The sequence below is a fragment of the Streptomyces sp. HUAS MG56 genome, assembly GCF_058673395.1.
In genome coordinates this window covers 7,858,782-8,088,115 of the sequence record NZ_CM178722.1, presented here as the reverse complement: position 1 = coordinate 8,088,115, position 229,334 = coordinate 7,858,782, and the positions used below count along the sequence as shown (strand labels likewise).

The window sequence follows — 229,334 nt, the reverse complement described above, 5'->3', positions numbered from 1 at the left end:
GTCACGAACTAGCCCAGGTCGATGCTGTTGGCCTTGGCGGTGACTTTGGCGACGATGATGCCCACGACGGTCAGGCCCAGGATCGCCAGCAGGGCGGTGACCACGATGGTCTCGGTGGTGTATCCCGCGTCCGAGCGGGCGTGCCGGCGCAGTTCGGCCCAGTGGGCGCGTACCAGGCGGATCAGGGTGTCGAGTGGGAACATGACCGTGCTCTCTCTGGGGCTGGTGTGGCTGATTGGTCAGGTGATCGACATGACGTGGGCGAGGGCCGGGTAGCCGATCAGCAGGAGGAACGCGGCGAACAGGCCGACCACGGGCAGCGACATCCGTTCGGTGGCGGCCTGGGCGGCTCCGTCGGCCTCCGCGATCCTGCGCCGCCGTATCGCCCGGGCCTTGGCCGCAAGCGAGGTACGGATCTTGGCGCCCTCGCTGCCGGCCAGACTCAATGTCGAGGCCAGCTCGGTCAGATCCGCCACGGCCAGATGACGTCCGAGATCACCCAGGTGGGGCCAGGGACTGGTGCGGGTGAGCTGCGCGACGTGCAGGGCGTGCCGGAGTCTCGCTGCCGCCCACCCTTGGGGCGCGTCCACGGCTTGGGCGAGGGCCTGCTGGATCCCTGCGCCGCCGGCGAGCGCAATCACAGTCAGGTCCAGGACCAGGCTGAGGGTGTGGCGCATCTCGCGGCGCCGCTGCTCGGCCTGCCGGTGTACGGCCAGGTCGGGGGCGAAGAACAGCACGACGGCCAGAGCAAGTGCGCCCGCTGACGGCACCCACCAGCCCGCCTCGATACCGGCTGCCAGGCGCAGCAGGAGCACGGCCGTCCAGGGGCCGACAAGGCCGGCCGTCGCACAGACCGCCTTGCCCGCCAGGTGGTGCTCCTCGTCGGTGCCGCAGACGGCCAGGTCCGCCCGCAGTGAGGGGGTGGGGAATCCGAGCGCGCGCACCAGGGGTACGGCGCGCCTGCCCAGCCGGGTGGCCCACACCGCCTCACCTGTCTGTGAAACCGCTGGCGGCGCAGGGGTGTTGAGTGCGGTGAGGACGTCGGCCAGGGCGGGCCGGGGCGGACGCAGTCCGTAGACGAGAGCGGTCGCTCCGGCACCGAACAGCGCGCCAAGCAGCATGACGATCACCTGCTGCCTCCCAGCGCGTTACCTGACGTGGCGCGGGGAGAGGTCGGGCTGATGAGGCGGACGGGTTCCTCGATGCTGCCGACCGCGGTCTCGTAGGGGGTCGCCCACAGCAGCAGGCACGTTCGGCCGACCGGCCGTTCAAGCGAACCGCGACCCAGTCGGGAGGCACAGAAACCCCTGGCGCGTCAGCGAACGGCTCCAGGCCGTCAGCCTCGCGCCGGAACGGCGAGCACAGTCAATCGACCCGCAAGCGCGCCGAGCCGCGGAAGAGCGAGCGCCCGGAAGACCCCCGATCAGAGGCTCCCGCCACCGACTGACACTCTTCGATACAGCAGCCCAGAACCACGAGAATCACGAGATCCAAGAGGAAGCGGATGCCTGCCGACACGTTGAGGAACGGCTGTCTTGGGAGCGTTGTCTCCGGAGCCGTGGGCTTGTTGCTGGTGGGCGTGACCGCCGCACCAGCCCACGCAGAGACCATTCGCGAACAGCAGTGGTACCTCACGGACATGAAGGCCGACCGGATGTGGCGGACGAGCACGGGGAAAGGCATCACAGTCGCGGTCATCGACTCGGGCGTCGACGGCAGCATTCCTGACCTGAAGGGACAGGTGCTTCCCGGCCTGGACGAGGCACCGGGGTCCCCCGTGGACAAACAGGCGAGTCACTTCGGCCACGGGACGACGATGGGCCTCCTCATCGCGGGCACAGGCGAGGCGAACGGCGGTGACGGAACCTTCGGTCTCGCACCGGGCGTCAAGATCCTGCCCGTCCGCATACCGGACAGCACCGTTGAGTTCAGCAAAGAAGTGAGCCGAGGAATCCGGTACGCCGTCGACTCCGGCGCCAAGGTCATCAACATTTCCATGGCCGCGCCCATGGGCTCTGACGAACTCACCGCCGCCGTGAAGCACGCCCTGAACAAGGGAGCACTCATCTTCGCCGGCGCCGGAAATGACGGCACCTCGGAAATCGAATACCCCGCCGGGACTCCAGGCGTGGTGGCGGTGGGCGCCGTAGGCCGTGACCTCCGCAAGACGAAGGAATCCCAGTATGGGCCACAGATCGACATGGCCGCCCCCGGTGACGAGATGTACCACGCCTGCCCGAACGGCAAGGACCTCTGCCGCTCACACGGCACCAGCGACGCCACTGCCCTCGTCTCCGCCAGCGCCGCCCTCATCTGGTCCAAGCACCCGACCTGGACCAACAACCAGGTCCTCCGCGTCATGCTCAACACCATCGGCGGCCCGACGAACGGCGCCAAGCGCAACGACTCCATCGGCTACGGCATCGTGCGGCCGCGCATCGCCTTGCAGAACCCCGGTGACCCCGGGTCGGCCAGCATCTACCCGCTTCCGGACTTCTCGGCCGTAGCTTCTTCCACGTCACCCTCTCCGGCCACTGCCGGTTCCAAGGACTCCGCCTCGCAGGGGAAGGACGGCAAAGCGGCAGTAGAAGCTTCCTCCGACAAGGGCGGTAGCGACACTCTGTGGGTCACACTGGGAGTCGGGGCTGCTGTACTCATTGGTGGAGTCGTCGCGGCTGTCGTCACGAGAAAGCGTCGGCGTTCCGCCGCATAGTGGGCTTATCGGTGTCACCACTGACCGGCGTCGGCCCGCACCGCGACACTCTGCCGCAGCGATTGTCGTACGATGCGTCACTGTGGCGATACAGAATCCGTACCCGTGGGGACCACCGTACGGCGGCCCGCCGCCTCCGCTGGCGAACATCCCGGCGAAGGACCTGCGGCCTCGGCGCATCTGGTACCTGGTGGCCGCACTGCTCGGTCTCGTACTGGTCGGTGTCGGTACCGCTTTCCTCGTAGCGACGGTGCAGAGCACGGTGCACTCGGTCGATACGGCCCGGAGCTTCTCCAGCGGTGACTCGCAGAAGTTCAGCTTCGTCGAGGGGAAGACCAAGGCGATCTACGTCTCGCAGTCCGGGAAGGGCCGGGTCAACTGCCGGATCCTGGGGATGCGGTCCGGGTCGATGACCCAGCCGGACAGCAGCTTCCGCATCACCGTCGGCTCCCGCAGTTGGGAGCGCGTCTTGGAGGTGCGGCCCGGCAGCAGCGGTGACTACGCCCTCACTTGCACTTCAGAGCTGCCGGCTGAGTTCGCGTTGGGAGAGCAGCCCCGGGTGGGGGCCACGATCGGCAGCATCGCCGCAGGGATCGGCTGTTTCCTTGCCGCGTTTGGCGCGGCGGCGACCATCGTCGTCGTCACCGCTGTCCGCCGCGGTCGCCACCGTCGACGGCTTGCCGCTGCATGGGTCCCTCCGCAGCAGTGGGGCTAACCGCCCTCCGGTCCCCCACCTAGCCCTCTGTTTTAGTTGGTTAATGCGATGGGCTTGTCACAGAACAGTACCCGCCGCCCTTGAGGCAATGGACGGATCGCTATCCTGGCAGGTGCACGCTAAGGAATGTGGACGGGGGCAAAGACTTCGTGGCTGGCACAGCAGGAGATCGGCACATAACCGGGAACGCGGCTGCCCAGCCGGTCGGCATGCGGCTGAACCAACTGGCCGATCCAGGAGGTGGAGGCGGTTCCTTCGGCGGTCAGTCGGGGCTGACGTCGTCGCCTGCTGAGAAGCAGGCCGCGGCGAATGCGATCGAGCAACACATCGAGCCGGACACCCGCACGGCGGGAGCCTGGACGGACCACGAAACGAGCGCCGCGGTCAAGGCATTCGGGGCGAAGGACGGGCACGGTTGGCTGACGTCCGGAGCCCTTCAGAAGGCGCACAAGACGTGGGGCGAGCAGGTCCAGGGCCTCATGAACCTGTTGTCGGCGGACAAGGGGGCACTGCGGGCCGCCAACACCACATTGATGGGCACGGACGGCGAAGTAGCCGCAGGAGTGCGCAGGCCGTCGGCGCTCGACCAGTACTCACAGCCGCCGCAGAACTGACCTCTTCCTGATCCGGCTCGTACGCCATCGCACTCAACGGGGACCCATGCCGACGTACCACGAGATCATGACGACCGACCTGTCCACGCTCACCACGGCCGCCGACCGCTGGGACGGGATGGCGAAGGAGTTCCACAAGCAGGAGACGGCGTACGGGAAGGATGTGCACGGCATCACCCTCGGCCCGTCGTGGACGGGGTTCAGCGGGGATGCCGCCCAGAAGCGCCTCGGCACCACGCTCAAGGAGTTCCAGAAGGCCCAGGTCGAGGCCAAGGCGATCGCCTCGCTCCTCCGCGATGCGCACACCCAGTTCGTGAACCTGCGCAAAAAGCTGGAGTCGGCCCGAGACGACGCGATCGCCGCGGGGATGAAGGTGTCGGACCAGGGAGTGGTCTCGTACGACACCGGGAAGCTCAGCCCGGGGGACCGTCAGGCACTGGCGCACGACCCCGACTACCAGGACAGTGTCCGTAAGTCCGTAGCCTCCTGGCAAGCCAGCATCGACCAGCACGTGAAGGACGTGGGCGACGCCGACAAGGACGTCGAGTTCGCTCTCCAGACCGTGGTGGTCGATACCGACGTCACGGACGGCACCCTTAACGGCTTCAACGGCAAGGCACAGGGTGACCTCGGCACGTACAAGGCCGAGGAGCCGCCCGAGGACAAGGCCCACACGAAGACCGACGGGTGGCAGTGGCACGGCAAGGGCACGGTGACGGGGCCCAGCGCCGGCGCCTCCGCCAGTGGTCCGAAGTACGGAAAGGAAGGCTCGGCCAAGGTGTTCGCCGACCTCGAGCACCTGACCGGGAAGGGAACACTGTCCAACGGCGACCTGGAGCTCTCCACGGTTGGCGACCTTGAGGTGGGGGCCAGGGCGTCGGCGTCCGGCGCTATGACGGACAAGGGCATCTCCGGATCCGTCGAGGCGTCTGCGGGAGCGCGGGCCCTGGTGGAAGGGCGAGCCGACTACGGGTATCTCGGCGGCGCCTACGTGCGGGGAACTGGCTTCGACGGTGCCGAGGCCCAGGCCGGTGCCGGGGCAGGTCTCGACGGCCTCAATGCCAAAGCGAAGGCGTTCGCCGGGGCGAAGGCCGGTGTCGCCGGGGGAGGCGAGGTCGCGGGTATCGGCGCCGGTGCCACGGCCGAGGGGTGGGCCGGTGCGGGTGCGGAGGCCGGGGTGACCTTTGGCAAGGGAGACGACGGTAAGTTCCATATCGGTGCGAAGGTGGGCGTCGCGCTCGGACTCGGCGGCGCCGTGGGCGCCGAGTTCACCGTCGACCCGCATAAGGTGAGCGCCGCCGCCAGCGATGCGGCCGATGCCGTAGGAGGCGCGGTCGACGCCGTCGGCAATGCTGCGAGCTCACTCAAGGACGACTTGACCAGTCTGCTCTGATGGACCACCCCGTGGAAGGAACGACCCTCATGGCCTCGACCCTGCCAGTACCGATCGAATTCCGCCTGCCGGACGGTTGGCGCCCGGCCCCTCCTGACAAGGTCGGCGCCCCCGAGGCTGCCTTTGTCGCGCTTCACCCGGAGCCTGACGCCGGTTTCACCGCGAACATCACCATCGACGGCGAGGTCCCTCCTGACACGGTGGGGTTGCCCGAACTCGCGGAAGAGTCGGTCCAGCGCTTGCACGAAGTCGCCGAGTCGGTGGTAGTGGTGAACCGACACGAGGTCGGCTCCGAGGCCGCGCCCGCACTGACACAGAGGCTGACGTTCTCAGCCGTCGTCGGCGGTGTGCGCCGTGATCTCGTCCAGTCCCAGGTGTACTTGGCCATGCTGGACGCCAACGACCCCCGCAAACGTGCGGTGATCCGGACATACCTGACCGCCACCGCGGCACAGCACGACACCGTTCTGCCGGATTTCCAGGAATTCGTTCGGACGGTCGGCCCGGACACCGAGGCGGTGTCCTAGCGTGTCCCACCGCACCCGGAGATCTCACTTCGAGTGACTAGACGTTCATAGGTGGTAGTTTGATGGGCTTTTTCGACATATTCACCGGCACCAAGCGCCCGAAAGGTGGCGTCGCGCCGCGATCCATCCAAGAGGTCCGGGCGGCGTTGCTCGAAGTCAGCGGGCCGGACACGCCTTATGTTGTGCGCGATGGTGCCGCTGAGGGGGCCGATCTGGTTGCGGAATGGCGTATCCGGGATCCAGCCTGGCACACCTTCTTCGCCCGGACTCAGGTGAACCGCACCCTTCAGATCAGGATGCGCTTGGTCCCGGAGAGCCGCGAAGTCCGCGCTCTCGACCGCGAGTGGGAAGTGACCTGGATCGGAAGTACACCCAGGTTGGCGCTGCCGGCAGAGCAGTCCCGCGGGCAGGTGAAGACGGTTTCCCGGCGCTGGACGGTCGAGCGCGGGGCCGACGGCCGCCTGCAGAAGACTGAGGAGTTCCTCTTCGATTCCGCGGAGCTGAAGACGCCCTTGCAGGAGGCGGTCCTCGGCGCGGGGTGGACATGGCGCGGGGTCCTGTTCAAACTGTGATCGCCCCCGCCTGCAACTCGACCTGCCCCCGCCGAGCCCGACCGGGCCGGAGCCCGGCCACGGCCATCGCCGGGGCGAAGTCCTGTGCCACTCGCTGGCTAGGGCAGCCCGCCGGGAGGTGACCCCGGGCCGGGCGCTTAGCAGGTCCAGTTCGCGCAGACGCAGCGGTGGGTCCGGTGGGGCGAGTGAAGTTGTGGGACCGTCCAGAAAGACGACCTGCCGTTGCGCGCATACAGCGGGTTGCCCGCGGCCTCGTGCCCACCGATCTCGCGCCGCACCCAGATCACCCCTCGGGTGTCGGGTCCCGGCTCGCCGACCGCCTTGATCACGTCGTCCCAATCCGCTACGGCTACCGCATGAACTCCAGGAAGTAGCGGCGGCCGATCCGGACGACACGTCTCGTCTGATGGATCCAAGCCAGCTCAGAGGCATCCTCTGCCCCTGAGCTCCAGGTCAGAGACTTTCAGCGCTGTCCGAGGGACTTCCGAGGGACTCTCCGCCGCCTACGCGGCAAGCCCCTGAAAGATCGAAAAGGGCCTCCGCTGCAGGTCAGAGGCCCTTTCTCAGGCAAAGCCACAGGTGGCGACAGACGAGTCGGGCTGTACGCCGGGTTCGCTGATGAGGCTGGGTGAATTTGGCTCTGTCCGCAGTTTCGTGATCCGACTTGATCATCAAGACTTGGACGGCGGCACCGGCCAGGGATGTCCATCTGGTGAGCTGTTTGCCGGCCGTCCGGCCATCACGTAGTCGTGATACTCGTCCTGGACCACACCGGCGTTGACCCACCTATCGCGTACTGCGCCGGTGACGTCTTCAGCGGCTGCGAGGGCGACGAGGGGGTCGTCGCTAGTCGCGACAAGGCGGCCGAACTCCTCTTCCTCGTCGTCAGGGTCAAGGGGAGGGAACTCAACCAGGTCAGCGAAGCTCTCGTGACCGACATCTTCCAGGGTGTGCAGGAAGATCTCGTAGTGGGTCTTGGCTGACCTGACCTCGACGTAGTGGATGCCGGGATGCTCGGGTGAGCCAGCAGGACCAAGGAACTGCTCAACAGGCCGACCCCGTCTCAGGGATCCGAGGGCGAAGGACTCTGCCAGATAGCGCACGTGAGCAGCGTAGAGGGCCAGTGTGAACGATCACGTAATTCGGCTCTGTCAGCGATCTTGTGATGTCTCGCGGTTGAGCTGGGCATATAGCGGGTGTGCGGTTCAGGGGGTTTGGGGCAGTTGCTACCGCATTTAGCTGATGTGGTGGTGGAGTCGGCCAGGCGTACCGCCGAGGCGGTCACGTTACGTGCGTCCTGCTCGTCGTTGCCAGCGAGATGTACGGGGTGCCGGATGCCGTCATGGAGGGTGCACGGCCGCTACGTCCGCCGGTTGTCCGATGCGCCACTCGGCGGCGCGGCCGTCGTGATCGAGCTGACCGTGCGTCGGTTCAAATGCCTCAACTCGGCCTGTCCGGCAGTGACGTTCGCCGAGCAGATCCCCGGGCTGGCCAGCCCGCATGCCCGTTACACCCCACTGCTGCGCGCCGCGCTCACCTCCATCGCGCTCTTCCTGGCCGGACGCCCCGGGGCCAGGCTGGCCGCCGCGTTGAAGATCCGGGTCGGCAAGGACACGCTCCTCAACCTTCTACGCGCGATACCCGACCCGCCTGACCAAGGCGTACGGGTCCTCGGTGTCGACGACTTCGCCCTACTCAAAGGCAATACCTATGCCACCCTCCTGGTCGACTTGGAGGCCCGCCGCCCGCTCGATGTCCTGCCCGGTCGGGACGCCGATCCGCTGGCCGACTGGCTGCGTGGCCATCCCGAGGTGGCAGTCATCTGCCGCGACCGGGCCGGCGCATACGCCGAAGGCGCGCGTTCTGGCGCTCCCCAGGCACAACAGGTCGCGGACGCCTGGCACTTGTGGCGCAACCTCGCCGAGGCCGTAGAGAAGACCGTCGGCTCTCACCACCCGTGCATCCGGACCGCGTTCGCCACGCCCCCGGTCACTGAGGAGCCGCCCGTGAAGTCCCTGGTCACTGCGGTGCCGCCAGCCGAAGCCGAGCCGTTCGAACCACCCGACGGCACGCTCGATGTCCTGGGGAAACCGCGGCGGCTGGTCGCGCGCACGACGGAGCGGTACGAAGCAGTGCAACACCGGCTAGCTGCGGGGATGTCGCTGTCCGGGATCCGCCGCGAGCTGCGGCTCGACCACTCCACCGTGCGGCGCTTCGCCCGCGCCCAGAGCCTGGACGAGCTCCTGGTCAAAGCCGTCAACCGCGCCTCGATCCTGCACATCCACAAGCCCTATCTGCACCAGCGGTGGAACGAGGGCTGCCACGACATTCCCCAGCTCCACCGCGAACTGCGCGAGCAGGGCTTCACCGGCGACATCCAGAGCGTGCGCCGCTACTTCCGCCCCTTCAAGAAGCCCCATAGCCCCAGGCCAAAGCACCCTTCGGCGCCGCAACCCGAACCGCGGCCGGCGCCCAAGCCCCGCCGAGTGGTGCGCTGGATCATGACGAACCCCGGACACCTCTCGGACGCCGATGCGACAGAGCTCAAGGAGATCAGGGCCGCTTGCCCGCACCTCGACGCTGTTGCATGCCACGTCCGCGACTTCGCCGACATGATGCGCGACCTCCGCGGCGATCAACTCCCAGCCTGGATGGACCGGGTCACCCAGGACGAACTGCCTGCCCTGCACTCGCTGGTCAACGGCTTACACCGAGACTTCGACGCTGTCACCGCCGCCCTCAGCAGCCCATGGAGCTCCGGCCAGGTTGAAGGCCATGTCTGCAGAGTCAAGCTCCTCAAGCGCATGGGGTTCGGCCGCGCCAAACTCGACCTGCTCCGCCAACGCATCCTGCACAGCCCATGATCCCGGCAGCGTCACAAGATCGCCGACAGAGCCGAATTTCGTGATCGTCGACAGCGCTGATCGTCCAGCGTTTTTCCAGCAGGCGGTGGATGTCCTCGTATCGGTGACGGGTCCGCTCGATGATCTGGGTGCGGGGCAGTTCTGCGGGCGGTAACAGCATCGGGGCCGCCTCGGGCGCTTCGGTCACTGTCTCCTCCTCGGCACGTTTACGCAGGCAGTCGCGATGCTGGTGGCAGGTCTTCTCCACTGCGGCCGCCAGGTTTTGAAGCAAATGCCACCTGTCCGCGACCTCCAGAGCGTCCGGGGCGGCCTCCTTGACCGCCTTGGTGTAGGCGCTGGCCCGGTCCCGGCAGATGATCTCGGCTCCGGGACGCTCGGCCAGCCAGGCCGCGAACGTTTCGGAGGTGCGGTCGGCCAGCACGTCCACGACCCGGCCGGCCTCAACGTCGACGAGCACGGTGCCGTAGGTGCAGCCCTTGCGGAACGCGAACTCGTCCACCCCCAGCACTCGCGGGGCGCGGTCCGGCACCGCCGGCGCCTTGAGCAGCCTGAGCAGCCGGGTCCGGCCCGCGGTCATCCGCAGACGCCGGCACAGTCGGGCAGCCGGACGGCCGCCGAGCTCGATCGCGATCGACCGCAGCCAGCTCGTCAGCCCGCTGGTGGAGCGGCGGTGCCGCTCGGACAGGCCCGGAACCTGCTCGACGAACGTCTTGCGGGAACAGTTCTTCCGGTCGCAGAAGTACCGGCGCACCCGCAGCCGGACTATGACCTGGCGAGGACCCAACGGCCGCTCGTCCAGGGCGCGTTGGTACGTACTGTGTACGCGCCTCGCCTGCTTCCGGCAGTCCGGGCACCGGCCCGGACGAGCCGTCGACACCGCCTCCACCACCAGGACGCTGGAGAAGTCGTTCACCCGCTCCACCCGCACATCGATCCCGGGAAACAGCACATCCTCGACCGTCTTGCTCGCCACGGCAGGAAACACCCTGCTGAAACGATCCCCCGTTCCAGCTGCCGACCTGCGGATTCACGGAACTGCGGACAGAGCCAATTTCAAATAGCGCCATCAGACACGGCCGCCGTCACCACCAACGCCCCGCACCGCATCCGCGACCGTTCCGCTGCCCATGTTCTGCAGCTCCTGTCAGGGACACAGCGAATGGCAGAGCGCGATGAATGCGTTCTGCCAGTCGATCTGGGGGACCACCGCCTGGGGCCGCAGCCGGAACGCGCAGGGGGAGATCGACGAACAGGGCGGACGCAGCTGGAAGACCGCAGGGGACGTGGCGCCCGCGCAGCGCCGCCCTATCCTGGAGGTGCTGCACCACACCGCCGACACCATCCAGAAGACCTGCGACGAGCTCGCGCAGGTCGCGAACACCTGCCGGACGACTACCGAGAACCTCGCCAAGACGGCGGCCAAGGGGATGGTGGAGGACCTGACGGTCCGGCTCGACCCGCTGGAAATCCTCAAACTCGCGGCCACCGACATGTTCGGCGAGCTGGTGATGGCCTTCCGCAGGCACATGGACAGGGAGGCTGCGGACAAGGCCGTCGAGATCTACCAGCAGAAGTTCAGCGACGCCGCCACCACACTCCTCGGCCTGGAATGGGAATTGGACGAGGCGCTCAGAAGCGCGCCCCAGTTCACGGCAGAGGAAGCCAGGGCCGAGGCCTTCGGCGCACGCACACTCGACGCCTTCAAACATCAGTACAAGTGGACCGATCCGGCGGACACCAAGAACGGCGTCTACAAGATCGACCTGGCGAGCATGGAGTGGCTCGACGGCGGACACACCCTCGACAAGCACGTCGGAAAGTCCCCTCAGCAACTCGCACAACGCCTGCGCGACCAGGGTGATCCGCCGACCCAGTCGTGGCCGCACGGCAAGCCCTCGATCGGGGGTGCCTCCAGCTTCAAGGACCTAGACAGCGCGCAGCGGTTCACGCAGTACAACATCGATGCTCACTCCGCTCAGATCACGGCGTGGCTGAAGGGCCCTCCTCCGCCCGCCGACGGAGATGTCGAGAAGTTCGTCGGCCCCGGCCCCAACGGAGAGATCACGGGCACGAGCGTCACGAAGCAACCGTACGACCCGCAGGATCCGTTGAGCGGTTTCAAGCAGGGCGGGATGAATGCCAAGGTCGTCGATGTGAAGAACATCGATACGCGCCTGAAGTACGATTCCAGCCTCAATCCCCCGTTCGTCGTCATCACTTCCATGCCGGCGCGCTGATCGATTCCGTCTGGAACAGGAATGGAAACTGTTACCAAAAGTGCGTGGGAGGCAGCTGCCCTGCGTCTCCTGGAGGACCTCTACGTTTTCGTGGCGACCGGTCCGCGAACACACTCCGACTGGCGTGGCGACGTGCTGGCGGTCATGAACCGGGACGTCGACGATCCACGCGGATGGCTCACACTCGACTGGGACAAGGAGAATGAGGAGCGGACGCCGAGCAGACCGTCCTTTCCCTTTCTCCCTCTGTCCCGCGAAGCGCTGGCCGAGTGTCTGTACCCGGTCACGAGTGAGACAGCAGCTCGCCTGCTGGTGACCATGACCTACGAATGGGGACCGCCCGAGCCCGAGGACAAGACTGCGGGCGCGCTCGCCGACGCTCGGATCCTGCTCGACCGGTACGGCGAGGACATCTCCTGCTACAGCAACATCACCAAAGCCCGCACGTCCCCTTCCCCCGATCTCACAGCCGGCGTCACCGGCTGGAAACCGGTCACGCAATACGACGGCGACTACGGAGTCGTCGTCGTCTCACCGGACGAGGTCGGCGTCTTCTGGTCGTTCAACCCCATCTGACGGAGCCCAGACACTGTGCGTACCCGAAGTGCCACCTATCCCGACCGTGAGACCGCCCAGTGGGCGACCCAGCAGGTCGTCACCGCCAACGAGCAGGTCATTCATCGCTGGCTCGCCCAGTCCACGCGCCCCAGACTGACCATCGAGGCGTCCTGGCCGTCCCGGCCCGACCCGGTCGGGCGGGTGCTGTTGCAGGCCATGATGCTGGCCGGCCGGGAACCGGTCGACGTCCGCGCGACCCGGGTGGTCCTGAAGCGCGACACATCCCGGCCGCACGGCTTCGCTATCCACGCCACGTTCCCGGTCTATCTGTAGCCACCTGTAGCGACGATCCGTAGAGGCTGATCATCCGTGCCCCTGAGCCCCCTCGAACACGACCGCCGCTACGGCGAGCTCGACCAGGTGATGCGCGCCTACGCCGGACAGCCGGCCGACGACACTCCGGACAAGCCCAGCCAGGCCCTGACCGCCTACCTGCGGCAGACTTGGCAGAGTCGGCCCTGGGCGCTCGCCGTCGCGGAGCGGCAGGTGCGGGAGTACGCCGAGAATCCGCCGGGCCGGCTGCGTCTGCGCCTCGGCGAGTTCTACGCGCTCCCCGACATCGGCCTGCCCGACGGCGAGATCCAGCCATGGCTGTCCTGCCTCGCCGACCACATCAAGCACAGCATCGTGGAAGGCGAGGTCCCGCCCCCGGCCGCCCCCGCCACCCACTGGGAATGGCACGCCCGCTTCCCCGAGCTGGGCCAGTTCCTCAGCGGATGGTTCTCCCAGGACATGCCTGACGAGTTCGACGACCATGACGCGGCCGCCGACGACTACCGGACCTCCGCCGCCCCACAGCTCGTGGCCCGCCTCGTCGGGGAACTTTATGAGCTGCTCGCGCTCGACCTGGACGAGTCCGACTACGCCCTGGCCGTCGCCGAGCTGGGGATGGAAGTCGACCCGCCGGCACCGTATTCGCCGAGCGGCTGGCTCGCGGTGATCGCGGAGCGGTTCAGGGGGCCGCGTGCCGAGTACGGACCTCCGGACCAGGGAGCCACTGGCTGAGCCCGGTGTCCCCTGCGGGAGTGGACACGGCCTGGCGGGTCCGCCCGCTGCTTGGCCTCCATCCGGTCCGTTCTTGCCTGAGTCGTCCGGCCGCCGGACAGACGCAGCGTTCCGACGACGACCGCTGGCGGTCGGCCCGTTGGCGTCGGCTTTATCCGTAGCAGCTCGCCACGCTTCAGCGGTGGTCATGCGGGTCCACGGCGGCGCTAGGGACGGTGGTAGCGGGTTGCTGTCGGATGCAGAGCCGACCGGGCCATCCACGGCGCGACCTTGCAACCTGTCCTCGGCTGCTGCGTCAACCGTCGCCCTGCTCGATGTCCAGATGGATCGGACCCCGAAGGACGGGGCTGGGCCGGTACGGCGGCGGGTCGGTGACCAGCCTGGGGCGGTCGAGGCGGCGTACCAGCTCGGTCAGCGCGATCTGGGTTTCCAGCCGGGCCAGCGGGCCGCCGAAACACAGGTGGATGCCGCTGCCGAACCCCAGGTGCTGGTTGTCCCGCCGATCCGGGTCGAAGCGGTCCGGATCGTGGAAGCGCTTCGGATCGCGGCTGCCTGAGGCCAGCATCAGCATGATCTGCGAGCCCTTGGGGATGACTGTGTCGGCGACGGTGATGTCGCTGTACGCCGCCCGCCAGGGAATGATCTGCACGGGAGGCTCGTAGCGCAGCACTTCCTCGACCAGCGGTACGACGAGGGCCGGTTCGTCGCGCAGGCGTTGCAGCACCCGCGGGTGGCGCAGCAGCGTCAGCATGCCGTTGGCGATGAGGTTGACGATGGTCTCGTGGCCGGCGATGAGGAGCAGTTTGGCGGTGGCGACGATCTCGGCGTCGGCCATCCGACCATCGGGCCCCTCGTCGTTGGCCAGCCGTGACAGCAGGCCGTCTCCCGGCCGGCCGCGGCGCTGTTCCACCAACTCGCCGAGGCACTGGAGCAAGTCCTTGCGGGCCTGTACGCCCTTGTCCCGTCTCTCCTTCGGGTCGGTCTTCGGGTCGTAGTCGACCGCGTTCATGATGTCGTTCACCCAGAGGTGGAACCTCGGCTCGTCCTCGCGTGGCACGCCGAGCAGGTGGCAGGTCACGGTTACGGGGAACGGGAAGGCGAAATCGTCGACGATGTCGATCCGCTCCTTGCCCGCCAGATCGTCGATCAGACTGCCGACGGTGGCAGTCAGGAAGTCTTCGAGTCCGGTCACCAGCCCAGGCGTGTGCGGGGGGCCGAATTGACGCATCGCCATACGCCGCAGGCGATCGTGCTCGGGCGAGTCCATGTGGATGAACGACGACGTGGCCACTCCCTCGACTGAGGGCATCGCATGCGACAGATTGCGCACGTCGGAACTCAGATGCGGGTCATTCAGCGTGTCCGTGATCTCGCGGTAGGTGCTGATGACGTAGCTGCCGTCCTCCTGCCGAGCCACGGGCGTCTTGCGCAGCTCGGCATACAGCGGGTACGGGTCGGCCCGGGCGGCGTAGTCGAAGATCCGTTGGAGCGTTCCGGGCATCCCGGTCGTGGTCGTCTGGCCTTCCTCCTGCCGGAACCGGCGCCCGGCCGTGGCGCAGCGCTCCCCGGGGTCATGGCTTGTGACGGCCACCGTGGCTTCCTGCGCGAGCAGGGCGGGGCCGGGAAAGTCGACGGGCACCGGTTTCATATCGGCTGGCTGGTCCGGAGTGGGGCAGGGTGGCGGGAACGGTGCGGCCGTCTCGATCAACCGTCGGTAGTGGTCGAGCCACTTGCCGTTGTTGAAGCTGACGGCAGCCGTGACACGGCCCCGATAGCCGTATGCGGTGACGAAACGGTGGTCGTCCAGCGATCCCTGGGTGACTGCCACCTCGTCGGCGAAGGTCGGCAGGCCGACGGACTTGATGTTGACGCCGAACTGGATCGACCAGAACAGCGGGATGGACAGGTGGGACCGACGGTCCGCCTGGGCGCTGACCATGTTGTGTGCCGCGACCTCGGCCTGCTCCACGGCGTTGGCCCAGTGCTCCAGTGCGATGAGCCGGTATCCGCAGATGGGGTTCGGGCAACGTGCCACGTCGCCCGCGGCGAAGACGTCATCGGTGACGCGGCCATTGACGTCGAGGGCGCGGCAGCCCGTGTCACAGGTGATTCCCCACACGCCCGCAGCCAGTCCCGCCCCCCGCAACCACTCGGTGTTGCGGATGCTCCCGAGTGCCACGACCGCCACATCGGCGTCGACCGTACTGCCGTCGTCGAAATGCGCACGCCGAAACCGTCCCTGCGCGTCGCCCTCCAGCTGGGCGACCTTGACACCGCAGCGCAGGTCCACACCGTGAGCGCGCTGCATGTCGGCCGCAACCTCGCCGATCACGGGGCCGAACGCCCCGACCAGCGGGGCGGGCGCGAGTTCGGCGACGGTCACCGGGATGTCCCGTTCGCGGCAGACGGAGGCGATCTCGGAGCCGGTGAATCCCGCACCGATGACCAGCACACGGGAGGGCCCGGCGGCGAGGGCCCGCTGCAGGCTCTCGGCATGCTCGCGTGTACGCACGACGAACACCCCGTCCAGCGCCGCCTCGGACTCGACGAACCACGGCCGGGCCCGTACCCCAGTGGAGATCAGCACCCGGTCGAAGGGAACCTCGCGTCCGTCGGCGAGACGCACGTGGTTCGTCGCAAGGTTCAGGCCACTTGCGGGCACACCCAGCAGCCACTCCGCGTCGATGCCACAACGGCGGGGCAAAGCGGTGCCCCCGACCGGCACCCACCCGGTCAGTACCTGCTTGGACAGGGGAGGCCGGTCGTAGGGCTCGCCCAACTCATCACCGATCATGGTCAGCGAACCGGTGAAACCCTCGTCCCGCAGAGCCTCCGCAGCCCGCAGCCCCGCCAGCGACGCCCCGACGACCACGATGCGGCCCTCGCGCCTGAACGCCTGCAGATCATTGGCGCTGGTCATGACGGCCACGCCTCCGCCGGTGCGTGCCACGCCCCCAGCCGGTCGACCAGAATGGCCTGGACCGGGCAGGCCGCCGCGGCGCGCAGCACCTGGTCACGCCAGGCGTCATCCGGGCTCGGGTCGTACATCAGCGCTTCCTCACCGTGCATCCGGAACACCTCCGGAGCCAGGAACGCGCACTGCGCATACCCCTCACATCGGGAAAGATCAACGACAACTTTCACCCCGACCTCCACAGGAAGTGGGAGCTGCAGACCCTCAAGCCGGCGCCACTCCTGCGCGCAACCAAGGAGGATGGCCGCTGCCTCACCCCTGCGAAGTGCGAGGGGATGCACCGCACTCGCCCAGGGAATGAATTGATCATCACGGCAAGGCGATCGGCGCCCGGCCAGGGACGTATCCCTGGCTGCGTCTGCATTTTGGATATATAAGCGGCGCTCTCTTGGATTGCCGTTTCGACGGAAACTGTGTGGCACGGTGCGCCGGTATAACGTCAGAAAATCAGCGTAACAGCGGCACCGATACCGGCGACTCCAGCATTGATCGATCAGATGGCGCAGGTCAGCGATCCGGCCCTGCACTTCGCCAGCTGCCGGGGGCGCTCGCCCAAGGTCAGTAGAAATCAAGCATGGCAGGCAGCACCTGCCTGTGTGCCTCTCAGCCCCGCGCGCACAGCAGTGTGATCAAATAGGGCATGGCATCGTCCTGGACCGGTAATCGGGTACGCCTTCGCGCTATCGAGCCCGACGACTGGACGGCGTTCATGCGCTTCGCCGAGGATGACGGGCGGCGAGGGAGCCGCCTGGATCTGCCGCGGTCCGCCGAGAGCTACCGTGCCTGGGCGAAGGAGCAAGCCGTCGCCAAGTGCGATGACGACCGCTTCCGGTTGGCAGTCGAAGCGACGGCCACGGGAGAGCTGGTTGGCACAGTCGGCTCGCATCGCACCGGCCCTCGTTCCGGCTGGTTCGAGTTCGATGTCACGATCGACGCTGACCACCGGCGCAAGGGCTACGCGGCAGAAGCCGTAGTGCTGCTGCTGCGCTTCATGTTCGCCGAGCGGCGCTATCACAAATGCCTGGCAGCGGTCCTCGCCCACAACGAGGCATCGCTGGCACTTTTCCGTCGGCTCGGCTTCACCGAGGAGGGGCGCTTGCGGGAACACGTTTTCTTCGCCGGCCGGCACCACGACCTCGTCATGATGGGCATGCTCGCAGGCGAATTCGACCAGCGACACACGATGAGGGAACCATGAGCAGGTCGTCCAGGCGTGTGCGGAACGGCACTGTTACTTGATCAACGTGCACTGTTCGCTGGTGGAGGCGTCCTGCTACCGAACGCAGGACTGACCTCAGCCGCGCAAGGTCGCGCGCAGGCGCAAGCCGACAGTTGCGAGACCTTCGAGGGTGGTGACCTGGTAGCTGGCTTCCGGTCCCGGCGGCTCGCTCAAGTGGTAGCAGCGGGCGGTCTGCGCAGTCAGGAGCGTCAGCATCGCCATGGCCAGAGCCGCCCCCTCGCAGCCGTGCGGGCCGGTACCGAAAGAGAGGAAGACCCCGGGTTTCGCCGGCGAGCCCGAATCATCGAGCCAGCGCTCGGGCCGGAACTGGTCCGGCTCGGGATATTCCCGTGCGTCGCGGTGGGCGGTGTAGGGGCAGATGAGAACGGTGGATCCGGCGTCGATGGTGTAGTCGGCGAGTTGAGTCTGTCGCGGGGCGCGCCGGGTCAGTAGCCAGCTCGGGGGGTACAGCCGGAGAACCTCATGTACCAGTGCCTGGGTGTATTGCAGGCTGCCGAGGTGGGCGCTGGTCGTCGCGGCCGGGTCCGCTGGCAGCGAGGCGGCTTCAGCCGCGACGCGGTTCGCTGCCTGGGGGTGCCGGGCCAGGTGGAGCAGGATCCATCCGGCTGCCCGGGAAGGGGTCTCGAAGGTGGCGACGGTGATTCCGGGGAGTGTGTCGAGGATGGCTTCTTCCGGCAGTAGGCCGTAGTGGGGAGAGGGCCGGAGCATCTGTCCCAGCATGTCGTCACCGAGCCGGCCCGATGAACGACGCCGGCGGACGATGGGCCGCAAAGCGTCGGTGAAGGCGACTTGCTGCCGTGTGCGGAACCGCCGTGCCGGTGTGGGGATCCAGGGGGGCCACACCCAACGCGAGGGGCGTACGAGCACCTCCCGGGCCAGGAAGAGCTGTGCGGCATAGGGCAGCAGGGTGGGAGCGTCTTCGGAGAAGAGGTAGCTCACGCCGATCTCTGCCAGGGCATGCCGGACCGGGGGCAGAATCTCGACGTCCTGGCCCGTGGGCCACTGGTCAGCAAATCGGGCAGTCTGGGGCGCAATCTCACCGATCCGGGCTGCAACCGCCTGCGCACGCAGTCCGCGCCTGCGGGCGGCGCGAGCGTGCGCACGCTCCTCGGGTGTCGGTGCCCCGCTCGACCGCTTCAACGGCGGGAAGAGAGGCGAGGATGCCTTGGGGAAATCCTGCGCGTGGCGCAGGACCGCTTCACACGGCCCGGCCGCAGCGGCTACGTAGACACCCGGCTCCAGCTGCCAGACGTCCCCACACTCTTCAGCCCCACGGCGCGCCAACGCCAGCCGGTCGCGGCTCCAGGCCGCAAAGCTGCCTCCGGGCAACCGCGGCGGCTCATTCCTTCGGCCCATGAGATCGTCCCTGGCTCTCGTACCTATCCAGGCCGATATCGACGGCAGCGCAGGGGACTGGCGGACGCCCAAGGGCGCCCGCCCACAGTGCGGTCCGTCCTAGTCGTCGCCGGCGTACGCAACCCATTCGTGGGCCCCATACGCACCGTAGTGGCGGGTGAAGGACAGCTTGCCGAGCAGCTTGGCGATCATGATGCGCTCCTCTCACCTGTCTTCAGCGCCAAACGCCACATATGACATATTGCCACGCACGCCACATCAACGATATAGGTCATATTTCTGCACCTGTCGCGCGCATTCGAAGAAGAGCAGCGGGATAGGGAGCAAGGACTCTCGACGGCGGCCGAACCAGCGTTCAGCCGCCGCCGACACACCCACCACGCTGCTGGCCTGGCATCGGCAACTCATCGCCTGGAAGTGGACGTTTCCTCAGCACCGCAGCCCCGTGTCGAGACCCCGGCAGGCCCTCCACCGCACCCGCCGTCAAGCAACTCATCTTGCGACTGGCGAAGGAGAACCACTCCTGGAGCCACCGCCGGATGCAAGGCGAGCTCGCCCGCCTTGGCTACCCGATCGCTCCATCCACGGTCGGCCCATCCGCGCCTTGCCCTTGACGCGGGTTTCGCCCGCCGAACCTGCCTCGACCAGGCCAAGACAGGATGACAACTTCGGCTGGGCGCGCGGACCGCGCCCGAGCACCCCTTCGAGGTCCTTGCCCGCCGCTCCGGTAGGCAGTGCTGTGACTCCTTTCTGTGTGGCCCCCACCCGGATCCGCTCCTGGACCGCGGCAGGACATGGTCGCCTCGGATGACGCGACAGCGGGGCTGGACAAGGTCAACCCTGCCCAGCCCCGCTTCGGGGCCGAACGCGCCGTGATCGGCTGCGGACCCGCATCAGCTCACGTCAGCTGACCTTCACGGTGACGGGCGAGGAGTGGAAGGTGCCGGACTTGGTCGCCACCCGCACCTGCTCCGTACCCTTGTTGGTGAATGTCCGCCTGATCGTGTAGGTGCCGTTCTTGTTGACGGCCGCCGTGGTCCTCAACGTGGTCCACTTGCCGTTGCGCATGCGCTGGAGCACCAGCGTGGAACCGGCCTTGATGCCCCTGACTCGGCCCGTGAACACCACGGTGTTGCCCACCTTGACGGCCTTGCGGTTGGCCGAGACGGTGATCGAACCCATCGCGGTCGGCGTCCGCGACGGCTTCATGCTCGGCATGCCGGTACGGGTCACGGAGGGCTTGGGGGTCGGCGTCCCGGTCGCGGCGACGGCACCGGCCGTACCGGTCGACAGCAGGGCGGCGGACAGAGCACCGGCGGCGAGCGCACGGGCGTGGCGGCTTCGGGTCACGCTCATTGTGGGTCTCCTGGCTTCGTAGGAGTTTCCCCCCTGGGAGCGAGTCAGCCATTCGGGCGGCTCGCGAACCCAGGCTGGCCCAAGCACGGCGGACCGGCATGTCGAAGCGAGTACGTCAGCCGTTGAAACGCCCGTCGCGTCCGATAAAGCCGCAGGTCAGGCAACGCGATCTCCCACCAGCCGCGGCTATCTCACTTTTACCACGCATCACTGAAATGGCGTAACTAAGTTACATAGAGTAGCCACCGTGGAGTTGCTGGATGGCCGACCTCCTGATCATGTAGCCCGGATCGAAGTCCCGCCGTACGTGCCGTCCGCACCCCTCTGTGACAGCGTGGCGCAGGACTTGAGCCGCTCAGTCGTCCATGTGGTGACGCAGCCAACTCGTTCAGCGAAGCGCGCGTCGGTTGCCCAGTCGCTCACGGCATCCACGCCTGAATCAACGTTGAACCCTGCCAGGCGGCCACCGCCGCAAGGGAACTCGTCCAAGCGAACGCGTCATCCCTTCGGCGGAGATCGGTCAGGGCAATAGCCTGCCTGGACCGCACCTGTGCCGCAGTGCGTGCCGGTCGCTGGAGGCCACCCGTTCGGGGGTGTTTGCCGGGCGGGGGTCGGTCGCGCCGAGTTTTTCTGGTGTGGTGCCCGTCCGGCAGGCAAGAGACCGGTCGGGCCCTAGACGAGGAGAAACCGTGTCTCAGCACAGCATCAGGCAGTACAAGGACGCCCACACCGTCATCTACGGCGGCACCGGCCTGGACCGCAACGTCACCGAGGAGCAGGCCGGCCACGCGGCTGCCTGGGAGGCTACCCGGAAGCTGAAGGAGTCCGGGCAGCCGATCGACAACCAGAGCCTGACCAACACCCTGGAGGCACTGGCGCGCCAGCAGGCCGAACGGCTCATGACCGACCTCGGCCTGGACCACCTTGACGAACAGCAGGTCAAGCGCCACGCGGCGGCCGCAGCGGCGCGCATCGCCCCGGAGTTCGCCACCGCCTGACCGCATCGGCTCGCCCCCTCCGGTTCTCCCTCACCGGAGGGGGCCACCGTCAACCTCCCCATGTTGTGAGGCACAGCGGAACCTGGCGCCACTGGCATGCTTCGGAACTGCATTCCAGGGGACACCACACGACCTTTGACACCAACGCGTCGCCGTCGCCCCGGACTGGGACGGCACCTGCCCGGCAGTAGGCAACCTGAATCGCTTCTTCGAGGACTCCTACAACCGGACCCCGCACGCCGTCGCCCTCGAATGCGGAGAGCAGCGGGCTGACCTATGCCGAACTGGACGCCCGGGCCAACCAGATCGCCCACCGGCTGCGTGGTCTCGGCCTCGGCTCGGATAGTAGTGTGGCGCTGCTCTTGCCGAGGCCGGTCGAGATGTACGCGAGCCTGCTCGGCGTGTGCAAAGCGGGCGCGGCGTTCGTACCGGTCGACCCGGCGACGCCCGTCGACCGGGTGGACTTCATCCTCCGAGATGCCGGCGTCGATGCCCTGCTCACCACCTCCGCCCTGGCATCCGGCGCACCGTGCCCGGTCATCGAGATCGACGGATGCGTCGAGGAGTGGACGCTGCTGCCGTCCACACGGCCGCCTGAAGACGCCGAGAGGTGCGGGCCCGCTGGCGTACATCATGTACACCTCGGGCTCGAACGGCAGGCCCAAGGGGGCGGAGATCGCCCGGTCCAGCATCCGCAGCTTCCTGCGGGTCGTCGGCCCGGTCTACGACATGCGGCCCGGCGACCGCGTCTACCAGGACATGACCATCTCCTTCGACTTCTCCATCGAGGAGATCTGGCCCACCTGGGCCGCTTGCGCCACCGTCATCGCCGGCCCGACGGACTCGGCACGGCTGGGGGCCGGGCTCGCTGACTTCCTGGACCCGCGCGAGGCACAGCCATAACAGCCTCCTCGGCCACCAGGCCGGTCTTGACCAGCGCATCAGGCGCGGAGCGCCAGCCGTTTCCACCGCGCCAGACCCACGCGGCCCTGGGCGCGGGATGTCACAGCCCCGGCGCACTCCAGAGCGGGAACCAGCGGCCGAGATCCTGTTCGACCCGCAGGTCGTTGGCAATCACCGTCTTCACCTGGAGCTCCATCGCGTTGTCGCGTTTTTCACCTGGCAGTGGCGAGAACGGGTAGAAGGTTCCCCGCTTGTACAAGTACACGAGCGCGAGCCTGCGGCCCTCCGGGTTGGCCAAAGCGACCAGAGAGCACAGCAGTTGCGGGCCGAAGCCGTTGTCCTGCAGGGCGGTGTTCACCGCGTGCAGGTCGTTGACAAGGGAGACGATGTCGTCCGGCGACTGTCGGGAGAGCAGCCAGGTGTAGCCGTAGCTGTCGCGGCTGATCTCGACCGGGGTGCCCTGGTCGGCGTTGAGCAGCGCCTGAACGTCCTGCTGGACCTGGGCGAAGGCACCGCCCTCTGCGGCAGCGAAGCACACCGAGCCAAGGCCGGTCGGAGTGAAGCCGGCTGCAGCCTGGAGGGTGATCGCGGCGGAGGGCAGGCCGAAGAGCTGGTCGAGGTCAGGGCTGACGGGCTTGGTGCGGCCGAGCAGCGCGTCGAGAAAGCCCATGGCGGAGCTGTTCCTTCCTGGTCAGGGCGTCGGGCGTCAGCGGCCCAGCTCGGCGGAGATGCGGCCGAGCTGGTCGAGTCGCTGCTCCAGTGTCGGGTGGGTGGAGAGCAGGTTGCCCGCGCTCTGCCGCGCGGAGAAGGCCGGGGCGAAGTAGAAGGCGTTGAACGGCTCGGCCTGGCGCAGGTCGCGCGTCGGGATCGCGCCCATCGCGCCGGTGACCTTGGTGAGCGCCGAGGCCAGCGCGGAAGGGCGGCCGGTGAGCAGCGCCGCCGAGCGGTCGGCGGACAGCTCGCGATAGCGCGACAGCAGGCGCGTCAGCAGGAAGCTGACCGCGTAGACGACGGCGCTGACCGCGATCACCACCAGCAGGGCCAGGCCCTCGTCGTCACGGTCGTCGCGGCGGTCACCGAACCCGCCCCACAGACCAAACTGAAGGCCCACCCGTGTAAGGAAGCCGGCCATCACGCCGAGGAACCCGGCGATCGTCATCACGGCAACGTCCTTGTGCGCGACGTGCGAGAGCTCGTGCGCGAGCACGCCCTCCAGCTCCTCCGGCTCCAGACGGCGCAGCAGGCCGGTCGTGGCGCAGATCACGGCGTTGTTCGCATTGCGGCCGGTCGCGAATGCGTTCGGGACGTCGCTGTCGGCGACGGCGACACGGGGCTTGGGCATGTCGGCCAGGGCACAGAGACGATCGACCGCGCCGTGCAGTTCCGGGTACTCCTGCTCGGTGACCTCACGGGCGCCCATGCTGAACGTGGCGATCTTGTCGCTGAACCAGAACTGCGCGATGAAAATGCCACCCGCGATGACGGCCACCAGCGGCCAGGCACCGCGTAGCAGCACGAGCAGCGCCCCGACGAAGACCACGTAGAGCAAGCCGATCATGAACATGGTGGCCACCATGCGGCTGGTCAGGCCCCGGTCCGGCGCGAATCTCGTCCCGCTCATCGGCCATGCTCCACTTCTGTTCGGACCCCCGCTGGATCCCACTGTGGTGACGTTCGACAAGCCCCGGAAGTTCCCATGCGGCGTGGCCGGCGTGAGGATCTCGGATGTGCCGGAGGGCAGCTGCGGCAGCGGGGGTGCCCTTTCCTGTATAGCCGCCGGAACGCGATCGGAGAGAACCCACCGAAAGCGGTCGGCCGACTACGGCCTCCCGTCAGCTGTCACCGCGCGACAGCCTCGCGAGCGGGGTGGGCCGATGGCCGCGCCGAGCACAGCGTTGTTGGGCAGCAACACCTGACCGTCCTCCGTATGGAGTTGGACGAACAACAGGGTCATGTCCGTCACCTCGCCCTCGATCCGGCCTCCGAGGGGTCCGGACTGAATGCTGATCCGCTCACCGATCGCGAAAGGGTGCGAGACGAGCAGTACCAGACCAGCGCAGATATTGCCGAAGACCGGCTGCGCGGCGATCCCGAGGATCACTCCGGTCAGCGCGCCGCCCAGCAGGAGCTTTTCCCACGGCACTCGGACCAGGCTGAGGGCGCCGAGAATGACCAGGGCATAGCCGCAAAGCAGGCAGAGGACCCGCAGCGCGGCCGACCGGCTGTCGCTGATCCGCCCGGTCAGAAGCTTCACCAGATACCTTCGTGCTCCGGCGTCCACTCGTCGGTGGTCCGCATACAGACGTGGTGTGCGAGGCGGCCCGGGTCTACGGCGCAGGGGCCGAATATCCGCCAGGGCGCTCGGCACTCTGAGGACGACGCGGCCCTCGGCCTGGGTGCCCAGGCTCGACACCCGGCGACCCGGCAAGCAGGAAGAGGCCGACGCTCAGGAAGAATGAGGCCGTTATCCCCCGGCGCGTGTCGTGCTCATCTTCGAAGGTTTCCGCATCAGCCCCTCCCGATCGCCCAAAGTGCGGCTGCCGTTCGGCCACGGCCTCCTCACCACATCCGCGGGCATTGCCAGGGCCGGGAACGGGTGCTGTCCTGCAGCGCGTGCGCCTCGCTGCTGCTGTCCGGCCGGGCGGCGCCTGGCCCGGCAAGCCGATGAAGCACCTCTGCGCAGCCTCACGTCACACAGGTAATCCGGACAGCGTCCGCTAAAGGTGTCTTGAGGGCCGTCCGGGCAGGAGCCCTCAAATGTGCGGCGCTGGTTCAGGTATCGCGGCGGGCGGCCGAGGCGGGTTCCCTCGTGTGGCAATCCCCCACGCACCTGCTCATTTGCGTGATCTTGCAACTAACGTGACGCCCTATGCGTCCTACCCGTCATCGACAGAGCACCCGACGACCGACCGGACGGACTGGGCACGTGCAAGAGCAGCAAGCCGGAGCGACCGACAGCGGCGAGGTGTGGCGGCAAGGTCAGCAGCCCGCACATCTCGACTGGGAGGTGTCGTCGCCCGCCACGACGTACCGATCTTCTCCGGCGGAGACAGAAACCAGACGCTCCGGCCGCCGAGGGTGTCTGGTGGGTCTGGCCCTCGCAGCCGTACTCGTCATCGCCGCTGCCCTCGGTGCCCTCTGGTGGCTGACCCGACCGCCCGCACTGCCCACCATTCCCGGTCAGTATCTGGCGACCGTTCAGTCAGCCACCAAGACCTGCCCGGAGCTGAGCGTTCCGATGCTGGCCGCGCAACTCGACGCGGAGAGCCACTGGAATCCGAAGGCGAACTCCGGCAAAGCCCAGGGCATCGCGCAGTTCCAACCCTCGACCTGGGCGGAGTGGGGCAAGGACTACACCGGCGACGGCCGGGCCGACGTGTGGAACCCACAAGACGCCATCCCGGCCCAGGGCGCCTACATGTGCCACCTGTTCAAGGAGGTCAAGGGCGTCCCCGGCGACCCCACCCAGCTCGCACTCGCCGCGTACAACGCCGGCCCCAACGCGGTACTCAAGGCCCAGGGCATCCCACAGATCCCCGAGACACAGAACTACGTCAACCGGATCGAGACACTGATCCCGAAGTACACCCAGACCTACGCCAAGCAGATCAGCGCGTCGCCCAACCCTCCGGGCGACTAAAGCCCCCTGCACCGAGTCAGACGATCAACGACCCCGGACTGGGCATCGTCACGAGAACCCGGGCGGACGACCGGGCTCTGCTGGCCGGGCTCGACGCCTGGCGACGGCTGTGCCGTCCGCTCCTGGTCGCGGCCTCCCGCAAGCGATTCCTGGGCACGCTGCCGGCGGACCCGGCGACCGGCGATCCCCGATCGCCGCCGCCCAGGGAGCCTGAGCCGTCCGGGTGCACAAGGTACGGGCCACGGCCGACGCGGTCCGCATCGAGGCCGCGATCAGAACGGCCAGGACACCGGAGCCCGGCTCGGACCTGTGAGCGAGAGCGGCGTGGACGAGGTGTATGGACCACCTCAGTCGGGAGCGGAACGGCGAACAGTGCCGCCCGTGCGGAGACAGACATCCGATGCGGTTGATCAGTCAAGCGGTGTCGGGGAAGGCGGTCTGCTCGTCGTAGCCCCGGCCCGCCGGCAGGGACAGCACGGCGTCGGCGGGATGGACGTTGCCCGCGCCCCGGCCTCGGTGGGCGCGACCCGGGTGACCCGGACCATCCCGAACACGGTGGCCGGCCAGCGCGCGTGTCCGGTCCCCTGCCAGGGCCGCACACGGCCTTCCGGCCCCACCACGACCGGGCCGCCACCGGAACGAACCTGTTCCTCCTCTCGCACCGCGCGCAGCTCGAGGCGGCCCTGCAGCAGCAGGCGAAGCAGTTCCCGCCCGGCCGTCCAGGTATTCCTCCAGTTCAGTGTGGGTCCAGGTGCCCGCATCGCTGCCTGACAGCGAGGTGGTCAGCATCTCGAAGGCGCTGAGGGAGCGGCAAAGGGGTCAGCGGCGGCATCAGTGTCGTACGGTGTCATCTTCAAGGCTCTTCCCGTCCAGCATCGTTTGGGTCGCGCCTTCGAATGTAGGCACGGAAGAGCCCTACTGTTGACGGGAGTTGGGCGAAGCACCGCCCCGACGGGGGCCAAAGTGAACAGGCCCCGGAACATCCTCATCCAGCCAGCCCCCGCTCCACCAGCCGCTTCATTCGCCCGCGTGGCCTCGATCTTCCCGGTCTCGACCGGCAGCCCGATCCTCGGCACGATCTGCTTGGCGCGGACCGGCCCCGGCGCCTCCGCCACCACCTCCACGATGTCCTGATACACCCTCGGCAGGATCTCCGGCCTCATCCCGGACTGCCAGTTCGGCACGGTCAGCACTCCGATGACCTGTCGCTCGGCCCCTGCATACGCCGACGCCACCGGCTCAGCCACGGTTGGCCGGTGGGGATCGACCGCGCCCGCGCTTCTCTGGCACCAACTCCACCAGCACTTCGGCGACCGTCTCCCGCGCGATCCGGAGACGCTCCAATCCCTCCCGGGCCAACTCCAGTCGAAGGCGGTCGGCAAGAGAGGCGAACGCGACAGGAGGTGTGCGCTTCCGGTCAATTGGTGCCGAAGGCCATCAAGGAGGCGCATCGTTTCTCCACAAGCGAATACATGTTCGCCATGCGTTCACCTACCGTCTGTCTCTCGTTCCGGTCTTTCGGGGCCTTCCGGCCTCGGTACTTACAGGGAGTGCAGTCATGGAGTCGTTACGGCATCTCGCTGCCCACCTCGGGCTCGACCTCGCCGCCGTCGGCGTGCTGACCTTCGCCATCTACTATCCGCGCCACCATCGGCGCGACCTCGTGCCGGCCTATCTCGCCCTGAACACCGGCCTCTTCACCGTCGTCACCGCCCTCGCCGAGGTGCGCAGCGGCGGGGCGGCCCTGGGCTTCGGCCTCTTCGGCGTGCTCTCGATCGTGCGACTCCGCTCCGACGCCGTGCAGCACGAAGAAGTCGCCTACTACTTCACCACCCTTGTCCTCGGCCTGCTCTGCGGACTGCCGAGGCTGCCGTTCGCGCTCACCGGCGGGCTGTGCGCCACCCTGCTCCTCATCGTCTGGGCGGCCGACAGCCCCCGCCTCCTGGCCGACACCCGGCGCGCCGTCGTCACTCTCGACACCGTCCACGAGGACCCGGCCGCGCTCCGCACCGACCTCGCACGGCGCCTGGGTGAGCCCCTCCACTGGACGGTCATGGAAGTCGACTTCGTCCGGGACCTCACCGTCGTCGACGTCCGCTACCGCGAGAGCACAGTGGCCCCGGCCGACCGGCGCCCCGTGCCCGCCGCCGGACCCGCCCACCGGACCACACCCACCTGGGAAAGCGCATGACCACCGCATCGGTCCGCTCCACCGCTGCGGTCCGCGCCATCGGCGACGCCGCCCACGGCGCCAGCCCGATCTCGCTCGACGAGCTCAACGAACGGGCGGCTCTCCTCGCGCGTTTCGACCACAGCTACCTGGTGCCCGCGAACACCTTCCTGCGCATCGTCGGCCGGCTCACCGACCCGCACCGGCCCGGCGGCCCCTTCCGCGCCCTCGCCATAGACGGCCGACGTGCCTTCCGCTACCACTCCGTCTACTACGACACCCCCGAGCTCCGCTCCTTCCACGACCACCGGCAGGGCCGCCGGCTCCGCTTCAAGATCCGGGAACGGGTCTACACAGACACGGGTGAGCGGCAGTTCGAGATCAAGCTCAAGGGGCCGCGCGGCGACACCGTCAAACGCCGCCGTCCGTTGACCGGAGCGGCCACCCCGCTCGACCCCCACTGCCGGGGGTTCCTCGCCGACACCCTGCGCACCGCGTACGGCATCGGCGCCCCGGCAGCCCTCGAACCGTCCTTGTGCACCGACTACATTCGCGCCACCTTCGTGGCCGACGGCGAGCGCATCACCTGCGACGCGGCACTGGTCTGCGACGACATGCGCACTGGGCGCACCGTGCGGTGCACGGACGACCTCGTTCTCGTCGAGACCAAGACCACCGGGCATCTCACCGAGGCGGACCGCCTGTTGCACGCCCACGGGATACGCCCCGCCGTCTTCACCAAGTACTGCAGCGCCTACGCCGCACTGCGACCCGCGCTCCCCGCCAGCCGGTGGCGCCGCGCCTCCCGCCGTGCTTTCGGTGAGGTGGCCCCGGAGCCGGAGCGTTGAACGGCCGGTGAAAGCCCGGTGGCATGACGAGCCCGCAGCCGGGACAGCCCTGCGGCCGGGAGGCGATGTGCGTCCTCCCGGCCGGACACCGGGGCCCTGTCGCGCGGATCTTCGCTCGTGGGCGCGCCCGGTGTGGCATGGCTGGCCCCGGCGGCCGGCTGCCGCTGCCGCTGCCGCTGCCGCTGCCGCTGCCGCCACGGTCACACCAGCACCACCCGCCCCGACCCCGGCCGCATCTCCAACACCTACGTCCGCGAAGACCACGTTCTGCCACATCTGCCGGCCCTGCGCCTCCGTCTCACCAGCCGTCTGGATCCTCCCGGGTCGGCGTCCGTCAGCCGAGATGCGGTGCAACCCACACCCGCCCAGGCGATCGCCCACCTCCGCAGCGAGGAGATCATCCTGACCTACGACCCAGCGGCCAGGACCCTGACCGCGAACACACCCCAGGCAGAAGAGATCACCATCAGCTGACCAAAGCCCAGCGACAATCCGGCGAAGGCAGAGAAGCCGAACCGAAACGACGAACACCCGCCCCGGCCGGGAGCCGAAAGCGGGTGCCGATACCCCCTGCCCTAGAACACAGGACGTCGTGGGGCAACTCTCTCTGTGTCCGAGGGGGGACTTGAACCCCCACGCCCGATAAAGGGCACTAGCACCTCAAGCTAGCGCGTCTGCCATTCCGCCACCCGGACTAGGTGTCTGCCGCCTTGCCGGGGGTGTTCCCCGCGGCGACATGGACAACAATACCAAGGTTTCGGAGTGCCTTTCACCTGCGTATCCGTGCCCTGGGCGGCGGCCCGGGCCGGCCGGGCCGCCGGGATCGCCGGCGGTATACAGAATGCGAGATGCTGTGTACACGGTGCGATGAATCAGGGCATGAGCTGGTACTCCGGGGAGTTCCCGGGCGGCCGCTCCCCCGCCGGCCCCTGGGTGACGGCGCGCACCAGGAGATCGCCGCCGACGAAGGAGCCGCGCCAGGAGGCACCGAAGCCCCCGAACAGTTCGTCGCGATCGCCGCGGGAGCGGGGTACGCCGTGCCCGGTCTTGAAGGCGCGGATCTGCGGGGCGAGCCGGTCGTAGACGGTCCGGTCGTCCGTGGCGAGGGTGGCAACCAGCGCCCCGTTGGACGCGTTCATGGCGGCCAGCAGTTCGGCCTCGGTGTCGACGAGGACGATCGTGTCGACCGGCCCGAAGGGTTCCGCCGGTGGCGACGACCACGTGCTTGCCGGTGACCAGCGGCTGGGCCTCCACGGCGCCGTTCACCGCGGTGGACCAGCGCTGTCCGAAACTCGACGAGGACACCAGGGCCGGCGACAGGGCCAGCTCGTTCGCGTCCCACCCCGTGCGCGCGTTGTTCAGCGAGACGGTGGAGTCGATGGCCTGTGCCTGGGAAGCGAACCCGAGCAGCAGCAGACCCGCCGCCACGGCGCCCCTCAGCCGCAGCAGCCGCCATCTCGTCGCCCCGCCCCTGCAAGGGCGTGCCTGTCCGTTATCCCCGCCTGAACGATTCCCGCGCCTGAGCGTCACCCGTGGTGGCTCCCCCTCTACGATCTGCACACCGATCACCGGAGGGGGAACACTGCATGCACACCACGCAGTCGGCCACGACGGCCGGGCAGCCCGAGGAGAGCGGGCGGGCCGAGGGCACCGGGGAGGCCGGGGAGACCGGGCGCCGCGTCACCACCCTGGAACTCTTCTTCGACCTGGTCTTCGTCTTCACCCTCACCCAGCTGACCGTACTGCTCGCGCACGACCTGTCGTTCGCCACGGCCGGCCGGGTGGCACTGATCATGATCGTGCTGTTCTGGATGTACGGCGCCTACGCCTACCTCACCAACCAGGTGCCGCCCGACCGGCCGTCGCGGCGGCTGCTTCTCATGTGCGGCATGGCCGCGTTCCTGGTGTGCGCGCTCGCCATCCCGCGCGTTTTCCAGGACACCGGGGTGGTTTTCGGTGCCGGCTTACTGCTCGTGGTCGTCGTCCACACCACCCTGTACACCCGCAGCCACGGCTGGGACTCCATCTGGTACGGCGTCACCAACGCGCTCGCGGCCCTGTCGGTGACCGCCGCCGGGCTGGTAGACGGGCTCGCGGCGGACGGACTGTGGCTGCTCGCGATCGCCTTGCAGTTCGTGACGCCGTTCGTCGCCGAGCGCGGGCCGGGACACAGGGACGGACGCGGTACGGCGGTGCTGCGCGAGCAGCTCGGGGCCCTGGATCCGGCTCACTTCGTGGAACGGCACGGCCTGCTGCTGATCATCGCCTTCGGCGAATCCGTCATCTCCATCGGGGTCGGCATCGGTGATCTGCCGCTCACCCCGGGCCTGTTCACGGGTGCGTTCCTGGCGCTCGCGCTGTCGGTCGCGCTGTGGTGGACGTACTTCGTGCGGGACGAGGAGGCCGCCGAGGCCGCGTTCCGGGCGACCCCGCCGCCCGCCCGCTGGCGGTTGGCGATGAACGCCTACTACTACGCCTTCCTGCCGATGCTGCTGGGCATCGCCTGCCTGTCGGCGGGCATCAAGACGACCCTCGGGCATCTCACCCAACACCCGCACTGGGGACCCGCGTTGGCACTCGCGGGTGGGGTGGCACTGTTCCTCGCGGGCGACGCCGCGTTCCGGACGACCCTCGGACTGCGTCCCGTCCGCCACCGCGCCGCCACTGCCCCGCTGGCTCTGGCCACCGCAGCGGCCGGCGTCCGCATGCCCGCCTACGGCGAACTCCTGCTGCTGGTAGCCGTGTTGGTCGCCATGCTGGCGATCGAGGCCCGCTGGTGCGCCCGGACCGTGGGCGCCGCTCCGTCTCGGGGTACGGCAGGCGCAGGAGGTTGACGGTCGTCGAGCGAGGGTTCCCCTGTCTTCTTGGTCACGGTGGATGGGTGCTGTTTCAGGGCGCCTGGAACGATGTGCCCCGTGGATGCTGATGAGGCGGTGGCAGTGCGCGGGGACGGACCGGAGTGGACGGGCGCGGTGAGCCAACGCCTGCGTCGTTGTGTCTGTAGTGGGTCGACGGATGGTTCCGAGAATTACGTGCTCGTCGAACTGACGGCACAGTTCTCCGGTGCTCGCCAATGGCTGGGTGCACATGCGGACCACCTGAACTCCGTCCTGGCAGAAGGGTTCTCCGTGGAGATCCACCAGATGTAGCGGTTCCGCGCCCGCAGCCGGTATTGGTTGCCTTTGCGGAGCCGTGAAAACGGTGACGGGAGGGGCGGGCGCAGGGAGCTACGGCGGCCGGTTCAGGACTCGTTGCGGTGGTGGTACGAATGCCGGGTGTGCTCGGTGTGCTCGCGCATCAGCCGGCCGGCCTTCTCCTCGTCCCGCTCCTTGATGGCGAAGACGAGGTCGGAGTGCTCGGACCAGGAGGTGCCGCCGCGCATCTTGGCGACGGGGGTGTAGTACCAGCGGACCCGACGGTCGACCTGCGCGGCGAGCTCGGCTAGGACCACGTTGCCGGCCAGCTCCATGACCTTGGCGTGGAAGGCCGCGTTCAGCGCCACGGCACGGGTCACATCGTTCTTGGCGACCGCCGTCCGGCCCTCCTTCACGATCTCGAAGAGGGCCTCGACGCCCTTCGCGTCGGAGTTCAGGGCCGCCAGCCGGGCCGCCTCCGCCTCCAGCAAGGTGCGGACCGTGAGCAGCTGGTCGGCCTCCTCCTCTGTCGGCTCGTGCACGAACGCGCCTTGCGCGGGCCGCAGATCGACCCAGCCCTCCGTGTTGAGCCGCTGCAACGCCTCGCGGACCGGCTGCCGGGAGACCCCGAGATGCCCGGCCAGCTCGTTCTCGACCAGATGCTGGCCGGGCTGCAGGGCGCGGGTGGTGATCAGCTCCAGCAGGGCCTCGTAGACGCGCTCGCGCAACGGGCCCGGGCGATCCAGCTTGGGCACGCTCCCCTGCGGCAGTCCGGTCGACAACATCACGGTCCCCCTCCTGGGCAGGCCTGGCGCGTGGGCGCTGGACGCTCAGTATCGATTGTCTTTTGTCTACAGTCTGCAGTGCACAAAATCCAGGCCTGTTGCATACAGTTTCCGGCCCACTGCATACAGTGCCCCGCCCACTGCATACACTTCCGGCCGCTCGCGCACAGGCCTGCCTGTCGCACCCACCTCACCCGGTCACGGGCAGCGTACGACCTGCCCGGCGTACGACAGGTTGCCGCCGAAGCCGAACAGCAGCACCGGATCGCCGCCGCTCAGCTCTCCCCGCTCGACGAGCTTGGACAGGGCTAGCGGGATGCTGGCCGCCGAGGTGTTGCCGGATTCGGTGACATCACGGGCGATCACCGCGTTGACGGCGCCGAGCTTCTCCGCGAGCGGCTCGATGATGCGCAGATTGGCCTGGTGCAGAACGACCCCGGCGAGGTCCTCCGGAGCGACCCCGGCTTTCTCGCAGGCCTGGCGGGCGATGGCGGGCAGCCGCGTGGTGGCCCAGCGGTAGACGCTCTGCCCCTCCTGCGCGAACCGCGGCGGCGTGCCCTCGATCCGCACCGCGTGCCCCATCTCCGGCACCGACCCCCACAGCACCGGCCCGATCCCCGGCCCCTCCCCCGGCCTGCACGCCTCGACCACGGCGGCCCCCGCCCCGTCGCCGACCAGGACGCAGGTGCTGCGGTCGGTCCAGTCGGTGACGTCGGACATCTTCTCGGCACCGATGACCAGCGCCCGGGTGGCCGCGCGGGCCCGGACGGCGTGATCCGCGGTGGCCAGCGCGTGGGTGAACCCGGCGCACACCACGTTCACGTCCATCGCCGCCGGCTGCGGGATACCGAGCCGGGCCGCGACCCGGGCTGCGGTGTTCGGGGAACGGTCGACCGCCGTGGAGGTGGCGACGAGGACCAGGTCGATGTCGCCAGGGGCCAGCCCTGCGGCGGCGAGGGCCTTGGCGGCAGCGTGCGCGGCCAGCTCGTCCACCGGCTCGTCCGGGCCCGCGATGTGCCGGGTCCGGATGCCGACCCGGCTGCGGATCCACTCGTCGCTCGTGTCGACCATGCCCGCCAGGTCCTCGTTGGTGAGCACCCTGGCGGGCTGATAATGACCGATGGCGGCGATGCGCGAGCCGTTCATGACGGAGATCCCCTTGATGCCGTGCGGGTAGCGGGATCCACCAGTCTGAACAGTGACTCACGAGTACGACGGCAGGTGAGGCCACAGGATTCGGGCGTCCGAGTTGTCGGCTTCCCTCAGACCCTCGGACACCCGAGCATCCGTCCGGGCCCTTCAGCCCGTGAACAGCTGCGTCGCCTTCTGTACGAGTTCGTACACTCCGTAGCCCAGGGGCACCGCCACCCACAGCCAGGCGAGGACGATCAGGCCCCTGCGGCTAGGCGGACTGCTGTCGCTGGTCATCCGCGGCCTCCCTCGGAGCGGGGACGTGGTGGTGACGGACGTGGACGGGACGGACCAGTTCGTTGGCGACGAAACCGAGGACGAGCAGGCCGATCATGATGCCGAACGACAGCGTGTACAGCGACGCGCCGTGCTTGCCCGCCTCCTTCTGCCGGTCGGCGATCCAGTTGACGATCAGCGGCCCGAGCACGCCCGCGGTGGACCAGGCGGTGAGCAGTCGGCCGTGGATCGCGCCGACCTGGTACGTCCCGAAGAGATCCTTCAGATACGCGGGTACGGTCGCGAAGCCGCCGCCGTAGAAGGAGAGGACGACGAGGGCGCACAGCACGAACAGCGGCTTCGCTGAATCCCCGAACAACGCGATGAGCAGGTACATCAGCGCGCCGACACCGAGGTAGACGCGGTAGATGTTCTTGCGGCCGATCCGGTCGGAGGCCGACGACCAGCCGATCCGGCCCGCCATGTTGGCCGCCGACAGCAGCGCGACGAAACCGGCAGCCGCCGAAGCCGAGACCGGGGTGGAGCTGTCCGCGAAGAAGTCCGTGATCATCGGAGCGGCCTTCTCCAGGATCCCGATGCCGGCGGTCACGTTCGTGCACAGCACCACCCACAACAGCCAGAACTGCGGCGTGCGCACCGCACTGCGAGCCGACACCCGCACACCGCCGGCGTCTCCGGATCCGCTCGCGCCCGCGACCGGGGTATCCGCGCCGGGCACCCGGACGAGGAGCACACCGAGCGCCATGAACACGGCGTACGACAGACCGTGCACCAGGAACGCGAGGGCGATGCCGTTGTTGTCACTGCCGAACGACGAGAGCATCTGCGCCGACCAGGGCGAGGCGATCAGCGCGCCGCCGCCGAAGCCCATGATGGCGATGCCGGTGGCCATGCCAGGCCGGTCCGGGAACCACTTGATCAGGGTGGAGACGGGCGAGATGTAGCCGATGCCGAGTCCGATCCCGCCGACGAAGCCGTAGCCGAGGACGATCAGCCAGTACTGCTTCGTCTCGGCGCCCAGCGCGGAGATCAGGAAGCCGGAGGAGAAGCAGACGAGGGCCACCGTCATCGCCCAGCGCGGCCCGTTGCGCTCGACGAGCGTGCCGCCGAACGCAGCCGACAGCCCGAGCATCACGATCGCCAGCTGGAAGGGCAGCGCGCTCTCGGTGCCGTCGAGATGCAGGGCGGACTCGAGGGGCGGCTTGAACACGCTCCAGGCATACGCCTGGCCGATGGAGAGATGGACCGAGAGGGCGGCGGGCGGAACGAGCCAGCGGCTCCAGCCCGGAGGTGCGAGAGGGGGGCTGCTCATGCTCGCGGACGGTAGAGCCGGGGACGGGAGTTGAGGAGGTGTGCGGTCGACCGTATGCGGTGAACGGTATGCGAGATGCGTCCAACGGTCGACCGGCGACATGACGTCGACCGGTAGGTGGCGGGCGAGGAGCCCGCCCCCCTCACGCGACGTGCGTACGTGAAGCCCACGGCTGACGCCGCGCGTCGTTGCGTTCGATGCTCACGAAACCGGACCTCGATGAGCGCATCGAGTTCGGCGATCTCCTCGTCGAGGGCCATCACCGACTTCGCAAGACGGACCGCCATGCCGCGGCGGCCAGTGTCTCGCCGGGCAGCGCGGTGTGCTGGGCCTGTGCCGCCTCCAGGGCGGCATTGGCCAGAGCCGCGGCGCTTCGGACCTTGCGATTACGCAGCAAGGTCTCGATACGCTTCGCGCCGGCGCGGCGGATGGCGGCCGGTGTCTGGTATTCCGTCGGGAGAATGACGGGGCCCTTGTTGGTGAGGTCCAGCGCGCGTTCCAACGCGAGGAAGAACTCCAGCAGTTGGTCGCGGAGCCGGTTGATCTGGCGGGTGCGGTCGCCTGCGAGGTCGGTGCGGCGGGTGGTGAGGATGCGCAGGTCGACGGCTCACTCGTCGCCGGGCCGCAGCAGGCCCAGGTCGCGGCGCATGCGGGCCTGGTCGGCGATGACGAAGGCATCCTTGGCGTCGGCCTTGCCCTCACCGCGGTAGGTGCCGGACGCGCGGTGCACGGTCAGGCCAGTGAGGTAGGCCATGGGCTGGCCGTGGTTGAGCAGCAGACCGATCAGCAGCGCAGCACCGCCGTGATTGACGTCCACCGCCCACAGCACTTCCTGGTCGATGTCCAGGACGTCGCGAATCAGTTCCAGCAGGGCCGCCTCGTCATTCAGGACTCGGCGGGACAGCAGCCGCTCGCCCCGCTCGTTGATCACCACACAGTGGTGATGCTCCTTACCGATGTCCATCCCGGCCCAGATCTGGGGCACGGCCACCTTCGTCAGCTCGTCGTCACTCCATCCCGCAGACGACCTCGCCGACGTAGTCCAGGTCGACTGCCGAGGCGATACGCACCTCCAGGTCGCCGGTCCCGAGGTGGCCGATACCGCGCATGTCGCGCGAGAAGCCCTCCTCCAGTTCGACTGTGTCCGGGTCGATCTTGAGGTAGACCAGGATCGCCTCGTGCTTCGGGCGGAAGATGACGGAGGCGAGGTTTACCATCCGGCGGTAGGCGATGTAGTGCCGAAGCTGAGCCACCTCGACCTCGCCCCAGGCGGTGAGGGCCTCGACCAGCTCGGCGTACAGGTCCTGCAGGCAGCCAGGAATCGCACCCGCGGTAGCGGTCGCCTGAGCGGACGTCTTGCCGTCTTTGCCGGCGGCACCAGCCGTAACCTCCCGCTCGCGGCTCTGGCGCCGATCCGAGATCGGTCTCGTAGATCTGGGCGTGGACTCGAACAGCAGCAGGCTCAGCAGCCCACCCTCGAAGACGCGGTAGCGCACCAAGTCGATCCGCTCGCGCAGACGGCGCACCGCGACTCCGTCGTGGTGCGAGAAGCCAGCGGCGATGCAGACCATTCGAGGGTTCCGCCAGACGATCGACTGGGCGGCCTCGGAGCCCAGCTTCTCCTTGACCAAGGCCTCGAACTCGTGACGCGCGGAGTCCAACGAAGATAGGTAGGAGACAGCCTGCGACAGGACACCGCTGTCGGCGCCCTTTTTGTACTCCACATTACCGACCGCAGAAGCCCGGATACCGGCTCTGAACTGCGACGATTCATAGAATATATGTTCGCGACGGCAGGTTGGCGCCGCTGGTGTCGCTCGTTCGAATGGCCTCGTGCCGGAGCCTCGGTTGCCTGGTGGCGGGGGTTCCATTGGCCTGCGGCAGGATCAGGCTGCATTGGGCAGGACGGTGGCTTGCGGCCAGCTGCGGTCGACAGCATGGCAGTTCCCGTCGATGTCGACGACGGGGTGAAGGTCGTCCACGGCAGCCCGGCGAGCGATGCTGTCATCCTCGACCGCCACGGTGCCCTGGCGAGCACGACGGTGTCGAGATATTGGATCGTGTGGGCAATGCCGGGGACCCTCCTTTACGTCATCGTCCACATCGTGAGGTTCGTGCCCCCGCTGGCTAAGGTCTTGCCGTCCGGGCTAAAGGCGATGCAGTTGCTTGTGGTGTCGGTGGTGACGGCAGCGGTGCTCCCGCTGTTGGCGGTGTTCCACACATTGACAGCGCCGTCTTTGGTTCCGCTGGCGAGGAGGGTGCCTGGGCCGGGCGCGATGCACGTTATCTCGGAGCCGGGGCCGGCGAGGGTGGCCGTGCTCCTGCGGGCTGCGACGTCCCAGAGCGTGAGTGTCCCGTCGGAGCGAAGGTTCGCCAGCCTCTTCCCGTCGGAGCTGAATGCCAGGGAATGCAAGGTGGAATTGGTCCGGGCGAGAGTGGCGATGTTCGAGCGGGAGGGGACGTCCCACAGTTGAAGCCGTCCGTCGCTGGTGGTGTTCCCGGGGTTGCCGTTGCCGGAACTGGTCGCCAGGACGGTGCCAGAAGGGCTGAACGCCAGAGTTGAGATCCAAGAGGTATCGCCGGTGGTCAGCGGTGTGCCGGCCGTCCGGGTGGACAGATTCCACAACCTGAAGGCAGGGGCGTCGTAGCTCGCTGCCAGCATCCCGCCGCTCGGATGGAACGCCACGTAAGCGACGGAGCCATTCCACTCGACAGGATCGAGGTACGGGAGCGTGGTTTCGGCGCCGGTGGCAACGTTCCACACGCTGACCGTCCCATCACCGTTGCCGACGGCCAATCTGGCCCCGTCCGGGCTGAACGCCACGGACAAGGCCGTCGAGAAGGCGGGGTTGAAAGCGGTGACCTGAGCGAGTGATTTAGGCCATGGGTTCACGGGCTTGTGCGTGAAGGTCTTGGCCAACGTTTTGGTGGCCACGTTCCACAGCCTGGCCTCGCCGTCGTCGTCGGCGCTGGCCAGGGTGTTGCCGTCCGGGCTGAACGCCACTGAACGCACGACCGCATTGCCGCCGCCTCCGAGCGTCACCGGGCTGCCGGGGCTACTGGCCGGGTGCCGGCTCGGGCCCGGGCTCGGGCTGCCGCCTTTCTTGGGGGTGCCTGCGCTGTCGGCGAGTGTCAGTCCCAGTGCGGCGAGTGTCCCGGCCGACGCCGTGGCCAGTGAGCCGAGGATGAGGGTGCGGCGGCGTGGGCGGTGGCGAAGGGCTGCGGGCGCGGGTGGCGAGACGATGGGCTGGGTGGGGGCGGGCGCGGTGTCGTGGTTGGGCGCGGTGGCGGTGACCGGTGTGGCCGGGTCCTCTGATGCTGGTGCGGGGCCACGGCTGGGTGGCGTTGCATCCCGGGTGGAGGTCGAGTGCGGTCCAGGCGCATGCCGCTGGATCGAGTGCAGGCGCTGGGCGGTGCTGGCTGCGTCCGGCCGAGCGTCCGGGTGCTTGGCCAGGAGCGCAGTAACCAGCTCGACGATCTCCGCCGACACGTCGTTTCGTAGCGTGTGCAAAGCGGGCGGTGTTTCCTCCAGGTGCCGGTGCATCAAAACCCAGGGTTGCTCGGAGGCGGGGAACGGCGGGGTGCCAGCGAGTAGCGCGTGCAGCACGCAGCCGAGTGCGTACTGGTCGCACTTCGCGTCGACGTGCTCGCCGCGCCATTGCTCCGGCGCCATGTAGGCCGGAGTGCCGATCAGCCGGTCGGTGACCGTGATACTGCCGGTGGTGTCCGCGGCCCGGGCGATCCCGAAGTCGCAGATCTTGATCCGGCCGTCGTCCTGCAGGAAGAGGTTGCCAGGCTTGAGGTCGCGGTGCACCACTTTTCCGCCGTGCGCGGCGGCCAGCGCCTCTGCGGTCTGAAGCGCGAGACCGACCGCCTCGGCGACTGGCAGACCGCCGGGCGAGCGGGCCAGGAGCTGGGAAAGGTCCATCCCTTCCAGCAGCTCCATGACGATGAACTGCCGGTTCTCGTGCTGCCCGACGTCGTACACGACCGTGATACCGGGATGCTTGAGCCGGGCGCCGATCGACGCCTCGCGCCGAAACCGCTGTAGCTCCTCATGCGTGGCGTGGAACTGCAGCAGCACCTTCACCGCGACCGGGCGGCCGAGCTCGGTGTCGAATGCTCGCCACACCTCGCCCATGCCACCGTGCCCGAGCCGCACGTCCAGCCTGTACCTACCGGAGAGATGGTCCCCCGCCCGCACGATTCCCCCCCCTGCCGTAGTCAACTGCCCGCGTTGCAGAGGCCATTGTGCAGTGTGACGATCACCTGTACCACGGTCCCCGGCCAGCGCCTGGTCAAAGACCGTATGGACGTCACCGGAGCCGAGGCCCTCGTCAAACTCCGCACCCTGGTCTGGAACGGCAACTTCGACGCGTAATGGCTACCATGCCGGCGCGAACCCATATGCACCCAATGTCTCCGCTCTCACAACGTCCTCACCCTCGCCGGGTGGTCACGACCACTCAAGGAGAGCTAAGCCCATCGGCAATGCGGGTTTCGAGGTCGGCGACGCAGCGTCGACGCCTGCGGCGACCAGTGGCAGAACAGCTTCGCGATCGCGGTCGCCGGGCGCGGTTTCGACGCGCGGATCGCCGTCGAGCACGACGCTCCGCTGACCGACTCGGCCTGTGTGTACTGCGGGAACTGCGTCGCGGTGTGCCCGACCGGCGCCCTCGCGCCGCGTACCGAGTTCGACATGCGGGCGGCCGGCACCTGGGACGAGACACGGCAGACCGAGACGTCCACGGTGTGCGCGTACTGCGGAGTGGGCTGCACCCTCAGCCTCCATGTGCAGGACAATGAGATCGTGAAGGTCACCTCACCGCACGACAATCCGGTGACCTACGGCAATCTCTGCATCAAGGGCCGTTTCGGCTACCAGCACGTACAGAACCGGGGCTGATCAGGACATGGGACGAGTCACGGAACGACGCAAGGTGCTCCGCATCCGGGATGGGGCGGTCTCCACCCGGCCGGACACACTCGTCGCCGAGGAACCCCTGGAAATCCGGCTCAACGGAAAGCCTCTCGCGATCACCATGCGCACGCCGGGCGACGACTTCGCACTGGCGGCAGGATTCCTGGTGAGCGAAGGTGTACTGGCTACTGCACACGATCTACAGAACATCGTCTACTGCGCGGGGGCGACTGCAGACGGCTCCAACACCTACAACGTGGTCGACGTGAGGACCGCGCCGGACGTGGCGCTGCCGGACTTCACCCTGGAACGGAACGTCTACACCTCCTCCTCGTGCGGCCTGTGCGGCAAGGCCAGCCTCGACGCCGTCCGCACGACGGCGCGTTTCCCGATCGCCGACACTCCCCCGGTCCAGGTCACCCCCAAGCTGCTGGCGAGCCTCCCCGACCGTCTGCGGGCGGCCCAGCGGGTGTTCGACCGGACCGGGGGCCTGCACGCGGCGGCCCTGTTCACCGAGGACGGCGAGCTGCTGGACATACGGGAGGACGTGGGCCGCCACAACGCCGTGGACAAGCTGGTCGGACGGGCGCTCCAGAACGGCGACCTGCCCCTGTCACGGACGATCCTGCTCGTGTCCGGACGGGCCTCGTTCGAGCTGGCGCAGAAGGCGGTGATGGCGGGCATCCCGGTGCTGGCGGCGGTGTCGGCGCCGTCCTCGCTGGCGGTGGACCTGGCCGCCGAGACCGGGCTGACCCTGGTGGGTTTCCTGCGGGGCAGCTCGATGAACGTGTACGCGGGAGAGGACCGCATCGCCCTGCAGGAGGCGGACGCCCAGGGATGAGGCCGACTCCCCGCGGCACGGCGGCGGGGCCCCGCCGGCGGGGAGCGCCCCCTGCGCCGCTGGGCCCCGCCTCAGAGCCTGTCGGGTGGCCGGTTGATTACGCCATGATGAGGTCTTCGGCGGTCTAGGTTCGCGCGGTCTTGCGGTGGGATTCATGGCTCCACCGCGATGACTGCCCGTCCAGCCGGACGGGCATCAGGCGGATCATCGCGACCTTGGTCATGGCCTCGGAGAGCACACTTCGTCTCCACCGTTGGTCGGGAAGGATTTGCACCATGGCGCACATGCTGAACTACAACCTCGCCGTCCCCGATGCAGATGACGCCGGTGTCCTGTCCGCGCTGGTGGCTGAGGGTGACGAGCTCGACGCCCTGGTCAGGGCAGTGGACGACTGGTCCATACCGACACCGGCACCGGGCTGGACGGTCGCCCACCAGATAGCCCACCTCGCGTGGGCGGACGCGAACGCAGTCAGCGCCTTACGCACTCCGGACGCGTTCGGCGCCGAGCTCGGGCGGGCGGAAGCCGAAGGCAGCGGGTATGCGGACAAGGCCGCCGCCGCGGGAGCGGCCAAACCCCGGTCGGTACTTCTGGAGGAGTGGCGGGCCGGTCGAACGGAACTGGCGGCGGCACTGCGCGACACGCCATGGGACCACGCATTCCCCTGGTACATGTCGATGGTGACCCCGGCCCTGATGGCGCCCCTTCGTCTGATGGAAACCTGGGCACACGGGCAGGACGTCTTCGATGCTGTGGGCGGGGCACGCCGCCCGACGGATCGACTGAAGCACGTGGCGTCGCTGGGGGTGTTGGGGAGGGCGCTGTCCTTCGCCGCCGTCGGACTGCCTGAGCCGGCGGACCCCTTCCGCGTCGAGCTGACAGCACCTGACGGACGGACCTGGGTGTGGGGCCCCGAAGCTGCCGCGCAACGGGTACACGGCGGCGCCATCGACTTCTGCCTGTGTGTCACCCGGCGTCGCCCCTGGTCCGAGACCAACATGACGGCGACCGGCGAGGACGCCCAGAAGTGGCTGGAGGTGGCGCGCGTCTTCCTCTGAGAGCTTTCGGGGTGCCTGTGTCACGCAAGACGCGTGACGGTTGCGATCTGCCCTCCGGACACGGCGGCGGTCCCGATCACTCGGTGTGTGCCAGTGCGAGAACTCCGGGGCCGTCAGCGGCCCATGCTCGGCGTGATCAGCTGGCCACCCGACGGGCTCTCAGCCGCACCCCGCCGTCGCCGCGGCCTCGGCGAACTCGGTGATCAGGGGCGAGGTACGGCCGGCCGCCCAGGCCAGCAGCACTTGGTCCGGTTCGGCGTCGACGACCGGTACGTAGCTGATGTCCGGGCGGGAGTACTGCTCGGCGATCGAGTGCGGGACGAGCGTGATGCCGCTGCCGGCGGCCACGCACTCGAACTTCTCCTCGACGGTGCGTACGGGCATGTCGCCCGGCCCGGGAAGCGCGTAGGTCAGCCATGTCTCGCCGTCGAGGTCGGCCAGGGACAGTTCCGGCTTACCGCCGAGGCGGTGTCCGGCCGGGAGCATCGCCACGCGGGACTCGGTGTAAAGGAGCCGCAGTTCGAGACCCTCCTCGCGCAGCGGAGCGCGTACATAGGCGATGTCGAGGGTGCCGTCGAGGACGAGCCGTTCCTGGTCGTCCCATTCGATGCGGCGTGCGCTGGTCTCGACGTCCGGGTGCGCGGCCCGGAAGGCACGCAGGGCCTGGGTGACGACGATGCCGGCGCGGAAGCCGACGACGAAGCGGCGGGGCCCGCCCGCGGCCCGGCCTACCCGGCGCCGCGCGCCGTCGGCCGCAGCCAGCAACTGATGTGCTTCCTCAACAAGTTGGCGCCCGGCATCGGTCAACGTCACGCCATGGCTGTGGCGTACGAACAGCTCGACCCCCAAGTCCTTCTCCAAGGCCCGGATCTGCCGGCTCAGCACCGGCTGGGCGATGTGCAGCCGCTCGGCTGCGCGGCCGAAGTGGAGCAGTTCGGCGACCGCGGCGAAGTAGCGGACCTTGCGCAGATCCAGGTCCATGACCGCCCCTCTCGTCGGCACGCTCGCGCACCTGTGGTGATGCCTTCAGGGTATCGCCGCGGGCGAAAGAGGACTTGGACGTACACCTTCATAGGAGCGCAGGCTGGAGTCGTCCGATCGGGATGGAACATCGGTATGGAGAGGGATTTCCCATGGATCTGCGGGGACAGCGTGTGGTCGTCATCGGGGGTACGTCGGGTATCGGGCTCGCGGTCGCCGAGGGGGCGGCGCGGGAGGGCGCGGAGGTGGTGGTCGCCTCGCGCCGGCCGGAGAGTGTGGACGCGGCGCTGAAGCTGCTGCCCGAGGGGGCCGGGGGGAGGGTCCTGGACGCGACGGACGAGGACGCGGTGCGCGGCTTCTTCCAGGAGGTCGGGGTGTTCGATCATCTGGTGTACACGGCGGGTGAGGCGCTGCTGCTGGAGAGCCTGGCCGAGACGAGGGTCGAACGGGCCCGACAGTTCATGGACACACGGCTGTGGGGGGCGTACACGGCGGTGAAGCACGCCGCCGCCTCGATCCGCCCGGGCGGGTCGGTGGTGCTGACGACGGGGACGGCGGGGCGCCGGCCGGTACCCGGTTCGAGTGCCGCGTCGGCGCTGTGCGGGGCGATGGAGTCGCTGGCCCGGGCGCTGGCCGTGGAGCTGGCACCGGTGCGGGTCAACGCGGTCTCGCCCGGGGTGGTGCGCACCGAACTGTGGCGGGAGTTGCCGGAGGACGTCCGGGAGGGGCTGTTCCGGTCGTCCGCCGAGTCGCTGCCGGTGGGACGGGTCGGCGAGCCGGCGGACGTGACAGAGGCGTACCTGTATCTGATGCGCGGGGGTTACAGCACCGGGTCGGTGGTGGTGGTGGACGGCGGCGGCACGCTGGTCTGAGCCGTCACACGTCAGCCGGCGGCGAGGCGGACGCCGTCGGCGGTCACGACCGTCCCGAGCCGGGGGAAGTCGAGCCGGACGGACGCCTCGTGTTCGGCGGCGGTGAAGGCGGCCATGGCGTCTTCCACAAAGACGAGGCCGTACCCGAGGTCCGCGGCGGCGCGAGCGGTGGACTCGACGCCGAGGTTGGTGGCGATGCCGCCGAACACCAGCGTGGTGACGCTTCGTTCCTGCAGCCGCTCGTGCAGTCCTGTGCCCTGGAAGGCGCCCAGGGTGCGCTTGACCACCTCCAGGTCGCCGTCGCGGACGAGTCCGGCCACCAGGTCGCTGCCGGGCGGCTGTTCGGCGGCCGAGGGGCGTTCTACCCGGACGAGCACGACAGGCGCTCCGGCGCCGCGGAATCTGTGCGCCAACTGCTCGGCGGTGGCGAGCACATGGGTGCCGGTGCGGGGTTCCAGGGGCAGCGCGACGATGCGATCCATCAGGTCGATGAGGATCAGGGCGGTGCGCTGCGGATCGAGTACGGGAGCTGCGGTCATGACGGAACGTTACCCGCCGTCAGCCATCCGTGCCGGAAATCCGGATCAACAGGCCCATGAACTGATCGCGTTCGGCGGCCGAGAGCGGGGCCAGCAGATCGTCGTTTGCCTCGCGGGCCGCCTTCTCGCAGCGTTCGAGGAGGCGGGCACCCTCGCCGGTGAGGGACACGGCGTTCTTGCGCCGGTCCCGGGGGTCGGGGGCGCGGACGACGTGACCCGCGGACTGGAGGTCGTTGAGGACGCCGACCAGGTCCTTGGGATCGAGGCCGACACTGCGGCCGAGGTCGGCCTGGGCGACCGGGGCGAGGTCGCGGACGGCGGAGAGGACCACGTGGTGCCACATCTTCATGCCCTCGGCCGCGAGGGCCTCGGCGACCAGGGCACGGCCCCGGGCGGCGGCCCGGCCGAGGAGCCAGCTGGGCAGGGAGCGGATCGCGGGCAGGGGAGCTTCGGCCATGACGGCAGCCTAGCCAGAAAACGTTGGACTTCCCAACGAAGACCGGTTATCGTTGGGACTCCCAACGATTTCATGGGTTTTCCCAACGACCGATGCGCCGGGTCCGCCCGGCCATGGAGGTGCTGATGCGTCGCGTTCGCTACGACTCCGCCGGCGGCCCGCTGTTCCTGGAGGAGGCCCCCGTCCCCGAGCCCGGCCCCGGGGAGCTGCTGGTGCGCTGCGAGGCGGTCGGTGTCACGCTGCCCATCGTCCGCAAGGTCACCGAGGCCGCCGAACCCATCGCACTGGGCGGCGAGCTCGCCGGTGAGGTGGTGGCGGTCGGCGAGGGCGTGAGGCGTTTCCGGCCGGGCGAGCGAGTGACCGGCCTGTGCTTCGGCCACGGGTACGCCGACTTCGCCCTGCTGCACGAGGCCATGGCCTCGCCGGTACCGGACGAGGCGAGCGCCGTCGACGCGGTCGCGCTGGTACGCAGCGGCCTGGTGGCGTTCGGGGCGCTGGAGGCGGCGCGGCCCGCACCGGGCGAGGCGGTCCTCGTCACGGCGGCAGCGAGCGGCGTCGGACACCTCGCCGTGCAGCTGGCGCGGGCGCGGGGCGTGGGACGGGTGGTGGGCGCGGTGTCCGATCCGGCGAAGGCCGGCTTCGTGCGGGCGCTGGGCGCGGACGACTGTATCCAATATGCGGACGACAGTTGGGGGGATCCGGTCGATTGCATACTGGATGCGGTCGGCGGTGATCTGCTCACCCCGGCGCTCGCCGCCCTCGCCCCGCACGGCCGCCTGGTCGCCTACAGCTCGGGCGGCGGCACAATCCAGGCCTACGACCTGCTGGTCGGCGCCAAGTCGGTGATCGGCTTCCAGATGGCCCTGATCGCCCGCGGCCGGCCGGAACTGTACGAGCAGTGGCGCCGGGAGCTGTGGCGGCTGTTCACCGAGGGCGCCGTGACGCCCGCCGTGCACGGCGAGTTCGCCCTGGAGGACGCGGCGAAGGCGCACGAGGCGATCGAGACGCGCGCCAACCTCGGCAAGGTCGTCCTGCGGCCGTGAGGCTCGGCGTACTCGTTGAGGCCTCGGCGCACTCCGTGCACTGCACGCTGCTTGTGGGGCGCCTTGGCCCCAACTACCGTCATCGGTGCGCACGTTGGACATCGGATGTCCGAATGTCCAGATGTCCGACCGATGAAGGGCAGGTCGCACCATGCCGTCAGGTCTTCGCGCCCGTCTCAGATCCGCACTCGCCCTCGTATGCACGACGGCGGCGCTGCTAGTGGCGCCACTCGCCACACCCCACCCCGCACAGGCCCAACCCGTGGATAAGACACCCCAGTTCACACAGCAGGTCCTGTTCAAGGCGTCCCAGGACCCCGGCTACGCCTGCTTCCGCATCCCGACGGTCGTCAAGGCCGTCGACGGCACACTGCTGGCGTTCGCCGAGGGACGGGTCCCCAACTGCGGGGACGCCACCGACATCGACATCGTCCTCAAACGCTCCACCGACGGCGGCCGCACCTGGGGCCCGCTCCAGGTGGTCAACAAGGGCCACGGCGACACCCACGGCAACCCGGCGCCGATCGTGGACCGCACCACCGGCCGCATCTGGCTCGCGGAGACGTACAACACAGGCCGTACGGACAGCGCCAGCTGCTCGGTGCCGTGCGACCGCACCCCGCACCTCCAGTACAGCGACGACAACGGCCTGACCTGGTCCGTACCGCGCGACCTGAGCCCGGAGATCCTGCCCGCCGCCTGGAACTCCTGGTACGCGACCGGGCCGGCGCACGACATCCAGCTCACGCACGGACGGTACGCCGGGCGGCTGGTCTTCGGGGTCAACGCCGAGTCCTGGGACGGCACCCGGATCACCGCCAACCACGCGGCGCTGATCGTCAGCGACGACCACGGCGGCCACTGGCGGATCGGCGCCCAGGACACCTGGCCCATCGCCGAGGACGGCACCTTCCGGCAGAAGCCCTCCGAACTCGCCCTCGCCGAACTCGGCGACGGCTCCGTCCTGGTCAGCGGCCGGGAGCAGGACGGCACCGACCTCGGCCACCGCACCCAGGCCGTCAGCCGCGACGGTGGCTCCAGCTTCACCGCTCCATTCCGCGACCTGCCGGACCTGTACGCACCGATGGTGCAGGGCTCGCTGCTGCGGCTCGGCGACCGCCTGCTGCTCGCCTGCCCCGCCGACCCCGACCGGCGCCGCACGATGATGATCCGCTCCTCCTACGACGGCGGCCGCACCTGGGACAGCGTGGACCGCGGCACGGTCGTCACCACGGACTGGTCCGGCTACTCCGACCTGGTGCGCATCGCCGGGGACACGATCGGCCTGGTCTACGAGGGCGGTGCGCTGGACTCGCGCGACGAGATCCGCTTCGCCCGCTTCACCGAGAACTGGCTCGCCCCGCGGCGCGGCCCCGACCCGGTCACTGCCGACTTGGCCCCGCACGCCCGCCCGGCCGCGGTGCTCGGCGGCGCGCGGCGAACGCAGGGAGTGTTCGGCGGCGCGCTGGAGTTCAACGGCACCGACGCGGCCGTACGTCTGCCGTACAGCCGCCGGCTGCCGCTCGGCACGAAGGACTTCACGGCGTCGCTGTGGTTCCGGTACACGGCCACCACCGGTGAGCAGCCGCTGCTGTGGATGGGCGGGACCGGCACCACGCAGCCCCAGGTGTGGCTGCGCGCCGAGCCGGCGAACAACCGGGTCCAGGGCCTGATCACCGTACGGGACGGCGCGGCGGCTCCGCAGACTGCATACGTTCGCACGGATACCGCATACAACGACGGCCACTGGCATCACGTGGTGCTCCGGCGGGGCGGCGGCCGGCTGATGCTGTCGGTCGACGGTATGCAGTCGTCCGTAGCCGACATCCCGGGGTCGGTCAGCCGTAACTCCCCCTTCGGCGTGCACATCGCTCAGCGCATGGACAGCCGGGCCTTCTTCACCGGCGCCATCGACGAGGTGCACGTATGGGACCGGGCGCTCACCGACCAGGAGCTGTCGGACCCGAGGGCACTGCGGTCAGCGAAGGACACGGTCCTGTGGCTGCCCCTGGACCACGTGGGCCGCTGACGCCCCCGGCACGGCGTCCAGAACCTCCTCTGGATCGCGGGCACGGCGCTTGGCGATGACCGCGCACACCATCAGCTGCATCTGGTGGAAGAGCATCAGCGGCAGCACGGCGAGGGAGGCGTGGGCGCCGAACAGGACGCTCGCCATGGGCAGCCCGGAGGCGAGGGACTTCTTCGACCCGGCGAACTGGATGGCGATCCGGTCCGCCCGGCCGAAGCCGAGCGCCTTGCCCCCGTACCAGGTCAGCAGCAGCATCGCGGCCAGCAGGACGGCTTCCACGACGACGAGGCCACCGAGCCGCGCGGGGCTGACCTGGTGCCAGATGCCCTGGGTCATGCCCTCGCTGAAGGCGGTGTAGACGACGAGCAGGATGGAGCCGCGGTCGACCAGGCCGAGGACCTTCTTGTGCCGCGCGATGAAGCCGCCGATCCAGCGGCGCAGCATCTGCCCGGCGAGGAACGGCACCAGCAGCTGGAGCACGATCTTCACCAGTGAGTCGGCGGAGAACCCGCCGCCGCTGTTGCCGAGGAGCGCCGCCGCCAGCAGCGGGGTGATCAGTATGCCGGCGAGGGAGGAGAAGGAGCCCGCGCAGATCGCCGCGGGCACGTTGCCGCGGGCGATCGAGGTGAACGCGATGGACGACTGGATCGTGGACGGCACCAGCGTCAGGAACAGCAGACCCTGGTAGAGCGGATGCGTCAGCAGCGTCGGCACCAGGGCCCGCGCGGCGAGCCCGAACACCGGGAAGAGCACGAACGTGCAGAGCAGCACGGTGGCATGCAGCCGCCAGTGGCGCAGGCCGTCCATCGCCTCCCGGGTCGACAGCCGGGCGCCGTAGAGGAAGAAGAGGAAGGCGATCGCGGCCGTCGACGCGCCCGAGGCGACATCGGCGGCGGTCCCCCGGGCCGGGAGGAGCGCGGCAAGGCCAACAGTCCCCAGCAGCAGGACGATGTACGGGTCGATCGGCATCCAGCTCGGCCGGCGCAGGCGTGTCACGGTGCTCCGATGTGCTCTGTTGTGTGCGTGTGGGGACTGAAGTTGTCGTCGGTCGGTCAGCAGGTATCGCTGAGCGTCTTTGTTCGTTCGGGCCCGCAAAAGCCCCCTCCATGCTCCCCCGGGCCAGGCCGATCGGGAATCCCGTACACCACTCTGACTGCCATCACATTTCGCGATAACCGGCTAAACTGGTGCCGTGTACGACCCGGCACAGCTGCGCACCTTCCTCGCCGTGGCCCAGACCCTGAGCTTCACGCAGGCCGCGCGCCGGCTCGGGCTGCGCCAGTCCACGGTCAGCCAGCACGTCCGCCGCCTGGAGGACGCGACCGGACGGCAGCTGTTCACCCGGGACACCCATTCGGTGGAGCTGACCGAGGACGGCGAGGCGATGCTGGGCTTCGCCCGGCGGATCCTCCAGGTGCACGAGCAGGCGACGGCGTTCTTCACCGGCACCCGGGTGCGCGGCAGGCTGCGGTTCGGCGCCTCGGAGGACTTCGTGCTCACCCGGCTCCCGGAAATCCTGGAGAGCTTCCGCTACGACCACCCCGAGGTCGACCTCGAACTGACCGTCGAGCTCTCCGGCACCCTGCACGAGCAGCTGGCCGCCGGAAAACTGGACCTGGTGCTCGCCAAGCGCCGCCCTGAAGACCCCCGCGGCGAACTGGTGTGGCGCGACGACCTGGTGTGGATCGGCGCCGAGCGGCTGCGCCTGGACGCCGACCGGCCCGTCCCGCTCATCGTGTACCCCCCGCCCGGCATCACCCGGGCCCGTGCGCTGGAGGCGCTGGAGCGCGAGGGCCGGGCGTGGCGGATCGTGTGCACCAGCGGCAGCCTCAACGGCCTCATCGCGGCCGCCCGCGCCGGCCTCGGCGTCATGGCCCACTCCCGGCGCCTGATCCCGCCCGGCCTGTTCCGCCTCCCGGACCGCTCCGGCCTGCCGGACCTCGGCAAGACCGACTTCGTCCTCCTCCACGGCCGCCGCCACGGCGCGGCGGGGAACGCAGCGAACGCCCTGGCCACTGCCGTCCTGGCGGGCGGCGAACGGCTCCGGCGACGCGGCGACTGAGCAGACCGCGGCGAAAGCCACCGTCCACCGCCGCCGGCCGGATACCGTCCCGCCTCCGGTGGATTCAGCGGGCCACCGGATACGTCAGATGCTTCACCCGGCGCAGGAACGGCGTCGTCTCCACGTGCTGCACGCCCTCCAGGCGGCCGAGCGGGCCGCTGAGGTAGTCGTACAGGTCGGCCGTGCTGCGGGCCACGACGCTGGCGACAAGGTTGGAGGAGCCGGCCGTCGCCGAGACGTGGGCGATCGGACCGTGGGCGGCCAGGGCCCGGCCGACCGCGGACAGGGCGGCCGGGACCGCGGTGATCCACAACAGGGCGGAGACCGGGTAGCCGAAGATCCGCGGCGGGTACTCGACGTCGAGATAGATCGCGCCGGAGGCCAGCAACGCCGTCAGCCGCCGTTTGACGGAGGAATCCGAGCGGCCGGTCGCGCGCTGGAGTTCGGGGTACGTGGCACGGCCGTCACGTTCCAGTACGGCCAGCAGCGGCTCGTCGTCGGGTTCGAGGCGGGCCGGACCGGACGGCGGTCCGGAGCCGGGACCCGAATCGGATACGCAGCCGGGATCGGCCCGCAGCGCGGCGATCTCGTCCTCCGTGAGCGCGCCGAACTTGCGGAGCCAGCCGTCGACACCGCCGTAGAAGCGGTGCAGGAGCTGGTGGGCACGGATCTCAAGCACGCGCGGGGTGCGCGGCAGTTTGCCGAGCAGCAGGTCGTCATGGTCGCCGGGGCGGTGCGGCCGGGTCAGGAGGATCACCTCGGTGCCGCCCGAGGCGAGACCGATCCAGAAGGTGTCCGGTCGCTTGGCGAGGGCCTCACCGATGGCCAGGGCGCTGTCGGGGGCACAGCGCACGCGCAGCATCCACTGGTCCTGACCGAGCCGGTAGGCATCCCGCAGGGCGACAACGCGCACGCCGCCGGTCGCGACGAGCCTGCGGTAGCGGCGGGCGACGGTCTGGTCGGAGACGCCGAGCACCGTGCCGATCCGGCTGAAGGGAGCCCGGCCGTCCACCTCCAGCGCGGACAGAAGGCGCAGGTCGAGAACGTCGAGAACGTCGGATTCCATCTCCGGCACGCGATCCCCCGTCGGATTTCGTCGCACAAGGCGTACAGAGCGGTCCGATCGGCCCCGCCCCGGTCATCGTACGGAACGACAGGAAGACGACGGGAACGATACGGGGAGTGGAGCATGCGGAGCTGGGGGACGCTCACGGCCGTGTGCCTGGGCACGTTCATGCTGCTGCTGGACGTGACGATCGTGGTGGTCGCGCTGCCGGACATGGCCGGCTCACTGCACGCTTCGCTGGGCGATCTGCAATGGGTCGTCGACGGGTACGCGCTCGCGCTGGCCGCGCTGCTGCTCGGCATGGGAGCGGCGGCCGACATCATGGGGCGGCGCCGGGTACATGTGACGGGTGTGGTGCTGTTCGCGCTGGCCAGCCTGCTGTGCGGGCTGGCGTCGGGGCCGGGAGCGCTGGTGGCGGCGCGGGCGGTGCAGGGCATCGGCGGCGCGGCGATGTTCGCGACGACGCTGCCCCTGCTCGGCTCCGTGTACCAAGGACGGCAGCGCTCGGCGGCGCTCGGGGTGTGGGGCGCGGTCAGCGGCGGGGCCGCGGCGGTCGGGCCGGTGCTGGGCGGACTGATCACCGAGGGGCCGGGCTGGCGGTGGATCTTCTTCGTGAACCTGCCCGTGAGCGTGGCGGCCGTGTGGCTGATGCTGCGGGTGGTGCCCGAGTCTCGCGGGCCGCGCGGGATGCGCGTCGACTGGGCGGGTACGGCCTCCTTCGCGCTGTTCGCGGGCGGTGCGACGTATGCCGTGGTGCGCGCCGGCGAGGACGGCTGGACGGCGTCCGCGACACTGACGGCGTTCGCGGTGGCCGCGCTGGCGTTGGTGGTGTTCGTGCTGGTGGAGCGGCGGGTGGCGCATCCACTGCTGGATCTGTCACTGCTGCGCCGGCCGGCGTTCGTCGGCGTGATGCTGGGATCGTTCGCCTTCAACGGGGTGGCGTTCGCCGGGATCCCGTACCTGTCGCTGTGGATGCAGACCCTGCTGGGGCTGACGCCGGTGCGCGGCGGGCTGACGCTGCTGCCGATGACGGTGGTGTCGATGGTGGTCGCCGTACTGGTGGGGCGGCTGCTGCACGGGGTGCCGGCCTGGCTGACGGTCGGCGGCGGACTGCTGCTGATCGCCGCGGGCACCCTGTGCCAGGCGGTGCTGGACGCGGGCTCGGACTGGACGGCGCTGGTGCCGGGATTCGTGCTGGTCGGCGTCGGCACCGGGTTCGTCGCGCCGACCGTGGCCGGGGCGGCGCTGGCGGCGGTACCGCAGGAGCGGGCCGGCATGGCGGGCGGTGCGGTGAACACGGTGCGCCAGCTCGGCTACGCACTCGGCGTGGCCGTCTTCGGCACGGTCCTCACCTCGCGGATGACCGGCACCCTGCCGAACGGGGCGGCCCACGCCCTGGCCGGCGGCGCCGCCGGGGCCCTGCGTGGCCACTTCGCCGAGCACACGCTGCGCACCGCGTTCGCCTCGGGCCTGAACGGCGCGCTGCTGGTCGTCGGCCTCGCGGGGACGGTCGTGGCCGCCCTGGTGCTGCTGCTCGTACGGGCGGGCCGGCCGATCTCGCCCAAGGAGTCCGGCACCGTGTCACGGAAGGCGGTGGCGGCGCACCGCTGACAACAGCGGCCGACTGCCGACGAAGGCGGGCGGACGGCTGCTCCGACGCGTGCAGGGCGGGGGCGGTCCCGGGAGCATGACTCCGGGGCCGCCCTCGCCGCGCGAGGTCGCGCGTATGCAATATGCAGTATTCGGTGTGCGATATGTGTGGGGAGGTGAACGGCGAACGTGATGTCGTATGCGATGAGCAGGACACTGCATGCCGTGAGCAGGGCACTGTATGCCGTGACCAGGATGGTACGGCCCGTAATTAGCCCGTACAGATTCGGTGGAGATTACGGCACCGAAACTTACTGACCCGTCAGTATCGTGTCCGGCCCTTCCCCATGTGAGGGCATTTTCCGGTCACCTCCCACGAAAAACGTGAGGTTTGCGCGGTTAACTACCCCCTCCCGCCCGGACACGCCGTGGGGTAGCTTTCACCGCGCTGTGCCGAGCATCACGGGCGTGACCAACAGCGAGGATCGGGGAGCGAGGTTTTGCGCGAGTTCACCAACCCGCCGTTGGCGTCGGCGCCGCCCGTGGGCGGTCTGGCCGACGTCGTCTTCGAGCATGCCCAGAGCGACCCGACGCATATCGCCCTCGGCCGCAAGGATCCCGACGGGCAGTGGCGCGATGTGACCGCTGCCGAGTTCCGCGACGAGGTCATGGCCCTCGCCAAGGGCCTGCTCGCGCGCGGCATCCGCTTCGGCGAGCGCGTCGCGATCATGTCCCGTACCCGTTACGAGTGGACCCTGTTCGACTTCGCGCTGTGGACGATCGGCGCCCAGGTGGTGCCCGTCTACCCCACCTCCTCGGCCGAGCAGTGCTTCTGGATGCTCTACGACGCCGAGGTGTCCGCGGCGATCGTGGAGCACGAGGACCACGCGATGACCATCGCCACCGTCATCGACCGTCTCCCGCAGCTGCGCCAGCTGTGGCAGCTGGACTCGGGCTGCGTGCAGGAGCTGTACGACGCCGGCGCGCACCTGGACGACGAGACGGTGCACCGCCACCGGCAGGCCGTCACGCCCGACTCGGTCGCCACGATCATCTACACCTCCGGCACCACGGGCCGCCCGAAGGGCTGTGTGCTCTCGCACGGGAACTTCATGTTCGAGGCGGACACGATGATCCAGCGGTGGCAGCCGGTGTTCCACACCAAGAGGGACGACGAGGCCTCCACCCTGCTGTTCCTGCCGCTCGCGCATGTCTTCGGACGGATGGTGGAGGTCGCCGCGATCCGCGGCAAGGTCCGCTTCGGGCACCAGCCGCAGCTGCACGCCGCCGCGCTGCTGCCCGATCTGGCCGCGTTCAGGCCGACGTTCATCCTGGCGGTGCCGTACATCTTCGAGAAGGTGTTCAACTCCGCACGCCGTAAGGCGGAGAAGGAGGGAAGGTCGGGGCCGTTCGAGAAGGCGGTCGACATCGCGGTGAAGTACGCGGAGGCCGTGGAGGCGAAGGCATGGGGCATCGGGCCCGGGCCGTCGGCGGGACTGCGTATGCAGCACCAGTTCTTCGACAAGGTCGTCTACGGCAAGGTCCGCGCGGCGATGGGCGGCCGGATCCGCAACGCGATGTCGGGCGGTTCGGGGATGGACCGGCGCCTGGGGCTGTTCTTCGCGGGCGCGGGCGTGCAGATCTACGAGGGCTACGGCCTGACCGAGTCGACGGCCGCGGCGACGGCCAACCCGCCCGAGCGCACCCGTTACGGCACGGTCGGCCAGGCCATCCCCGGGATGACCGTGCACATCGCGGACGACGGGGAGATCTGGCTGCACGGCGGCAACGTCTTCCAGGGCTACCTGAACAACCCGAAGGCCACCGACGAGACCCTGCACGAGGGCTGGCTGGCCACCGGTGACCTCGGCTCGCTGGACGAGGACGGCTATCTGACCATCACCGGCCGCAAGAAGGAGATCCTGGTGACCTCCGGCGGCAAGAGCGTCTCGCCCGGGGTGCTGGAGGAGCGGGTCCGCGAGCATCCGCTGGTGAACCAGTGCATCGTGGTCGGCAACGACCGGCCGTACATCGCCGCCCTGGTCACCCTCGACCAGGAGGCCGTCGAGCACTGGCTCCAGATGCGCGGCAAGCCGAGGCTGACTCCGGCGCAGCTGGTGCGCGACGCGGACCTGGAGACGGAGGTGCGGCGGGCGGTGGTGGCCGCCAACACCCTCGTCTCCCAGGCCGAGTCGATCCGTACCTTCCGCATCCTGGCGCAGCCGTTCACCGAGGAACACGGCCTGCTCACGCCGTCGTTGAAGCTGAAGCGGAAGGCGATCGAGAAGGTGTACGACAACGAGGTCGAGGCCCTCTACCGGACCTGATGATGCGTCTACTCGTCGGATTCAGAGGGCGGTATGTAAGTGCATAGGTGTTTTGTCGTCGCCTGAACGTGTGGCAGCTCGGTATCTCGGCCGGTCGACGGGCTCGGGCGTGCTGGGCTGAGCACCGTGAGCGAACGCAAGCCCTACAAGACCGACCTGTCCGACGAGCAGTGGGCGCTTGTCGAGCCGGTGATCGCGGCATGGAAGGCCGCACACCGCTCGGTCAGCGGTCACCAGGGCCGGTACGAGATGCGGGAGATCGTCAACGCGCTCCTCTACAGGGCCGCACCGGCTGCCAGTGGGACCTGCTTCCGCACGACCTGCTGCGCTGGCAGGTGCGGGAGAAGGCGCGGCGGAAGGCGGACCCGAGTCTGGTGGTGCTCGACACCCAGAGCGTGCACGCGGCGGCTGGGGTGCCTGCACAGTCGACGGGGTGTGATGCGGCAAAAAAAGTAGCGGGCCGCAAGCGCGGCCTGGCCGTTGACGTGCTGGGCCTGGTGATCGCGGTGGTGGTGCTCGCTGCGTCGGTGCACGACAACGCCGCCGGCATCGCGCTGCTGGACAAGGTCGCCGCCGACACCGACACCGTTCAGAAGGCCCTGGTCAACCAGGGCTTCAAGAACGCCGTCGTCGCGCACGGGGAGAAGGCGGACATCGAGGTGGAGATCGTCGAGGCCAACCCGGCGCAGACCGGGTTCGTGCCGATCCCCAAGCGGTGGATCGTGGAGCGCGCCTACGGGATCTTGATGCTGCACCGCAGGCTGGTGCGCGACTACGAGCACCTGCCACGCAGTTCGGAGTCGCGGGTGTACTGGGCGATGACCGCGGTGATACTGCGCCAGCTGACCGCCACGAGCACGGTCGGCACACGGTTGAGTGGGGCAGGACCGGCATACGGTGATCCCGCAGACCGCGCTGACGTGACCGGCCCGGCCGGCGCATGTCCGCTGCCCCGGGCGACCGATGCCGCTCTGTCCTGACGTACCTGTTGGCGCAACCTGGGCTGCTCTGCAGCCGTTCGTCTGACAGGGCCATGGCTGTGTCCGTCTGCCCTACGCGAAGGGGAGCGCGCTCATGTCGAGGAAGCCGGCCCCCCAGGTTACCGCCCGGCCCCGAGCGCGACAACGTCGCCGCGGACCTCAAGGCCCGGTACGAAGCGGGGACTTCCCTCCGCGCGATCGCAGAGGCCACCGGCCGCTCTTACGGCGCGGTCCACGGCCTGTTGGGAACAGTTGGGGTGTCTCAGCGGGCCTGGTGTCTCAGCTCGGGTCGGCCTGGTCTGTCGTTGGTGTGCGGCGATCGAGTGCTGGCAGTGTCTCGCTGATCGGCTGAGAACGCTATCGATCTGTGATCCCGGAATGCGGAAGGGACCGGCTCTTGAGGGCCGGTCCCTTCCGCGTGGGGGGTGTTGGTGGTCAGGCGCGTCCGAGTGCTCGGATGAACCAGCCGGCGTCGCGCCACTGGGCGGTGTTGAGGGTGCCGCGGGCGTTGTCGAGGGCTTTGGGGCCGGTGACGGTGACGCCGAGGTCGTGCAGGGCCTGTGCGACGGCGAGGGCGGGAGAGTCGCGGATGTCGTCGGCCTCGGGTTTGAAGGCGGCGCACCAGCCGGTGATCCGCTTGCCGCGCAGGTCAGCCCGAGTTCCTCGCAGGCGAGGTCGACGACGCGCTGTCGGCGGCGGGTGTTGACGGCGTCGGCTTCGCGGAGGATCCCGACGGCCTGGCCTCTCCCAACTCGCTGTGCACTTTGACACCGGAACCCCCGCTTCACCGTGCAACCTGACACTCCACACGATGCTTGCCAGTCCTACATTGGCAGTGAGCTGACAGGGGCCGACCGGGGTGTACGGATTCGTGCGGGAAACGCGACTCCACACAACCACCCAAGGCAGTCTGGTTGTGCTGCCTAGCGCAAGGCCGGGCCAAAGCGGCAACAACACGGAAGTCGAGCGGCCATGACCGGCCGCGACCACACGAGGGGGAACGAATGCTCAAGCTCGGCAAGACCAAGCGCGCCATCGCCATGGCCGCCGCGACTCTGGCAATCGCCGGGGGCGCAACCATCACCGCCACGGGAAGCGCGAGCGCGGCGAGCGGGGGAGGCTGCCGTGCGTGGTTCGATATCCCCGGCCACGATGTGCGGGTTGCGCCCTGCATCAGTGCCAGCGGTAGCGGTATCAGCGGGAACGGTTACCTTAACGGCAGCGAGCACGTGGACGACTTCACCGTCGAACTCATGAATAAGAACACCAACCAAGCGGTATGGCAGTGGGGCTATGGCTGCCCGCAGGGTCCTGCTGCGAACTGCGACGTCGCGCCCAACTTCGGGTCATACCCCTCCGGCGCCTACTACGTGGCGGTGTTCCTCGACATCGCCGGGACCTGGTACGGCCCCGTGGATTCGCCCGTGCTGTACATCTGAAGCCGCATTCCTATCGATCATGAGGGCGGTTCTGATCGAACAGGGCCCCTCGGTAGCTCGGGGTTGCTCGTGCGTGGATCCGAATGGCGTGTGGGTTGCAGTCATCAACACACCTGAGACCGACGTACAGATGTGGTATCAGGTCATGGACAAGCCGGCCTGGCAGTCAGGAGAGCCGACCTACGCGGTCACGCCCCCACTGTCCTGGGCACTGACCGGGGCTGGTTCGTGTATCACGACAGTGTTCCCATCGCCACGAGCCACTGCTACTACCTGCGCGTATGGTTCGTCGACGGTTCCAGAACGTACGGGCATGCGGAATCACCCGGTGCCTGTGACTGACACCAGAACGTCGTCCCCGGCAGCCGGAAGTATGCGGTGGTGCCAGGCCCGAGCGGGACCGTCTGGTCCAACCCGGTCACACTGGGCCCCGGAACGTACTACGGCGTCTCCTACTTCACCAGCCCGACGTACTACTACGGCGGCGAGACCCCCGCAGCCTCCGTCTCCTGACTGTCCCTCGTCTTCGGAAGGAATCCGCTTCATGCTGTCTCACCGTACGTCCCTGCGATCCGCCGTCGCCGTCCTCGGCTTCGGTGCCATGGTCGTCCTGTCCGCGTCGCCCGCTTTCGCCGCCAACGAGGGCGATCACTGGATCCACACCTATGACTGCACCGCCGACCAGGAGATCCAACTGAAGTTCGTCGACGGCGCCTGGCATGACGAGCAAGAGCTCAACCCGACCGTTACTGCTCACGGTTGCCGGTTCATCCTGACGGACAACGGCAGGGAGATCTCCGTCACCACCGGCGCCGGCTCTGGTTGGTGGCCCGACGGCCCGGGACACTACGTCTGCGCCATGGTCTCCGATTCCGGTGCCCAGTCCGCCGTCAGCGGCGTCTGCAACTGACCTCGCAACCCGAGGGGGAGGCGCGAGGAACACCTCGACGAGACCGTTGGCCGATCTGCCCGCCCCACGCCCCGCATATATGGCGAGAATCGCTGCCAGAGCCTCGACGGCCCCCCGAACCCGGCATCGGCGCCTGAGTAGAAGTAGGCGGTGCCGTGGCCCGGGAAGTCGTGCGGGAGGTATTTCCAGGGGATTCCGGTGCGGTTGACGTAGAGAATCGCGTCGAACACATCACGGAGGTCGACTTTGGGTGGCTGGCCGGTGGGCCGGCGGTCGAGCCGGGCCTTTCTCCGGGCCGTCAACGTCGGCTCGATCAGGGCTCATCGGGCGTCGGACAGGTCACTGGGGTACGGCTTCCGTTGGCTCACGCCGTAGCGTGATCATGGACGCGGCGGATGGTGCCGTTCCGCTGCTGCTGGGCGTTTCTGCCTCATCTTCGAATTAGACGGACTTCGTGCCCGAAGAGCGGAGCAAACGGGCGGCCTCGTCAGCGACTCGACGGACGCAGGGACTCGCGTATGGGGCAAACACCTCAAGCCTGACAGTCGCGAGACGCGCTTATCGGAGTGAACCATGTCTTAACGCGCACTAAGACCGCGACGGCCCGCCGGGTTTCCCGGCGGGCCGTCGGAGCGGGTGTTCAGGTCACACGTTGGGGGCGGACTTGGAGATGGTCCAGCGCTCGTCCTGGGCGCCGTTGCAGGGCCACTGGATGAGCTGACTGCCCTTGGTGGCGGCGGAGCCCAGGCCCAGGCACTTGCCCGAGTAGACGTTCCGCAGCTCGTGGGTGTCCTGGTCGTACCACCACTTCTCGTCCACGGCGCTGTTGCAGGTGTACTGGATCACGCCCTGGCCGCTGTCGAGGCTGCTGCCGGTGCCCAGGCACTTGCCGGAGTATGCGTTCTGGACGGTGTAGGCGGGGTTGCCGTTGTTGTCCTTGGTCTCGTCGAACACCCATTTCTCGTCCTGGGCGCCGGTGCAACCCCACTGGATGACCGGGTCGCTGTTCTCGATCTTGTCGCCGGCGCCCGCGCACAGCTTGCTGTAGTCGTTGTACAGGTACTGGGCGTCGTCGATTCTCCGCGGCAGCAGGGAGAAGACGACGCGCTTGCCGTTGCGCTCGTTCATGCCCCACAGGCGGCCCGAGGAGAACGAGTAGGACAGGTTCTGGGTGAGAGGCGCATCGCGGGTGAGGATCGACATCTTGTCGTTCGGCTTGGCCTGCCAGATGCAGTAGTAGGCGTCTGAGTCCGTGGGGTCGGCGATGTGCATGTAGTTCGTGTCGCACATGGCCGATATGTAGTAGTACGTGCCGTCGGTGGCCACGCCCTGCAAGCCGTGGATGGGAGCGGCGTAGGCGGCCGTCGCCGTGACGGGGGACGTGCCGCCCTCGCCGAGGTCTTCGATCGGCCAACGGATCACATCCACAGGGGTGGTGCGTGTGGCATCCCCGTACCGTCCGGAGACCAGGCGCGGCGGTGACACACTGCGGTCCAGGCTCAGGGAGCTCAGGCAGGCGATGTGCCCCGTGCAGTACATGTTGCTGCGGTCCTTGGGGTCGGCGCCGTCCTGCTCGGCCTCGGTGCGGTTCGAATAGCGGGCGACCATGGGCAGGGCCCACTGGTGGTACTCGGCCGAGGATGTGCCGCCCGAGATGCCCGACCCCTTGGAGATGGAGTTCACCTTCCACAGGTGGTTGAGGTCGTAGATCTGCAGTTCGCCGCCGTTGGCCACGAACAGCCTGTTCCCGTACCAGACCATGCCGTCGGCGTGTACGTCGTCGACCGAGGTGAAGTCGGGGTTGTCCCGGCTGCCGGTCGGCTTCACGAGCAGCACGTGCCCGTAACTCCAGTCCGTGCCGGTCGACTCCAGGATGGAGATGCGGGCCTTCTTGTTGCGGTCGTGGTCGCCGCCCCCGTTCCCGTAGTACCAGGTCGCCATGTACAGGTGGTGGCCGTCGATCGTGCCGCTCGGGTCCGCGTCGTGCGAGGCGGTGAATCCCTGCGGGTGCCAGCCCCCGGCCGGGTCCCAGGCGTTGGTGTTGTCGTCCGTCTCGTCCCAGCAGAAGCCGTTGTACTTGAGCGTGCCGTTGATCCCGGTCGTGTGGCACAGGGGGCGGCCGACATGCTGCCGCGACTGGGCCACGCTCAGCGGCGTCACCCTCGACACGACGCCTTTCGCCTCAGCCCCCTCGATCACCGACCGCGCTGTCTCGCCCTCGTCAACACCTGGCATCTCCCGAGGATGGAGAACGAAGCCGGATGCGTCCTCGGGCTTGAACGGCAGGTTCTGGTCCTGGATGAGGGGCGGGTCGTCGGCGACCGCCTGCTGAGTGCCCGATATCAGCGCCGCCAACGACGTCAGAGCGACCAGCGCCGCTGTGATCCGTCCTCTGCGACGACCTCGTTGCTTCGCAGTCATCTGTCCCCGTTCTCGTTCGGTGGCTCGCGCTGTCCCCCGCGAAGCACCAGCCCTGGTGCGCGTTGCGACGCACCAGGACCGAGGATCTCGGAATCCCTCCGAAGAGTCGTTAGCAATCAGTCCACACTCCCCTTGGCAATGAGTCCCAGAGCCTGGTGCCGGTGGTCCCTGGGCGTGGTGCCGTAGGCCGCGCGGTGTGCGCGGCTGAAGTCGGCCGCGCGGGAAAACCCCCAGCGGGCGGCGATGGTGTGGATGGGGGTGGTGCGGAGCGCCGGGTCGGCGAGGTCGCGACGGGCCGCCTCCAGACGCAGACGGCGTATCCACGCGGCGACCGTGGCGTCCTCGTGCTGGAAGAGGCGGTGCAGATAGCTGGTGGAGATGTGGTGCGTGGCGGCAATGCCGCTCGGGGTGAGGTCCGGGTCGTGCAGGTGCTCCCGGATGAACGCCTGGATGCGCAAGGTGAGGGCTTGTTGGTGGGTCTCCGGGGGCAGGCAGTCGCCGGCTTCGAGCAGATGGGCGAAGAGCGCGGAGACCAGCGGGGTCACGACGGCGGCCAGCCGCGGCCGGTCGGAGGGCTGGTACGCGGCCGGGTCCGCGATCAACTGGGTGAGGAACCGGGCCAGTAGGGCACCCATGCCCTCCCGGGCCGACACCGGCGCCCCGACGATCCGGGCGGCCATGTCGCGAGGCAACGGCAGCAGGGCCTTGGGAACCTCCAGCGCCACGGTCTGGACCAGGTCCCCGGTGCTGTAGACGTCGTTCGGCAGCGAGGACGAGTTGATGAACAGGTCGTACGGCTTGTACGCGGTCTCCCGGTGCCGCCACACGCCCGCCCCGGTCCCGCGTACGACGAGTGACAGGTGGTAGGCCTCGGGGTCGGACTGCCGGATCAGCTTCGGCGTGCGCTGGAACACCAGCGGCTGGAACGTGGCGGACCACACGGTGACGGCACCGAGGTCCAGCACGCGCTGGGAGGCCCGGAAGTCGTCGGTGTGGTCGCTGCGCAGGTCCATGGGCGCGTGGGTACGGCCCAAAAGCTCGGTCCAGTAGTCGAACCGGTCCGCCGCGGACACGTCTTCGCTCCGGAACACCATCTCGTCCAACAACTGTCTCTTCACCGCTTCTTAAGCCGCTGGTCAAAGGCCCCCTTGAGGATGACGGGGTATCTGAACGCACCGGTTCCCTCACCCGTTCGGCCCACAGCGGTCACTGTCGTACCCGGGTCCGGTCTCGATGGGAGTGAGCCCGGCTTGAGAGGACGTCTGGTTCGTGTAGTTCGCGGGTGATTGCGGTTTATGCGTCTCGCCAGGTTGGAGTGGTTTCGCCGGTTGCGCGTTTGGCGAGGGCGGAGATCGCTGCGAGGCGGATCATGCTCTCGGAGTGTTCGGGTTTGGTTTCGTAGTCGCGGGCGAGGCGGCGGTGCATCATGATCCGTCCGAGGCTTCGTTCGACCCTCCACCGCTTCGGCTGCGGCACGAACCCCTTGACCTGCGGGTTGCGTTCGACGATCTCGACGTCGATGCCCCAGGTCGGCGCCGTGCATGACGACCTGATTCTTGAAGCCCTGGTCGACCAGCGCTTTGCGCACGGTTCCGCCGGCGTGGTCGGCGACCTGGTCAAGCAGGACGATGCCCGCGGCGTTGTCGTGGGTGTTCGCAGCGAGGACGACGATCGCGATGACCAGGCCGAGGACGTCCACGGCCAGGCCGCGCTTGCGGCCGGGCACCCGCTTGGCCGGACCGTGGCCACTCGTGGAGGCGGGGACCCCGGCGGCCACGTGGACACTCTGGGTGTCCAGCACCACCGGGGTCGGGTCCTCTAATCGTCGGGCCCTCTCCCGGACCTGGCAGCGCAGGAGTTCATGAATGACCTGGTCGGTCCCGTCGTCCCGCCAGGCGGCGAAGTAGTAGTACGTCGCGCTCTTCTGCGGCAGGTCGTGCGGGAGATAGGCCCACTGGCAACCGGTCCGCCCCTGGTAGAGGATGGCTTTCACGATCTCTCGCCTGTCGTAGGCGCCCTGATGACCGCTGACCGAGCGGTGCCGGTCCTCCCACGCGGTGATCACCGGCTCGATCAACGACCACTGCTCGTCCGATAAGTCACACGGGTACGGCTTGCGTTCGCTCACCCGGTCACATCACCAGATCACCAACCGCGGACCGGCAGAGTCCGCCCCGCCGCCACATGATCAGGCGACAGCAGATCCACCCAAACACTCACGAACCGCCCACTCAGAGCTCACTTGATCGTCACGCGGAAGATCTTGTCGGAGCCGTCGGGGGCGTTGCCGTTGTTGTCGCAGTTGGTGGTGGACAGCCACAGCTCGTCGGCGCCGGGCACCTTGGTGACCGTGCGCAGCCGGCCGTAGGAGCCGACGTAGTACGCGGTGGGTGTGCCGACGTTCTCGGTGTCGCCGTTGATGGGGATGCGCCACAGGCGTTCGCCGCGCAGGGACGCCATGTAGATGACGTTGCGGACGACGGCGATGCCGCTGGGCGAGGCCTCGGAGACGTTCCAGGTGGCCTTGGGGTTGGTCATGCCGGGGACGCTGCAGGTGCCTTCGCAGGTGGGCCAGCCGTAGTTCGCGCCGGGCTTGATGAGGTTGAGTTCGTCCTTGGAGCTGTTGCCGAACTCGGCTTCCCACAGGCGGCCGTTGCGGTCGAAGGCGAGGCCTTGCGGGTTGCGGTGGCCATAGCTGTAGACGTAGTTGCCGAAGGGGTTGCCGGGGGCCGGCTTGCCGTCGGTGGTCATGCGCAGGATCTTGCCGTTGAGGGAGTTCTTGTCCTGGGCGAGATCGGGCTGCTGGGCCTCGCCGGTGGAGGCGTAGAGGTAGCCGTCGGGGCCGAAGGCGAGGCGGCCGCCGTTGTGGTAGCGGTTCTTCTTGATGCCCTGGAGCAGGATCTTGTAGCCGGTGAGGGTGCTGCCGTCGTAGGTCATGCGGACGACCCGGTTGCCCTCGGCTGCGGTGTGCATGAAGTAGACGTAGTGGTTCGTGGCCCACTTGGGGTCGACGGCGACGCCGAGCAGGCCGCCCTCGCCGTTGGTGGTCACCGCGTTCGGGACGGTGCCGACCTGGGTCCTCGTACCGTCCTTGGTGACCTTCCAGACCCGGAAGTCGTCCCGCTCGGTGACGAGGGCGGTCTTGCCGTCGGGCATCCAGTAGGTGCCCCAGGGGATGGTCCAGCCGCTGGAGAGAGTGGCGATGGACGACGGGACACCGCCGTCGGTGGCGCAGGCCTTGGTCGTGAAGGAGACGGTGTTGCTCGGCGGCGAGACGTTGCCGGCGGCGTCGCGGGCAACGACGTCGAGGGTGTAGGGGCTGTTGCAGGCGAGCCCGGTGAGGGTGGTGGAGGTGCCGGTGGTGACGGTCTGGTAGACGGTCAACCCGCTGCGGATGTCGTAGGCGGTGACGGCGTGGTCGTCGGTCGAGGCGCCCCAGGTGAGGTCGACGGTATTCGATGTGATGTCGACTGTCTGCAATGTACCGGGTGCGGTCGGCGGTGTGGTGTCGGAGCTGGGCTTCGTCGTGCAGTCGACGACCGGGCTGGCGGGCGAGGTGTTGCCGGCCGCGTCCCGCGCGATGACCGTGAGGTCGTAGGTGGTGTTCGGGGTGAGCCCGGTGAGCGTGTGCGTCGTGGTGCTGCCCGGTGCTTCGCCGATCTTGTTGCCGTGCTCGTAGAGGTCGTACGCCGCGACGCCCGTGTCGTCCGTCGACGCGCCCCAGGACAGGGTGAGCCGGTCCTCGCCGATGTCCGAGCAGGAGGGCTGCCCGGGGCGGGTGGGGGGCTGGGTGTCGGTGGCGGCTGCGAGGCTCAGGCTGTCGAGGTTGGGGCCTCCGTTGTCGGTGGTGGCGGTCGCGCGGATCGTGTTGGTGCCCGCCTTCAGCTGGACGTTCACGGTCTTGGCGGCCCAGGTGTTCCAGTCGGTGGTGGCCGGGAAGGAGACGGCGGGCGCCGCGACGGTGCCGTTGACGGAGAGGTCCATCGGCCGGTCGGTCGGGGTGCCGTTGGCGTACCGCAGGGTGAGTGACGCGGGGCCTGCGGTGGCCGCGGAGACGGTGAACTCCACGGAGGAGCCCTTGACGTTGGTGTAGTCGACGAAGCCGGTTCCGGTGTAGCCGGTGTGGTTGGTGGCGACGGTGCCCTGGGAGATCAGGGCGTCCTCGGCCTGGAAGTCGGTGGCGGCGAGGGCGGTGCCCTGGCTCAGTGCGGCCAGGGGCAGCGCGAGTACCGCGGCCAGGCCGTAGGGCAGAACTCTCCTGAAGGTCATGGCTGTTGGTCCCTTTGTTTCCTTCAGCCCGTGTACCGGGTGAAGATCTTGAGGTAGTCGTACGGCTGCTGCGACACGCCGCTGCACGCGTCGCCGTCGGTGCCCGGGCCGCAGGGGCGGTCGCGGTTGGCGGACCAGTAGGTCAGGCGGGCGATGTGGTGCTGTTGGGCGTAGGCGAGCATGGTGCGGAAGTCGGCGGTTCGGACGAGCTCGCCGGAGTCGTCGGTCTTTCCGTTCATGGACGACAGACCGATGTGGGCGTAGGCGGTGGCGTCGCTGTAGCCGTAGGCGGCTTTGACGCGGGCCTTGAGGCCGTCCATGGCCCGGGTGGTGAGGGTGCCCATGGTCGTGGTGCCGCCGCCGAAGTCGAACGGCATGATGCACCAGACGTCGTTCTGCAGGCCCGACCTGGCGGCCCGCTGGATCATGTCGACGCCGGTGGCGTCGGGGCCGGTCGTGGCGGTGCCGAAGGTGATGACCGTCTTCAGGCCGGGGTTGTTCGCCTTCACCGTCTTCAGGGCGTCGATGACACGCTGGCGTACGGTGGCGTTCGACCACTCGGTGTTCTCGATGTCGATGTCGATCGCGTGCAGACGGTATGCAGTGATCAGTTTTTGGTATGCAGTCGCCAGCGCCCCGGCGCTCGCGCACTTCTCGCCCAGCTTCGCGCCGCTCCAGCCGCCGACGGAGACGATGACATCGCCGCCTGCGGACCGTATACGGTCGACCGTCGACTGATCACTGCCTCCGGTCAACGGTCGACTGCCGTCCCACTTCGGGTTGCAGGTGCCGTCGGACAGGACGAACGCGAGCGTGAACCACTTCACGCCGGTAGCCGACATCACCTTCGTCGGGTCGGGCGGATTCCCCCAGCCCAGGTACTCGTACGGGGCGACGGCCATACCAGGTGCGGCTGCGGTGGCGGCCGGCCGGGCCGAGCCCGTGGGCCGTACCCGGATCAGGCGGGTCTCCCCCGGTCGCAGGGTCGCGCTGTAGGAGCCGGTGGTAGTGCCCGGGTGGGCGCCGGACCACAGGTCGGTGACATCGCCGGAGCCGGTGAAGCCGATCCGGGACCAGTCCACGGAGACGGTGGCGGAGCCGGAAGTGGCGGTGTTGAACAGGGCGACCGCGTAGGAGCCGTCGCTCTCGCGTTTGCTCCAGACCTGCTGGGAGCCACTGTCGACCACGCGTTTCGCGGCGACGCCGTCCTGGTCGACGCCGATCAGCCGGTCGTTGGTGAGCATGGCCTTGTCGACCGGGTCGAGGTGGGTGAGGTCGGTGCCCAGCAGCAGCGGGGCCGCCGCCATCGACCACAGGGTGAACTGGGAGCGGCGCTGGTCGGCGGTGAGTCCGGCCCGGTCGCCGTTGCCGATCTCCAGGGAGTCAAGGTCGTTCCAGCCGCCGGGGCCGGCGTAGGGCTGCCAGGCGGCGGCCGAGTCGAAGCGGCGCGCGACGTGGGTCCAGTCGGTGAGGGGGTAGCCGCTGCCGTTCGGGCCCGGGCCGCAGTAGCACTCGACGTCGCCCTGGGTGCGCCAGCTGTTGGCGAGGGTGCGCCAGGTGCCGGCGTGGTCGATGGGGAGGTTGTTGGACAGGGCGAAGGTGATGGGGCGGCCGGTGGCGCGCAGGGCCTTGTCCCAGGCCTGGACGTCGGGGATGTCCTGGCTGCCCACGCCGTCGATCTTCAGGTAGTCCACGCCCCACGAGGCGAACTGCCGGGCCCAGGAGTTCACGAACTCCTGCGCGCCCGGCTTGGTGTAGTCGAGGGCGTACATGTTCTTGCAGTTGTAGTTCTTCTCGGTCTTCGAGGTGTCCGCGATGTCCGTGGCGTGGTAGGGCGTGCCTTCGACGGGGGTGTTCTTGAGGACGGCGTTCTTGGCGATGCCGGGGGTGACGTAGAAGCCGAACTTCAGGCCCTTGGCGTGTACGTGGTCGGCGACGGCCTTGATGCCGTGCGGGAACGTGGCGGGGTCGGCGCTCCAGCGGCCGTACCCGTCGACGGTGAAGCCGTTGCTGTCGCACTTCTGCCAGAAGTCGTCGAGGTTGACCTGGACGAAGCCGTGCCGGGCGAGGCCCGAGGAGGCCAGGGCGTCGGCCTGGGCCTCGATCGTGGCCTCGGTGGGATGACGGCGTACGAAGCTCCAGCTGCTCCAGCCCATGGCGGGCCGGACCGACTGGCCGTTGTCGGAGGCGGCCGCAGGGTGGGCGGCTCCCGTGAGCGGTACGGCGGCGGCGATGAGCAGTCCGGCCGCCACCGTTGTGAGTGCTCTGAAGCGGGTCATGGGCGTCGTCCCCTGTTCACGGCGGGGGTGGCGTAGGAGGTGCCGATCCAGGCCTCGTCGATCCGCAGCTGCCGGTAGTGGGTGGTGTCGGTGGCGGCGGCCCAGGTGGAGTCGACCTCGATGCGGACGTAGCGGGCGGTGCCGGCGGGCAGGTCGATGCTCTGCACGCCGCGGGCGCTGGGGAGTTGGCCGGTGGTCACGGCGCTGCCCCAGTGGGTGCCGTCGCTGCTCAGGTACACCTTGTACGCCTTGATGCGCGCCGACTGTTCGGTGGCGGAGCGGGCGTAGGCGACGGAGTCCTCGCGCTGGTTGAGCCCGAGGTAGCGGACCTTTTGGGCGGAGTGGAGGTCGAAGGTGAGGGTGACGGGCAGGGTCGTGTCGTTGTCCCAGTAGGTGAGGTACGACCCGTCGCCGACGGCGGAGGCGGGGTGGCCGCTCGCGGAGGTGCTCGCGGTGACGGTGACGCCGGTCGCGATGCCCTGGCGGCCCGCGGTGATCACCTTGAGGACGGTGTCGTACGGGTCCCAGCCGCCGAGGCCGGTGAGGGTGAGCGTGCCGCCGGACTGCGACCACGCGACGGCTTTGCCGGTGCGGAGGTTGGTGACCGAGGCGATGCGGTAGCCGTTGTCGCGGATGCGCAGGGTGGAGGTGCTGGGCGGGGTCAGGACGTGGATGTACTGGCGGTTCGGGTCGTCCTTGGCGATGGTGGTGACGCCGTGGGCGCCGTCGTTCCAGTTGCCGGGTGCGAGGCCGCCGTACATGTAGCCGCCGCCCTCGGTGCCGTGCAGGGACTCCCAGATCGGGTCGAGGTAGGCGTTGGCGAAGGTGTTGAAGGCGGCCTGGTTCGCCGGGAATCTGCCGTTGACCTGGGCGGTCTCGGCCATGAGTGCCTTGACGGAGGATCCGGCGTTGGAGACGAGGCGGCCGAGGGTGAGTCCGCGGTCGACGGTGGGGTCGGTGCCGTCGTACCACCAGGCGCCGGTGGACGGCAGCTTGAAGTCGGCCTCCGTGAGGCGGGGTTGGGCGGTGTACACAGCCTGCGGGTAGTCGTATGCGGGCGTCATTCCCGTCTTCTGCTCATTGCTGATCATGTCCATGATCGGCGTGTCTTCGTTGTTGTTGCTGAGGGTGTAGTTGGGGCGCTTCTGGTAGATCTGCTGGTAGAGGTTGTGGCTCAGCCAGTAGTCGTTGTCGTTGTCGATCCAGAAGCCGCCGAGGTCCGGGTAGCGGTCCATGACCTCGAAGAAGTTGTCGTACGAGAACTCGCCGAAGCCGTCGCGGGTGGTCAGGTCGACCTGCTTGCCCTTGTAGGCGGAGTAGGCGGCGGAGTCGAGCCACTCGTGGCCGCCGTCGCCGTGCCACTGTGGGTCGTCGGTCATGTAGAGGATGACCTTCATGCCCTTGGCCTTGGCGGCCGTGATGAGTTCACCGAGGAAGTCCCGCTTGGTGGAGCAGGAGCCGGGGATCTTCGAGGGCCAGGGGCGGGCGTAGCCGAGCCGGCTGTGGAAGGTCGCCAGTACGAGGTATTGCGTATGCAGTTTTCTGGCTTCGTTCACCCAGTAGTCCGGCGTCCAGCCGCCGGCGGTGACGTCCTTCTCCCAGGCGGCGCAGTCGGTGTGGGCGGGGGCCGTGCGCAGTCCCCAGTGCAGGAAGAGGCCGCCGACGGAGGCGCGCAGGAATGCCTGGCGGGGGTTCTCCAGGTCCAGCGGGCGGGCCGGTGTGCCGCAGTCCTGGCTCGATCCGCTCGCCGAGACGCGCAGGGCGGCGCCGGTGGTGGAGTGACTGTCGGCCAGGCAGTAGCCCGTGACGTTCTGGAGGCCGATGTCGTGCGGCGACCTGCTGCCCCTCTGGGCGGTGAAGCGGGTCAGCCGGACACCGCTCGCCGCGTTCGCGATGACGGCGGGGCGGCCGTCGTCGGCGGTATACCGCACACTGCTGTCGGTGAACTGTATATCGTCGACATTGTGCAGGTACCAGCCGTATGCCGGCCGGGTCCCGATGCTCTTCGGGTTGTAGTCACCCGGGTCGTTGCTCGGCACGCCCGTCGACATGGTGCCGTTGCCGCCCGGGACCGTGACGTTGACGTTGGTGAAGGTGACCCCGGTGATCCGGTGGCCGGTCTCGCCCCACAGGGTCGGACTGAAGGAGGGAGTGTTGCCGGTGGCGGTGATGTTGTCGTACGTGACATCGCTGATCGAGCCGACACCGGGGCTGCCACCGCACCGTTTTCGTGTGCCGATCTTCTCCATGATCGGGGAGTGGACGTCGGTCATGGTGATGTCGCGGTAGTGGACGTCGGAGATCTTCGCGCCGTCCATGGAGACCATGCCGAGGCCGGACTTGTCGGCGCCCTCGATGCGGATCTTCTCGAACTGGTAGTCCGAGAAGTCGCCGCAGGTCTCCGAGCCGAACATCAGGGCGTTGCAGCAGCGCGCCGAGAGCACCGAACCGCTCACCCGCACATGGCCGTTGGGGAGCTTGGCGCCGAGGGCGTAGTCGCTCTTGAAGACGAGGGCGTCGTCGTTGGCGGAGATGTGTGCGCCCGTGATCGTCACGTTCGTGGTGGAGATGACGTTCCAGCCGTCACGGTCGCTCGCGGTGTCGATGGTCAGCCGGTCGGAGACGACGTTCGTGCAGCCGTTGATCAGGGCGGCGAAGTGGCCGCCGCGGCGCAGGGTGAGGCCGTCGCCGAGGCGCAGTCCGTCACAGCGGGTCAGGGAGAGGATCTTGTCGGCCTGGCCGGACTGGGGGTTGCCGGTGATCAGGTGGCCCGCGCCGTCGATGACGCCGTCGCCGGTGAAGCCGATGTCGGTGAGCTTGTCGCCGTAGATCATCGCGTCGTGGAAGTGGCTGTGCCCGAAGTCCTGGTACTTGTCGTTCGGGTTGGCCTCGGGCGGGTCGTAGGTGCCCGCCGAGGAGCCCTGGAGGGTGGCGCCCTTGTCGAGCTGGAGCGTCACATGGCTCTTCATGTGGATGGTGTTCTCGGACCGGTAGGTGCCGGCCGGGAAGCGGACGGTGCCGCCGCCGGCCGCGGCCGCGGCGGTGACGGCCTTGTCGACGGCGGGGGTGTCGTTGGCGCTGCCGTCGCCCTTGGCGCCGAAGGCGCGTACGTCGTACACGGCCGCGGGGCGGGGGGCTGCGGGCTGCGGGGCCGCGAGGGCGGCGGGGTGGGTAAGGCCGAGGACCACGGCGAGGGCGGCGAGGAGGATCGCCGCCGCCCTTCTGGCGTGGCCGGGCCCGGCGGGATGGGGTGTCAACGGACCGCTCCTCTAGGAGAGTTGGTAGCCGCGCAGGTTCGTGAGCAGGAGGTAGGTGTCCTCCAGGGAGCCCGAGGTGTCGCCGAGGGAGCGGTAGATGCCCCACTTGGGGCGCACCCGGTCGGCGAGGAACGTGTCGACGCCGGACTTCGTCCTGTCGATGACCGTCGTGGAGCCGCTCTTGAGGATCCAGCGGACGGAACCGGCCGTGCCGTTGCCGACCTTGATCTGGAAGTCGACGTCGGTCCACGTGTCGTGCAGCGGGTCGAGGCCGGTGCTGCCGACGAGGATGTCGTCGGTGGCGAGCCGGAGTTCGATGGTCTGCGTGCCGTTCGTGCGGCGCAGCGACTGCACGACGATCGGCGAGGTGCCGCTGCCGGGCTGCTTCATCTGCATGATGTGCGTGAAGGTGGTGGTCGCCTTGAGGGTGCTGGGGATGTACATCGAGTAGGTGATCCGCCAGGTCTGGCCCTCGGTCCACTTCAGGTAGCTGTCCGGGCCGGTGCGCAGGCCGGTGACCTCCTGGCGCTGGCGGTCGGTGGAGGTGTCGCGGTCGACGGTGTGGATGTTGAAGCGCCAGTTGTCGCCGGTGGCGAAGATGTGCGGGTGGCCGGCCGGGTGGGAGTGGGCGCGGTCGTCCTCGACGGTCTCGAAGGCGCCGAGTCCGTCGGTGCGCGCTGACGGCGACCACTTCAACTGCCAGGAGGCGGCATGGGCCGCGGTTGCGGGCAGACCGGGCGGCAGTCCGGTCGCGGCCGCCGCGGCACCGCCGAGCGCGGCACCCAACACGACCCTCCTGGACGTGCTCATGACATACCACCGTCCTCACACAGTTGCTCGTTCATGATCAGGAAGGCGCCGAGCCCGTGGAAGTCGTTGACGGCCCGGGGACGGGCGGCGTAGTAGGCGTAGTCGCCGACGTTGGTGCCGACGGAGATGTCGGACAGGGCGGTACGGGCGTCCGTACCGAGCGACAGCCGGGCCAGCACTCCCTGGTAGCCGCGCCGGGCCACGGACCTGAAGTGCCCGTCCAGATATCCCTGTTGGGCGCCTCGGTCGAGGGCGTAGGCGAACATACTGGAGCAGGACGTCTCGGTCCAGTTGTCCGGCCGGTCCCCTTTGTCGATCACCTGGAACCAGCGTCCGGACGCCGGTTCCTGGTACTTCTCCAGGGCGGAGGCCAACGTGTGGAAAATGCTGAGCAGTTGGGGGCGGTATTGCTGGTTCGCGGGGATTGCGTCCAGGACGTTCACCGTCGCCATGGCGTACCAGCCGACGGCCCGGCACCAATGCTCGGGGGCGAGTCCGGTGGCCGGATCGGCCCAGCTCGCCGACCTCGACTCGTCGTAGGCGTGCCGGAGCAGGCCGCTCGCGACCTGGAGGTGATGGCCGTAGACGTACAGCTGCCGCGCGGCCTCGCCGTTCGTGTACGCGCCGTCGTGGAACTCCTGGCCGTACTCGACCAGGAACGGGTTCACCATGTAGGCGCCGTCAGCCCAGAGTTGATGGGCCCGGCTGCTGGTGTCGGCGTGCCAGAAGCCGCCGTCGGAGGTGCGCGGATAGGTGCTCAGACGGTCGCGGATCTTCTGGGCGGCCTTGCGGTAGCGGTCCTGGCCGGTCTCGTGGTGCAGGATCACCAGCAGCCGGCCCGCCTGCATGCTGTCCAGGCTGTCGAACGACTGGCCGATGCCACCGTCGGCGCTCACGAACCGGTCGACGTAGGCCTTGATGTACGAGAGCAGGCGGGGGTCGTGGGTGCGCCGGTAGACGAGGTACTGGCCGTAGAGGTACAGGCCCACCGGGTACGACCAGCCGCCGATGGTCTGCGGGGTGTAGCGCGCCATGGTGGAGTCGACGACGGCCGTGGACCAGTCGCGGGCCGCGGCCGGACGGGAGGAGGGGACGGCGGCACGGAGGGCGGGGGCGGTGGTGGGCGGAGCGGCGGCCGCCGGGGGGACGGCGGCGGGCAGCACCGCGAGGGCGGCCGTGGCGAGCGCGGCGGTGCTCAGCGCCGCGCGCAGGCGTCGACGTCTCATGATCCTCCTTCTCGGTAGGCGTACGCGCTCCGGTGCGCGGCGGCGCCGTGCACCAGGGCGTGGACGAGGGGGTGGTCCGGGGCGTGCCGGCAGGCGGGGTCGGTGCGGGCGGGATCGCCGGTCAGGGCGTGGGCCTGGCAGCGGCAGCCGCCGTGGTCGACCGTGCGCAGGGCGCAGCCTCGGCACGGTTCGGGCATCCAGGCCTCGCCCCGGAAGGCGTTGAAGGCCTTCGACTCCCGCCAGATCCAGGCCAGTTCACGGTCCTTCACGTTCGGCGGGTCAAGTCCGGGCAGGGCGCCGGCGGCCGGGCAGGGCAGCACCGTGCCGTCCGGGGAGACGGTCAGGGAGACGGCTCCCCAGCCGCCCATGCAGGGTTTCGCGGTGGCGTCCACGAGATCGGCGGCGACCCACACCAACTCCAGTGCGCCTCCCAGCCGTTCACGCCAGCGGGCGACACGGGTGCGGGCACGTTCGGTCTGGGCGGGCGTCGGCAGCAGGGCGGTGCGGTTGCGGGCCGCCCAGCCGTGGTACTGGGTGTTGGCCAGCTCGATCCGGTCGGCGCCCCAGTCGAGGGCGAGCCGCACCAGGTCGTCGAGAGCGTCCAGGTTGCCGTGGTGGAGAACGACGTTCAGGCCCAGAGGAAGCCCGGCCTCGCGCACCAGGCGGGCGGCACGCTCCTTGGCCGCGAACGACCGTACGCCCGCGATGCGTTCGGCGGCCACGGGATCCGCGTGCTGCACCGACAGCTGCACGCTGCGCAGCCCGGCCCCGGTCAGTGCGGCCAGCCGCCGCTCGCCGAGTCCCACGCCGCTCGTGACGAGCTGGGTGTAGAGGCCGGCGCCGTCCGCGGCGGACACCAGGTCCGGCAGGTCGCGCCGGAGCAGCGGTTCACCGCCGGACAGATGGGTGTGGACGACTCCGAGGGCACCCGCCTGCCGGAATACCTCCGACCACTGCCCGGTGGTCAACTCTGCTGACCGGCCGACCAGTTCGATGGGATTCGAGCAATAGCCGCAGCGCAGCGGACAGGCGTGGGTGAGTTCGGCGAGCAGGGCCCAGGGAGGGGCCGCGGCGGTCATCCGAGCCAGCCCTCCTTCCGTAACCGGTCGAGGAACACGGGGACTTCGGCGGCGACGGGTGCGTCCGGATGACGTGCCGTCAGTTCGGCGACGACGGTGTCCACGTTCCGGACGCCGTCGCACAGCCGCAGTACCTCGCCCGCGCCGCCGTCGAGCACCACCACCCGCTCCGGCAGCAGCAACAGATCCGCGCCCCGCACCCGGTCGCGCCGCAGCAGCACTCCCCGGGCGAGGACCGGCCGCCAGGGCGCGGCGGGCGACACCGGCGCGGGCGACTCCGGAACGGGCGACACCGGCACGGGCGTCATGCCCCGCACCTGTCCGCCGAAGCCGACGAGTCCGCCGTACCCGTCGCGCCCGCCATGCGCGTCACGTCCACCGCGTCCAGCAGCGCCCACAGCACCTCGCACTTGAACTCCAGGGCGGAGACGGCCCGTTGCTGCTCGTCCGGAGTGCGGGCGCGGGCCAGGACCAGGGCGAGGGCCTGTTCGGCGTCGCGGGCGCCCTGGGTGACGCGGGTGCGGAAGTAGGCGAGGCCCGCCGGGTCGATCCACGGGTAGTGGCGTTCGAAAGCGGCGGTGCGGGTGCGCATCAGGTCCGGGGCGGAAAGCTCGGTCAGGGAGGCGGCGACGGCGTCGAGCACCGGGCGCCGCCGGCAGAAGTCAACGTATGCCTCCACCGCGAACCGCACTCCGGGCGGCACCCGGGACGCGTCGAGAAGTTCCTCGCGGTCGAGCCCGGCCGCCTCGCCGAGCCGCAGCCAGCGCTCGATACCGCCCCCCGCACTGTCGGTACCGTCCTGGTCGTGGATGCGGCGCAGCCAGGCGCGGCGGTCCTCGGGCCGCTCCAGAGCGGCGAGGATCAGCGCGTCCTTGACGGGGATGTGCCGCTGGTAGTGGAAGCGGGCGGCGATCCAGCGGCGCAGTTCGGCGGGGGTCAGTTCGCCGCGGTGCATCCGCTGGTTGAAGGGGTGCCGGTCGTGGTAGCGCGCCCTGGTGACCGCGCGCAGCCGCTCGGTGAACTCGGCGGCCGGCCAGGCGGCGCGGCTGTCGGGTTCCGGTGCCGCCGCGGTCATGCGGCCGGGGGCGGCTCGGGCGCGCGGCGGTCGGCGAGCGCGTAGGCGGTCACCTCCAGCGCGGTCTCCACCACACGGTAACCAGGGCTTCGCCAGACCTTTTCATCCGATGTCTGCGGGGTGAGGAGGTCCGTCCGAAGGGACAGGGAAGGGCTCTCGTTCATGGGTGCGTACTCGCTTTCCCGAGGTGGGGGAACTCATCAGGGAAGGCCACTGAGGGCAGGGCGGAGTCGACGGCCAGGTCAGGGCCGGTTCACGTACATGCACCGGGTTCATCGACACGTCCGGTGGCGCGATACAGAGTCGCGGGACGATGCGCCGCGGTCAATGGTCCGGACCGAAAACGTCGGATGCGTTTCCGGCCAATCTCCGCCGCGGACGCTGACTCGCCGGTCAGTTTCGCCGGATTCCGCGGTCAGGAATGCGGCACGGCCGTTGATCGTTGACGATGGACGTACCACCTGTCGACAACCGAAGGATCACGAGGCTCGTGAGCAGCAAGGTCCCCCCGATCATCCTCAACAACGGCATCGAGATGCCCCAGCTGGGCTTCGGCGTCTGGCAGGTGCCGGACGACGATGCCGAGCGGGCCGTCACCACGGCGCTCGCGGCCGGGTACCGCAGCATCGACACCGCCGCGATCTACGGCAACGAAGAGGGCACCGGCAAGGCCCTCGCCGCCTCCGGCGTCCCCCGCGACGAACTCTTCGTCACCACCAAGCTCTGGAACGCCGACCAGGGGTACGACGCCACGCTCCACGCGTTCGACACCTCGCTGGCGAAGCTGGGGCTCGACCACGTGGACCTGTACCTGATCCACTGGCCGCTGCCGTCCCGCGACACCTACGTCGACACCTACCGGGCGCTCGAAAAGCTCTACGCCGACAAGCGCGTGCGCGCCATCGGCGTGTCCAACTTCCTTCCCGAGCACCTGGAGCGGCTGATCGCCGAGACCTCCGTCATCCCGGCGGTCAACCAGATCGAGCTGCACCCGCAACTCCAGCAGCACGCCGCCCGCGCGTTCCACGCGGAGCAGGGCATCGCGACCGAGGCCTGGTCGCCGCTCGGCCAGGGCAAGGGGCTGCTGGAGGTGCCGGCGATCGTCGCGATCGCGCAAAAGCACGGCCGCACCCCCGCCCAGGTCGTGCTGCGCTGGCACGTCCAGCTGGGCACCATCGTGATCCCGAAGTCCGTGACGCCGTCCCGGATCAAGGAGAACATCGAGGTCTTCGACTTCAGCCTGGACGACGAGGACCTCGCGGCGATCAGCGCGCTCAACGAGGACCGGCGCATCGGCCCCGACCCGGCCACCTTCGACTACGTGGGCTGAGCCGCTTCGCCCGGACCGACAGCGGGCTCCGGCCCGCCGGACAACGCCGCGCACACCACGGCCGTCCGCCCCGCCCACCGGCGGGACGGGCGGCCGTACGCCGTCCACCCGCCGTCCGCGACCGCCGCGGCCACCTCGCCCGCGGTCGTGGACCGTTCCCGTGAGCCGCTCCCGTACGCCGTTCCCGGGACCGTGCGCCCCGTCGTTCAGTCGGTCCGCACGTCCGCGTGGACGATCTCGAACTCCTCCAGGGCGACGACGTCGACGTGCGCCTTGACCACGCTCTCGTGCCGGATGAGTGCCTGCCCGGCCCGGGACCCGTCCAGTGCGGCACGGTCGGCGAAGAGCACCCCGACCAGGCCCCGGCCGCGCACGCGGTCCAGGAAGAGCGCGGCCCCGGCGAATCCGGGCAACACCTCCAGCCGGGGCAGCACCCCCGAGTGGAAGGTGTCGAAGACCAGGTCCGCGTCCGCCGGCGCGAACTCCAGCCGGGTCAGCCGCATGCCGCCGCCGGTGAGCGGCCGGTGTCCGACAGGGAAGACCGTGGCCTCGTAGTTCTCGACCGCGACGGTCCCGGCGAAGGGATGCAGCAGCGCCGGGCGCCGCTCGCGCATCACCGCGTCGCTGTGGTCACGCGCCTCGGCCGACTCCCACCAGCTGACCGAGAACAGGGTGCCGAGTCCCCGGTCGACGAAGACGCCCGCACCCAGGAAACCTGGGCGTTCCTCCAGCAGATCGTGCCCCTGCGTGTTCAGGGTCCGGATGGCCGTGCCCAGCTGTGCCGGATTGCCGGTCGCGTACACCGTGCGGACGAACAACATGCGTCCCACCTCCCGGAGCCGTGACCGTGCCGGGCCGACGGCGGCAGACATAAGAGTACAAAGCGGTCTCCTCAGTCTTGCCGTGAGCGCAAATCACCGCAATACGCACAGGTTTCGGGAGTTCGCAACCCGAGGGTTGACGGGGACATGCGGATGGGGCCACGGTGTACGGCACCCGGTAAGGAAACTTTCCTAACAGAAGGGTCCCCCACAGTGCGCTTTCGAACGCTGACCCTCACCGCGGCCTCCGGGGCCGCCCTGCTCGCCGCGGGTGTGCTCCCCGCGCACGCGTCCGCCGTCCCGTCAGCGAGGACCGCGCCCACGTCCGCCCAGGAGGGCTCGGTCAGCGCGGCCGACCTGCTCGCCAAGGTGACGTCCTGTTCGCAGATATCGAACGGCAAGTACAAGACGGACGAGGAGACGTCGGCCACCGTCCCCGTGTGCGGCAAGAACGGCGCGGTGTTCTGGAAGGCCGACATGGACATCGACTGCGACGGCCAGACCACCACCAACTGCAACAAGAACCGCGACCCCTGGTACCAGAACGACACCGCCTTCCACCAGTCCGACGGCAAGCCCCTGAAGGCGGAGTCACTCCCCTACATCGTGGTGCCCAGCTCCAGCAGCATCTGGAACTACTCCAGCGCCGGCATCAAGGGCGGCGGCGTGGTCGCCGTCATCTACGACAACAAGGTGGAGTACGCCGTCGTCGGCGACACCGGCCCCACGAAGATCATCGGCGAGGCCTCGTACGCCACCGCCAAGGCACTCGGCATCGACCCCGACCCGAAGACCGGCGGGGCCGACTCCGGCGTGACCTACATCCTGTTCAAGAACTCCAAGGTCTCCCCCATCGAGAGCCACAGCGCGGCCGTCTCACTCGGGGACCAGCTGGCCAAGCAGTTCCTCGCCAACAACTGACGTGCCGCATACGTCAGTTGGGCTGCCCCAGCGGGCGTACGACCACGGTGTTGACGTCGACCCCGGCCGGCTGCCGGATCGCCCAGACGACCGAGTCGGCGATCTGGTCGGCGGTCAGGAGCTGCCCCGGGGGCAGGCTGCCGAGGCCGTCCCAGAACGGGGTCTCCACCCGGCCGGGGGCGACCAGCGTCACCCCGATCCCGAACTCCGTGACCTGGCGCCGGGTGTTCTCGGCGAGCCCGGTGACCGCCCACTTGGTGGCGCCGTAGAGATTGCCGGGAGTGTTCACGAACCCGGCGACGCTGCCGATGAGGACGATCCGCCCGCGGGTCTCCTTCAGCGCCTCGACGGAGGCGCGGATGAGCAGGGCCGGGCCGAGGACGTTGGTGAGGACCATCTCGGTCCAGCCGGCCGGGTCGCCGTCGGCGACGGAGTCGTGGGTGGCGAAGCCGGCGTTGGCGACGACGGTATCCAGTCGACCGTATGCCTTGAGCGTACGGTCGACAGCATTCTGTATATCGTCGAATGTCGACGCATTACCGGCGATTGTCTGCAGTTCCTCAGGCCGGCCGAGCTCGTCGGCGAAGTCCCGCAGCCGGGATTCCGTACGACCGGTGACGGTGACGCGGTGTCCGGCGGCCAGCAGCTGCCGGGCGACGGCGGCGCCGATGCCGGTGGCGCCGCCGGTGATGAGTGCGACCGGAGAGTCGTTCACGGGTTCCCCCTGTATGTCGGTGACGCGAGGGAGTTCATCACGTGGAGCGCGCTCGAAGTCAACTTCCCGCATCCGAGTGGGAATCCGCCGCTCTCCGGCGCACCCCGCGCCTACGCCGGCCGTACCGCCCGGTGCACCGTGTGGGCCGCGAGGACGAACACGTCGGGGCGGCGGTGGACGCTGCCCGGGTCGGCGGGGTCGAGGAGTCGGTCGAGGGTGGCGCGGTCCTCGGCGTCCAGGGCCTCGGCATGGAGGTCCCGGGCGCGGGACAGCATGGTGACCACGAAGGTGCGGGCCTTCTCGGGGAGGGGGGCGGGCAGGTCGAGCAGGAAGCTGCGGGTACCGGTGTGCTTCAGGCCGGCGGCGGTCAGCAGGGCGGGCCAGTCCTCGGTATCGGCGACCGCGCCGGGCAGCTCGGCGCGCATCTCGGCGAAACGGTCCTCCTGGAGGGCGTCGAGGCGGGTCTGGAGCCCGGGACGGCCGAAGCCGAGGTCACGGGGCAGAAAGCGGGGAGCCAGACCGCCCTCCAGAATGGCCAGTGCGCCGCCGGGGGCGAGCCGCGCGCCGAACGCGGCGAGTGCGGCCTTCTGGTCACCGAGGTGGTGCAGGCTGCGGCTGGCCCACAGCAGGTCCACCGGATACTCCAACTCGCCCAGTACGTCCGGGAGTTCGCCGACCAGGGTGTCGAATCGGTCGGCGACCCCCTCGCGGGCGGCGCGGGCGCGGGCGCGCTCCAGCAACGGGGCCGAGCCGTCGGCGGCGACCACCCGGGCGCCGGGGAACTCCCGCGCGAACAGGCAAGCGATCACCCCGGGGCCACTGCCCGCGTCCACGATCAGACCGGGCTCCGTCACCTCCTCGCCCAGCCAGGCCAGGGCGCTCTCGTACGCCGGGGCGGCCACCTCGGCCTCCGTCTCCAGATGGGCCGCCATCGCGGCCCAGTCGATGTCGCCGCCGTGGGCGTGGCCCGCGTGGCCCCCGTGAGCCGCGTGACCTCCGTGGGCGTGCTGCCCCTGATGCCCGTCGTGCTGGTGGTGCCCGCCGTGCTCCTGATGTTTGTTGTGCTCCTGTGCCATGGTGTTCAGCCTCTCCTTCGGATGCGGCCAGCGTGCGACGCCGCCCCGCGAGGAGGCCAGTCCTGTTGCCGGTGCCGCAAAAAGATTGCCGATACGGCACAGTGGCGCCGAAAGCAGCCGGGTGTGCGGGGCGCAGGACGGTGGCCGCGGCGGCGCCATCGGGCCTCGTGGACGGCGAACCGGGCGCAGCCGCCGCCGATTCCGGCGGTGCCGTGCGCGCTGGAGCGGGCGGACGGGGCGTACTCCCCGGTGGAGACGGCGATCCGCCGGGGTCTCGGCCGCCCGTAGACGGCGGGACCCCGGCGGACGTTCACCGCGCCGGTGTGACGAAACCGGTTACGGTAGCTGTTACGCGACCGGTTACGGCAGCGGCGGGTAGGCGTTCTGCATCAGCTGCTGGAACTCGGCGGAGAACCAGTGTCCGGACAGCGGCGCGTTCGGCAGCGCGCCCGACATGTTGTTGTTGTTGCGGGCGTTGCCCGTGTACGTCGGGTCGCACATCCGGTCGAAGCCCTTGCCCTCATTGTTCGGGATGGCGGTGCTGGAGCCGTCGGACTCCCCCGGGGGCTTCATCCACACGTAGGCGTCGATCCCGGGGGCCGGGCTCGCCTGCGGGCGCTCGCCGAGGCCGGCTCCGGCCTGGTTGCACCAGTTGCCGACGTGGATGCGGCGGTCGTAGCGGCCGCCGTCGACGTAGGCGTCGACGCTGGTCCTCGGGCCCGGTCCGGTCGGGCGGGCGGAGCCGCCCCAGCCGTTGCGGGAGGTGTCGATCAGCATGCCGATGTTCGAGTTGAACCCGACCGAGACCAGCTCGGTGCGGAAGGCCTGGGCGAAGGAGAGCTCGTCGGCGTACCGGTTCCAGTCGACCCACTTGGACTGGCGGACGGAGGTGCCGTTCACGGTGTCGTTGATCGTGAAGTTGTCCTCCTTCAGGGCGCTGTAGTTGGCGGTGTTGGTGATGAAGCCCTGGACGTCGTCGACCGTCGCGCCGGAGGTGGTGGCCGCCTGCTTGAACACGTTCGCGGCGGCGGCGAAGTTGTCGTCCCAGCCGAGCCAGCCGTGGTGGCCGGCGTCGAGGTAGTTGTAGACGTTCGGGATGGCGCCGAGTTTGGCGAGGGCGTAGCCGACGCCCTTCACGTAGTTGCCGTTGGCGAGCATGGTGTCGCACTGGGGTGTGGCGGTCGCGCGGCTGCCGGTGTTGGTGACGAGGTTGGGCAGCGAGTCGAGCTCGATCGTGGTGACGATCCGCAGCGAGGCGTACTTGGGGTCGGCGAGGATCGCGGCGATCGGGTCGATGAACTGGCTCTCGTACTTTCCGATGTCGTCCGGGCCGAGTTCGCCGTTGGAGGCGAGGGCGGAGCAGTCGCGGCCGGGCAGGTCGTAGACGACCAGTTGGACGACCTCCTGGCCGCTGCCCTTCTGTGCGAGGGCGGCGTCGAGGTGGTCGCGCAGGCCCATGCCGCCGTTGTCGCCGTTGATCGCGGCGATGTGGTCGAGCCAGACGCCGGTCGGCTCGTTGGAGACGCGGGTGCCGCCTGGCTCGGCGGCCGCCTTGGCCGACCACTCCGGGTTCACGTACACCTTGGCGCCGTCGTACGGGTTGTCGACGCGGGTGCCGCCGCCGCTGCCGCCGGTGCCGCCTCCCCCGCCGGTGCCGTCGTCGACGTTGCAGGTGACGCCGTCGAGGGTGAAGGTGGTGGGCAGGGTGTCGGTGCCGCTGTAGGTGCCGTTGAAGCCGAAGCTGATCGAGGAGCCGGTGGCGAGTGTGCCGTTGTAGCTCTCGTTGGTGGCGGTGACGTCGCTGCCGCTCTGGCTGATCTGCGCGTTCCAGCCGCTGGTGACCTTCTGGTCACCCGCGTACGACCATTTCACCGCCCAACTCGACTTGGCCGCCGCGTTGTTGGTGACGGTCACGGCGGCGGTGAAGCCGGTGTCCCACTGGTTCTGCACCGTGTAGGCGACGGTGCAGGGGATCGCGTCGGCCGCGGCGTGGGCCGCGGTGGTGGTGGTGAGTGCCGTCCCGGAGGCGCCGGCGACCAGCGCCAGGGCGGCGAGCAACGGTGTTCTGGTACGACTCATGTGTGCGGGTTCCTTCTTCCGTGGTGGGTGTTACGGGTTGAGGGCGCGCAGGTGGTCGCGCAGTCCGATGCCGTAGGCGGTGGGTGTGCCGTCGTAGGCGGAGATCAGGGACGGCCCTGCGGAGCAGTCCCAGGTGTTCCAGGCCCAGCCCAGATAGGACAGGTTCCGGTCGTCGAACCACTTCATGACCTGGTCGGTGAAGCCGTGCGCGCAGGTGTTCTCACCGATCTCCCCGGCGACCAGCGGCACCTGGGCCGCGACCGGGGCGAGGGTGGAGTTCCAGCAGCTCTCGCCGGCGCAAGTGTTGAAGTTGTAGCCGTGGTAGGCGGCGGCGAGATTGCCTACAGGATCCTGTGGTTTGTATGCGGTCCACTGGCTGAGGTCGTTCGCATACGCCAGACCGCTGGCCATGATGACGTTCTTGGATCCGGTGTTCCGGATACTGTCGACGAGATCCTGCATACCGGCGACCGCGTACGGGATCCCGGGGCAGCTCCCGCCGTCCCGCCAGCACTTCCAGGCGTCGGTCGTGCTGGTGGTCGCCCGGTCCGGGTACGGCTCGTTGAACAGGTCGTACACGGGTGCCGGGTCGTCCTTGAAGGTGCTCGCCACCGATGCCCAGAACGGCGGACTGTACTGCGCGTCGGGCATGGGCTTCTGGCAGGTGGCGTGGACGTCGGAGCAGCCGGCGGAGTTTCCGGTGTACTGGCCGTAGGTCCAGTGCAGGTCGAGGATCGGGGTCATGCCGTGGGCCTCGACGCGGGCCACCAGGTCCTTGACGGCGTTGATGTAGTTGGCGCCGCCGTACTCGGGCTTGATGTTCGAAAGTCCGAGCCAGCACTCCTCGTTGAGCGGGATGCGGACGGCGTCGGTCTTCCAGTCGGCGATCGCCTTGATCGCGGCGTCGTCCACCGGGCCGTCCCAGATGCCACGGCCCTGGACGCACATGAACTCGCCGCCGGAGCGGTTGACGCCGAGCAGCCGGTGGGTCGCACCGGAGGCGTCCTCCAGCTCGGTGCCGGAGACATGGAGGGCGGGTGCCGTGCCGGTCGTGGGCGGCGGCGGTGACGTCGGCGGCTCGGGATCGACGTTGCAGGTCGTGCCGTTGAGCGTGAACGCCGTGGGTGCGGTGTTGCCGCCCGACCAGTCGGCGAGGAAGCCGGCGGTGACACTGGCGCCGGTGCCGAGGGAGCCGTTGTAGCTCTCGTTGGCCGCGGTCACGGTGGTGCCGGACTGGGACCATGCGGCGTTCCAGCCCTGGGTGACCTTCTGGCCGTCGGCGAAATCGAAGGATATCCGCCAACTGCCCAGCGGTGCTTGATTGTTGGTGACGTTCACGGAGCCCTGGAAGCCGCCTGCCCACTGGTTGGTGACGGAGTACTCCACCGTGCACGCGGGTGTGGCTCCCTGGGCCGACAGGGCCGGGGCGACGGCGCTCGCGATGAGCGCGGTCGCGCCGGCGGCGGCTAAAAGTACTGAACGCGGGGGGTGTCGCATGAGCGACTCCTTGCAGTGGCGCGCGCCGTGACCGGCGCGTCGACTGACAGGAACCGCTCCCACTGGTGCGATGGAAGGTAGCGCCAACTGGCCATGATGCCCAGGGGAGTTGCTGACTTTTCCTCAAGGCTTTCCGTCGAATCTTTTCGACTCTTCGAGCACCTTGACCGTTCACAGGGTTGTCCCCACTATGGGAGCGCTCCCACTGGTTCAAGCCTTGACTTCTTCCCGAGCCGCAAGCCGCATGTCGCGAGTCGCCAAAGGAGGAACCAGCACATGGATCCCGGACGCAAACCCAGACGCAGAAACAGAGCCGTGCGGCGGTGGTGGACCGCCGTGGCGGCCGCGTTCGCCCTGCCCCTGTCGATGCTCGCCGCCGGCGCGACGACCGCGCACGCGGCGTCCGTGCGGTGCAGCGTCGACTACACGACCAACGACTGGGGTTCCGGCTTCACCGCCGCCCTCACGATCACCAACCGCGGCACCGACCCGATCGACGGCTGGACGCTGTCGTACGCCTACTCCGGCGATCAGAAGCTGACGAACGGCTGGAACGGCACCTGGTCCCAGTCCGGCGAGACGGTTTCCGTGCAGAGCGCGTCGTACAACGCCGCCATCGCCGCGGGCGCCGCCGTCACCACCGGCGCGCAGTTCACCTACAGCGGCACCAACACCGCCCCCACCTCCTTCTCGGTCAACGGCACGACCTGCGCCGGTGCGCACCAGCCGCCGGTCACGGTGCTGACCAGCCCGAGCGCGGGCGCGGTGTACACGCGAGGGGACGCGATCCCGCTCGCCGCGACCGCGGCGGCCGCCGACGGCGCGACGATCGACAAGGTGGAGTTCTACGACGACACCACGCTCCTGGGGACGGACACGAGCGCGCCGTTCACGCTGTCCGTCTCCGATCTGCCCGTGGGCAGTCATTCGCTGGTGGCGAAGGCGTACGACAGCACGGGCGCCTCGGCCGAGTCCACGCCGGTCGGCGTTACGGTCGCCTCAGGACCCTCCGTGGTGGCCTCGCCGTCCCAACTCGGCGTCCAGCAGGGCACGTCGGGGACGTTCGGGGTGAAGCTGTCGACGCAGCCGGGCACGGACGTGACGGTGAGCGTGGCCCGCACGGGCGGCAACACCGGCCTGTCCGTGAGCGGCGGCTCCTCCCTGACGTTCACGCCGTCGAACTGGGACACCGCTCAGCCGGTCACCGTCTCGGCGGACTCCTCCGGCACCGGATCCGCGACCTTCACCGCCTCGGCGAACGGCCACGCGGGGGCCACGGTCACCGTGACGGAACTGGCGGCGACGAAGACGTACGACGCACGCTTCCTGGATCTCTACGGGAAGATCACCGATCCCGCAAACGGTTACTTCTCTCCTCAGGGCATCCCGTACCACTCGGTGGAGACACTGATCGTCGAGGCCCCGGACTACGGCCACGAGACCACGTCGGAGGCCTGGAGCTACCTGCTCTGGCTCCAGGCGATGTACGGCAAGGTCACCGGTGACTGGTCGAAGTTCAACGGCGCGTGGACGCTCATGGAGAAGTACATGATCCCCACGCACGCCGACCAGCCGGCGAACTCCTTCTACAACGCCTCCAAGCCGGCGACGTACGCGCCCGAGGAGGACACTCCGGACCAGTATCCGGCGAAGCTGGACACGTCGGTGTCCGTGGGATCGGATCCGATCGCCGGTGAACTGAAGACTGCATACGGTACGGACGATGTATACGGTATGCACTGGATCGAGGACGTCGACAACGTCTACGGCTACGGCGACACACCCGGCGGCACCTGCGAGGGCGGCCCGACGGCGAGCGGGCCGTCGTACCTGAACACCTTCCAGCGCGGGCCGCAGGAGTCGGTCTGGGAGACGGTCCCACAGCCGACCTGCGACGCCTTCAAGTACGGCGGAAAGAACGGCTACCTGGACCTGTTCACCGGCGACAACTCCTACGCGAAGCAGTGGAAGTACACCGACGCCCCGGACGCGGACGCCCGCGCGGTGCAGGCGGCGTACTGGGCGGACGTGTGGGCCAAGGCGCAGGGTAAGGGCGGTGAGGTGTCCGCGACGGTCGCCAAGGCCGCGAAGATGGGCGACTACCTGCGGTACGCGATGTACGACAAGTACTTCAAGAAGATCGGCAACTGCGTGGGGCCGTCGACCTGCGCGGCCGGCACCGGCAAGGACGCCTCGCACTATCTGCTGTCCTGGTACTACGCCTGGGGCGGCGCCACCGACCCCAGTGCGGGCTGGGCCTGGCGGATCGGCTCCAGCCATGTCCACGGCGGCTACCAGAACCCCCTGGCCGCCTACGCGCTGAGCAGTTACCCGGACCTGGAGCCCAAGTCGGCGACGGGCGCCTCGGACTGGGGAAAGTCGCTCCAGCGGCAGCTGGGGTTCTACCGGTGGCTCCAGTCGTCCGAGGGCGCGATCGCGGGCGGCGCGACCAACAGCTGGCAGGGCCGGTACGCGAGCCCGCCGGCCGGCACGCCGACCTTCTACGGCATGTACTACGACTGGGAGCCGGTCTACCACGACCCGCCGTCCAACCAGTGGTTCGGCTTCCAGGCGTGGTCGATGGAGCGGGTCGCCGAGTACTACCAGCAGACGGGCAACGCCGCCGCGAAGGCGGTCCTCGACAAGTGGGTGAAGTGGGCGCTGTCCCAGACCACGATCAACCCCGACGGCACCTACCGGATCCCCTCGACCCTCCAGTGGTCCGGGCAGCCGGACACCTGGAACCCGTCGACTCCCGGCGCCAACAGCTCACTTCACGTCACGGTCGCCGACTACACCGACGACGTCGGCGTGGCGGCGGCGTACGCGAAGGCGCTGACGTACTACGGCGCCAAGTCCGGTGACGCGACGGCCAGATCGACGGCGAAGGCGCTGCTGGACGGCATGTGGAACAACGACCAGGACAGCCTCGGCATCGCCGTCCCCGAGACCCGCGCCGACTACAGCCGGTTCGGCGACAGCGTGTACGTGCCGAGCGGCTGGAGCGGCACCATGCCGAACGGCGACGCGATCAACTCCTCGGCCACCTTCACCTCGCTGCGGTCCTTCTACAAGAACGACCCGGCCTGGTCGAAGATCGAGGCCTACCTCAAGGGCGGCGCCGCGCCCACGTTCACCTATCACCGGTTCTGGGCCGAGGCGGACATCGCCCTGGCCATGGGCTCGTACGCGGAGCTCCTCGAATAGTCCCCGCCGGCGCTCCGCGTGCACGGCCCCGTCGCAGGCGACGGGGGCGACGACGGCCGGGCGGTCCCTCCCGCACAGGGGGCCGCCCGGCCGTCCCGTCATGCCCGGACGCCCTGCCCCGCCGACGCCGCCGGTTTGCGGTACGCCCGCACGGCGAACACCGGGTCCGGGCGGGGACGGTCCTGGTCCGGGAGGCGGGCAAGGCGCGCGGCGAACCGCTCGGTGCGCGGCTCGCCCGGCGGCAGCTGGGTGAACCAGCCGCGGCGCAGGTCGGCGATGGTGGTGCGCGGGCTGCGGCCCTGGCCGGAGCCGCGGAACACGCCCGCGCCGGCCGGCTCCAGTCCGTGCCGGACGGCGTGCGCGGTGACGGTGGCGGCGGCGTCCTGGGCGGGGCGGCGCGGGCGGCCGGCGAGGACGGTGTCGATGTCGCTGCCGACGTCGTGCGCGTCCGCCTTGTCGACGGTGGTGACGTAGACCCCGCCGGGCCGCAGCACGCGGGCGCACTCGGCGACGATCGCGCGGACGTCCCCGGCGTCGTCCAGCAGGTGCAGCAGCCAGACGCTGGTGACCGCGTCGAAGGTGCCGGTGGGGAAGGGCAGGCGGCGGCTGTCGGCGCGGACGACGGCGCCCGGGAGTCTCGCCCCGGCCCTGCGGACCATCTCGGCGGTGAGGTCGGCGCCGGTCACCCGCAGTGCGGGGCGGTCGGCGGCCAGCCGGCGGGTAAGGATGCCGGTGCCGCAGGCCACGTCGAGGAGCCGGCCCGGCCCCTCGGGGATCAGACCGAGCACCGTTTCGGCGGCGGCGTGGGCACGGGCCTCGCCGCCGCGGGACGCGTCGTACGCGTCGGCTTCCTTGTCGTAGTCGAGCACGTTTCTCAGTGTGCGCCGTGACCTGGGGCGATGTCCTCCACCCTGCGGGCGAGTGCGAAGTCCTTCTCGGTGACGGCGCCGCCCGCGCTGTGTGTGTGCACGGTGAGGGAGACAGTGTGGTAGCCGAGAGTGAGGTCGGAGTGGTGGTCCAGCTCGTCCTGGACCGCGGCGATGTGCATGACCAGCGCCGCCGCCGCGACATGCGACCCGAGCCGGTAGGAGCGGGCGAGCTTGTCCCCGTCCAGCGACCAGCCGGGCAGCTCCGCGAGCCGGTCCTCGATCTCCTTCTGCGACAGCGGTTGAACGGCCATGGCGTTCGGCTCCCTTCGCGTCGGCGGTTCTCGTTCAGCCTGCCACGTCAGGCCCGTGCGCACTCCGCCGCCAGGTCGTCGGCGAGGGCCGCGATCCGGTGGCGGCCCTCCACCCGGGCGACCCAGTCGTGCGGCAGACCGGTGTCGCCGTGCAGCGCGCCGAGGAGGTTGCCGCAGATCGAGCCGGTGGAGTCGCTGTCGCCCGAGTGGTTGACGGCGAGCAGCAGCGCCCGTTCGACGTCGGGCTCGGCGAGCGCGCAGTACACGCCGATGGCGAGGGCCTCCTCGGCGACCCAGCCCGCGCCGAGGGACTCGGTCTTCTCGGCGGTCGGTGCCCCGTCGTCGGCGAGGTCGAGGGCGGCGCGCAGGGCGGCCGTGGTCTCCGTGTGGCCGCGGTGCCGCTCCAGCAGCCGCAGTGTGCGCAGCACCGCTCCTTCCAGCGAGTCCCCGGCGAGCAGGTGCGCGACGATCGCGGCGAGCGCGCCGGCCGCGTAGTAGCCGGTGGGGTGGCCGTGGGTGATCTGGGCGCCGCGCGCCGCCATGGCGAAGGCCGCGTCGGCGGGGGCCGCGAGGCCGAAGGGGGCCGAGCGCATGACCGTGCCGCAGCCCTTGGAGTCGGGGTTGACCTGGCCCGGTGTGCCGTCGAGCGGGAGCGCTGGGTCGGGCGCGTACATCTGGGCGACACCGGACAGGCAGGCGTTTCCGGGCGCGCGGCGGGAGTACAGCCAGGCCTCGCCGACCAGTCCGGCGGGCGGCGGTGTGCCGGGCTGCCGCGGCACGGGCTGGTCGGGGCCGGGCCTGGACTGGGTCTCCAGCCAGCGCTCGTAGGCCTGGCGCAGCAGCAGTGGCCAGGCGCCGCCGATGCCCTTGTCGCGCTGCCGTGCGTGCGCCTGGATCAGGGCCTCGACGGTGAACAGGGTCATCTGGGTGTCGTCGCTGATCAGCCCGACCGCTCCGTGCGCGCCGGGTACGAGGCCGGTGACGCCGCGCGGACCGTGCGCGGCGCGGATGCGGTCCAGTGAGGAGAACTCCACGGGGTAGCCGAGGGCGTCACCGAGCGCGCCGCCGAGGAGGCAGCCGCGCACCCTGGCCCGGTGGACGGCCGCGGCCTGGAGGGACGGGGACCGCCACGTCGTGTGCCACGGCTCGTTCGTGCTCAACTGAAGCAGCTCCTCGACTACGGTCGGACGTATGACCATTGTCGCTTCCGGTCCTTCCGCGTCCGCCACCGCCCCCGCCGCCGTCACCGCCGCCGACAAGGGCGTCGGCCCGCTGCTGCGCGCCTGGCGGGAGCGGCGCCGGGTCTCGCAGCTGGAGCTGGCGCTGCGCGCCGACTCCTCGGCGCGGCACATCAGTTTCATCGAGACCGGCCGGTCGCGGCCGAGCGAGGAGATGGTGCTGCGGCTCGCCGAGCATCTGGACGTGCCGGTGCGCGAGCGCAACTCCCTGCTGCTGGCGGCCGGTTACGCCCCGCACTACCCCGAGACCCCGCTGGACGACCCGGCGCTGGGCGCGCTGCGGGCCGGCCTGGACCACCTCATCCAGTGCTACGAGCCCTACCCCGCGCTGGTGGTCGACGCCTGCTACACGGTCGTGGCCGCGAACCGGGGCATCGCGATGCTGCTGGACGGGGTGCCGGAAACGCTGCTGGCGCCGGCGCCGAACGCGATGCGGCTGACCCTGCACCCCCAGGGGCTGGCGCCGCGCATCCGCAACCTGCGTGCCTGGCGCGGGCATCTGCTGGAGCAAATGGAGCGACAGATCGCCCTGCAGCGCTCGGAGCGGCTGCGCGCCCTGTACGAGGAGGTGGCGGGCTATCCGGTGCCCGAGAGCGCGCGGGGCGACGTCGAAGACGGCGGGGACGGTGAACCGGCGGGCCCGGTCGCGTACTTCGCGCTGCCGTTGCGTATCGAGCACGACGGCCGGATCCTGTCGTTCGTGTCGTCGATCTCCACCTTCAACACACCGATGGACGTCACGGTCGCCGAACTCGCCATCGAGACGTTCCTGCCCGCGGACCCGGCCACCGCCAAGTACCTGCACACGATGGCCGGTTAACCGCCCGTACCGGTCCCCTGCCTGCCCTTACCACGTTCCTCCCCCGCTGCCCCGGCGTTCGTCGGCCATCTTGATGCCCTCGGACCCGTGTGCGAGAGGCGATCACGTGGCAGACTGCCCGGGTACTTCGGCGCGTAGGGGAGGCGTGGCGTGAGTGAGCGTCGGGCTGCGCCCACCGTGGGCCAGGTGGTGCTCGGCAAGCGGTTGCAGGAGCTGCGCGAGGCGGCGGCCCTCACCCGGGACGAGGCCGCCCGAGTCCTGCGGGTGGCGTCGGCGACCGTACGGCGCATGGAGATGGCCGACGTCGCCCTGAAGATCCCCTACGTGCAGGTACTGCTGGAGACCTACGGGGTGCCCGAGGAGGAGGCGGCCGCGTTCGTGCGGCTGGCCGAGGAGGCGAACCAGCCGGGCTGGTGGCAGCGGTTCCACGACGTGCTGCCGGACTGGTTCAGCATGTACGTCAGCCTGGAGGGCGCCGCCCGGATCATCCGCTCCTACGAGCCGCACTTCGTACCCGGCCTGCTCCAGACCGAGGAGTACGCACGCGCGGTGATGGAAGCCGGCACGGTCGGGCAGACCTCACCGCACACCGTGGAACGGCACGTGTCGCTGCGCCTGGAGCGGCAGCGGCTGCTGGAGCGGGACGATCCGCCCCACCTGTGGGTGATCATGGACGAGACGGTGCTGCGGCGCCCGGTGAGCATGCGCGGGAAGGTGATGCGCGACCAGCTGGACAAGCTGCTGGAGTTCGCCGGGCGGGACCGGGTCACGCTGCAGATCGCCGAGTTCTCGGCGGGCCCGCACCCGGGGACGTACGCGCCGTTCACGCTGTTCCGGTTCGCCGAGCCGGAGTTGCCGGACATGGTGTTCACCGAGTATCTGACCGGCGCGCTGTACCTGGACTCCCGTCGCGAGGTGGCCGCACATCTGGAGGTGCTGGACCACATGACGGCCCGGGCCGCATCGGCGCGGCGCACACAGACCCTGCTGCGGGAGTTCCGCGAGGCCCTGTGACCCGCGTACGGGGCCTGTGACCTCCCGTACGGACCAACGCCTGCGGGATCCTGTCGCCCGTATACCGTCGACGCACCCGGCCGCCGGGGCCGGGGGCGGCCGAGGAGTCAGGCCGCACCCCCCTTGGTGTCCCTGTCCTCGTCCACGATCTCCGCGTCCACCACGCCTTCCTCGTCGGCGGGAGTCCCCTGCTCCGTGGCCGCGCCCGGTTCGCCGGCGCCGGCGGAGGTGTTCGCGTACATGGCCTGGCCCATCTTCTGGCTGACGGTGGCGAGTTTCTCGACGCCGGTGCGCAGTTCGCCGGTGTCCGCCTTCCGGTCCAGGAGGCCCTTGAGGTCCGTGGCCGCTTCCTGGACCTGCGACCTGGTGTCGGCGGGGATGCGGTCCTCGTTGTCGCGGAGGAACTTCTCGGTCTGGTAGACGAGTTGTTCGGCCTGGTTGCGGGTCTCGGCGGCCTCCCGGCGCCGGCGGTCCTCCTCGGCGTACTGCTCCGCCTCGCGCATCATGCGGTCGATGTCGTCCTTGGGCAGCGCCGAGCCGCCGGTGACGGTCATCTTCTGCTCGCGGCCGGTGGCGAGGTCCTTGGCGGAGACGTGCATGATCCCGTTGGCGTCGATGTCGAAGGCGACCTCGATCTGCGGGACGCCGCGCGGGGCGGGCGGCAGTCCGGTGAGGTCGAAGACGCCGAGTTTCTTGTTGTAGGCGGCGATCTCGCGTTCGCCCTGGTAGACCTGGATGCCGACCGAGGGCTGGTTGTCGGTGGCGGTGGTGAAGATCTCCGAACGGCGCGTCGGGATCGTGGTGTTGCGCTCGATCAGCCGGGTCATGATGCCGCCCTTGGTCTCGATGCCGAGGGAGAGCGGGGTGACGTCGAGGAGGAGGACGTCCTTCACGTCACCGCGCAGCACACCCGCCTGCAGGGCGGCGCCGACGGCGACGACCTCGTCGGGGTTGACGCCCTTGTGCGGGTCCTTGCCGGTGAGTTCACGCACGAGGTCGGTGACGGCGGGCATCCGGGTCGAGCCGCCGACGAGGATGACGTGGTCGATCGCGGACAGCTCGATGCCCGCGTCCTGCACCGCCTGATGGAAGGGCTGCTTGCAGCGGTCGAGCAGGTCCGCGGTGAGCTCCTGGAACTGGGCCCGCGTCAGTTTCTCCTCCAGGTGCAGCGGGCCCGCGGCGGAGGCAGTGATGTAGGGCAGGTTGACCGTGGTCTCGGAGGACGACGACAGTTCGATCTTGGCCTTCTCGGCGGCCTCCCGCAGCCGCTGCACGGCCATCTTGTCGGCACCCAGGTCGATGCCGTGCCCGGCCTTGAACCGCTTCGTCAGATGATCGACGATCCGCTGGTCCCAGTCGTCGCCGCCGAGGTGCGTGTCACCGTTGGTGGCCTTCACCTCGATGACGCCGTCGCCGATCTCCAGCAGGGACACGTCGAAGGTGCCGCCGCCGAGGTCGAAGACCAGGACCGTCTGCTCCTCGCCCCGGTCCAGGCCGTAGGCGAGGGCGGCCGCGGTGGGCTCGTTGATGATCCTGAGCACCTTCAGGCCGGCGATCTCCCCGGCCTCCTTGGTGGCCTGGCGCTGGGCGTCGTCGAAGTACGCGGGCACGGTGATCACCGCGTCCGAGACGTCCTCGCCGAGGTAGGCCTCCGCGTCCCGCTTCAGTTTCTGCAGCACCCGCGCCGACAGCTCCTGCGCGCGCAGCCGGGAACCGTCGACCGTACCGCTGTCCGGGAAGCGCCAAGCGGCGTCGCCCATGTGCCGTTTCACCGAGCGGGCGGTGCGCTCCACGTTCGTCACGGCCTGCCGTTTGGCGACCTCGCCGACCAGCACCTCCCCGTTCTTCGCGAACGCCACCACCGACGGCGTGGTCCGCGCGCCCTCCGCGTTGGTGACGACGGTGGGCTCGCCGCCCTCCAGGACGGCCACCACCGAGTTCGTCGTCCCGAGATCGATCCCGACCGCACGTGCCATGATCCGTCCCCTTCCGCTCGCGCCAGGGCGTCCTTCGGCACTCCCAGCACATGACGTGCGTACGGCGGTGTCAATGGCGGGATACCGGATGGCGGACCCCGGACGCGCTCGGTCTGCGGGAACGGCGGTGCCGCGCCCCGGGACGGGACGCGGCACGGCACGGCGCGGGGGCGTCAGGCCAGCTCGGCCGAGAGCGTGATGGTCGTACCGGCCAGGGCCTGGCTGACCGGGCAGTTCTTCTTGGCGTCCTCGGCGGCCGAGGCGAAGCCCTCCTCGTCGAGGCCGGGGACCTCGCCGCGCACCCAGAGGTGGATGCCGGTGATGCCCTCGCCCGGCTGGAAGGTCACGTCGGCCTTGGTCTCCAGGCGGGTCGGCGGGGTGCCGGCGCCGGTCAGACCGTGCGAGAGGGCCATGGAGAAGCAGCTGGAGTGGGCGGCGGCGATCAGCTCCTCGGGGCTGGTTTTGCCGTTCGCCTGCTCGGCGCGCGACGGCCACGACACCGGCTGCGAGCCGATGCCGGAGGAGTCGAAGGTGACGGTGCCGCTGCCCGTGAGCAGCTCGCCCTCCCAGACGGTGTGCGCGGTACGCGTGGTGGCCACGGTGGTTCCTTTCGCGGGTGGTCGGTCCCGTTTCCGGGTGCCGTTTCCGGGTTCCGTGTCCCCATCCGATCACATCCGGGCCCGCCGCATGCCGAAGACCGGCCCACACGTGGTGAACGGAAGGTGACGGTGCGTTCCGCCGGGCCTAGCGCGGTGTTCAGGCCGCCTGTTCCTCCTCCTCGGTGGCGGTGGTGAGCGGGACCTCGGGGCCGTTCAGCTCGCGCAGCCAGCGGCGCAGTACGTGGTGGACCTGTTCGGCGCCGACGAGTTCCTCGCGGTCCGAGGCCGGTGCGGACAGGCCGAGCGGGGAGAGGAGGAACGGGCGGGACTGGGCGCCGCCGAGGCCGCCGTGGGAGCCGATCTGCTCCTCGAAGGCGAGCACCTCGCCGCCGGCCGGGTCGTACGCGGAGTTCACCATGATGTCGGCGGTGTGCGGGAAGGAGTGGGTGCGCCGGACGGCGTCGGCGGCGCCGGGCCCGAACGGGGCCAGCGGCCCGGACGCGTCGGTCAGGTCGGCCAGCGGGACCTCGGCGCCGTGCGCGCCCAGCACCACACCGCCGTGCTCCGCGCTGCGCACCAGCAGGAAGCCGATGCCGGGGTGGTGGGCGAGGGTGGTGAGCAGGGCGGGATGGCGGGCGTCGATCTCCTCCCGGGTCATACGGTGGTGCACGTCCGGGAAGGAGATCAGGCCGAGGTTGCCGGAGGCCAGCACGATCGGCTCGGAACCGGGGGCGGGGCGGGCGGGGGGTCCGCCCGCCCGGAGGGCGCGGGCGGGGCGGTGCTGCTCGCCCGCCTCCTCCACCGGCCGGCGCAGCGCGGCCCGCACGGCGGCCCGGGCCTCGGCGCCGCTTCGGGTACGTCCCGCGCGGTGCGGCACGGGCAGTCCGCAGCCGGCGCGGACGAGGTCGCCGAGGGAGAGGCCGTAACGGCCGTGGAAGGTCTCGCCGGGGCTCTGACCGTGGTCGGAGAGGACGACGAGGCGGTAGGGGCGGGGGGCGTGTTCGGCGACGCGCTGGAGCAGGGCGAGGGCGCGGTCGAGGCGTTGCAGCACCTTCTCGGCGTCCCGGCTGTGCGGGCCGGAGTGGTGGGCGACCTCGTCGTAGGCGACCAGGTCGGCGTAGACGGCGGTGCGCCCGGCGAGCATGTCGCCCATCACCGCGGCGACGACGACGTCCCGCTCGACGACGGTGGCGAAGGCCCGCACGAGGGGGTAGAGGCCGCCGCGGCCGACCCGGGGGCGCTGTCCGCGCAGCCGGGCCCGGACGGACTGGCCGACCTCGCGGGCGACTTCGGCGCCGAAGGACAGGGCGGTGCGTACGGCGTTGGCGGGGTCGGAGAAGTAGGCGAAGTAACCGGCGCGGGACCGGTTCTCCTTGCCCCGTCGGCGGGCGGCGATGGACAGGACGAGGGCCTGCTCGCCGGCGCCGCCGCTGAAGAGGTTGCCGCGGCTGGCGCCGTCGATGGTGAGCAGTCCGCCGTCGCCGGTGTGCACGGCGGCGCGGCGCTGCAGTTCGGCGGCGCTCGTCGGCCGGTTGCACACCATCACCTCGCCGCGGTCCTTCTCGTACCAGCGGAACGCCGGCACGTCGAAGGTGCTGCCATGGAGAATGCCGAGCTGGCTGGCACCGGTCTGGCTGGACCAGTCGGTGCGCCAGGGGGTGAGGCGGTGGGTGGCTGGCGGTGGAGGTGGGGCTGCGGCTGTGGGTGTATGCGATCGACCGTCGACTGTCGGCGTTCGACCGTCGGCTGTCTCCTGTCCGCCGTCGACAGGGCGACGGTCAACCGTGGACCGTATACCGTCGACCGGCCGCGCGTCGACCGTCGCATGCATACGGTCGACCAGCCGCGCGTCGACCGTCGAATGCATACCGTCGACCCCCGACGCATCCACCGTCGACCGCACACCGTCGACCGCCGGCACGTCCACCGTCGACCGCACACCGTCGACCGCCGGCACGTCCACCGTCGACCGCACACCGTCGACTGCCGACACGTCCACCGTCGACGGCGCGCTGTCGCCCGTCGCCAGCCACCCGGCCACCGTCGGCATCAGCCCCTTGCCGACCGCCGCCGTCAGGACGTCGTGGCCGACGCCGTCGAGTTGGACGAAGACCAGGCCGGGGGTGGTGGGGCAGGGTGGGTCGGATCTGCGGCGGCGGGCGGCGAGGCGGTGCAGGCGGCGGCGGTAGGCCTCGTCGTCGCGTACGGCGAGGGCCGCGCCGGTGGCCGAGGCGACGGCGGACATCACGGCGGCCACGATGACCGCGGTCTCCGGGGCTGCCGCGCCCCGGCCGGAGGGGTTGATGCGCAGGGCGAGCAGCAGCAGGGAGCCGTTGAGGACGAAGACGAGCAGGCCGAGGAAGAGGGCGGGGACGAGGAGCAGGAGCCGGACCAGGAGTGGCCAGACGACGGCCGACAGGACGCCGAAGGCGCCGGCGCCGCAGGCGGCGGTGATGGCGATCCGGGTGGCGCTGTCGCCGTCGGCGGACCGGAGTTGGAAGTCGGGCAGGAGGGCGGCGAGGGCCAGCATGGTGAGGGTGGAGGCCGCCCATACGGTGGTGCTGCGTCCGATCTGGCCGGCGACCCGCCGCCACGGAACGCCCCGTACGCCTCGTACGCCACGCACGCCCTGTCCACCCCACGTCCCGGCCCGCTCGACGGCCGGGCCCCGCTCCACCTTGTCATACCGGTCCGGGGGCGCCGGCTTGTGGCCGTGCGGCTCGGCGACGGCTCAGCGGCCGTCGTAGCCGGCGGTCGGCATGGACAGCCGGCGGTGGACGCGGGCCTTCATCTGGGCGTCGTAGGCCGGTTCGGCGCGGTCGGCCGTTTCCACGCGTACTCCGCGCCGGGCGCATTCGGCGGTGAAGGCCTCGACGGAGGACAGGGCTCGGCGCAGGACGCGCAGGCTGGGGGCGACGAACACGTCGATGCCGGGGCGGACGCCGTCCCACAGGGCGCAGTGGTCGAAGCGCAGGCCGCCGACGAGGAGTTCGCGGGCGACGACGTATCCGTGCTCGGCGGCCCAGCGGGCGCACATGGCGTGCTGGCTGCGGGCGTCGACGAGGAAGGGGTCGGCCTCCAGTTCCTCCAGCGGGGTCAGACTGGCGATGGCGGTGACCCGTACGGGCGCGGGCATGCCGGAGGCGGCCTGCGGTTGTCCCATGGCGTCCCCCTCACCTCCGGGTTTCGCCGCCGACCCTACTCCTGCCCGTAGGCTTCGGGGAGTCGCGTGAAGGAGGCGTAAGAAGGTGCCGGTGGAGATCACCTGGTGGGGTCACGCGACCTGCACGATCGAGGATGCGCGGACACGGGTGCTGACCGATCCTCTGTTCGCGCGCCGGCTCGCGCATCTGCGGCGGCGCCGGGGGGACGTGCCGCCGGCCGGGGCCCGGCGCGCGGACGTGGTGGTCGTGTCCCATCTGCACGCCGATCATCTGCATGTGCCCTCGCTGGCGTCGCTCGCGCCGGGTACGCGCCTGCTCGTGCCCCGGGGTGCGCGGCGGGCGGTGCCGGCGCTTTGCCGGCTGCGGCAGTTGCGGGTGAGCGAGGTGGTGCCGGGGGACGAGGTGTGCGCCGGTGAGGTGCGGATCCGGGTGGTGCCCGCGGCGCACGACGGGCGGCGGTTGCCGGTGGGGCCGCGTCGTGCGCCGGCGCTGGGGTATGTCGTGGAGGGGGAGGCGCGGACGTATTTCGCGGGGGACACGGGGTTGTTCGACGCGATGGCGGCATGGGTCGGGCCGGTGGATGTGGCGTTGCTGCCGGTGGGCGGCTGGGGGCCGTTCCTGGGTGAGGGGCATCTGGATGCGGGGCGGGCGGCGCGGGCGCTGGCCGGGCTGGCGCCGCGGCTGGCGGTTCCGGTGCATTACGGGACGTACTGGCCGATCGGGATGGATGCGGTGCGGCCGCACGAGTTCTCCGCGCCGGGGGACGAGTTCGTGCGGTGGGCGGGGGTGGTGGCGCCGCAGGTGGTGGTGCGCAGGCTGGGGCACGGCGAGAGTGTGCGGCTGGAGGTCGCGCGGTGAGCCTGCCGGTGTCCGCGGGGGTGTGGGCGGCCGCGGCGGCGCCTGCGGGGCCGGTGGTGCCGCCGGAGTCGACGCAGCAGGCGATCGGTTATCCGTCGTTGTTCCTGCTGGTGTTGATCGGGGCGCTGGTGCCGGTGGTGCCGACGGGGGCGCTGGTGAGTTCGGCGGCGGTGGTGGCGTTCCATCAGACGGCGCCGTTCTCGTTGGGGCTGGTGTTCGTGACGGCGTCGTCGGCGGCGTTCCTGGGGGACGGGGCGTTGTACTGGCTGGGGCGGCGTGGGATGCGGTCGCGGGGTGGGTCGCGGTGGCTGGAGGCGATCCGGTCGCGGGCGCCGGACGCTGCGCTGGCTTCGGCGCGGGGGAGGCTGGCCGGGCACGGGGTTGCGGTGCTGGTGTTGTCCCGGCTGGTGCCGGCGGGCCGGATTCCGGTGATGTTGGCTTGTCTGATGGCTGATTGGCCGCTCGGGCGGTTCGGCCGGGGGAATGTGGCGGCGTGTCTGGCGTGGGCGGCGACGTATCAGGTCATCGGGATCCTGGGGGGTGGGTTGTTCCGTGAGCCGTGGGAGGGGGTTGTGGCGGCGGTGGCGCTGACAGTGGTGGTCAGTGGGGTGCCGAGTGTGGTGCGGCGGTTTCGGTAGCGGTGTCGGGGTGGGTGTGCGTTTCGGGGTGCGGGTTCGTCGGGGTCGACCGGGCGGTTTGCCGCGCCCTGTTCGGGGTGGTGCTCCGGTCGAGCCGGCGTGACGCTCCCACCGGAAGGTCCCACAGGTCTTCCCGTACCAGGCCTGCCTTCTCCCAGGCCGCACGCACGCGTGTGAGTGGTTCGAGGACGGGTTCGGCGGAGAGGACGAAGGTGCCCCAGTGCATGGGTGCCATGCGGGGGGCGCCGAGGTCGAGGGTGGCCTGGACGGCTTCCTCGGGGTCGCAGTGGACGTCGCTGAGCCACCAGCGGGGCTCGTAGGCGCCGATGGGCATGAGGGCGAGGTCGATGCCGGGGTAGCGGCGGCCGATGCGGGAGAACCAGTGGCCGTAGCCGGTGTCGCCGGCGAAGTAGAGGCGTCGGCCGTCGGTGCCGGTGAGGATCCAGCCGCCCCACAGGCTGCGGCAGGTGTCGGTGAGGGTGCGCTTGGACCAGTGGTGGGCGGGGACGAAGTCGAAGCGGACTCCGGCCAGTTCGGCGCCCTCCCACCAGTCGAGTTCGGTGACGTGGGTGAAGCGGCGGCGCCTGAACCAGCGGGCGAGCCCGGCGGGGACGAACAGCGGTGTGGTGCGCGGGAGTCGGCGCAGAGTGGGGGCGTCGAGGTGGTCGTAGTGGTTGTGGCTGATGACGACGGCGTCGATGCGGGGCAGGTTGTCCCAGGGGACGCCGACCGGGGTGATGCGGGCGGGGGCGCCGAGGATGCGGCGGGACCAGACGGGGTCGGTGAGGACGGTCAGGCCGCCGATGCGGACGATCCAGCTGGCGTGTCCGGCCCAGGTGACGGCGAGGGTGTGGGTGTCGGGGCGGGGCAGCGGGCCGGGTTCGACGGGGAGCAGGGGGAGGTCGGCGAGGCCTTCGGTGCCGGGGCGTACGGCGCCTTCGCGGGCGAAGCGGGCCATGGCTCTGAGGCCGGGCAGCGGGGCGGTGAGCCGGTCGTGGAACGTCCGTGGCCACACGCGGTGTTCGCCCAGGGGGCGGGGCTCGGCGAGGGGCGGGACGGAGGGGGCGAGGGGTGTCGGTGCGGCCACGGTGACGGCGGTCGTGGCCGCGGGTGCCGTGGGAGACGCGGGAGGCGTGGGTGAGGTCGTCGTGGGCGATCCTGGCTCGTGCGTCTGCTGCGTCTGCTGCGTCATCGAGGGGACTCCCGTCGCTGGGCTTCGTCGCGGAGATCGTCGAGGAGCGATGTCAAGGAGATCAACGCGCGGTGCACGTGCGGCAGTTCCAACGGTGTGGGGGACGTGAGGCATTCCGCGCGTTCGTCGTCGGTGGTGCCGAGCAGGGGGCCGGTGGCGAGGCGTACGCGCAGGGCGGCGAGGTCGTCGCCGAAGCGGTGGCCGCCGGGTGCGGGCATGCCGAGGCGGGTGGTGAGGAAGTCCTCCAACTCCTGGGCGTCGCCGACTCCTTGGGCGGCGAGGGGTGCGCGCAGGGGGCCGAGGTCGGCGTAGAGGTGGCGGCCGGCCTGCGGGGGGCGGGCGAGGGCACCGGCAGCGACGAGCGTGGCGTGCGCGGCGGCGGCCACGCGCGCGTGGAGGCGTACGGTGTGCTCGCGGCGCTCGGTGACGGGCGGGGGTTCGTCGAGGGCGTAGCCGGCCGCGGCGGCGACGGGGGCGGCGACGCGGGCGCCGAGTGCGGTGAGGATGTCGAGCACGCGCGCGTGGAGGTGGAGTCCGGGTCCGGTCGCGGGGAAGCGGGCGACGGCGGCGGGCCAGCCGGGGGGCAGCAGCGAGCCGGCGAGGTCGGTGACGACGGTGACCCGGTCGGGGCGCATCTCGGCGGGGCTGAGCAGGACGGTGTCGTGGGGGTCGTGCAGGGTGTCGCGCCAGGTCTCGTCGCTGACCAGGTGCAGGCCTTCGGAGGTGGCGGCTTCGACGGTCTCGTGGAGGAGTTCGGGGGCGGCGACGGTGGCGGTGGGGTCGTCGGCGACGGACAGCACGAGCAGCCGGGGGTCGCCGCCCTCAGTGCGGACCCGGCGGACGGTCTCCAGCAGGGCGTAGGGGTCGGGGACGCCGCCGCTCTCGGCGGGGGTGGGCACGTGGTAGACGGGCCGGCCGAGGATCCGGGCGTAGGGCGCCCACCAGGCGGCGCAGGGGCGGGGTACGAGGACGTCGGCGCCGTCCGAGGCGAGGGCGGCGGTGAGGGCGAGGAGCAGGGCGGGGGCGCCGGGGCCGGCGGCGACCTGGTCGGGGACGGTGGGCAGGCCGCGCCGGGTCCAGTAGCCGCAGGCCGCTTCGAGGAGGCCGGGGGCGCCGCCGACGGGCTGGGCGTCGGTGCGGCGGGCGGCGGCGGCGAGTACGGCGGTGAGTTCGGGGAGCACGGGCAGGCCGTCGCCGGGCAGGGGCGGGCCGTAGCGGACGGGGCCGTGGCCCTCGGGGTCCGTGCGCCGCATGTCCGCCTCCGCGCAGTCCGTGATGGGTCGTCGTGGGCTCGTCGTGGGCTGCTGTGCAGTCCGCTGTCCGGGGTCGCGGGGTACGGCAGCCGGCGCGGGAGGGGGGGCCGGTCTCCGGTGGGTGTACCCGGCGGGCGGGCGCCTGTGAGCGGTGCGGGCGTTGTCCCGGTCATCCTCCGGTAGGGCGGCCCGCCGCTCCGCGCCGGTGGCCGTGGAGCCGGTGGCCGGCCCCGGCGCAGGCGGCGGCGATGAGGATGCCGCCGGCGACGAGGGCGGGGACGGAGCCGGTGAAGCTGCCGCCCTGCCCGGCCTCGACACCGTGCTGCACGCCGGCCGGGGCGCAGTCGTCGCCGTCGCGGGACGGGGTGCCGTGCGACGGGGCGGCGTGCGGGGAGTCGTGCCGCGGGTCGCTGGGCTCGGTGCAGGTGTGGGTGTGGGTGTCCGTGTCGGAGCAGGCGCCGCTTCCGGTGACGCCTCCCCTCCCGCTCGCGCTTCCGCTCCCGCTGGTGAGGCAGTCGCGTCCGCCGCTCTGGCACGGTGCGGTGTCGCGGCACGGGGTGCGGTCGGCGCAGGCCTCGCCGTCCCGGCAGCCGGTGCTCTCCCGGCAGGAGGCGTCCCCGGGCCGGCACTGGGTGCCGCCGCTGTCGGCGCAGGGTTTGGTTTCGGGGAAGAGCTGGGCCGGAGCCTCGACGGCGCCGGGCAGCGGGTCACTGGCGGGGTCGGGCAGGGCGCCGGCCGCAGCGCCGGTGCCGAACGACGGGCCGGTCGCGCCACCGGACAAGGGGTCGGTGGCGGAGCCGGGCAAGGGGCCGGTCGCGCCACCGGACATTGGGCCGGTCACGCCGCCGGGCGGAGGGCCGGTGGCGCCGCCGGACAAAGGACCGGTCGCGCCTCCGGTCGTGGGGCCGGTCGCGGAGCCGGACATAGAGCCGGTCCCGCCGCCGGACCCCCCACCGGTCCCGCCGCCGGTCATGGGGCCCGTCATGGGGCCCGTCACGGGGCCGGCCATGGGGCCGGTCGCGTTGCCGGGCGGAGGAGGGCCGGTGGCGTTGCCGGGCGAGGTGCCGGTCGTGGTGTCGCAGTTCGCGGCGACGACGGTGGGGAGGGGGCCGGCCGGGGCGGCGGTGGCGGTGGGGCCGGGCAGGAACAGGGCGGCACCGGCGGCGAGGGCGACGGACAGGGCACGGGCGGTGCGGCGCATGGGACGGGCTCCTCGACGGGCTGCGGCGGATCGGCGGGCCCGCGTGTACGGCGGGCGCTGCCGGACGGCGCCACGGGCACGGGGCCGGGGGCACGGGGTGTGCCCTGGTTGCCATCACAGCCCGTGCGGCGCCGGACCGCGCGTCGCCGGACCCCATTCGCGGGACGGGGACGCCCAGCCGGGTGACGGGGGCGCGCGGCGCCTGTTCGGGGCGGTGCGGGGGCGGACACGTGGTGGCACGGCGCGGTCGGCGGCGGCATGGGCGGACGCCCGCGCCGGTGTCACTGCCGGGCCCGGCGAGGAGGCTCTGCCGTGCCGCGGGCCTGCGGTCGCGGGGCGAGGGGGCGGCCAGGCACGCGGGAGGGGTGCGGCGGCGTCCGGTACGGCACCGCGCGGCGCGGTACGGCGGTGGGTACGGCGCGGTCGGCGACCGGCACGGCAGGGTTCGGGCGCGGGCAGGTGGGGGCGAAGGCCGGGCAGGGGCGGCCCCGGGGGTGTGGGCGCGGGTGGCGGTCAGGCGCCGGCGGTGCGCGGGGTGGCGGTGTCGCCGCAGCAGCGGTCGCGGGCGCCCTCGCGGGTGCGGCCCGCGCTGACGAGGCGGCGCGGGTTGCGGCGCAGGTACTCGCCCTCCAGCTGCGCCATGCGCTCGTTGTGGGCGCGCAGCGCGTCGTTGGAGCCGTACAGCAGGGTGTCGTGGCGCGTGCGGTGGATCGTCTCCAGCTCTTTCATGAGCTGCTGGTCGTCCAGTCGGCTGGGGTCGACTCCGGTCATGGTGGTGCCCCGCTCGTCGTGTCCGTGGTCCCGGCCCCGAGCGTGCTGCCGGGAGGATCCCGGGAGGCCGGGGTTCCTGCCATCCACCATACGAAGATCCCGCGCCCTGAGCCTGCGAAGGCCCGGGGGCGCGGGGTGCGGGAGGTCAGCGGGCGCGTTCGACGCGGCGTTCGTCCCAGACGGGTTCCGGGGTCTCGCGGACGCGGCCGTCGGTGCCGAAGACGAGGTAGCGGTCGAAGGAGCGGGCGAACCAGCGGTCGTGGGTGACGGCGAGGACCGTGCCGTCGAAGGCCTCCATGCCTTCCTGGAGGGCCTCGGCCGATTCCAGGTCAAGGTTGTCGGTGGGCTCGTCGAGGAGCAGCGCGGTGGCGCCGGCGAGCTCCAGCAGGAGGATCTGGAAGCGGGCCTGCTGGCCACCGGAGAGCCGGTCGAAGGCCTGCTCGGCCTGCTGGGTCAGCTCGTAGCGGCGCAGCCGGGACATGGCCGGGCCCCGGTCCTGGGCGTGTTCCTTCCACAGGATGTCGAGGAGGGTGCGGCCGTGGAGTTCGGGGTGGGCGTGGGTCTGGGCGAAGTGGCCGGGGACGACGCGTGCGCCGAGTTTCCACTCCCCCGTGTGCGCCACGTCGTCGCCGGCGAGGAGGCGCAGGAAGTGGGACTTGCCGGAGCCGTTGGAGCCGAGGACCGCGACCCGTTCGCCGTAGAAGACCTCCAGGTCGAAGGGTTTCATCAGGCCCGTCAGTTCAAGTCCCTTGCAGGTGACGGCTCTTACGCCGGTGCGGCCGCCCTTGAGGCGCATGGTGATGTCCTGTTCGCGGGGCGGCTCCGGGGGCGGGCCGGCCTCCTCGAACTTGCGCAGGCGGGTCTGTGCGGCGGCGTAGCGGGAGGCCAGCTCGTGGGAGACGGTGGCCGCCTGGCGGAGGCTCAGCACGAGCTTCTTGAGCTGGGCGTGTTTCTCGTCCCAGCGGCGGCGCAGTTCCTCGAAGCGGGCGAAGCGTTCGCGGCGGGCGTCGTGGTAGGTGGCGAAGCCGGCGCCGTGCACCCAGGCGTCGGCACCGGCCGGGCCCGGTTCGACGGAGATGATCTTCTCGGCGGCGCGGGCGAGGAGTTCGCGGTCGTGGGAGACGAACAGGACCGTCTTGCGGGTCTGCTTCAGCTGCTCCTCAAGCCAGCGTTTGCCGGGTACGTCGAGGTAGTTGTCGGGCTCGTCCAGCAGGAGGACCTCGTCGGTGCCGCGCAGCAGGGCTTCGAGGACGAGGCGCTTCTGCTCGCCGCCGGAGAGGGTGCGCACCTGCCGCCACTGGGCCGTGTCGTAGGGCATGCCGAGCGCGGCGGTGGTGCACACGTCCCACAGGGTCTCGGCCTCGTAGCCGCGGGCCTCGGCCCAGTCGGCGAGGGCCTGGGCGTAGGCGAGCTGGGCGGTTTCGTCGTCGACGGTCATGATCGCGTGCTCGGCGTCGTCGACGGCCTTGGCCGCTTCGCGGATGCGGGGCGGGGCGACGGAGACGAGCAGGTCGCGTACGGTCGTCTCGTCGCGTACGGAGCCCACGAACTGGCGCATGACGCCGAGGCCGCCGGTGACGGTGACGGTGCCGCCGTGGGGTTTGAGCTCGCCGGAGATCAGCCGCAGCAGGGTGGTCTTGCCGGCGCCGTTCGGGCCGACCAGGGCGACGGCGGAGCCTTCGCCGACGCGGAAGGACACGTCCCCGAGGAGGGTCCTCCCGTCGGGGAGGTGGTACTCGAGGTGTGCGGCTTCCAGATGTCCCATGACCTGGCATTGTGCGGGGTGGGCGGTGAACAGGGCAAACGCTTATCGGGCGGCGTTCGGTGCCGGGGCGGTCAGCGGGCCGCGTCGAGGGGTTCTCCCGTCGGGCCGGGCTCTCCGGCCGGTTCCACCGCGGCGCCCTGCCAGGAGATCGTCTTCCAGCCGTCGGCCGGGGTTCCCTCCAGGACGATCACGCCGGTGTTGTGGAGGGGGCGGGCGGCGGCGAAGGCGACGTCGACGTTGTCGGCGCGGGCGGCGGTCCACAGGCGGATCGCGGCGCCGTGGCTGACGAGGGCGACGGTTCCGGCGCCGCCGGCCGCGGCCTCGGCGACGACGGCGTCGTACCGGGCGAGGGCCGCCTCGCCGCTCTCCCCGCCGGGGATGCGCCGGGTGGTGTCGCCGGCCGCCCACGCGAAGATGGTGCGCATGTACTCCCGGCCCTCGGTGGACTCGCCGGGCAGCATCTCCAGGTCGCCGGCGGACACCTCGCGGATGCCGTCGCGGACGATGGTTTCGAGGCCCCGGGCGGCGGCCAGCGGGGCCGCCGTCAGCTGGGCGCGCAGCAGGGTGGAGACGTAGAGGGCGTCGATGTGCTCGTCGGCGAGCGCCTCGGGCAGGGCGGCGGCCTGTGCCTCGCCGAGCGGGGTGAGTCCCGGTCCGGGTACGGCGGTGTCCAGGCGGTGGTCCACGTTGGAGGGGGTCTCGCCGTGACGGACGAGGAGCAGACGCATGCGGGGTTCTCCCTTCGCGCCGGTCATGCGCCCGGCGCACGCGCGCACGGAAGCGGGCACCTCAGGGTATCCGCACGCATGCGGGGGCCGGGCCGCCGGGCCCGCGCCCGCCGTCGCACGGCCCTTGCGCGGCAGCGTCCGCGCACCCATTCTCTGACGCACCGTCAGTCCATGATGCGAAACGGCGGTCTCATCATTCGGCCTGCGCGCGTACGGTGATCCGTACCACCGTCGGACCACCGCCGGACCAGAGGTGAAGGGGAACCGCCATGCCGAGAGCACGGGAGACGGCCGTCTACACGCACGGGCACCACGCGTCGGTGCTGCGTTCGCACACCTGGCGGACCGCCGCCAACTCCGCGGCGTATCTGCTCGGTTCGCTGAAGCCGCACATGAAGATCCTGGACATCGGCTGCGGTCCCGGGACCATCACCGCGGACCTGGCGGAGCTGGTCCCCGACGGTCATGTCACCGGCGTCGACCACGCGCCCGGCATCCTGGAGCAGGCCCGGGCCACCGCGCAGGCGCGCGGGCTGGCCAACGTGGACTTCGCGGTCGCCGACGTCCACGCCCTGGACTATCCGGACGACACGTTCTGCGTGGTCCACGCCCACCAGGTGCTCCAGCACGTCGGCGACCCGGTGCAGGCGCTGCGCGAGATGCGCCGGGTGACGAGGCCGGGCGGGTTCATCGCGGTACGCGACGCGGACTACGCGGCGATGACCTGGTACCCGGCGGTGCCCGGCCTGGACGACTGGCTGGATCTGTACGAGCGGGTGGCCCGGGCCAACGGCGGCGAGCCGGACGCCGGGCGCCGGCTGCTGGCGTGGGCGCGGGCCGCCGGGCTGCGGGACATCACCGCGACGTCCGCCACCTGGACGTTCGCCACGCCCGAGGAGCGGGCCTGGTGGAGCGGGCTGTGGGCGGACCGCACCGTGGCCTCCTCCTACGCGGAGCGGGCCGTGCAGGGCGGGCACGCGACCGAGGAGCGGCTGCGGGCGGTGTCCGAGGCATGGCGGGACTGGGGCCGGCGGGAGGACGGCTGGTTCGGCGTGCTGCACGGGGAGATCCTGTGCCGCAAGGAGGCCTGAAGGTCAGCGGGGTTCCTCGCCCGTGAAGGAGTACCGGGTCTCCTCGCCCGTGAAGGAGTACGCGGCCCAGGGACCGGTGAGTTCCACCCGGACTCCCGGTTCCTCGGCCCGCGTGCGGTCCACCAGTTCCACGAACTCCTCGCAGTGCACCCGGGGCACCAGATAGGCCGCGTCGAGCACGTTCCGGGCCGCGTGGCCCGGCGGGGTGCACGCCGGGACGCGCACGCGGCAGGCCTCCGCCCGCCCGGCGAGGCGTTCGTGCAGGGTGCGGACGAAGGCCTCCCCCGGCTCGGCGGCGAAGCCGGGCCCGGCAGGCACACCGGCGCCGGCGGCGGAACCGGGCTCGCGGGCGGATCCGGGGGCGGCCGTCGGCTCCGTGTACACCTTCACGCCCCACTCCACCCGGCCCTCCAGCCGGTCCAGGACCCGGCGGAAGGAGTCCTCGTGGGTCTCCAGCAGCGTGCGCGCCACGCTGTCGTCCTCGCAGACGGTCCCGAGCCGCAGCGGCAGCGGGGTGGTGACCGTGGCCAGCGCGTCGATCACACCGCGGTGCGCGCGGACGGTGGCCGCCAGCCACACCGGGTCCTCCAGGTGGGCCTGGAAGGCCTCCTCGCCGAAGTCGGCCTCGGGCACCGTACTGACGACCGCGACCAGACCGCGGTGGCGCAGCAGGCCCGGCGGGGCGCCCGCGACGCCCGTCAGCTGGGACTGAAGGGGCGTGTCGAAGGGGCGGCAGACGGCATAGACGTAGCGCAGTCCGGCCATGGTCCCTCCTTTGCTCCAGCTCCAGACTGACCCTGCGGCCGCGCCCGCGCCACAGAGGCCGGCGCGGTCCGCCGCGGGCGCCGGCCTCTGTGGCGCCGCTCAGCGCGCGGCCTTCTCCTCCACCAGCAGTTTCACGGCGTTCACGATGCCCACGGCGTCGATGCCGGCCGCGTTCAGCTGCTCGTCGGGCGCGGCCGAGCCCGGCATGGTGCGCACCGCGAGCCGGAGAAGCCGGGGCACGGGCCGGCCGTCGGCGAAGGCCTCCGCGACGGCGTCGCCGAGGCCGCCCTCGGGGTGGTGGTCCTCGACGGTGAGCAGGCAGCCGGTCTCGTCGGCGGCCCGGCGCAGGGTCTCGGTGTCGACGGGCTTGACGGAGTACAGGTCGATCACCCGGACCCGGATGCCGTCCTCGGCGAGCCGGTCGGCCGCCGCGAGCGCCTCGGGCACGGTGACCCCGGCCGCGATCACGCTCACCCGGTCCTCGTCACTGGTGCGCAGCGTCCTGCTGCCGCCGACCGGGAACTCCTCACCGGGCCCGTAGATCACCGGTGTCGCGCCGCGCGAGGTGCGCAGATAGCGGATGCCGTCGAGGCCGGCCATGGCCGCGACCAGGCGGGCGGTCTGGTTGGCGTCGCACGGGTAGAGCACCGTCGAGCCGTACACGCCGCGGAACATCGCCAGGTCCTCCAGGCCCATCTGGGAGGGCCCGTCCTGCCCGATGGCGACACCGGCGTGCGAGCCGACCAGGTTGATCCCGGCGCCGCTGACGGACGCCATGCGCACGAAGTCGTGGGCGCGGGTGAAGAACGCGGCGAACGTGGAGGCGTACGGCAGCCAGCCGCGCGCGGCCATGCCGACGCTGCAGGCGACGAGCTGCTGTTCGGCGATGTAGCACTCGAAGAACCGCTCGGGGTGGGCCTTGGCGAAGGCCTCGGTGCGGGTGGAGTCGCCGACCTCTCCGTCCAGGGCGACCACGTCGCCGCGGGCGGTGCCGAGTGCGGCGAGGGCCGCGCCGAAGGCGTCCCGGGTGGCGACCTCGTCGCCCTTGTCGTAGTGCGGGAGCAGGAGCGGCTCGGTGGTGCGGTCGCGCAGCGCGGCGGCGGCGGGCGGCTCGCCGACGCGGACGTGGACGTCGCGCGGTCCGCCGAGTTCGGCGACGGCCTCCTCGGGGTGGGGCAGCGGCTTGCCGTGCAGGCCCTCGTGGTCCTCGGCGGCGGCGACTCCCCGGCCCTTGAGGGTGCGGGCGAGGACGACGACGGGCTGGCCGGTGGTGGCCAGTGCCTCGCGGTAGGCCTGGTCGATCTTCTCGATGTCGTGGCCGTCGGTCTCGACGGCGTGCCAGCCGAAGGCCCTGAAACGGCGGGCGTAGGCGTCGAGGTCGTGGCCGTGCCGGGTGGGGCCGCGCTGTCCGAGCCGGTTGACGTCCACGATCGTGATCAGGTTGTCCAGCTGCTCGTACCCGGCGTGTTCGGCGGCCTCCCACACCGAGCCCTCCGCCAGTTCGCTGTCCCCGCACAGCACCCACACGCGGTAGCCGGTGCGCTCCAGGCGTTTGCCGGACAGGGCGATGCCGACGCCGACGGGCAGGCCCTGGCCGAGGGAGCCGGTGGCCGTCTCCACCCAGGGCAGCCGCCGGGGCGTGGGGTGCCCCTCCAGCCGGCTGCCGAGTTTGCGGAACGTGAGGAGTTCGCCGTCCTCGACCGCGCCGGCCGCCTTGTAGGCGGCGTACAGCAGGGGTGAGGCGTGGCCCTTGGACAGGACGAAGCGGTCGTTGGCGGGGTGCTCGGGGCGTTCGAAGTCGTAGCGCAGGTGCTGCCCCAGCAGGACGGCCATCAGGTCGGCGGCGGACATCGAGGAGGTGGGGTGCCCGGAGCCCGCGGCGGCGGAGGCGCGTACGCTGTCGACGCGCAACTGCGCGGCGAGTTCTGCGAGTTCGTCGAGTTCGGCGGTGTTCATGGTTCTCCACGGATCGTTGTGCAGGTCGGCTCACGGGAGGTTTCCCGTGTATCCGTGAGCGCGGCACTCAAACGTCCCGCGGGTCACCCGAACGGCATGGCGGTGTGCGGCCGGCTCCGGCGGCGCCACCGTCGGCCGGGAAGTCCAACTAGGCTCGTCCGTATGGAGATTCTTGGCGCCACACTGCGCATCTGCGTCGATGACCTCGAAGCCGCGGTCCCGTTCTACGAGCGGCTGGCGGGCGGCAGAGCCCAGCGGTTCGCGCGCGGTGGGGTGCAGGTCGCCGCGATCGGGTCCTTTCTGCTGATGAGCGGGCCGCAGGCGGAGCTGGAGATTCTCCGGAAGGTGACGGCGACCATCGCGGTGCAGGACGTGGCGCAGGCGCACGAGGTGCTGACCGGTCTCGGCGCGCGGATCCTCGCCGGGCCGCTGCCGAGCCCGGCCGGGCGCAGTCTGCTGGTGATGCATCCGGACGGGACGGTCTTCGAGTACGTGGACCAGCAGCGGGCCTGAGCCGCCTCGCTACGGCTGGTCCGGGCGCATCCGGAAGTCGAGGCGGGCGGGCAGCGGCTCGTCGGTGAGCCGGGACCACAGCCGGCCGATCGTCTCCTCGCCCTCGCGCAGGTCGGCGACCTCGACGTCCTCGTCGAGGACGGCCCGCGCCGCCTCGGGCCGGCCCTCGGCGAGCAGCAGTTCGGCCTCAAGGAGGCGGAAGCGGCCGCGCTCGCGCACGGCGGGCGGCAGCCGGTCCCACACGGCGCGGGCCTCGGCCGTGCGCCGCACCTGCAGCAGGGCCCCGAGGGTCTCGCGGCCGAGCGCGGCCTGGGCGGAGGCCCAGATCCCGCCGTCGTCGCCGTCACCGTCGCCGCCCGGGGTGTGTGCCGTGTCCTTCGGGCCGTGGGGGAGGGCGCGGCACAGGTCGTCGAAGGCGTCCGCGTAGCGTGCGGCGGCCCGCTCGTGGTGGCCGGACGCCTGGTCGGCGACGGCCAGGCAGCGCAGCGACGGCCAGCGGGAGGACGCCCGTCGCAGGGAGCGTTCCCAGCTGCGGACGGCCTGGGCGTGGTCGCCGGCGTGCCACTGGGCGACTCCGAGGTGGTACTCGGTGTGCGGGGTGGCGGGCGCGGTCTCCAGCATGTCCCGCCAGTGCGGGGCGACGAGGCTCTCGCCGGGCGGTCCTGCCCGGTGCGGCTCGGGCAGCGTGCCGGTGCGCAGCAGTTCCCGCCAGGGTGTCTGGGCCTCGCCCAGGGTGGACTCGGGGAACGGGGTGCCGGGCAGCTTCCCGTCGGAGTGCAGCACCTCCAGGGCGCCCCAGCCGGAACCGGCGGCCAGGATCGCGGCCGGTTCGGTGTCGGCGCACGGCAGCCAGTGGGCATAGGCCTGCTCGACGCGGGCGCGGGGCAGGGCCGCCTCCAGCCGGTCCTCGGCGCCCCGGACCGCCCGGGTCCACTCCCCCGCACCCGGCGTGTCGAGCGGGCCGTACGCCTCCAGCCAGGACACCTCGCTCTGCGCCTCAAGGCGGACGTGTTCGAGCTGGGTGCGGGCGAGGCCGGCCTGGATCTCGCAGTAGCCGCCGGTGCCGGGTTCGGTCAGCCACTGCTGCCAGCGCCGGCCGCCGGGCAGGTGGCCCCACAGGAAGAGCTTGCGGCCGCGCAGGGTGTCGGTGGAGGTCTGCACCAGTCCGTGCCCGTCGGCGTCGAGGGCGGCGATCCAGCGGCGCCGGGCGTCCGGCACGTCGTAGAAGTAGTCGGCGGCGTAGGGGCTGTCGAGGGGGCGGGTGCGGTCGATGCCGTCGTACGTGGGCACCGGGACCCGGCGCAGGCGGCGTTCGTAGCCGAATTGCCAGGCCTCGTCGGCGGGTGCGAGGACGCGGACGTCCTCCGGTACCGCGATGTTGGACCACCAGTAGTCGGGCACCGGGTGCTCGTGCGGGTTGCGGATCCGGACGCCGACGTAGAGGAAGTCGGAGCCGTCGGGCAGCCACAGGTCGACCTGGAAGGGCAGGTCGCGCAGCCGCTCCCACTCCCACAGGCGCAGCATCTCGCCGCCGTCGGGCGCGGGGACGCGGGCGGCGTGCAGCGGGGCGCAGGACAGGGTGGTGTGGCCGGTGGCGCCGATGTTCCATTCGATGCCGCCGGAGTACCAGGCACCGTTGAGCGCGAAGTCGGCGGGCTGGAACACCGGGTTGCGGTAGAGGAGTTCGCGTCCGGTGGGCAGGTGGAGGAGGGAGGCGACCCGGCCGCCGAGGCCGGGCAGGACGGTGGCGCGCAGCCGGTCGTTCTCGATCACCAGGGCGTCCAGGGCGCGGGGTGTGCGGGTTCTGCCGTAGCCGTCGCGGACGCGGACCGGGAGCAGGCTGGTGAGCGGCTCGTGGCCGAGTTGCCGAACCATGTCCCGGGGCATGCCTTCCCGGTCGCGGTCGTCGATGCGGTGGACCTCGTCGAGGGGGTGCAGCGGGGGCAGGGGGTTGTCCGGGCCCAACTCGGCGGCGGGCAGGGTCAGTACCTCACGTCGGATCCTCGTCACGATCACCATGGAACCCGGAGCGCGAGCCACTGCCCAGGGGAGCTGCCGGTCAGGATTGCGCAAAGGCGGCCACGACCACGTCGGCTTCCGGGTGCATCCGGAAGCCGTCGAGGGCGGGCACCTCGGGGTCACGGACGCCGGAGAACCGTACGTCCCTCCTGCCGGTCGCCCCCGTCGTGGCGCGGGGGCACGGCGTTCGTGACAGCCGGGGCGGGCGGGCGCAGGCCCAGGTCGCAGGGGGCGTCGAGCACGACCGACCCGCGCAGGGCGGGTCCCCTCACCGCGCCGAGGCGCTCAGCTGCCGGTCCGCATCTCGGCGGTCAGCGCCCAGCGTTCGTGGTCGCGCCAGGCCCCGTCGATGTGGATCATGGCAGGCGAGAAGCCCTCCAGCCGGAAGCCGGCGCCGCGCGCCAGCGCGACGGAGGCGGTGTTCTCGGGCTGCACGTTGATCTCCAGCCGGTGCAGGCCGAGGGGACCGAAGGCGTAGTCGATGACCAGGTCGAGGCCCTCGCGCATCAGGCCGCGCCCGGCGGCGTGCGCGAAGGCGCCGTAGCCGAGCGCGCCGCACTGGAAGCCGCCCCGCACGATGTTGTTGATGTTGATGAAGCCCGCGATGGCCCCACCGCCCCCGCTGCCCTGGTCGTCCTTCTCGCAGACCAGGAAGCCGGCCTTCGTCGGGTCCTCGATCAGCCGGCCCGCGTAGGCGGCGTAGGCCTCGTCGTTGTCCGGCGGGAACAGCCAGGGCCGGTGCAGGTCCTTGCTCTCGCGGGTGCGGGCCGTGAACTCGGGTCCGTCCTGGAGGGTGAAGTGACGGACGGCCACGCGAGGGCCCTGGGCGAGGTAGTGGGGCGCGGTGTGCGGCATCCGGCCAGCGTACGACGTCACCGGCCGTGCCGCATCCGCGCGCCGGGCCCGGTGCGGTCAGCGCAGGGCCGGCTCGTCCAGGGTCAACGTGGCGGTGTCCGCGTCGAGTTCGGCCGCGACGCCGAAGGGGATCGTCAGCGCGCCCGCGCAGTGCCCGAAGCCGAACTCCTCCACCACCGGCACGCCGAGCGTCCCGAGCCGGTCGGCGAGCATGGACCGCACCGCGGCGTAGTCGCCGCACCTCTCCCAGGAGCCCAGCAGGATCCCGCGCACGCCCTCCAGCCAGCCGGCGCGCAGGAGTTGGGTGAGGTAGCGGTCCAGGCGGTACGCCTCCTCGCCGACGTCCTCCAGGCACAGCAGCCCGCCGGCCGCCGAGGGGCGGGCGTGCGGGGTGCCGAGGTCGGTGGCGAGCAGGGCCGGGCAGCCGCCGAGGGTGATGCCGCGGGCGCGGCCGGGCACGAGGGCCGTGCCGCCGGAGGCGATGGTGCGGACCGTCTCCGGGGCGAAGAGGGTGGCCTTCAGGTGTTCCTGTGCCCGGGTGTTCTTGATGAAGTCGATGCCGGCCGCCATCGGCCCGTACAGGGTGGCGAGTCCGAGGCGGGTGGCGAAGGCCTCGTGCAGGGAGGTGATGTCGCTGAAGCCGAGGAAGACCTTCGGCCCGGCGGCGCGCATCGCGTCCCAGTCGAGCAGGTCGATCATGCGTTGTGCGCCGTATCCGCCGCGGGCGCACAGGACGGCGTCGACCGTGGGGTCGCACCAGGCGTTCTGGAGGTCGGCCGCACGGTCGGCGTCGCTGCCGGCGAGGTAGGCGAACTCGCCGTGCCGGTCGAGGACATGGGGTGCGGCGACCGGGTCGAGGTCCCAGCCGCGCAGCACGTCGAGCCCGGCCTGGAGGCGCTCCTCGGGCACCGGCCCGCTGGGGGCGACGACGGCGACGCGGGCGCCGGGGGCCAGCCGCCTCGGCCGGGCCAGTTCCTTCGTCTCCTTCACGGGTGCAGCTCCAGTCTCGGGACATCGGGCGCGTCCAGCCCGAACACCTGAGCGTACAGCGACATCTCCGCCTCCAGCGCGCGCACCATCGTCTCGGCCCGCCGGAATCCGTGCCCCTCCCCCGCGAACGTCAGATAGGCGTGCGGCACGCCGCGGCCCCGGATCCGGGCGAGGAGGCGTTCGCACTGTGCGGGCGGGCAGATCACGTCGTCCAGGCCCTGGAGCAGCAGGAACGGCACGGTGAGCCGGTCGGCGTGGGTGAGGGGCGAGCGTTCGGCGTACCGGTCCGGCACCTCGGCGAACGGCCCGATCAGCGACTCCAGGTAGCGGGACTCGAAGTCGTGGGTCTCGCCGGGGCCCCAGGTGGTGAGGTCGAGGACGGGGTAGGCGATGGTGCCGCAGGCGTAGACGTCGGTGGTGGCCAGGGAGGCGGCGGCGGTCCAGCCGCCGGCGCTGCCGCCGCGGATGGCGAGCCGGGCGGGGTCGGCGGTGCCCTCCTCGGCGAGGGCGCGGGCGACGGCCGCGCAGTCCTCGACGTCGACGACGCCCCACTGCTCGCGCAGCCGCTCGCGGTAGGCGCGGCCGTATCCGGTGGAGCCGCCGTAGTTCACCTCGGCGACGCCGATGCCGCGCGAGGTGAAGTAGGCGACGGAGAGGTCCAGTACGAGGGGTGCCCGGCTGGTGGGGCCGCCGTGCGCCCAGATGACGTAGGGCGGGGCCTCGCCGTCGGGTGCGGTGCGGGCGGGGTGGCGGGGCGGGTGGATGTGGGCGTGCACCTCGCGGCCGCCGGGGCCGGTGAAGGTGCGGGTGCGGGGCTCCGGGTAGTAGGCGGGGTCGACGGCGTCCCGGTGCCGGGCGCCGACGGCGCGGGCCCGGCCGGTGACGGTGTCCAGTTCGACCACCTCGTGGGCGGTGCGGGGGCCGGCGCCGACCGCGACGACCCGGCTGCCGTGGGCGGCGAGGGCGGGCGCGAACTCGGTCCAGGGTCCGGCGGCGTCGACGACCTCACCGGATTCTGTATCCAGTATTCCGAGTACGGTCGACCCTCTACCGTGTACGACCGCGATCAGCCCGTTGTCCAGCGGCGCGAACCAGCGCAGGCCCGGTTTCCACAGCGGGCCCGCGAACTCCTCCTCGCGGGGGCAGAGCGGGGTGCCGTCGCGGTAGAGGTTCCACCAGCCGCTGCGGTCGCTCGTATACAGAAGACTGCCGTCCGTATGCCATTCCGCCTGGGCGATCGCCTCGCCCGGCCCGCCGGCGACCGTGTGGACGGTATGCGGTGTTCCGTCGGCACCGATCTCGCCGACGCGCAGTTCCGTCCCCTCCCACGGCATCCGCGGATGGTCCCAGGCGAGCCACACGGCCCGGCGGCCGTCGGGCGAGACGCGCGGGCCGGTGACGAACCGGTGCCGGCCATCGGTGAGTTCGCGCACCGCGCCCCGGTCCTCGGCGGCGGATCCGTCGAGCGGTACGGCGGCCAGGAGGCGGCGGACGTCGCCGGGTCCGTCCCCGGTGAACTCCTCCAGCACGCACCACACTTCGCCGCGGGCGGTGTCCAGGTGCGGGTCCGCCCAGCGCAGGCCCGCGCCGACCGGGGAGAGCGGGGTCAGCGGGCGCGGCTCGCCGCCGGGCTCGTACCGGTACAGCCGCTGGTCGGCGAAGTGCGTGAAGACGATCAGCGGCCGGCCGTCCCGCGTCGCTCCGGTCCAGGGGCGGCCGCCGTACTCGACGACCCGGTTGCGCACGTTCCACGGCGCGGGCAGCACGGTCTCCTGCGTGCCGTGGGCGGTGCGGCGCACCAGGGCCCGGCGGCCGCCCTCGGCGGGGCGGGGCTCGGTCCACCACACCTCGTCCCCGACGAACTCCACCCACTCCGGGTGTCCGTCGTGCGCGGCGGCCAGCGTCGCGTCGACGGGTGACGGCCAGGTTCCGTACGGGGCGGTCAGCACTCCGGTGTCCTCCTTCGTCGGGACTGGTCTAGGCCGTGCGCAGGAAGCGGTCGAGCACGCGGACGCCGAAGTGGAGCGCCTCGACGGGTACGCGTTCGTCCACGCCGTGGAAGAGGGCCTGGTAGTCGAGGTCCTCGGGCAGCTTCAGCGGGGTGAAGCCGTAGCCGGTGATGCCGAGCCGGGAGAACTGCTTGGCGTCGGTGCCGCCGGACATGCAGTACGGCACCACGTACCCGTCCGGTGCGAACTCCTCGACGGCGGCCCGCATCCGTGCGAAGGTCGGCGAGTCCACCGGCGCCTGCAGGGCCACCTCGCGGTGTGCGAACTCCCAGTGCACGTCGGGGCCGGTCAGCTCGTCGAGGGTGGCGGCGAACTCCTCCTCGCCGCCCGGCAGATACCGCCCGTCGACGTAGGCGACGGCCTCGCCGGGGATCACGTTGAGCTTGTAACCCGCCTGCAGCATGGTCGGGTTGGCGCTGTTGCGGACGGTCGCCTCCACGAGCCTGGCGGCCGGGCCGAGCTTGTGCAGCAGCCGGTCCACGTCCCGGAAGTCGGGCTCGATGCCGTAGAGGGCGGCGAGTTCGGTGAGCGCGGCCCGCACGGTCGGGGTGAGGCGGAGCGGCCACTGGTGCTCGCCGATGCGGGTGACGGCGGCGGCGAGCCGGGTGACCGCGTTCTCCGGGTTCACCTTGGAGCCGTGTCCGGCCCGGCCGCGCGCGGTGAGCTTCAGCCAGCCGGTGCCCCGCTCCCCGGCCGCGATCGGGTAGATCCGGTGGCCGGCGCCGTCGTGGAAGGTGAAGGCGCCGGACTCGCTGACGCCCTCGGTGCAGCCCTCGAAGAGTTCGGGGTGGCGGTCGGCGAGGAAGCCGGAGCCGTCCTCGGCGCTGGCCTCCTCGTCGGCGGTGAACGCGATGACGAGGTCCCGGCGGGGCCGTACGCCGCGGCGGGCCCAGGAGCGGACGACCGCGAGGATCATCGCGTCCATGTTCTTCATGTCGACGGCGCCGCGCCCCCACACCACCCCGTCGCGGACCTCCCCGGAGAAGGGGGGCACGCTCCAGTCGGCGGCCTCGGCGGGCACCACGTCGAGATGACCGTGGACGAGCAGCGCGTCGGTGCCGGGGTCGGTGCCCTCGATGCGGGCGACGACGTTGGTGCGGCCGGGGGTGCGCTCCAGCAGCATCGGGTGAAGGCCCGCGCCGGCCAGCCGTTCGGCGGCGTACTCGGCGGCGGGCCGCTCCCGGCAGTCCCCGCCGCCCCGGTTGGTGGTGTCGATGCGGATCAGGCCGGAGGTGAACTCCACGACCTCGGCCAGGGCCTGCTCGTCGACCCGCTCAGCGGTCTGCTCGTCGACCTGCCGGTCAGCCATACTGCTCCTCCACGGCGGCGGAGACGATCGTGGTGACCGCCTTGAACGTCCGGATCCCCTCGTACATCGTGGCGCTGGTGTACGCCACCTTCCGCTCCCCGATCCGCGCGACCCCGGGGACGACGGTGGCGGCCATCGCCAGATGCTCGGCGTCGAACTCGACCGCGACGGTGAACGGCCCGGCCTGCACCGGTTCCTGACGGACCGCCAGCCTGGCAGCCTCCTTGGCGGCCGCGCGGATGTCGGCGGCGGTGCGGGCCGGTGTGCGGCAGACCGCGGCGTAGCGCGACACATGGTCCTTGACGGCGACCTTCAGCGCCTCGGGGGCGTAGCCGAGCGCGTCCTCGCAGGCGAGGTCGTCGCCGGTGACGAGGACGACGGGCACGCCGTACTCGGCGACGACGTGCGCGTTGAGCAGACCCTCGCTGGCGCGGACGTCGTTCAGCCACACCCCGGTGATCTGGTTGGCGAGGTAGGTGTGGGCGAGGACGCCCTCCGTGCCGGCGCCCGCGTGGTAGCCGACGAAAGCGATACCGTCGACGTCGCCGTGCTGCACGCCTTCCACCATGGAGAGGGTCTTGTGCCGTCCGGTGATCATCTCGACCCGCTCGTCCAGCCGCTCCAGCAGCAGGTTACGCATGGTCCAGTGGGCCTCGTTGACGAGCACCTGGTCGGCGCCGCCGTCGAAGAAGCCCTGCGCGGCGGCGTTCACGTCCGAGGTGAACATCGACCGGCACCGCTCCCACTGCGGTGTCCCCGGCAGTACGTCGGCCGGCCACGTGACGCCCGTGGCCCCTTCCATGTCGGCACTGATGAGGATCTTCATGGTGCTTCACGGTACGCGTCGGCGGGGGAACTTCCTACGAGGCGGAACGGAGGCCGAGCCCACTGCCTGGAACTCTGTCGAGGGGCAGGCCGGCCGCCGCGCCGGGCGTACTCTGCGGGCTGTGACGGTGAGATACGTGTGGGACGGCAGCAGGGTCAGGACGCTGGAGGACTTCTGGCGGGTCGTCGGCGAAAGCATGGGCTGCGGCGGCTACTTCGGGCGGAACCTCGATGCCTTCGCCGACTGCCTCCGCGGCGGCTTCGGGACACCGGACGACGGTGACTTCGAGATCGAGTGGCGTGATCACGAAGTGTCCCGCCGGCACCTCGGACACCACGAAACGGCTCGTCAGCTTGAGATGTGGCTCGCCCGCTGTCACCCGACGCACAAGGACCGCATGGCCGCCAGGCTCGCAGAAGCCCGCGCGGGACGTGGCCCGACCGCCTTCGACTGGCTGGTCGAGATCATCGAAGAAGAACTTCCCGGGGGCCTGATGCTCCGGTAGGAGCACGGCGGACTCGTCGCAGATCGGACAGCCGGCCTGCGTCGACGCGGCCGGCAGGACAGACCGGACTGCTCACGGGCCGCCCGGCCGAGGCCGCCGGAGGCAAGCCGACAGTCGAAGAACACACGGATGGGCCCGCCTCCCGTCGGCGTGCCCGAATTCCTTCCGGACCACCAGCGAGCCCCGCGGCCATCACATGCCCGGCCCTTCCGCCGCACTGAAGCGCGTGCGCACTTCCGGCCCGTGAGACGGCCCGCGCCGCCGTCACGGGTCGGCGCTCCGCCGCTGGTCAGGCGTCTTGTCGTCCCACGAAGTCATCACTTCCCCGTGGGCTCCTGGCCTCCGGCTGCCAGACCCCGCCAGGATTCCGTCCGGTCGGCCGCACCACGTCCGGCCCGGGGCTGTCCCAAGTGGGCTTGCCCGGGCTCGGACGTCCAGGGTCGAGTAGCCGGGGGGAGTCTCACCCCCCGGCTCTCACAGAACCGTGCGTAACAGTCGCCCGTTACACGGCTCTTGTCGTTCTGGTCACCAAGCCGATGCGGGTGTCGTGGTGCAGCGCCAGTGCGCGAACATGCGGGGGTAGCGGTGTGCAATCTCCTGCAGTTTCGCGATGGCCTTGCGCTTGGCCGCCAGCCGTTTGTACTTCTTGCGGATCCAGCGCACCAGGTAGGCGTTGATGCGCTGGAGGAGGGGACGCAACTCACGCGGTCGGAAACGGCCGTAGTAGTTGATCCATCCCGCCACGATCGGATTCATCCATCGGGCGAGGTCGGTGAAGGACAGATCGGTCCGTCTGTGCAGGTGCCACGACCGCACCTGCCGGCTGATCCTTTTCAGGGCGTCCTTGCTGATGGCCGGGTCGAAGGCCAGGAACATCGTGCCCTGCCGACTCCGGTTGCCTCTGGCACGGAAGGTGTATCCCAGGAAGGTGGACGCGGTGTCCGGGAAGGTTCCGGTGCGCTTGCCGTCCTGGCAGTACACGATCCTCGTCTTGGTCGGATGCAGGCGCAATCCGACCTGATTCATCCGGTCCTGGAGCGCGGCCAGCACCTGGCGGGCCTGGCGCTCGGTGACGCAGTGCAGCACCGCGTCGTCCGCGTAGCGCTCGAACTGCACGGTCGGGAACTCCCGGTCCATCCAGACATCGAACGCGTAGTGCAGGAACAGATTTGCCAAAACGGGAGATACCGGGGCGCCTTGCGGCGTCCCCGCTTCCCGTTGGGCCAGCATGCCGTCGGGCATCATGAGCGGGGCCGCAAGCCACCGCCGCACGTACAGCTTCACCCAAATGGCGTCGGTGTGCGCTTCCACCGCCCTGACGAGCAGGTCCCACGGCACGCTGTCGAAGAACTTCTGGATGTCGAATTCAACCACCCAGTTGCGCTTCCAGCAGCGTTCGCGGCACTTTTCTACCGCGTCCAAGGCGGACCGTCCGGGTCGGTATCCGAATGAATCGGGGTGGAAGATGGGCTCCACTCGTCTCATCAGATGCCGGGCCACGACGGTCTGTGCCACGCGATCGGCGACGGCGGGAATGCCCAGCATTCTCGTGCCTCCGCCATGTGGCTTGGGGATTTCCACCGCACGCACCGGAGGTGGGAAGTATGAGCCGGACGACATCCGGTTCCAGATCTTGTACAGGTTCCCGTCAAGATCCTTCGCGAATTCGTCGATGCTCTGCCCGTCCACGCCCGGTGCGCCTTTATTCGTCCTGACTTCCTCCCACGCCTCCTTGACTTCCCACTTCGAGATATCAAACGGCTTGGCCGGTGATTTCAACTGGCCCATCGAATTCCTCCCGGAGAGCTTCCGGTTGATGCGATCAACTCAGTCACGAACAACCTGACCCCTTCGCTCCGCCCCCGTTACAGGGGCTTCCTCGCTACTACGGGCCAGTCCGCCAGCGCACCCCGCCTCGGTACTCGATCTCTCGTGGTTTCTGCCACTTGAGACACTCCCTGTCGCCAGCCCGTGGGGCAGGTCGGTAGCGGGACACGCCTTCTCCTGTTCCATGCGGAAGCCGCAGACCGGACTCACGCCGCCTCCATGCCGGACACCGCTTGGCCAATCGGCGGGCACCCGCCAAGCTCATCCCGGAATTCTTATTACACCCCGGTTTTGATGTCGTCTGAATGGATTTCGACACGTCCACAGCGGTTCACTTGCGTTCGTCTTTCCGGTCCCCACCTGACGCCTCTTACGGCGCCTTTTCCTCATCGCTTACCACGACAGTCTTCAGCTAACGCAGCATGAGGGGGTTTGGAGCCTCCCCCCGCAGGGCGGCTCCGAAGGGCCAAACCTTCATCTCCCGCACAGCACCATTTCCAGAAGTTTCCCTACGCCAACTCCCTTTCATGTTCAGGACACACAATCAAGATCCATGCACCGGGGAGAGGTCTCCAATGACGAACAGCATCAAGCGGATACTCGTATCGGCATCCGTGCTTCTGCTGGGCATTGCGGCTCAGACGGCGTCCGCATCGGCTGTGACCGTCCGTCCGATGACGTTCGACGAATGTGGCCACAACGGCGACTCCGGCGTCGACAACTGCATGTACATCAGTGGCGCCGGCCTCTACGCCTCCGAGGTGCGTGGGTGGTCCACGCATGTGGGTTTCGGGTACCCGGTCCACGAAGAGGTCACCGGGCCGAACGGTGTGGTCTGCAACTCGGCGACCGTCACCACCAGCGACGGATCCGCGGTCGTCGGCTGCCAGATATACCCGAACAAGAACATAGCCGCAGGTACCTACTGTTCGATCCTCTGGGAATACCAGGGCGGTAAGTACTACAACGACGCCGAGAACTGCGGCACCGTCAGCGCCTAGGCCGGCACGATCGCCCGGTGCCGGACGACCGCCGCTCGCTTCCCTCCGCTTCGGCCGGAGAAGGCTCGGCGGGCGTCCCTCACGGGGCGGGCGCGGAGTAGCACAGCCGGGTACGTCCCGGCGGAGTCGTCAGGCAGGCCGTCAGCGGCGCGTGCCGGGCGGGGAGTGCGATCAGCGGCGTGTAGACGAAGGCGTCCACGAGGCTGGGATCGTCGACGGTGACGCTCTGCTCCGGCTCGCCGCGTGTGCTCAGGGTGAGGCGGTCGCCGAGCCGGGTGTTCCAGACCCTGGCCCACGACGCCCGGCACAGCGGATTGGACCGGATCTCCAACCCGGCCCCGCCCGGCGTGACCACGTCCAGGAGCGTCTGCGGCTCGACCCCGCACAGCGTCACACCCGGGTCCTGACCATTGCAGGCGGCACCGCTGCAGGAGACGTGGAAGCCCCCGCCACCGCCCGTGCCGGCGGTGGACACGGCAGCCAACGCCGCGCACGCCGCGAGCACCCCTCCGACCACCGTGACGAGCCAGGCCCGGCGGCGCCCGAGCCGGCGGACGGCCGGCGGGGGTACGGCCTCCGCATCGGTGGGCGCATCGTCCTGACCCTCCGTTCGGGCCGGCCGGATCGAACCGCGGCGGCTCCACTCGGCTTCGGCCAGTTCCCACAGCGCGCGCATCCGCGGCTCCGGTTCGCCCGCGAGGCGGCACAGCCCGCGCACGGCAAGCCAGGGCGGCAGCGCCTTGCCGCTGAGGTAGCGCTGCCAGGACGATGTGCTGTACGCGGACTCCTCGGCCAGCGTGGCGAGGGTCAGCTTGGAGCTTTCGCGCAGCCGGCGCAGTTCGGCCGCCAGCCGCGCGCACTCGGGCGGCGTCGGGTTCATCCGCGCAACGCCGCCCAGGTGCGCGGGCCCACCTGCCCGTCGACGTCCAGGCCGAACTTCTTCTGCGCGCGGATCACCGCGGCCTCGGTCAGCGGCCCGAAGGAACCGTCGATGCCACCCGGTGTGATGCCCGCGCGCTGCAGCAGGCACTGCAGCTCGGCGACATCGGAGCCGGTCGTGTCGACGACGAGCTGCTGTGTGCGGGTGGTGCTGTTCCCCGCGTACCACAGCCCGTCCCGGCGGCTGTACACGCAGGTGTAGATGACGCGTCGAGCCACGGCTGCCGAGGGCCGGGCGCCGGCGCCCGGCGCCATCAGCAGCGCGGTGGCGCTCGCACCGACGAGAGCCCCGGCGCCCGCGATGAGCACCGACCGCCAGACCGATGACCGGCGCGACTCCGCGCCGCCAGCCGTCCCGGCAGAGGCCGGCGGCCCGTTCTCGGTCTCCTCAAGCCGCGGCGACACGTCGACGGCGGCGGCACTCGGCTGCGTGCGCCATGCTTCTTCCGCCACCTCGTGCACAGCCAGCAGCCGGACGGCGTCCGCGCCCACCACCCGTGCCAGCGCTTCCACCGCTTCGCGTGGCGGCAGCGCCCGACCGCCGAAGTAGCGCTCCCAGGAGGAGGTGCTGTATCCCGTGTCCTTGGCGAGTTCGGGAATCGTCCTCCCACTGGCGTCCTTCAGCTGCCGCAACCGCGACACGAGCTTGGCAACCGCCGGATCGAGCCCCTCCGGCAACGCACGCCACCGCGCCATGAACCGCCCCCTCAGACGGACGCGGAGGCCGCCTCCACACACCGTCAGGCGGTGATCCTAGCGGCCCGAACACCTGTGGGACGACGCGCGGCGGGCCGCGGCGGCAAGGGCTTCGGCCGGGGCGCCTAGTGAGCCGCCAGCAGCGCCGCGAGGACGCCCACGGCCAGCACCGCGACGAGACCCAGTGTCACGCGCCTGGGATCCGCTCGCGTGACGTGGCCCAACGGCTCACGACGGCGGAAGGAGGGGATCCAGACGAAGCTCTGCCCGTCCCCGGTGTGATGGTGGTGGTTGCCGTGGTGACCCGATCCACCGCTGTGCTGGTGATGGCTCAAGCCACCGCTGTGATGGTGTCCGCTGAAGCCGCCCCCGTGGTGGCCGCCCCCGCTGAATCCTCCGCCGCCGTGCATGGTGTTCACCCCGTTGTTCGTCTTGCGTTGATCGCAGTCGGTTCTTCACCGCCCCCCTGCCCGGGTTTCGGCGGCCTACACCTGGCGAGCCCGCCCGGGCACGGAACCGACCGGGCGGGCCCCGGCCTCAGGCGGTCTGCAGCTCCAGCAGCGACGTCACCAGCCGGTCCACCTCCTCCCGCGTGTTGTACAGCGCCAGCGACGCGCGGGCCGCCGCGTCGAGGCCGTAGTGCGCCAGGGCCGGCTGGGCGCAGTGGTGGCCGGCCCGTACGGCGATGCCGTCGCCGTCGAGCCGGTCGGCGATCTCGGCCGGGGTGCGGCCGGGCAGGGTGAAGGTCAGGACGCCGATCCGTTCGGCCGCGGAGCCGAGCAGTTCGAGGCCGGGGACCTGGGCCAGGGCCTGTTGCGCGTACGCCGTCAGCCCCGTCTCGTAGTCCGCCACCGCCTCCCGGCCGAAGGCCGTCAGCCAGTTCAGGGCGGCCAGCAGCCCGGCCGCACCCGAGATGTGGCCGGTGCCGGCCTCGAAGCGGTGCGGGACCGGGGCGTACGTCGTACGGTCGAAGCTCACCGACTCGATCATGTTGCCGCCCGACTGCCACGGCGCCATGGCCTGGAGGATCTCCGGCCTGGCGTACAGCGCGCCGATGCCCGTGGGGGCGTAGATCTTGTGGCCGGAGAAGGTGTAGAAGTCGGCGTCCAGGTCCGTCACGTCGACGGGGAAGTGCGCCACCGCCTGTGCCCCGTCCACCAGCACCTTCGCCTGGTAGCGGTGCGCCAGCGCCGTCATCTCCCGCACCGGTGGCACGGTGCCGAGGACGTTGGAGGCGTGGCTGACGACCACGAGCCGGGTGCGCGCGGAGAGCAGGTCGGCGTACGCGTCCTGGTCGACGGAGCCGTCCGGCCGCAGCGGTACGGGCACGACGCGCGCGCGGGTCTCCTTGGCGACCCGCTGCCAGGGCACGATGTTCGCGTGGTGCTCCAGCACCGGTACGAGGATGTCGTCCCCGGGGCCGAGGTTGGCGCGCCCCCAGCTCTGGGCGACCAGGTTGATCGCCTCGGTCGTTCCCCGGGTGAAGACGATGCTCTCGGGAGAGGGCGCGCCCAGGAACCGCGCGACTGTGGCCCGGCCCGCCTCGTACATCTCGGTGGCCTCGCGCGCCATGGTGTGCGCGCCGCGGTGGATGTTGGAGTTGGCGGCGGCGTAGAACGCCGTGAGTGCCTCGATGACCTGCCGGGGCTTTTGCGTGGTGGCGCCGTTGTCCAGCCAGACCAGCGGGTGGCCGTTGACCGTCCGGTGCAGGATCGGTACGTCCCGGCGGGCCGTTTCGGGCGAGAAGCCCGGGGAGGCACCGGACGGGCCGGCCGGCGTGGGGACTTCGGCGGCGACGTCAGGAGTAGTCATGGTATTTGGACACCTCGACGTTCTGGAGCACGGCGAGCGCGTCCTCCACCAGGACCGCCGCGTTGAAGTACGCCGTCATCAGGTACGACGTGATGCCCTTCTGGTCCACGCCCATGTTCTTCATCGCGAGGCCCGGCTCGACCTCGTCGGCCACCTTCGACGGGCGCAGGCCCACCACGCCCTGTTCCGCCTCGCCGAGGCGCATCAGCAGGATCTCGGTCGTGCCCACGCCCGCGCCGCCGGAGAAGCGCACCTTGTCCGAGGGCAGCAGCGGCACTCCGCGCCAGGTCAGCAGCGGGCTGCCGAAGCGGTTCTCGATCACCGGGGGCACGCCCCGGCGCGTACATTCACGGCCGAAGGCGGCGATCGCCTTGGGGTGGGCGAGGAAGTACGCGGGCTGCTTCCACACCCGCGTCAGCAGTTCGTCGAGGTCGTCGGGGGTCGGGGCGCCGGTGCGCGTCTGGACGCGCTGTCCGGGGGCGACGTTGTGGAAGAGTCCGAACTCCGGGTGGTACAGCATCGAGGCCTCCTGCCGCTCGCGCAGGGCGTGCACGGTGAGGTTGGCCTGGGCCCGTGTCTGGTCGATCGGTCCGTTGTAGAGGTCGGCGACGCGGGTGTGGACGCGCAGCACGGTCTGGGCAAGCGTCATGTGGTACTCGCGGGGCGTGTCCTCGTAGTCGACGAACGTCCCCGGCAGATCGGGCTCGCCGTCGTGTCCCGCGGTGAGGTCGACGGGGACCTCGGCGCCGGCCATGACGTGGGCGCCGGTGACATACGCGTCGAGCGCGGCGCGTAAGGTCGCGTCGCGCTCGGCGAGCCGGGCGAGTTCCGCGCGCTCCAGGCAGAGGGCGGTGCCCGCGGTCAGCGCCTGCACCCGGTAGGGCAGGGTCTCGGCGGCGGTCCATGCGGCGAGGTCGAAGAACTGGCCGTCGCCGATGACGTCGAGGAGCGCGTCCGCGCCGTACTGCCCGGTCGCGTGCTTCTCCGCGCGCCCGTGCGCGATCACCCACAGCCGGTCGGATGGGGCGCCCTCCTGGGCCAGGATCTCGCCCGGTGCGAAGGACACCTGTGTGAACGCGCCGGCCAGTTCCTCCAGCAGTGCCTCGTCCGCCTCGCGCAGGTACGGCAGTTCGCGCAGGTCGCCCGGGATGACGCACGGGGTGTCGCCGTCGGTCGTGTTGATGCGGTCGTCGCCGAGGACGTAGGTGCGGCGCCGGTTGACCCGGTAGACGCCGGAGTCGACGTCCACCCAGGGCAGCGCGCGCAGCAGATAGCGCGGCGTGATGCCGCGCATCTGCGGTGTCGTCTTGGTCGTGTCGGCGAGTTGCCGTGCGGCGTCCGGGCCGAGGCTCAACCGCTCGCTCATGTGAACTCCTCGCAGGTAGGGCGTGGGAACGAGGAGCGATCGTCTTCCTGGTGACCTGTTCGTCACAAGAGAGCATTTATCTGCTGATGGCAGGAATTGTCATCCGTACGCAGATTCCGTGATCGTACGCACGCCCGAGTGGCCTTGGTCGCCGCAGGTCGCGGCGTGCGGGCGTGGCGATGAATTTCTACCGGCACACGGTCGACCGGATCACCAAATCGTCCATAGAGGGCCGAATTTCACCTCATATGAATGCTTGGTGAAACCCAAAGAGGTATTTATCATTGCCGCCCGAGCAAAGCCGGGCGGCAATGGGCGACAACGGACGGCAACGGGCGGGTTCTATCGCCCCGCGAGCACGAACCAGCGGGCCGGCAGGTCGATGCGGGTGCCGTCGGTGAGGTACTCGGTCTGCGGCAGGCTCGTCACGCCCTCGGCGAGGACCGTCAGGCCCGCCGCGTCGAGCAGGCGCGGGATCTCCTCGTCGTCGGCGTCGGCGGGCTTGAGCCCGTGCTGGAAGACGCGCTGGAGCTTGGGCCCCGGGCCGGACGGCTGGGCCGCGGCGCGCCGCAGGACGTCCCGGGAGCCGGAGGTCAGCTCGACGACGAACGCGCGCCCCTCGGTGCCGATGATCCTGGCGACGGCGGCGGCGACCGCGGGCCGTGCCTCCGGTTCGCTCTGATGCATAACGGCGCGCAGGTAGACGTGGGCGTCGCCGAGCCGCCCGTGCAGGGCGCGGACGGCGTCGGCGTCGGTCAGGTCGAGCTGCTGGAACTCGACCGTGTCGTCGTTCTTGGCGCGGCGGGCGTGCTCGACGGCGGCGTGCGAGAGGTCGACGCCGACGGCGCGGGCGAACCGGGTGGCGAGGTAGCGCGTCGTGGTGCCGTTGCCGCAGCCCAGGTCGACGATGGTCCGCTCCGCGTCGGCGTGGGGCAGCAGCAGAGCACTGTGCGGTTCGGCGGACAGGGCGGGATCGCAGTCCCAGATCGCCTCGCCCGCCTCGTCGGAGGTCTCTCTCCAGTAACTTTCCCAGGCGTTGCGGTAGTTGTCCGAGACGTTCATGCGATCTCCCCACGGTTCGGTTCCGTGATCGGGATATCGCGCAGGCCGGGAGCGAGGCAAGGGCCGGGTGGGCACCTTCACGAGATGTGCGGGCGCCCCGGGCGTGCCGGGGGCGCGCGAGGTCAGGGCGCACGCCCCTCCCCGTTCACCCTGCCCCGTTCGCCCTTCCTCGGTTCGCCGCTCCTCCGGTTCGCCCCTCGCTCACGTCCCTGCCGTGATCGTCTGCTCGAACCAGACCGTCTTGCGGTGCCCGCTCGCCGTGGCGCCCCATTCGCGGGCCAGCCGGCTGACCACACGCAGCCCGCGGCCTGCCTCGTCGTACGGGCCGGCGCCGAGCATGGCGGGCAGGGCGGGTTCGTCGTCGGTGACCTCGAAGAGGAGGGCGTCGGCGAGGATCACCCGCAGACCGACCGGCTCACTCCCCGCGTGCCGGACGGCGTTGGTGACGACCTCGCTGACCAGCAGCTCGGCCGTGTCCACCGCCTGCGGCAGCCCCCAGTCGAGCAGTTGGGCACGCACCAGGCGGCGGGCGCGGGCCACCTCGCGCGGATCGGGGTCGAGGCGCCACTCGGCGACATGGTCACCGGGGATGCCGTTGAGGCGGGCCATCAGCAGGGCGACGTCGTCCTTGCGGCCGCCACGGGTGTTGAGAGCCCGGATGATGGTGTCGCAGGCGTCGTCCATGGAGGCGGCCGGGTGCGCGGCGGACTCGCACAGCGCGGCGAGGCCCTCGCCGATGTCGCAGCCGCGGACCTCGACCAGGCCGTCGGTGCACAGCACCAGCCGGTCGCCGGGTCCGACCGCGATCCGGAGGGACTCGAACGCGACGCCGCCGACGCCGATGGGGGCGCCGGTGGGCAGGTCGAGCAGTTCGCTGCTGCCGTCCTCGGCGCGCACCAGGACGGGCGGGATGTGACCGGCGTTGGCGAGGTGCAGTTCGCCGCGGATGGGGTCGTAGACGGCGTAGAGGCAGGTGGCGAGGTAGTTGTCGCCGAGCCGGCGGGCGAGGTCGTCGAGGTTGCGCAGGAGCTGGGCGGGCGGGGTCTCCATCGTGGCCATGGTCTGTACGGCGGTGCGCAACTGGCCCATCATGGCCGCCGAGTTGAGGCCGTGGCCCATGACGTCGCCGACGACGAGGGCGGTGCGCGAGCCGGGCAGTTTGATGGTGTCGAACCAGTCGCCGCCGATCCGGCCGAGACGGGTGCCGGGCAGATAGCGGGTGGCCACGTCGCACCCGGCCATCCGCGGGTTCACCTGCGGCAGCATGCTGTCCTGGAGGGTGTCGGCGACGTTCTCCTGGTACGTGTACATGCGCGCGTTGTCGAGCACGAGGCCCGCGCGGGCGGCGAGTTCGGCGCCGGTGGTGCGGTCCATGTCGTCGAAGGCCGGCCGGTCGGGGCGGCGCATCAGCACCATGAAGCCGAGGACGACGTTGCGGGCCTTGAGCGGCACGATCAGCAGCGAACGCCCGCCGATGAGCGGCCGCAGGTCGCGCTTCTCGAACTCGCCCGAGATCCGCTCGGACAGCTCCTCGGTGACCCGCGGGATCAGCACCGGATCGCCGGTGACCATGCACTTGTAGAACGGGGTGTGTTCGGGGAAGGCGAAGGCCTCGCCGACGGGCACGGTGTCGTCCCAGCGGCCGGGTTCGTCGTTGTGCTCGACCCAGACGCGGAACATCACGGTGGTGGCGTCCGGCGGGCCGTCCGGGAAGCCCTCGCCCGCGAGGACGGCGGCGCGCAGATGGGTGCCGGCGAAGTCCGCGAAGCGGGGCACGGCGGCGCTGGTGACCTCGCGGATGGTCTCGCCGAGGTCGAGGGAGGAGCCGATGCCGGAGCTGACCTCGTTGAGGAACTCCAGCCGCTCGCGCACCGCGGCGTACTCCAGGTCCGTCTCGGCGCCGGCCGGGACGAGGGGCGGTGCGGAGCGCTGCTGGGGTACGACGGCCTCGGCGTGCCGGCGGCCCGGGCGGCGGGGCACACCCCAGTACGGGGTGACGGGCACCCGGTCGTACTGGCTGAACTCCAGGACGGGATAGCCCAGTTCGAGGACCTGGGCGACGATGCGGGAGCTGAGTCCGGGGCCCATGTTGGGCAGGATCTCGGGCAGCCGCCGGGCCAGCTCGTCGGAGGCGGGCAGTTCGGTGTGGCGGGCGAAGCCGGGCGCGATGCGCTCGGCGGTCTCGTCGTCGTAGCCGCGTTCGTCGCGCAGCCGGGTGGCGTCGGCGGCGAGCACGAGCAGCCGGGACGGGCCGGGTCCGACCAGCGGGTAGGCCCACCACAGCACGTCGAGCCGCTCGCCGGGTGCCCCGTCGTGCCCGCTCTGGCGGGCGCGGCCGGCCGTGGCGTAGCCGGTGTGCCCGTCGAGCGAGGCCTCCAGGTCCGGTCCGGGTGCGTCGTACGGCGGGTACGCGTCCCGCGTGTCGTCGCCGTGCGTGTCCTCGGCCAGGGCGCCGGAGACCGGCAGCAGGTCGGCGGCGGGCCGCCCGACGGCGTCCTCGCGGGCGACGCCGAACAGCCGCCCGGCGCCGCTGCTCCAGTGGGACACGAGGCCGGCGCGGTCGACGACGACCACGCCCAGCGGAATGCGGCCAGCGGCGGCGTCCCCCTCGCCGCGGCCGGGAGGTGTGTCCCGCGTGCTGCCACGGTCGTCGCCGAAATCCATGGCCCAGGCCCTTTCTCCCCACGGCTGTTCGCAAACGATCTGTGAAGCCTGCCACTACCGTACGGCGGGGTACGGTCGCGATGTGTGGCAATCCTGGAATTGGATTCACCGGATCGCACCGGCGCGCGGCCCGGTGCCGCGCGGGCGCCCCCCGTCGGCTCCCGCTGCGGCTGCCGGTCAGTCCTCGTGGCCCAGTTGCAGGTCACGCTCGGTGCGGCCGCCGCCCGCGACCTGGAGGACGGTGGCGACCGGCGGGTAGCCCGCGGCGATGACGGTGTACTCGCCGGAGGAGAGGTCGACGAAACGGAAGGTGCCGTCCGCTCCCGTGGTGAGGGTGTCGACGACGTTGCCCGCGGCGTCGAGGAGCGTGACGCGCGCGTCCTCCACGGGCCGTCCGCCGCTCGCCCGGACGGTGCCCCGCAGCACGGCGCCGCCCGCGAGTTCGACGTCCTGCCGGGTCTCCCGGGAGGCCTGCACGCTGATCGGGAGCGCGGCGGGGCGGTAGGCGGGGGCGCTGGCGGCCAGCGTGTACTCACCGGCGACGAGTTCGGTGATGACGTAGCCGCCCTCGCGGCCGCTGCGGGTGGTGGCGACGACCTCGCCGTGCACGTTGGTGAGCGTGACGGTGGCGTCGCGCACGGGGCTGCCATCGGCGGTGAGGACACTGCCCGCGAGGCGTCCGGCGCCGCCGAGGACGACGTCGAGTTCGACGGGGCGTTCGCCGACGGTGACGGAGACGGCCTGTGGCTGGTGGCCGCCGGCGGCGGCGATGAGGACGTACGAGCCGGAGCCGGGTGTGCTGAGCGCGTACCGTCCGTCGTCGCCGCTCGCACCGCGGCCGATCTGCTGTCCGGCGGCATCGATGAGAGTGAGGGCCGCGCGGGGCACCACGGTGCCATCGGGGTGCTGCACGGTACCGCAGACCGGGACGCCGGCGGCGTAGGCCGAGCGGGCCTGCGGGATCGGGGGGTTCGCGGGGACGGTCACGGTCACGTGCACGGCATCGGGTTCGTGGTCCGGTTCGGCGGTGGGGTGGGACACCAGGGGTTTCTCCTTGAGGAAGAAGGCGACGAGCAGGCCGGCGACGAGCACCGGGACGAGGTAGAGGAAGATCCGGGGCATCGCGTCGGCGTAGGCGCGGATGTAGGCGTCGCGCAGGGCCGGCGGGAGCGCGTGCACGAGCTGCGGGGTGAGGGAGTCGGCGTCGGGCAGCCCGGCGCCCGCGCGCGGGGGCAGCTCCCGGCGCAGCGCGGCGGTGAGGCGGTCGGCGAAGAGAGTGCCGAAGATCGCGGCGCCGACGCTGCCGCCGATCTGCCGGAAGTAGTTGTTGGCGCTGGTGGCGGTGCCGAGGTCGGCGGGCCGTACGGAGTTCTGCACGGCGAGGACGAGAACGGGCATCACCAGGCCGATGCCGGCGCCGAGGACGGCCATCCAGATGCTGTAGTGCAGCCGGGGCGTGTCGACTTCGAGGCGCGAGAGGAGCCACATGCCGACGGCGGAGACGGCGCTGCCGAGCACGGGGAAGACCGTGTAGCGGCCGGTGCGGCTGATGAGCTGGCCGCCGATGACCGAGGCGCCGACGATGCCCGCCATCATCGGCAGCATGAGCAGGCCGGACTCGGTGGCGCTGGCGCCGTCGACCATCTGGAGGAAGGTGGGCAGATAGCTGGCGGCGCCGAACAGGGCGACGCCGATGACGAGGCCCACCAGGCCGCTGACGTTGAAGACGGAGTCGCGGAACAGCCGGAGCGGGATGAGGGGTTCGGCGGCGAAGCGCTCGGCGACGAGGAAGAGCACGGACGCGACGAGGGCGCCCGCGCCGAGGCCGGCGATCTGCCGCGAGCCCCAGGCGTACTCGGTGCCGCCCCAACTGGTCAGCAGCACCAGGCAGGTGGAGGCGGCGGCGAGGAGCAGGGCGCCGAGGACGTCGAGGCGGCCTCGGGCGGCGGGTTTCGGGAGTTTGAGGACGACGGTGACGACGGCGAGGGTGACCAGGCCGAAGGGGACGTTGACGTAGAAGCACCAGCGCCAGGAGAGGTGGTCGGTGAAGTAGCCGCCGAGCAGCGGGCCCGCGACGGAGGCGAGGCCGAAGGCGGCGCCGATCAGGCCCATGTAGCGGCCGCGTTCGCGGGGCGGCACGATGTCGGCGATGATCGCCTGCACGCCGATCATGAGCCCGCCCGCGCCGACGCCCTGGAGCGCGCGGAAGGCGATCAGCTGGTCCATGGACTGGGCCCGGCCGGCGAGCGCGGAGCCGAGCACGAAGACCGCGATGGCGAACTGGAAGACGCCCTTGCGGCCGACCAGGTCGCCGAGCTTGCCGTACAGGGGCAGGCCGACGGTGGAGGTGAGCAGGTAGGCGGTGATCGCCCAGCTCATCCGGTCCAGGCCGTGCAGTTCACCGACGATCTTCGGCAGCGCGGTGGCGACGATCATCTGGTCGAGCGCCGCGAGGAGCAGGGCGAGCATCAGCCCGAGGAACACCAACCGCACGCGGCGTGCACCGAGTCGGGGCGCGGGTGCGGGGGCCTGCGGTGCGGCGGCGGTCTCCTGTCCGGCCGGCGCCACGGCCCGCTCCTGCTCCGCCAGAGTCGTTCCGCCCACGTGCCGCTCCTCTCGTCACACCTGCTCACATTTCCCGCGTAAGGCGTCAACTGTGAACAACTGCGGTGAGTTACGGAATCGTTCCGGGCAGGGCGGAGATGCACTCGAACCGGTGAAGGGGTCCAACACCCCTTCACCGGCGGAGCGTTGGACCTACTTCTCGACCTCGGCGGCGAGGTTGGCGAGCAGGGCGTCGTAGATCCGGCCGAGGCCCTTGGGGGCGAAGGTCTTCTCGAAGAAGCCGCCGATGCCGCCGGCGCCCTGCCAGGTGGTGGTGACGACGGCCCGGGACCTGCCCTCGCCGGCGGGGGTGACGCGCCAGGTGGTGACCATGGAGGAGTTGCGGTCCTTCTCGACCAGCTCGCCGTCGGTGGGCTCGCTGACCTCCAGCAGGCAGTCGCGCACCCGCTTGCTGGTGGCCTGGAGCTTCCAGTGGACGAGGGTGCCCTCGCCGTCGCCGCCCTCGCGGACCTCGTACTCGCTGAACTGCTCCGGCAGCAGCTTGTGCCGCGTGCCGCTGTAGTCGGCGAGGGCGTCGAACACCTTCTCCGCGTCCGCCGCGACGACCCGCTCCGTAGTGGCCTCGACCTGCGCCATTGCGTTCCTCCAGGACCTGCGTTTCTCGGGGTTGGGGCAAGCCAACCACCCCGGTGCCCGGCCCCCCAAATCGGGGGGCGTCAACACGGGCCGCACGATCATGGGAACAGGTGTTCTATTGTGTGCGGCAGTGCTACCGAGGAGGCGTCATGCGCTGGGAGAACCTCACCGTCCGGCCCGCCGCGACCGTGCAGCCGGCGGGAGCGGAGGAGCCGGCCGCGCACGGCCGGGCCGCCGAGCCCGCGCTGTTCGGCGCGGACGCCGTGGCCAGCCGCACCTTCGACACGCCCGAGTTCCGCGGGATCACCTTCCACGAGGTCCGGGCGCGCTCGGTGCTGAACCGGGTGCCGGGCGCCTCGCGCATGCCGTTCGAATGGACCGTCAATCCGTACCGCGGCTGCAGCCACGCGTGCTCGTACTTCACTGCATGACCCTATTGAGCCCGGGAGGACCGATGCTCAGCACTCCGAACGCGGACAAGGCCTGGAAAGACATGACGAGGTCATTCCCGACCCCGGAGGCGCCAGACCAGTATGCCGCCCCGGGCAAGGCGGAGAGGACGGCTTACGCCGTGCTGCTGCACGGACCGGCTGCGCGCTCAGGCGGCGCCGACGCGAGCCAGTGGCTGCTGCTGCGCGACCGCACAGCGAAGCGCCTGTAACCGACGCACCAGAAGCAGCCACACACTTCAGGAAACGCGTCAGTCGCCCAAGATGCCGTCCGGTCGAGGTGAAGGCTCCACGGGTGAACGACCGCCGCATCGAGGACGAGACGGGCGAGCGCAAGAGGTTCTCCTCGAAGATCCTGGCCCCGTGGTGCCGCAAGTCGCCCAAGGTGAGCGAGGTGCTGCCGCTGCTCTACCTGCACAGACTGTCGTCCGGAATACCGCACCAACTTGTCGGTCAGCCATCCGCGTCACAGCCCCGCCAGCGGACAAGGGATCGACAACCCTGGGCCCGGCCCGAAGCCGTCCTGCGTGCCTCACCTCCGAAGTCAACGCCTTTGGCCGCGAGAGGGATACCCGCCGAAACGGAGCAGGATGACGTTGCTGGCGCCTCGCACTGCGCCCGGCATGACAAGCTGTGCTTGCCCACCCCCGAACCCAGGAGGTCACCATGACCGCAGAGCCCGTATCTACGGAAGGTTCGGAGCCGGCTGCCCCCGAGACGTCCCCTCTGGAGCCGGACAGCGACGGCAACTACGACCTCAAGCGCAAGTTCCGCGAAGCCCTGGCGCGCAAGCGCGGTGCGCAGGCGGACGCCGCTGATGTTGCCGCCAAGTCCGATGCGTCGAAGGTACGTTCGGCGCACGGCCCGGCTGCGAGCCAGCGGTCGTTCAGGCGCAAGAGCGGCGGCTGAGTCGATGAGTACCGCGATCTAACCGCTTCACCGGCACTCGCGCTATCCACTCGCGCGTCCCGTGCAGTGGCCCGCGACGTGCGCATGCCCGTGCGCGCGTTGCGGGCGGGGCGTAGCCGGCGGACGCCTGGGGAAATGGCCCAGATGCGGTTGGCTCGGGTCGGTGGCGCCGCCGAACTGGAATTCCGAGATGAGAGCACTGCCTTGTCCAAGGGTGCGCGGCCGGTGTTGCGCGCCTTGCGTGCCCCTGTACCGCTGTGAAAAACGACCGCGGTTGTCCGGGGTGACGGTAGGCATCCGCGTGGCAAGGACATTCGTTCCCCGTCCTGCTGCGGCTGATCGACGAACAGTCGGTCGCGTTCCCGGCAGCGGTCGCCTTCGTGCCCAGCCACGACGTGCAGGTGCCGACCTGCCCCGAGTGGATGCTGTCCGATCTGGTGCAACATCTGGGCGGGGTGCACCGCCGCCATGTCACCGGTTCCTCCCGCGGCTTCGGCCGCGAGTTCGCGCAGGCGGCCCTGGAGCGCGGCGACAGGGCCGTCGCCCGCAACACCGACTCCCTCGCGGACCTGCCGGTCGCCCACGGCGAGGCGATAAGCCTGGTCGAGCCCGGCGGCTTCGCCACCGTCCGGTCCGGGCGTGCCGGACCTCGATGCTCGCGGGGCTGCCACCGGAACCGACCGTGCTGCTGGGCTGTGGTTCAGGCGTCGATGATGACGGGGATGATGAGGGGCTTGCGGCGGTGGGTGCGGAACGCCCAGTTCGCGACGGCGCGGGCGAGGAGTTGTTCGAGTTGGCGTGCGTCCCCGACGCCTTCCTCGGCCGCGGTGGCCAGGGTCTTCTCGATGACGGGGATGACCGGCTCGAAGGTGGTGTCGTCGTGGACGAAGCCGCGGGCCAGGAAGTCGGGGGCCTCGGCGAGGGCGCCTGTGTCCGCGTCGACGATCGCCACGACCGTGACCACGCCTTCGGCGGCGAGGGTGAGGCGGTCCTTGAGGGACGCTTCGGTGGCGCCGCCGACTTCCATGCCGTCCACGTAGACGTTGCCGGCGGGGACCTTGCCGGTGATGGATGCGCGCCCGTCGACGAGGTCGACGACGACGCCGTCCTCGGCGATGACGACCCGGTCGGGGTCGACACCGGTTCGGACGGCGAGGTCGGCGTTGGCCCGCAGGTGGCGCCATTCGCCGTGCACGGGCATGACGTTGCGGGGTTTGACGATGTTGTAGCAGTAGACGAGTTCGCCGGCGCTGGCATGCCCGGAGACGTGCACCTTGGCGTTGCCCTTGTGGACCACGTGGGCGCCCCACCGGGTGAGTCCGTTGATCACCCGGTAGATGGCGTTCTCGTTGCCGGGGATGAGGGAGCTGGCGAGCAGGACGGTGTCGTCCTTGCCGATGCGGATCATGTGGTCGCGGTTGGCCATCCGTGACAGCGCGGCCATCGGTTCGCCCTGGGAGCCGGTGCACACCAGCGTGATCTTGTGGTCCGGGAGCTTCTCCAGCTCCTTCGTGCTCACGACCAGACCGGAGGGGACCTTCAGATAGCCCAGGTCACGGGCGATGCCCATGTTGCGGACCATCGACCGGCCGACGAAGGCGACCTTGCGGCCGTGCTGGTGGGCGGCGTCCAGGACCTGCTGGATGCGGTGCACATGGCTGGCGAAGCTGGAGACGATGACCCGGCGCGGCGCGGTGCGCATCACCTGCTCGATCGCCGGGTTCAGCTCTCGCTCGGAGGTGGTGAAGCCGGGTACTTCGGCATTGGTGGAGTCGGTGAGGAACAGGTCCACGCCCTCCTCGCCGAGGCGGGCGAAGGCGCGCAGATCGGTGATGCGGTCGTCGAGAGGGAACTGGTCCATCTTGAAGTCGCCGGTGTGCAGCACCATCCCGGCCCGGGTGCGGATCGCGACCGCGAGGCTGTCGGGGATGGAGTGGTTGACCGCCACGAATTCGCAGTCGAAGGGCCCGAAACCACGCCGGTCGCCCTCCCGCACCCGCACCGTGCGCGGCCGGATGCCGTGTTCCTTGAGCTTGGCCTCCAGGAACGCCAGCGTCAGCTTGGAGCCGACGACGGGAATGTCGGACCGCTCGCGCAGCAGGTACGGCACGCCGCCGATGTGGTCCTCGTGGCCGTGGGTGAGGACCACGGCCACGATGTCGTCCAGCCGGTCCCGGATCGAGGTGAAGTCCGGCAGGATCACGTCCACGCCGGGCTGGGTCTCCTCCGGGAACAGCACGCCGCAGTCGACGATGAGCAGCTTGCCCGCATGCTCGAAGACGGTCATGTTGCGGCCGATCTCACCCAGGCCGCCCAGGGCGATGACCCGCAGCCCTCCTTCGGGAAGGGGCGGGGCGGCTTTCAGCTCGGGGTGCGGATGACTCATACCCTGACGGTACCCGGACAGCGGGAGGGGGTGATCCATTGCCCGTGTGATCTCCTTCTCCCGACGGAGCGGGATACCCGCAGCGTGCCTCGGCACGACCGGATCACGCCGGCGACCGGGAACAGGCAGGGGTGAAAGCGGTACCACCTTCCGTGGCCGAACCGTTCGCCCGGTGGGGGAGAAGACCTCGTGCACCCTGTCGCGTCTTCCGGCGTTCGTCACCTCCCGGCGGGCCTCGGCGTTGGTCCACTCGAAGTGGTCGAGACGCGGGTGCCGTCGGCGCCCACGAGCAAGCGGGCCGAGAGGGCCCCGAGGCAGCTTCCTTCGCCGGGCAGACAGATGGCAGTGTCCCCGAAGCGCTCGCCGCCCCCGCCCGCCATGCCGGAACCCGATGTGATGCCCCATCGAACTCGACCCGGATGCTGGCGCGTTTTCGCTAGCGGCTTCCGTCATGCCGTTATAGCGTTTTGGTCAGCAGTCGTGGTTCCGAAGTTCCGTTCGCCCGTGATCGCCTCACGGGCGTTCTTGCTGTTCAGCGCCTCTCCGGACCAGGGCGATCACCTCCCGGTCACGCAGAGTGCGTGCCCGGTTTCCCTCAAGGAGACAGTCATGGCCAAGGGCACAGTGAAGTGGTTCAACAGCGAGAAGGGCTTCGGCTTCATCGAGCAGGAGGGCGGTGGCCCCGACGTCTTCGCCCACTACTCCAACATCGCCAGCCAAGGCTACCGCGAGCTGCAGGAGGGCCAGAAGGTCCAGTTCGACGTCACGCAGGGCCAGAAGGGCCCGCAGGCTGAGAACATCCGCCCCGCCTGATCGCGCGCCCCGGTAAGGTCCCGGCATCCCGGCTTCGGGACGCCGGGCCCCTACCGTCTGCCGCAGTGGTCAGCGGGCCAGAGCCGATCGGTGTCTCGCGTGTCCCAACGAGCCATTGCCAGGAAAAGTGCGCGGAACTGCCGGTACGACGGCGCCAGGCAGGTGACGGGGCAGTGCTACCAGATCACCGCCGAACCTCCCGCAGCCTGACGTTCAACTGCGGGAGGTTTCCACCTCAGAGTCAAGCCAAGGTCCACCATCATGCCGGCAGCAGCACGAGTGAACCGGCTGTGGCGCGGGACTCGATCGCCCGATGGGCCTGCGCCGCGTCGGGCAAGGCGTAGGTGCCACCGAACCGTATGCGCAGTATGTCTTCGGATATCGCGCTGAAGACCTCGTTCGCGCGCCACAGAACCTCAGCGCGGGTACGGACGAAGTGCGGCAGCACCGGCCGGGTCACGAACAGCGAACCCAGTTCGGCGAGACGCTGCAGATCGAACGGCGGCACTCGGCCGCTCGCGGATCCGAACAACGCGAGTGTGCCCCGCGGCCGAAGCGAGGCGAGGCTCGACTCGAAGGTGGCCGCACCGACGCCGTCGTAGGCGGCGAAGACACCTTCGCCGCCCGTCAGTTCCCGGATATGTTCGGCGAGATCGTCTCCGTATCGCAGCACGTGCCAGGCCCCGGCCTCCCGGGCGAGCTTCTCCTTCTCGTCGGTGGACACGGTGGTGATCACCTTGGCACCTCGCGCCGCGGCCCACTGCACCAGAAGCTGGCCCATGCCGCCGGCACCCGCGTGAACCAGGATCGAGTCTCCCGGCGTCGGTCGGTACACCGACTCCAAGAGGTAGTGCGCGGTCATTCCCTGCAGCAGCGCCCCACCTGCGACCTGCCAGTCGATCCCGTCGGGCACCGGCACGCACTGATCGGCCGGCACGGCCACGAGTTCGGCGTAGCTGGCCCTGCCGTACGCCCAGGCCACTCGATCCCCGACGGCGACCTCGGCTCCCTCGCCCGCCGCCACGACCTCGCCTGCTCCTTCGAGGCCCGGAACGGGGAGTTCAGCGGGGTACTCCCCTCTGCGCACGTACACGTCGCGGTAGTTCACGCCGATCGCTCTGGTCCGCACCAGCACCTCGCCCGGCGCGGGAACCGGGTCCGGCATCCGCCGGTAACGAAGGGCATCAGGGCCGCCGGGCTCGGTCACCACTACTGCGTGCACGAGGTCTCCCCTTCTCGCTCTCGTCGGTTCGGCCGCATCACGCTGTCCGGGCCTTCTGTTCGCGACGGAATCGGTACAGCACCGGTTCGGTATAGCCGTTCGGCGCCGTCGCGCCCCGGATGATCAGTTCGCGGGCCGCCTGCCACGCGAGGGAGGCTTCCCGTGCAGGGAGCAGCGGCCGGTAACCCGGTTCGTCGTGGAGGCGCTCGTCGAGGACCGCCGCCGTCCGGCGTAGACCCTCGTCCACATCCCGCACGGTGATCACGTTGTGGTGCAGCCAGTTCGCCAGCAGTTGGGTCGACATTCGTATCGTGGCGCGGTCTTCGAGTACGACGACACCGTCGAAGGCGGGCATCGGGGAACTGGCGACGGCACGCTCGACCCAGCGCACCGCATAGCCGAGAACGGTGTAGCAGTGGGCGTCCAACTCCCTCCGCAGGTCGGTGAGGGTTTCGGCGACCGGCGGGCGCAGGAGCTCGCCGAGCGAACGTCGCGGTCCGGCCGCCGCGATCTCGCGCTGCACGTCGGCGATGTCCACCTGGTGGTAGTGCACGGCGTGCAGAGTCGCGGCGACGGCGGTCGGCACCCAGGTCGTCCCCGCGCCCAGAGAGAGCTGGCCGATCTTGGACGCGAACAGGTCGCTCATCCGCTCGGGCGTGGGCCACATGCCGAGACCGATCAGTGCCCGCCCCTGAAGGCCATGGGCCAGGCAGGTGTCGACGTGCCACTGCTCGTACGCCATCTGCCAGTCTTGGGTCTTCATGGCGGTCTTGGGCACCATGGGCCCGGCCGCCATCGACGTGTGGATCTCGTCGGCAGTTCGGTCGAGCAGGCCGTTGTTGGTGGAGACGACTCGATGCCGTACCGCCTCGAGGCACGCCGCCAGGTTGACGGTGGTGCGCCGCTCCTCGTCAAGGAGACCGAGTTTCACCGTGTGATCCGGCAGTCCGAGCAAGCGCTCGATGCGGCCGAAGAGCTCATCGATGAAGGCGAACTCGTCAGGCCCGTGCAGTTTCGGCACCGCCAGATACACCGCACCGGCACGGGAGTTCACGCGGGAGGTGTCGCCCCGCAGGTCGTGCAGCGCCGCGAGGGTGGCGATCACCGCGTCGACGATGACTTCCGGCACCTCGGCGCCCTCGTGGTCGAGGATCGCGTCCGTGGTCATCAACTGCCCGACGATCCGGGCGAACAGCAGTGCCCGCCCGGGCAGCGATATGCGGCTGCCGTCCGGGGCGGTGTACCGGCGATCGGGATGCATGCCGCCACCGTGCCGCGTGGTGTAGCTGCCGCGCATCAGACGCAACCAAGCGCGGTAGACCTCGATCTTGTCCGTGACATCAACGGCAGCGACGCAGTCCTCGAAGTCCATGATCGTGGAGATCCCGGATTCCGGGACCACATCCTGGATGCCGGCCGCGTCGAGACGGCCGAACGCGCCATCCGGGTCGAACTGGATCTCGACGTGCAGGTGATGATGTTCGATCAGCACGACCGACGGCCGAGCTGGATCACCGCGGAATCCGGCCAGCCGCGCCGCAGGGGCCAGTGTGCTGAACGTGCCGTCGGCCATCTGCACGCGCAGCGCACCGTCGGCGACTTGATAGTGCGTCGATTTCGCGTGCGAGCCCTCGTCGAGCGGCGCCATCACGTCGAGAAGGCCTCGGGCGAAGTCGATGACCGCCTCGCGGCGTTCACCGGTGTCGCCCTGAGGAATCACGTCGGTCTTGTACAGGGCGCGATACAGCGATCCCCATCGGGCGTTGACCGCTTCGAGCACGAAGGGCTCGTCGACCACCGGCACCAGCAGCTGCGGACCGGCGATCCGCGTGATCTCCGCGTCCGTACCGGCGGTGTCCACGGAGAAGGGCTCCGGTGTCGCGACCAGGTAGCCGATCTCGGTCAGGTACCGGCGATACGCGTCCGCGTCGAAGTCCTCGCCGCGGTGCTCGGTGTGCCAGGCGTCCACGCTGTCCTGCAGTGCGCGGCGCCGGTCCAGCAGTGCGCGATTGCGCGGCGCGAGGTCGTCGATCAGCTGCTCGAATCCGGCCCAGAACTCCCCGGCAGCCACGCCGATGCCGGGGAGAGCCTCCCGTTCCACGAAATCCCGGAACGCGCGCGCGACCCGCAGGGCCCCGATCCGGACCCACGCGTCCTCGGCGACGTCAGCGATGCTCATACAGGCACCACACCATCGTCGCCTCCAGCTTCTTCAAGATCTTCAGATTCTCGATGGATTCGACGACGTCCACCGATCCGATGCAGGCATCGACGGCCTGCTCGCTCACCAGCCGCGCGGCTTCCGGCTTCGCCCGGACCGTCGAGACCACCACGTCGGCCGGCATGTGCTCGCGCACGAACTGCAGGGTGGCCGGGTGGGACGCCGCCGAGCGGATGTCCGCGATCCCGCCGGAGAAGTCCGAATGGACCGCGACGCACATGGGCTTGGTCGGCGACTCCCAGACCCCGACCATCGTCATCGAACGCAGCTTGCTGAAATGAAGGTCGACCCAGGAGTCGATCACTGACCCGTTGTTCATGTCCAGATACCCGGCGGCGACCAGCGCCCTGCCGCCGTGTGTCTCGGAATCGTCGATGGCGGCGCGGAAGGAGGGGAAGAGCTCGATATTCTCGCCCCCGATGCGGACGGCCTCCGCGTGCGCGTCCGTCCCCGACGGTCCGAGCGTCTTGATGATGCCCTTCACCATGATGCAGTCCCCGTACTGCTGGAAGCGCTGAATTCGTAGGTTGTCAGGTGGGCGGCTTCGCCGACGGTACGGCAGCCGGACAGGGCGAGATCCGTCTCGAGTTCCTCGCGCAGCAGCGACAGCACGGCGTCGACGCCCGACTCGCCGCCGACGGCGAGCCCGTAGAGGATCGGCCGCCCCAGCAGGACGCCGTCGGCGCCGCGAGCCAGGGCCTTGAGTACGTCCGAGCCTGATCGGATGCCGCCGTCGACGAGTACTTCCACCGTGTCTCCCACTGCGGCCCGGATCTCCGGCAGCACCGTGAGTCCGGGCACGGCTCCGTCGAGCTGACGCCCGCCGTGATTGGAGACCACCAGCGCATCCACGCCCGAGCGCGTCGCCATGAGGGCGTCCTCGCCGGTCAGGATGCCCTTCACGACGAGCGGCAGCCGGGTGCGCTCCCGCAGCCATTCGATGTCGCTCCACGCCAATGAGGGGTCGAACATCACGGTGGTGTGCGAGGCGACGGCCGAACCTCCGGCCGGGGCCCGTTGCGCTCCGATCGCGGCCTCGCCGCGGAAGTGGGCGGCGTAGACGTCGGGCGGCAGTGCGAAGCCGTTGCGCTGGTCTTTGAGGCGGCGGCCCAGTCGGGGCACGTCGACGGTGAGCATGAGCGCCTGGCAGCCCGCGGCTTCGGCCCGGCTCACCAGTTCCTTCGTGGCGCCCCGATCCCGCAGCCAGTACAGCTGGAACCACAGGTCGGCACCCGACTCGGCGATGCGCTCCACCGGTGTCCCGCTGAGCATCGCCACGGTGAACGGTACGCCCGCCGTCTTCGCCGCGCGTGCGGTGGCCGCCTCGCTCTGCGGATGTACCAGCCCGTGGTAGGCCATCGGCGCGATGGCCACCGGCAGGCTCGCTTCGGTACCGACCAGGCGGGATGCGGTCGACACATGCGATACGTCCCGCAGCATCCGCGGCGCCACGTACAGGTTGTCGAAGGCGCGCAGATTGGCCGCCACGCTCCGCTCGGCACCGCTGCCGCCGGAGATGAAATCCCAAGCGGCGGGCGATATCACGTCGCAGGCCGCGTCGGAGAACTCGGCCACGGATTGCGGCCGACTCGGTTGCCCGGCCTCCGTCACCTCCGTCACCGTTCCTCCCGCTGGCTCCGCTCCGCCTTCCTGGCCTCGAACAACGCCTTGACGTTGCCCTTGCCGAAGGTCTCGGCACCAACCCGCTCGATCACCTCGAAGAAGAAGGTGTTGCGCGGATGCGTGGAGTGCGTGAAGATCTGGAACAACTCGCCGCCGTGGTCCCGGTCGGCGAGGATGCCCAGTTCGCGCAGTTGCTCGAGCTCGTGACGGGCTACGCCGCCGAGGCGGTCCGGCAGCAGGTCGTAGTAGGCGCCCGGAGTGTCGAGGAAGTCCACCCCGCGCCCGCGCAGCTTCTGAACGGCCGTCACGATGTCCGCGCAGCTGAACGCGATGTGCTCGACCCCGGGCCCGGCGTTGTTCTGCACGAACTCCGCGATGAAGTCCAGGGACTGCCCCGGCTTCGCGGCGGACTCGACGATGGTGAACGTGACGTCGCCCGCGGCGTTGCGCACGACCTGGGAATCCATACCCTGACCGCCGACCATGGTCCGGTCCTCGAAAATCACCGAGAAACCCAGGACGGATTCATAGAACTTCACCGCGTTCCGAAGATCGCCGGCTCCGACGAGGTAGGCGAAGTGGTCCAGCACACCGAATTCCGCGGGCACTTGCGCCGCAGACTCCGGTGCCGGGACGATGCCCGGCGGCAGTTGGCCAGGTGCGGCATCATCCGGGCGTTCGACCAGGCCGTGCTGGACATCGCCGAACGCACCGAAACCGGCGACCAGCACACCGGCGCGCTCGACCGGCTGAAGCACGGCTTCGGCGCCGTTGGCCACGGCCTCCGCGAAGGCCGCATCGACCGACGGCGTGCGCAGCCAGATGTTGGCCACGCCGTCGCCATGGGTGCGGACCCAGGTGGACACCGGGGAATCCTCGGTCAGCCCCTGGGTGAGCAGGAGCACGATGCCCCCTTGCCTCAACGCAATCGAGCGGTGGGACTGGATGCTCGCGCTCGACGTTCCCGCTATCTGGAAGACGTATTTCGACACGAGATCTTTGACGGTCGCGTCAATGTCTTCGACATAGAACTCGACGTGATCCAACCGAGCATCACGCAAAACTTGCATGGCAGCTCTCCAAACGCTTGAAGTCAACCCAGATCAGAGGGGACTTCGAATAAGCAATCCCCCAGAACGCCCCGACCTGCGGCTGACGCACCCCATTGGCAGCCGCGGCTCGGCTGAGGAGAGCCGCGGGCTCTTTATTGCTCGTTCAACTCGAACTTACAGGCCCCTCAGGCGACTTGACAATGGCCGCATTCGGCAGCACAACGGAGTCGATATTAAGTCCTTGTTTCACGGCACATCTTGTGCGCGCCGAGCAGGCAATACGTAATCGCCGATTGCAGTTCTCGCACATCTGAGGCCTGCCATTCTGTGGATTTCACCGAACGGCGGTGCCAACTATTCGGAGCCTCCGCACCCCAGGAGCAACCCTTGACACACCAGAAGCGCCTCCGCATGCGAAGGCGCTTCTGAGTAACTCTCCGGGCTGGTCCCCCTGCTCACTCCCGCGTGGTGATCACCGCGGGATCCTCGCGGGCGCCTCGCGAGCCGGCGTCTCGGCCGGTTCCGGAACGGTCCGCCGCACGGAGAGCAGCGATACGCACGCGATCAGCGCAGACAGGGCTGGAACGGCCACCGGTCCCCCCGTCGACAGGGCGAGGCCGCCGACGGCACCGCCGACGGCGACTCCCAGGAACTGCACGGAGAAGTGCACCCCCAGCGCCAGGGACCGCTGCGCGGGCGCCAGGGCGGCGATCCGTGTCTGCTGGGAGACCCCGCCGCAGCACCAGGCGGCACCCAGGCAGAACAGCACCGGAAACGCGGCGATCGCCGCGGTGGTGCGGGGATGCCAGGCAGTGCCGACGGCAATGGCTGCGAGGAGCAGCGCCATCAGCGAGAGAGCCACGCGCAGCACCCGTGCCACGGGCACCTTGACCAGGATCCTGCCGATCGTGCGCCCGGCCAGCAACGCACCCGCACCGAAGACGATCATCAGCGCCGCGACACCCTGACTTCCCATCCCGGTCGCCCGCTCGACGATCGGCGCAAGATACGTGTAGGTGCAGTACGCGGCGAGGAAGACCCCGAAGGTGGTCAGCAGACTCCACCGGACGGCCGGGTTGCGCAGCAGTTCGGCCCGGCCGGTGCCGACGGGAGCCACCGGCACCGTCGGCAGCAAAGCCGCCAGCATCAACGCAGTGACCAGCGCCAGGACCGTGACGAACAGGAACGTACCCCGCCAGCCGAACAGACCGCCGATCAAGGTGCCGATCGGCGCGCCCAGAGTGAGCGCCAGCGCGTTGCCGCTGGCGGTGACCGCGATCGCGTTGGGCATGTCCTGCGGACGGCACAGCGCCGCCGCGGCGGCGGCGGCCGGCGCGGCCAGCAGGGCCGCGCTCAACGCGGCCAGCACGCGCGCCACGGCGAGCACGGCATAGTCGAGTGCGCACGCCGCGAGGGCGTTGCTGAGCGCGAAAGCCAGCATGGCCCCGATCAGCACCGACTTCGGCGGCACTCTGCGGAACGCGCCGATCAGCGGCGGCCCGCCCAGGGCGTAGACCAGCGCGAAGACCGTGACCAGCTGCCCGCACACCGACACGGACACATGCATGGAGTGCGCGACCTCCGGCAGCACGCCGGCGATGACATACCCCTCGGTGCCGACGGTGAAAGTGGCCAGGGCCAGCACGTATACCCGGGGGTTCATGCCGGTTCCGGCGCGGTGGGAACCGGTGCGGCAAGGCGCCGGCGCGCGAGGTCGTCGGCGGCCTGCGCGGTCGTGATCTTCGTGCGCGCGGCCGTTTCGAACAGGCCGGTCAGCGTGTCGGCGATCGACTCGATGCGCTTGACCGCTTCCTCCGGTTCGTCGCCCAGGACTTCGCGAGAGACCGCGTTGACGACACCGCCGGCGTTGGCGATGTAGTCGGGGGCCCAGAGGATCTCGCGCTCCCGCAACAGCTCCGCCACGCCGGGATCGGCCAGTTGGTTGTTGGCCGCGCCCGCCACCGCGCCGCAGCGCAGCCGCGCCACCAGATCCCGGGTCAGCAGGCCGCCGAGCGCGGCGGGGACGAGCACGTCCACCTCGGCGGTGGCCGCCGCGTCGGGTGCGGCGAACACCGCGCCCAGTTCCGCGCCGAGGGAGCGCTTCGCCGGGTCGACGTCGCTCAGGATCAGGCCGGCTCCCGCGGCCGCCAACTGCCGGGCTATCTGCTCCCCGACGTGTCCGAGACCGATCACCGCGAATTTCCTGCCCGCCAAGGCCGGCGAGCCGAACAGCGCCAGGCAGGTCGAGCGCAGCGCGGCGACGACGCCCAGGGCCGTGAACGGCGAGGGGTCACCGCTTCCGCCGGCGGCCTGCGGTCGGCAGAACACGTGCTCGGTCCGTTCGCCGATGACCGCCATGTCGGCCGGTCCGGTACCCGCGTCGGGGCCGGTCACGTAGGCGCCGCCGAACTCCGCCACGATGTCGCCGACATCGTGCAGCGCCGCGCGACGTTCGTCCGCGGCGAGGCTCCGCCCGGTGGGAAGGACCACGACCGTCTTGCCGCCGCCGTTCGGCAGTCCGGCGGCAGCGCACTTACGGGTCATGCCCTCTGACAGGCGCAGCGCGTCGCGCAGGCCGTCCTCCCAGCTGTCGTACGCCCACATCCGGCAGCCGCCGACCGCACGGCCGAGAGCAGTGGAGTGCACTGCGACGACGATCGGCAGCCGGCTTCGCCGCCCGCGTCGCACCACGACCGATTCATGACTGAACTCCATCGGAGTCTCCACGCGTCCTCCCGTGCACCCGGATCTTCAGGACCCCTCACCGGGGGCCAGGCCAGGCCCCTGCGGCGTCCGCTGTCCAGCCTGCTGACGGCCGGTCAGCGGGACCAGAACCGAATCCGAGAACTTCCCCGCACCGTTTTTGCGAAGTCCACAAAAGTGCAGCGTGCGCGTTCTTGATCTCCTATCGTCGAGGCGTGGTCGCAGCGCCGCTGCCATGCAATCGCGAGAGAGAGCACTACGAAATCCACATATCGGGAGGGGCCATGGTGGAGCCCGTGACCGAAGAGGCCGGGGCGCAGGGCGACACCGCCGCGGCGTGGCAGCCCGTCGTCGAACTCTGCGCATCACTCGCCGCAGAACTGCCCACGGTGATCCCGAGGATCGTCGACCGCATACGGCTTGAGATCCCGAGCTACAGAATCGTGGACCGCGAGCAGCAGGAACGCGACGTCACCCGCCACTACCAGGGACTGCTGACCGGCGTGGCCGCACGCCGCTCACCCACCCGCGAAGAGGTCGAGGCCGCACATGCGCTCGGAGCCGAACGCGCCGCCACCGGCCTGCCGCTGCACGCCCTCATCGAGGCCTACCACGTCGGCTACCGCGAGATGTGGAACGTGCTGCTCGCGCGTGCTCAGTCGCACGACACCCAGGCCGGCGCGCAACTCCTGTCGATCGTCGGGATGGTCTGGACGTGGGTGCAGGCTTCCAGCAGCGCGGCCGCCGAGGCGTACGGCGTTGCCGTCCGCGCTGCCGATGCCACGCTCCTGAGACTGACCCACCAGTTCCTCGACGGACTTGCCACCGCCGCGCCCGCCGGCGTCGACCTCGAGCAACTGGCTGCCGCCCTCACCTTCGACCCTGCCGGCGGGTTCCAGGCGCTGTGCTCACCGGCCGAGGCCTGGACCGACGAGCGCATGATGGATCTGCGTCACCGCCGGTGGCCGGGCACGCTGCGCTGCGCGACCCGCGGCAACCTCATGATCGCCCTGGTCCAGGACATCCCACCGCAGGCCGTGGTCGAAGCGGCCCAGCGGCAGAACCCTGACGCGAGCTTCGGCATCGGCCTGCCGCGGACCGGGCTCCCCGGCGCCGCGATGAGCATGGCGGACGCGAGAGCGGCGCTGCCCCTGGCGGATCCGGGACAGGTGAAATCCTTCGCAGACCACTGGCTGCTCGCCACCTTGGCGCCCACGGCGCAACGCTTCGCGGTGCTGCTCGAACCGCGCCGAGAGGCCGCGCAACAACACCCCGACCTGGCCGAGACCGTGCTCAGGTTCGCCGAGAACGGCTTCTCGCTCACCGCGACAGCCCGCGTCCTGCACGTGCATCCGAACACTGTGAAGTACCGCCTTCAGCGCTGGCAGCAACTCACCGACTGGGACGTACGCACCTGGCACGGACTGTCGTCCACCATGATCGCGCTCGGCCTGCCGACACTCTGAAACGCTCATCCGGCCAGGGCCGCAACTCGGTGACATTGCTCTTGCCGGAAAACTCGTCCGCGAAGGTCACGCTGCATGTTCGTACTCGTGGAGGATTCCGCCGAGGCGGTCGCATCGTCGAACGTCGAGGTGGGCGACGGCGTCCGGGTCGGTGATCGGTCGGCAGGTCAGTACCCAGCGTTCCATGATCGAGTTCATGCGCGGCATACGGATGCCGCTGAGTACGACCTCGATCCCCGCGTCTTCCAGGACGCTGTCGAACAACTCGGGGAACTTGCCGTCCCGGTCCCGGATCAGCAACCGTGCCCGGCAGCCCGACTCCTCAAGGTCCATGACGAGATTCCTCGCGGCCTGTACCACCCAGGAGGCGGTCGGGTGCGCGGTGGCCCCCAGGACCCGGATCCGGCGGGTCGCGTGCTCGATCACCGCGAACACGTACAGCCGCGCCCCGGTCAGGGTGACCATCTCGAAGAAGCCGCACGCCACAAGGGCGTCGGCCTGGGAACACAGGAAACCTGCCCACGTGCTGGAACTCCGTTCGGACGCGGGATCGATCCCGGCCCTGCGCGTCAGCCGTGAAACAACGCGCCCAGAGCTACTGGGTGACACGCACCGACGGTTCTGGCACCGAGGCCTCCGACTCGGCAGCGGCAGCTGAACCGTCCAGCGCCTTCTTCGCCTGTTCCACATCCAGCGCGCCCTCCCAGCGGGAGACGGCGAAGACGGCGACACAGTTGCCGAGCAGGTTCGTCACCACCCGCATCGAGTCCATGATCCGGTCCACGCCCAGCAGCAGCGCCACCGCCCCGGCGGGAATGGCACCGAGCGAGGAGGCGGTCGCGGACAGGGCGAGGAAGGCGGAGCCGGGGATGCCCGCCATGCCCTTGCTGGTCAGCATCAGCACCAGGACGACGGTGATCTGCTGGCTCAGGCTGAGGTCGACGCCGACGGCCTGGGCGATGAACAGGGTGCCGATGGAGAGGTAGAGTGAGGCGCCGTCGAGGTTGAAGGAGTAGCCGGTGGGCAGCACCAGGCCCACGGCGTCGTCGCGGGCGCCGGCCCCGCGCAGCTTCTGCATCACGCGCGGCATGACGGACTCGGTGGACGCGGTGCCCAGCGCGAGAAGCATCTCCTCGCGGATGTAGCGCAGGAACTTCCAGAGGCTGAGCCCGGTGACGATGCGCAGGGCGAAGGCGAGCAGCGCGACGAACAGCGCGGCGGCGACGTAGCACAGGATGATCAGCTCGCTGTAGGTCTTGATCACGCTAAGCCCGTACTGGCCGATGAGGACGGCCATCGCGCCGAACACCGCGATCGGGGCGAGGCGCATGACGAAGCCGACGATCGCGAAGATGATCTCCTGGGCCTGCTCGACGGCGGGCAGGACCTTCGGCACCTTGGTGTGGCCGAGGTGGAGCAGAGCGGCGCCCACCAGACAGGCCAGGATGAGCACCTGGAGCAGGGAGTTCTCAGCGAACGCGCCGATGAAACTGGTGGGCAGCGCGTTGACGACGAACTCGGTCGTCGAGGGCAGCGCGGCGCCGCCCGTCTTCGCGTCGACCGCCTTGGTGCTCAGGGTGGACGGGTCGACATGCATCCCCGAGCCGGGCTGGACGACGTTGGCGGCGACCAGGCCGATGATCAGCGCCGCGGTGCTCGCGACCTCGAACCAGATCAGGGCCTTGAGCCCGATCCGGCCGAAGGCCTTGAGGTCACCGGCCTTGGCGATGCCGACGACGACCACGCAGAACACCAGCGGCGAGATGATCGTCTTGATGAGCCGGGTGAAACCGTCGCCGAGCGGCTTGAGATCCGCGGCGAAGCCGGGCCACAGCTTCCCGATGACGATCCCGAGCACGAGCGCGCAGAGGACCTGCGCGAAGAGAGAGGTACGCAGTATGCGTGCGACGCGTCGCGGCAGGGACGGTGCAGTCGGCGGCACAGGGCACTCCTGGAGGGGACGTGAACGCACAGAAGCCGGGGATGAGACTTCTGCGATACGGAATGCGGCTTCCGTGACGATCACTCTCAAGGTGCTCTTGATCCCGCCGGATACCTCCGCATTACGGACGCGTAAATCACGCCCGGAGTGACCCATCGCACACAACCGACCTCAGCAGCCGTCCCGGTCCTCCGTGAGCACCCCCTCGTGCAGCTCCCGAAGGGCCGCCTCGGCCAGGGAGTCGTCTCCGGGTTCGGTGTGTCCGCCGGGAGCGAGGACCTTCCCGCTCGCGAGGTGCAGCACGTGCAGGACGCGGCCGAGCGGATCGACGACGATGGCGCCGCAGGTGACGTGGCCGGAGAAGGTGGAGCGACTGGCGATGTCGGTGGGCCGGTCGAGGGCTTCCAGGAGGCCGCCGAGTTGCGTGCGCTGGCGCATGGTCAGCGGCAGATACGTGAACTTCTGCGGCACTAGAGCGACGTGCTCCCACGACCCCCACGGGTCCAGGTCCGCCGTGGAAGCGTGATCCCAGGCCACGTCACCCTCGGTGGGCAGCAACAGTCCGCACAGCAGGCGGGAGAGGGTCGTCTTGCCGGAGCCGTTCTCTCCGACCAGCGCCACGATCTCGCCGCGGCGCACGTGGAGGGAGACGCCGCTCAGGCTGTCCTTCGGGGCGCCGCCGTAGCGGTAGGTGACGTCGCGGACCTCGAAACGCTCCGGGACTGCGGTCAGGGACGCGGTGCCGCGGGAGTCGGTCATCGCCTGGCCGTGGGCGTTGTCGAGGAAGTTCTGCCAGTCCTGCACGTACCAGCCGGTGCGCACCAGGCGGGCCCCGCCGTTGATGATGCCGCGCACCGAGCCGGTGGCCGTCTGGAGGGCGAAGACGGCGCCGCCTCCGGCCGCCAGGCTCATGCGGCCTGAGGCCAGGAGCCACAGCAGTGCTGCCCACACGGCGGTCGAGGCGATCCCGACCGCGACGGCTCCGGCCAGTCCCATCCAGGCGCCGGTGTTGGCGGCCTTGCGTTCGGCCGCGTTGACCGAGGCGGCCAGCTTCCGATACCGGCCGATCAGAAAGGGGCCGGCCAGGCCGGCTCGCATCTCCTCGCTGGACTCCATGTAGGCCATGTGCCATCGCAGTTTGCCCAGCATCCGGCGCCGCCCGGAGGTCTCCAGGCTGGCGAGGTAGATCACGCGGGCGGACCGGACGTAGGCGGCGGCCTGCGGCAGGCATGCGAGGAAGACGAGGGCGAGGAGCAGCGGGTGCAGGACGGTCAGGACGGCTGCGCCGGCCGCGAGCGTCGCGGTCGCCGCGAGGACGTCCTGTGCTTCTTCCACGAGGTCGGGGGAGACCTGGGCGCCGCGGTCGGCGATGTCGAAGGCGTCGTTGTAACCGGGCTTGTTGTTGGCGGCCAGTTCCGCTCCGAGCGCGGCCTCGACCATCGTCAGCTCCGCTGCCCGGCCGAGCACCGGGCGTAGACGCCCGGTCAGCCAGACGACGGTGATGCCCAGCAGCGCGCGCAGGCCGGTGGTGGCGGCGATGACGCTCAGTTGCGGAGCGGCGCCCCACAGCCGCTCGGTGATGTCGCCCGAGGAGATCAGTGCGGTGATCGTGCCCGTGACGGCCAGGAGGCCGAGGGCCGCGAGGACGCCCGTCCCGATCTGGCACACCAGCAGTCCGATGGTCGCGCCGCGGTCCACCCGCCAGGCCATCTGCACCGAGCGCCGTACGAGCGAGGGTAGACGCCGCGCCATGGTGCGGGAGGTCAGCAGCGACCCTGCCTTGAGCCGTGACTCGTCGCGGTAGAGGTATTCCTCCTCTCGAACATCGGCCCCCTGCGGTGAGTCGTCCTGACCTGCCTCCACCTCGGCTGACCCCTCCGGCCACGCACGCCAGGCCGGTCGGATCACGTGCTGGTCGAGGTCCCCACTCGACCAGCACCTCGTACGACGTACCGAACGGGCCCGTGACTTCGGGCACGAAGCGCCTCGACACGCCGGTGCGCCGCCGGTCGCCGATAGTCAAGCCGCAAGAATTGGCGGACAGTTGTCGTCCGTCCACGGAAGGAATCCAGAGCCCATGGGCCTGTCCCGTCGTCTCCTCACTCTGCTCGTCGTACCACTGCTCGCGCTGATCGCGACGTCCGCACCGGGGGCCGGTTCCGCGGTTGCCGCGCCGCGGGTGACAGCGATCCCGATCGCCCAGGCGCGCAGTTTGCCGCTGGGGACGGTGGTCACGGTGGAGGGCACGGTGAGCACTCCCTCGGGAGCCTTCGCATCGAGCTTCGGCGACAAGGGGTTCGCTCTCCAGGACAGGACCGCCGGGATCTACGTCAGCCTGCAGACCGACGTGCACGCCAGCCCGTGCCGGCACGCGCGCGTCACCGGCACGCTCCGGGACAGTTCCGGGCTGCTCACCCTGGCGCCGGCCGACCCCTCCGGCGTCGAACTCGGCGCGCGGGGCCGGCCGGTGAAACCGAAACGGGTCAGCACCGCGGGGATCGGTGAGGCCACTGAGGGACGGATCGTCAAGGTCGTCGGAAGGATCATCCAGGCGCCGGCGAGCGACCTCCCGTACGGGTACAAGTTCTTCGTCGACGACGGCTCCGGTGCGGTGCAGATCTACGTCAACCTGCAGACGGGAATCGGCGTCGCTGGACTGCAGCAAGGCGAGACCGTGCGGGTGACCGGTTTCAGCAGCCAGTTCGGCAGCCACTACGAGATCGATCCGCGGTGGCCGCGCGACGTCGAGGCCGTCAGGGCGTAGCACCGGCGTCAGGCACGATTCCCGCCGGCCGCCGGCGAGGCCACGGTGACCGGCGTTCCGGCGCTTCGCAGTGGTGGCTCCGTCCCACGGGTGGCAGGGGCCGGGGCAGTCCCGGCGGAGTGACCAGGGGCCCGAGGTGTTCACCTTGTCGGCGAACCGGGCGGCCGGGGTGTGGAGCGACTTTCAAGATGCCCATGTCGCGGGCGGGTTTGCGGCGTTAATATTGCCGATGAGTTCGGTGGCATGCCGGCGAGGGCGGGTGTTCGTGGGCGGCGGCACCTTGCCGATGAGCCGCCCCGTCGGCGGGGCGTCGTCGTCGCCGAGCATCGGAACCGTGAATGCCGAAGTCATCGGCATTTTGAGTGCCGGGCAACACCCAGTCGGCTACGGCTGGATACTGCCGTCCGGCACGAGGATCGTGATCCGGTCCTGGCACAGTTGCTGGCCGTCGTTCGAGAAGAGACCACTCAGGCTTCCTCCGTCCGTGCCTTCCTGGTCGGGCCCGATCTTCAGCCGACTCCTGTCGTGCGGGTCACCGGTGTAGCTCGGCTTCGACGCATCGACGGGCTCGACCGTGCAGCGCAGCCGCTCGACGCGCGGCGTCCGGTCTGCTTCGTGTGGCTGGATGACTCGGACGGTGATGTCGTTGATGAACGTCGAGTGGTGCCACGGGAACTGACGCTGCTCACGTTGTTCTTTCACCGACACGCTTCTGGGCACGACGACGTCGTGGTCTTCGATGGTCGTGCAGTCGTAGGTGCCGGTGTACAGACCGTTCAGCACGGCGGACATGGCAGCGTCGTACTTGGGGCGCTGCACGTCGGACCACGCGGACAGGTTCTCTTTCCAGACCTTACGAACGCAGTACCCGTGTTCGTCGGCCCACTCACGGCCCCGGTCTTCCTGTGCACGGATGGACAACGCGCGCTCGCCCTCGCGCACGATCTTGGACTTAGGTAGCAGCAGGTCCACCCACGGGCGACCGTGGCACGCGCAGACCCCGTTTTGAGTGGTCGTTTCCATACCACTGGTAGGGCGCGATTCTTGCCGGGCGGAGCGAGTCAGGGTGGCCGCTGCCATGTCGTACCCCTTGTGACCTGCGGGAACGGCCCGCCACCGGTGAGGTCCCAGGGTGTTGGACCTACACCGTTCGGTACCACTGGTAGTTGTGCCGAGAGCACACGCTCTTGGCCCGGATCTTGGTTGCCGGGCACCCGGATACCGAACAGCGTCTGCGAGCCCGCGGGTAGTAGTTGTCGATTACTGCCCGGTTGAACTCCGGGTCGGCCCGGCGCAGGTGAAGCAGAGTCGGGAACGGATCCCCACCTCGGCGTACACCTCACGCAGCTGCGGCCCGAACGCACCGCAGCCAGCACCACGACCTTGATGCGGTCGATCCCCTCGGTGGTCAGCGATTCCCATGCCGGGGGAGGCACGCGTGCCGGGGCAGGCACGCGCTGGTCCGGACACCCGCCCAGACGCTGCTGGACGAGTCGACGGGCGACGCCCGGGACTGGATCGCCCTCCCGCTGGCACGGCTGCTGACGTTCTGCCACCAGGCGCGCGCCCTCTTCGAGGCCGGGTTCGTGCTGGATCCGGCGCCAAGTAACGTTGCCGATCTTGTTCGCTTCGTAGCGGCGCTGGAGCTCGGCCGCCTCGATGGCGATGAGTGTCCGGCGTATCTCGCGGCAGGCGTCGGCGGGACGGGCGTCAAGAGATGCGCCCGGTGCGGCAGCCGCACCCCCGCGTGGGTGCCCAGGGGTATGGAGAGCTGGGGCAAGGCCTGGGATTCATCAGGGGAGCGGAATCCGAACAGCGGCCACGACACCCAATTGCTATGCCGATTACTTCCCTTTGACCGAGCATTTCCTCTGACTTAACCGAATTCAGAGCCGGTTCATAGGAGGCCCCAAGTCGATGAATGACCTGCCACGACCCGCAGTCGGCCTCGCCGTGGCAACCGGCCGCCGTTTGCCCGGACTTCGCGTTCGACCTGCGGAATCAGCGGGCGGTCGACGTCGAAGCCGCCCGTCCGGGAGGGCCACGACCTCCCCCCACGAGAAGGCCACGCGCACCCATTGACCTGAACCCGTCAAACTGCTTTGCTTCTCCGCGTCTGACAGGGCATCACCAATCCGGCCAGCAAGAAGTCACAGTGCGAACCCTTCTCACTGCCTTTTTCATTCGTCAGGTCCAGGACGAGAGTTCCCCCGCGCATCACAACGCCGTGCGTGAGTTCCCCCAGCTGCCGAGCACATCGCCCGTGCAGTCACCCGGCGCGGCTCGGGCCTCTTCTCCTGTTCCTCGGCGGAACCGACGTCAACGTCGGTGGCCGGGTTAGGCGTACCGGGTGATGCGCCCCGTCGACGTCCCGTTCAGCTCACCTCCGCCGGACCGACGGCGGAGATCCGTGCGAAGAAAGGGCCCCAACACCCATGGGCAGACCCCACATACGCGGCGCAGCCCGCGCGACCCTGACCGGTCTCGCGTCGTTGTCCCTCGTCACCGGCGTGGCACTCGCCTTCGTACCCCAGGCGGCAGCCGCCACCCAGGCCCCGGCTCACACCGCGAGCCCCAACCCCTACAGCCCGGCCTACCAGCACCCGTACCGGCACGGTGCCATACCGACCATCCGGCAGAACGCCAAGATGAAGTCCTGGGCCGCCGAGCAGCCGGCGGCCACCACGGCGACCGGACCGGAGACGCTGTCCTACGGCGGCGGCATCGACGGCATCGGCGTCCAGAGCGGCCACTCCAAGGTCTACCTGGTCTTCTACGGCTCGCAGTGGGGCACACAGAGCACCAACGGCAACGGCGACGCCACGTTCTCCGGCGACCCGGACGGCGCGGCCCCAGTCACCCAGGAGATGTTCAAGGGCATCGGCACCGGGAACGAGCTGTGGTCCGCGGACCTCACCCAGTGGTGTGACGGACCGAACGTGTCGGCGGGCGCCACGAGTTGCCCGTCCAACGCGAACTTCATCCCGTACCAGAGCGGCGGCGTGCTGGCCGGCGTGTGGTACGACAACTCGGCGGCCTCGCCCAGCGCCGCGACCGGGCACCAACTCGGCGCCGAAGCCGTCAAGGCGGCCGGGCACTTCGGCAACACCACCGCCGCGTCCAACCGGGACGCCTACTACGTCGTCCTCTCGCCGCACAACACCAACCCGGACAACTACCAGGGGCAGTACTGCGCCTGGCACGACTACAACGGCGACAGCACGCTCACCGGCGGGCCGGTGTCCTCCTCCTACGGGGACATCGCGTTCAGCAACCAGCCGTACAACATGGACTCCGGCTCCGGCTGCGGCGTCGGCTTCGTCAACTCGCCCGGCACGCTGGACGGCTGGACCATGACGCTCGGCCATGAATGGCACGAGATGATGTCCGACCAGAACCCGGCCGGCGGCTGGACCAACCAGACCGGCAGCTCCTACAACGGCCAGGAGAACTCCGACGAGTGCGCCTGGATCTCGCCCGGCAGCACGGGCGGGGCGGCCAACGTCACGATGGGCACCGGTACCTTTGCCGAGCAGGCGAGCTGGTCCAACGACACCAACAACTGCGCCATCTCCCACCCGATCGTCGGTGGCGGTGGCGGCGGCACCGGCGGCACCTTCACCAACGGCACCTTCGAGACCGGCAGCCTGTCGGGCTGGACGACCAGCGGCACCACCTCCGCCACCACCTCGGCGGCGCACAGCGGCACCTACGGTGCGATGGTCGGCTCCACCAACCCGACGAACACCTCGTCGGTCTCCCAGTCCTTCACCGCTCCGTCCGGCAGCAGCAAGGTCTCCTTCTGGTACGACGTCACCTGCCCGGACACCGTGAGCTACGACTGGGCGACGGCGACCCTCCAGGACACCACGGCGGGCACCACCACGACACTGCTCGGCAAGACCTGCACCCAGGGTGCGGGCTGGAAGCAGGTCTCCGGCACAGTGACCGCGGGCCACACCTACACGCTCACCCTCACCAACAAGGACGACAACTACGCGGGTGACGCGACGTACACCTACTACGACGACGTAACCGTCTCCTGACCTCGCACCGCACGGTGGGGGCGAGCCGACGGCTCGCCCCCACCCCCGTCCCAGCGCCCGCTACGGGCGGCATCCACCGGAGGACCCGTGCTTCCTTCGTCAGCCCGCACGAGCCCCGCCCGGCGCGCACTGCGCGCCGGGCTCGCCGCCGTGGCCGCAGCAGCCGCGACCGGCGTCCTGGGCGGCTGTTCGTCCGGCCCCGCCGGATCGCCCCCTCCCCCGCCGTCGCGCACTCCCGCGTCTTCCGCGTCATCCGCGTCCTCCACCGGGTCGGCCGCCCTCGACGAACGGTCACGCGGAACCACGGTCCGGGTGCCCGCCGGCACGCTCATCGTGGTGCGACTGCACGGCGCCTACTGGTCGACCCCCGCCAGCTCGAACCCGCGAGTGCTCACGCCCGTCGGCGGCGGGACCACAGCCACCGCCACCTGCCCGCCCGGCCGCGGCTGCGGCACGTCTTCCGCGCGATTCACCGCCCTGCGGCCCGGCACGGTTCACATCACCGCCCGGCGCGACTCGTGCGGCGAGGCGATGCGCTGCCCACCGGGCCAGGGACGCTACGACGTCACCGTGACGGTCACCCGACAGCACGGGCAGCCGTCGGGCACCCACTCCTGACCCGGGGTGAACGGTGGCATCACCGACGGCGTGTTGGCGCCGAGGCAGCACCCATGAGCGTGTGCACAAGACATGACGGAACGAAGGACGTCACGTGAGACCTGCGGCCACGTCGTCATCGGGGGCGGGTGCGGGGCCGCGAAGGTCTTGCCGGTGGTCTCGACCCGGGAGATCCTCAAGCGGGTGCAGGAACGGGAAGCACCACACGGAGCCGTGGTGAAAGCAGGCGACACGCACCGCCGCGAGGACAGTTGACGGACATGGAGACCCCCTCCGCGCGACGGGGACAAGAACCCGCGGCGGTCGGGGTGGGGCGGCGGAGATTCCTCGACTACGTGCTGGCCGCCTCGACGCTGACCGTGGCCGCCGAACTCGGTGAGGCGGTGCTCGCTCCAAACGAGGCGGCGGCCGTCGTCCCGTCCGTGCCGGGTCCGGCGGAGATCTACGACCTCGACGACATGCTCACTCATGCGACACTGCCGACGGCTGACCTGATCTGGTGCGGCGCTACGAGCGGCTGTACGCGGCGGGCGCCTACGCGCCGACGTGGTACCAGCGCCGGATCACCCGTCAGGTGCACGAGCTGGCACGGGAGTACGGCATCGGCCCCACGCGCGGGGCCGGCCCGCCGGATCCCGCCGCCCGCCGACGCGGCCCCGGACGCGCCGGACGCCGCGCCCGGGCCGGTCCAGCTGACCCTCCTGTGACCGCGGCCGGACGGCGGCGCGCACGACCGTGTCCGGGTGGGAGCGTTCGAGGGCATCGGACGGCGCAATCGGGTCAAGTAAGCCCGTAATACGTTAGCTTCGGCCCCCTGGGCCGGGACGATGCGGCGAACGGCGTGATCATCACGGTCCGCCGACCCCGCCGTCCCGGGAGGACCCATGAGAAGACGCGCAGCCGTGCTGTGCGCTGCCGCCGCCGTGGTGGCGGGCTCGGTCACCGCCGTCCCCGCGCACGGGACCCCGGCCGCCCCCGCCGCCCGGCTCGCCTGGAAGAAGTGCGGCTCCGGCGACTACCCGACGCTCCAGTGCGCCTTTCTGAAGGTGCCGCTGGACCACGCGAACCCGGCGGGCCGGCAGATCACGCTCGCCCTGTCCCGCGTCCCGCACACGGCGAAGACCTTCCAGGGCCCGCTGCTCGTCAACCCCGGCGGCCCCGGCGGCAGCGGGCTGCGGCTCGCCGGATTCGTCGCCTCCGCGCTGCCGAAGAACGTCGCCGCCCAGTACGACGTCGTCGGCTTCGACCCGCGCGGCGTCGGCGCGTCCTCCCCCGCGCTGGACTGCTCGCCCGGCCACGCCAAGCCGGTGCGCCCGGACTCCCTGCCCGTGACACCGGCGCTGGAACAGGCGAACCTCGCGCGCGCGAAGGCCTTCACCGCCGCCTGCTTCCGCAGACACGCCGACGTACTGCCCTACATCGACACCGTCGGCGCCGTACGCGACATGGACGCCATCCGCGCGGCCCTCGGCGCCCCGAAGCTCAACTACTTCGGCTACTCCTACGGCACCTATCTCGGCGCGGTCTACGCCAAGCTGTTCCCCACGCGGGTGCGCCGCCTGGTGCTCGACTCGATCGTCGACCCGACCGGCGTCTGGTACCGGGACAACATCGGCCAGGACTACGCCTTCGACGACCGCCACCGCGCCCTGATGGCCTGGATCGCCCGGTACGACGCCACGTACCACCTCGGCACGGACCCCGCGAGGATCGAGGCCCGCTGGTACGCGATGCGCGCGGCCCTGGCGAAGAAGCCGGCCGCCGGCAAGATCGGCGCCGCAGAGCTGGAGGACACCTTCGTCCCCGGCGGCTACTACGACGGCTACTGGCCCTACCTCGCCGAGGCGTTCTCGGCGTACGTCCGCGAGGGCGAGACCGGGCCGCTGGTGGAGGCGTACGAGAACCTCGGCGCCGTGGACCACGCGGGAGACAACGGCTACAGCGTCTACTCGGCGGTGCAGTGCCGGGACACCTCCTGGCCCGCCTCCTGGAACCGGTGGCGCGCGGACACCTGGCGGGTGTACGACAAGGCGCCGTTCTTCGCCTGGAACAACGCCTGGTACAACGCGCCGTGCGCGTTCTGGCCGGGCGTGCGGCGCGCGCCGGTGAACGTCGCCAACGCCGAGCTGCCGCCGGTGCTGCTCTTCCAGGCGACCGAGGACGCGGCCACGCCGTACCCCGGCGGTGTCCGGGTGCACCGGCTGCTCGCCCGCTCCAGCCTGGTGGTCGAGCAGGGCGGCGGCAACCACGGGATCACGCTGGGCGGGAACCCCTGCCTGGACCGGTATCTGAGCGCCTATCTGGCGGACGGCCGGGTACCGCGCGCTGCCGCCGGTACGGCCGACGCGGTGTGCGCGAAGACCGCCGACCCGAAGCCGCGGACGGGGCGGGCGTCGGCGTCCTCGCCGGGGTGGGCACTCCACCGGTTGCTCGGGACGCGCCCGTAAGGGCGCCGGCGGCGGCCCCTTTTCGGGGCGTTGTCAGTGCCGTGGGTCACCATGGGACCCATGAGCGAACCGATCCGCATTCCCGCCCCCGAGGGCGTCGCGCCCGCCGCCCAGTACAGCCATGTGGTCACCGCGAGCGGGCGGCTCGTCGCCGTGTCCGGTCAGCTTCCCCTGGACGAGAAGGGGGAGTTGGTCGGCGCGGGCGACGCCGCGGCGCAGGCCCGGCAGGTGTTCGAGAATCTGCGGCGGTGCCTGGCCGCCGCGGGCGCCGGATTCGAGCACGTCGTCAAGCTGACCTACTTCGTGACGGACACGGCCCATCTGCCGGCGATCCGCGCGGCCCGCGCCGCCCACATACCCGACGACCGGCTGCCCGCGTCCTCCGCGGTCCGGGTGGCGGGGCTGGTCGCGCCGGAGTTCCTGATGGAGGTCGAGGCGCTCGCGGTGGTGGCCGGGTGAGCGCCCCGGGCGGCCGCTGACCCGGTGTCACCTCGCCTCCCTCTGCTGGGGGATGCGCGCCAGGGCGTGCACGGCCGCCTCCGCGAGGGCCGGGTGGGCCAGCGCCTCGTTCAGGACCCGGCGGGCGCGGGGATCGCCGAGGGTGCCGAGGCCCTCCACGCACGCGAGGGCGACCCTGCGGTAGGGGTCGTGCGGGCGCAGCCGGCGCTCCAGGGTGGTGATGAGCGCGGGCACGGACTCCGGGGCGCGCAGTGCGGCCAGCAGGCGCACCGGGTGCAGGGCGTAGGCGACGCGCAGTTCGTTGGTGGCGAGGGCGGCGGCGGCGCGGGCGGTGCGCGGATCGCCGAGGCGGGCCAGGGCGTGCGCGGCGGAGGCGCAGCGCGGGGGGTCACGGTGGTTGAGGAGCAGGACCAGCGACTCGAAGGCGCGCCGGTCGCCCGCGCGCCCGAGGCGGAACGCGGCCAGTTCCCTGGCCCACAGCGGCTGTCCTGGGGCGGTGAGCACCTCCGCGAGTTCGTCGTCGTCCTGCGTCGCCAGCAGCCGGTCGAACGCCGCCGAGCCGCGCGACTCCTGCCGTAAGCGCTCCGTGAGCGATCGCAACTCTTCGTCCACGAAGTCCAGCGTAGGCGGGTGGCGGCCGCGGGGGGAGCTACATCACACAGTCCGATGCGAGCGCCCCTCTGGCGCGCTCGTTACCCGCCGGTTAAGCTCAGACGAGCGAGTTACCCACTCGCATCTTCCGCTGGCGACGGTTTGGTGACGCAGCCGCCGCACGCGTAGTCGGTTCGGTACGCCAGTACCGATGTACGGCCGGGCTCCGGGACAGGGCCGGTCGGATTCCCGCCGTTCGTACGGGCGTTGTGCGCGCCCGTGGCACCGGCACCACCGGGCGTGTGCGCTCGCAGCCCGGCAACACCCGCATTCTTCACGCCCCGTGGTGCGTCTTCGGCGCACCCGGCGCGCTCCTCGTCGTCACCCTCTTTTCTGGAGTCCCGCGATGGCCACTCCCCTGTCCCCCCAGTCCGGCACCGCCGCCACACCGAAGACGATCGCCGTCGTCGGTCTCGGCACCATGGGCACCGGCATCACCGAGGTCCTCGTGAAGGCCGGCCGCGAGGTGATCGGCATCGACGTCAGCGAGGCCCAGGCCGCGCGCTGCGTCACCGCCCTTCAGGCCTCCACCGCACGCGCCGTGGAGCGCGGCCGGCTCACCGAGCAGGAGCGCGCCGACGCCCTCGGCCGGCTGCGCACCGGCACCGACCTCGCGGCGGCGGCCGACGCCGACCTCGTCATCGAGGTGGCCCCGGAGTCGTACGAGGTCAAGCACCGGATCTTCCGCGAGCTGGACGGCGTCGTCCGCCCCGACACGATCCTCGCCACCGGCACCAACGCCCTGTCCGTGACCCGGCTCGCCGCCGACTCCGCGCACCCGGAGCGGGTGCTGGGCCTGCACTTCTTCAACCCGGCGCCCGCGATGAAGCTGGTCGAGGTGGTCTCCTCGGTGCTGACCGCGCCGAGCGCCGTCGCCGCCGTCACCGACCTCGCCATGGAACTCGGCAAGGAGCCCGTCGCGGTCGGCGACCGCCCCGGCTTCGTCGCCGACGGCCTGCTGTTCGGCTACCTCAACCAGGCCGCCGCGATGTACGAGGCCCGCTACGCCTCCCGCGAGGACATCGACGCGGCCATGCGGCTCGGCTGCGGCCTGCCGATGGGCCCGCTCGCCCTGCTGGACCTGATCGGCATCGACACCGCGCGCACGGTCCTGGAGGCCATGTACGCCGAGTCCCGCGACCGGCTGCACGCCCCCGCGCCGATCCTGAAGCAGTTCAGCGAGGCGGGCCTGACCGGCCGCAAGTCCGGGCGCGGTTTCTACAGCTACGAGGCGCCGGGCAGCGCCACGGTCGTCCCGGACGCCCTGACCCCGGCGGACGGGACCACCGGTGCCGCCGGCCGCACCGTCCGCTCGGTCGGCGTCGCCGGCTCGGGCACCATGGCCTCCGGCATCGCCGAGGTGTTCGCCAAGGCGGGCTACGAGGTCGTGCTGGCCGCCCGCAGCGAGGAGAAGGCGCAGGCCGCCAAGGCCCGGATCGGCACGTCCTTGTCCCGCTCGGTCGACAAGGGCCGGCTGACCGCCGAGGCCGCCGCCCAGGTCCTGGACCGGATCACCCCGGCCGGGTCCTACGACGCCTTCGCCGGCGTCGACCTGGCCGTCGAGGCCATCGCCGAGGACCTGGAGGTCAAGCGGGAGCTGTTCCGGACGCTGGACAAGGTCTGCAAGCCCGGCGCGGTCCTCGCCACCACCACCTCCTCGCTGCCCGTCGTCGCCTGCGCCCGCGCCACCTCGCGCCCGCAGGACGTCATCGGCATGCACTTCTTCAACCCGGCGCCCGCGATGAAGCTGGTCGAGGTCGTGCGGACCGTGCTCACGGCCGACGACGTCCACGCCACCGTCCGCGAGGTCTGCGCGAAGATCAGGAAGCACGCGGTGGACTGCGGCGACCGGGCCGGCTTCATCGTGAACGCGCTGCTGTTCCCGTACCTGAACAACGCGATCAAGATGGTCGAGGAGCACTACGCGTCCCTCGACGACATCGACGCCGCGATGAAGCTCGGCGGCGGCTACCCGATGGGCCCCTTCGAGCTGCTGGACGTGGTCGGGCTGGACGTCTCGCTGGCCATCGAGAAGGTCCTGCACCGCGAGTTCCGCGACCCGGGCCTCGCCCCGGCCCCGCTGCTGGAGCACCTGGTGGCGGCGGGCTGCCTCGGCCGCAAGACCGGCCGCGGCTTTCGCGAGTATGCCCGCCGCTGACGGCGTCGGCGACTGGTCCCCCGCGGAGACGGACTGGGGCGGGCTGCTCGATCCCGCCGTGCATTTCCTCCCCGCCCGGGCAGGCGGCCCCCCGCCCGTCCCGGGTGGGGAAACCCCCACACCTGCGCAAAGAGCTGCGCACATGCAGTACGTTCGGGGCATGTCCCAGCCCGCCAAGTCCTCACGTACACCAGCTACGCCCGACGCGCCGGAAAGTGCCGCAGGCAGTCGCGCCGCCGCCCAGCGGCTCAAGATGCGCCGGGAGCTGGCGGCCGCAGCCATGGAGCTGTTCGCGACCAAGGGGTACGAGGCGACCACGGTCGACGAGATCGCGGCCGCCGCCGGGGTGGCCCGCCGCACCTTCTTCCGCCACTTCCGCTCCAAGGAAGAGGCGATCTTCCCGGACCACGACGACACGCTGGTCCGCGCCGAGGCGGTCCTCAACGCCGCCCCGGCGCACGAGCACCCGCTCGACACCGTGTGCCGCGGCATCAAGGAAGTCATGAAGATGTACGCGGCGCAGCCGGCCATCTCGGTCGCCCGCTACAAGCTCACCCGCGAGGTGCCCACCCTGCGCGAGGCCGAGATCGCCTCGGTGGCCCGTTACGAGCGCCTGTTCACGCGCTACCTGCTCGGTCACTTCGACGAGCACGCGCACGCCGACGACGTGGGCGACGACCCGCTGCTGGCCGAGGTCGCCGCCTCCGCCGTCGTCACCGCCCACAACCACGTCCTGCGGCGCTGGCTGCGGGCGGGCGGGCAGGGGGACGTGGAGACGCAGCTCGACCACGCCTTCGCGATCGTGCGCAAGACGTTCGGCACGGGGATCGGCGCGGGCCGCGGCCCGGCACCGCGGACGCCCGCCGCCCCGGCCACGTCGTCGGTACAGGGGGAGGTCCTGGTGACGGTGGCCCGGACGGACGCCCCGCTGGAGGAGGTCATGCGGACCATCGAGCAGGCACTCAAGGAGCGCTGAGCGCCTCTCCTCCCGTCTCCCGGCTGTGATGACGGCCACCCCTCGGGGTGGCCGTTTTGCCATGTCAGGGCCCGTTTTTGAGCAGAATTCCGGACGCGTTCGATCGATCATCGCTCATTTGTTACGTAAAGATTTCATCTGAGGGCTTGTTCTGGCACTCAGTGCCTTGCCACCTGACACGCGGTGTCATACGTTGAAGGTGTCCGGCCTGTCCCGGCGAGCCCACCAGCTCGTGCGCCGGACGCCTGCGTCACAGGCAACCTCCCGCGCCACAAAGCGCTGCCGAAACACCACTGCGCCGAACCGACGGCACCTTCAGCACCGAAAACCCTCAGCAGCACCGACGAACCCTCAGCGCCCCCTCCCTCAGGGGCGTTCACCGCCGGAGGCAACACCGTGACCATGAAGGACATCCTGGACGCGATCCAGTCGAAGGACGCCACGTCCGCCGACTTCGCCGCCCTGCCGCTCCCCGAGTCGTACCGCGCGATCACCGTGCACAAGGACGAGACGGAGATGTTCGCGGGGCTCTCGACCCGCGACAAGGACCCGCGCAAGTCGATCCACCTCGACGAGGTGCCCGTGCCCGAACTCGGCCCGGGCGAGGCCCTGGTGGCCGTCATGGCCTCCTCGGTCAACTACAACTCGGTGTGGACTTCGATCTTCGAGCCGCTGTCCACGTTCGGGTTCCTGGAGCGCTACGGCAAGGTCAGCGAGCTCACCAAGCGGCACGACCTGCCGTACCACGTCATCGGCTCCGACCTCGCGGGCGTCGTCCTGCGCACCGGCCCGGGCGTCAACGCCTGGAAGCCCGGTGACGAGGTCGTCGCGCACTGCCTGTCCGTCGAGCTGGAGTCGAGCGACGGGCACAACGACACGATGCTCGACCCCGAGCAGCGCATCTGGGGCTTCGAGACCAACTTCGGCGGCCTCGCCGAGATCGCGCTCGTCAAGTCCAACCAGCTGATGCCGAAGCCGGGCCATCTGAGCTGGGAGGAGGCGGCGGCCCCGGGCCTGGTCAACTCCACCGCCTACCGCCAGCTGGTCTCCCGCAACGGCGCCCAGATGAAGCAGGGCGACAACGTCCTCATCTGGGGCGCGAGCGGCGGACTCGGCTCGTACGCCACGCAGTTCGCGCTCGCCGGCGGCGCCACCCCGATCTGTGTCGTCTCCTCGCCCCAGAAGGCCGAGATCTGCCGGAGGATGGGCGCCGAGCTGATCATCGACCGCAGCGCCGAGGGCTACCGGTTCTGGAAGGACGAGAACACCCAGGACCCGCGCGAGTGGAAGCGGTTCGGCAAGCGCATCCGTGAACTGACCGGCGGCGAGGACGTCGACATCGTCTTCGAGCACCCCGGCCGCGAGACCTTCGGCGCCTCCGTCTACGTCACCCGCAAGGGCGGCACGATCGTCACCTGCGCCTCGACCTCCGGGTACAACCACGAGTACGACAACCGCTACCTGTGGATGTCCCTCAAGCGCATCATCGGCTCGCACTTCGCCAACTACCGCGAGGCCTGGGAGGCCAACCGCCTCATCGCGAAGGGCAAGATCCACCCGACCCTGTCGAAGGTGTACGCGCTGGAGGAGACCGGGCAGGCCGCCTACGACGTCCACCGCAACCTGCACCAGGGCAAGGTCGGCGTGCTGTGCCTCGCGCCCGGGGAAGGCCTCGGAGTGCGCGACGAGGAGATGCGCGCCCAGCACATCGACGCCATCAACCGTTTCCGCAACATCTGAGGACACGAGGACACCCGAGGTCATAGATGACAGAGCGTCAGCCCCCCGAGAGCAAGCGGGAGAAGGACCGGCCGTGGCTCATGCGCACGTACGCCGGCCACTCCACGGCCGAGGCGTCCAACGAGTTGTACCGGCGCAACCTCGCCAAGGGCCAGACCGGCCTGTCGGTGGCGTTCGACCTGCCGACGCAGACCGGCTACGACCCGGACCACATCCTCGCCCGCGGCGAGGTCGGCCGGGTCGGCGTGCCCGTCTCGCACCTCGGTGACATGCGCCGGCTGTTCCAGGACATCCCCCTGGAGCAGATGAACACCTCGATGACGATCAACGCCACGGCCATGTGGCTGCTGGCGCTCTACCAGGTCGTCGCGGAGGAGCAGGGCGCGGACGTCACCAAGCTCCAGGGGACGACCCAGAACGACATCGTCAAGGAGTACCTGTCCCGGGGGACGCACGTCTTCCCGCCGGGGCCCTCGCTCCGGCTGACGACGGACATGATCGCGTACACGGTGTCCCACATCCCCAAGTGGAACCCGATCAACATCTGCAGCTACCACCTCCAGGAGGCCGGCGCCACGCCGGTGCAGGAGATCGCGTACGCGATGTCCACCGCCATCGCGGTCCTCGACGCCGTGCGCGACTCCGGCCAGGTGCCGCCGGAGCGCATGGGCGACGTGGTCGCCCGGATCTCGTTCTTCGTCAACGCGGGCGTCCGCTTCGTCGAGGAGATGTGCAAGATGCGGGCGTTCGGCCGCATCTGGGACCAGGTCACGCGCGAGCGGTACGGCATCGAGAACGCCAAGCAGCGCCGGTTCCGCTACGGCGTCCAGGTCAACTCGCTCGGCCTGACCGAGGCGCAGCCGGAGAACAACGTCCAGCGGATCGTGCTGGAGATGCTGGCCGTGACGCTGTCCAAGGACGCACGCGCGCGTGCCGTCCAGCTCCCCGCCTGGAACGAGGCGCTGGGCCTGCCCCGGCCCTGGGACCAGCAGTGGAGCCTGCGCATCCAGCAGGTGCTCGCCTACGAGAGCGACCTGCTGGAGTACGAGGACATCTTCGAGGGCTCGAAGGTGATCGAGGCGAAGGTGGACCAGCTGGTCGCCGACGCCTTCGCGGAGATCGGCCGGATCCAGGAGATGGGCGGCGCGATGGCCGCCGTCGAGTCCGGCTACCTGAAGTCGCAGCTGGTCTCCTCGCACGCCGAGCGCCGGGCCCGGATCGAGTCCGGCGAGGAGAAGATCATCGGTGTCAACGCCTTCGAGGGCACCGAGCCGAACCCGCTGACGGCCGACCTGGACACCGCGATCCAGACGGTCGACCCGGCGGTCGAGGCCCGCGTCATCGCCGCGCTCCAGCACTGGCGCGACACGCGCTACCAGCCGCCCTTCAACCACCCGCGCCCGTGCAAGGCGCTGGAGCGGCTGAAGGAGGCCGCCAAGGGCACCGAGAACCTGATGGAGGCCACGCTGGAGTGCGCCCGCGCCGGGGTCACGACCGGCGAGTGGGCGGGCGCGCTGCGCGAGGTCTTCGGCGAGTTCCGGGCGCCCACCGGGGTCTCCTCGGCCCCGGTCGCGGTCCCCGTCGAGGCGGGCTCCGCGCTCGCCGACGTGCGCGCCCGGGTCGACGCCACCGCCCGCGACCTCGGGGTGGGCAAGCTGCGATTCCTGGTCGGCAAGCCCGGCCTGGACGGTCACTCCAACGGCGCCGAGCAGATCGCGGTGCGCGCCCGTGACGCCGGCTTCGAGGTGGTGTACCAGGGCATCCGGCTCACCCCGGAGCAGATCGTGGACGCGGCCCTGGCCGAGGACGTGCACGCGGTGGGCCTGTCGATCCTGTCCGGCTCGCACGCCCAGCTCGTCCCGGACGTACTCCAGCGGCTGCGTGTGGCCGGTGCCACAGATATACCGGTGATCGCCGGTGGCATCATCCCGAATGGTGATGCCGAGCAGCTCAGGGCCGCCGGAGTAGCCGCCGTCTTCACCCCGAAGGACTTCGACATCACCGGAATCATCGGCGCCATCGTCGACGAGATCCGGAAAGCGAACAAGCTCGACCCCCTGGAGGTCCCCGCATGACGGCCCACCCGTCGCCCGCCACCGCCCCTCTGACGAGCGGCTCCGCCGCGCCCCTTTCGACTGTCAACCGCCTTCGCCCGCGGCGCTCCTGCCTGGCCGTACCGGGCTCGAACCCGCGCTTCCTGGAGAAGGCCCAGGGCCTCCCGGCGGACCAGGTCTTCCTGGACCTGGAGGACGCGTGCGCGCCGCTCGCCAAGCCCGAGGCGCGGCACACCATCGTCAAGTTCCTCAACGAGGGCGACTGGACGGGCAAGACGCGCGTCGTGCGCGTCAACGACTGGACGACCGAGTGGACGTACCGCGACGTCGTGACGGTGGTCGAGGGCGCCGGCCAGAACCTCGACTGCATCATGCTGCCGAAGGTGCAGACGGCCGAGCAGGTCGTCGCCCTGGACCTGCTGCTGACCCAGATCGAGAAGACCATGGGCTTCGAGGTCGGCAAGATCGGCATCGAGGCGCAGATCGAGAACGCGCAGGGCCTGAACAACGTCAACGCCATCGCGCAGGCCTCCCCGCGCGTCGAGACGATCATCTTCGGCCCGGCCGACTTCATGGCCTCCATCAACATGAAGTCCCTCGTCGTGGGCGAGCAGCCGCCCGGCTACCCGGCGGACGCCTACCACTACATCCTGATGAAGATCCTGATGGCCGCCCGCGCCAACAACCTCCAGGCGATCGACGGCCCCTACCTGCAGATCCGCAACATCGACGGCTACCGCGAGGTCGCCCAGCGGGCCGCCGCGCTCGGCTTCGACGGCAAGTGGGTGCTGCACCCGGGCCAGGTCGAGGCGTCCAACGAGATCTTCTCGCCCTCCCAGGAGGACTACGACCACGCCGAGCTGATCCTGGACGCGTACGACTACTACACGTCCGAGGCGGGCGGCAAGAAGGGCTCGGCGATGCTCGGCGACGAGATGATCGACGAGGCCAGCCGCAAGATGGCCCTGGTCATCTCCGGCAAGGGCCGGGCCGCCGGCATGCAGCGCACGTCGAAGTTCGAGATCCCCGCCGGCTAAGGAGCCCTGAGCGCAATGCAGTTCGGACGCACGTACGAGGAGTTCGAGGTCGGGGCGACGTACAAGCACTGGCCCGGAAAGACGGTCACGGAGTACGACGACCACCTGTTCTGTCTCCTCACCATGAACCACCACCCGCTCCACATGGACACCAACTACGCCGAGAAGACGACGGACTTCGGCAAGAACGTGGTGGTCGGGAACTACATCTACTCGCTGCTGCTCGGCATGAGCGTGCCGGACATCTCCGGCAAGGCGATCGCCAACCTGGAGATCGAGTCGCTCAAGCACGTGGCGCCGACCTTCCACGGCGACACGCTCTACGGCGAGACGACCGTGCTCGACAAGTGGCCCTCGAAGTCGAAGAACGACCGCGGGATCGTCTACGTCGAGACGAAGGGCTACAAGCAGGACGGCACGCTCGTGTGCACCTTCCGCCGCAAGGTGATGGTGCCGACCGAGACGTACATCAAGGAGCGCGGCGGCGAGCAGCCCGGCCGCCCCGAACTCAACGCACCTACGGAAAAGACGGAGAAGTAGGCCATGGCCCGTCTCGCCCAGACCGCCGGTCTGACCGACGTCCAGCAGGAGATCCTCTCCACCGTCCGGGACTTTGTCGACAAGGAGATCATTCCTGTCGCGACCGAGCTGGAGCACCGCGACGAGTACCCGCAAGCGATCGTCGACGGGCTGAAGGAACTCGGCCTGTTCGGTCTGATGATCCCCGAGGAGTACGGCGGCCTGGGCGAGTCCCTCCTGACGTACGCGCTGTGCGTCGAGGAGATCGCCCGCGGCTGGATGTCCGTCTCCGGCATCATCAACACCCACTTCATCGTCGCGTACATGCTCAAGCAGCACGGCACGCAGGAGCAGAAGGACCACTTCCTGCCCCGCATGGCCGCCGGCGACATCCGCGGCGCCTTCTCGATGTCGGAGCCGGGCCTGGGCTCCGACGTGTCGGCGATCACGTCGAAGGCGGTCAGGGACGGCGACGAGTACGTCCTGAACGGCCAGAAGATGTGGCTGACGAACGGCGGCACATCCTCGCTCGTGGCCGTTCTCGTCCGCAGTGACGAAGGCCACCCGGAGGGCACGGCCCCGCACAAGTCGATGACGACCTTCCTGGTCGAGAAGGAGCCGGGCTTCGGCGAGGTCCGTCCGGGCCTCACCATCCCCGGCAAGATCGACAAGATGGGCTACAAGGGCGTCGACACCACCGAGCTGATCATGGACGGCCTGCGGCTGCCGGCCGACCGGGTGCTCGGCGGCGTCACCGGCCGCGGTTTCTACCAGATGATGGACGGCGTCGAGGTCGGCCGGGTGAACGTGGCCGCCCGCGGCTGCGGCGTCGCCCAGCGCGCCTTCGAGCTGGGGGTGAGCTACGCCCAGCAGCGGCACACCTTCGGCAAGCCCATCGCCCAGCACCAGGCGATCCAGTTCAAGCTGGCCGAGATGGCCACCAAGGTCGAGGCCGCCCATGCGATGATGGTCAACGCCGCCCGCAAGAAGGACTCCGGGGAGCGCAACGACCTGGAAGCCGGGATGGCGAAGTACCTGGCCTCGGAGTACTGCAAGGAGGTCGTCGAGGACGCCTTCCGCATCCACGGCGGCTACGGCTTCTCGAAGGAGTACGAGATCGAGCGTCTGTACCGCGAGGCGCCGATGCTGCTCATCGGTGAAGGTACCGCCGAAATCCAGAAAATGATCATCGGTCGCAGGTTGCTCGAAGAGTATCGTTTCCAGGGCTGATTGTCCGGGTACGGGGTGTTTTCTTCGAGAAGAAGATCACACCCCGTACTCGTCGTTCAGCCGTTCTTCGGCCGCCGACTCGGCTTCCTGGCTTGCCGAGTTGCGGCCCGCGACCGGTACGATCCCGGGAAAGCCGCCGTCCCCCGTCATACCGCGCGGCATCATCCGCTACGAAGGTCATCCATGCCCCACAGCCAAACCTCTGCACATCGAGACAGCCTGGCCGGCGTACGCCTCGCGCGCGGAGCATCGCCGTGGCTCCTCCCGACCGTCGCCACCGCAGCCCTCAGCCTGGCCCGCGCCCGCCGCTCGGGCGCCGCCAAGGCCGTCGCCGTGCCCGCCACCGCGCTCGCGGCGGGCATGCTGTGGTTCTTCCGCGACCCCGAGCGCGAGATCGCCCGGGGCCGGGTCATCTCGCCGGCCGACGGTGTGGTGCAGAGCATCATGCCGTGGAAGGACGGGCGCACCCGCGTCGCGATCTTCATGAGCCCGCTGAACGTCCACGTCAACCGCGCGCCCCTCGCGGGCACGGTGACGTCCGTCGAGCACGTCCCCGGCGGCTTTGTTCCGGCCTTCAACAAGGAGAGCGAGAACAACGAGCGCGTAGTCTGGCATTTCGACACCGAACTCGGCGACATCGAGATGATCCAGATCGCTGGCGCGGTGGCCCGCCGCATCGTGCCCTACCTCCCCGAGGGCACGAAGGTCGAGCAGGGCGACCGAATCGGTCTGATCCGCTTCGGCTCGCGTGTCGACCTCTACCTGCCCGAGGGCGTGGAGGTCGCGGTCGAGGTCGGACAGAAGACCGTGGCTGGGGTGACTCGCATTGACCGTGATTGATCCGGAGACCCAGGCGGGCTGGGTGCCCGAGGCCGACGAGGTGGACGAAGAAGAGGAGATGCCTCTCTCTCTGCGCCTGTCGATAGCGGACACCCTCACGCTCGGCAACGCCACGTGCGGCTTCATGGCGGTGTACTTCACCACCACCGGCATCCTGATCCCGCACCTGACGGGCAAGGACGAGTCTGCGGGCATGGCGCGGCACAGCGCGGCCACGGCCGTCATCCTGATGCTCTGCGCGGCCGTCTTCGACCTGTTCGACGGACTGGTGGCCAGGAAGCTGCGCTCGTCCCCGATGGGCGCGGAGCTGGACAACCTCTCCGACCTGATCAGCTTCGGGCTCGCGCCCGCGTACTTCGTCCTCGTCTACGGCATGGTCGCCGACGACGCGCACCAGCGGATGGCGGCGCTGGGCGCGATCGTGGTGCTGCTGGCGGTCGTGCTCAGACTCGCCCGGTTCTCCTGCGTGACGATGAAGGACGGCATGTTCCAGGGCATGCCCAGCCCGTTCGGGGCGCTGACGGTCGTCTCGATCGTGCTCCTGGAGCTGCCCTTCGTGGCCACGCTCCTGGCCATCCTGGGCACCGCGTGGCTGATGGTGAGCCGTGTGGAGTACCCGAAGCCGCGGGGCCGCCTGGCCGGGGCCATGCTGTCCTGGATCGTGCTGAACATGGGCCTGCTGGCCGCCTGGGCCTTCGACGCGCCCAGCGGACAGCTGCTGCTCCAGACGGGCTGTGCGCTCCAGCTGGTCATGGGCGCGGTGATCCCGCTGTTCGCCACGGCTCGCCGGGTGAACAACTTCCGCGACAACCGCCGTGAGGCGCGGGCGGCGCAGCTGCCCTGATCCTCCTCGCCGGCACCCCGGGTGTGGCCCGAGCCCCTGCGGCTCGGGCCACACCCGTTTCGCGTTCAAGAGCTGCGCCCGATTGCCCGTTGAGCAGTCAATTACGGTTGTTTTCCGCCGAGTTGCGACAGTCCGCACGGGAGAGGACGGTGGATTGAGGGGGGTTGCCGTTGGCATGTGCCACGGCCCAGGGGGCCCTCTCGCCATCTCGGACAGGATCCGACCATGACCAAGATCAACATCACAGACCGCAGCATCACGTACCAGTCCACCATTCCGGCGAACGCCGGCGCGGAGGTGACCCTGTTCGTGCGGGAGTACGACGGCACCCCACCCACCCAGGACCACAGGCCGGTGCTGATGCTCCACGGCAGGAGCGCACCGGCGGCCGCGGCCTACGACCTCGTGCTGCCCCACGGCTTCGGCGACGGCGGCGCCGAGGACCGGTACAGCTGGGCGCAGTACCTCGCCAAAGCGGGCTACGACGTGTTCATCATGGACCTCCAGGGCAACGGCGAGTCCACACGGCCGGACGTGATGAACGATCCGTGCAACGCCAACCCGGCCCAGCAACTGCCGGTGCTGGTCCCCAACCCACTGCCGCAGGCATGTGCCCCTCTCTACCCTCACCAGCTGGGCAACTCCGAGAGCGAGTGGGCGGAGCTGGACGCCGTGGTCCGGATGATCCGGGGTCTGTCCCCCGACCGGGACAAGCCGATCGAGTTCATCGGCTGGTCCGCGGCCGCGTTCGTGATGGGGCCCTACACCATCCAGCACCCGGAGAACGTCGCCCGCCTCATCCTGCTGGCCCCGATCTTCCCGCCCCGGGGCCGCTGGTCCACACAGCCAGACAACCCCTTCGGCCGCCCGCTCGACCCACAGGGGCTGCCGGTGGCCCTGCCGGTGTCCCAGCCGGCCGTCCTCTTCGGCTTCCCGCTGAACGTCAACAGCAAGTCCGGCTTCGCGACCTCGTGGGACATCGAGCAGGGCAGCCCCGATCAGCGGGAGCCGGGCATGGACGACCAGGTGTGGGAGACGATGATCGCCACCGACGAGACCGGCCTGAAGTGGGGACCGCCCGCGGTGCCGTACGGCCCGCCCGCGGGCGTGCTGCGCTTCCGGAACACCTACTGGTGGGGCTGGAACGACCAGACCGCACCGCTGGCGGACGCCACGGGCACCCCCGTGCTCGGCGGCCGGGTGCCCGTGCTCATCGCCTACGGCGCCCTGGACAAGCAGGCCAACAACGCGGCCACGCTGCCCCCGGTCGCGCACTTCTCCGTCCCGGACCTCTACGACGCCATCGCCGGGCCGCAGAAGCTCATGTTCTGCTACACGAACGCCGGACACATGATGGCCTGGGAACGCCCGGCCACGTTCCTGCACCACATGTCACGGCAGTGGCTGGACGACGGCAAGGTGGAGGGTCTCACGACCGGGAGCTACCTGCGGGACGCGGACGGCGAGCTCACGCCCCTGCAATAACCGCTGGGCGGGCGCCCCGCCCGCCCGCTGTCCGGCTCCCGCTCAGACCAGCCGGTCTCCCGCGATCCGCTCTGCCACGTCCTCAAGGATCGGCCCGGCGTCCGCCATGCACTTCGCGACGTCGGGCTCCACCGAGGTGAGGGGGTACGCCCGCTCGATCCCCGCCCGCAGCAGCGCCTCCCCGGGAAGCGCCAGCCGTCCGCACACCGCGACCACGGGCTTCCCCGCGGCCCGCGCCGCCGAGGCGACACCCGCCGGTGCCTTACCGTGCAGTGTCTGCTCGTCCAGCGACCCCTCGCCGGTGATCACCAGCGAGGCCCGCTCCAGCGCGGGCGCGAAGCCGAGGACGTCGAGCATGACCTCGATGCCGGGGCGGAAGCGGGCGCCCAGGAGGAGGGCGCCGTAGCCGATGCCGCCCGCGGCGCCCGCGCCCGGCGCCGCAGCGTACTCGGCAGCCCGCGGCCCCACGGCCGCCTCCAGCACCTTCGCGTAGTGCGCGAGCGCCGCGTCCAGGGTGTCCACGTCGTCCGGCGAGGCGCCCTTCTGCGGGCCGTAGACGGCCGGTGCGCCCTTCGGCCCGGTCAGCGGATTGTCGACATCGCTCGCCAGTACCAGTTCGACCGAGGAGAGGCGGGGGTCCACGCCGGACAGGTCGGCGCGGGCCAGGTCGGCGAGGCCGCCGCCGCCCGGGGGCACCGGCTCGCCGTCCCCGTCCAGGAACCGCGCGCCCAGCGCCGACAGCATCCCTGCGCCGCCGTCCGTCGTGGCACTGCCGCCGACGCCGAACACGATCGTCCGCGCGCCCGCGTCCAGCGCGGCCCGCAGCAGCTCTCCGGAGCCGTACGTCGATGCGGTCAGCGGCGCGAAGACACCGGCCGGGAGCCGCTGGAGGCCGCTGGCCTCCGCCATCTCCACGACCGCGGTCGTGCCGCGCAGCGCGTACGCGGCCGTCACCTCCTCGCCCAGCGGCCCGGCGACCCGCACCTCGCGCCGCTCGAAACCGGCCGCGACCGCCGCGTCCACGGTGCCGTCGCCGCCGTCGGCCACGGGCAGCGCCTCGACCTCGACGTCCGGCACGACCCGGCGCAGCCCGGCCGTCACCCGCTCGGCGACCTGCACGGCCGTCAGCGAGCCCTTGAACTTGTCCGCGGCGACGAGCACCCGACAGGGCTCGTCCACGCTTGCGTCCGCCACCTTGCTTTCCCCTTGCTCTCCGGGCCCCGCGCACGTCAGGGCCAGTCGCGCCGCTGCGACCATAACCGCAAGCAGCCCCCGCCGTCATGCCCCGACCGAAGGCTGGGAAGCGGCTGGGAGTGCCCGGGGGAAACGGGGAGCGCCCTGGGAAAACGGGTACACCCCAGCCATGACCCTCCAGCCCGCCTCCGCCCCGCAGCGCACCGGGCCGGACCTCGCCGACCGCATCCACGGCGGATGGCTCGGCCGGATCGCGGGCAACATGCTCGGCAAACCGGTCGAACAGGGCGAGGTGTGGACCCGCGACCGCATCGACCGCTATCTGCGCCGGGCCGGTGCGCTGCCGCTCACCGGCTATCTGCCCGAGCCCGTCGACCCGGCCGACCGGGCGGTGCTGCGCCCGGAGTGGCGGGCCTGCGTGCGCGGCGGCGTCGCGGGCAGCTGCCGCGACGACGACGTGGACTACACGGTCCTCGGCCTGGACCTGCTGGAGACCCACGGCTTCGGCTTCAGCACCGAGCAGGTCGGCGGCCTGTGGCTGCTCAGGCTGCCGTATCTGCAGACCTTCACCGCGGAGCGGGCCGCGTACCGCAACCTCGTCGCGGGGCTCAGGCCGCCGCTGACGGCGACGTACCACAACCCCTACCAGGAGTGGATCGGGGCGCTGATCCGCGCCGACATCCACGGCTGGGTCTGCCCCGGCGACCCGGTCCGCGCCGCCGGGCTGGCCCGCCGGGACGCGGTGCTGTCCCACACCGGCAACGGGGTGTACGGCGCCATGTGGGCGGCCGCGCTGATCGCGGCGGCGTTCACCGCGCCGAGCGTGCGGGACGCGGTGGAGGGCGGGCTCGGCGTGATCCCGGCGAGCAGCCGGCTCGCCCGGACCGTACGGCGGGTCACCGCCCTGCACGAGTCCGGGCTGTCCTGGCAGGAGACCCTGGCCACGCTGTCCGAGGAGACCGCCGGGCTCGGCTGGATCCACACCGTCCCGAACGCCGCCGTGCTGACCGCAGGACTGCTGTACGGCGACGACGACTTCACCCGGACCATCGCCCTGACCGTGCGCGGCGGCCTGGACACCGACTCCAACGGGGCGACCGCCGGCTCGGTGGCCGGGGTCCGCACCGGCGCGGCCGGTATCCCTGCCCCGTGGACGGAGCCGCTGCGGGACACGGTACGGAGCGCGGTGTCCGGATTCGACGGCGCACGGATCAGTGCGCTGGCGGAACGCACCCTGCGCCTGGCGACGGCCGCGCCGTAGCCGTGCGGCGGCTGGTTAGGCTGCCGCAATGACCACGACTGAAGACTTCGCCACGTACATCGCGAGCCTGCCGCGCGTCCTCGCCGGTGCCGCCGTGCTCTTCCGGGACGCCGAGGGGCGGGTGCTGCTCGTCGAGCCCAACTACCGTGAGGGCTGGGCGCTTCCGGGCGGCACGATCGAGTCCGACGACGGCGAGGGCCCCCGCGAGGGCGCGCGCCGCGAGACCCTGGAGGAGATCGGTCTCGACCGGGCGCCGGGCCGGCTGCTGGCCGTGGACTGGGTGCGCGGCGAGGCCCGCCCGCCGCTGGTGGCCTACCTGTACGACGGCGGTGTCCTCACGGAGTCCGACCTGAGGTCCGTCCGGCTCCAGGAGGAGGAGCTGCTTTCCTGGCGCCTGGTGGCGCGCGAGGAGATCACCGACCACCTGCCCGGCGCACTCGGCCGCCGCGTGCTGGTCTGTCTGGACGTCCTCGCGGACGGCTCCGGCACGGCGGAACTGGAGAACGGCCACCGGGTGGCCTAGCGACGGCTTCTCCGGCTCGTTCCCGGTTTGCAGCCCGGTCCGGCGGAGCCGATGCTGAAGAAGAGGCATGCCGACCGATCGTGTGAACCGAACGCAGGGGTCGCGGAGCCTGCGGGCAACCGCGGCCGGGCAGAGAGCGGGTTCCAGATGAGGCTTGTCGTCGATCTCAACCGCTGCCAGGGATTCGCGCAGTGTGTGTTCCTCGCCCCGGACGTCTTCTCCCTGCACGGGAACGAGGCGCTGCTGTTCTCCCCCCGCTTCGACGAGGCGCAGCGTGACCGGGTGGAGAAGGCCGCCGCTGCCTGCCCGGTCCAGGCCATCCTCGTCGACTACTCCGACGAGCCGACGCGGCAGGCGAAGCAGGTGGAGCCCCATGCCGGCTGACGCGGACACCGAGGTCCTGCGGCGCACGGGCCGCATCGTCGTCGTCGGTGCCTCGCTCGCCGGTCTGCGCGCGGCGGAGACCCTGCGCGAGGAGGGCTTCACCGGATCGCTGACCATGATCGGTGACGAGCCGTACGAGCCCTACGACCGGCCGCCGCTGTCCAAGCAGGCGCTGCTCGGGCGGGCCCGGCCCGAGGACACCGCGCTGCCGCGGCGGCGTGACATCGACGCCGACTGGCGTCTGGGCGTCGCCGCCGAGAGCCTGGACCGGGACGCCAGGCAGGTGCGCCTGGGGAACGGCGACGCCGTCCCCTACGACCGTCTGCTGATCACCACCGGGACCAGGGCGCGGCCCTGGTTCCACCCCGAAGAGGCCGCGCTGGACGGGGTGTTCGTGCTGCGGACCCGCGACGACTCCGCGCGCCTGCACGGCAGGCTGACCGGCGGCGTGTCCCGGGTGCTGGTGATCGGCGCGGGCTTCACGGGCTCCGAGGTCGCCTCCGTCTGCCGGGAGCTGGGCCATGAGGTCACGGTCGCCGAACGCGGCCCGGCCCCGCTGGTGGGCGCGCTCGGCGGAGTGATCGGCGCGGTCGCGGACCGGCTGCAGCGCGCGCACGGAGTGGACCTGCGCTGCGGCGTCAGCGTCACCGCCCTGGAGGGCGACGACGTGGGGCGGCTCAGGCGTGCCCATCTGTCCGACGGTTCGTCGGTCGACGTGGAGGTGGCGGTCGTCTCGCTCGGCGCCCTGCGGAACACGGAGTGGCTGGCCGGCTCGGGAGTGGCCGCCGGTCCCCGGGGGGTGGCGTGCGACGCCGGGTGCCGGGTCTTCGACGTCAACGGCATCGTCACCGACGACATCTACGCCGCCGGTGACGTCGCACGCACCCCCCACCCGCTGTTCGACTACCAGTTCCTGGCGCTGGAGCACTGGGGCAACGCGGTCGAACAGGCCGAGATCGCCGCCCACAACATGATCTGCGCCGGTCCCGAGCGCCGTCCGCACCTGTGGCTGCCGATGTTCTGGTCCTCCCAGTTCGGCGTCAACATCAAGTCGGTGGGCGTGCCCTCGCTGGGCGACCAGATGGTCGTCGCCCTGGGAACGCTCGCCGAGGAGCGGTTCGTCGCGGTGTACGGGTACGGCGGCCGCGTCATCGCCGCGGCGTCCTTCGACGGAGCCAAGTGGCTCGGGTTCTACGAGCAGCAGATCGCGGCCGGCGCGCCGTTCCCGCCGGAGTACGGCACGGTCGACCGCCGCACCGAGCGGCTGCGGCCGGTCGACCCGGAGTTCCCCGACCCCCATCTGCCCAGCCACGGGCCCACCGTCACGCTGACGGGTCACTCACCGAGCGAGCGGCGTGTCCAGTTCGTTCCGTCGCATGCCTGATCACCGGCCCTGTGCCGCCCGGAGCCCGCAGGAGACACCATGACGCCCGACAGCATCTCCGCGCAGATCACCGACTACGCCAACCGGGCCGATCCGTACCCGCTGTACGCGGAGTTGCGCAGGACGCCGGTGCTGCGGGAGGACGACGGCACCTACCTGGTCAGCACCTACTACGAGGTGCGGAGCCTGGCCAACGACCCGCGGCTGAGCAACGACACGCGCAACCGCCCGCAGGGCTACGCCCGCACCGGACAGCCGGCGGAGGAGACCGGTCTGCCGCCCGGCTTCATCTTCACCGACCCGCCCGTGCACGACCGGCTGCGCGACACCATCAACCGGCCGTTCGGTCCCCCGCACAGCCCCGGATTCCTCGACGGTCTGCGCGGAGAGCTGGCCAAGGTCGTCACCGAGCTGCTCGACGCCTTCGAGGGCAAGGACCGGGTCGACATCGTCGAGGACTTCGCCTACCCCCTGCCCGTCACCGCCATCTGCAAGGTCCTCGGCGTGCCGCGCGAGGACGAACCGCGCTTCCACGGCTGGGCCGACGCCCTGGCGTCGGCACTCGATCCGCAGGCCGGCGAGGAAGGCCAGGAAAAGGGCCAGCGGGCACGGCAGGACCTGGGCGCCTACCTGGCCGGCCTGATCGAGACCAAACGCCGCCACCCCGGCCCCGGGATCCTCAGCGCGCTCGCCCCCGACATGACACCGGCGGACCTGGAGGCGACGGCGGTGCTGCTCCTGGTCGCCGGCCACGAGACCACCGTCAACGCGATCACCAACACGACCCTCACCCTGCTGCGCCACCCCGACGTCCTCCAGCGCTTCCAGAAGGAGCCGGACCTGACCGTCCCGCTCATCGAGGAGGTGCTGCGCTACGAACCCCCGGTGCAGTTCGTCACGTGGACCACCGCCCTGGCCGACATCGACGTCGCCGGGACCACGATCCCCAAGGGCTCGCCGGTCTGGCTCATGCTGGCCGCGGCCAACCGCGACCCCCGCCGCTTCGAGGACCCCGACCGGTTCGATCCCGACCGCAAGGACAACGAGCACCTGGGTTTCTACACCGGCATCCACTACTGCTTCGGCGCCCCGCTCGCCCGCATAGAACTCCATCTGGCGGTGGCCGAGCTGTTCCGCCGGGTCACGTTCTCCGGGCTGCTGGAGGACCCGCCGCCGTACCGTACCAACGCGGTACTGCGCGGCCCCCGCCACCTTCCCGTGGCGATCGAGGGCCTCACGGCCTGAGTCCGGCGGCCGACGGCGTTCCGTCGAGCACCGCAGATGGGCCTGTCCGATGGGTCTCTGTGGAGAGCCGCCGGATGACGATACCCGGGTCGTCATCGCCCCGGAGGGCTTCGCTGTCGGCGCCGACAAGTACCGCAACGGGTAGCGCAAGGCGCCGACACGGTGGGGTGACATGGGCGGTGGCGCCGTCAAGATCTACGACGCGTCCGGAGCCGGCGGCGAGGCCGAACTGTGCCATGTCCCGGCCCTCCGCGACGGGAGTCCGATCATCGTCGACGAGAACACCTTCCCCGGCCTCTGCCCGGATCTGTTCCATGCCGCCGGCAAGGATTTCGGACGCGAACTGTTCCAATTGATCGTCCAAGAGATCAGGGAATTACGCTTCCGCTGGGGCCTGGTCAGCGGCCGACAGGCTGCATGCCCGGCAACGGCACGCCGACACATCCGTGGAGGACCAGGTCGGGCTCAGTCTCTGATTGCGGAAGCGCACGGGCGGTTCGAGGAAACAAGCCTCGTCGTACTCGACGACTTCTTGACGACCGAAGCCCTCGACCACGCCACAGCCGCGTCTTTGAAGGACGAGCACGCCCGCAGTTTCCTTTTCGAGGGAACCAACAGGGGAGGACGGCTTCGTGGCCGGCTTGGTCGAGGAGACCGGATCGCTCCCACCTCCGTGGCAGCGTCCCGTACCGAGGCCCTGCGCCTTGAGGTTCACAAGGGGGTTCGCCTGGCCTGAGGCCGGGCGTCCGTGCGGGCCTCCGCGGTGAGGAGCCGAAGAACGAGTCTTCAGGTCGGAGTCACGGTGATCGTGAACCGCTGTACGTAGGACACGACAGCGCCCTGCCACCGACACGGAGCTCTCGCCGCCGCCCTCATGTGTCAGCTCCCGCTCGATCACGTGGCCTTGGGAGACATGCAGGTCGTAGGCCCAGCTGCCGTCGCGACGGCCGACCAGTCCGCCAGCGGCGACCAGCTGAACTCGCCCGGCAGCGAGTCGAGCACGGTGTACGGTGCGGCAGCGGGCTCCCAGCCTCCGTACTCACCCTGAACAAACGGGAGTTCACCGATGCCGCACGGCCGGCCGGTGGCATCTGCGATCCGAACCGCGAGGGCCCGCGTCACCGGAAGGCCCGGGGCGGTCATGGCAAAACTCCGCCCTCCAGAGCCTGGACGAACGCGGGCTCGGTCTGCCGGAATGCGGGCCAGCCTGCGCGCCTGCGGAGCATCGGTGAACACCTCCGCGGTCACCTGCCCGCCACTGGTAATCATCCGGACATCCCACGACGCCCGGTACTGGCCGGTGATCACGTTCGATCACATTCGGCCCCGGCCTGCCGGACGCGTTGCGCTGGACAGGGCTGTCCGCGAAACACTGCGCCGCGCCGTCGACGAGGTGTTTCCCCGCTCAGGACGGCTGACGACGGTCCGCCGCTGCGGGTGATCCCCGCTCATCGGGCTTGCCATCCCGCTGGACGTGACCCGCGCCGCTCAATCGCTGGCACGTGCTCAAGGTTCGGCGTCACGAGACACAGGCACATCAGGAGTGGCAAGCGACCTACCGGTGTCCCGTGTCCAGAGATTTGGTCCCTGTCTCAGGTGACGTGGTCCGATTCGCTTGCGATCTCAGGCGACCTGGTCCGCCGGCGTCCGTAGCTGTCCTGCCTCACCCAACACCTTTGACTGGTGGCTCACCTTCCCGCTCGCGCGGCCAGTCGGGCGGCGCGCAGGCTGAGGTGGTGCCGCTCCGGGAGGCTGGCGGTGCGGCGGGCGGCGGTGCGGTAGTCGGCGACGGCAGCCTCCCGGTCCCCGGCGAGCTCGTGCAGATGGGCGCGGACCGCGTACAGCCGGTGGTGGCCGGCGAGCGCGGGCGGCGGGTCGGCGAGCAGGGCGAGGCCGGCTGCGGGGCCGTCCACCATGGCGGTGGCGACCGCCCGGTTCAGGGTGATCAGCGGATTGTCGGAGATGCGGGCAAGCACCCCGTACAGGGCGAGGATCTGCGGCCAGTCGGTCTCGGCGGCGGTCGGCGCCTCGTCGTGGACGGCCGCGATCGCGGCCTGCACCTGGTACGGGCCGACCGGGCCGCGCGGCAGAGCGGCGGTGATCAGCGCGACGCCCTCGGCGATCGCGACGGTGTCCCATCGGCTGCGGTCCTGCTCGGCGAGCGGGACGAGTTCGCCGTCCGGGCCGGTACGGGCGGGCCCGCGCGCCTCGGTGAGCAGCATCAGCGCGAGCAGGCCGGCCACTTCGGCGTTGTCCGGCAGCAGCGTGTGGACGGCCCGGGTGAGGCGGATCGCCTCCCGGGAGAGTTCGACGCGCCGCAGCTCGGGGCCGGTGCTGCTGGCGTAGCCCTCGTTGAAGATCAGGTAGAGGACGTGCAGCACCGCGTCCAGCCGGGCCGGCCACTCGGCGCTGTCCGGCATCCGGAACGGCACCCCGGAGGCTTTGATCCGCTGCTTGGCCCGGCTGATCCGCTGGCCCATGGTCGCCTCGGGGACGAGGAACGCCGCGGCGATCTCGCCGGTGGTCAGGCCGCCGACCGAGCGAAGGGTGAGCGCGATCGCCGAGGCCGGCGACAGCACGGGGTGGCAGCACAGGAACAGCAGCGTGAGGGTGTCGTCGTGCGCGCCCTCGTCCCCGGTGTCGGCCCCGGGCGCGGACCGCCGGTCGGCGGGGACCTGACCGGCCACCAGTTCCTCGCGTCGACGGCGGGCCTGCTCGCTGCGGACCTGCTCGGTCATCCGGCGGCTGGCGACCTGAACCAGCCAGCCGCGCGGGTTGCGCGGCACACCCTCGGCCGGCCACTGCGTGGCGGCGGCCAGCAAGGCCTCCTGGACAGCGTCCTCGGCTGCGGCGAAGTCCCCCCAGCGGCGGGTGAGCACGCCGACGACCTGCGGCGCGAGCGTGCGCAGCAAGTCGTCGAGGGTTGGTTCGAAAGTCGTCATCGGGGAGTGTTCACAGCTCGGTGGGCGGGGCCGCCATGATCTGGCGCACCTCGATCGGCATGTTGAGCGGCCGTCCGCCCGGGCCGGGGGCCGCGGAGACGGCGGCGGCGATCTCGATCGCGCGCTGCTCGGTGTCGCAGTCCACGATCCACCAGCCGGCCACCCACTCCTTGGACTCCGGGAACGGGCCCTCGGTGACGACCGGCGCGCCGCCGCTGTGGGAGCGCACGATCCGGGCGGTCTCCGGCATGGCCAGGCCCTGGGCGTCGACCAGCTCACCAGCGGCGGCCAGGCCGGCATTGGTCTGCTTCATGAACTGGATGTGGGCCTGGATCTCCTCGGGCCTCCACTCGTCGAGCTTGGGGAAGTCGGCGTTCTTCTCGCTGAACTGCATCAGCAGCATGTACTTCATGGTTCTGCTCCTCGTTCGTCGTGCCCGCCCCGGGCAGGGGCTGTCACGGGTAGGTAGAAGCACGCCCGAGGGTTTCGACATCCTCGGCGGGAATCCACGAAAAAACTTAGCGGCCCCCACGGGGACGAGCCCGCAGCAGCCCCGCGACCCGCAGCGCCCCCGCGTCCGCAGCGACCGTGCCACCGGCCGACCACGGCCGCGCCGCCGCGCCCGATCTGCGCGGCCTTCCTGCGACTGGCGGGCACCAAGGCGGCCGACCGACCCAGGCGTGGTATCAGTTCGAAACGCCTCCGCCGGACCAGATCAGCTGAGACGCCACGGGCATCCACTTTCCTCGGACCGGATCACCTGAGATTCGTGGCGCCTCCGCGTCTCACTTGATCTGGTCGCTCCAGGTCTGAGCCGGTTCCGCGGACCAGATCCTCTGCGACGGGACAATCGGCAGCTCGCCGCACAGCCGGGGAAGGAACTGCGGCGACGGCTCATCCGTCTGTCGTCGGAATCGGAAGTGGTGTTCCACTCTTAGAGGTGGCGCGGAAAGGGGTGCGGTCATGGTCGGCGGTTCGGGCGTTCGTTCCAGCGGTGAGCCATCCATGCTCGCCGGATCAGGCTGCGCACGGTGATGATCGTGTCGGTGAGGTCGAAGAATGCGTTGACAACGGGGGTGCGCCGCTCCTAGCAGGCCCGAGCGGCCGGAATACCACCCGGACCAGCCACTTGGCTGCCAGCAGGACCGCGAATTGGTCCCAGAGCGGCTCGGTCAGCCATGACGGAAGCGCAGGCACAGGTCTCCTCGGTGCGCACAGAGCGTCAGCAACTCCATGATCAACGAGACCTGTGCCCGCTCGGCCACCTACCTTCCCAACCGCGCCTATCCGCGCGGCCGAACAGCGTTGTCAAACTTACGGCTACTTGCGCCATCCACTCCCCTGCCCGCCGTTTCCGGCGCTTCAGCCGGTCGTTTTCCCGGCAGGCCCGCCAACCAGGGTGGTCGACCTGACCACTCGACAACGCGCGTGCCGGCAATGGCTGAGGAACTCTTCCCACGAAGCCTCTGCGCACGGATGGCGAGAGCTTGGGCACTCAGATGCTGTTGGCGATGCGCTCGTGGTCCCGTTCGCCCTCGCGGGTCTGGATACCAGCGGCGAGCAGCTTGTGGGCGAGCTCGGTGACCTCATCGCCGAACGCCGCGAACAGGCCCTCGTTCTCAACGGCGTATGCCGCACGCGGAATCGGCTGCGCGACCGCGTCGACCGCAGCCTTCGTGATGGAGATCACCTCCGGCCGGAGGCCGGCGATCCGTCGGGCGAGGGTGTCGACGAAGGGATCGAGTTCTGCGGCGGGCAGGGCACGGTTGATCAGGCCGTACCGTTCCGCGAGCTCCGCGCCCACGAGCTCGGCGCCGAGGATGAGCTCCAGCGCGCGGGCCCTTCCTGCCAGGCGCGTCATGTTCACCGTGCCGCCGCCTCCAGGAAGGATCCCCATCAAGGACTCCGGCTGCCCCTGCCCCGACTTGCCGATCGCCGCGAATCGCATGTCCAGGTACATGAAGAACTCGTTGCCCGCGCCGCGCGCGAAGCCCGCGAGCTTGCCGATGGTGACCTGCGGCAGCGAGCGGACCTCCTCGCTCATCGCCTGGAGGATGTTCAGGCCTTCCGGGACGGTCGAGCCCGGCGCGGCCGCGATCGCAGCGCGAGTGGCTGCAGGCAGCGCGTCAGGGTCGGTGAGGTAGGCCATGTCACCGTGCGCAACGAAGAACTCCGGGTCAGCGCTCTCGAAGACGATGACGCGGACGTCGGCGTCGTCCCGCACACGCGCGACGAATGCCCGGAGTGACGGCAGGAGGACCGCGTCCATCAGATTGAGCGGCGGGTGATCGATTGTCACCGTCGCGACCCCGTCCGAGACGTCGATCGTCAGGGCGGGAAGGTCTTCGTAGCTCATGAGGTGGCTCCATATCGCGGTAAGGGACGGCCTGTGACCGGGCCGCCGACTGGGGACAACGTCGCGAATCTCAGTATCACGACTGACACTGAGTATCAGATTAGAAACCAGTGTTCGAAGAAGCAAACGAGTTTGTCGGAGTACACTCGTCCCCATGAGCGCAGCGCCAGTCGGTACCCGTGAGATCAGCCGCCACGCGGTGCGAGCAGAGCTGGCCCGCGTCGCGTTCAACCGGTTCTGCCTCACCGGCTTCAACCAGGTCACCTTCGCCGACCTCTCCGAAGCCGCCGGAGTGTCGCGGAGCACCTTCCTGCGCTACTTCGGCACCAAGGAAGACGTGGTCCTGTTCGTCTTCGACCCTGTCGGTGACGTCATCACTGACGCGCTCGATGCCGAGCGGGCCAACCAGGACGACTGGAGCAGGCTGCGCAACGCCCTGGAGTCAGCCGTGAGGTTCCTCGTGCGCGACGTCCAGGAACTCGTGACGATCCTCGGTCTCATCGAGCAGACCCCAGCCCTGTGCGCACGCCTCCGCGAGAAGCAGGCTGAATGGCGACCAGAGATCGTCGCCCGACTGCAGAAGACAACCTCCTCGACCGACGGGTCATCGGTCATCGCCAACGTACGCGTAGCGGCGGCGCTCGAAATCTTGTGGATCGTCCTCGGGCAATGGAGTGCGAGCGACGGCCAAGAGGACCTCGGCAACCTATTGAACGCTGCGTTCGCCGCCTTCTCGACCCCGGCACGCCAGCAGACGGACGCTCCGTTGTAAAGGGCCGAGGCGGCGGCTTCCTCGGCGGTGCCGAAGCGGCCGAAAGGAGTGATCGACCCGGCGGCGGTGATCGCGTCGTCGGAGTCCAGCCCCGGCCGCGAGTGCAGGAGTGGGGTGTCGATCCGGCCGAAGCGGACGCTGTCCACGCCCAGCCGTGCGGGGCCACCGAGGCCCCCACAGCACCTATCTGCGCGACCTCTTACTGGCAGGGTCGGCAGCCTGGGCGGCACGCACGGTGCACGCCATGCCCGAGCAGCCCCCTAACCCGCCACTGCCGCCCGACCCGCACCGGCTCCGGGTCATCCTCGCGTTCCTCAACGGGCAGATCGCCGACAACGACACGCTCGCCGCCTACCTCCGGATCCAGCGCGGCGCGGTACACAAGGCGCTCGCCCGAGCGGGACGTCCGACTCAGCAGCAGCCACCGGCACGCGGCGCAAAGGACACACTCCCCCGGCTTCAGCCCGGCGCCTACGAAGACCTGCTACGCCGTTCAGCAGAAACGCACCCCGCACGGACCCACTGCCGGCCGGATTCGGGGTTGGGGATCCTCGGCTGAATGCGGGTGGCCCCGCGTGGGGCGGGGTGCCCGCGATGACTATGCAACCGGCGCGTCAATGCCTGATTTGCGATACTTCGCATTAATGTCCTGTAAGTGAAATAAGTCGGTCTATCACAGATCGCATCCATTCACTTTCACGGAGACGACATGCACAAGCTTCGCAAGGTTGCCGTCCTGGTCGCTGCCCTCAGCAGCGTGGGAATCATGGCCGCTGGTACCGCCCACGCCGGCGGCGAGGGCGGCGGCCACGGCGACGGCTTCAACATCCAGCAGAGTTCCAAATGCAGGTCGCACGACCTGAACGTCGACGTCCTCGGCGAGGTCGGACTGATCAACGGCGCGCTGGGCAATGCGCTCAACGGCGAGGGCAACCCGGGCGCCCAGGCCAGCAGCCTCGGCTCGACCATGGGCTGCAACAACAGCGCGTTCTGATGGCAGGCGCGCCTCTCAGCTGATCGAGGGGCGCGCCGCGTCTCGCATCAGGATGGATGTCAGACGCGCGACCGCCCCGTCTTTGTGGAGGAGCGGGGCGGTCGGTGCGGTCACAGACCAAGATGTCCGGTGGGCTCGGTTGGCGCCGGGCCGGATCCCAGGATGCCACGACAGACAAGCCGGGTTCTCCACATCCGGCAGGCCCGCCACAGCAGTTCGGCGCTCCGGGAGCGGCGGTGTGCGCACAGCCGGCCACTGATGCCGTCGACGCATGTTCGAGGCGTCAGGGCCGCCGCCTGAGCCGACCAAGTTGACCGTTCAAGGCCGACGTCGCCGCGTTCGAGGCCCCCGGGCGGATCCAAGCCCTACTCGGCCACAGCAGGTACTCCCTGACCGCCGATATCCATACCCCGGTGTTGTCCCAGTTCAAGAAGGCCGAGGCCGAAGCACCGGTCGCCCTGGTGCCGCGAGCCGGACAGCAACAGGAGCCCCGGGCCACGCCCGACGTTCCCAGCGATGACCTAGGCAAGACGGCCGCCTGACCGCACGTTCCAAGCGCGTTCCCATCTGACGTGGCGAAGGCCCTCCGTGCAGATCACGGAGGGCCTTCGCCACCTCAAGCAAGGCTCTGACCTGGTGTATCTCGGTGCTCCAGCAGGCGAAAGGCGGCGGGACAGCTGGATTCGAATCAGCGTGTTCTGGTTTCGAGATCCAGCAGGCGGCGCTTGCGGTCCAGGCCGCCGCCGTAGCCGGTGAGATCGCCGCTCGCGCCGATGACCCGGTGGCAGGGCACGATGATGCCGATCGGGTTCCTGCCGTTGGCGAGGCCGACCGCGCGGGAGGCCCGGGGATTGCCGAGGGCGTCGGCGAGTTCGCCGTAGGAGCGGGTCTCGCCGTACGGGATGCGGGTGAGCTGGTCCCAGACGCTGCGCTGGAACGGCGTTCCGGCCAGGCGCAGTTCGAGGGAGAACTCGGTCAACTCGCCCGCGAAGTACGCCGACAGCTGTTCCTCCGCCGCCGCGAAGGGGGCGTCGCCGGGGCTGCCGGGGCCGCCGAGGGACTCCTCCGGCGGGCGGTGGCGCTGCCCGACCATGTACAGGCCGCACAGCGCGCCGTCCTCGGCGACGAGCGTGAGGGGGCCGTAGGGGCTGGGGATGACGGTGTGCTGCTTCATGTGTCGCCGGTCCTTGTACGTGTACGGGCTCAGACGGGAAGGAAGTTGATCGGGTGGCTGTCGGTCGCCCACAGGTACTGCACCGCGTACGCCCGCCAGGGCCGCCAGGTCTCGGCGCGGGCGGTGAGGGCGGCGGGGGTGGCCGGCAGCCCCGACTCGGCCGCGGCGCGGCGGATTCCGAGGTCGGTGGGGAGGAAGGCGTCGGGGTCGCCCAGGGCGCGCATGGCGATGACGTCGACCGTCCAGGGGCCGAAGCCGGGCAGGGCGAGGAGCCGGGCGCGGGCCTCGGACCAGTCGGACTCGACGCCCAGGTGCAGGGTGCCGTCGGCGAGTTGGCGGACGAGGGTGGTGAAGGTCGTACGCCGGGTGCGGGGCATGGCCAGCGTGTCGGGGTCCGCGGCGGCGAGGGCCTCGGGGGGCGGGAAGAGGTGGGTGAGGCCGCCCTCGGGATCGTCCAGGGGCTTGCCGTGCGCGGTGACCAGACGGGCCGCGTGGGTGCGGGCGGCGGCCGTGGACACCTGCTGGCCGAGAACGGCACGGACCGCGAACTCCGCCTCGTCGACCGTGCGCGGCACCCGGCGGCCCGGCGCCTTGTCGACCAGGGGCGCGAGGAACGGGTCGGCGCGCAACCGGTCGTCGACGGCGACCGGATCGGCGTCCAGGTCGAGCATGCGCCGGCAGCGGCTGATCGCCACGGTCAGGTCGCGCAGGTCGCCGAGGGTGAGCCGGCAGGCGATGTGGTCGGGGCGCGGGGCGAGGGAGACGATCCCGTGGCCGTAAGGCAGGCGCAGCGTGCGCCGGTAGCTGCCGTCGCGCCATTCCTCGACGCCGGGTACGGCGGTGGCGGCGAGGTGGCCGAAGAGGTTGTCGGGGTTGAGCGGGGCGCGGAACGGCAGCCGGAGGGTGAGCGTGCCCGGGGTGCTCGCCGGGCCGCTGCGGGGCGCCTTCGCGCGCAGCTCGCTCGGGGAGAGGGCGAAGACCTCGCGGACGGTGCCGTTGAAGGTGCGGATGGAGGAGAAGCCGGCCGCGAAGGCGATCTCCGCCATGGGCAGCGCGCTGGTCTCGATGAGCAGCCGCGCGGTCTGGGCGCGCTGGGCGCGGGCGAGCGCGAGGGGGCCGGCGCCCAGTTCGGCGAGGAGCTGGCGCTCGACCTGGCGGGTGCTGTAGCCGAGCCGGGCGGCGAGTCCGGGCACGCCCTCGCGGTCCACGACGCCGTCGGCGATCAGCCGCATGGCCCGCGCGACCAGGTCGGCGCGCTGGTTCCACTCCGGGGAGCCGGGGCTGGTGTCGGGGCGGCAGCGTTTGCAGGCCCGGAAACCCGCCTGCTGGCAGGCGGCCGCGCTCGGGTAGAACGTCATGTTCTCCGGCTTGGGCGGGACGACGGGGCAGCTGGGCCGGCAGTAGATCCGGGTGGTCAGGACGGCCGTGAAGAACCATCCGTCGAATCGCGCGTCCTTGGACTGCACGGCGCGTACGCAGTGTTCCCGGTCGAGGTGCGTCGCTGTCTGCATGCCTCAAGGATCGGCCACGGGCACGGGCTGCCGCTGGCGGAAATCCGACACCTGCGTTTCCCCGGCGTGGGGCGGGGTGGTCCCCGTCCGGCACCTAGGGGCACCTAGGGGGTGTCGCTGCTCATGCCCTCGCCGTGCCGGAAGGCGGCGATCCACTCGGCGGTGTGGCGCAGTCCGCCGAAGGTGTAGAAGTGCACCTTGACCGTGCCGTGCCGCTCGGGGTCGTAGCGCCGGGCGAGGGTGTGCAGGAAGCGGTCGGGACCGGTCGTGCCCATGAGGTTGGTCAGTGAGAAGCCGTACTTGCGGGCGACGGAGGCGCTCGTCGCGACGCCGAACCGGGTGGCGTAGCCGAGCAGCCGGCGCACCCCGGCCGGCCCGGGCACGCCGATGCGGACGGGGAGGTGGACGCCTCGGGCGCGGGTGGTCTCCAGCCAGGTGAGGACCGGTTCGACGTCGAAGCCGAACTGGGTGATGACGTCACCGTCGAAGCGCTGCGCCCCGATCACGGCGGCCTTGTCGGTGAGCGCCGACCAGAGCGTGCCGTCGGCTATCGCGGGGTGGCCTTCGGGGTAGCCGCTGATGCCGACGTGCCGGACGCCGTGGCGCTGGAGCAGGCCGGTGCGCAGGACGGCGAGGGAGTCCTCGTAGGGGCCCTCGGGGCGGGCGGGGTCGCCGCCGACGACGAAGACGTTCTCGGCGGTGCCGTCCTCGGCGAGGGCGGACAGGAACGCGTCGAGGGCGTCGCGGGAGGGCAGGCGGCGGGCGGAGACGTGCGGCACGGGGACGAAGCCGAGCCGCTTGACCGCGCGGGCGGCCGTGCGCCGCATGCCGAGGTCCTCACCGGCGAGGAAGGTGATGTTGATCCGCGTACCCGGCGGAATGCTGTCGCGGGCCTCCTCCAGCCGGGCCACGTCCTTGCCGGTCATCTCCAACGAGAAGTCGTCCAGCAGAGCGGCACCGACCGCCGGCATGACGCTGACACCGGGCTTCATCGCGCTCCTCGTACGGCTGTGATCCTGACCTCGGCCGATGATGTCACGGGGGCGTGGGAGGCCGGGGGTGGGGGCTGGGGCTGGAGGTGGAGGTTGGGGGTGGAGGTTGGGAGCCTGGGGGGGGTGCCGGGGAGCTGGGGTCTGGAGGCCGGGTGCGGGGCGCAGGCCGCCGGGCAGCTGACGCGACCGCCCCGCCTCACCGCGCCTCGACCCGAGGACCCGGACACCCTCCGGGGACCGGAGCACGGCGGCGAAGTGCACCTGCGGTGCTTCTCCGGGACGCGGGAGAAGTCGGTGACCAGGGCGGCGGCCAGGGCGTTCCAGGCAAGGACGTCCCCGCGTCGGCCCTGCACGATGGCCGGGGTGGCGGTGAGGTCGTCCAGGACCCGCTGCACACGGCACCGGCATCCAGGCCGCCCACGTCGGCATCGACGTGTCGATCGCCGTCTCCCTCATCCCCGGGCAGCCGGTGGTCCAGCCCTAGGACATCTCCCCCGTCTACTGGGACCTGCACACCACCAAGCGCGACCAGGCCGAACAGGTCTTCAGGGGTGACGCAACACTCGCCGACCATCCGGGGCGGGCAAACGGTCGGCAACAGCCTGCCGTCCCTCGAAACCGAACAGCACTACTCATTGCATATCGGCAGAACAATCACGCGCGCCTTCGAACTGTTCGGTCACGACCGTCGTCATCGGACCTGCCGGGCGAACGCCTCGTACGCCGCCTCGTCGAAGAGGACGAACCGGACCTCCTCGACCGATGTCCGCGCCGCCCGCACCGTCTCCACCGCGATCCGCGCGGCGTCCTCCATCGGCCATCCGTAGATCCCCGCGGAGATCGCGGGAAAGGCGACCGTTCGGGCGCCGAGTTCGTCCGCCACCCGCAGCGACTCCCGGTAGCACGAAGCCAGCAGCTCCGAGCGGTCCTCGCCGGCGCTGTACACCGGGCCCACGGTGTGGATGACCCAGCGGGCGTCGAGGGCGCCCGCCGTGGTGGCGACCGCCCGGCCCGTGGGCAGGCCCTTGCCGTACCGGGAGGCGCGCAGGGCGCGGCACTCCTCCAGGACGGCGGGGCCGCCGCGGCGGTGGATGGCGCCGTCCACCCCGCCGCCGCCGAGCAGCGAGGAGTTGGCGGCGTTGACGATCGCGTCGGCGCTCTGCCGGGTGATGTCGCCCTGGACGAGGGTGATGAGGGTCATGTCGTCCGTCTCAGTCTCCGCCATACGGCCTTGGCCGCGTTGTGCCCCGACATGCCGTGCACACCGGGTCCCGGCGGGGTGGCCGAGGAGCAGATGAAGACGGCCGGATGGGGCGTGTGATAGGGGAACAGGGACAGTCTGGGGCGCAGGAGCAGCTGAAGTCCGGAGGCCGCGCCGCAGGCGATGTCCCCGCCGACGTAGTTGGCGTTGTGCGCGGCCAGCTCGGCGGGACCGGCGGTGGCGCGGGCGAGCACGCGGTCGCGGAAACCGGGGGCGAAGCGCTCCAGTTGGCGTTCCAGGGCGTCGGTGAGGTCGCCGGACCAGCCGTTCGGCACATGGCCGTACGCCCAGAAGACCTGTTTGCCCTCGGGTGCGCGGGTGGGGTCGACGATGCTCGGCTGCACGGTGATCAGGAACGGCCGGTCGGGGGCGCGGCCCTCGCGGGAGGCGGCCCGCAGGGCGGTGCCGATGTCCGCCTTGCTCGGGCCGAGCTGGACGGTGGTGGCGACGCGGGCCTCGGGCGCGGTCCAGGGCACCGGTCCGTCCAGCGCGTAGTCGATCTTGAAGGCGCCGGCGCCGTAGCGGTAGCGCGCGTAGAGGTCGCCGAAGCCGGCGATGCGGGCGAGCGCGGTGGGCGAGGTGTCGAAGACGTACGCGCGCGCGGGCGGCAGGTCGTCCAGGCGCTTGACCTCGTAGTCGGTGTGCACCGCGCCGCCGAGGTCGGCCAGATACGCGGCGAGGGCGTCCGAGATCGCCTGGGAGCCGCCGCGCGGCACCGGCCAGCCGCGGGCGTGCGCGGCCAGCGCGAAGACCAGGCCGATCGCGCCGGTGGCCAGGCCGTCGAGCGGTGACATCACATGCGCGACGAGACCCGCGAAGAGGGCCTTGGCCCGCTCGTCCTTGAAGCGGCGCATCAGCCACGTGGACGGCGGGAGCCCGGCCAGGCCGAAGCGGGCGAGGGTGACGGGGTCGCGCGGCAGCGCGGTCAGGGGCAGGGACATGAAGTCCCGTACGAGGGTGTCCCAATGGGGGAGGAACGGCTCGACCAGTCTGCGGTACGCGCCCGCGTCGCGCGGTCCGAAGGAGGCGGCCGTCTCGGCCACCGAGCGGGACAGCACGGCCGCGCTGCCGTCGGGGAAGGGGTGCGCCATCGGCAGCTCGGAGTTCAGCCAGCGAAGGCCGTAGCGCTCCAGGGGGAGGGCGCGGAACGCCGGGGAGTTCACGCCGAGGGGGTGGGCGGCCGAGCACGGGTCGTGCCGGAAGCCGGGGAGGGTCAGCTCCTCGGTACGGGCGCCGCCGCCGACGGTGGACTTCGCCTCGAACAGGGCGACGGAGAAGCCGCGGCGGGCCAGCTCCACGGCAGCGGTCAGTCCGTTCGGCCCCGCACCCACCACGACCGCATCGAGCATCGACGGCACGTCTCGGTCCCCTTCGTCAGCCGATGGCCACAGAGGACCAGGATAGGCCGGTGCACCGGCACGATCCCGGTCCGGCCCCGGCGCTCAGGCCGCCGTGCGCAGCAGTTCCACCACGCGTCGGGCGGTCGCCGTGTCGCGGGCCGCCGTGAACGGCAGGGCGTTGCCCCCCGTCACCCGGAACGGTTCGCCGCCGCGGGTGAGGTGGGCGCCGCCCGCCTCCTCGACCAGGAGCAGGCCGGCCGCGTGATCCCACGCCGCTTCCCAGGTGAACGCGATGCAGTCCAACTCGCCCCTGGCTATGGCGAGATACTCCAGGCCCGCCGAGCCGCACGGGCGCGGGGCGAGGCCGTCGGTCCACAGGACGCTCAGCGAGCGCTTCTCCTCGTCGGTGGTGTAGTCCGGGTGGGAGGTGGCGACGACGAGGTCACGGCCCGGCGCGGGCCGGCCCGCGACCAGCCGCTCGCCGTCGAGGAAGGCGCCCCGGCCGCGGACCGCGGTGGCCATCCGGCCGCGGGCGGCGGCGTAGGTCCAGGACGCCAGGGTCACGCCCCGGTGGGCGAGCGCCACCAGGGTGCAGAAGCCGTCGTCGCCGTGCACGAACTGGCGGGTGCCGTCGACCGGGTCGACGATCCAGACGGGGGCGTCGCCCTGGAGCGCGTCGTACGTCGCCGGGTCGGCGTGCACCGCCTCCTCGCCGACCACGACCGAGCCGGGCAGCAGGGCGCCGAGCGCCTCGGTGAGCCGCTTCTCGGCGAGCCGGTCGGCGTCCGTCACCAGGTCGTGCGGTCCGCTCTTCTGGTCCACGTCGGCCGCGGACAGGCGGCGGAAGCGGGGCAGGATCTCGGCCGCGGCGGCCTGGCGCACCGCCTCCTCCACGTCGGCCGAGCAGCGCGTGAGAAACTCGTCGATGGTTTCCGTCATCTGTTCGATCATGTGTCCATGAGAGCACACCCCACTGACAATCCCCTCCCGCCCGGTGCACACCAGGTGGAATCGGGATGAAGAGCGGGGGCCGCCCGCGCCGTCAGCGGCCCACCGCGTACCCCTGCATCCCGCGCGGGTTCGCCGCCGCGGACAGCACGCCCGTCTCCGGGTCCCGGGCGACCGCGCACAGCCGGCCCTCGGACCAGGCGGCGCCGACGGTGACGTCGTGGCCGCGCCGTCGCAGCTCCTCGACCACGCCGGGGTCCGTGCGGGACTCCACGGTCACGCTGCCGGGGCGCCGGCCGCGCGGGTAGAACGAGCTGGGGAAGCTGTCGTTGTGCCAGTTCGGGGCATCGACGGCGCCCTGGAGGTCGAGGCCGCCGCGCACGCGGGCGCGCAGGGTCGCGGCCAGGAGGAAGTGCAGCTGCCACTGGTCCTGCTGGTCGCCGCCGGGGGTGCCGAACGCCAGCACCGGCACGCCGTCGCGCAGCGCGAGGGACGGGGTGAGCGTGGTGCGCGGCCGGCGGCCGGGGGTGAGGGAGTTCGGCAGGCCTTCCTCCAGCCAGGTCATCTGCAGGCGCGTGCCGAGCGGGAAGCCCAGCTCGGGCACGACGGGGTTGGACTGGAGCCAGCCGCCGCTGGGGGTGGCCGCGATCATGTTGCCCCAGCGGTCGACGACGTCCAGGTGGCAGGTGTCGCCGCGGGTGGTGCCGTCACCGGCGACGTGCGGCTCGCCGGGGAACTCGGCGACGGTCGGCTCGCCCGCGCCCATCGGGTCGAAGCCCTGGTCGCCGCTCTCCACGCGCGCGTACGCCTGCGCGGGCAGTCGCGGGGTGCGGCCGCCGGGGCTGCCGGGCCGCAGCTCCCAGGAGGCCTTGGCGCCGACCAGGGCGCGCCGGCCGGCGTTGTAGTCGTCCGACAGCAGCTCGGCGAGGGGCACCTCGGCGGCGTCGCCGTACCAGGCCTCGCGGTCGGCCATGGCCAGCTTGCAGTTCTCGATCAGCAGATGGACGTAGTCGGCGGAGCCGTAGGCGGGCAACTCCTGCGGCAGCAGGGCGAGTTGCTGGAGGAGGGCCGGGCCCTGGCTCCAGGGGCCCACCTTGCAGACGGTCCAGCCGTTCCAGTCGTACGTCACGGGGGTCTCGTACGTCGCCGACCAGCCGGCGAGGTCGGCCTCGGTGAGCGTGCCGGTGTGGCGGGCGCCGCTGGTGTCCATGGTGGGCAGCCGGGACCGGCGCAGCAGGGCCTCGGCGATGAAGCCGGAGCGCCACACGGCGCGCGCGGCGTCGATCCGCGCCTCCCGGTCGCCCGCGCCGGCGGTCTCGGCCAGCAGCCGCTTCCAGGTGGCGGCGAGGGCGGGGTTGGGGAAGCGCTCGCCGGGCCGGGGCGCCCGGCCGCCCGGCAGGTACACCTCGGCGGACGAGGTCCACTCCGTCTCGAACAGCGCCCGTACGGTCTCCACGGTCGCGCCGAGTTTCTCCACGGGCGCGTGCCCGTGCTCGGCGTATCCGATGGCGTACTCCAGGACGTCGTCGAGGCTCTTGGTGCCGTGGTCGCGCAGGAGCAGCAGCCAGGCGTCGAAGGCGCCGGGCACGGCGGCCGCGAGCGGTCCGGTGCCCGGTACGAGATCGAGGCCCAGCCCGCGGTAGTGGGCGACGGTGGCGCCGGCCGGGGCCACGCCCTGCCCGCACAGCACGCGTACGTCGCCGCCCGCCGGGGCGAGCAGGATCGGCACCTCGCCGGCCGGCCCGTTCAGGTGCGGCTCCACCACGTGCAGCACGAACGCTCCGGCCACGGCGGCGTCGAAGGCGTTGCCGCCGCGCTCCAGGACCGCCATCGCCGACTGGGAGGCCAGCCAGTGCGTCGAGGACACCATGCCGAACGTGCCTTGCAGAGTGGGCCGGGTGGTGAACACGGGGCGGCTCCTGGGCTCGGGTACGTCTCCCGGGTGATCGTACGAGCGTGTGCGCCTCCCGGGAACACGGCGTCCCGACCAGCCGTTGATCTCGTGCGGGAGACAGAAGTGCGGGAGTACGGAGGCCCGGACAGTGCACGGTGAGTACAAGGTGCCCGGCGGCAAGCTCGTTGTCGTGGACCTGGCGGCCGAGGACGGCGTGCTGCGGCACGTGCGCGTGGCGGGCGACTTCTTCCTGGAGCCGGACGAGGCGCTGGACGCGGTGAACCGCGCGCTGGAGGGCGCTCCGGCGGACACGGACGCGGCGGGGCTGGCCGCGCGGATCGACGCGGCGCTGCCCCCGGGGACGGCGATGTACGGCCTGACCTCGGAGGGCGTCGCCGTCGCGGTGCGCCGGGCGCTGGCCCGCGCCACGGACTGGACGGACTACGACTGGCAGCTGATCCACGAGAGCCCGCAGCCGCCCGCGCTGCACATGGCGCTGGACGAGGTGCTGACCGCCGAGGTCGCCGCGGGCCGCCGCCCGCCGACCCTGCGGGTGTGGGAGTGGGGCGCCCCGGCGGTGATCATCGGCAGTTTCCAGTCACTGCGCAACGAGGTGGACCCGGAGGGTGCCACGCGGCACGGCATCGAGGTGGTGCGGCGGATCTCCGGCGGCGGCGCGATGTTCGTCGCCGACGGTCTCCCCACCCTGCGCGCCAACCACGCCGACTCGAAGTCCTGCCCCACCAACGGCACTTATATCCCTGGCCGTCGTGGAAAAGTGGTTCCTCAAGCGGCTCGACCGGCGAGGCACTTTGGTACACCACAGGTAATAAGGCGCGTCGACGCAGTTCGACATCCGCTGTGAGGCCTCGGCCCGAAACCTGCTGCCTCTTACGAAACGCGGTGCGCGGCAAACGACCGAGAACGCAGGAGTTCAACCAGTGACGATGCCAACCTTCCTCAAGGAAAAGGGCTACATGCTCGACACCTGAAGCGGATTACACATGGAGGACCACGAGGGCAATTCTCGTTCGATGCACTCCTGACTCATCTCCGTATAGTCAGGCGGAACGTCGCTGATCCCGTCTACTTCTAGAACGTAGAATTCTGCCTGCTTACCCGCGACGTCGAGTTCGGCGTCAGGGAAGAACTCAAACTTCGCGCGAAATGAATCGGCAACTCGGTCAGGCAGGCTTGAGACTACTGTAAGGGCCGCGAGAGGAACTTGGGCTGCCGAGTACTTCCAACCGAAGGAGCTCAGTCCACGCACGACAAGTAGTGCCGCGTTTCCGGCGTCGAATTGCAGCGAAGTGCGCAGTTCGAACAGGAGCGCAGCCGTCGAGGTCCGCTGGCACACACAAGAGTCAAGCAACTGGGCTTCTTGCAGGGCGTCGGCCTCCCTCAGGGGATCCGGGTCCGCCACCTCGGCGAGAGCAGAGATTTCACGCCTCGCTGCAACGAGATTACTCACTGAGATCATGGAATCGGGATGTGATTGTAGGGGTCAGCTTTACTGACCGTCTGACCGGTTAGAGGGTTGACCGATTGTCCGGCCTTGTTCATGTAGACCACGTATCCATTGGGGTACTGATACTTTCCTGTCGTTACCGGATCCATGACTCGGACTTGCGTAACCCGGGGATCGATCCCCTTGGTGCCGGCTGGAATATCGTACGCCCAGCCCTTCCCTGTTGCGACTGGCGTACCGGTTGCACCCTTGGGGAGAGGAAGTGTCTCCCCAGCGGGGCCCGTCACCGATGCAATGCCGCAGGGATTGAGCCCGAGAGGATCTGATGTCGACAGAGGCGCCGCCACATACACGTGATGGTTGGGCGCCGGTTCAAGCCCAAGGGGGTCGGGGCTGAGGTACCGGGCGGTCTCGGGATCGTAGTAGCGGAAATGATTGTAGTTCAGGCCGGTCTCAGCATCGGCGTACTGCCCAGGGAATCGGAGCGGGCATTCCACTGCGGTCTGACTGTCTGCTACTGCAGGAAGCTCGGTTCCCCAGAGCGCGGTGCGATGCTGCCATGCCACCTCACCGTCAGCGGTCACCAGTTCGGTAGGAGTTCCGACGAGATCGGTGACAGTCGCGTGGAAGCGCGTGCTGCGATCCACGTTTGTATCCTCGGCCAACTGAGCCAGGAAGGACGTCCCCGGAGCGCGCGTGCGACACCAGTGATCGGTCTGGGTGAGTGGGCGGTGAGTTCCTGGGGCGTAGGCCCAGGTGGTGGCCCGCCCATCGGTCCCGGTCTGTTCTGCGAGCCGAGTGTCGTCCCAACTGAAGTCAGTTGTCGCAGCTGCGCAGCCGTCGGTGGTCTCGCGACGTTTGGAGATGCGGCGGCCGAGTGGGTCATAGCTGTAGCGCCAGCACTCTCCGTCCGGGGTGACCACTGTAGTGAGACGGTCTTCCGCGTTCCAGGCGTAAGTCCAGGTGCGAGTCTGGCCGTTGAGTAGTTTGCGAGTTTTGCGGACCAGTCGTCCCTGGGGGTCATGTTCGTATGCGGTGCGGCCCGCGGTGCGCAGGAGTGTGCCTGCGAAGGATCGCCTGTCGGGCTCAGGGTGGCCGGGAGCGGTGGCGTGCGTGAGGTTGCCCGTGGTGTCGTACACGTAGGTCTCGGACCAGCCGAGAGCGCGGACCGCTGTGGTCCGGCCGACCGCGTCGAGGTCGAAGCGACGGGTGCCGGTGGTGAGTTCCCGGATCTCGGCGACGTAGCCGTCGGGACGGTAGGCGTAGCTACGGTGTTGGAGCAGGGCTTCCGCGTTCGGTGCCGAGGACAGGGCGCTCAGGGACTGGGTGGTGAGGCGGTCGGTGGCGTCCCATGTCTGGGTGAGGATCACACCGTCGCCGATGCGGCGCTGGGTCTCGCGCCCCGCGGCATCGTACGTGAAGACCAGCGAACCGTGCTCCGAACGGAGTTCGGCGAGGCGGCCCGCTGGGTCATACGTCCAGTCGGTGGCCAGGCCGGTGGGGGTGACGCGGTGGGTGCGCTGTCCCAGGGCGTCGTACACGTACCCCATGGTGCGGCTGTTGACGCTGTCCGACAGCAAGCGGCCCAACGCGTCGTACTTCAGCACGACTTCGGCATCCGCGTTGGTGGCGCGGCTCAGATTGCCGCTGGGGACGTACGCGTACGTCGTGATGTCGCCTGTCCCCGTCCGTTGTTCAACGACTCGGCCCAGGGCGTCCCGAGCGTAGAGCAGTGCCTCGTTCGCGCCGTTGGTGCGAGCAGTGAGACGGCCTGCCGCATCGTGGGCGTAGGTGATGGTACGGCCGTTGAAATCGGTCTCTGCGGTCAGGCGACCCGCCGCATCGTATGTGTAAGTCCAGCTGCACCCTTGAGGGTTGGTGACCGACGTGAGTCGCAGCTCCGTGTCGTAGGCGAATTCATAGTGGGAGCCGTCGGGATCTGTGCGCGAAGCGGGGACGTCGAACGGGCCAGGAACGTGTTGAGTGATGATTCCGGCTGGATCGGTATGGGCGAGGAGATTACCCTCGCCATCCCAGGTCCATACCTCGCGAGTGCCGTCAGGGAGTTCACGCCAGGCAGGCTTGCCTTCGATCGTCCAACCTGTCCGCGTGATATGGCCAAGCGGGTCGGTGGCTTCGGTGATGCGCCCGAAGATGTCACGGCGGACTGTGGTGGTGTGGCCGAGTTCGTCGGTCACCGATATGGGGAGCCCGACGGAGTTCGGGATCGTGGTGCGGGTGTGGCCCAGCGCGTTCGTGACTGCTGTCGGACGGCCCGCGTCGTCGTACGCGTACCGTGTCTCGGCGCCTAGCGGGTCGACCGTCGTCAGCCGGTTGCCCCGCTCGTCGTAGGTGTGCCGCCAGACCGCCCCGCCCGGCTCGACCACCTCGGTCGGCAGGCCGAGCACGTTGTACTCCGCCCGGGCCAGCGTGCCGTCCGGGAGGTCTACGCCGGTGAGGTTGCCGGCGTCGTCGTACGTGTACCGCGTCGTGTGGCCCAGGGGGTCCGTCACTGCGATCGGCCGGGCCCCGCACTCGTCCCATTCCGTACGGGTGACGTGCCCCAGGGGGTCCGTCTCCTCCACGACCAGGCCCTCGGCGTTGTACCGGTGGACCGAGACATGACCCTGCGAATCCGTGTACGCCGTGGTGCGGGCGGTGTCGTCGTAGGTCAGAGTGCCGGAGAGGATGCCGTCGACGCCCTCGGTGCGCACCACCCGGCCGCGCTCGTCGTAGACGTACGAGAACCAGGTGCCGTTACGGTCGGTCCAGCGGACGACACGGCCCTCGGAGTCGTAGGTGAAGCGCAGTGGCTTACCGCTGGAGTTGATGACCTCGGTGAGGTTGCCAGCAGGGTCGTAGCCGTACCGCATGACCACCGTGCCGTTGTCGGTCGCGGTGCCCGGGCGGTAGCGGGATGGCGGCTCGTCCAGGAGGCGCAGGGCGGTGATGCGGGGGCCCTGAGTGTCGACGGCGACGTAGTAGCCGCCTGAGTGGCGGATGCCGAACGGGATGCCCTCGTCGTCGCGTTCGATGTCGATGCGGTTGCCGTTGCGGTCGGACCAGGAGTCCAGGGCCAGGTGGAACACACCGAAGGAAGGCGACGGGACCGGGGCCGCGAAGGTGCGGACCACGCCCGTTGCCGGGTCGGTGACCGTCATCGCGCCGTCTGGCTTGCCGTCCCATTCCAGGGGCCAGCGGGCGCCCTTGGCCGGCATCGTGGGAACGCCGGGCTCCGGTACCGGGTACACCAGGCGCATGCCGTCGGCCGCGGCGAAGACGACGCCCTCGCCGTCGATCTGGAGGCACTCGTCGAGGGTGGAGATCCAGGTCGGGCCGAAGCAGACGCCGCCCCGGTAGGAGGAGAGGTGGGTGCGGGTGAACTGGAGCGGCAGAGTGCCTGGCAGGGTGAGGTCTGTCTGCGTCATCAGCATGGCGCCGGTCGCCACGTCGATCGGCTCGCCCACGCAGGGGGTGTCGTCGGCGTTGCGGGCCGCGGTGCCCAGGTCGACCAGGTCGGGGCGGAGGGAGGGCGGGCGCAGGAGCAGTGGGGTGGTGTTGGCGAGGCCGCCTTCCATGCTCGCCTTCAGCAGGCCGCCGCCCCCTCCCAGGGCGCCGCCGAAGATCATGCCGTCCTTGGCGGCCTGGTTGACCTCGTCCAGGCTGAAACCGTGCTGCAGGCCGGCCATCATCTGTAGCGGCTGGGCCACGGCAGCGTCGATGGTGACCGACTCGACCCCGCCGAACGCGACGCCGACCAAAGCGCCTGCGATGATGTCGGCCACCGCGCCGGTGACCCCGACGCCGATCGTGGCGCCGAACTCGATGACCGCGTCCGCCGCAGCTGCCGCCGCACCCGAGGCGATGCCCGCGGTGAGCACGGCCAGCGTGATTCCGCCCGCGATCACGACCGCGTCGATGGCGATCCGCGTCCAGAGCTTGTTGATCGCGTCGTCGATCGCGTGGGCGAACTTGTCCAAGGCGTTGGCCATGTCCCGCGATGACTTCGCGAGGTCGCTCAGCCAGCCGCCGTCCTTGCCCTTGGCGTAGCGGTCCCAGAACTTGTGGAACGCCTCGATCGACTCACCCGTGTTGTTGTGGATGATCGAGGACGCACTGCGGTTCACCGGGGCCCGGACGTCGTCCACGGAGTCGGCGAACGCACGCCACGCCTTCGCCGCTTCCCGCAGCTTGTCCGGGTCGGCCTCCGGCCACCACAGGCCCAAGTCGAGAAGGATGTGGCGGGCCTTGGACTCAACGCTCACCGGCACCGTCGCTCTGCTTGTTCGCCTTCACTTCCGTGAATATGCCGGCGACGAGCTTGTCGTTGTCCACATGCCCGTCCGCCATGTCCACCATGGCCTCGTGAATGCTCGTCAGACCGAGCACCAGGACGCCCGCCGCGCTCTCGATCGACTTCTGGTGCGGCTTGTAGGCACCGCCGAACTGATTGCCCTGGTCGTCGTGGCCCCAGGGCTCACCGAGGCCGTCCAGGGTCCTGATCAGAGTGGTCAGAGCCTTGCCCAGGTCGATGGCGCCCTTCTGGAAGGTCGGTGCCGCCGCCTTGATGTCGGCGGTCTTGATGTCCAGCACCTTGCCGGGGACCTTGCCGTCACCCATCGCTGTCGTCTCCCCCCGGTTCGCAACCGCGGCTTCCGACCCTAGGGCGACGAGGTCAAGGAAGACCCATGATCAGGCAATAGGGAGGCAACAGTCTCCTGGCAGGCGTGGTTTCCAGTCGGGGCATCGGCCGTCGCAGCCCTACGCGATCGCCGTGGCCACGGCACGCGCGTAGCCGGGCCTCGGCCGGCAACAGCGATTGATCACCGTCGACAGCGGCAAGAGCCTCGGATCCCCGTGTCCGCGCGACGAGGCGAACTCCGCCCGAGCAAGGTGCATCGAAGTGAGGCACCGCCATTTCCGAAAGTCGGTGATGATGATGGCGCCAACTGTCCATCTCTTGTGCCAGCTAGCGATCATCGTCACGATGGCGGACCTCGACCTCAGCAAGGAGCACAACCGGCGCCACCGCGCGGCCAACACCCGACGCGGCCTGGACGGCCTGATCGAGGTCGTCACCGGATCCCTCAGCCGCTTTCCCTACGAGACAGAACGCTTCGATGTGGTCTAGTCCCTGGAAATCCTGTGCCACGTAGCCAACCGGGACGGCGCACTGGCCGAGGCCGTCCGCGTGCACAAACCAGGCGGAGCGCCGATCTTCTCCGACATCGTGGCGGCCGAGGAGGCTCCGAACGAGGCCGTGCGGCGCACGCTGTCCCGTCTCGGCGCGCATAGCCGGGCAACGCCGTCGCTCTATCCGTAACGCCTGTCCAGACTGAGCCTGCAGACTGACTCGCGCCACCGAGAAGTGGACCGCGCGCGTGCCGTAAACGCCGCGCCCTGCCGGATGCCGCGTGGCACCCGGCAGGGCGAGCAGGCTCTTGCCCGTGATCACGCTGGCTCGTACTGTCTTCCCCGTCCGACCTTCGTCGAGCCGGGCAACACGATCACGTACTCCCTGTCGGTGCCCGACTCCCTCGTGCAGGGCCTGTCCTTCCAGGACAGCTACGCCTATCTGGACGACTGGGTGCTGGGCGCCCTCGGCGACATGGGGATCCGGGCCTGGTACCAGCCGCTGAACGACATCGCGACCGACCAGGGCAAGATCGCGGGCGCCGCGCAGAAGCGGATGGTCGGGCCGGACGGGGGCCCGGGGGCCGTGCTGCACCACGTGACGATGTCGTACGACATCGACGCCGACAAGATGCTGGAGGTGCTGCGCATCGGCCGGGAGAAGCTGTCCGACAAGGGCACGCGCAGCGCGAAGAAGCGGGTCGATCCGCTGCGTCGGCAGACGGGGCTGCCCCGTGAGGCGGTCATCGACCGGATGATCGCGTCGTTCCGCGCGCGGTACGGCCTGGCGCCGGGCAGGATCACGGACGAGGAGCTGGCGCGGGCCGGGGAGCTGGCGCGGAGCAAGTTCGCGTCGACGTAGTGGACGGCGCGGGTGCCTTAGCGGGCGGTCCGGGCGGACACCCCGGTTCAGCAACGGGTCAAGGACTGCCCTTCCCCGGACCAAACGGTCGTATGGGTTCCGTGCACGTCGACTTCCGCACGCCGACATAGCCGGATTTGTCTCATTGACTGCTGGCTAACGTGGTCGAGCCCAACGGCCACGCGAAACCACGGGGAAGAGGTGAAGGCGGTGGGGGCGCCGATACGTTCACGGCTGCACGATTTCCTGGAACCAGACCCGCCGGGACGCGACACTTCACGGCAAGCCACCGAGCCGCGCCGTTCGGCGCTGCTGGACCTGCTGGGCGCAGCCCCGGCGCCCCGACCCGCCACGGACGACCGTCCCGGCCCCAAACCGGGCGTACCCGCCTACCACACACCGGTGTTCGTACCGGCGCATCCGAGGTCCGTCGCCGGCACCGGCGCGGACGGCCGTCCCGCACGTTCGGTCTTCGTCGTCTTCGAACTCTTCGACCATCCCTCCCACGGCACCGTGGCCTTCGCCTTCACCACACTGGAGAAGCTGGTCGACGCGCTCGGCGAGGCACAGCCATGGGTGGCCACCTCGCTGGGCCCGCTGGCGGAGGGCGTGCGCGAGCAGGGCGTCACCGTCGTGCTGGACCCGCGCGCGACACCCTCGGAACCCAACTGGCAGCCGGCGGACCTGGCCGCCTACGCGCAGGGAGTGGCCCGATGACAGCCGACTTCAAGGTCGTGTACAGCGATCTGTCCACGTTGGCGAAGACCTTCCATGACGAGGCCGACGCCTACCGCAAGCTGCACAACGACGTGGCGCCGCCCGTGGTCAGCGGCGGCGATCCGGGGCTCGACTCGGCGATCAAGGAGATCTCCCACCTCATCATCGGCCTGCACATCGCGCTCGCGGACCGGATGGACGACCACGGGGACAAGGCCGCGTACGCGCGTGACTCCTTCCATCGACATGATGTGGACGTCCACGGCGTGTTCGAAGATCTAGTGCCACCGGACGAGGACTGATGAGCGACAACTGGGTCGACGGTGACATCGGCGGGCTCCGCACGATGGCCGAGACGTACAAGAACGCCAAGGACAAGCTGGACGGCATCGTCAAGCCGCTCGGTCGCGCCGTGGAGCAGCTGGTGGACGACGCGAGCTGGAAGGGCGACGCGGCCCAGTCCTTCCGCGCCAAGTGGAGCGAGGACGCGGTGGCCGCCGGCGGCTTCGCCGAGCTGGTGCACGCGGCGGGCGACATCCTGGAGACGCTTGCCAACGCGCTGTCCACGTGCGATTCGGCCCTCAAGAACGCGCAGCACACCGCGGTCGGCAACGGGGTGGCGACGACCGACAAGGGCGTGCCGCTGGACATCGCGACGGCGAACCCCCCGAGCGCGGACGCCCAGAAGACCACCGCCGCGAGGGACGAGTACGTCAAGGCGCGCGACGAGATCCTGCACACGGCGCAGCATGCGCGGCTGGTGGCGGCGAAGCAGTTGCAGGGGCTGTACGACAAGGCGACGGCGAAGGACAACTCGGTGTCTCAGGGGGACAAGGTCACCCTGTACGACGCGTTGCGCACGCTGTACGCGTACGACGCCGAGGACGCCCGGGCGGGGGGCATCGACGCGCGCAAGAACATCGACGCGGCCAAGGCCGACGCACAGGCCGCCAAGAAGCAGCTCCGCACCGAACGCAAGATATTCCAGCAGCAGGGCCGCACGATGCCCGACGACCTGCCCGCGAAGAGCGCCTACCGGGACGCGGTCACCAAGGTCGACTCGCTGGAGGAGGACATCGCCCGCGCCGACAACGGCAGCACCAACCTGCCGTACGACCGTGCCCTGAACGTCAAGCTGGCCGATGCCGCGGACGCGCTGCGCCTGGGCAAGGGGCTGGAGGCGATACCGGACGCCCTCAAGGAACTGCCGGTGCTGGACGTCGCCGCAGCCGGCGCCTGTGGTCTGATCGAGGCCAAGGGCGACCACGACAAGGGCTGGTCCTGGCAGCGTTCCGTCGCCACCGACGAGGGAGCCAACGTCGGCGGTCTGGTCGCGGGCGCGGTGGTGGCGGGCGCGCTCATGCCGGCCGAGGCACCGGCCCTCGCGGTGGCCGCGGCGGGTGTGGGGGCGGCCGTCGTCGCGACCGGCCTCATCGACCATTCCCTGCACGAGCACTGGAGCGAGGACATCCACGATCACGGCGTGATCGGCGGGATGGCCGTGGGCGCCGGCCACGTGGTGAAGGACACGGGGAAAGACATCGGAAGGCTGGGGAAGGACATCTGGCATGGCGTCACGAGCATCTTCTGACACGGGTGCCGCCCGAGGCCAGGTGGGGATCCCGTCACTGCCCCGGCTCGGCACCGCCTGGTACGAGCGTGGTACGCGCTACTGGCTGTGCCGTGCCCGGATCGCCCTCGGCCTGCTCGTCGCGTCGGCCATCGTGGTCTTCTTCTCACTGAGCCTGTACGACGGGTTCACCAGCGAGTGGTCGCCGGCCGCGCGCACGACCTCGTACTGGGTGCAGGCCGCCGGATCGTGCGTGGCCGTCGTCTGGGGCTGGCTGAAACAGCGCAGGGACCATCGCGCGGGCCTGCTCGCCCCGCCCAGTCCCGCGGAGAGCCTCGCGGCCATGAGGGCGCACAAGAGACGTGCTCCTGGGCTGTCCGTGACCGGGCGTGGCCTGGTACTGATCCTCGCTCCCGTCATGCCTATGGTGGCCGCGTGGTGCGTCGGCTGGTTCCTCGCCTACGCCACCGTCCGCGAGTACCCCGGCGAGGCCGGCGCCCGGCGCTGGTTCGAGGAGCATTCCACCGGTTCATGACGCCGACCGACATCCCGTCCCTGCCGGGCCTCGGCACGACCTGGTACGAACGCGGCCCGCGCTACTGGCTGCGCCGTACGTTCAGCGCCCTCTTCCTGCTCACCGTCCTGGCCTTCTTCTGCTACGTCGCGCTCCGGCTCTACCTGGGCGCTCCCCGCAGCGACATGCCGCCGGGCCTGCGCCGGGTGTGGGACGTGACGCAGGTGGCCGGCTCCTGCGTGACCCTCGTCCAGGGGTGGGTCAAGCAGCGCCGGGACCTGCGTCGGCAGTTGCTGGACCCGCCCATGCCCGACACGTTCCGCGCGGCCAAGCAGGCCGAGTCCGGCCGTGCCCGGAACTGGAGCCGGGCCGGGCTCGTCCCCCTGCTGCTCGCGGCACCGATCCTGCCCGCGATCGCCGCGTGGTGCGTCGGATGGTTCGCCGCCACGCTCACCGTCCGCGTCCACCCCAGCGAGGTCGGCGCCCGCCGCTGGCTGGAGGAGCACGAGGGGGTGTTGTGACCGTGCGAGCACACAGCGAGTTTTCACTTCCGCCCCACAGGCTGTCGTGTGACACTGGCGTCCCCGTCCACCCTGCGGATCCCTTCCGCACCCCCTCCCCCACGAGAAGTGCGCCGTGCGTTCTCTTCCTCTGCCGCTCGCGCTCACCGCGCGGATCTCTCCGGTCGCCGTGCTCGCCTGCGCCGGCTGGGCGCTGACGTCCGGTCCGGCCGCGCCGGCCGCCGCCGACGGCTCCCCGGCGGGCCAGACGGCGCCCGCGCAGTCCTCCGCCGCCCCCGGCCCGTCGTCCTCCACCGGGTCGAAGGCGTACGCCGCCGCGCCCACGCCCTGTACGAGCGTGCCCGCGGCCACGGTCACGGCCCTGGTGCCCGGGGCGAAGACGGAGGGCAAGGAGATCCCGTCGACGGACAACAAGGTGCGCCGCACCTGCTCCTGGAACGCCCTGAAGGGGTACAGCTACCGCTGGCTCGACGTGTCGTTCGAGATCGCCGGGTCGCAGCAGGAGGCGAAGCAGAACTACCAGCAGCAGGTGAGCGAGAAGAGCGGCGGCGGTGCCGTGCCGGGGCTCGGGGACAGCGCCTACTCGATCGTGAACCTCACCACCGAGGACAAGCAGCAGACCCGCGAGGGCGTGGTGATGGTCCAGGTCTCCAACGCCCTGGTGGTCGTCACGTACAACGGCAGCGACTTCGACACGAAGAAGGCCCCCGGTACGGACGAGATCAACCAGGGCGCCATCAAGGCGGCGCGCGCCGCCGTCGGTGCGCTCGGGGGCGGGCAGTCCGGGTAGCCGGTTGCCCGCCCCTCACCCTTTCGGGTCTTTCTTCCGGGTCTTCCTACATCTGCCTGCGGGCCGTCAGCAGCGTGAGTACCAGGTAGAGGACCAGCGACGTGCCCAGTCCCACCGCCCAGCCGTAGTCCGCCAGGGCCGACAGGGCGGGGATGGGGCGGCCGTCGAGCAGGGGTTTGAAGCTGGCGCCGCCGATCGCGAGGACGCCGCCCGCGAGGAAGGCGACGACGGCCCGCCAGTTCCAGCCGGCCGCGTACCAGTAGCGGCCGCCCGCGCGGTACAGGTCGGCGAGGTCCAGTCGGGTGCGGCGCAGCAGCCAGTAGTCGGCGACGAGGATGCCCGCGACGGTGCCGAGCAGACCGCCGACCAGGCCGAGCCAGGTGAAGATGTAGCCCTGCGGGTCGGAGTACAGCTTCCAGGGCATGATCACCACCGCCAGGACCGCGGTGACGAGCGCGCCGGTGCGGAAACTCACCTTCCTGGGCGCCACGTTGGAGAAGTCGAAGGCCGGGGATACCAGGTTGGCCGCGATGTTCACCGAGAGCGTCGCCACCAGGACCGTGACCAGGGCGTAGAGCAGGCCCACCACGTTGTCGGTCTTCGCGGCCAACTGCACCGGATCCCAGACCGGTTGCCCGTAGACCGCCTGCGAGCCGGAGGTCACCAGCACTGACAGGAACGCGAACAGGGTCATCGTCGTCGGCAGGCCGAGCGCCTGGCCCCGGGTCTGGGCCTTCTGGCTCCTGCCGTAGCGGGTGAAGTCGGGGATGTTCAGCGACAGGGTGGACCAGAAGCCGATCATGCCCATCAGGGACGGCCAGAACAGCTTCCAGAAGTGGCCGCCCCAGCCGAGCTTCGACGGCTGGTCGAACAGCGGGCCGACGCCGCCGGCCTTGCCGGTCATCCACGCCAGCATCACCAGCGCGCCGACGATCACGAACGGCGCCGCCCAGTTCTCGAAGCGGCGGACCGTCTCCATGCCCCGGTAGATGATCGCGACCTGGAGCAGCCAGAACAGCGCGAACGACAGCCACATGGTCCAGGCGTAGCCGCCGACGTGCGCGGCGTTCGACCAGCTGTCGCCGATCAGCTTGCCGGCGAGGAAGTAGATGGCCTCGCCGCCGATCCAGGTCTGGATGCCGAACCAGCCGCACGCCACCAACGCCCGTACGACGGCGGGCAGGTTGGCGCCGCGCACCCCGAAGGAGGCGCGGGCGAAGACCGGGAAGGGGATGCCGTACTTGGGGCCCGCGTGCCCGGTGAGCAGCATCGGGACGAGGACGACCAGGTTGGCGAGGGCGATGGTGAACACCGCCTGTTTCCAGTCCATCCCGACGGCGATCAGTCCGGAGGCGAGCGTCCAGGAGGCGGTGTTGTGGGCCATGCCGACCCACAGCGCGGAGAAGTTGTACGTCGTCCAGGTGCGCCCGGCCGCGGGGACCGGGAGCAGGTCGTCGTTGGCGTACGGGCCGCTGGGCGGCGGGGTGCCGGGGGCGAGTTCGACGCGGCCGTCGGGGAGGGTGACCTGACGGGACGGGGGTATGGCTGCGGGGGCGGTGTCGGTCATGGGCGGTCCCGGAGGGGTGAGACGGGTCGGGGAGTGCCGTGCGGGCGGCGCGATGGGGGGTGCGCGGGCGGGCGCCCTGTGCCCCCTCCCCCCGGGCGGCGGGGAGGGGGAGACCAACGGGGAGGCGGTGGTCAGGAGTTGACGGCGGGGATCACCCGGGAGCCGTAGGCGTCGATGGTGGCTTCCCGGGCGTCGTGCATGTCGTACACCGCGAACTGGTCGACGCCCAGCGCGCGCAGCGCCTTCAGTTTCTCGACGTGCTTCTCAACAGGGCCGATGACGCAGAAGCGGTCCACGATCTCGTCGGGCACGAACGCGGTGTCGGGGTTGTCGGCGCGCCCGTGGTGGGAGTAGTCGTACCCCTGGCGGGCCTTGATGTAGTCGGTGAGTTCCTCGGGGACCCGGCCGGAGTGCTCGCCGTAGCGGGCGACGAGGTCGGCGACATGGTTGCCGACCATGCCGCCGAACCAGCGGCACTGCTCGCGGGCGTGGGCGAGCGCCTCGGGCGAGTCGTCCTCGGTGACGTACGCCGGGGCGGCGACGCAGACCGTCACCTCGGACGGGTCGCGGCCGGCGGCGACGGCGGCGTCCTTCACGGCCTTGACCATGTACTCGGTGAGGTAGAGGTCGGACAGCTGGAGGATGAAGCCGTCGGCCTCCTCGCCGGTCATCTTCAGCGCCTTGGGGCCGTACGCGGCCATCCAGACGGGGAGTTCGGCGCCCTCCCTGATCCACGGGAAGCGGATCTTCGTGCCGCCGAGGTCGGCCTCCTCGCCCCGGCCGAGGGCCCGGATGACCTTCATCGCCTCGCTGATCCGGGCCAGCGTGTTGGGCTTGCGGCCCGCGACGCGCATCGCGGAGTCGCCGCGGCCGATGCCGCACACGGTGCGGTTGCCGAACATGTCGTTGAGGGTGGCGAAGGTGGAGGCGGTGACCTCCCAGGTGCGGGTGCCCGGGTTGGTGACCATCGGGCCGATCTTCAGCTTCTGTGTGTTGGCGAGGATCTGACTGTAGATCACGAAGGGTTCCTGCCACAGCACGGAGGAGTCGAAGGTCCAGCCGTACGTGAAGCCGTTGCGCTCGGCGCGTTTCATCAGGCTGACGACGCGGGAGGCCGGCGGGTCGGTCTGGAGGACGAGTCCGAAGTCCATGGGCGCCACTCCTCGTTCGGTTAGTTGAGGTACTGACAGGTGGAGCGCGGGGTGTAGACGCCGTGACCGGTGCGTCCGGTGTACTCCCGCTCGGTGATGACGGGTACGCCGCGCGAGAGCACGGTCTCGACGCGGCCGGTGATCCGTTTGCCCTCGTAGGCGGAGTAGTCGACGTTCATGTGGTGCGTCGCGGCCGAGACGGTCTGCTCGGCGTGCGGGTCGTAGACGACGACGTCGGCGTCGGCGCCCGGGGCGATGGTGCCCTTCTTCGGGTAGAGGCCGAACATGCGGGCCGGGGTGGCGCAGGCGATCTCGATCCAGCGACGGCGCGAGATACGGCCGTCGACGACGGCCTGGTGCAGCAGGTCCATGCGGTTCTCGACGCCCGGCAGTCCGTTGGGAATCCTGGAGAAGTCGCCGCGGCCCAGCTCCTTCTGGCCGGCGAAGCAGAACGGGCAGTGGTCGGTGGAGACCACCTGGAGGTCGTTGGTGGCGAGGCCCCGCCACAGCGCGGCCTGGTGCTCCTTCGGCCGCAGCGGCGTGCTGCACACGTACTTCGCGCCCTCGAAGTCCGGCTCGGCGAGGTTGTCGGTGGACAGGAACAGGTACTGCGGGCAGGTCTCGCCGAAGACGGGGAGCCCCTCGTCGCGCGCCCGCGCCAGCTCGGCGACCGCCTCCTGCGCCGAGACGTGCACGACGTACAGGGGCGCGCCGGCGACCTGCGCGAGCCGGATGGCGCGGTGGGTGGCCTCGGCCTCCAGCAGGGCCTTGCGGACCTCGCCGTGATAGCGCGGGTCGGTGTCGCCGCGGGCGAGGGCCTGCTGGACGAGGACGTCGATGGCGATGCCGTTCTCGGCGTGCATCATGATCAGCCCGCCGTTCTCGGCGGAGCGCTGCATGGCGCGCAGGATCTGCCCGTCGTCGGAGTAGAAGACGCCCGGATACGCCATGAACTGCTTGAAGGAGGTCACGCCCTCCTCGACCAGCAGGTCCATCTCCTTCAGCGTCTCGTCGTGGACGTCGGAGACGATCATGTGGAAGGCGTAGTCGATCGCGCAGTTGCCCTCGGCCTTGGCGTGCCAGGCGTCGAGGCCCTCGCGCAGGGTGTGACCGACGCTCTGCACCGCGAAGTCGACGATCGTCGTCGTACCGCCCCACGCCGCGGCCCGGGTGCCGGTCTCGAAGGTGTCGGAGGCGAAGGTGCCGCCGAACGGCAGCTCCATGTGGGTGTGCGCGTCGACACCGCCCGGGATGACGTACTTCCCGGTGGCGTCGACGACCCGCTCGGCGGTGAACGCCTCGGCGGCGGCGGTGCCGGAGGCGGCGAGGGCGGCGATGCGGCCGTCCTCGATCAGGACGTCGGCGTGGAGTTCGTCGGAGGCGGTGATGACGAGTCCGCCGCGGATGACGGTACGGCTGCTCATGCTGCTCCCTCGGTCAACGAATGCGGTCGGGGTGCGGTCAGGGTGCGGTCAGCGGCTCGTACGCCCCCGGCGCCCGGTCCCGGTAGAACTGCCAGCGGTCGCGGACCTCGCGGAGTTTGGCCAGGTCCAGGTCGCGGACGACGAGTTCGGTCGCCTTGTCGCTGGCGACCTCGCCGACGAACTGGGCCTCGGGGTCCACGAAGTAGGTCGTGCCGTAGAAGTCGTTGTCGCCGAGGTCCTCCACGCCGACCCGGTTGATCGCGCCGACGAAGTACTCGTTGGCGACGGCCGCCGCCGGCTGCTCCAGCTGCCACAGGTAGCGGGACAGGCCGCGGGAGGTGGCCGAGGGGTTGAAGACGATCTCGGCACCGGCGAGGCCGAGTGCCCGCCAGCCCTCGGGGAAGTGACGGTCGTAGCAGATGTACACGCCGATCCTGCCGACGGCCGTGTCGAAGACGGGCCAGCCGCTGTTGCCCGGGCGGAAGTAGAACTTCTCCCAGAATCCCCGGACTTGCGGGATGTGGGTCTTGCGATACTTGCCGAGGTAGGAACCGTCCGCGTCGATCACCGCGGCGGTGTTGTAGAGGACGCCTGGCTGCTCCTCCTCGTACATCGGCAGGACGAGGACGATGCCCAGCTCGCGCGCCAGGCGCTGGAAGCGCTGGACGGTCGGGCCCTCGGGGATCCGCTCGGCGTACTCGTAGAAGGCCTTGTCCTGCACCTGGCAGAAGTAGGGGCCGTAGAACAGCTCCTGGAAGCAGAGGACTTGGGCGCCCTGGGCGGCGGCGTCGCGGGCCGCCTGCTCGTGCACCTGGATCATGGATTCCTTGTCGCCGGTCCACGCGGTCTGGAACAGGGCGGCACGGATCACTCGGCTCATCGGGACCTCCGTCGGCTCGGTGTGCGGTGAGCCTAGAAAGCGCGGAGGGCGCCTTCGACGGGCAGCGTGTCACGTCTGCGGGCGCGCGGCGTGCCACCGTGTCACGTGTCGCCTGCCGCATGTTTCACCGCCGTTTTCCCAGGTCGTCGTGTGTTTCAGCGCTGTTGCGCATCGTGCGCGAGCAGCGCGATGTGGACGGAGGCCGCCTGTTCGAAGTCGTCCAGGTCGACGCCGAGGCGGGTCTGTATGGCCTCCAGGCGGCGGTAGAGCGCGGGCCGGGAGACATGGTGGAGCTGGGCGGTGCGGGACTTGTTGCGGCCGGTCGCGAGATAGGTCCGCAGGACACCCAGCAGCTCCGGCTCGGCCGCGCACAGCAGCCCGTCCAGCTCCCGTTCGGCGAAGGACTGCACATGCGGGTCGTCGCGCAACAGCCGTACCAGCCCGCGCAGATGGACGTCCCGGAGCCGCACCACGTCGGGCAGGTCGAGGGTGTGCGAGGAGTCGGCGACGGCGTCGGCGACATGCCGGGCCTCGCGCAGCCCGGCGGGCACCTCGTCCCATGCGGTACGGGCGTCGGCGGCGGCGACCACGGCCCCGGACCCGGCGCGCAGCCGGGCCGCGAAGTGGCCGGTGAGCGCCACCGCGTCCTGGTCCCGGGCGAGGCTGAGCAGCACGGCGGCGGCCCCGTCGGCGAGTTCGGCGACGAGTCCGGACAGTCCCAGCAGCCGGAGCACACGGTCGAGTTCCTCGGGACCGGGGCCGAGGACCACGAGGGGCACGAAGGTGCGCCGGTTGACCGGGAGCCCGGCGGCGCGGGCCCGGGGCAGCAGGGCCCGGGCCGGTACGGCGCCGGAGACGAGGTCGGTGAGCAGCCCCTGCGCGGACTGCTCCTCCCAGCTCGCCGCGCTGGAGCCGCCGAGCATGCGGTGCAGGACCAGCGCCTCGGCGGCCCGGTCGGCGAGCAGCCGCCCGGTGGCGGCGGGGCCCCGGTGGCCGCACAGCAGCAGCCGGCCCCAGCGCTCCCCGCGGCCGCCCAGTTCGGCGCTGATCCAGCCGTCGCCGTGGGCACCGCCGGCCTGCCGGGCGATGCGCTCCCAGTCGCGCAGTACGTCGTCCACGGCCGGCCGCTCCCCCGCCGTGGCGAGGACGCGGTGGGCGAGGTTGGTGACGACGACGGGGCAGCCGCTGTGCACGGCGACCTCGTCGAGCAGCCGCTGCAGGGGGGCGCCGGCGGTGATGAGGCCGGTGAGGGCGGTGCGGATGGACTCCGAGAGGCTGACGGCGGCGAACTTCCGCCGCACCAGGCGGGACTGGACCTCCTCCGTCAGCTCGGCGAAGGGGAAGGGGCGGTGCAGGACCACCATGGGCAGCCCGCAGCGGTCCGCGGCGCGCCGCATCGCCTCGGGGGGCGCGGGAAAGGCGCGGCCCAGGCCGAGGACGACGGCGGCCGCCTCGGCCCGGTGCAGCGACTGGACGTACTCGGCCTGCTTGGCCTCGTCTCCGGCGAGCAGGACGCCGGTGGTGAGGACCATCTCGCCGCCGCTGAGCATGACCCCGACGTCGGCGGCCTCGGCGACATGCACCCAGCGCACCGGCCGGTCCAGCTGCCCGGCACCGGCCACCACCTCGGGTTCCCCGGCGAGCACCCGTTCCAGGGACAGCACCTGGCGCACGGAGAGCACGGGCTCCCAGCCGTGCGGGGTCTGCGAGGCGGTGGTCATGGCCGTGCACCTGTCTCTCTCGTCCGTGCGCCGTTTCCCCCGGGGGCGCTAGTACGCGCTCCGCAGGGCCCGTTCCAGGATCGCCGCGCCCTCCTCGGCCTCCGCGACGGTCAGCGACAGCGGCGGGGCGATGCGCAGGGCGCTGGTGTTGTGGCCGCCGCCCTTGCCGATGAGCAGCCCGCCCTCGCGGGCCGTCTCCAGGACGGCGGAGGCCGACTGCGGGTCCGCCTCGTCCGTGCCCGGCCTGACCAGCTCGACGCCGATCATCAGTCCGCGCCCGCGCACCTCCCGGACCCCCGGCAGCTGGGCGGCGACCGTCCGCAGCCGCTCGATGAGCAGACCGCCGACCCGGCGGGCGTTGCCCTGGAGGTCGTGTTCGAGGAGGTAGGCGAGGTTGGCGAGCCCGGCCGCCATGGTGAGCTGGGTGCCGCCGAACGTCGAAATGCTGTTGGCGTCCAGGCAGTTCATGATCTCGGCGCGGGCGATCACGCCGCCGATGGACGTGCCGTTGCCGATGCCCTTGGCGAACGTGACGATGTCCGGCGGGCCGCTCTGCGCGTGCGCCTGCCAGCCCCAGAAGTGCTCGCCGGTGCGGCCCCAGCCGGTCTGCACCTCGTCGGCGATCCACAGGATGCCGTGCTCCTTGAGGACGTCGCGGAAGGCGGCGTAGAGGCCGTCGGGCGGCGAGGTGAAGCCGCCGACGCCCTGGATGGGCTCGGCGATCAGCGCGGCGGGCGGGCGGGTGTGCCCGAGGATGTCCTTGAGGTCCGCGACGCAGGCGTCGATGAACGCGCGGTCGTCCAGCTCGGCGAACGGCCCCCGGGTGCGCACTCCGCCGTGCACGTAGAGAGTCTGGAGCGGGGACAGCGAGGTCGGGGACCAGCTGCGGTTGCCGGTGATGCCGACGGTGCTGAAGGAGCGGCCGTGGTAGCTGTTGCGCATCGCGAGGATCGTGTTGCTGCGCCGGTACGCGGTGGCGAGCAGCAGGGCGGTGTCGTTGGCCTCGGTGCCGGAGGTGGTGAAGAAGACCCGGGCGTCCGGGATGCCGCTCAGCTGGGCGACGCGCTCGGCGAGTTCGACCATCGGCCGGTTCAGGTACAGCGTGGACGAATGGACGATCCGCCCGGCCTGCTCGCTGACGGCCTTGGTGACCTCGGGGAGCGCGTGGGCGGTCATCGTGGTCAGGATGCCGCCGAAGAAGTCCAGGTACTTGTTGCCGGCGGAGTCCCAGACGTGGCGCCCCTCGCCGTGGGTGATCTCGATCGGCTCGTCGTAGTAGAGGGCCAGCCAGTCGGGCAGGACCTGACGGTGGCGGGAGTAGAGGTCGGTCACGGCTGGATCAGTCCTTCGTAGGCGTCGGGGCGGCGGTCGCGGTAGAAGGCCCACTGCTGCCGCACTTCGTCGATCAGGCCGAAGTCGAGGTCGCGGACGAGCAGTTCCTCGGACGTGTCGCTCGCTGCCTCGCCCACGAACTGCCCACGTGGATCAACGAAGTAACTGGTCCCGTAGAAGTCGTTGTCCCCGTACTCCTCCCGGCCCACCCGGTTGATGGCGGCGACGAAGTACTCGTTGGCGACGGCCGCCGCCGGCTGCTCCAGCTGCCACAGGTAGGCGGACAGGCCGCGGTGGGTGGCGGAGGGGTTGTACACCAACTGGGCGCCGTTGAGCCCGAGTTGCCGCCAGCCCTCCGGGAAGTGCCGGTCGTAGCAGATGTACACGCCGACCTTGCCGACGGCGGTGTCGAAGACGGGCCACCCGAGATTGCCGGGTTTGAAGTAGTACTTCTCCCAGAAGCCCTTGACCTGCGGGATGTGGTGCTTGCGGTACTTGCCGAGGTAGGAGCCGTCGGCGTCGATCACAGCGGCGGTGTTGTAGTAGAAGCCGGACTGCTCGACCTCGAAGACGGGCACGACGGTCACCATGCCGGTCTCGCGCGCCAGCTCCCGCATCCGGCGCACGGTCGGCCCGTCGGGCACCGGCTCGGCCCAGCGGTAGTGCTCGGGCTCCTGGACCTGGCAGAAGTAGGGCGCGTTGAAGACTTCCTGGAACCCGATGACCTGGGCGCCCTGCCGGGCCGCCGTACGGGCGTGCGCCTCGTGTTTCGCCACCATGGACTCGGTGTCGCCGGTCCAGGTGGCCTGGACCAGTGCGGCGCGTACGACGTTGGCCATGAGCTGCTCCTTCGACGGGACGCCAGAGCCTCTACACCCGTGGAGCAGGCCGTAGAGGGACGAAAGTAAGCCTCCTGGAGGCCCTTGCCAAGACCATCGTCGTCAACAGGCGGGGTCGATCACGTTTCACACGCCGATGGGCGAGCGGACGATCCGCGCGACGGGGTGAAACGGGGCAGACCGGTACGAGGTCGTCCCGGCTCCTCTCACGCACCGTACCCGGCGACACGCAGGGCGTGCACGAGGTCCCAGTGCCGCTCCTCGGAGACGCCGCGGGCGGCGTCGAGCAGCAGCGGCACGAGACGCCGCGGCTCGGGGGCGACCGTCCGGGCGGCTGCCTCCGCCGTCCGCGCGCGGACACAGGCGTCCAGCAGGGCCCGCACCTCGCGCTCCCGCCCGTCGTCCGCCAGCCGCAGCACGGCGGTCCCGACCTGCTCGGCCGGCCGGGCCACGCCCTGCCGCAGCAACTGCCGCCCGTCGCCGTCCCGCCCTGCGGCGGCGAGCGCGTCGGCGACGCCGACCAGCCGTTCCACGGGCAGCGAGGCGGCCTCCCACAGCAACGTCGCCCAGTCGGCCCCGAGCCCGGCCCGGTGCAGGGCATCGGCGAGCACGGGGTAGCGGGCCGGGGGCCACTGCGCGACCTCGGCCAGCAGCACATGCGCCTCGCCGCTGCGCCCCGCGGCCCGCAGCCGCGCCAGCCGCCCGACGGCTTCGGCGACCGCCGCGTCCGCCCCGGCGTCGACGTGCTCGACGCGCACCGTCTCCGCCTCGACGGGCTGCTCCGCCGCCCCGGCGAACCGGGCCCCGCGAGGCCGGGCGGACCCGGCCGCCCGCGGCACCCGGGCCGCCGGCACGGGCGCCTGCGGTACGGGGACGGGGGCTGCCACGTCCTCGGCCATCCCGGCGAACCGGGCACTGCCGCGCCGGCGTTTCCGGGCAGTGGCGACCGGCGCGGGAAGTGACCCCGAATCGGGGGGTGGCCCCGGGGCGGGCGGGGCGGAGGGCGGGGCATGCCGGGCGGGCGGTGGCGGGACGACGGGGTCCGGTTCCGGGGTCACGACGGCCGGGGAGGCGGGGGGAAACGGAGTGGCGGCCGCCGGCGCCTCCACCGAACCGGCACCACCACGCACCCGCGGGTCGGCCCGGCCACCAGCCCCCGCCGACTCCCCCTCCCGACCGGGCCCGTCGGCCGACGGGCCCGGTCCCGGAGCCGGCCGTTCCCGCACGGGCCCCGTCCAGTGGCCCGCCGCCCGTCGGTCCAACTCCGCCAGGCGGCCGCGGAGTTCCTCGCACCTCGCGGAGGCGCGGGCGTGGTCGTCGCGGGCCCAGGCGAGGTCGAGGCGGAGGGAGTCGAGGCCGGCACCCGAGGCGCCCGGGGCCCCCGCGGTGAGCAGACGGGTCAGCTCTGCCTGGCGTTCGGCCGCGTAGCGCTGTTCGCGGAGCATGACGTCGAGCCGGTCGGCCAGGGCCGCGCGTGCCCCGGGGCGGGCGTCGTACGAGGTGAGAGCCGCCCGGTACAGGCCCCTGGCGCGGGTCCGCTCGGCGTCCGCCGCGCCCGTGCCGTACACCGTCGCGAGGTCGTCCAGCAGCGCCTCGACGACGTCCCACGGCGGCACCTCGCGCCCCTGAAGGCAGGCCCGCATGCCCTCGGGGTCCCGCTGCCAGAAAACGCCGCTCCAGCCCTCCCCCTGGTCCAGGCGGGCCAGCAGGCCGTCCAGACAGCCCGCGAACTCCCGCACCGGACCGGGGAGTTGATCCACCGCCATCGCCCAGCTCCCGCCCCACCACCGGCACTACGGCCACCAGGCAACACCAGTCGTGTTACGGCTCTGCTACGCACGGTTTTCCGGCAGCGCGCGGACCCCTCACCCCGGACACCGGCTCACACGGCGACGAGTGCGCAGCGGGTGACCAGTTCGTCCATCGACAGTCCGAGGGCCGCGGCCAGCGCGGCCACGGTGAAGAACGCCGGTGTCGGCGCCCGGCCCGTCTCGATCTTGCGGAGCGTCTCGGCCGAGACGCCCGCAGCCGCGGCGATCTCGGTCATACTCCGGCCGCCGCGCGCCTCGCGCAGCAACCGCCCGAGCCGCTCGCCGCGTTCACGCTCTTCGGGGGTGAGGGGGGTGCGCACCATGCCGCCATTCTAATACCGGCCGCCCGGTGCACCCCATTTAAATACCGGTATACTAATTGGCGCGAGGGGGTCGAAGCCGGACGCGCCGATCGAGGCGCTGCACGCAGCCGGTGCGACCTCGCCGTTCCTCGGGCCACCGCCCGCGCGACGGCGACCTGATGCCGGTCGGCTGCGGCGCCGTCCTGGACGACTGGGCCGCCGATTCGGCGCTCAGCATCACGGTGGACCGGCCGCGTCCGGCGGACGTGCGGCTGACCGGCACCGCCGAGCGGGCCCTGGCGTCGCGGGGTCCCTCCCGCGCGCGAAGCCGAGCCGGGGGGAGTCGGCGACCGACGACAACGCCGCTGGGGTCCCCCCTCCGGAGGAGCGCGTGCCAGACCCCGCTCGGGTCGGCATGATCTAGACGACACCCCGGGTCTGCCGCGGCGCCGGCTACGGCATCCCTCAGGGCCTCTGCGGCCACGGCGTGGGCAGCGGGCCCCCGGGCGCTGGTGGCGCGGACGGCGCGGGAGCCGCGCGCACGGCCGCGGCGCGCCCGCAGCCGCCCGCCGGCCGGCGCCCGCTCCCCGCAGGCGAACATGCCCGCCCCCACGGATCGTGTCATCGTGGGCATGAACAGCCAGCGAGGAACGGAACGCCATGACCAACGGCTACCCTCCCGACCCCTTCGGCGATTTCCTGGCCCGCTTCTTCGGCGGATCCGGCGCAGCCCCCGGTCCCCGCCACATCGACATCGGCCGGCTGCTCAGCCAGCCGGCCCGGGAGCTGGTCAGAGGAGCCGCCCAGTACGCCGCCGAGCACGGCAGCCGGGACCTGGACACCCAGCATCTGCTGCGCGCGGCGGTGTCGGCCGAGCCCACCCGGAGCCTGCTGAGCCGGGCCGGCGCGGACCCGGACTCGCTCGCCACGGAGATCGACGACCGGGCGGGCCCGGTCCAGCACCCGCCCGGCGAGGCACCGCCGCCCACCTCGCTGTCACTCACCCCCGCCGTCAAGCGCGCCCTGCTGGACGCGCACGACCTGGCGCGGTCGAGCGGCGCCGGGTACATCGGCCCGGAGCACGTGCTCAGCGCGCTGGCCGCGAACCCGGACTCGGCCGCCGGGCACATCCTGAACGCGGCCCGGTTCTCGGCGGGCGGGCTGCCGCCCGAGGCGCCGGAGAGCACACAGCCCCGCCCGGAGCGGCAACGGCCCACCGGCACGCCCACGCTGGACAAGTACGGCCGTGATCTGACCGAACTGGCCCGGCAGGGCCGGATCGACCCGGTGATCGGCCGGGACACCGAGATCGAGCAGACCATCGAGGTGCTGTCGCGACGCGGCAAGAACAACCCGGTCCTGATCGGCGACGCCGGGGTCGGCAAGACGGCCGTCGTGGAGGGGCTCGCGCAGCGCATCGGCGACGGGGACGTACCGGACGGGCTGGCCGGGCGCAGGGTCGTCGCGCTGGACCTCACCGGGGTCGTCGCCGGCACCCGCTACCGGGGCGACTTCGAGGAGCGGCTCAACACCATCGTCGAGGAGATCCGCGCCCACTCCGACCGTCTGGTCGTGTTCATCGACGAGTTGCACACCGTCGTCGGCGCGGGCTCGGGCGGCGAGGGCGGCGCGATGGACGCCGGGAACATCCTGAAGCCGGCGCTCGCCCGCGGCGAACTGCACATCGTCGGCGCGACCACACTGGAGGAGTTCCGCCGGATCGAGAAGGACGCGGCGCTGGCCCGCCGGTTCCAGCCGATCCTGGTGCCCGAGCCGACGGTCCCGGACACCATCGAGATCCTGCGCGGGCTGCGCGACCGGTACGAGGCCCACCACCAGGTCCGCTACACCGACGAGGCGCTGGTCGCCGCCGTCCAGCTCTCGGACCGCTATCTCACCGACCGGCGGCTGCCGGACAAGGCGATCGACCTGATCGACCAGGCGGGCGCCCGGGTACGGCTCGGCGCCCGGACCAAGGGCACGGACGTGCGCGCGATGGAGCGCGAGGTGGATCAGCTGGTCCTGGACAAGGACCAGGCGGTCGCGGCCGAGGAATACGACGCGGCCAAGCAGCTGCGGGACCGGATCGGCGAGCTGAAGCAGCGGATCGAGCAGGTCAGCGGCGGCGACAAGGCCGACGAGGGGCTGGATCTGGAGGTGACGGCGGAGGCCGTCGCCGAGGTGGTGTCCCGGCAGACCGGGGTCCCGGTCGCCCGGCTCACCCAGGAGGAGAAGGAACGGCTGCTCGACCTGGAGCGGCATCTGCACCAGCGGGTCGTCGGCCAGGAGGAGGCCGTCGCCGTGGTCTCGGAGGCCGTGCTGCGCTCCCGCGCGGGCCTCGCGAGCCCGAACCGGCCGATCGGCAGCTTCCTGTTCCTCGGCCCGACCGGCGTCGGCAAGACCGAACTGGCCCGGGCCCTCGCCGAGGCGCTGTTCGGCAGCGAGGAACGGATGGTCCGCCTGGACATGAGCGAGTACCAGGAGCGGCACACCGTCTCCCGGCTGGTCGGCGCCCCGCCCGGGTACGTCGGCCACGAGGAGGCCGGGCAGCTCACCGAGGTGGTGCGCCGGCACCCGTACTCGCTGCTCCTGCTCGACGAGGTGGAGAAGGCGCACCCGGACGTCTTCAACATCCTGCTCCAGGTCCTGGACGACGGCCGGCTGACCGACTCCCAGGGCCGGACGGTGGACTTCACCAATACGGTCATCGTGATGACCAGCAACCTCGGCTCCGAGGCGATCACCCGGCGCGGCGCCGGGATCGGGTTCGGGCCGGGCGGTGCGGACGCGGACGAGGAGGCGCGGCGCGAGCAGATCCTGCGGCCGCTGCGCGAGCACTTCCGGCCGGAGTTCCTCAACCGCATCGACGAGATCGTGGTCTTCCGGCAGCTCACCGGCGCCCAACTGCGGCAGATCACCGAGCTGTTGCTGGACGGGACCCGTCGGCTGCTGGAGGGCCAGGGCGTCACGGTCCACTTCACGGACCCGGCGGTCGACTGGCTCGCCGAGCGCGGCTACCAGCCCGAGTACGGCGCCCGCCCGCTGCGCCGCACCATCCAGCGGGAGGTGGACAACCAGCTGTCCCGCCTCCTGCTGGACGGCACGATCTCCGAGGGCAGCCGGGTGACGGTGGACGTGACGGACGGCCACCTGGACTTCCGCTCCGCCCGCTCCCAGCCTCCGCCGCCGGAGCCGTAGCAGCGGCCTGTGGCGGCCGCGCTCACCGCGCCGGGTCCACCACCATCGCCGAGCCGCCGCCGCGGCGTACCTTCTCGGCGGCGGCCAGCCACTCGCCGCCGGGCAGGCGCTGGACGCCGGTGGCCGCGCCGATCTCGGGGTTGAGGGAGAAGGAGTGGCCGATGGCCTCCAGCTGCTTCTTCAGGTCGCTGTCGTAGAGGGCCGGTTCGAGTTCGGTCCGGGCCGCGTTGCGCTGGCTGGCGCGGGGGGCGGCGATGGCGTCGACCAGCGGGAGGTGCCGGTCGAGGAACTCGGTCAGGGTCTGGAGCACGGTCGTGATGATGGTGGCTCCGCCGGGCGAACCGAGCGCCACCACCGGCAGGTTGTGGCGGTCCAGGACGATCGTCGGCGCGATCGACGAGCGCGGCCGCTTGCCCGGACCGGGCAGGTTCGGGTCGTGCACGGCCGGGTCGGCCGGCGTGAAGGAGAAGTCCGTCAGCTCGTTGTTGAGCAGGAAGCCCCGGCCGGGCACGGTGATGGCGCTGCCGCCGGTCTGCTCGATGGTGAGCGTGTAGGAGACGACGTCGCCCCACTTGTCGGCCACCGTCAGATGCGTGGTGTTCTGGCCCTCGTACGTCGTCGGGGCCGCCGTGCCGCCCGTGCCGCAGGCCTTCGGATGGCGCGGGTCGCCGGGGGCGAGCGGGCTGGTCAGGACGGCGTCGTCCTTGATCAGGCAGGCGCGCGAGTCGGCGTACCGCTGCGACAGCAGTTGCCTGGTCGGCACGTCCTCGAACGCGGGGTCGCCGACCCAGCGCCCCCGGTCGGCGAAGGCGATGCGGCTCGCCTCGATGAAGTGGTGCAGGTACTGCGCCTCGCTCGCCTTCGAAAGGTCGGTGTTCTCCAGGATGTTGAGCGCCTCGCCGACCGTGGTGCCGCCGGAGGAGGAGGGTGCGATGGAGTAGACGTTCAGGCCGCGGTACGACGTCCTCGTGGGGGCCTGGAGCCTGGTCCGGTAGACGGCGAGGTCCTTCTCGGCCAGCTTCCCGGGGCGCGCCGTCCAGCCGGAGGCGGGGTCCACGGGCGGGTGCTCGACGGTGTTGACGATGTCGTCGCCGATGTCCCCGCGGTAGACCGTGCCGATGCCTTTTCGGCCCAACTCCTCGTAGGTGCGGGCGAGTTCGGGGTTCTTGAAGATGGAGCCGACGGCGGGGAGCCGGCCGCCGGGCAGGAACAGCTTCGCGGTGTCGGGGAAGTAGCGGAACCGGGTCTCGTTGGACGCGGTCTGCGAGCGGAAGGTGTCGTCCACGGTGAAGCCGTCGCGGGCGATCCGCTCGGCGGGCTTCAGTACCGTGCCGAGCCGTTCGGTGCCCCAGTCGTCCAGCGCCGTCTGCCAGGTGGCGGGCGTGCCCGGGGTGCCGACGCTCAGCCCGCTGCTGACGGCGTCGGCGAAGGAGAGCGGCTTGCCGTTCTCCACGAACAGGTCGGAGCCGGCGCTCAGCGGCGCCGTCTCCCGGCCGTCGATGGTGTGCACGCTGCGGGTCCTGGCGTCGTAGTAGACGAAGTAGCCGCCTCCGCCGATGCCGGAGGAGTAGGGCTCGGTGACGCCGAGCGCGGCCGCGGTGGCGACGGCCGCGTCGACCGCGTTGCCGCCGTGCCGCAGGACCTCGATACCGGCCGCGGTGGCGTCCGCGTCGACACTCGCGACGGCGCCGCCGTAACCGACGGCCACCGGGGCCTTGGTGGGGGTGCTGCTCGTCGCGGCGGGCGGCGCGGCCGCCCCCACCGACACCAGGGCGGCCGAGACCGCCACAACCGCAAGTTTCCGCGTGCCAGGACGACCCATCCGTGCCTCCCGTCGGGACAGTCCGCGCAGCGTAACGAGATTGCCGCAGTACCGACAGTACGCCTCGGCCACCGGCCGCACGAACGTCACGGATCGAACACCGGTACGTGGCCGTTGCCCGGGACCGCTAGCATGCGCGCCCATGAACGACGACGTGCGCAACATCGTCCTCGGCCTGGTGGCCACGGGCATCTCCGCCTCGCTGGGCTGGCTCGCCCGCACGTATCTGTGGCGCCGCAAACTCCGGCGCAAGCAGGCGTTCTTCGGGCTGCCGGAGAACGCGGAGTCGTTGCTCGTCGTCAACCGCGACCCGGCCGCCGCCGAACCGGCGGTGCACCGCTTCGACGTGTTCGCGCTGCTGGAACTGTCCGCGCTCATCAAGGAGTGCGGAGCCAACGCCCATGTGGTCACGCAGGACACGGTCCAGCAGGGCTTCGGCGAGCGCACCGAGTTCTGTGTCGGCGGGCCGGCCTCCAACCGGCGCACGGCCGCCCACATGTCGGCGATGCTGCCGGGTCTCGCGGTCAACACCGATCCGGAACCGGGGCCGGAGCGGGGCGCCTTCCGGATCGGCGGCGAGCACTACCCGATGGCGCGCGGCACCGCCGAGCACGTACTGCTCGCCCGGGTCACCACGAGCGGCCAGGCCCGGCCGGTGTTCCTCTTCTGCGGCCAGAGCGCGATCACCAACCAGGCCGCGACCCGCTATCTCGCCCGCCACCACGAGCGGCTGCACCGCAAGTACGGCACCGGTTCGTTCGTACTGCTGCTGAAGGTGCTCAACTCGCAGGCGTACGGCCCGGACGTGGTGGAACTGGTGGCGGACGTGACCCGCGCGGCGCGCACCCCCGCCCCCGCGACGGCCTCCGCCGACACGGCCGCTTAGCCCTTCAACAATCTTTACCCGCACGTAACTTACCGACGGGTTACTTACGGTAAAGGGGCACGGTTACCGTCGGGTCACTTTGCACTGACACGAGTGAAGGAGTGACCCATGGCATCCGCAGGACACGGCCGCACCGCCCTGCGCACCACAGCCGCCACGGCCGTATCGGCGGCGCTCGTCGCGGGAGGCGTCGTCGGGCTGGCCCCGGCCGCCCAGGCCGCCCCGGCCGCCGCCCCGTCCGTGCGCTTCGTGGACATCACCGGCGACGGCGGCACCGTGCTGAAGGCCAACGTCGTCGCCCCCGCGGACGCGAGCGCCACGCACCGCTACCCGCTCGTCGTGCTGCCCACGAGCTGGTCCCTGCCGCAGGTGGAGTACCTGGCGCAGGCCGAGAAGCTCGCCGACGCCGGCTACGTCGTCCTCAGCTACAACGTGCGCGGGTTCTGGCAGTCCGGCGGGCAGATAGAAGTGGCCGGTCCGCCGGACGTGGCGGACGCCTCCAAGGTCATCGACTGGGCCTCGGCCCACACCCCGGCCGACCCGCGGCACATCGGCATGGCGGGGGTGTCGTACGGCGCCGGGATCAGCCTGCTCGCCGCCGCGCACGACCGGCGGATCAGGGCGGTGGCGGCGCTGAGCGGCTGGGCGGACCTGGTCGACTCGATCTACTCGGGCCGCACCCAGCACGTGCAGGCGCTCGCCGTGCTGGACGGCCTGGGACGGCTCACCGGCCGCGAGAGCCCGGAACTGCGCGCGATGTTCCAGAACCTGTACTCCTCGAACCTCTCGAAGGAGCAGGAGATGATCGCATGGGCGAAGAAACGTTCTCCCGCGACCTACCTCGACCAGCTGAACCGCAACGGCGCCGCCGTGATGCTCGCCAACGCCTGGGGCGACACCATCTTCAACCCCAACGAGTACACCGCCTTCTACGAGAAGCTGAAGGTGCCCAAGCGGCTGGAGCTGCGCCCCGGCGACCACGCGACCGCCGAGCTGACCGGCCTGTTCGGGCTGCCCAACGACGTCTGGACGGACACCGAGCGCTGGCTCGGCCACTATCTCAAGGGCGCGGACACCGGCGTCGACCACGAGGAACCGGTCCGGCTGAAGTCCCGTAGCGCGGGGGAATACGAGGGCTACCCGGACTGGAAGTCGGTCGGCGCGACCCGCGAGAAGATCGCGCTCGCCGGCTCCACCACCATCCACGCAGGCGTCGACTCGGGCGCCGACGGCGGGATCGTCTTCCTCTCCAGCATCCTGGACCAGGTCGCCCAGCTGCCGCCGATGGCCTCGATCCCGCTGCTGCCGCGCCGCTGGGCGGCCGTGTGGCAGTCGCCGCGCCACGGCACCGCGCAACAGGTGCGGGGCACGGCGAGCCTGCACACGACGCTGACCCCGACGGCGGAGAGCGGCACCCTCGTCGCCTACCTGTACGACGTGGGGCCGCTCGGCGTCGGCAAGCTGGTCACGCACGCGCCGTACACCTGGCACGGGCGGACACCCGGCACGCCGTTCGACGTCGACCTGGACCTGTTCTCCACGGCCTACGACGTACCCGCCGGGCACCGCCTCGCGCTGGTGGTCGACACGGCCGACCCGCTGTACATCGAGCACAACCCGTCCGGCGCGCAGCTGACCTTCTCCTCGCCCTCGGACGACCCGTCGTACGTGTCCGTCCCCGTGCGCGAGCAGTGATCTCCGGCTGCCGCCGGACGAGCCTGGCCCGTGTGAACTGCCGCCCCTCCTAGGGTTTCGGGACCGTGGGGGGCTCCCCGCCCGGCAGCAGCGCCCCAGGACCCGGTGTGGCGAGAGCCACCGCCTCGGTCTTGGGGCTGCGCTGCTCACGGCGGGACACCCGGACGGCGCACCACGAGAGCAGCATGCACATCCCGATGTAGATCGGCGAGATCACCATCACCACAGGGATGAACGGCAAATCGTAGTCGAGGTTGGAGGCGATCAGTTTCCCGGCATGGAGGAACTCCTCGTAGGTGATGAGGTAGCCGAGCGAGGTGTCCTTCAGGGCGACCACCAACTGGCTGATGACGGCGGGCAGCATGGCGCGCACGGCCTGCGGGACGAGGACGTGCGTCATGACCTGCGTCTTGCGCATGCCGAGCGCGAACGCGGCCTCGTGCTGGCCGCGTTCGACGGCGTTCACGCCCGAGCGCAGGACCTCGGCGAGCACCGAGCCGTTGTAGAGGGTGAGTCCGGCGACGAGCGCGGTCAGCGGCTGCGCCTTGAGCGCCACGAAGATGAAGAAGATCATCACCAGGACGGGCATGGCGCGGAAGAACTCCACGAGGACCGCGGCCACGAGGCGCACCGGCCGGTGGTCCGACAACCGCCCGACGGCGAGCACCGCGCCGAGCACCAGGGAGAGTGCGGCCGCGATGACGAAGGCCTTCAGGGTGTTGCCGAGGCCGCGCAGCAGCAGTTCCTGGATGCCCTTGTACACGAAGGGCATCCACTTGGTGTACGTGAACTGGCCGGTGTCGGACAGCAGATACAGGATCCAGGCGATCAGGCCGAGGAGCACGGCGGCGGCCAGCACGCCGTAGAGGCGGTGCCGCTGCCTGGTGCGCGGGCCCGGGATGTCGTAGAGGGCGGTGGTGCCGGTCATCGGGCGACTCCCCAGGTGCGCTCCAGCGCGTGGAACAGCGCGCTGACGGCGAGCGTGATGATCAGGTAGCCGAGGGCGATCCAGACGAAGGTCCAGACGATGTTGTAGCCCAGTTCGTTGAGGGTCTTGTAGGTGCCGAGCAGTTCGGTGACGCTGAACGCGCCCGCGATGGCGGAGTTCTTCGCGAGGGCGATGAGGGTGGAGCCGACCGGCGAGATCACCGAGCGGAACGCCTGGGGCAGCACGACCAGGTTCAGGGTCTGCCCGAAGGTCATGCCGAGGCTGCGGGCCGCCTCGCCCTGTCCTGTGGGCACGGTGTTGATGCCGGATCGCAGGGCCTCGCAGATGAACGCCGAGGTGTAGCAGCCGAGGGCGAGGACGGCGAACACCTGGAAGGGCAGCACGAGTCCGAACCGGGGCAGGCCGAGCACCACCGCGAAGAACAGCAGGGTGAGCGGGGTGTTGCGCAGCACGGTGACCCACACGGTGCCGAAGACGCGCAGGGAGGCGACGGGGGCGACCCGGAAGGACGCCATCAGGAAGCCCAGCGCCAGCGCCAGCAGCCCGGCGTAGACGGTGAGTTCGACGGTGCCGAGGAAACCCCTGCCGTAGAGGGAGAAGTTGTCGGTCAGTACGTTCATGCCGTCCTCGCACCGGGCGCCGGGTAGCGGTCGATCGGGGGCGGGTGGGGGGCGGGTACGCCGGACAGGCCGAGCGTGGCCTCGTACGCCTTCTTCCAGTCGCCGTTGTGCTGCCGGGCCTCCAGGGCGTCGTTCAGGGCGAAGCGCAGGGCGTCGTCGCCGCGCGGGACGCCGATGCCGTACGGCTCCTTCGAGAACGGCTTGCCGACGACCTTGAGTTCGTCGGGGGCCTTGGCCGTGTAGCCGATGAGGATGGCGTCGTCGGTGGTGACCGCGTCGACCTGATAGGTGAGCAGGTTGTCGACGCAGACCGAGTAGGTGTCGTAGCCGACCAGGACGGCCCTCGGGTAGTCGGCCTGGATGCGCTGGTACGGCGTGGAGCCGGCGGCCGAGCAGACGCGTCTGCCGTCGAGGTCGCCGGGGCCGTGGATGGCGTTCTCGTCCTTGCGCACCAGCAGGGACTGGCCGGCCATGAAGTAGGGCCCGGCGAAGCCGACGAGCTTCTTGCGGTTGGCGTTGATGGTGTATGTGCCGACGTAGTAGTCGATCTGGCCGTTCTGCAGGGCGGTCTCGCGGTTGGCGGAGGCGATGGTCTTGAAGTGCACCGACTGCGGCGCGAGGCCGAGGGAGGCGGACATCATCCTGGCGATCTCGATGTCGAAGCCGGAGTAGGTGCCGGTCGCCGGGTCCTTCTCGCCGAGGTAGGGCTGGTCCTCCTTGGCGCCGACGACGAAATAGCCGCGCCGCTTCGCCCGGTTCCAGGTGCCGGAGGCGGGCAGGCTGAAGCTCCGGTCGACCCGGTAGTGCGGGAGCCTGTCGGCCGCCGGGCCCTTGCTCGGCGGGCTGCCCTCCTTGCCGCAGGCGGCGGCCAGCAGCGCGAGCGCACCGCACAGGACAGCACCGAGGGCGGCGCCCGGGGCGCGGGGCACACGGGTGGTACGGATCACGGTCGCGCTCCCCCGGTCAGTGCTTGAGGATCTTGGAGAGGAAGTCCTTGGCGCGCTCGCTGCGCGGGGCGGTGAAGAACTCCTCCGGGGTGCGGTCCTCGACGATGCGGCCGTCGGCCATGAAGACGACCCGGTTGGCGGAGGCGCGGGCGAAGCCCATCTCGTGGGTGACGACGACCATGGTCATGCCGTCACGGGCGAGCGTCCGCATGACCTCCAGCACCTCGTTGATCATCTCCGGGTCGAGGGCGGAGGTGGGCTCGTCGAAGAGCATCACCTTGGGGTCCATGGCGAGGGCGCGGGCGATGGCCACGCGCTGCTGCTGGCCGCCGGAGAGCTGCGCCGGGTACTTGACGGCGTGCGCGAGCAGGCCGACCCGGTCGAGGAGTTCACGCGAGCGCCGGTCGGCGTCGTCCCTCGTGCGCCTGCGGACCTTGACCTGGGCGAGGGAGACGTTCTGGAGGACCGTCTTGTGGGCGAAGAGGTTGAAGGACTGGAAGACCATGCCGACCTCGGCGCGCATCCGGGCGAGCGCCTTTCCCTCCTGGGGCAGCGGCTCGCCGTCGAGGGTGATGGTGCCGGACTCGACGGTCTCCAGCCGGTTGATCGTCCTGCACAGCGTCGACTTCCCCGACCCGGACGGGCCGACGACCACGACCACCTCTCCCTTGCCGACGGTGAGGTCGATGTCCCGCAGGACATGCAGTTCCCCGTAGTACTTGTTGACGCCCAGCAGTTCGATCAACGGATCGACGGCCATCCGCAGCCCTACTCACTCTCAGCTGTGTCGTGGTTGCCGCAACCTATCCAGACGCCAGCGGAGTCGAGGGACGACACGCACTTTTCGGGCATTAGCCGTATTTACCGCGTATGGGGTGGTGGTGCGAGAGGGGCGGGTGCCGACGGCGGGGACCGGCGGCAGGAACCGGCTCAGCTCTCGGCGATCTCGGCGTACAGCTGGGACAGCTCCGGGACACCGCTCGCCGCCCACTCCTGGCCGGCGTCCGCGACCTCGATCTCCCGGCCGGAGGACAGGAGGACGACGGGCTCCCCGCCGGGGCGGATCCGCCAGCGGGCGCCGGGCACGGTGCGCACCACGACCGTGCCCAGATAGAGCCCCGCGTCATGGCCGAGCCCGGGCAGGGTCTCGGTGTCGTCGCGCCAGCGCGGGACGATCTGGTCCAGGGCCTCCAGGGAGGCCGGGGTGTCGTCGAGGCGGACACCCGCCCGATCCGCCTGTGCGCGCAGCAGCTCGCACTCGGACAGCAGCGCGGTGACCGACTCGGGGTCGGCCGGCAGCGCCGCCTCGCCGTTCTTCTTGTGCCGGTGGCCCAGGAACGGAAGGTTCATGGCCCCAGCCTGGCATCACACGTCGAGGTCGACCACCACCGGCGCGTGATCGGA

At 70.5% G+C, this 229,334-nt stretch carries 196 protein-coding genes, 1 tRNA gene and 16 pseudogenes (2 of these 213 cut by a window edge); 90 read left to right on the top strand and 123 right to left on the bottom strand.

The genetic code is table 11. From position 1 onward, the window contains the following. The 3 genes in view from AC4OXY_RS37805 to AC4OXY_RS37795 are tightly spaced (at most 36 nt apart) and all read right to left on the bottom strand, a layout consistent with a single transcriptional unit that may run on beyond the window. A protein-coding gene (locus AC4OXY_RS37805) for a TadE/TadG family type IV pilus assembly protein (protein WP_402069561.1) crosses the window boundary here: on the bottom strand, positions 1-5 show its 5' end (the start). Its footprint begins 409 nt before the window's first position; 5 of the gene's 414 nt are visible here — the first part of the coding sequence; it begins with the start codon at positions 3-5; the stop codon falls past the left edge of the window. A 3-nt stretch (positions 6-8) separates the two neighbouring features. Continuing rightward, the gene (locus AC4OXY_RS37800) at positions 9-203 is read right to left on the bottom strand and encodes a hypothetical protein (protein WP_053661640.1); all 195 of its coding nucleotides are present in this window, start codon (positions 201-203) and stop codon (positions 9-11) included. Between the two features lie 36 nt (positions 204-239). Further along, a complete protein-coding gene (locus AC4OXY_RS37795; RefSeq protein ID WP_491991871.1) occupies positions 240-1,130 on the bottom strand; it encodes a type II secretion system F family protein in 891 nt (296 codons plus the stop codon). A 374-nt stretch (positions 1,131-1,504) separates the two neighbouring features. Between AC4OXY_RS37795 and mycP the strand changes: the two genes are divergently transcribed. The 6 genes from mycP (at position 1,505) to AC4OXY_RS37765 (ending at position 6,534) form a co-directional block, all read left to right on the top strand. Next, the gene (mycP, locus tag AC4OXY_RS37790) at positions 1,505-2,713 is read left to right on the top strand and encodes a type VII secretion-associated serine protease mycosin (RefSeq protein ID WP_491991870.1); all 1,209 of its coding nucleotides are present in this window, start codon (positions 1,505-1,507) and stop codon (positions 2,711-2,713) included. Positions 2,714-2,795: 82 nt separating this feature from the next. Continuing rightward, positions 2,796-3,428: a serine/arginine repetitive matrix protein 2 gene (locus AC4OXY_RS37785; RefSeq protein WP_491991869.1), complete on the top strand. Its 633-nt coding sequence runs from the start codon at positions 2,796-2,798 to the stop codon at positions 3,426-3,428. Positions 3,429-3,637: 209 nt separating this feature from the next. After that, positions 3,638-4,042, top strand: a complete 405-nt coding sequence (locus tag AC4OXY_RS37780; protein ID WP_491991868.1) for a hypothetical protein — start codon at positions 3,638-3,640, stop codon at positions 4,040-4,042. A gap of 118 nt (positions 4,043-4,160) precedes the next feature. Next, on the top strand, positions 4,161-5,435 hold the full coding sequence (locus AC4OXY_RS37775) for a hypothetical protein (protein ID WP_491991867.1): 1,275 nt from the start codon (positions 4,161-4,163) through the stop codon (positions 5,433-5,435). A gap of 29 nt (positions 5,436-5,464) precedes the next feature. Then, positions 5,465-5,962, top strand: a complete 498-nt coding sequence (locus AC4OXY_RS37770; protein WP_491991866.1) for a hypothetical protein — start codon at positions 5,465-5,467, stop codon at positions 5,960-5,962. 62 nt (positions 5,963-6,024) lie between these two features. Beyond that, positions 6,025-6,534, top strand: coding sequence for a hypothetical protein (locus AC4OXY_RS37765; protein ID WP_491991865.1), 510 nt, complete (start codon positions 6,025-6,027; stop codon positions 6,532-6,534). Positions 6,535-7,205: 671 nt separating this feature from the next. Here the strand turns inward: AC4OXY_RS37765 and AC4OXY_RS37760 are convergent. Further along, positions 7,206-7,637, bottom strand: coding sequence for a hypothetical protein (locus AC4OXY_RS37760; protein WP_491991864.1), 432 nt, complete (start codon positions 7,635-7,637; stop codon positions 7,206-7,208). 93 nt (positions 7,638-7,730) lie between these two features. Here AC4OXY_RS37760 and AC4OXY_RS37755 point away from each other — a divergent pair, with 93 nt between their 5' ends. Next, the gene (locus AC4OXY_RS37755; RefSeq protein ID WP_491991863.1) at positions 7,731-9,398 is read left to right on the top strand and encodes an ISL3 family transposase; all 1,668 of its coding nucleotides are present in this window, start codon (positions 7,731-7,733) and stop codon (positions 9,396-9,398) included. On the opposite strand, the gene AC4OXY_RS37750 is transcribed toward AC4OXY_RS37755, so the two are convergent. Beyond that, entirely contained in the window at positions 9,331-10,371 is a 1,041-nt protein-coding gene (locus AC4OXY_RS37750; RefSeq protein WP_491991862.1) for an ISL3 family transposase, read from the bottom strand. The two genes, AC4OXY_RS37755 and AC4OXY_RS37750, sit on opposite strands and share 68 nt — an antisense overlap. 154 nt (positions 10,372-10,525) lie before the next feature. Here AC4OXY_RS37750 and AC4OXY_RS37745 point away from each other — a divergent pair, with 154 nt between their 5' ends. From AC4OXY_RS37745 to AC4OXY_RS37730, 4 genes are all read left to right on the top strand, one after another. Continuing rightward, a complete protein-coding gene (locus AC4OXY_RS37745; protein WP_491991861.1) occupies positions 10,526-11,635 on the top strand; it encodes an RNase A-like domain-containing protein in 1,110 nt (369 codons plus the stop codon). A 318-nt stretch (positions 11,636-11,953) separates the two neighbouring features. After that, positions 11,954-12,211, top strand: a complete 258-nt coding sequence (locus AC4OXY_RS37740; RefSeq protein WP_491991860.1) for a hypothetical protein — start codon at positions 11,954-11,956, stop codon at positions 12,209-12,211. 15 nt (positions 12,212-12,226) lie between these two features. Further along, on the top strand, positions 12,227-12,526 hold the full coding sequence (locus AC4OXY_RS37735; protein ID WP_362820353.1) for an RNase A-like domain-containing protein: 300 nt from the start codon (positions 12,227-12,229) through the stop codon (positions 12,524-12,526). 36 nt (positions 12,527-12,562) lie between these two features. After that, positions 12,563-13,258 carry a contact-dependent growth inhibition system immunity protein gene (locus AC4OXY_RS37730; protein ID WP_491991859.1) on the top strand — a complete coding sequence of 232 codons (696 nt, stop codon included), beginning with the start codon at positions 12,563-12,565 and terminating at the stop codon, positions 13,256-13,258. A 295-nt stretch (positions 13,259-13,553) separates the two neighbouring features. Here AC4OXY_RS37730 and AC4OXY_RS37725 read toward each other — a convergent pair whose 3' ends face one another. The 3 genes and pseudogenes from AC4OXY_RS37725 to AC4OXY_RS37715 form a co-directional block, all read right to left on the bottom strand. After that, entirely contained in the window at positions 13,554-14,759 is a 1,206-nt protein-coding gene (locus AC4OXY_RS37725; RefSeq protein ID WP_491994701.1) for a cytochrome P450, read from the bottom strand. Positions 14,760-14,816: 57 nt separating this feature from the next. Then, positions 14,817-16,178, bottom strand: a pseudogene (locus AC4OXY_RS37720) (NAD(P)/FAD-dependent oxidoreductase); the annotation flags it as partial. Continuing rightward, a complete protein-coding gene (locus AC4OXY_RS37715) occupies positions 16,175-16,402 on the bottom strand; it encodes a ferredoxin (protein WP_376288781.1) in 228 nt (75 codons plus the stop codon). The gene AC4OXY_RS37715 and the pseudogene AC4OXY_RS37720, both read right to left, overlap by 4 nt. Positions 16,403-16,872: 470 nt before the next feature. Here AC4OXY_RS37715 and AC4OXY_RS37710 point away from each other — a divergent pair, with 470 nt between their 5' ends. Then, positions 16,873-17,430 carry a GNAT family N-acetyltransferase gene (locus tag AC4OXY_RS37710; protein ID WP_356038764.1) on the top strand — a complete coding sequence of 186 codons (558 nt, stop codon included), beginning with the start codon at positions 16,873-16,875 and terminating at the stop codon, positions 17,428-17,430. 96 nt (positions 17,431-17,526) lie between these two features. Here the strand turns inward: AC4OXY_RS37710 and AC4OXY_RS37705 are convergent, their stop codons facing one another. Together AC4OXY_RS37705 and AC4OXY_RS37700 are read right to left on the bottom strand one after the other, a co-directional pair. After that, entirely contained in the window at positions 17,527-18,411 is an 885-nt protein-coding gene (locus AC4OXY_RS37705) for a cytochrome P450 (protein ID WP_491991858.1), read from the bottom strand. Positions 18,412-19,731: 1,320 nt separating this feature from the next. After that, entirely contained in the window at positions 19,732-20,184 is a 453-nt protein-coding gene (locus AC4OXY_RS37700; protein WP_356038758.1) for a hypothetical protein, read from the bottom strand. A 689-nt stretch (positions 20,185-20,873) separates the two neighbouring features. Between AC4OXY_RS37700 and AC4OXY_RS37695 the strand changes: the two genes are divergently transcribed. The 3 genes and pseudogenes from AC4OXY_RS37695 (at position 20,874) to AC4OXY_RS37685 (ending at position 22,085) form a co-directional block, all read left to right on the top strand. Continuing rightward, entirely contained in the window at positions 20,874-21,182 is a 309-nt protein-coding gene (locus tag AC4OXY_RS37695; protein WP_071379009.1) for a DUF3759 domain-containing protein, read from the top strand. 200 nt (positions 21,183-21,382) lie between these two features. Then, positions 21,383-21,697, top strand: a pseudogene (locus AC4OXY_RS37690) (AMP-binding protein); the annotation flags it as partial. 118 nt (positions 21,698-21,815) lie between these two features. After that, positions 21,816-22,085, top strand: coding sequence for an AMP-binding protein (locus AC4OXY_RS37685; protein WP_491991857.1), 270 nt, complete (start codon positions 21,816-21,818; stop codon positions 22,083-22,085). A 100-nt stretch (positions 22,086-22,185) separates the two neighbouring features. On the opposite strand, the gene pspAB is transcribed toward AC4OXY_RS37685, so the two are convergent. From pspAB to AC4OXY_RS37670, 3 genes are all read right to left on the bottom strand, one after another. Then, positions 22,186-22,755 (bottom strand): PspA-associated protein PspAB, encoded by a 570-nt coding sequence (pspAB, locus tag AC4OXY_RS37680; RefSeq protein WP_491991856.1) that lies wholly within the window; start codon positions 22,753-22,755, stop codon positions 22,186-22,188. 36 nt (positions 22,756-22,791) lie between these two features. Beyond that, entirely contained in the window at positions 22,792-23,706 is a 915-nt protein-coding gene (gene htpX, locus AC4OXY_RS37675; protein WP_362820381.1) for a zinc metalloprotease HtpX, read from the bottom strand. Between the two features lie 198 nt (positions 23,707-23,904). Further along, entirely contained in the window at positions 23,905-24,339 is a 435-nt protein-coding gene (locus AC4OXY_RS37670) for a mechanosensitive ion channel domain-containing protein (protein WP_491991855.1), read from the bottom strand. Between the two features lie 831 nt (positions 24,340-25,170). On the opposite strand from AC4OXY_RS37670, the gene AC4OXY_RS37665 reads away from it, so the two are divergent. From AC4OXY_RS37665 to AC4OXY_RS37650, 4 genes are all read left to right on the top strand, one after another. Further along, complete coding sequence (locus tag AC4OXY_RS37665) at positions 25,171-25,725, top strand: lytic transglycosylase domain-containing protein (protein WP_376288649.1); 555 nt, start codon at positions 25,171-25,173, stop codon at positions 25,723-25,725. Positions 25,726-27,283: 1,558 nt separating this feature from the next. After that, positions 27,284-27,916, top strand: a complete 633-nt coding sequence (locus AC4OXY_RS37660; protein WP_491991854.1) for a DUF4956 domain-containing protein — start codon at positions 27,284-27,286, stop codon at positions 27,914-27,916. Further along, on the top strand, positions 27,913-28,743 hold the full coding sequence (locus AC4OXY_RS37655; RefSeq protein WP_491991853.1) for a polyphosphate polymerase domain-containing protein: 831 nt from the start codon (positions 27,913-27,915) through the stop codon (positions 28,741-28,743). The genes AC4OXY_RS37660 and AC4OXY_RS37655 overlap by 4 nt, the downstream gene beginning before the upstream one ends. A 348-nt stretch (positions 28,744-29,091) precedes the next feature. Next, positions 29,092-29,217 (top strand): hypothetical protein, encoded by a 126-nt coding sequence (locus AC4OXY_RS37650; RefSeq protein WP_491991852.1) that lies wholly within the window; start codon positions 29,092-29,094, stop codon positions 29,215-29,217. 136 nt (positions 29,218-29,353) lie between these two features. Here the strand turns inward: AC4OXY_RS37650 and AC4OXY_RS37645 are convergent. After that, positions 29,354-29,438: transfer RNA gene (locus AC4OXY_RS37645), tRNA-Leu, on the bottom strand. A 177-nt stretch (positions 29,439-29,615) separates the two neighbouring features. Beyond that, a pseudogene (locus AC4OXY_RS37640) lies at positions 29,616-29,948 on the bottom strand (aldehyde dehydrogenase family protein); the annotation flags it as partial. Positions 29,949-30,329: 381 nt separating this feature from the next. Between AC4OXY_RS37640 and AC4OXY_RS37635 the strand changes: the two are divergent. Next, on the top strand, positions 30,330-31,577 hold the full coding sequence (locus AC4OXY_RS37635) for a low temperature requirement protein A (protein WP_491991851.1): 1,248 nt from the start codon (positions 30,330-30,332) through the stop codon (positions 31,575-31,577). 407 nt (positions 31,578-31,984) lie between these two features. On the opposite strand, the gene AC4OXY_RS37630 is transcribed toward AC4OXY_RS37635, so the two are convergent. From AC4OXY_RS37630 to AC4OXY_RS37600, 7 genes and pseudogenes are all read right to left on the bottom strand, one after another. After that, positions 31,985-32,662, bottom strand: a complete 678-nt coding sequence (locus AC4OXY_RS37630; RefSeq protein WP_491991850.1) for a GntR family transcriptional regulator — start codon at positions 32,660-32,662, stop codon at positions 31,985-31,987. A gap of 198 nt (positions 32,663-32,860) precedes the next feature. Continuing rightward, positions 32,861-33,808 carry a beta-ketoacyl-ACP synthase III gene (locus AC4OXY_RS37625; protein WP_491991849.1) on the bottom strand — a complete coding sequence of 316 codons (948 nt, stop codon included), beginning with the start codon at positions 33,806-33,808 and terminating at the stop codon, positions 32,861-32,863. A gap of 153 nt (positions 33,809-33,961) precedes the next feature. Then, the gene (locus tag AC4OXY_RS37620) at positions 33,962-34,090 is read right to left on the bottom strand and encodes an MFS transporter small subunit (protein WP_256255804.1); all 129 of its coding nucleotides are present in this window, start codon (positions 34,088-34,090) and stop codon (positions 33,962-33,964) included. Further along, the gene (locus AC4OXY_RS37615; RefSeq protein WP_491991848.1) at positions 34,065-35,402 is read right to left on the bottom strand and encodes an OFA family MFS transporter; all 1,338 of its coding nucleotides are present in this window, start codon (positions 35,400-35,402) and stop codon (positions 34,065-34,067) included. Before AC4OXY_RS37615 ends, AC4OXY_RS37620 begins: the two co-directional genes overlap by 26 nt. Before the next feature lie 197 nt (positions 35,403-35,599). Then, positions 35,600-36,387, bottom strand: a pseudogene (locus AC4OXY_RS37610) (IS110 family transposase); the annotation flags it as partial. A gap of 22 nt (positions 36,388-36,409) precedes the next feature. Then, positions 36,410-37,126, bottom strand: a complete 717-nt coding sequence (locus AC4OXY_RS37605; protein WP_491991847.1) for a DUF5655 domain-containing protein — start codon at positions 37,124-37,126, stop codon at positions 36,410-36,412. 362 nt (positions 37,127-37,488) lie between these two features. Beyond that, positions 37,489-39,564, bottom strand: a complete 2,076-nt coding sequence (locus AC4OXY_RS37600; RefSeq protein WP_491991846.1) for a WD40 repeat domain-containing serine/threonine protein kinase — start codon at positions 39,562-39,564, stop codon at positions 37,489-37,491. Positions 39,565-39,660: 96 nt separating this feature from the next. On the opposite strand from AC4OXY_RS37600, the gene AC4OXY_RS37595 reads away from it, so the two are divergent. From AC4OXY_RS37595 to AC4OXY_RS37580, 4 genes and pseudogenes are all read left to right on the top strand, one after another. After that, the gene (locus AC4OXY_RS37595; protein WP_356030443.1) at positions 39,661-39,783 is read left to right on the top strand and encodes a hypothetical protein; all 123 of its coding nucleotides are present in this window, start codon (positions 39,661-39,663) and stop codon (positions 39,781-39,783) included. Between the two features lie 132 nt (positions 39,784-39,915). Further along, positions 39,916-40,308: pseudogene (locus AC4OXY_RS37590) on the top strand (4Fe-4S binding protein); the annotation flags it as partial. A gap of 7 nt (positions 40,309-40,315) precedes the next feature. Then, positions 40,316-41,164, top strand: a complete 849-nt coding sequence (gene fdhD, locus AC4OXY_RS37585) for a formate dehydrogenase accessory sulfurtransferase FdhD (RefSeq protein WP_402067856.1) — start codon at positions 40,316-40,318, stop codon at positions 41,162-41,164. A gap of 275 nt (positions 41,165-41,439) precedes the next feature. After that, positions 41,440-42,222 (top strand): TIGR03084 family metal-binding protein, encoded by a 783-nt coding sequence (locus tag AC4OXY_RS37580; protein ID WP_362820439.1) that lies wholly within the window; start codon positions 41,440-41,442, stop codon positions 42,220-42,222. Between the two features lie 159 nt (positions 42,223-42,381). On the opposite strand, the gene AC4OXY_RS37575 is transcribed toward AC4OXY_RS37580, so the two are convergent. Further along, positions 42,382-43,203 (bottom strand): LysR family transcriptional regulator, encoded by an 822-nt coding sequence (locus AC4OXY_RS37575; protein WP_491994700.1) that lies wholly within the window; start codon positions 43,201-43,203, stop codon positions 42,382-42,384. A gap of 152 nt (positions 43,204-43,355) precedes the next feature. On the opposite strand from AC4OXY_RS37575, the gene AC4OXY_RS37570 reads away from it, so the two are divergent. Beyond that, a complete protein-coding gene (locus AC4OXY_RS37570) occupies positions 43,356-44,075 on the top strand; it encodes an SDR family oxidoreductase (protein WP_491991845.1) in 720 nt (239 codons plus the stop codon). Positions 44,076-44,086: 11 nt separating this feature from the next. Here AC4OXY_RS37570 and AC4OXY_RS37565 read toward each other — a convergent pair whose 3' ends face one another. Together AC4OXY_RS37565 and AC4OXY_RS37560 are read right to left on the bottom strand one after the other, a co-directional pair. Then, positions 44,087-44,614 (bottom strand): isochorismatase family protein, encoded by a 528-nt coding sequence (locus AC4OXY_RS37565; protein WP_491991844.1) that lies wholly within the window; start codon positions 44,612-44,614, stop codon positions 44,087-44,089. Between the two features lie 19 nt (positions 44,615-44,633). Then, positions 44,634-45,071, bottom strand: coding sequence for a MarR family winged helix-turn-helix transcriptional regulator (locus AC4OXY_RS37560; RefSeq protein WP_356030450.1), 438 nt, complete (start codon positions 45,069-45,071; stop codon positions 44,634-44,636). Between the two features lie 125 nt (positions 45,072-45,196). Here AC4OXY_RS37560 and AC4OXY_RS37555 point away from each other — a divergent pair, with 125 nt between their 5' ends. Both AC4OXY_RS37555 and AC4OXY_RS37550 read left to right on the top strand, forming a co-directional pair. Then, on the top strand, positions 45,197-46,114 hold the full coding sequence (locus tag AC4OXY_RS37555) for a quinone oxidoreductase family protein (RefSeq protein WP_491991843.1): 918 nt from the start codon (positions 45,197-45,199) through the stop codon (positions 46,112-46,114). Between the two features lie 151 nt (positions 46,115-46,265). Next, positions 46,266-48,143, top strand: coding sequence for an exo-alpha-sialidase (locus AC4OXY_RS37550; RefSeq protein ID WP_491991842.1), 1,878 nt, complete (start codon positions 46,266-46,268; stop codon positions 48,141-48,143). Here AC4OXY_RS37550 and AC4OXY_RS37545 read toward each other — a convergent pair. Then, complete coding sequence (locus AC4OXY_RS37545; protein WP_491994699.1) at positions 48,093-49,112, bottom strand: bile acid:sodium symporter family protein; 1,020 nt, start codon at positions 49,110-49,112, stop codon at positions 48,093-48,095. The genes AC4OXY_RS37550 and AC4OXY_RS37545 overlap by 51 nt on opposite strands. Before the next feature lie 223 nt (positions 49,113-49,335). Here AC4OXY_RS37545 and AC4OXY_RS37540 point away from each other — a divergent pair, with 223 nt between their 5' ends. Then, a complete protein-coding gene (locus AC4OXY_RS37540) occupies positions 49,336-50,205 on the top strand; it encodes a LysR substrate-binding domain-containing protein (protein ID WP_491991841.1) in 870 nt (289 codons plus the stop codon). Between the two features lie 64 nt (positions 50,206-50,269). Here AC4OXY_RS37540 and AC4OXY_RS37535 read toward each other — a convergent pair whose 3' ends face one another. Beyond that, a complete protein-coding gene (locus AC4OXY_RS37535) occupies positions 50,270-51,271 on the bottom strand; it encodes an Lrp/AsnC family transcriptional regulator (RefSeq protein ID WP_402067846.1) in 1,002 nt (333 codons plus the stop codon). Positions 51,272-51,394: 123 nt separating this feature from the next. Here AC4OXY_RS37535 and AC4OXY_RS37530 point away from each other — a divergent pair, with 123 nt between their 5' ends. From AC4OXY_RS37530 to AC4OXY_RS37500, 7 genes and pseudogenes are all read left to right on the top strand, one after another. Then, entirely contained in the window at positions 51,395-52,882 is a 1,488-nt protein-coding gene (locus tag AC4OXY_RS37530; protein ID WP_491991840.1) for an MFS transporter, read from the top strand. A 479-nt stretch (positions 52,883-53,361) separates the two neighbouring features. Further along, complete coding sequence (locus tag AC4OXY_RS37525) at positions 53,362-55,188, top strand: AMP-dependent synthetase/ligase (protein WP_356030456.1); 1,827 nt, start codon at positions 53,362-53,364, stop codon at positions 55,186-55,188. A gap of 126 nt (positions 55,189-55,314) precedes the next feature. After that, positions 55,315-56,168, top strand: a pseudogene (locus AC4OXY_RS37520) (transposase). Further along, positions 56,129-56,512 (top strand): helix-turn-helix domain-containing protein, encoded by a 384-nt coding sequence (locus tag AC4OXY_RS37515; protein WP_491991839.1) that lies wholly within the window; start codon positions 56,129-56,131, stop codon positions 56,510-56,512. The pseudogene AC4OXY_RS37520 and the gene AC4OXY_RS37515 overlap by 40 nt, the downstream one beginning before the upstream one ends. A 660-nt stretch (positions 56,513-57,172) precedes the next feature. Beyond that, positions 57,173-57,607: a hypothetical protein gene (locus AC4OXY_RS37510; protein WP_356031991.1), complete on the top strand. Its 435-nt coding sequence runs from the start codon at positions 57,173-57,175 to the stop codon at positions 57,605-57,607. 381 nt (positions 57,608-57,988) lie between these two features. After that, positions 57,989-58,120 carry a hypothetical protein gene (locus tag AC4OXY_RS37505; RefSeq protein WP_491991838.1) on the top strand — a complete coding sequence of 44 codons (132 nt, stop codon included), beginning with the start codon at positions 57,989-57,991 and terminating at the stop codon, positions 58,118-58,120. A 31-nt stretch (positions 58,121-58,151) separates the two neighbouring features. After that, on the top strand, positions 58,152-58,517 hold the full coding sequence (locus tag AC4OXY_RS37500; protein ID WP_491991837.1) for a hypothetical protein: 366 nt from the start codon (positions 58,152-58,154) through the stop codon (positions 58,515-58,517). A 127-nt stretch (positions 58,518-58,644) separates the two neighbouring features. Here AC4OXY_RS37500 and AC4OXY_RS37495 read toward each other — a convergent pair. The 13 genes and pseudogenes from AC4OXY_RS37495 to pqqA form a co-directional block, all read right to left on the bottom strand. After that, positions 58,645-58,834 (bottom strand): annotated as a pseudogene (locus tag AC4OXY_RS37495) (transposase); the annotation flags it as partial. 328 nt (positions 58,835-59,162) lie between these two features. Further along, on the bottom strand, positions 59,163-60,938 hold the full coding sequence (locus AC4OXY_RS37490; protein ID WP_491991836.1) for an RICIN domain-containing protein: 1,776 nt from the start codon (positions 60,936-60,938) through the stop codon (positions 59,163-59,165). A gap of 116 nt (positions 60,939-61,054) precedes the next feature. Further along, entirely contained in the window at positions 61,055-62,044 is a 990-nt protein-coding gene (locus AC4OXY_RS37485; protein WP_491994698.1) for an AraC-like ligand-binding domain-containing protein, read from the bottom strand. A gap of 187 nt (positions 62,045-62,231) precedes the next feature. Continuing rightward, a pseudogene (locus AC4OXY_RS37480) lies at positions 62,232-63,066 on the bottom strand (IS5 family transposase). A 110-nt stretch (positions 63,067-63,176) separates the two neighbouring features. Further along, positions 63,177-65,207: a PQQ-dependent sugar dehydrogenase gene (locus AC4OXY_RS37475; protein WP_491991835.1), complete on the bottom strand. Its 2,031-nt coding sequence runs from the start codon at positions 65,205-65,207 to the stop codon at positions 63,177-63,179. A gap of 23 nt (positions 65,208-65,230) precedes the next feature. Next, a complete protein-coding gene (locus AC4OXY_RS37470; RefSeq protein WP_491991834.1) occupies positions 65,231-67,486 on the bottom strand; it encodes an alpha-galactosidase in 2,256 nt (751 codons plus the stop codon). Further along, a complete protein-coding gene (locus AC4OXY_RS37465; protein ID WP_491991833.1) occupies positions 67,483-70,743 on the bottom strand; it encodes a glycosyl hydrolase family 28 protein in 3,261 nt (1,086 codons plus the stop codon). Before AC4OXY_RS37465 ends, AC4OXY_RS37470 begins: the two co-directional genes overlap by 4 nt. Before the next feature lie 12 nt (positions 70,744-70,755). Next, on the bottom strand, positions 70,756-71,553 hold the full coding sequence (locus AC4OXY_RS37460; RefSeq protein WP_356030467.1) for a heparin lyase I family protein: 798 nt from the start codon (positions 71,551-71,553) through the stop codon (positions 70,756-70,758). After that, complete coding sequence (locus tag AC4OXY_RS37455; protein ID WP_491991832.1) at positions 71,550-72,779, bottom strand: glycoside hydrolase family 88/105 protein; 1,230 nt, start codon at positions 72,777-72,779, stop codon at positions 71,550-71,552. The genes AC4OXY_RS37460 and AC4OXY_RS37455 overlap by 4 nt, the downstream gene beginning before the upstream one ends. Continuing rightward, entirely contained in the window at positions 72,776-73,858 is a 1,083-nt protein-coding gene (gene pqqE / locus AC4OXY_RS37450; RefSeq protein ID WP_491991831.1) for a pyrroloquinoline quinone biosynthesis protein PqqE, read from the bottom strand. The genes AC4OXY_RS37455 and pqqE overlap by 4 nt, the downstream gene beginning before the upstream one ends. Next, positions 73,855-74,166 carry a pyrroloquinoline quinone biosynthesis peptide chaperone PqqD gene (gene pqqD / locus AC4OXY_RS37445; protein ID WP_491991830.1) on the bottom strand — a complete coding sequence of 104 codons (312 nt, stop codon included), beginning with the start codon at positions 74,164-74,166 and terminating at the stop codon, positions 73,855-73,857. The genes pqqE and pqqD overlap by 4 nt, the downstream gene beginning before the upstream one ends. Continuing rightward, a complete protein-coding gene (pqqC, locus tag AC4OXY_RS37440; protein WP_491991829.1) occupies positions 74,163-74,933 on the bottom strand; it encodes a pyrroloquinoline-quinone synthase PqqC in 771 nt (256 codons plus the stop codon). Before pqqC ends, pqqD begins: the two co-directional genes overlap by 4 nt. Further along, positions 74,930-75,097 (bottom strand): pyrroloquinoline quinone precursor peptide PqqA, encoded by a 168-nt coding sequence (gene pqqA, locus AC4OXY_RS37435; protein WP_362820457.1) that lies wholly within the window; start codon positions 75,095-75,097, stop codon positions 74,930-74,932. Before pqqA ends, pqqC begins: the two co-directional genes overlap by 4 nt. Positions 75,098-75,423: 326 nt before the next feature. Here pqqA and AC4OXY_RS37430 point away from each other — a divergent pair, with 326 nt between their 5' ends. Next, entirely contained in the window at positions 75,424-76,263 is an 840-nt protein-coding gene (locus AC4OXY_RS37430) for an aldo/keto reductase (RefSeq protein ID WP_491991828.1), read from the top strand. 206 nt (positions 76,264-76,469) lie between these two features. Here AC4OXY_RS37430 and AC4OXY_RS37425 read toward each other — a convergent pair whose 3' ends face one another. Beyond that, positions 76,470-77,084, bottom strand: coding sequence for a hypothetical protein (locus AC4OXY_RS37425; RefSeq protein WP_491991827.1), 615 nt, complete (start codon positions 77,082-77,084; stop codon positions 76,470-76,472). A gap of 213 nt (positions 77,085-77,297) precedes the next feature. Between AC4OXY_RS37425 and AC4OXY_RS37420 the strand changes: the two genes are divergently transcribed. Beyond that, on the top strand, positions 77,298-78,005 hold the full coding sequence (locus AC4OXY_RS37420; protein WP_356030475.1) for a glycoside hydrolase family 75 protein: 708 nt from the start codon (positions 77,298-77,300) through the stop codon (positions 78,003-78,005). Between the two features lie 13 nt (positions 78,006-78,018). Here AC4OXY_RS37420 and AC4OXY_RS37415 read toward each other — a convergent pair whose 3' ends face one another. From AC4OXY_RS37415 to AC4OXY_RS37400, 4 genes are all read right to left on the bottom strand, one after another. After that, positions 78,019-78,720, bottom strand: coding sequence for an SDR family oxidoreductase (locus tag AC4OXY_RS37415; protein ID WP_491991826.1), 702 nt, complete (start codon positions 78,718-78,720; stop codon positions 78,019-78,021). 110 nt (positions 78,721-78,830) lie between these two features. Further along, positions 78,831-79,796: a class I SAM-dependent methyltransferase gene (locus AC4OXY_RS37410; RefSeq protein WP_491991825.1), complete on the bottom strand. Its 966-nt coding sequence runs from the start codon at positions 79,794-79,796 to the stop codon at positions 78,831-78,833. A 360-nt stretch (positions 79,797-80,156) separates the two neighbouring features. Then, positions 80,157-81,875: a glycoside hydrolase family 6 protein gene (locus tag AC4OXY_RS37405; RefSeq protein WP_491991824.1), complete on the bottom strand. Its 1,719-nt coding sequence runs from the start codon at positions 81,873-81,875 to the stop codon at positions 80,157-80,159. 30 nt (positions 81,876-81,905) lie between these two features. Next, complete coding sequence (locus AC4OXY_RS37400) at positions 81,906-83,372, bottom strand: cellulose binding domain-containing protein (protein WP_491991823.1); 1,467 nt, start codon at positions 83,370-83,372, stop codon at positions 81,906-81,908. Between the two features lie 276 nt (positions 83,373-83,648). Here AC4OXY_RS37400 and AC4OXY_RS37395 point away from each other — a divergent pair, with 276 nt between their 5' ends. Then, the gene (locus AC4OXY_RS37395) at positions 83,649-86,579 is read left to right on the top strand and encodes a glycoside hydrolase family 48 protein (protein ID WP_491991822.1); all 2,931 of its coding nucleotides are present in this window, start codon (positions 83,649-83,651) and stop codon (positions 86,577-86,579) included. A gap of 98 nt (positions 86,580-86,677) precedes the next feature. Here the strand turns inward: AC4OXY_RS37395 and AC4OXY_RS37390 are convergent, their stop codons facing one another. The 3 genes from AC4OXY_RS37390 to AC4OXY_RS37380 are packed head-to-tail and all read right to left on the bottom strand — an operon-like array spanning position 86,678 to position 88,919. After that, positions 86,678-87,448: a class I SAM-dependent methyltransferase gene (locus tag AC4OXY_RS37390; RefSeq protein ID WP_491991821.1), complete on the bottom strand. Its 771-nt coding sequence runs from the start codon at positions 87,446-87,448 to the stop codon at positions 86,678-86,680. Positions 87,449-87,453: 5 nt separating this feature from the next. Then, positions 87,454-87,759: a 4a-hydroxytetrahydrobiopterin dehydratase gene (locus tag AC4OXY_RS37385; protein WP_376288713.1), complete on the bottom strand. Its 306-nt coding sequence runs from the start codon at positions 87,757-87,759 to the stop codon at positions 87,454-87,456. A 47-nt stretch (positions 87,760-87,806) separates the two neighbouring features. Then, on the bottom strand, positions 87,807-88,919 hold the full coding sequence (locus AC4OXY_RS37380) for an ADP-ribosylglycohydrolase family protein (RefSeq protein ID WP_491991820.1): 1,113 nt from the start codon (positions 88,917-88,919) through the stop codon (positions 87,807-87,809). A 31-nt stretch (positions 88,920-88,950) separates the two neighbouring features. Between AC4OXY_RS37380 and AC4OXY_RS37375 the strand changes: the two genes are divergently transcribed. Both AC4OXY_RS37375 and AC4OXY_RS37370 read left to right on the top strand, forming a co-directional pair. Next, positions 88,951-89,817, top strand: coding sequence for a helix-turn-helix domain-containing protein (locus AC4OXY_RS37375; protein WP_491991819.1), 867 nt, complete (start codon positions 88,951-88,953; stop codon positions 89,815-89,817). A gap of 150 nt (positions 89,818-89,967) precedes the next feature. Continuing rightward, a complete protein-coding gene (locus tag AC4OXY_RS37370) occupies positions 89,968-90,831 on the top strand; it encodes a Sco1979 family transcriptional regulator (RefSeq protein ID WP_356030485.1) in 864 nt (287 codons plus the stop codon). Between the two features lie 107 nt (positions 90,832-90,938). Here AC4OXY_RS37370 and dnaK read toward each other — a convergent pair whose 3' ends face one another. From dnaK to AC4OXY_RS37350, 4 genes are all read right to left on the bottom strand, one after another. Continuing rightward, the gene (gene dnaK / locus AC4OXY_RS37365; protein WP_491991818.1) at positions 90,939-92,807 is read right to left on the bottom strand and encodes a molecular chaperone DnaK; all 1,869 of its coding nucleotides are present in this window, start codon (positions 92,805-92,807) and stop codon (positions 90,939-90,941) included. A gap of 173 nt (positions 92,808-92,980) precedes the next feature. Beyond that, positions 92,981-93,406: an OsmC family protein gene (locus AC4OXY_RS37360; RefSeq protein ID WP_356030487.1), complete on the bottom strand. Its 426-nt coding sequence runs from the start codon at positions 93,404-93,406 to the stop codon at positions 92,981-92,983. Between the two features lie 157 nt (positions 93,407-93,563). Beyond that, complete coding sequence (locus AC4OXY_RS37355) at positions 93,564-95,978, bottom strand: phage holin family protein (RefSeq protein WP_491994697.1); 2,415 nt, start codon at positions 95,976-95,978, stop codon at positions 93,564-93,566. A gap of 159 nt (positions 95,979-96,137) precedes the next feature. Continuing rightward, entirely contained in the window at positions 96,138-96,569 is a 432-nt protein-coding gene (locus AC4OXY_RS37350; RefSeq protein WP_356030488.1) for a hypothetical protein, read from the bottom strand. A gap of 85 nt (positions 96,570-96,654) precedes the next feature. On the opposite strand from AC4OXY_RS37350, the gene AC4OXY_RS37345 reads away from it, so the two are divergent. Continuing rightward, positions 96,655-97,428 (top strand): MBL fold metallo-hydrolase, encoded by a 774-nt coding sequence (locus tag AC4OXY_RS37345; RefSeq protein ID WP_356030489.1) that lies wholly within the window; start codon positions 96,655-96,657, stop codon positions 97,426-97,428. A gap of 2 nt (positions 97,429-97,430) precedes the next feature. Then, positions 97,431-98,066, top strand: coding sequence for a DedA family protein (locus tag AC4OXY_RS37340; RefSeq protein WP_356030520.1), 636 nt, complete (start codon positions 97,431-97,433; stop codon positions 98,064-98,066). Here AC4OXY_RS37340 and AC4OXY_RS37335 read toward each other — a convergent pair. The 6 genes from AC4OXY_RS37335 to AC4OXY_RS37310 all read right to left on the bottom strand — a co-directional run bounded on the left by AC4OXY_RS37335 (position 98,029) and on the right by AC4OXY_RS37310 (position 104,976). After that, the gene (locus AC4OXY_RS37335) at positions 98,029-99,258 is read right to left on the bottom strand and encodes an MBL fold metallo-hydrolase (protein WP_491991817.1); all 1,230 of its coding nucleotides are present in this window, start codon (positions 99,256-99,258) and stop codon (positions 98,029-98,031) included. The two genes, AC4OXY_RS37340 and AC4OXY_RS37335, sit on opposite strands and share 38 nt — an antisense overlap. Next, positions 99,255-100,511, bottom strand: coding sequence for an aminotransferase class I/II-fold pyridoxal phosphate-dependent enzyme (locus tag AC4OXY_RS37330; RefSeq protein WP_362820473.1), 1,257 nt, complete (start codon positions 100,509-100,511; stop codon positions 99,255-99,257). The genes AC4OXY_RS37335 and AC4OXY_RS37330 overlap by 4 nt, the downstream gene beginning before the upstream one ends. Before the next feature lie 169 nt (positions 100,512-100,680). Continuing rightward, the gene (locus AC4OXY_RS37325) at positions 100,681-101,712 is read right to left on the bottom strand and encodes a hypothetical protein (protein ID WP_491991816.1); all 1,032 of its coding nucleotides are present in this window, start codon (positions 101,710-101,712) and stop codon (positions 100,681-100,683) included. A 513-nt stretch (positions 101,713-102,225) separates the two neighbouring features. Further along, positions 102,226-102,483, bottom strand: coding sequence for a DUF6158 family protein (locus AC4OXY_RS37320; RefSeq protein ID WP_356030493.1), 258 nt, complete (start codon positions 102,481-102,483; stop codon positions 102,226-102,228). A gap of 145 nt (positions 102,484-102,628) precedes the next feature. Then, positions 102,629-104,248 carry an ABC-F family ATP-binding cassette domain-containing protein gene (locus tag AC4OXY_RS37315; RefSeq protein ID WP_376288723.1) on the bottom strand — a complete coding sequence of 540 codons (1,620 nt, stop codon included), beginning with the start codon at positions 104,246-104,248 and terminating at the stop codon, positions 102,629-102,631. A 71-nt stretch (positions 104,249-104,319) separates the two neighbouring features. Further along, entirely contained in the window at positions 104,320-104,976 is a 657-nt protein-coding gene (locus AC4OXY_RS37310; protein ID WP_356030495.1) for a histidine phosphatase family protein, read from the bottom strand. 269 nt (positions 104,977-105,245) lie between these two features. On the opposite strand from AC4OXY_RS37310, the gene AC4OXY_RS37305 reads away from it, so the two are divergent. After that, positions 105,246-106,067, top strand: a complete 822-nt coding sequence (locus AC4OXY_RS37305; RefSeq protein WP_491991815.1) for a class I SAM-dependent methyltransferase — start codon at positions 105,246-105,248, stop codon at positions 106,065-106,067. A gap of 3 nt (positions 106,068-106,070) precedes the next feature. Here the strand turns inward: AC4OXY_RS37305 and AC4OXY_RS37300 are convergent, their stop codons facing one another. After that, positions 106,071-106,832: a GvpL/GvpF family gas vesicle protein gene (locus AC4OXY_RS37300; protein ID WP_376288726.1), complete on the bottom strand. Its 762-nt coding sequence runs from the start codon at positions 106,830-106,832 to the stop codon at positions 106,071-106,073. Positions 106,833-106,931: 99 nt separating this feature from the next. Then, complete coding sequence (locus tag AC4OXY_RS37295) at positions 106,932-108,788, bottom strand: transketolase (protein ID WP_402067802.1); 1,857 nt, start codon at positions 108,786-108,788, stop codon at positions 106,932-106,934. Positions 108,789-108,950: 162 nt separating this feature from the next. Here AC4OXY_RS37295 and AC4OXY_RS37290 point away from each other — a divergent pair, with 162 nt between their 5' ends. Further along, a complete protein-coding gene (locus AC4OXY_RS37290; protein WP_356030499.1) occupies positions 108,951-109,301 on the top strand; it encodes a VOC family protein in 351 nt (116 codons plus the stop codon). A gap of 9 nt (positions 109,302-109,310) precedes the next feature. Here AC4OXY_RS37290 and AC4OXY_RS37285 read toward each other — a convergent pair whose 3' ends face one another. The 7 genes and pseudogenes from AC4OXY_RS37285 to AC4OXY_RS37255 form a co-directional block, all read right to left on the bottom strand. After that, complete coding sequence (locus tag AC4OXY_RS37285) at positions 109,311-111,320, bottom strand: DUF5107 domain-containing protein (protein WP_491991814.1); 2,010 nt, start codon at positions 111,318-111,320, stop codon at positions 109,311-109,313. 143 nt (positions 111,321-111,463) lie between these two features. Beyond that, positions 111,464-111,577 (bottom strand): annotated as a pseudogene (locus AC4OXY_RS37280) (arginase family protein); the annotation flags it as partial. Positions 111,578-111,605: 28 nt separating this feature from the next. Beyond that, a complete protein-coding gene (locus AC4OXY_RS37275; RefSeq protein ID WP_491991813.1) occupies positions 111,606-112,175 on the bottom strand; it encodes a GNAT family N-acetyltransferase in 570 nt (189 codons plus the stop codon). A gap of 57 nt (positions 112,176-112,232) precedes the next feature. Next, complete coding sequence (locus tag AC4OXY_RS37270) at positions 112,233-113,165, bottom strand: S66 peptidase family protein (RefSeq protein ID WP_491991812.1); 933 nt, start codon at positions 113,163-113,165, stop codon at positions 112,233-112,235. Next, positions 113,162-115,114 carry a prolyl oligopeptidase family serine peptidase gene (locus tag AC4OXY_RS37265; protein ID WP_491991811.1) on the bottom strand — a complete coding sequence of 651 codons (1,953 nt, stop codon included), beginning with the start codon at positions 115,112-115,114 and terminating at the stop codon, positions 113,162-113,164. Before AC4OXY_RS37265 ends, AC4OXY_RS37270 begins: the two co-directional genes overlap by 4 nt. A gap of 28 nt (positions 115,115-115,142) precedes the next feature. Beyond that, a complete protein-coding gene (locus tag AC4OXY_RS37260) occupies positions 115,143-116,483 on the bottom strand; it encodes a M20/M25/M40 family metallo-hydrolase (protein ID WP_491991810.1) in 1,341 nt (446 codons plus the stop codon). Next, entirely contained in the window at positions 116,476-117,309 is an 834-nt protein-coding gene (locus tag AC4OXY_RS37255; protein ID WP_356030504.1) for a M55 family metallopeptidase, read from the bottom strand. Before AC4OXY_RS37255 ends, AC4OXY_RS37260 begins: the two co-directional genes overlap by 8 nt. 121 nt (positions 117,310-117,430) lie before the next feature. Between AC4OXY_RS37255 and AC4OXY_RS37250 the strand changes: the two genes are divergently transcribed. After that, positions 117,431-117,814 (top strand): barstar family protein, encoded by a 384-nt coding sequence (locus tag AC4OXY_RS37250; protein WP_491991809.1) that lies wholly within the window; start codon positions 117,431-117,433, stop codon positions 117,812-117,814. A gap of 525 nt (positions 117,815-118,339) precedes the next feature. On the opposite strand, the gene ltrA is transcribed toward AC4OXY_RS37250, so the two are convergent. Further along, the gene (gene ltrA, locus AC4OXY_RS37245; RefSeq protein WP_491991808.1) at positions 118,340-119,602 is read right to left on the bottom strand and encodes a group II intron reverse transcriptase/maturase; all 1,263 of its coding nucleotides are present in this window, start codon (positions 119,600-119,602) and stop codon (positions 118,340-118,342) included. Between the two features lie 614 nt (positions 119,603-120,216). Between ltrA and AC4OXY_RS37240 the strand changes: the two genes are divergently transcribed. Then, complete coding sequence (locus tag AC4OXY_RS37240; RefSeq protein WP_356030506.1) at positions 120,217-120,642, top strand: hypothetical protein; 426 nt, start codon at positions 120,217-120,219, stop codon at positions 120,640-120,642. Positions 120,643-120,721: 79 nt separating this feature from the next. Here the strand turns inward: AC4OXY_RS37240 and AC4OXY_RS37235 are convergent, their stop codons facing one another. The 9 genes from AC4OXY_RS37235 to AC4OXY_RS37195 all read right to left on the bottom strand — a co-directional run bounded on the left by AC4OXY_RS37235 (position 120,722) and on the right by AC4OXY_RS37195 (position 132,382). Beyond that, a complete protein-coding gene (locus AC4OXY_RS37235; RefSeq protein WP_491991807.1) occupies positions 120,722-121,522 on the bottom strand; it encodes a helix-turn-helix domain-containing protein in 801 nt (266 codons plus the stop codon). Further along, positions 121,519-122,277 (bottom strand): peptidoglycan-binding protein, encoded by a 759-nt coding sequence (locus tag AC4OXY_RS37230; protein ID WP_491991806.1) that lies wholly within the window; start codon positions 122,275-122,277, stop codon positions 121,519-121,521. The genes AC4OXY_RS37235 and AC4OXY_RS37230 overlap by 4 nt, the downstream gene beginning before the upstream one ends. Before the next feature lie 125 nt (positions 122,278-122,402). After that, positions 122,403-122,612 (bottom strand): hypothetical protein, encoded by a 210-nt coding sequence (locus AC4OXY_RS37225; protein ID WP_491991805.1) that lies wholly within the window; start codon positions 122,610-122,612, stop codon positions 122,403-122,405. A 202-nt stretch (positions 122,613-122,814) separates the two neighbouring features. Next, positions 122,815-124,089: a SufS family cysteine desulfurase gene (locus AC4OXY_RS37220; RefSeq protein WP_491991804.1), complete on the bottom strand. Its 1,275-nt coding sequence runs from the start codon at positions 124,087-124,089 to the stop codon at positions 122,815-122,817. After that, complete coding sequence (locus AC4OXY_RS37215; protein ID WP_491991803.1) at positions 124,076-125,455, bottom strand: family 2B encapsulin nanocompartment shell protein; 1,380 nt, start codon at positions 125,453-125,455, stop codon at positions 124,076-124,078. The genes AC4OXY_RS37220 and AC4OXY_RS37215 overlap by 14 nt, the downstream gene beginning before the upstream one ends. 342 nt (positions 125,456-125,797) lie before the next feature. Then, the gene (locus AC4OXY_RS37210) at positions 125,798-126,517 is read right to left on the bottom strand and encodes a methyltransferase domain-containing protein (protein WP_376288736.1); all 720 of its coding nucleotides are present in this window, start codon (positions 126,515-126,517) and stop codon (positions 125,798-125,800) included. Positions 126,518-126,718: 201 nt separating this feature from the next. Further along, complete coding sequence (locus tag AC4OXY_RS37205; protein ID WP_491991802.1) at positions 126,719-129,181, bottom strand: ATP-binding SpoIIE family protein phosphatase; 2,463 nt, start codon at positions 129,179-129,181, stop codon at positions 126,719-126,721. Between the two features lie 177 nt (positions 129,182-129,358). Then, positions 129,359-131,785: an MFS transporter gene (locus AC4OXY_RS37200; RefSeq protein WP_491991801.1), complete on the bottom strand. Its 2,427-nt coding sequence runs from the start codon at positions 131,783-131,785 to the stop codon at positions 129,359-129,361. 153 nt (positions 131,786-131,938) lie between these two features. Next, complete coding sequence (locus tag AC4OXY_RS37195; RefSeq protein WP_356030515.1) at positions 131,939-132,382, bottom strand: SRPBCC family protein; 444 nt, start codon at positions 132,380-132,382, stop codon at positions 131,939-131,941. Between the two features lie 149 nt (positions 132,383-132,531). Here AC4OXY_RS37195 and AC4OXY_RS37190 point away from each other — a divergent pair. From AC4OXY_RS37190 to AC4OXY_RS37175, 4 genes and pseudogenes are all read left to right on the top strand, one after another. Continuing rightward, positions 132,532-132,801 (top strand): annotated as a pseudogene (locus AC4OXY_RS37190) (Rv2578c family radical SAM protein); the annotation flags it as partial. Positions 132,802-132,836: 35 nt separating this feature from the next. Continuing rightward, on the top strand, positions 132,837-133,043 hold the full coding sequence (locus tag AC4OXY_RS37185) for a hypothetical protein (protein ID WP_376288739.1): 207 nt from the start codon (positions 132,837-132,839) through the stop codon (positions 133,041-133,043). A gap of 62 nt (positions 133,044-133,105) precedes the next feature. Next, positions 133,106-133,261 (top strand): annotated as a pseudogene (locus AC4OXY_RS37180) (IS256 family transposase); the annotation flags it as partial. A 236-nt stretch (positions 133,262-133,497) separates the two neighbouring features. Beyond that, on the top strand, positions 133,498-133,740 hold the full coding sequence (locus AC4OXY_RS37175; protein WP_053663526.1) for a DUF5302 domain-containing protein: 243 nt from the start codon (positions 133,498-133,500) through the stop codon (positions 133,738-133,740). Positions 133,741-134,440: 700 nt separating this feature from the next. On the opposite strand, the gene AC4OXY_RS37170 is transcribed toward AC4OXY_RS37175, so the two are convergent. Beyond that, positions 134,441-136,126: a ribonuclease J gene (locus tag AC4OXY_RS37170; RefSeq protein WP_491991800.1), complete on the bottom strand. Its 1,686-nt coding sequence runs from the start codon at positions 136,124-136,126 to the stop codon at positions 134,441-134,443. 609 nt (positions 136,127-136,735) lie between these two features. Between AC4OXY_RS37170 and AC4OXY_RS37165 the strand changes: the two genes are divergently transcribed. Then, positions 136,736-136,939 (top strand): cold-shock protein, encoded by a 204-nt coding sequence (locus AC4OXY_RS37165; RefSeq protein ID WP_364829291.1) that lies wholly within the window; start codon positions 136,736-136,738, stop codon positions 136,937-136,939. Between the two features lie 259 nt (positions 136,940-137,198). Here the strand turns inward: AC4OXY_RS37165 and AC4OXY_RS37160 are convergent, their stop codons facing one another. From AC4OXY_RS37160 to AC4OXY_RS37130, 7 genes are all read right to left on the bottom strand, one after another. Next, complete coding sequence (locus AC4OXY_RS37160) at positions 137,199-138,146, bottom strand: quinone oxidoreductase family protein (RefSeq protein WP_491991799.1); 948 nt, start codon at positions 138,144-138,146, stop codon at positions 137,199-137,201. A gap of 52 nt (positions 138,147-138,198) precedes the next feature. Further along, on the bottom strand, positions 138,199-140,340 hold the full coding sequence (locus AC4OXY_RS37155; protein ID WP_491991798.1) for a malate synthase G: 2,142 nt from the start codon (positions 140,338-140,340) through the stop codon (positions 138,199-138,201). Then, on the bottom strand, positions 140,327-140,869 hold the full coding sequence (locus AC4OXY_RS37150) for a hypothetical protein (RefSeq protein ID WP_356035358.1): 543 nt from the start codon (positions 140,867-140,869) through the stop codon (positions 140,327-140,329). Before AC4OXY_RS37150 ends, AC4OXY_RS37155 begins: the two co-directional genes overlap by 14 nt. Beyond that, a complete protein-coding gene (locus tag AC4OXY_RS37145; RefSeq protein WP_376288741.1) occupies positions 140,863-142,002 on the bottom strand; it encodes an alpha-hydroxy acid oxidase in 1,140 nt (379 codons plus the stop codon). Before AC4OXY_RS37145 ends, AC4OXY_RS37150 begins: the two co-directional genes overlap by 7 nt. Beyond that, on the bottom strand, positions 141,999-143,051 hold the full coding sequence (gene hppD / locus AC4OXY_RS37140; protein WP_369393070.1) for a 4-hydroxyphenylpyruvate dioxygenase: 1,053 nt from the start codon (positions 143,049-143,051) through the stop codon (positions 141,999-142,001). The genes AC4OXY_RS37145 and hppD overlap by 4 nt, the downstream gene beginning before the upstream one ends. A gap of 478 nt (positions 143,052-143,529) precedes the next feature. Continuing rightward, a complete protein-coding gene (locus AC4OXY_RS37135) occupies positions 143,530-144,720 on the bottom strand; it encodes an MFS transporter (RefSeq protein WP_491991797.1) in 1,191 nt (396 codons plus the stop codon). Beyond that, the gene (locus AC4OXY_RS37130; RefSeq protein WP_491994696.1) at positions 144,717-145,772 is read right to left on the bottom strand and encodes a Glu/Leu/Phe/Val dehydrogenase family protein; all 1,056 of its coding nucleotides are present in this window, start codon (positions 145,770-145,772) and stop codon (positions 144,717-144,719) included. The genes AC4OXY_RS37135 and AC4OXY_RS37130 overlap by 4 nt, the downstream gene beginning before the upstream one ends. A gap of 272 nt (positions 145,773-146,044) precedes the next feature. Between AC4OXY_RS37130 and AC4OXY_RS37125 the strand changes: the two genes are divergently transcribed. Continuing rightward, positions 146,045-147,226 (top strand): PucR family transcriptional regulator, encoded by a 1,182-nt coding sequence (locus tag AC4OXY_RS37125; RefSeq protein WP_491991796.1) that lies wholly within the window; start codon positions 146,045-146,047, stop codon positions 147,224-147,226. A gap of 66 nt (positions 147,227-147,292) precedes the next feature. Here the strand turns inward: AC4OXY_RS37125 and AC4OXY_RS37120 are convergent, their stop codons facing one another. The 3 genes from AC4OXY_RS37120 to AC4OXY_RS37110 form a co-directional block, all read right to left on the bottom strand. After that, positions 147,293-147,691 (bottom strand): integrase core domain-containing protein, encoded by a 399-nt coding sequence (locus AC4OXY_RS37120; protein ID WP_491991795.1) that lies wholly within the window; start codon positions 147,689-147,691, stop codon positions 147,293-147,295. A 130-nt stretch (positions 147,692-147,821) separates the two neighbouring features. Then, a complete protein-coding gene (locus AC4OXY_RS37115; RefSeq protein ID WP_491991794.1) occupies positions 147,822-149,168 on the bottom strand; it encodes a cation:dicarboxylate symporter family transporter in 1,347 nt (448 codons plus the stop codon). 171 nt (positions 149,169-149,339) lie between these two features. Beyond that, a complete protein-coding gene (locus AC4OXY_RS37110; protein ID WP_491991793.1) occupies positions 149,340-151,031 on the bottom strand; it encodes an ATP-binding cassette domain-containing protein in 1,692 nt (563 codons plus the stop codon). Between the two features lie 214 nt (positions 151,032-151,245). Here AC4OXY_RS37110 and AC4OXY_RS37105 point away from each other — a divergent pair, with 214 nt between their 5' ends. Beyond that, positions 151,246-151,932: a hypothetical protein gene (locus AC4OXY_RS37105; RefSeq protein WP_491991792.1), complete on the top strand. Its 687-nt coding sequence runs from the start codon at positions 151,246-151,248 to the stop codon at positions 151,930-151,932. Between the two features lie 384 nt (positions 151,933-152,316). On the opposite strand, the gene AC4OXY_RS37100 is transcribed toward AC4OXY_RS37105, so the two are convergent. After that, positions 152,317-153,012, bottom strand: a complete 696-nt coding sequence (locus tag AC4OXY_RS37100) for a recombinase family protein (RefSeq protein ID WP_491991791.1) — start codon at positions 153,010-153,012, stop codon at positions 152,317-152,319. A gap of 1,355 nt (positions 153,013-154,367) precedes the next feature. Between AC4OXY_RS37100 and AC4OXY_RS37095 the strand changes: the two genes are divergently transcribed. From AC4OXY_RS37095 to AC4OXY_RS37075, 5 genes and pseudogenes are all read left to right on the top strand, one after another. Then, positions 154,368-155,978: a hypothetical protein gene (locus AC4OXY_RS37095; RefSeq protein ID WP_402067748.1), complete on the top strand. Its 1,611-nt coding sequence runs from the start codon at positions 154,368-154,370 to the stop codon at positions 155,976-155,978. A gap of 87 nt (positions 155,979-156,065) precedes the next feature. Further along, positions 156,066-156,596 carry a hypothetical protein gene (locus AC4OXY_RS37090; RefSeq protein ID WP_356025431.1) on the top strand — a complete coding sequence of 177 codons (531 nt, stop codon included), beginning with the start codon at positions 156,066-156,068 and terminating at the stop codon, positions 156,594-156,596. Positions 156,597-157,086: 490 nt separating this feature from the next. Next, a pseudogene (locus AC4OXY_RS37085) lies at positions 157,087-157,303 on the top strand (Rv2578c family radical SAM protein); the annotation flags it as partial. Between the two features lie 177 nt (positions 157,304-157,480). Further along, positions 157,481-159,043, top strand: coding sequence for an alpha/beta fold hydrolase (locus AC4OXY_RS37080; protein WP_491991790.1), 1,563 nt, complete (start codon positions 157,481-157,483; stop codon positions 159,041-159,043). 60 nt (positions 159,044-159,103) lie between these two features. Then, entirely contained in the window at positions 159,104-159,502 is a 399-nt protein-coding gene (locus AC4OXY_RS37075) for a RidA family protein (protein WP_356025427.1), read from the top strand. A 27-nt stretch (positions 159,503-159,529) separates the two neighbouring features. Here the strand turns inward: AC4OXY_RS37075 and AC4OXY_RS37070 are convergent, their stop codons facing one another. Then, positions 159,530-160,114, bottom strand: coding sequence for an adenylosuccinate lyase (locus tag AC4OXY_RS37070; RefSeq protein ID WP_356025425.1), 585 nt, complete (start codon positions 160,112-160,114; stop codon positions 159,530-159,532). Positions 160,115-160,499: 385 nt separating this feature from the next. Here AC4OXY_RS37070 and AC4OXY_RS37065 point away from each other — a divergent pair, with 385 nt between their 5' ends. The 10 genes from AC4OXY_RS37065 (at position 160,500) to AC4OXY_RS37020 (ending at position 173,036) form a co-directional block, all read left to right on the top strand. Further along, a complete protein-coding gene (locus AC4OXY_RS37065; protein WP_356025423.1) occupies positions 160,500-162,311 on the top strand; it encodes a 3-hydroxyacyl-CoA dehydrogenase family protein in 1,812 nt (603 codons plus the stop codon). A 160-nt stretch (positions 162,312-162,471) separates the two neighbouring features. Continuing rightward, positions 162,472-163,287, top strand: a complete 816-nt coding sequence (locus AC4OXY_RS37060) for a TetR family transcriptional regulator (RefSeq protein WP_356025421.1) — start codon at positions 162,472-162,474, stop codon at positions 163,285-163,287. A gap of 402 nt (positions 163,288-163,689) precedes the next feature. Next, positions 163,690-165,027: a crotonyl-CoA carboxylase/reductase gene (gene ccrA / locus AC4OXY_RS37055; protein WP_362820834.1), complete on the top strand. Its 1,338-nt coding sequence runs from the start codon at positions 163,690-163,692 to the stop codon at positions 165,025-165,027. Between the two features lie 26 nt (positions 165,028-165,053). Beyond that, positions 165,054-167,102, top strand: coding sequence for a protein meaA (locus AC4OXY_RS37050; protein ID WP_491991789.1), 2,049 nt, complete (start codon positions 165,054-165,056; stop codon positions 167,100-167,102). Next, positions 167,099-168,118 (top strand): HpcH/HpaI aldolase/citrate lyase family protein, encoded by a 1,020-nt coding sequence (locus AC4OXY_RS37045; protein WP_356025417.1) that lies wholly within the window; start codon positions 167,099-167,101, stop codon positions 168,116-168,118. The genes AC4OXY_RS37050 and AC4OXY_RS37045 overlap by 4 nt, the downstream gene beginning before the upstream one ends. A gap of 15 nt (positions 168,119-168,133) precedes the next feature. Further along, on the top strand, positions 168,134-168,658 hold the full coding sequence (locus AC4OXY_RS37040; RefSeq protein WP_356025415.1) for a MaoC family dehydratase: 525 nt from the start codon (positions 168,134-168,136) through the stop codon (positions 168,656-168,658). A 3-nt stretch (positions 168,659-168,661) separates the two neighbouring features. Beyond that, on the top strand, positions 168,662-169,867 hold the full coding sequence (locus tag AC4OXY_RS37035; RefSeq protein WP_356025414.1) for an acyl-CoA dehydrogenase family protein: 1,206 nt from the start codon (positions 168,662-168,664) through the stop codon (positions 169,865-169,867). Between the two features lie 183 nt (positions 169,868-170,050). After that, positions 170,051-170,707: a phosphatidylserine decarboxylase gene (locus AC4OXY_RS37030; protein ID WP_071384624.1), complete on the top strand. Its 657-nt coding sequence runs from the start codon at positions 170,051-170,053 to the stop codon at positions 170,705-170,707. 22 nt (positions 170,708-170,729) lie between these two features. Beyond that, entirely contained in the window at positions 170,730-171,551 is an 822-nt protein-coding gene (gene pssA, locus AC4OXY_RS37025; protein WP_356025455.1) for a CDP-diacylglycerol--serine O-phosphatidyltransferase, read from the top strand. A 225-nt stretch (positions 171,552-171,776) separates the two neighbouring features. Then, positions 171,777-173,036, top strand: a complete 1,260-nt coding sequence (locus AC4OXY_RS37020; protein WP_491991788.1) for an alpha/beta fold hydrolase — start codon at positions 171,777-171,779, stop codon at positions 173,034-173,036. A 42-nt stretch (positions 173,037-173,078) separates the two neighbouring features. Here the strand turns inward: AC4OXY_RS37020 and AC4OXY_RS37015 are convergent, their stop codons facing one another. After that, entirely contained in the window at positions 173,079-174,197 is a 1,119-nt protein-coding gene (locus AC4OXY_RS37015) for a glycerate kinase (RefSeq protein WP_491994695.1), read from the bottom strand. A 202-nt stretch (positions 174,198-174,399) separates the two neighbouring features. Between AC4OXY_RS37015 and AC4OXY_RS37010 the strand changes: the two genes are divergently transcribed. From AC4OXY_RS37010 to AC4OXY_RS36985, 6 genes are all read left to right on the top strand, one after another. Continuing rightward, a complete protein-coding gene (locus tag AC4OXY_RS37010; RefSeq protein ID WP_491991787.1) occupies positions 174,400-175,491 on the top strand; it encodes an ADP-ribosylglycohydrolase family protein in 1,092 nt (363 codons plus the stop codon). Positions 175,492-175,519: 28 nt separating this feature from the next. Beyond that, positions 175,520-176,014: an NUDIX domain-containing protein gene (locus AC4OXY_RS37005; RefSeq protein WP_356025408.1), complete on the top strand. Its 495-nt coding sequence runs from the start codon at positions 175,520-175,522 to the stop codon at positions 176,012-176,014. 147 nt (positions 176,015-176,161) lie between these two features. After that, a complete protein-coding gene (locus AC4OXY_RS37000) occupies positions 176,162-176,398 on the top strand; it encodes a ferredoxin (RefSeq protein WP_356025406.1) in 237 nt (78 codons plus the stop codon). After that, complete coding sequence (locus AC4OXY_RS36995; RefSeq protein WP_491991786.1) at positions 176,388-177,782, top strand: NAD(P)/FAD-dependent oxidoreductase; 1,395 nt, start codon at positions 176,388-176,390, stop codon at positions 177,780-177,782. Before AC4OXY_RS37000 ends, AC4OXY_RS36995 begins: the two co-directional genes overlap by 11 nt. Positions 177,783-177,821: 39 nt before the next feature. Further along, entirely contained in the window at positions 177,822-179,027 is a 1,206-nt protein-coding gene (locus AC4OXY_RS36990; RefSeq protein ID WP_491991785.1) for a cytochrome P450, read from the top strand. A 172-nt stretch (positions 179,028-179,199) separates the two neighbouring features. Further along, the gene (locus AC4OXY_RS36985; RefSeq protein WP_491991784.1) at positions 179,200-179,763 is read left to right on the top strand and encodes a hypothetical protein; all 564 of its coding nucleotides are present in this window, start codon (positions 179,200-179,202) and stop codon (positions 179,761-179,763) included. A 158-nt stretch (positions 179,764-179,921) separates the two neighbouring features. Here the strand turns inward: AC4OXY_RS36985 and AC4OXY_RS36980 are convergent, their stop codons facing one another. The 5 genes and pseudogenes from AC4OXY_RS36980 to AC4OXY_RS36960 all read right to left on the bottom strand — a co-directional run bounded on the left by AC4OXY_RS36980 (position 179,922) and on the right by AC4OXY_RS36960 (position 184,325). After that, on the bottom strand, positions 179,922-180,335 hold the full coding sequence (locus tag AC4OXY_RS36980; RefSeq protein ID WP_491991783.1) for a hypothetical protein: 414 nt from the start codon (positions 180,333-180,335) through the stop codon (positions 179,922-179,924). A 380-nt stretch (positions 180,336-180,715) separates the two neighbouring features. After that, entirely contained in the window at positions 180,716-181,969 is a 1,254-nt protein-coding gene (locus AC4OXY_RS36975) for an RNA polymerase sigma factor (RefSeq protein WP_491991782.1), read from the bottom strand. 10 nt (positions 181,970-181,979) lie between these two features. Next, positions 181,980-182,381 carry a YciI family protein gene (locus AC4OXY_RS36970; RefSeq protein WP_356025398.1) on the bottom strand — a complete coding sequence of 134 codons (402 nt, stop codon included), beginning with the start codon at positions 182,379-182,381 and terminating at the stop codon, positions 181,980-181,982. Between the two features lie 549 nt (positions 182,382-182,930). Beyond that, a pseudogene (locus tag AC4OXY_RS36965) lies at positions 182,931-183,056 on the bottom strand (IS5/IS1182 family transposase); the annotation flags it as partial. A gap of 408 nt (positions 183,057-183,464) precedes the next feature. Then, positions 183,465-184,325, bottom strand: coding sequence for an enoyl-CoA hydratase/isomerase family protein (locus AC4OXY_RS36960; protein WP_016570763.1), 861 nt, complete (start codon positions 184,323-184,325; stop codon positions 183,465-183,467). A 154-nt stretch (positions 184,326-184,479) separates the two neighbouring features. On the opposite strand from AC4OXY_RS36960, the gene AC4OXY_RS36955 reads away from it, so the two are divergent. The 4 genes from AC4OXY_RS36955 to AC4OXY_RS36940 all read left to right on the top strand — a co-directional run bounded on the left by AC4OXY_RS36955 (position 184,480) and on the right by AC4OXY_RS36940 (position 186,633). Beyond that, the gene (locus AC4OXY_RS36955) at positions 184,480-185,097 is read left to right on the top strand and encodes a TetR/AcrR family transcriptional regulator (RefSeq protein ID WP_362820806.1); all 618 of its coding nucleotides are present in this window, start codon (positions 184,480-184,482) and stop codon (positions 185,095-185,097) included. A gap of 244 nt (positions 185,098-185,341) precedes the next feature. Further along, complete coding sequence (locus AC4OXY_RS36950) at positions 185,342-185,656, top strand: hypothetical protein (protein WP_491991781.1); 315 nt, start codon at positions 185,342-185,344, stop codon at positions 185,654-185,656. A 150-nt stretch (positions 185,657-185,806) separates the two neighbouring features. After that, a complete protein-coding gene (locus AC4OXY_RS36945; protein ID WP_491991780.1) occupies positions 185,807-186,091 on the top strand; it encodes a hypothetical protein in 285 nt (94 codons plus the stop codon). A 413-nt stretch (positions 186,092-186,504) separates the two neighbouring features. Further along, complete coding sequence (locus AC4OXY_RS36940) at positions 186,505-186,633, top strand: hypothetical protein (protein ID WP_491991779.1); 129 nt, start codon at positions 186,505-186,507, stop codon at positions 186,631-186,633. Between the two features lie 146 nt (positions 186,634-186,779). On the opposite strand, the gene AC4OXY_RS36935 is transcribed toward AC4OXY_RS36940, so the two are convergent. The 8 genes and pseudogenes from AC4OXY_RS36935 to AC4OXY_RS36900 form a co-directional block, all read right to left on the bottom strand. Continuing rightward, complete coding sequence (locus AC4OXY_RS36935; RefSeq protein ID WP_491991778.1) at positions 186,780-187,265, bottom strand: methylated-DNA--[protein]-cysteine S-methyltransferase; 486 nt, start codon at positions 187,263-187,265, stop codon at positions 186,780-186,782. 29 nt (positions 187,266-187,294) lie between these two features. Continuing rightward, entirely contained in the window at positions 187,295-188,776 is a 1,482-nt protein-coding gene (locus AC4OXY_RS36930; protein WP_491991777.1) for an AlkA N-terminal domain-containing protein, read from the bottom strand. A gap of 104 nt (positions 188,777-188,880) precedes the next feature. Next, the gene (locus AC4OXY_RS36925; RefSeq protein ID WP_491991776.1) at positions 188,881-189,768 is read right to left on the bottom strand and encodes a methylenetetrahydrofolate reductase; all 888 of its coding nucleotides are present in this window, start codon (positions 189,766-189,768) and stop codon (positions 188,881-188,883) included. A 263-nt stretch (positions 189,769-190,031) separates the two neighbouring features. Next, positions 190,032-190,202, bottom strand: a pseudogene (locus AC4OXY_RS36920) (MmyB family transcriptional regulator); the annotation flags it as partial. Positions 190,203-190,459: 257 nt separating this feature from the next. After that, on the bottom strand, positions 190,460-190,969 hold the full coding sequence (locus AC4OXY_RS36915; RefSeq protein ID WP_376294544.1) for an O-acetyl-ADP-ribose deacetylase: 510 nt from the start codon (positions 190,967-190,969) through the stop codon (positions 190,460-190,462). Continuing rightward, a complete protein-coding gene (locus tag AC4OXY_RS36910) occupies positions 190,966-192,387 on the bottom strand; it encodes a phytoene desaturase family protein (protein WP_356025380.1) in 1,422 nt (473 codons plus the stop codon). Before AC4OXY_RS36910 ends, AC4OXY_RS36915 begins: the two co-directional genes overlap by 4 nt. 84 nt (positions 192,388-192,471) lie before the next feature. Then, positions 192,472-193,320: an inositol monophosphatase family protein gene (locus tag AC4OXY_RS36905; protein WP_376294406.1), complete on the bottom strand. Its 849-nt coding sequence runs from the start codon at positions 193,318-193,320 to the stop codon at positions 192,472-192,474. A gap of 91 nt (positions 193,321-193,411) precedes the next feature. Continuing rightward, the gene (locus tag AC4OXY_RS36900; RefSeq protein WP_491991775.1) at positions 193,412-195,226 is read right to left on the bottom strand and encodes a gamma-glutamyltransferase family protein; all 1,815 of its coding nucleotides are present in this window, start codon (positions 195,224-195,226) and stop codon (positions 193,412-193,414) included. A 133-nt stretch (positions 195,227-195,359) separates the two neighbouring features. On the opposite strand from AC4OXY_RS36900, the pseudogene lplB reads away from it, so the two are divergent. Beyond that, a pseudogene (gene lplB, locus AC4OXY_RS36895) lies at positions 195,360-195,908 on the top strand (lipoate-protein ligase small subunit); the annotation flags it as partial. A 276-nt stretch (positions 195,909-196,184) separates the two neighbouring features. On the opposite strand, the gene AC4OXY_RS36890 reads toward lplB, so the two are convergent. The 3 genes from AC4OXY_RS36890 to AC4OXY_RS36880 are packed head-to-tail and all read right to left on the bottom strand — an operon-like array spanning position 196,185 to position 201,299. Further along, complete coding sequence (locus AC4OXY_RS36890) at positions 196,185-196,682, bottom strand: hypothetical protein (RefSeq protein ID WP_491991774.1); 498 nt, start codon at positions 196,680-196,682, stop codon at positions 196,185-196,187. A gap of 5 nt (positions 196,683-196,687) precedes the next feature. Further along, a complete protein-coding gene (locus AC4OXY_RS36885) occupies positions 196,688-200,944 on the bottom strand; it encodes a DUF6531 domain-containing protein (RefSeq protein ID WP_491991773.1) in 4,257 nt (1,418 codons plus the stop codon). Further along, complete coding sequence (locus tag AC4OXY_RS36880) at positions 200,934-201,299, bottom strand: hypothetical protein (RefSeq protein ID WP_491991772.1); 366 nt, start codon at positions 201,297-201,299, stop codon at positions 200,934-200,936. The genes AC4OXY_RS36885 and AC4OXY_RS36880 overlap by 11 nt, the downstream gene beginning before the upstream one ends. A gap of 367 nt (positions 201,300-201,666) precedes the next feature. Between AC4OXY_RS36880 and AC4OXY_RS36875 the strand changes: the two genes are divergently transcribed. From AC4OXY_RS36875 to AC4OXY_RS36840, 8 genes and pseudogenes are all read left to right on the top strand, one after another. Then, complete coding sequence (locus AC4OXY_RS36875; RefSeq protein ID WP_491991771.1) at positions 201,667-201,810, top strand: hypothetical protein; 144 nt, start codon at positions 201,667-201,669, stop codon at positions 201,808-201,810. Positions 201,811-202,164: 354 nt separating this feature from the next. Further along, a pseudogene (locus tag AC4OXY_RS36870) lies at positions 202,165-202,674 on the top strand (lipoate--protein ligase family protein); the annotation flags it as partial. A 210-nt stretch (positions 202,675-202,884) separates the two neighbouring features. Beyond that, entirely contained in the window at positions 202,885-203,391 is a 507-nt protein-coding gene (locus AC4OXY_RS36865) for an SAV_915 family protein (RefSeq protein WP_491991770.1), read from the top strand. Beyond that, entirely contained in the window at positions 203,388-203,693 is a 306-nt protein-coding gene (locus AC4OXY_RS36860) for a DUF6317 family protein (protein WP_491991769.1), read from the top strand. The genes AC4OXY_RS36865 and AC4OXY_RS36860 overlap by 4 nt, the downstream gene beginning before the upstream one ends. Continuing rightward, positions 203,693-204,982: a WXG100 family type VII secretion target gene (locus tag AC4OXY_RS36855; protein ID WP_491991768.1), complete on the top strand. Its 1,290-nt coding sequence runs from the start codon at positions 203,693-203,695 to the stop codon at positions 204,980-204,982. Before AC4OXY_RS36860 ends, AC4OXY_RS36855 begins: the two co-directional genes overlap by 1 nt. Further along, positions 204,960-205,496 carry a hypothetical protein gene (locus tag AC4OXY_RS36850; RefSeq protein WP_491991767.1) on the top strand — a complete coding sequence of 179 codons (537 nt, stop codon included), beginning with the start codon at positions 204,960-204,962 and terminating at the stop codon, positions 205,494-205,496. The genes AC4OXY_RS36855 and AC4OXY_RS36850 overlap by 23 nt, the downstream gene beginning before the upstream one ends. Then, on the top strand, positions 205,493-205,996 hold the full coding sequence (locus AC4OXY_RS36845) for a hypothetical protein (RefSeq protein ID WP_376294396.1): 504 nt from the start codon (positions 205,493-205,495) through the stop codon (positions 205,994-205,996). The genes AC4OXY_RS36850 and AC4OXY_RS36845 overlap by 4 nt, the downstream gene beginning before the upstream one ends. Before the next feature lie 115 nt (positions 205,997-206,111). Further along, the gene (locus AC4OXY_RS36840) at positions 206,112-206,786 is read left to right on the top strand and encodes a hypothetical protein (RefSeq protein ID WP_491991766.1); all 675 of its coding nucleotides are present in this window, start codon (positions 206,112-206,114) and stop codon (positions 206,784-206,786) included. Between the two features lie 46 nt (positions 206,787-206,832). Here the strand turns inward: AC4OXY_RS36840 and AC4OXY_RS36835 are convergent, their stop codons facing one another. From AC4OXY_RS36835 to AC4OXY_RS36795, 9 genes are all read right to left on the bottom strand, one after another. Beyond that, complete coding sequence (locus tag AC4OXY_RS36835; protein WP_491991765.1) at positions 206,833-208,353, bottom strand: NCS1 family nucleobase:cation symporter-1; 1,521 nt, start codon at positions 208,351-208,353, stop codon at positions 206,833-206,835. 131 nt (positions 208,354-208,484) lie between these two features. Beyond that, positions 208,485-209,504, bottom strand: a complete 1,020-nt coding sequence (locus AC4OXY_RS36830) for a TIGR03842 family LLM class F420-dependent oxidoreductase (protein ID WP_356025360.1) — start codon at positions 209,502-209,504, stop codon at positions 208,485-208,487. A 20-nt stretch (positions 209,505-209,524) separates the two neighbouring features. After that, positions 209,525-210,928, bottom strand: coding sequence for a dihydropyrimidinase (hydA, locus tag AC4OXY_RS36825; protein ID WP_491991764.1), 1,404 nt, complete (start codon positions 210,926-210,928; stop codon positions 209,525-209,527). A 37-nt stretch (positions 210,929-210,965) separates the two neighbouring features. Continuing rightward, positions 210,966-211,808: a nitrilase-related carbon-nitrogen hydrolase gene (locus tag AC4OXY_RS36820; protein WP_071384581.1), complete on the bottom strand. Its 843-nt coding sequence runs from the start codon at positions 211,806-211,808 to the stop codon at positions 210,966-210,968. Positions 211,809-211,963: 155 nt separating this feature from the next. Continuing rightward, a complete protein-coding gene (locus AC4OXY_RS36815) occupies positions 211,964-213,529 on the bottom strand; it encodes a PucR family transcriptional regulator (protein WP_491991763.1) in 1,566 nt (521 codons plus the stop codon). A gap of 48 nt (positions 213,530-213,577) precedes the next feature. Then, positions 213,578-214,861 (bottom strand): aspartate aminotransferase family protein, encoded by a 1,284-nt coding sequence (locus AC4OXY_RS36810; RefSeq protein ID WP_356025354.1) that lies wholly within the window; start codon positions 214,859-214,861, stop codon positions 213,578-213,580. Beyond that, entirely contained in the window at positions 214,858-215,700 is an 843-nt protein-coding gene (locus tag AC4OXY_RS36805) for a nitrilase-related carbon-nitrogen hydrolase (protein WP_356025352.1), read from the bottom strand. Before AC4OXY_RS36805 ends, AC4OXY_RS36810 begins: the two co-directional genes overlap by 4 nt. Before the next feature lie 206 nt (positions 215,701-215,906). Further along, complete coding sequence (locus AC4OXY_RS36800) at positions 215,907-217,466, bottom strand: hypothetical protein (RefSeq protein WP_491991762.1); 1,560 nt, start codon at positions 217,464-217,466, stop codon at positions 215,907-215,909. 116 nt (positions 217,467-217,582) lie between these two features. Next, positions 217,583-217,834 (bottom strand): helix-turn-helix domain-containing protein, encoded by a 252-nt coding sequence (locus AC4OXY_RS36795; protein ID WP_356025348.1) that lies wholly within the window; start codon positions 217,832-217,834, stop codon positions 217,583-217,585. A gap of 639 nt (positions 217,835-218,473) precedes the next feature. On the opposite strand from AC4OXY_RS36795, the gene AC4OXY_RS36790 reads away from it, so the two are divergent. Continuing rightward, positions 218,474-221,011, top strand: a complete 2,538-nt coding sequence (locus tag AC4OXY_RS36790; RefSeq protein WP_491991761.1) for an ATP-dependent Clp protease ATP-binding subunit — start codon at positions 218,474-218,476, stop codon at positions 221,009-221,011. Between the two features lie 22 nt (positions 221,012-221,033). On the opposite strand, the gene ggt is transcribed toward AC4OXY_RS36790, so the two are convergent. After that, complete coding sequence (gene ggt / locus AC4OXY_RS36785) at positions 221,034-222,833, bottom strand: gamma-glutamyltransferase (protein ID WP_491991760.1); 1,800 nt, start codon at positions 222,831-222,833, stop codon at positions 221,034-221,036. Between the two features lie 142 nt (positions 222,834-222,975). Here ggt and AC4OXY_RS36780 point away from each other — a divergent pair, with 142 nt between their 5' ends. Then, entirely contained in the window at positions 222,976-223,719 is a 744-nt protein-coding gene (locus AC4OXY_RS36780) for a hypothetical protein (protein ID WP_376294378.1), read from the top strand. A gap of 108 nt (positions 223,720-223,827) precedes the next feature. After that, positions 223,828-225,414 (top strand): alpha/beta fold hydrolase, encoded by a 1,587-nt coding sequence (locus tag AC4OXY_RS36775; RefSeq protein WP_491991759.1) that lies wholly within the window; start codon positions 223,828-223,830, stop codon positions 225,412-225,414. Between the two features lie 49 nt (positions 225,415-225,463). On the opposite strand, the gene AC4OXY_RS36770 is transcribed toward AC4OXY_RS36775, so the two are convergent. From AC4OXY_RS36770 to AC4OXY_RS36745, 6 genes are all read right to left on the bottom strand, one after another. Then, positions 225,464-226,342 carry an amino acid ABC transporter permease gene (locus tag AC4OXY_RS36770; protein WP_491991758.1) on the bottom strand — a complete coding sequence of 293 codons (879 nt, stop codon included), beginning with the start codon at positions 226,340-226,342 and terminating at the stop codon, positions 225,464-225,466. Further along, a complete protein-coding gene (locus AC4OXY_RS36765; protein ID WP_491991757.1) occupies positions 226,339-226,983 on the bottom strand; it encodes an amino acid ABC transporter permease in 645 nt (214 codons plus the stop codon). The genes AC4OXY_RS36770 and AC4OXY_RS36765 overlap by 4 nt, the downstream gene beginning before the upstream one ends. Beyond that, positions 226,980-227,930 carry a glutamate ABC transporter substrate-binding protein gene (locus tag AC4OXY_RS36760; RefSeq protein WP_491991756.1) on the bottom strand — a complete coding sequence of 317 codons (951 nt, stop codon included), beginning with the start codon at positions 227,928-227,930 and terminating at the stop codon, positions 226,980-226,982. The genes AC4OXY_RS36765 and AC4OXY_RS36760 overlap by 4 nt, the downstream gene beginning before the upstream one ends. 16 nt (positions 227,931-227,946) lie before the next feature. Then, on the bottom strand, positions 227,947-228,690 hold the full coding sequence (locus tag AC4OXY_RS36755; protein ID WP_491991755.1) for an amino acid ABC transporter ATP-binding protein: 744 nt from the start codon (positions 228,688-228,690) through the stop codon (positions 227,947-227,949). A gap of 170 nt (positions 228,691-228,860) precedes the next feature. Then, positions 228,861-229,280 (bottom strand): DUF6278 family protein, encoded by a 420-nt coding sequence (locus tag AC4OXY_RS36750; RefSeq protein ID WP_491991754.1) that lies wholly within the window; start codon positions 229,278-229,280, stop codon positions 228,861-228,863. A 15-nt stretch (positions 229,281-229,295) separates the two neighbouring features. Next, positions 229,296-229,334 carry the final stretch of an exodeoxyribonuclease III gene (locus AC4OXY_RS36745; protein WP_362820772.1) on the bottom strand. It continues 741 nt past the right edge of the window, so only the last 39 of its 780 coding nucleotides appear in the window; its start codon lies off the right edge, out of view — the gene reads right to left on this strand; its stop codon occupies positions 229,296-229,298.

Coding starts and splice junctions, on each gene's coding strand:
- AC4OXY_RS37745 (WP_491991861.1), top strand. CDS start 10,526: ATGTTCTGCAGCTCCTGTCAGGGACACAGCGAATGGCAGAGCGCGATG.
- AC4OXY_RS37490 (WP_491991836.1), bottom strand. CDS start 60,938: ATGACTGCGAAGCAACGAGGTCGTCGCAGAGGACGGATCACAGCGGCG.
- AC4OXY_RS37155 (WP_491991798.1), bottom strand. CDS start 140,340: ATGAGCATCGCTGACGTCGCCGAGGACGCGTGGGTCCGGATCGGGGCC.
- AC4OXY_RS37575 (WP_491994700.1), bottom strand. CDS start 43,203: ATGGACCTGGATCTGCGCAAGGTCCGCTACTTCGCCGCGGTCGCCGAA.
- AC4OXY_RS37685 (WP_491991857.1), top strand. CDS start 21,816: ATGTACACCTCGGGCTCGAACGGCAGGCCCAAGGGGGCGGAGATCGCC.
- AC4OXY_RS37075 (WP_356025427.1), top strand. CDS start 159,104: ATGAGCGAACCGATCCGCATTCCCGCCCCCGAGGGCGTCGCGCCCGCC.
- AC4OXY_RS37310 (WP_356030495.1), bottom strand. CDS start 104,976: ATGCGTCTGCTCCTCGTCCGTCACGGCGAGACCCCCTCCAACGTGGAC.
- AC4OXY_RS36950 (WP_491991781.1), top strand. CDS start 185,342: ATGCCCGAGCAGCCCCCTAACCCGCCACTGCCGCCCGACCCGCACCGG.
- AC4OXY_RS36750 (WP_491991754.1), bottom strand. CDS start 229,280: ATGAACCTTCCGTTCCTGGGCCACCGGCACAAGAAGAACGGCGAGGCG.
- AC4OXY_RS37620 (WP_256255804.1), bottom strand. CDS start 34,090: ATGACCAGCGACAGCAGTCCGCCTAGCCGCAGGGGCCTGATCGTCCTC.
- ltrA (WP_491991808.1), bottom strand. CDS start 119,602: ATGGGCCAGTTGAAATCACCGGCCAAGCCGTTTGATATCTCGAAGTGG.
- AC4OXY_RS37395 (WP_491991822.1), top strand. CDS start 83,649: ATGGATCCCGGACGCAAACCCAGACGCAGAAACAGAGCCGTGCGGCGG.
- AC4OXY_RS37065 (WP_356025423.1), top strand. CDS start 160,500: ATGGCCACTCCCCTGTCCCCCCAGTCCGGCACCGCCGCCACACCGAAG.
- AC4OXY_RS37235 (WP_491991807.1), bottom strand. CDS start 121,522: ATGAACCCGACGCCGCCCGAGTGCGCGCGGCTGGCGGCCGAACTGCGC.
- AC4OXY_RS37040 (WP_356025415.1), top strand. CDS start 168,134: ATGCAGTTCGGACGCACGTACGAGGAGTTCGAGGTCGGGGCGACGTAC.
- AC4OXY_RS37125 (WP_491991796.1), top strand. CDS start 146,045: ATGGTGGAGCCCGTGACCGAAGAGGCCGGGGCGCAGGGCGACACCGCC.
- AC4OXY_RS36860 (WP_491991769.1), top strand. CDS start 203,388: ATGACAGCCGACTTCAAGGTCGTGTACAGCGATCTGTCCACGTTGGCG.
- AC4OXY_RS36875 (WP_491991771.1), top strand. CDS start 201,667: ATGGCGGACCTCGACCTCAGCAAGGAGCACAACCGGCGCCACCGCGCG.
- AC4OXY_RS37335 (WP_491991817.1), bottom strand. CDS start 99,258: ATGACGCAGCAGACGCAGCAGACGCACGAGCCAGGATCGCCCACGACG.
- AC4OXY_RS37350 (WP_356030488.1), bottom strand. CDS start 96,569: ATGGGACAACCGCAGGCCGCCTCCGGCATGCCCGCGCCCGTACGGGTC.
- AC4OXY_RS37725 (WP_491994701.1), bottom strand. CDS start 14,759: ATGCCCGGAACGCTCCAACGGATCTTCGACTACGCCGCCCGGGCCGAC.
- AC4OXY_RS37035 (WP_356025414.1), top strand. CDS start 168,662: ATGGCCCGTCTCGCCCAGACCGCCGGTCTGACCGACGTCCAGCAGGAG.
- AC4OXY_RS37405 (WP_491991824.1), bottom strand. CDS start 81,875: ATGAGTCGTACCAGAACACCGTTGCTCGCCGCCCTGGCGCTGGTCGCC.
- AC4OXY_RS37740 (WP_491991860.1), top strand. CDS start 11,954: ATGACCTACGAATGGGGACCGCCCGAGCCCGAGGACAAGACTGCGGGC.
- AC4OXY_RS36930 (WP_491991777.1), bottom strand. CDS start 188,776: ATGCAGACAGCGACGCACCTCGACCGGGAACACTGCGTACGCGCCGTG.
- AC4OXY_RS37095 (WP_402067748.1), top strand. CDS start 154,368: ATGGGCAGACCCCACATACGCGGCGCAGCCCGCGCGACCCTGACCGGT.
- AC4OXY_RS37655 (WP_491991853.1), top strand. CDS start 27,913: ATGACCACCGCATCGGTCCGCTCCACCGCTGCGGTCCGCGCCATCGGC.
- AC4OXY_RS37775 (WP_491991867.1), top strand. CDS start 4,161: ATGGCGAAGGAGTTCCACAAGCAGGAGACGGCGTACGGGAAGGATGTG.
- AC4OXY_RS36765 (WP_491991757.1), bottom strand. CDS start 226,983: ATGAACGTACTGACCGACAACTTCTCCCTCTACGGCAGGGGTTTCCTC.
- AC4OXY_RS37555 (WP_491991843.1), top strand. CDS start 45,197: ATGCGTCGCGTTCGCTACGACTCCGCCGGCGGCCCGCTGTTCCTGGAG.
- AC4OXY_RS37050 (WP_491991789.1), top strand. CDS start 165,054: ATGACAGAGCGTCAGCCCCCCGAGAGCAAGCGGGAGAAGGACCGGCCG.
- AC4OXY_RS37185 (WP_376288739.1), top strand. CDS start 132,837: ATGCTCAGCACTCCGAACGCGGACAAGGCCTGGAAAGACATGACGAGG.
- pqqE (WP_491991831.1), bottom strand. CDS start 73,858: ATGACCGCCGCGGCCCCTCCCTGGGCCCTGCTCGCCGAACTCACCCAC.
- AC4OXY_RS37080 (WP_491991790.1), top strand. CDS start 157,481: ATGAGAAGACGCGCAGCCGTGCTGTGCGCTGCCGCCGCCGTGGTGGCG.
- pspAB (WP_491991856.1), bottom strand. CDS start 22,755: ATGGGCTTTCTCGACGCGCTGCTCGGCCGCACCAAGCCCGTCAGCCCT.
- AC4OXY_RS37545 (WP_491994699.1), bottom strand. CDS start 49,112: ATGCCGATCGACCCGTACATCGTCCTGCTGCTGGGGACTGTTGGCCTT.
- AC4OXY_RS37625 (WP_491991849.1), bottom strand. CDS start 33,808: ATGAACGGCTCGCGCATCGCCGCCATCGGTCATTATCAGCCCGCCAGG.
- AC4OXY_RS36855 (WP_491991768.1), top strand. CDS start 203,693: ATGAGCGACAACTGGGTCGACGGTGACATCGGCGGGCTCCGCACGATG.
- AC4OXY_RS37100 (WP_491991791.1), bottom strand. CDS start 153,012: ATGGCAGCGGCCACCCTGACTCGCTCCGCCCGGCAAGAATCGCGCCCT.
- AC4OXY_RS37470 (WP_491991834.1), bottom strand. CDS start 67,486: ATGACCCGCTTCAGAGCACTCACAACGGTGGCGGCCGGACTGCTCATC.
- AC4OXY_RS37285 (WP_491991814.1), bottom strand. CDS start 111,320: ATGGTGATCGTGACGAGGATCCGACGTGAGGTACTGACCCTGCCCGCC.
- AC4OXY_RS37770 (WP_491991866.1), top strand. CDS start 5,465: ATGGCCTCGACCCTGCCAGTACCGATCGAATTCCGCCTGCCGGACGGT.
- AC4OXY_RS37105 (WP_491991792.1), top strand. CDS start 151,246: ATGGGCCTGTCCCGTCGTCTCCTCACTCTGCTCGTCGTACCACTGCTC.
- AC4OXY_RS36815 (WP_491991763.1), bottom strand. CDS start 213,529: ATGACCACCGCCTCGCAGACCCCGCACGGCTGGGAGCCCGTGCTCTCC.
- AC4OXY_RS36935 (WP_491991778.1), bottom strand. CDS start 187,265: ATGAAGCAGCACACCGTCATCCCCAGCCCCTACGGCCCCCTCACGCTC.
- AC4OXY_RS37475 (WP_491991835.1), bottom strand. CDS start 65,207: ATGACCTTCAGGAGAGTTCTGCCCTACGGCCTGGCCGCGGTACTCGCG.
- AC4OXY_RS36805 (WP_356025352.1), bottom strand. CDS start 215,700: ATGGCCAACGTCGTACGCGCCGCACTGGTCCAGGCCACCTGGACCGGC.
- pqqC (WP_491991829.1), bottom strand. CDS start 74,933: ATGACCGCGGCGGCACCGGAACCCGACAGCCGCGCCGCCTGGCCGGCC.
- AC4OXY_RS37550 (WP_491991842.1), top strand. CDS start 46,266: ATGCCGTCAGGTCTTCGCGCCCGTCTCAGATCCGCACTCGCCCTCGTA.
- AC4OXY_RS37135 (WP_491991797.1), bottom strand. CDS start 144,720: ATGAACCCCCGGGTATACGTGCTGGCCCTGGCCACTTTCACCGTCGGC.
- AC4OXY_RS37210 (WP_376288736.1), bottom strand. CDS start 126,517: ATGAACGTCTCGGACAACTACCGCAACGCCTGGGAAAGTTACTGGAGA.
- AC4OXY_RS37030 (WP_071384624.1), top strand. CDS start 170,051: ATGCCCCACAGCCAAACCTCTGCACATCGAGACAGCCTGGCCGGCGTA.
- AC4OXY_RS36820 (WP_071384581.1), bottom strand. CDS start 211,808: ATGAGCCGAGTGATCCGTGCCGCCCTGTTCCAGACCGCGTGGACCGGC.
- fdhD (WP_402067856.1), top strand. CDS start 40,316: ATGGGACGAGTCACGGAACGACGCAAGGTGCTCCGCATCCGGGATGGG.
- pqqA (WP_362820457.1), bottom strand. CDS start 75,097: ATGAACGAGAGCCCTTCCCTGTCCCTTCGGACGGACCTCCTCACCCCG.
- AC4OXY_RS37515 (WP_491991839.1), top strand. CDS start 56,129: ATGTCCGCTGCCCCGGGCGACCGATGCCGCTCTGTCCTGACGTACCTG.
- AC4OXY_RS36755 (WP_491991755.1), bottom strand. CDS start 228,690: ATGGCCGTCGATCCGTTGATCGAACTGCTGGGCGTCAACAAGTACTAC.
- AC4OXY_RS37005 (WP_356025408.1), top strand. CDS start 175,520: ATGACCACGACTGAAGACTTCGCCACGTACATCGCGAGCCTGCCGCGC.
- AC4OXY_RS37570 (WP_491991845.1), top strand. CDS start 43,356: ATGGATCTGCGGGGACAGCGTGTGGTCGTCATCGGGGGTACGTCGGGT.
- AC4OXY_RS37455 (WP_491991832.1), bottom strand. CDS start 72,779: ATGAGACGTCGACGCCTGCGCGCGGCGCTGAGCACCGCCGCGCTCGCC.
- AC4OXY_RS37510 (WP_356031991.1), top strand. CDS start 57,173: ATGCTCAAGCTCGGCAAGACCAAGCGCGCCATCGCCATGGCCGCCGCG.
- AC4OXY_RS37000 (WP_356025406.1), top strand. CDS start 176,162: ATGAGGCTTGTCGTCGATCTCAACCGCTGCCAGGGATTCGCGCAGTGT.
- AC4OXY_RS37385 (WP_376288713.1), bottom strand. CDS start 87,759: ATGGCCGTTCAACCGCTGTCGCAGAAGGAGATCGAGGACCGGCTCGCG.
- AC4OXY_RS37500 (WP_491991837.1), top strand. CDS start 58,152: ATGCTGTCTCACCGTACGTCCCTGCGATCCGCCGTCGCCGTCCTCGGC.
- ggt (WP_491991760.1), bottom strand. CDS start 222,833: ATGGGTCGTCCTGGCACGCGGAAACTTGCGGTTGTGGCGGTCTCGGCC.
- AC4OXY_RS37230 (WP_491991806.1), bottom strand. CDS start 122,277: ATGGCGCGGTGGCGTGCGTTGCCGGAGGGGCTCGATCCGGCGGTTGCC.
- AC4OXY_RS36955 (WP_362820806.1), top strand. CDS start 184,480: ATGAGCGCAGCGCCAGTCGGTACCCGTGAGATCAGCCGCCACGCGGTG.
- AC4OXY_RS37045 (WP_356025417.1), top strand. CDS start 167,099: ATGACGGCCCACCCGTCGCCCGCCACCGCCCCTCTGACGAGCGGCTCC.
- AC4OXY_RS37175 (WP_053663526.1), top strand. CDS start 133,498: ATGACCGCAGAGCCCGTATCTACGGAAGGTTCGGAGCCGGCTGCCCCC.
- ccrA (WP_362820834.1), top strand. CDS start 163,690: ATGAAGGACATCCTGGACGCGATCCAGTCGAAGGACGCCACGTCCGCC.
- AC4OXY_RS37630 (WP_491991850.1), bottom strand. CDS start 32,662: ATGTTGTCGACCGGACTGCCGCAGGGGAGCGTGCCCAAGCTGGATCGC.
- AC4OXY_RS37700 (WP_356038758.1), bottom strand. CDS start 20,184: ATGAGCGTGACCCGAAGCCGCCACGCCCGTGCGCTCGCCGCCGGTGCT.
- htpX (WP_362820381.1), bottom strand. CDS start 23,706: ATGAGCGGGACGAGATTCGCGCCGGACCGGGGCCTGACCAGCCGCATG.
- AC4OXY_RS37275 (WP_491991813.1), bottom strand. CDS start 112,175: ATGCCGCACACCGCGCCCCACTACCTCGCCCAGGGCCCTCGCGTGGCC.
- AC4OXY_RS37215 (WP_491991803.1), bottom strand. CDS start 125,455: ATGAGCGAGCGGTTGAGCCTCGGCCCGGACGCCGCACGGCAACTCGCC.
- AC4OXY_RS37255 (WP_356030504.1), bottom strand. CDS start 117,309: ATGAAGATCCTCATCAGTGCCGACATGGAAGGGGCCACGGGCGTCACG.
- hydA (WP_491991764.1), bottom strand. CDS start 210,928: ATGAGCAGCCGTACCGTCATCCGCGGCGGACTCGTCATCACCGCCTCC.
- AC4OXY_RS37240 (WP_356030506.1), top strand. CDS start 120,217: ATGACGAACAGCATCAAGCGGATACTCGTATCGGCATCCGTGCTTCTG.
- AC4OXY_RS37400 (WP_491991823.1), bottom strand. CDS start 83,372: ATGCGACACCCCCCGCGTTCAGTACTTTTAGCCGCCGCCGGCGCGACC.
- AC4OXY_RS37320 (WP_356030493.1), bottom strand. CDS start 102,483: ATGACCGGAGTCGACCCCAGCCGACTGGACGACCAGCAGCTCATGAAA.
- AC4OXY_RS37375 (WP_491991819.1), top strand. CDS start 88,951: ATGACCATTGTCGCTTCCGGTCCTTCCGCGTCCGCCACCGCCCCCGCC.
- AC4OXY_RS37425 (WP_491991827.1), bottom strand. CDS start 77,084: ATGTTGTTCGTCCGCACGGTGTACGCGACCGGCAATCCGGCACAGCTG.
- AC4OXY_RS36770 (WP_491991758.1), bottom strand. CDS start 226,342: ATGACCGGCACCACCGCCCTCTACGACATCCCGGGCCCGCGCACCAGG.
- AC4OXY_RS37295 (WP_402067802.1), bottom strand. CDS start 108,788: ATGAACACCGCCGAACTCGACGAACTCGCAGAACTCGCCGCGCAGTTG.
- AC4OXY_RS37150 (WP_356035358.1), bottom strand. CDS start 140,869: ATGGTGAAGGGCATCATCAAGACGCTCGGACCGTCGGGGACGGACGCG.
- AC4OXY_RS37660 (WP_491991854.1), top strand. CDS start 27,284: ATGGAGTCGTTACGGCATCTCGCTGCCCACCTCGGGCTCGACCTCGCC.
- AC4OXY_RS37535 (WP_402067846.1), bottom strand. CDS start 51,271: ATGGAATCCGACGTTCTCGACGTTCTCGACCTGCGCCTTCTGTCCGCG.
- AC4OXY_RS36975 (WP_491991782.1), bottom strand. CDS start 181,969: ATGACGACTTTCGAACCAACCCTCGACGACTTGCTGCGCACGCTCGCG.
- AC4OXY_RS36775 (WP_491991759.1), top strand. CDS start 223,828: ATGGCATCCGCAGGACACGGCCGCACCGCCCTGCGCACCACAGCCGCC.
- AC4OXY_RS37010 (WP_491991787.1), top strand. CDS start 174,400: ATGACCCTCCAGCCCGCCTCCGCCCCGCAGCGCACCGGGCCGGACCTC.
- AC4OXY_RS36835 (WP_491991765.1), bottom strand. CDS start 208,353: ATGACCGACACCGCCCCCGCAGCCATACCCCCGTCCCGTCAGGTCACC.
- AC4OXY_RS37530 (WP_491991840.1), top strand. CDS start 51,395: ATGCGGAGCTGGGGGACGCTCACGGCCGTGTGCCTGGGCACGTTCATG.
- AC4OXY_RS37120 (WP_491991795.1), bottom strand. CDS start 147,691: ATGGTCACCCTGACCGGGGCGCGGCTGTACGTGTTCGCGGTGATCGAG.
- AC4OXY_RS37580 (WP_362820439.1), top strand. CDS start 41,440: ATGGCGCACATGCTGAACTACAACCTCGCCGTCCCCGATGCAGATGAC.
- AC4OXY_RS37300 (WP_376288726.1), bottom strand. CDS start 106,832: ATGGCCGGACTGCGCTACGTCTATGCCGTCTGCCGCCCCTTCGACACG.
- dnaK (WP_491991818.1), bottom strand. CDS start 92,807: ATGGCACGTGCGGTCGGGATCGATCTCGGGACGACGAACTCGGTGGTG.
- AC4OXY_RS37765 (WP_491991865.1), top strand. CDS start 6,025: ATGGGCTTTTTCGACATATTCACCGGCACCAAGCGCCCGAAAGGTGGC.
- pqqD (WP_491991830.1), bottom strand. CDS start 74,166: ATGACGCCCGTGCCGGTGTCGCCCGTTCCGGAGTCGCCCGCGCCGGTG.
- AC4OXY_RS36945 (WP_491991780.1), top strand. CDS start 185,807: ATGCACAAGCTTCGCAAGGTTGCCGTCCTGGTCGCTGCCCTCAGCAGC.
- AC4OXY_RS37410 (WP_491991825.1), bottom strand. CDS start 79,796: ATGGCACAGGAGCACAACAAACATCAGGAGCACGGCGGGCACCACCAG.
- AC4OXY_RS36990 (WP_491991785.1), top strand. CDS start 177,822: ATGACGCCCGACAGCATCTCCGCGCAGATCACCGACTACGCCAACCGG.
- AC4OXY_RS36880 (WP_491991772.1), bottom strand. CDS start 201,299: ATGGGTGACGGCAAGGTCCCCGGCAAGGTGCTGGACATCAAGACCGCC.
- AC4OXY_RS37710 (WP_356038764.1), top strand. CDS start 16,873: ATGGCATCGTCCTGGACCGGTAATCGGGTACGCCTTCGCGCTATCGAG.
- AC4OXY_RS37290 (WP_356030499.1), top strand. CDS start 108,951: ATGGAGATTCTTGGCGCCACACTGCGCATCTGCGTCGATGACCTCGAA.
- AC4OXY_RS37305 (WP_491991815.1), top strand. CDS start 105,246: ATGCCGAGAGCACGGGAGACGGCCGTCTACACGCACGGGCACCACGCG.
- AC4OXY_RS36780 (WP_376294378.1), top strand. CDS start 222,976: ATGAACGACGACGTGCGCAACATCGTCCTCGGCCTGGTGGCCACGGGC.
- mycP (WP_491991870.1), top strand. CDS start 1,505: ATGCCTGCCGACACGTTGAGGAACGGCTGTCTTGGGAGCGTTGTCTCC.
- AC4OXY_RS36850 (WP_491991767.1), top strand. CDS start 204,960: ATGGCGTCACGAGCATCTTCTGACACGGGTGCCGCCCGAGGCCAGGTG.
- AC4OXY_RS37560 (WP_356030450.1), bottom strand. CDS start 45,071: ATGGCCGAAGCTCCCCTGCCCGCGATCCGCTCCCTGCCCAGCTGGCTC.
- AC4OXY_RS36845 (WP_376294396.1), top strand. CDS start 205,493: ATGACGCCGACCGACATCCCGTCCCTGCCGGGCCTCGGCACGACCTGG.
- AC4OXY_RS36970 (WP_356025398.1), bottom strand. CDS start 182,381: ATGAAGTACATGCTGCTGATGCAGTTCAGCGAGAAGAACGCCGACTTC.
- AC4OXY_RS36905 (WP_376294406.1), bottom strand. CDS start 193,320: ATGATCGAACAGATGACGGAAACCATCGACGAGTTTCTCACGCGCTGC.
- AC4OXY_RS36925 (WP_491991776.1), bottom strand. CDS start 189,768: ATGAAGCCCGGTGTCAGCGTCATGCCGGCGGTCGGTGCCGCTCTGCTG.
- AC4OXY_RS37195 (WP_356030515.1), bottom strand. CDS start 132,382: ATGGCGCAGGTCGAGGCCACTACGGAGCGGGTCGTCGCGGCGGACGCG.
- AC4OXY_RS37565 (WP_491991844.1), bottom strand. CDS start 44,614: ATGACCGCAGCTCCCGTACTCGATCCGCAGCGCACCGCCCTGATCCTC.
- AC4OXY_RS36795 (WP_356025348.1), bottom strand. CDS start 217,834: ATGGTGCGCACCCCCCTCACCCCCGAAGAGCGTGAACGCGGCGAGCGG.
- AC4OXY_RS37325 (WP_491991816.1), bottom strand. CDS start 101,712: ATGCGCCGCACCGCCCGTGCCCTGTCCGTCGCCCTCGCCGCCGGTGCC.
- AC4OXY_RS37260 (WP_491991810.1), bottom strand. CDS start 116,483: ATGGCTGACCGGCAGGTCGACGAGCAGACCGCTGAGCGGGTCGACGAG.
- AC4OXY_RS37635 (WP_491991851.1), top strand. CDS start 30,330: ATGCACACCACGCAGTCGGCCACGACGGCCGGGCAGCCCGAGGAGAGC.
- AC4OXY_RS36995 (WP_491991786.1), top strand. CDS start 176,388: ATGCCGGCTGACGCGGACACCGAGGTCCTGCGGCGCACGGGCCGCATC.
- AC4OXY_RS36915 (WP_376294544.1), bottom strand. CDS start 190,969: ATGACCCTCATCACCCTCGTCCAGGGCGACATCACCCGGCAGAGCGCC.
- AC4OXY_RS37615 (WP_491991848.1), bottom strand. CDS start 35,402: ATGAGCAGCCCCCCTCTCGCACCTCCGGGCTGGAGCCGCTGGCTCGTT.
- AC4OXY_RS37170 (WP_491991800.1), bottom strand. CDS start 136,126: ATGAGTCATCCGCACCCCGAGCTGAAAGCCGCCCCGCCCCTTCCCGAA.
- AC4OXY_RS36960 (WP_016570763.1), bottom strand. CDS start 184,325: ATGAGCTACGAAGACCTTCCCGCCCTGACGATCGACGTCTCGGACGGG.
- AC4OXY_RS36985 (WP_491991784.1), top strand. CDS start 179,200: ATGGGCGGTGGCGCCGTCAAGATCTACGACGCGTCCGGAGCCGGCGGC.
- AC4OXY_RS37800 (WP_053661640.1), bottom strand. CDS start 203: ATGTTCCCACTCGACACCCTGATCCGCCTGGTACGCGCCCACTGGGCC.
- AC4OXY_RS37205 (WP_491991802.1), bottom strand. CDS start 129,181: ATGGATTTCGGCGACGACCGTGGCAGCACGCGGGACACACCTCCCGGC.
- AC4OXY_RS36790 (WP_491991761.1), top strand. CDS start 218,474: ATGACCAACGGCTACCCTCCCGACCCCTTCGGCGATTTCCTGGCCCGC.
- AC4OXY_RS37020 (WP_491991788.1), top strand. CDS start 171,777: ATGACCAAGATCAACATCACAGACCGCAGCATCACGTACCAGTCCACC.
- AC4OXY_RS37220 (WP_491991804.1), bottom strand. CDS start 124,089: ATGACTACTCCTGACGTCGCCGCCGAAGTCCCCACGCCGGCCGGCCCG.
- AC4OXY_RS36800 (WP_491991762.1), bottom strand. CDS start 217,466: ATGGCGGTGGATCAACTCCCCGGTCCGGTGCGGGAGTTCGCGGGCTGT.
- AC4OXY_RS37330 (WP_362820473.1), bottom strand. CDS start 100,511: ATGCGGCGCACGGACCCCGAGGGCCACGGCCCCGTCCGCTACGGCCCG.
- AC4OXY_RS37130 (WP_491994696.1), bottom strand. CDS start 145,772: ATGGAGTTCAGTCATGAATCGGTCGTGGTGCGACGCGGGCGGCGAAGC.
- AC4OXY_RS37780 (WP_491991868.1), top strand. CDS start 3,638: ATGCGGCTGAACCAACTGGCCGATCCAGGAGGTGGAGGCGGTTCCTTC.
- AC4OXY_RS36830 (WP_356025360.1), bottom strand. CDS start 209,504: ATGGACTTCGGACTCGTCCTCCAGACCGACCCGCCGGCCTCCCGCGTC.
- AC4OXY_RS37060 (WP_356025421.1), top strand. CDS start 162,472: ATGTCCCAGCCCGCCAAGTCCTCACGTACACCAGCTACGCCCGACGCG.
- AC4OXY_RS37460 (WP_356030467.1), bottom strand. CDS start 71,553: ATGAGCACGTCCAGGAGGGTCGTGTTGGGTGCCGCGCTCGGCGGTGCC.
- AC4OXY_RS37315 (WP_376288723.1), bottom strand. CDS start 104,248: ATGGGACATCTGGAAGCCGCACACCTCGAGTACCACCTCCCCGACGGG.
- AC4OXY_RS37165 (WP_364829291.1), top strand. CDS start 136,736: ATGGCCAAGGGCACAGTGAAGTGGTTCAACAGCGAGAAGGGCTTCGGC.